Origin of the sequence: Actinoallomurus sp. CA-142502 (assembly GCF_050936355.1) — a bacterium.
Lineage (GTDB): Bacteria > Actinomycetota > Actinomycetes > Streptosporangiales > Streptosporangiaceae > Actinoallomurus > Actinoallomurus iriomotensis.
In genome coordinates this window covers 4561721-4792406 of sequence record NZ_JBNJMY010000001.1, presented here as the reverse complement: position 1 = coordinate 4792406, position 230686 = coordinate 4561721, and the positions used below count along the sequence as shown (strand labels likewise).

At 71.4% G+C, this 230686-nt stretch carries 199 protein-coding genes and 1 pseudogene (1 of these 200 only partly in view); 91 read left to right on the top strand and 109 right to left on the bottom strand.

Annotated features, from left to right (window positions below; genetic code table 11):
* On the top strand, nt 1-918 hold the 3' portion of the coding sequence (locus tag ACQEV1_RS22845; RefSeq protein ID WP_285619444.1) for a GAF domain-containing sensor histidine kinase. The gene continues 324 nt to the left of window position 1, outside the view; the window shows 918 of its 1242 coding nt (coding positions 325-1242); its start codon lies off the left edge, out of view; it ends in the stop codon at nt 916-918.
* Between the two features lie 143 nt (nt 919-1061).
* Here ACQEV1_RS22845 and ACQEV1_RS22840 read toward each other — a convergent pair whose 3' ends face one another.
* The 5 genes from ACQEV1_RS22840 to rpsD all read right to left on the bottom strand — a co-directional run bounded on the left by ACQEV1_RS22840 (nt 1062) and on the right by rpsD (nt 6818).
* A complete protein-coding gene (locus tag ACQEV1_RS22840) occupies nt 1062-1412 on the bottom strand; it encodes a hypothetical protein (RefSeq protein ID WP_433395924.1) in 351 nt (116 codons plus the stop codon).
* Nucleotides 1413-1508: 96 nt separating this feature from the next.
* Nucleotides 1509-1982: an Hsp20/alpha crystallin family protein gene (locus tag ACQEV1_RS22835; protein ID WP_433395922.1), complete on the bottom strand. Its 474-nt coding sequence runs from the start codon at nt 1980-1982 to the stop codon at nt 1509-1511.
* Between the two features lie 139 nt (nt 1983-2121).
* Nucleotides 2122-5037, bottom strand: coding sequence for an AAA family ATPase (locus ACQEV1_RS22830; protein WP_433395920.1), 2916 nt, complete (start codon nt 5035-5037; stop codon nt 2122-2124).
* Nucleotides 5037-5894, bottom strand: coding sequence for a DUF2267 domain-containing protein (locus tag ACQEV1_RS22825; protein ID WP_433395918.1), 858 nt, complete (start codon nt 5892-5894; stop codon nt 5037-5039). Before ACQEV1_RS22825 ends, ACQEV1_RS22830 begins: the two co-directional genes overlap by 1 nt.
* Before the next feature lie 288 nt (nt 5895-6182).
* Nucleotides 6183-6818, bottom strand: coding sequence for a 30S ribosomal protein S4 (gene rpsD / locus ACQEV1_RS22820; RefSeq protein ID WP_433405951.1), 636 nt, complete (start codon nt 6816-6818; stop codon nt 6183-6185).
* 109 nt (nt 6819-6927) lie between these two features.
* On the opposite strand from rpsD, the gene ACQEV1_RS22815 reads away from it, so the two are divergent.
* The 3 genes from ACQEV1_RS22815 (at nt 6928) to ACQEV1_RS22805 (ending at nt 10013) form a co-directional block, all read left to right on the top strand.
* Nucleotides 6928-7773 carry an LLM class F420-dependent oxidoreductase gene (locus ACQEV1_RS22815; protein WP_433395916.1) on the top strand — a complete coding sequence of 282 codons (846 nt, stop codon included), beginning with the start codon at nt 6928-6930 and terminating at the stop codon, nt 7771-7773.
* A gap of 159 nt (nt 7774-7932) precedes the next feature.
* Complete coding sequence (locus ACQEV1_RS22810; RefSeq protein WP_433395914.1) at nt 7933-8607, top strand: adenylate kinase family protein; 675 nt, start codon at nt 7933-7935, stop codon at nt 8605-8607.
* 23 nt (nt 8608-8630) lie between these two features.
* A complete protein-coding gene (locus ACQEV1_RS22805) occupies nt 8631-10013 on the top strand; it encodes an NAD-dependent succinate-semialdehyde dehydrogenase (protein ID WP_433395912.1) in 1383 nt (460 codons plus the stop codon).
* A gap of 112 nt (nt 10014-10125) precedes the next feature.
* On the opposite strand, the gene ACQEV1_RS22800 is transcribed toward ACQEV1_RS22805, so the two are convergent.
* Nucleotides 10126-11226 carry a glutathione-independent formaldehyde dehydrogenase gene (locus ACQEV1_RS22800; RefSeq protein WP_349497954.1) on the bottom strand — a complete coding sequence of 367 codons (1101 nt, stop codon included), beginning with the start codon at nt 11224-11226 and terminating at the stop codon, nt 10126-10128.
* A 585-nt stretch (nt 11227-11811) separates the two neighbouring features.
* Here ACQEV1_RS22800 and ACQEV1_RS22795 point away from each other — a divergent pair.
* The 4 genes from ACQEV1_RS22795 to ACQEV1_RS22780 all read left to right on the top strand — a co-directional run bounded on the left by ACQEV1_RS22795 (nt 11812) and on the right by ACQEV1_RS22780 (nt 16462).
* Nucleotides 11812-13215, top strand: coding sequence for a glutamate decarboxylase (locus tag ACQEV1_RS22795; protein ID WP_433395910.1), 1404 nt, complete (start codon nt 11812-11814; stop codon nt 13213-13215).
* 32 nt (nt 13216-13247) lie between these two features.
* Nucleotides 13248-14114: a class II glutamine amidotransferase gene (locus tag ACQEV1_RS22790; protein ID WP_285619461.1), complete on the top strand. Its 867-nt coding sequence runs from the start codon at nt 13248-13250 to the stop codon at nt 14112-14114.
* 270 nt (nt 14115-14384) lie between these two features.
* Complete coding sequence (locus ACQEV1_RS22785; RefSeq protein ID WP_433395907.1) at nt 14385-15296, top strand: SRPBCC family protein; 912 nt, start codon at nt 14385-14387, stop codon at nt 15294-15296.
* Nucleotides 15293-16462 carry a zinc-dependent alcohol dehydrogenase gene (locus tag ACQEV1_RS22780; RefSeq protein ID WP_285619464.1) on the top strand — a complete coding sequence of 390 codons (1170 nt, stop codon included), beginning with the start codon at nt 15293-15295 and terminating at the stop codon, nt 16460-16462. The genes ACQEV1_RS22785 and ACQEV1_RS22780 overlap by 4 nt, the downstream gene beginning before the upstream one ends.
* A 247-nt stretch (nt 16463-16709) precedes the next feature.
* Here ACQEV1_RS22780 and ACQEV1_RS22775 read toward each other — a convergent pair whose 3' ends face one another.
* Nucleotides 16710-17813: an alkene reductase gene (locus ACQEV1_RS22775; RefSeq protein WP_433395905.1), complete on the bottom strand. Its 1104-nt coding sequence runs from the start codon at nt 17811-17813 to the stop codon at nt 16710-16712.
* Here ACQEV1_RS22775 and ACQEV1_RS22770 point away from each other — a divergent pair.
* A complete protein-coding gene (locus ACQEV1_RS22770) occupies nt 17805-18755 on the top strand; it encodes an Lrp/AsnC family transcriptional regulator (protein WP_433395903.1) in 951 nt (316 codons plus the stop codon). The two genes, ACQEV1_RS22775 and ACQEV1_RS22770, sit on opposite strands and share 9 nt — an antisense overlap.
* Here ACQEV1_RS22770 and sigJ read toward each other — a convergent pair.
* The 4 genes from sigJ to ACQEV1_RS22750 form a co-directional block, all read right to left on the bottom strand.
* Nucleotides 18737-19636, bottom strand: a complete 900-nt coding sequence (gene sigJ / locus ACQEV1_RS22765; RefSeq protein ID WP_433395901.1) for an RNA polymerase sigma factor SigJ — start codon at nt 19634-19636, stop codon at nt 18737-18739. The genes ACQEV1_RS22770 and sigJ overlap by 19 nt on opposite strands.
* Nucleotides 19637-19697: 61 nt before the next feature.
* Entirely contained in the window at nt 19698-20933 is a 1236-nt protein-coding gene (locus ACQEV1_RS22760; protein ID WP_433395899.1) for an alpha/beta hydrolase family protein, read from the bottom strand.
* A gap of 25 nt (nt 20934-20958) precedes the next feature.
* The gene (locus tag ACQEV1_RS22755; RefSeq protein ID WP_433395898.1) at nt 20959-21903 is read right to left on the bottom strand and encodes an NAD-dependent epimerase/dehydratase family protein; all 945 of its coding nucleotides are present in this window, start codon (nt 21901-21903) and stop codon (nt 20959-20961) included.
* 556 nt (nt 21904-22459) lie between these two features.
* Nucleotides 22460-23113, bottom strand: coding sequence for a TetR/AcrR family transcriptional regulator (locus ACQEV1_RS22750; protein WP_433395895.1), 654 nt, complete (start codon nt 23111-23113; stop codon nt 22460-22462).
* A gap of 79 nt (nt 23114-23192) precedes the next feature.
* On the opposite strand from ACQEV1_RS22750, the gene ACQEV1_RS22745 reads away from it, so the two are divergent.
* The 3 genes from ACQEV1_RS22745 to ACQEV1_RS22735 all read left to right on the top strand — a co-directional run bounded on the left by ACQEV1_RS22745 (nt 23193) and on the right by ACQEV1_RS22735 (nt 24966).
* The gene (locus ACQEV1_RS22745; RefSeq protein ID WP_285619478.1) at nt 23193-23495 is read left to right on the top strand and encodes a putative quinol monooxygenase; all 303 of its coding nucleotides are present in this window, start codon (nt 23193-23195) and stop codon (nt 23493-23495) included.
* 105 nt (nt 23496-23600) lie between these two features.
* A complete protein-coding gene (locus ACQEV1_RS22740; RefSeq protein ID WP_433395893.1) occupies nt 23601-24425 on the top strand; it encodes an alpha/beta hydrolase in 825 nt (274 codons plus the stop codon).
* A gap of 172 nt (nt 24426-24597) precedes the next feature.
* Complete coding sequence (locus ACQEV1_RS22735; protein WP_433395891.1) at nt 24598-24966, top strand: putative quinol monooxygenase; 369 nt, start codon at nt 24598-24600, stop codon at nt 24964-24966.
* Nucleotides 24967-25025: 59 nt separating this feature from the next.
* Here ACQEV1_RS22735 and ACQEV1_RS22730 read toward each other — a convergent pair.
* A pseudogene (locus ACQEV1_RS22730) lies at nt 25026-25274 on the bottom strand (IS3 family transposase); the annotation flags it as partial.
* Nucleotides 25275-25372: 98 nt separating this feature from the next.
* On the opposite strand from ACQEV1_RS22730, the gene ACQEV1_RS22725 reads away from it, so the two are divergent.
* The 6 genes from ACQEV1_RS22725 to ACQEV1_RS22700 all read left to right on the top strand — a co-directional run bounded on the left by ACQEV1_RS22725 (nt 25373) and on the right by ACQEV1_RS22700 (nt 29265).
* A complete protein-coding gene (locus ACQEV1_RS22725; RefSeq protein WP_433395889.1) occupies nt 25373-25756 on the top strand; it encodes a LysE family translocator in 384 nt (127 codons plus the stop codon).
* A 199-nt stretch (nt 25757-25955) separates the two neighbouring features.
* Nucleotides 25956-26807 carry an NAD(P)H-binding protein gene (locus ACQEV1_RS22720; protein WP_433395887.1) on the top strand — a complete coding sequence of 284 codons (852 nt, stop codon included), beginning with the start codon at nt 25956-25958 and terminating at the stop codon, nt 26805-26807.
* 71 nt (nt 26808-26878) lie between these two features.
* Complete coding sequence (locus tag ACQEV1_RS22715) at nt 26879-27337, top strand: alpha/beta fold hydrolase (protein ID WP_433395885.1); 459 nt, start codon at nt 26879-26881, stop codon at nt 27335-27337.
* Nucleotides 27338-27347: 10 nt separating this feature from the next.
* A complete protein-coding gene (locus ACQEV1_RS22710; RefSeq protein WP_433395883.1) occupies nt 27348-27680 on the top strand; it encodes a hypothetical protein in 333 nt (110 codons plus the stop codon).
* Nucleotides 27681-27824: 144 nt separating this feature from the next.
* Nucleotides 27825-28334 carry an anthrone oxygenase family protein gene (locus tag ACQEV1_RS22705; RefSeq protein WP_433395881.1) on the top strand — a complete coding sequence of 170 codons (510 nt, stop codon included), beginning with the start codon at nt 27825-27827 and terminating at the stop codon, nt 28332-28334.
* A 133-nt stretch (nt 28335-28467) separates the two neighbouring features.
* A complete protein-coding gene (locus ACQEV1_RS22700; protein WP_433395879.1) occupies nt 28468-29265 on the top strand; it encodes an endonuclease/exonuclease/phosphatase family protein in 798 nt (265 codons plus the stop codon).
* 139 nt (nt 29266-29404) lie between these two features.
* Here the strand turns inward: ACQEV1_RS22700 and ACQEV1_RS22695 are convergent, their stop codons facing one another.
* Nucleotides 29405-30076: a response regulator gene (locus ACQEV1_RS22695; protein ID WP_433395877.1), complete on the bottom strand. Its 672-nt coding sequence runs from the start codon at nt 30074-30076 to the stop codon at nt 29405-29407.
* Nucleotides 30073-31359 (bottom strand): sensor histidine kinase, encoded by a 1287-nt coding sequence (locus ACQEV1_RS22690; RefSeq protein WP_433395875.1) that lies wholly within the window; start codon nt 31357-31359, stop codon nt 30073-30075. The genes ACQEV1_RS22695 and ACQEV1_RS22690 overlap by 4 nt, the downstream gene beginning before the upstream one ends.
* Before the next feature lie 151 nt (nt 31360-31510).
* On the opposite strand from ACQEV1_RS22690, the gene ACQEV1_RS22685 reads away from it, so the two are divergent.
* Both ACQEV1_RS22685 and ACQEV1_RS22680 read left to right on the top strand, forming a co-directional pair.
* A complete protein-coding gene (locus ACQEV1_RS22685; protein ID WP_285619492.1) occupies nt 31511-32221 on the top strand; it encodes an ABC transporter ATP-binding protein in 711 nt (236 codons plus the stop codon).
* Nucleotides 32218-34554 carry an ABC transporter permease gene (locus ACQEV1_RS22680; protein ID WP_433395873.1) on the top strand — a complete coding sequence of 779 codons (2337 nt, stop codon included), beginning with the start codon at nt 32218-32220 and terminating at the stop codon, nt 34552-34554. The genes ACQEV1_RS22685 and ACQEV1_RS22680 overlap by 4 nt, the downstream gene beginning before the upstream one ends.
* Before the next feature lie 205 nt (nt 34555-34759).
* On the opposite strand, the gene ACQEV1_RS22675 is transcribed toward ACQEV1_RS22680, so the two are convergent.
* The 10 genes from ACQEV1_RS22675 to ACQEV1_RS22630 all read right to left on the bottom strand — a co-directional run bounded on the left by ACQEV1_RS22675 (nt 34760) and on the right by ACQEV1_RS22630 (nt 46511).
* On the bottom strand, nt 34760-36181 hold the full coding sequence (locus ACQEV1_RS22675) for a non-reducing end alpha-L-arabinofuranosidase family hydrolase (RefSeq protein ID WP_285619496.1): 1422 nt from the start codon (nt 36179-36181) through the stop codon (nt 34760-34762).
* Between the two features lie 18 nt (nt 36182-36199).
* Nucleotides 36200-37648, bottom strand: a complete 1449-nt coding sequence (locus ACQEV1_RS22670; protein ID WP_433395871.1) for an endo-1,4-beta-xylanase — start codon at nt 37646-37648, stop codon at nt 36200-36202.
* 987 nt (nt 37649-38635) lie between these two features.
* Entirely contained in the window at nt 38636-40126 is a 1491-nt protein-coding gene (locus tag ACQEV1_RS22665) for a cellulase family glycosylhydrolase (protein ID WP_433405949.1), read from the bottom strand.
* Between the two features lie 715 nt (nt 40127-40841).
* Nucleotides 40842-41048 (bottom strand): RICIN domain-containing protein, encoded by a 207-nt coding sequence (locus ACQEV1_RS22660; RefSeq protein WP_433395869.1) that lies wholly within the window; start codon nt 41046-41048, stop codon nt 40842-40844.
* 132 nt (nt 41049-41180) lie between these two features.
* The gene (locus tag ACQEV1_RS22655) at nt 41181-42230 is read right to left on the bottom strand and encodes a threonine aldolase family protein (protein WP_433395867.1); all 1050 of its coding nucleotides are present in this window, start codon (nt 42228-42230) and stop codon (nt 41181-41183) included.
* 8 nt (nt 42231-42238) lie between these two features.
* Nucleotides 42239-42985, bottom strand: coding sequence for an SDR family NAD(P)-dependent oxidoreductase (locus tag ACQEV1_RS22650; protein ID WP_285619503.1), 747 nt, complete (start codon nt 42983-42985; stop codon nt 42239-42241).
* Between the two features lie 14 nt (nt 42986-42999).
* On the bottom strand, nt 43000-43731 hold the full coding sequence (locus ACQEV1_RS22645; protein WP_285619504.1) for an MBL fold metallo-hydrolase: 732 nt from the start codon (nt 43729-43731) through the stop codon (nt 43000-43002).
* Nucleotides 43721-44650, bottom strand: coding sequence for a succinylglutamate desuccinylase/aspartoacylase family protein (locus ACQEV1_RS22640; protein ID WP_433395864.1), 930 nt, complete (start codon nt 44648-44650; stop codon nt 43721-43723). The genes ACQEV1_RS22645 and ACQEV1_RS22640 overlap by 11 nt, the downstream gene beginning before the upstream one ends.
* A gap of 19 nt (nt 44651-44669) precedes the next feature.
* Nucleotides 44670-45755, bottom strand: coding sequence for an alanine racemase (locus tag ACQEV1_RS22635; RefSeq protein WP_433395862.1), 1086 nt, complete (start codon nt 45753-45755; stop codon nt 44670-44672).
* Nucleotides 45756-45767: 12 nt separating this feature from the next.
* Entirely contained in the window at nt 45768-46511 is a 744-nt protein-coding gene (locus tag ACQEV1_RS22630; protein WP_433395860.1) for an IclR family transcriptional regulator, read from the bottom strand.
* A gap of 96 nt (nt 46512-46607) precedes the next feature.
* On the opposite strand from ACQEV1_RS22630, the gene ACQEV1_RS22625 reads away from it, so the two are divergent.
* From ACQEV1_RS22625 to ACQEV1_RS22595, 7 genes are all read left to right on the top strand, one after another.
* Nucleotides 46608-48158, top strand: a complete 1551-nt coding sequence (locus tag ACQEV1_RS22625; protein ID WP_433395859.1) for an N-acyl-D-amino-acid deacylase family protein — start codon at nt 46608-46610, stop codon at nt 48156-48158.
* 31 nt (nt 48159-48189) lie between these two features.
* The gene (locus tag ACQEV1_RS22620; protein ID WP_285619513.1) at nt 48190-49527 is read left to right on the top strand and encodes a substrate-binding domain-containing protein; all 1338 of its coding nucleotides are present in this window, start codon (nt 48190-48192) and stop codon (nt 49525-49527) included.
* Between the two features lie 104 nt (nt 49528-49631).
* Entirely contained in the window at nt 49632-50483 is an 852-nt protein-coding gene (locus tag ACQEV1_RS22615; RefSeq protein WP_285619515.1) for a carbohydrate ABC transporter permease, read from the top strand.
* Nucleotides 50483-51355, top strand: coding sequence for a carbohydrate ABC transporter permease (locus ACQEV1_RS22610; RefSeq protein WP_433395856.1), 873 nt, complete (start codon nt 50483-50485; stop codon nt 51353-51355). The genes ACQEV1_RS22615 and ACQEV1_RS22610 overlap by 1 nt, the downstream gene beginning before the upstream one ends.
* Nucleotides 51356-51358: 3 nt before the next feature.
* A complete protein-coding gene (locus ACQEV1_RS22605) occupies nt 51359-52447 on the top strand; it encodes an ABC transporter ATP-binding protein (protein ID WP_433395855.1) in 1089 nt (362 codons plus the stop codon).
* Nucleotides 52440-53897 (top strand): aldehyde dehydrogenase family protein, encoded by a 1458-nt coding sequence (locus tag ACQEV1_RS22600; RefSeq protein WP_433395853.1) that lies wholly within the window; start codon nt 52440-52442, stop codon nt 53895-53897. Before ACQEV1_RS22605 ends, ACQEV1_RS22600 begins: the two co-directional genes overlap by 8 nt.
* Nucleotides 53898-53931: 34 nt before the next feature.
* Nucleotides 53932-56247 carry a transketolase-like TK C-terminal-containing protein gene (locus ACQEV1_RS22595; protein ID WP_433395852.1) on the top strand — a complete coding sequence of 772 codons (2316 nt, stop codon included), beginning with the start codon at nt 53932-53934 and terminating at the stop codon, nt 56245-56247.
* 22 nt (nt 56248-56269) lie between these two features.
* Here ACQEV1_RS22595 and pqqE read toward each other — a convergent pair whose 3' ends face one another.
* The 6 genes from pqqE to ACQEV1_RS22565 are packed head-to-tail and all read right to left on the bottom strand — an operon-like array spanning nt 56270 to nt 61538.
* On the bottom strand, nt 56270-57358 hold the full coding sequence (gene pqqE, locus ACQEV1_RS22590; protein WP_433395850.1) for a pyrroloquinoline quinone biosynthesis protein PqqE: 1089 nt from the start codon (nt 57356-57358) through the stop codon (nt 56270-56272).
* Nucleotides 57355-57624: a pyrroloquinoline quinone biosynthesis peptide chaperone PqqD gene (gene pqqD / locus ACQEV1_RS22585; RefSeq protein WP_433395848.1), complete on the bottom strand. Its 270-nt coding sequence runs from the start codon at nt 57622-57624 to the stop codon at nt 57355-57357. The genes pqqE and pqqD overlap by 4 nt, the downstream gene beginning before the upstream one ends.
* On the bottom strand, nt 57614-58327 hold the full coding sequence (pqqC, locus tag ACQEV1_RS22580) for a pyrroloquinoline-quinone synthase PqqC (RefSeq protein WP_433395846.1): 714 nt from the start codon (nt 58325-58327) through the stop codon (nt 57614-57616). Before pqqC ends, pqqD begins: the two co-directional genes overlap by 11 nt.
* Nucleotides 58324-59208, bottom strand: a complete 885-nt coding sequence (gene pqqB / locus ACQEV1_RS22575; protein WP_433395844.1) for a pyrroloquinoline quinone biosynthesis protein PqqB — start codon at nt 59206-59208, stop codon at nt 58324-58326. Before pqqB ends, pqqC begins: the two co-directional genes overlap by 4 nt.
* Nucleotides 59209-59218: 10 nt before the next feature.
* Complete coding sequence (pqqA, locus tag ACQEV1_RS22570; protein WP_285565644.1) at nt 59219-59347, bottom strand: pyrroloquinoline quinone precursor peptide PqqA; 129 nt, start codon at nt 59345-59347, stop codon at nt 59219-59221.
* A gap of 52 nt (nt 59348-59399) precedes the next feature.
* On the bottom strand, nt 59400-61538 hold the full coding sequence (locus ACQEV1_RS22565) for a PQQ-binding-like beta-propeller repeat protein (protein ID WP_433395841.1): 2139 nt from the start codon (nt 61536-61538) through the stop codon (nt 59400-59402).
* Between the two features lie 224 nt (nt 61539-61762).
* On the opposite strand from ACQEV1_RS22565, the gene ACQEV1_RS22560 reads away from it, so the two are divergent.
* Complete coding sequence (locus ACQEV1_RS22560) at nt 61763-62749, top strand: ThuA domain-containing protein (RefSeq protein ID WP_433395840.1); 987 nt, start codon at nt 61763-61765, stop codon at nt 62747-62749.
* Between the two features lie 41 nt (nt 62750-62790).
* On the opposite strand, the gene ACQEV1_RS22555 is transcribed toward ACQEV1_RS22560, so the two are convergent.
* Genes ACQEV1_RS22555 through ACQEV1_RS22525 form a run of 7 tightly spaced genes read right to left on the bottom strand, consistent with a single transcriptional unit; the run spans nt 62791 to nt 71686 of the window.
* Nucleotides 62791-63546, bottom strand: a complete 756-nt coding sequence (locus ACQEV1_RS22555; RefSeq protein ID WP_285619533.1) for an ABC transporter ATP-binding protein — start codon at nt 63544-63546, stop codon at nt 62791-62793.
* On the bottom strand, nt 63543-65363 hold the full coding sequence (locus ACQEV1_RS22550; RefSeq protein ID WP_433395837.1) for a branched-chain amino acid ABC transporter ATP-binding protein/permease: 1821 nt from the start codon (nt 65361-65363) through the stop codon (nt 63543-63545). Before ACQEV1_RS22550 ends, ACQEV1_RS22555 begins: the two co-directional genes overlap by 4 nt.
* Complete coding sequence (locus ACQEV1_RS22545) at nt 65360-66229, bottom strand: branched-chain amino acid ABC transporter permease (RefSeq protein ID WP_433395835.1); 870 nt, start codon at nt 66227-66229, stop codon at nt 65360-65362. The genes ACQEV1_RS22550 and ACQEV1_RS22545 overlap by 4 nt, the downstream gene beginning before the upstream one ends.
* Nucleotides 66230-66235: 6 nt before the next feature.
* Complete coding sequence (locus tag ACQEV1_RS22540) at nt 66236-67402, bottom strand: ABC transporter substrate-binding protein (protein ID WP_433395833.1); 1167 nt, start codon at nt 67400-67402, stop codon at nt 66236-66238.
* A gap of 35 nt (nt 67403-67437) precedes the next feature.
* Complete coding sequence (locus tag ACQEV1_RS22535) at nt 67438-69231, bottom strand: thiamine pyrophosphate-binding protein (protein WP_285619538.1); 1794 nt, start codon at nt 69229-69231, stop codon at nt 67438-67440.
* Nucleotides 69228-70214, bottom strand: a complete 987-nt coding sequence (locus ACQEV1_RS22530; RefSeq protein WP_433395831.1) for a zinc-dependent alcohol dehydrogenase — start codon at nt 70212-70214, stop codon at nt 69228-69230. Before ACQEV1_RS22530 ends, ACQEV1_RS22535 begins: the two co-directional genes overlap by 4 nt.
* Complete coding sequence (locus tag ACQEV1_RS22525) at nt 70211-71686, bottom strand: aldehyde dehydrogenase family protein (protein WP_433395829.1); 1476 nt, start codon at nt 71684-71686, stop codon at nt 70211-70213. The genes ACQEV1_RS22530 and ACQEV1_RS22525 overlap by 4 nt, the downstream gene beginning before the upstream one ends.
* A 376-nt stretch (nt 71687-72062) precedes the next feature.
* Here ACQEV1_RS22525 and ACQEV1_RS22520 point away from each other — a divergent pair, with 376 nt between their 5' ends.
* From ACQEV1_RS22520 to ACQEV1_RS22510, 3 genes are read left to right on the top strand one after another with little or no spacing between them, the layout of a single operon-like run.
* Nucleotides 72063-72842 (top strand): IclR family transcriptional regulator, encoded by a 780-nt coding sequence (locus tag ACQEV1_RS22520; RefSeq protein ID WP_285565657.1) that lies wholly within the window; start codon nt 72063-72065, stop codon nt 72840-72842.
* Between the two features lie 31 nt (nt 72843-72873).
* Entirely contained in the window at nt 72874-74058 is a 1185-nt protein-coding gene (locus ACQEV1_RS22515) for a CaiB/BaiF CoA transferase family protein (protein ID WP_285619542.1), read from the top strand.
* Nucleotides 74055-74843 carry a citryl-CoA lyase gene (locus ACQEV1_RS22510; RefSeq protein WP_285619543.1) on the top strand — a complete coding sequence of 263 codons (789 nt, stop codon included), beginning with the start codon at nt 74055-74057 and terminating at the stop codon, nt 74841-74843. Before ACQEV1_RS22515 ends, ACQEV1_RS22510 begins: the two co-directional genes overlap by 4 nt.
* An 11-nt stretch (nt 74844-74854) precedes the next feature.
* On the opposite strand, the gene ACQEV1_RS22505 is transcribed toward ACQEV1_RS22510, so the two are convergent.
* The 3 genes from ACQEV1_RS22505 to ACQEV1_RS22495 all read right to left on the bottom strand — a co-directional run bounded on the left by ACQEV1_RS22505 (nt 74855) and on the right by ACQEV1_RS22495 (nt 77622).
* A complete protein-coding gene (locus tag ACQEV1_RS22505; RefSeq protein WP_285565664.1) occupies nt 74855-75523 on the bottom strand; it encodes a TetR/AcrR family transcriptional regulator in 669 nt (222 codons plus the stop codon).
* Between the two features lie 88 nt (nt 75524-75611).
* On the bottom strand, nt 75612-77435 hold the full coding sequence (locus ACQEV1_RS22500) for a bifunctional sugar phosphate isomerase/epimerase/4-hydroxyphenylpyruvate dioxygenase family protein (protein WP_433395826.1): 1824 nt from the start codon (nt 77433-77435) through the stop codon (nt 75612-75614).
* A gap of 13 nt (nt 77436-77448) precedes the next feature.
* Nucleotides 77449-77622: a hypothetical protein gene (locus tag ACQEV1_RS22495; RefSeq protein ID WP_433395824.1), complete on the bottom strand. Its 174-nt coding sequence runs from the start codon at nt 77620-77622 to the stop codon at nt 77449-77451.
* Nucleotides 77623-78562: 940 nt separating this feature from the next.
* On the opposite strand from ACQEV1_RS22495, the gene ACQEV1_RS22490 reads away from it, so the two are divergent.
* From ACQEV1_RS22490 to ACQEV1_RS22435, 12 genes are all read left to right on the top strand, one after another.
* A complete protein-coding gene (locus tag ACQEV1_RS22490; protein ID WP_433395822.1) occupies nt 78563-80083 on the top strand; it encodes a carboxylesterase/lipase family protein in 1521 nt (506 codons plus the stop codon).
* Between the two features lie 253 nt (nt 80084-80336).
* Nucleotides 80337-83147 carry an ATP-binding protein gene (locus ACQEV1_RS22485; protein ID WP_433395820.1) on the top strand — a complete coding sequence of 937 codons (2811 nt, stop codon included), beginning with the start codon at nt 80337-80339 and terminating at the stop codon, nt 83145-83147.
* A gap of 236 nt (nt 83148-83383) precedes the next feature.
* Nucleotides 83384-87916 (top strand): beta-ketoacyl synthase N-terminal-like domain-containing protein, encoded by a 4533-nt coding sequence (locus tag ACQEV1_RS22480; RefSeq protein WP_433395818.1) that lies wholly within the window; start codon nt 83384-83386, stop codon nt 87914-87916.
* On the top strand, nt 87913-89646 hold the full coding sequence (locus tag ACQEV1_RS22475) for an SDR family NAD(P)-dependent oxidoreductase (RefSeq protein WP_433395816.1): 1734 nt from the start codon (nt 87913-87915) through the stop codon (nt 89644-89646). Before ACQEV1_RS22480 ends, ACQEV1_RS22475 begins: the two co-directional genes overlap by 4 nt.
* Nucleotides 89643-94373: a beta-ketoacyl synthase N-terminal-like domain-containing protein gene (locus ACQEV1_RS22470; protein WP_433395814.1), complete on the top strand. Its 4731-nt coding sequence runs from the start codon at nt 89643-89645 to the stop codon at nt 94371-94373. Before ACQEV1_RS22475 ends, ACQEV1_RS22470 begins: the two co-directional genes overlap by 4 nt.
* On the top strand, nt 94370-95971 hold the full coding sequence (locus ACQEV1_RS22465; protein ID WP_433395812.1) for a PfaD family polyunsaturated fatty acid/polyketide biosynthesis protein: 1602 nt from the start codon (nt 94370-94372) through the stop codon (nt 95969-95971). Before ACQEV1_RS22470 ends, ACQEV1_RS22465 begins: the two co-directional genes overlap by 4 nt.
* Nucleotides 95965-96813 (top strand): thioesterase domain-containing protein, encoded by an 849-nt coding sequence (locus ACQEV1_RS22460; protein ID WP_433395810.1) that lies wholly within the window; start codon nt 95965-95967, stop codon nt 96811-96813. The genes ACQEV1_RS22465 and ACQEV1_RS22460 overlap by 7 nt, the downstream gene beginning before the upstream one ends.
* On the top strand, nt 96810-100238 hold the full coding sequence (locus ACQEV1_RS22455) for an FAD-dependent oxidoreductase (protein ID WP_433395808.1): 3429 nt from the start codon (nt 96810-96812) through the stop codon (nt 100236-100238). Before ACQEV1_RS22460 ends, ACQEV1_RS22455 begins: the two co-directional genes overlap by 4 nt.
* Nucleotide 100239: 1 nt before the next feature.
* Nucleotides 100240-102531: a hypothetical protein gene (locus ACQEV1_RS22450; RefSeq protein ID WP_433395806.1), complete on the top strand. Its 2292-nt coding sequence runs from the start codon at nt 100240-100242 to the stop codon at nt 102529-102531.
* A 5-nt stretch (nt 102532-102536) separates the two neighbouring features.
* A complete protein-coding gene (locus tag ACQEV1_RS22445) occupies nt 102537-103673 on the top strand; it encodes an NDMA-dependent alcohol dehydrogenase (protein ID WP_433395804.1) in 1137 nt (378 codons plus the stop codon).
* A complete protein-coding gene (locus ACQEV1_RS22440; RefSeq protein WP_433395803.1) occupies nt 103670-104116 on the top strand; it encodes an ester cyclase in 447 nt (148 codons plus the stop codon). Before ACQEV1_RS22445 ends, ACQEV1_RS22440 begins: the two co-directional genes overlap by 4 nt.
* A 124-nt stretch (nt 104117-104240) precedes the next feature.
* The gene (locus ACQEV1_RS22435; protein ID WP_433395801.1) at nt 104241-105680 is read left to right on the top strand and encodes a glycoside hydrolase family 15; all 1440 of its coding nucleotides are present in this window, start codon (nt 104241-104243) and stop codon (nt 105678-105680) included.
* A 142-nt stretch (nt 105681-105822) separates the two neighbouring features.
* On the opposite strand, the gene ACQEV1_RS22430 is transcribed toward ACQEV1_RS22435, so the two are convergent.
* The 12 genes from ACQEV1_RS22430 to ACQEV1_RS22375 all read right to left on the bottom strand — a co-directional run bounded on the left by ACQEV1_RS22430 (nt 105823) and on the right by ACQEV1_RS22375 (nt 119909).
* Nucleotides 105823-106467 (bottom strand): TetR/AcrR family transcriptional regulator, encoded by a 645-nt coding sequence (locus ACQEV1_RS22430; protein ID WP_433405947.1) that lies wholly within the window; start codon nt 106465-106467, stop codon nt 105823-105825.
* Nucleotides 106468-106530: 63 nt separating this feature from the next.
* Nucleotides 106531-108855: a hydantoinase B/oxoprolinase family protein gene (locus ACQEV1_RS22425; protein WP_433395799.1), complete on the bottom strand. Its 2325-nt coding sequence runs from the start codon at nt 108853-108855 to the stop codon at nt 106531-106533.
* Nucleotides 108856-108865: 10 nt separating this feature from the next.
* Nucleotides 108866-110968: a hydantoinase/oxoprolinase family protein gene (locus ACQEV1_RS22420; protein ID WP_285619567.1), complete on the bottom strand. Its 2103-nt coding sequence runs from the start codon at nt 110966-110968 to the stop codon at nt 108866-108868.
* A 21-nt stretch (nt 110969-110989) separates the two neighbouring features.
* Entirely contained in the window at nt 110990-112621 is a 1632-nt protein-coding gene (locus tag ACQEV1_RS22415; protein WP_433395796.1) for an FAD-dependent monooxygenase, read from the bottom strand.
* Nucleotides 112618-113394, bottom strand: coding sequence for an alpha/beta fold hydrolase (locus tag ACQEV1_RS22410; RefSeq protein ID WP_433395794.1), 777 nt, complete (start codon nt 113392-113394; stop codon nt 112618-112620). The genes ACQEV1_RS22415 and ACQEV1_RS22410 overlap by 4 nt, the downstream gene beginning before the upstream one ends.
* Entirely contained in the window at nt 113391-114017 is a 627-nt protein-coding gene (locus ACQEV1_RS22405; RefSeq protein WP_433395792.1) for a cysteine hydrolase family protein, read from the bottom strand. The genes ACQEV1_RS22410 and ACQEV1_RS22405 overlap by 4 nt, the downstream gene beginning before the upstream one ends.
* Before the next feature lie 70 nt (nt 114018-114087).
* Nucleotides 114088-114837, bottom strand: a complete 750-nt coding sequence (locus ACQEV1_RS22400; RefSeq protein ID WP_433395790.1) for a 3-hydroxybutyrate dehydrogenase — start codon at nt 114835-114837, stop codon at nt 114088-114090.
* Between the two features lie 11 nt (nt 114838-114848).
* Nucleotides 114849-115688, bottom strand: coding sequence for a VOC family protein (locus ACQEV1_RS22395; protein WP_433395788.1), 840 nt, complete (start codon nt 115686-115688; stop codon nt 114849-114851).
* Nucleotides 115689-115695: 7 nt separating this feature from the next.
* Complete coding sequence (locus tag ACQEV1_RS22390) at nt 115696-116514, bottom strand: alpha/beta fold hydrolase (protein WP_433395786.1); 819 nt, start codon at nt 116512-116514, stop codon at nt 115696-115698.
* A 110-nt stretch (nt 116515-116624) separates the two neighbouring features.
* The gene (locus tag ACQEV1_RS22385) at nt 116625-117368 is read right to left on the bottom strand and encodes an aminoglycoside phosphotransferase family protein (RefSeq protein ID WP_433395784.1); all 744 of its coding nucleotides are present in this window, start codon (nt 117366-117368) and stop codon (nt 116625-116627) included.
* Nucleotides 117369-117469: 101 nt separating this feature from the next.
* The gene (locus tag ACQEV1_RS22380; RefSeq protein WP_433395782.1) at nt 117470-118852 is read right to left on the bottom strand and encodes an endo-1,4-beta-xylanase; all 1383 of its coding nucleotides are present in this window, start codon (nt 118850-118852) and stop codon (nt 117470-117472) included.
* A 31-nt stretch (nt 118853-118883) separates the two neighbouring features.
* The gene (locus ACQEV1_RS22375; protein ID WP_433395780.1) at nt 118884-119909 is read right to left on the bottom strand and encodes a lytic polysaccharide monooxygenase auxiliary activity family 9 protein; all 1026 of its coding nucleotides are present in this window, start codon (nt 119907-119909) and stop codon (nt 118884-118886) included.
* Nucleotides 119910-120269: 360 nt separating this feature from the next.
* Here ACQEV1_RS22375 and ACQEV1_RS22370 point away from each other — a divergent pair, with 360 nt between their 5' ends.
* Nucleotides 120270-120665, top strand: a complete 396-nt coding sequence (locus tag ACQEV1_RS22370; protein ID WP_285619584.1) for an MmcQ/YjbR family DNA-binding protein — start codon at nt 120270-120272, stop codon at nt 120663-120665.
* Between the two features lie 89 nt (nt 120666-120754).
* Here the strand turns inward: ACQEV1_RS22370 and ACQEV1_RS22365 are convergent, their stop codons facing one another.
* A complete protein-coding gene (locus ACQEV1_RS22365) occupies nt 120755-123154 on the bottom strand; it encodes an SdrD B-like domain-containing protein (RefSeq protein ID WP_433395778.1) in 2400 nt (799 codons plus the stop codon).
* Nucleotides 123155-123865: 711 nt separating this feature from the next.
* Between ACQEV1_RS22365 and ACQEV1_RS22360 the strand changes: the two genes are divergently transcribed.
* On the top strand, nt 123866-124678 hold the full coding sequence (locus ACQEV1_RS22360; protein ID WP_433395776.1) for a hypothetical protein: 813 nt from the start codon (nt 123866-123868) through the stop codon (nt 124676-124678).
* 7 nt (nt 124679-124685) lie between these two features.
* On the opposite strand, the gene ACQEV1_RS22355 is transcribed toward ACQEV1_RS22360, so the two are convergent.
* Nucleotides 124686-125909, bottom strand: a complete 1224-nt coding sequence (locus ACQEV1_RS22355; RefSeq protein WP_433395774.1) for a right-handed parallel beta-helix repeat-containing protein — start codon at nt 125907-125909, stop codon at nt 124686-124688.
* 68 nt (nt 125910-125977) lie between these two features.
* Here ACQEV1_RS22355 and ACQEV1_RS22350 point away from each other — a divergent pair, with 68 nt between their 5' ends.
* The gene (locus tag ACQEV1_RS22350) at nt 125978-127264 is read left to right on the top strand and encodes a Dyp-type peroxidase (protein ID WP_433395772.1); all 1287 of its coding nucleotides are present in this window, start codon (nt 125978-125980) and stop codon (nt 127262-127264) included.
* A gap of 27 nt (nt 127265-127291) precedes the next feature.
* Here the strand turns inward: ACQEV1_RS22350 and ACQEV1_RS22345 are convergent, their stop codons facing one another.
* The 5 genes from ACQEV1_RS22345 to ACQEV1_RS22325 all read right to left on the bottom strand — a co-directional run bounded on the left by ACQEV1_RS22345 (nt 127292) and on the right by ACQEV1_RS22325 (nt 132074).
* The gene (locus ACQEV1_RS22345) at nt 127292-128143 is read right to left on the bottom strand and encodes a helix-turn-helix transcriptional regulator (protein WP_433395770.1); all 852 of its coding nucleotides are present in this window, start codon (nt 128141-128143) and stop codon (nt 127292-127294) included.
* 115 nt (nt 128144-128258) lie between these two features.
* A complete protein-coding gene (locus ACQEV1_RS22340; protein ID WP_285619592.1) occupies nt 128259-129206 on the bottom strand; it encodes a sugar kinase in 948 nt (315 codons plus the stop codon).
* Nucleotides 129203-129850 (bottom strand): bifunctional 4-hydroxy-2-oxoglutarate aldolase/2-dehydro-3-deoxy-phosphogluconate aldolase, encoded by a 648-nt coding sequence (locus ACQEV1_RS22335; RefSeq protein WP_433395767.1) that lies wholly within the window; start codon nt 129848-129850, stop codon nt 129203-129205. The genes ACQEV1_RS22340 and ACQEV1_RS22335 overlap by 4 nt, the downstream gene beginning before the upstream one ends.
* A gap of 131 nt (nt 129851-129981) precedes the next feature.
* Nucleotides 129982-130878 (bottom strand): dihydrodipicolinate synthase family protein, encoded by an 897-nt coding sequence (locus tag ACQEV1_RS22330; RefSeq protein ID WP_285619595.1) that lies wholly within the window; start codon nt 130876-130878, stop codon nt 129982-129984.
* 2 nt (nt 130879-130880) lie between these two features.
* Entirely contained in the window at nt 130881-132074 is a 1194-nt protein-coding gene (locus tag ACQEV1_RS22325; protein WP_433395765.1) for a mandelate racemase/muconate lactonizing enzyme family protein, read from the bottom strand.
* Between the two features lie 115 nt (nt 132075-132189).
* On the opposite strand from ACQEV1_RS22325, the gene ACQEV1_RS22320 reads away from it, so the two are divergent.
* The 6 genes from ACQEV1_RS22320 to ACQEV1_RS22295 all read left to right on the top strand — a co-directional run bounded on the left by ACQEV1_RS22320 (nt 132190) and on the right by ACQEV1_RS22295 (nt 137956).
* A complete protein-coding gene (locus tag ACQEV1_RS22320; protein ID WP_285565733.1) occupies nt 132190-133044 on the top strand; it encodes an IclR family transcriptional regulator in 855 nt (284 codons plus the stop codon).
* Between the two features lie 23 nt (nt 133045-133067).
* On the top strand, nt 133068-134060 hold the full coding sequence (locus tag ACQEV1_RS22315; protein WP_285565734.1) for an NAD-dependent epimerase/dehydratase family protein: 993 nt from the start codon (nt 133068-133070) through the stop codon (nt 134058-134060).
* Nucleotides 134061-134098: 38 nt separating this feature from the next.
* Nucleotides 134099-135364: an ABC transporter substrate-binding protein gene (locus ACQEV1_RS22310; protein WP_285619598.1), complete on the top strand. Its 1266-nt coding sequence runs from the start codon at nt 134099-134101 to the stop codon at nt 135362-135364.
* 65 nt (nt 135365-135429) lie between these two features.
* The gene (locus tag ACQEV1_RS22305; RefSeq protein WP_433395762.1) at nt 135430-136305 is read left to right on the top strand and encodes a carbohydrate ABC transporter permease; all 876 of its coding nucleotides are present in this window, start codon (nt 135430-135432) and stop codon (nt 136303-136305) included.
* A complete protein-coding gene (locus ACQEV1_RS22300) occupies nt 136305-137156 on the top strand; it encodes a carbohydrate ABC transporter permease (protein WP_285619600.1) in 852 nt (283 codons plus the stop codon). The genes ACQEV1_RS22305 and ACQEV1_RS22300 overlap by 1 nt, the downstream gene beginning before the upstream one ends.
* Entirely contained in the window at nt 137153-137956 is an 804-nt protein-coding gene (locus ACQEV1_RS22295) for an SDR family NAD(P)-dependent oxidoreductase (protein ID WP_433395759.1), read from the top strand. The genes ACQEV1_RS22300 and ACQEV1_RS22295 overlap by 4 nt, the downstream gene beginning before the upstream one ends.
* A gap of 99 nt (nt 137957-138055) precedes the next feature.
* Here the strand turns inward: ACQEV1_RS22295 and ACQEV1_RS22290 are convergent, their stop codons facing one another.
* Nucleotides 138056-141532, bottom strand: a complete 3477-nt coding sequence (locus tag ACQEV1_RS22290) for a phosphodiester glycosidase family protein (RefSeq protein ID WP_433395757.1) — start codon at nt 141530-141532, stop codon at nt 138056-138058.
* A gap of 221 nt (nt 141533-141753) precedes the next feature.
* Nucleotides 141754-143166 carry a phospholipid carrier-dependent glycosyltransferase gene (locus ACQEV1_RS22285; RefSeq protein WP_433395755.1) on the bottom strand — a complete coding sequence of 471 codons (1413 nt, stop codon included), beginning with the start codon at nt 143164-143166 and terminating at the stop codon, nt 141754-141756.
* Nucleotides 143167-143471: 305 nt separating this feature from the next.
* Here ACQEV1_RS22285 and ACQEV1_RS22280 point away from each other — a divergent pair, with 305 nt between their 5' ends.
* Nucleotides 143472-144083 (top strand): hypothetical protein, encoded by a 612-nt coding sequence (locus ACQEV1_RS22280; RefSeq protein WP_433395753.1) that lies wholly within the window; start codon nt 143472-143474, stop codon nt 144081-144083.
* 47 nt (nt 144084-144130) lie between these two features.
* On the opposite strand, the gene ACQEV1_RS22275 is transcribed toward ACQEV1_RS22280, so the two are convergent.
* A complete protein-coding gene (locus ACQEV1_RS22275; RefSeq protein ID WP_285619607.1) occupies nt 144131-146608 on the bottom strand; it encodes a WD40/YVTN/BNR-like repeat-containing protein in 2478 nt (825 codons plus the stop codon).
* Nucleotides 146609-146968: 360 nt separating this feature from the next.
* On the opposite strand from ACQEV1_RS22275, the gene ACQEV1_RS22270 reads away from it, so the two are divergent.
* On the top strand, nt 146969-148789 hold the full coding sequence (locus tag ACQEV1_RS22270; protein WP_433395750.1) for a HAMP domain-containing protein: 1821 nt from the start codon (nt 146969-146971) through the stop codon (nt 148787-148789).
* A 7-nt stretch (nt 148790-148796) separates the two neighbouring features.
* Here the strand turns inward: ACQEV1_RS22270 and ACQEV1_RS22265 are convergent, their stop codons facing one another.
* From ACQEV1_RS22265 to ACQEV1_RS22220, 10 genes are read right to left on the bottom strand one after another with little or no spacing between them, the layout of a single operon-like run.
* A complete protein-coding gene (locus tag ACQEV1_RS22265; RefSeq protein WP_433395749.1) occupies nt 148797-149744 on the bottom strand; it encodes a sugar kinase in 948 nt (315 codons plus the stop codon).
* Entirely contained in the window at nt 149741-150379 is a 639-nt protein-coding gene (locus ACQEV1_RS22260; protein WP_285619613.1) for a bifunctional 4-hydroxy-2-oxoglutarate aldolase/2-dehydro-3-deoxy-phosphogluconate aldolase, read from the bottom strand. The genes ACQEV1_RS22265 and ACQEV1_RS22260 overlap by 4 nt, the downstream gene beginning before the upstream one ends.
* On the bottom strand, nt 150373-151518 hold the full coding sequence (gene dgoD, locus ACQEV1_RS22255) for a galactonate dehydratase (protein WP_285619615.1): 1146 nt from the start codon (nt 151516-151518) through the stop codon (nt 150373-150375). Before dgoD ends, ACQEV1_RS22260 begins: the two co-directional genes overlap by 7 nt.
* The gene (locus tag ACQEV1_RS22250; protein ID WP_433395746.1) at nt 151508-152290 is read right to left on the bottom strand and encodes a FadR/GntR family transcriptional regulator; all 783 of its coding nucleotides are present in this window, start codon (nt 152288-152290) and stop codon (nt 151508-151510) included. The genes dgoD and ACQEV1_RS22250 overlap by 11 nt, the downstream gene beginning before the upstream one ends.
* Nucleotides 152287-153042: an SDR family NAD(P)-dependent oxidoreductase gene (locus tag ACQEV1_RS22245; protein ID WP_433395744.1), complete on the bottom strand. Its 756-nt coding sequence runs from the start codon at nt 153040-153042 to the stop codon at nt 152287-152289. The genes ACQEV1_RS22250 and ACQEV1_RS22245 overlap by 4 nt, the downstream gene beginning before the upstream one ends.
* Nucleotides 153039-154331 (bottom strand): DUF4380 domain-containing protein, encoded by a 1293-nt coding sequence (locus tag ACQEV1_RS22240; protein ID WP_433395743.1) that lies wholly within the window; start codon nt 154329-154331, stop codon nt 153039-153041. The genes ACQEV1_RS22245 and ACQEV1_RS22240 overlap by 4 nt, the downstream gene beginning before the upstream one ends.
* Nucleotides 154324-155403, bottom strand: a complete 1080-nt coding sequence (locus ACQEV1_RS22235) for a zinc-dependent alcohol dehydrogenase family protein (protein WP_433395741.1) — start codon at nt 155401-155403, stop codon at nt 154324-154326. The genes ACQEV1_RS22240 and ACQEV1_RS22235 overlap by 8 nt, the downstream gene beginning before the upstream one ends.
* A gap of 37 nt (nt 155404-155440) precedes the next feature.
* Nucleotides 155441-156448 carry an ABC transporter permease gene (locus ACQEV1_RS22230; RefSeq protein WP_433395739.1) on the bottom strand — a complete coding sequence of 336 codons (1008 nt, stop codon included), beginning with the start codon at nt 156446-156448 and terminating at the stop codon, nt 155441-155443.
* Nucleotides 156445-158016: a sugar ABC transporter ATP-binding protein gene (locus ACQEV1_RS22225; protein ID WP_433395737.1), complete on the bottom strand. Its 1572-nt coding sequence runs from the start codon at nt 158014-158016 to the stop codon at nt 156445-156447. Before ACQEV1_RS22225 ends, ACQEV1_RS22230 begins: the two co-directional genes overlap by 4 nt.
* A gap of 26 nt (nt 158017-158042) precedes the next feature.
* Entirely contained in the window at nt 158043-158957 is a 915-nt protein-coding gene (locus tag ACQEV1_RS22220; RefSeq protein ID WP_433395735.1) for a substrate-binding domain-containing protein, read from the bottom strand.
* 267 nt (nt 158958-159224) lie between these two features.
* Here ACQEV1_RS22220 and ACQEV1_RS22215 point away from each other — a divergent pair, with 267 nt between their 5' ends.
* Nucleotides 159225-160055, top strand: a complete 831-nt coding sequence (locus ACQEV1_RS22215; RefSeq protein WP_433395733.1) for an SMP-30/gluconolactonase/LRE family protein — start codon at nt 159225-159227, stop codon at nt 160053-160055.
* A gap of 13 nt (nt 160056-160068) precedes the next feature.
* Here ACQEV1_RS22215 and ACQEV1_RS22210 read toward each other — a convergent pair whose 3' ends face one another.
* Both ACQEV1_RS22210 and ACQEV1_RS22205 read right to left on the bottom strand, forming a co-directional pair.
* Complete coding sequence (locus ACQEV1_RS22210; RefSeq protein ID WP_433395731.1) at nt 160069-160617, bottom strand: EF-hand domain-containing protein; 549 nt, start codon at nt 160615-160617, stop codon at nt 160069-160071.
* Between the two features lie 128 nt (nt 160618-160745).
* On the bottom strand, nt 160746-160901 hold the full coding sequence (locus ACQEV1_RS22205; protein ID WP_433395729.1) for a DUF1259 domain-containing protein: 156 nt from the start codon (nt 160899-160901) through the stop codon (nt 160746-160748).
* Between the two features lie 270 nt (nt 160902-161171).
* Between ACQEV1_RS22205 and ACQEV1_RS22200 the strand changes: the two genes are divergently transcribed.
* Nucleotides 161172-161927, top strand: coding sequence for a helix-turn-helix transcriptional regulator (locus ACQEV1_RS22200; protein ID WP_433395727.1), 756 nt, complete (start codon nt 161172-161174; stop codon nt 161925-161927).
* A 76-nt stretch (nt 161928-162003) separates the two neighbouring features.
* Here ACQEV1_RS22200 and ACQEV1_RS22195 read toward each other — a convergent pair whose 3' ends face one another.
* Both ACQEV1_RS22195 and ACQEV1_RS22190 read right to left on the bottom strand, forming a co-directional pair.
* A complete protein-coding gene (locus tag ACQEV1_RS22195; RefSeq protein WP_285619633.1) occupies nt 162004-162588 on the bottom strand; it encodes a TMEM165/GDT1 family protein in 585 nt (194 codons plus the stop codon).
* 189 nt (nt 162589-162777) lie between these two features.
* Nucleotides 162778-163428 carry an AAA family ATPase gene (locus tag ACQEV1_RS22190; protein WP_285619634.1) on the bottom strand — a complete coding sequence of 217 codons (651 nt, stop codon included), beginning with the start codon at nt 163426-163428 and terminating at the stop codon, nt 162778-162780.
* 594 nt (nt 163429-164022) lie between these two features.
* Here ACQEV1_RS22190 and ACQEV1_RS22185 point away from each other — a divergent pair.
* Both ACQEV1_RS22185 and ACQEV1_RS22180 read left to right on the top strand, forming a co-directional pair.
* Nucleotides 164023-164985: a zinc-dependent alcohol dehydrogenase family protein gene (locus ACQEV1_RS22185; RefSeq protein WP_433395724.1), complete on the top strand. Its 963-nt coding sequence runs from the start codon at nt 164023-164025 to the stop codon at nt 164983-164985.
* 67 nt (nt 164986-165052) lie between these two features.
* Nucleotides 165053-165352, top strand: a complete 300-nt coding sequence (locus ACQEV1_RS22180) for a hypothetical protein (protein ID WP_433395722.1) — start codon at nt 165053-165055, stop codon at nt 165350-165352.
* A gap of 19 nt (nt 165353-165371) precedes the next feature.
* Here the strand turns inward: ACQEV1_RS22180 and ACQEV1_RS22175 are convergent, their stop codons facing one another.
* Complete coding sequence (locus ACQEV1_RS22175) at nt 165372-166796, bottom strand: NAD(P)/FAD-dependent oxidoreductase (RefSeq protein WP_433395720.1); 1425 nt, start codon at nt 166794-166796, stop codon at nt 165372-165374.
* Between the two features lie 335 nt (nt 166797-167131).
* Between ACQEV1_RS22175 and ACQEV1_RS22170 the strand changes: the two genes are divergently transcribed.
* Nucleotides 167132-168880 (top strand): S53 family peptidase, encoded by a 1749-nt coding sequence (locus tag ACQEV1_RS22170; RefSeq protein WP_285619642.1) that lies wholly within the window; start codon nt 167132-167134, stop codon nt 168878-168880.
* Nucleotides 168881-168957: 77 nt separating this feature from the next.
* Here the strand turns inward: ACQEV1_RS22170 and ACQEV1_RS22165 are convergent, their stop codons facing one another.
* On the bottom strand, nt 168958-169593 hold the full coding sequence (locus ACQEV1_RS22165; protein WP_285619644.1) for a PaaI family thioesterase: 636 nt from the start codon (nt 169591-169593) through the stop codon (nt 168958-168960).
* 369 nt (nt 169594-169962) lie between these two features.
* Between ACQEV1_RS22165 and ACQEV1_RS22160 the strand changes: the two genes are divergently transcribed.
* Complete coding sequence (locus tag ACQEV1_RS22160; RefSeq protein WP_433395717.1) at nt 169963-170544, top strand: hypothetical protein; 582 nt, start codon at nt 169963-169965, stop codon at nt 170542-170544.
* An 84-nt stretch (nt 170545-170628) separates the two neighbouring features.
* A complete protein-coding gene (locus ACQEV1_RS22155; RefSeq protein WP_285565785.1) occupies nt 170629-171192 on the top strand; it encodes a CGNR zinc finger domain-containing protein in 564 nt (187 codons plus the stop codon).
* On the opposite strand, the gene ACQEV1_RS22150 is transcribed toward ACQEV1_RS22155, so the two are convergent.
* On the bottom strand, nt 171156-171596 hold the full coding sequence (locus ACQEV1_RS22150) for a Rieske (2Fe-2S) protein (protein ID WP_433395715.1): 441 nt from the start codon (nt 171594-171596) through the stop codon (nt 171156-171158). The genes ACQEV1_RS22155 and ACQEV1_RS22150 overlap by 37 nt on opposite strands.
* A 178-nt stretch (nt 171597-171774) precedes the next feature.
* Here ACQEV1_RS22150 and ACQEV1_RS22145 point away from each other — a divergent pair, with 178 nt between their 5' ends.
* On the top strand, nt 171775-172809 hold the full coding sequence (locus ACQEV1_RS22145) for a GDP-mannose 4,6-dehydratase (protein ID WP_285620090.1): 1035 nt from the start codon (nt 171775-171777) through the stop codon (nt 172807-172809).
* A 32-nt stretch (nt 172810-172841) separates the two neighbouring features.
* On the top strand, nt 172842-174359 hold the full coding sequence (locus tag ACQEV1_RS22140) for an MFS transporter (RefSeq protein WP_433395713.1): 1518 nt from the start codon (nt 172842-172844) through the stop codon (nt 174357-174359).
* Nucleotides 174360-174371: 12 nt separating this feature from the next.
* Here ACQEV1_RS22140 and ACQEV1_RS22135 read toward each other — a convergent pair whose 3' ends face one another.
* On the bottom strand, nt 174372-175334 hold the full coding sequence (locus ACQEV1_RS22135; protein WP_285565790.1) for a hypothetical protein: 963 nt from the start codon (nt 175332-175334) through the stop codon (nt 174372-174374).
* 76 nt (nt 175335-175410) lie between these two features.
* Nucleotides 175411-175764: a PadR family transcriptional regulator gene (locus ACQEV1_RS22130; protein WP_433395710.1), complete on the bottom strand. Its 354-nt coding sequence runs from the start codon at nt 175762-175764 to the stop codon at nt 175411-175413.
* Nucleotides 175765-175895: 131 nt separating this feature from the next.
* Here ACQEV1_RS22130 and ACQEV1_RS22125 point away from each other — a divergent pair, with 131 nt between their 5' ends.
* From ACQEV1_RS22125 to ACQEV1_RS22085, 9 genes are all read left to right on the top strand, one after another.
* Nucleotides 175896-176246, top strand: coding sequence for a phage holin family protein (locus ACQEV1_RS22125; RefSeq protein ID WP_285565793.1), 351 nt, complete (start codon nt 175896-175898; stop codon nt 176244-176246).
* 259 nt (nt 176247-176505) lie between these two features.
* Entirely contained in the window at nt 176506-176943 is a 438-nt protein-coding gene (gene gvpJ, locus ACQEV1_RS22120; RefSeq protein WP_285619655.1) for a gas vesicle protein GvpJ, read from the top strand.
* Nucleotides 176940-177704 carry a GvpL/GvpF family gas vesicle protein gene (locus tag ACQEV1_RS22115; RefSeq protein ID WP_285619657.1) on the top strand — a complete coding sequence of 255 codons (765 nt, stop codon included), beginning with the start codon at nt 176940-176942 and terminating at the stop codon, nt 177702-177704. Before gvpJ ends, ACQEV1_RS22115 begins: the two co-directional genes overlap by 4 nt.
* Nucleotides 177705-177953 (top strand): gas vesicle protein GvpG, encoded by a 249-nt coding sequence (locus tag ACQEV1_RS22110; RefSeq protein WP_285565798.1) that lies wholly within the window; start codon nt 177705-177707, stop codon nt 177951-177953.
* 2 nt (nt 177954-177955) lie between these two features.
* Nucleotides 177956-178213: a gas vesicle protein gene (locus ACQEV1_RS22105; protein WP_285565800.1), complete on the top strand. Its 258-nt coding sequence runs from the start codon at nt 177956-177958 to the stop codon at nt 178211-178213.
* Nucleotides 178214-178273: 60 nt separating this feature from the next.
* Nucleotides 178274-178684 carry a gas vesicle protein gene (locus tag ACQEV1_RS22100; RefSeq protein ID WP_433395706.1) on the top strand — a complete coding sequence of 137 codons (411 nt, stop codon included), beginning with the start codon at nt 178274-178276 and terminating at the stop codon, nt 178682-178684.
* A complete protein-coding gene (locus ACQEV1_RS22095; RefSeq protein WP_285619661.1) occupies nt 178677-179459 on the top strand; it encodes a GvpL/GvpF family gas vesicle protein in 783 nt (260 codons plus the stop codon). The genes ACQEV1_RS22100 and ACQEV1_RS22095 overlap by 8 nt, the downstream gene beginning before the upstream one ends.
* A gap of 3 nt (nt 179460-179462) precedes the next feature.
* Nucleotides 179463-179675 carry a gas vesicle protein gene (locus tag ACQEV1_RS22090; RefSeq protein WP_433395704.1) on the top strand — a complete coding sequence of 71 codons (213 nt, stop codon included), beginning with the start codon at nt 179463-179465 and terminating at the stop codon, nt 179673-179675.
* Nucleotides 179672-180094 (top strand): gas vesicle protein K, encoded by a 423-nt coding sequence (locus ACQEV1_RS22085; protein ID WP_285619665.1) that lies wholly within the window; start codon nt 179672-179674, stop codon nt 180092-180094. The genes ACQEV1_RS22090 and ACQEV1_RS22085 overlap by 4 nt, the downstream gene beginning before the upstream one ends.
* A gap of 114 nt (nt 180095-180208) precedes the next feature.
* Here ACQEV1_RS22085 and ACQEV1_RS22080 read toward each other — a convergent pair whose 3' ends face one another.
* Nucleotides 180209-180502, bottom strand: coding sequence for a hypothetical protein (locus ACQEV1_RS22080; RefSeq protein WP_285619667.1), 294 nt, complete (start codon nt 180500-180502; stop codon nt 180209-180211).
* 323 nt (nt 180503-180825) lie between these two features.
* On the opposite strand from ACQEV1_RS22080, the gene ACQEV1_RS22075 reads away from it, so the two are divergent.
* Nucleotides 180826-181782, top strand: a complete 957-nt coding sequence (locus ACQEV1_RS22075) for an SRPBCC family protein (RefSeq protein ID WP_433395701.1) — start codon at nt 180826-180828, stop codon at nt 181780-181782.
* A gap of 440 nt (nt 181783-182222) precedes the next feature.
* Here the strand turns inward: ACQEV1_RS22075 and ACQEV1_RS22070 are convergent, their stop codons facing one another.
* The 3 genes from ACQEV1_RS22070 to ACQEV1_RS22060 form a co-directional block, all read right to left on the bottom strand.
* Nucleotides 182223-183083, bottom strand: coding sequence for a LysR family transcriptional regulator (locus tag ACQEV1_RS22070; RefSeq protein WP_285619671.1), 861 nt, complete (start codon nt 183081-183083; stop codon nt 182223-182225).
* Between the two features lie 109 nt (nt 183084-183192).
* Complete coding sequence (locus tag ACQEV1_RS22065) at nt 183193-184083, bottom strand: Lrp/AsnC family transcriptional regulator (RefSeq protein WP_285565813.1); 891 nt, start codon at nt 184081-184083, stop codon at nt 183193-183195.
* A gap of 198 nt (nt 184084-184281) precedes the next feature.
* Nucleotides 184282-187260 carry an AfsR/SARP family transcriptional regulator gene (locus ACQEV1_RS22060; RefSeq protein WP_433395698.1) on the bottom strand — a complete coding sequence of 993 codons (2979 nt, stop codon included), beginning with the start codon at nt 187258-187260 and terminating at the stop codon, nt 184282-184284.
* Nucleotides 187261-187496: 236 nt separating this feature from the next.
* Between ACQEV1_RS22060 and ACQEV1_RS22055 the strand changes: the two genes are divergently transcribed.
* The 3 genes from ACQEV1_RS22055 (at nt 187497) to ACQEV1_RS22045 (ending at nt 190955) form a co-directional block, all read left to right on the top strand.
* Nucleotides 187497-188324: a polysaccharide deacetylase family protein gene (locus ACQEV1_RS22055; RefSeq protein ID WP_285619674.1), complete on the top strand. Its 828-nt coding sequence runs from the start codon at nt 187497-187499 to the stop codon at nt 188322-188324.
* Between the two features lie 81 nt (nt 188325-188405).
* The gene (locus ACQEV1_RS22050) at nt 188406-189842 is read left to right on the top strand and encodes a GuaB1 family IMP dehydrogenase-related protein (protein ID WP_285567150.1); all 1437 of its coding nucleotides are present in this window, start codon (nt 188406-188408) and stop codon (nt 189840-189842) included.
* 69 nt (nt 189843-189911) lie between these two features.
* On the top strand, nt 189912-190955 hold the full coding sequence (locus ACQEV1_RS22045; protein ID WP_433395696.1) for an enolase C-terminal domain-like protein: 1044 nt from the start codon (nt 189912-189914) through the stop codon (nt 190953-190955).
* Between the two features lie 18 nt (nt 190956-190973).
* On the opposite strand, the gene ACQEV1_RS22040 is transcribed toward ACQEV1_RS22045, so the two are convergent.
* Nucleotides 190974-192296, bottom strand: coding sequence for a nitrate/nitrite transporter (locus tag ACQEV1_RS22040; RefSeq protein WP_433395694.1), 1323 nt, complete (start codon nt 192294-192296; stop codon nt 190974-190976).
* Nucleotides 192297-192517: 221 nt separating this feature from the next.
* Between ACQEV1_RS22040 and nirB the strand changes: the two genes are divergently transcribed.
* The 5 genes from nirB to ACQEV1_RS22015 all read left to right on the top strand — a co-directional run bounded on the left by nirB (nt 192518) and on the right by ACQEV1_RS22015 (nt 198174).
* Nucleotides 192518-194983, top strand: coding sequence for a nitrite reductase large subunit NirB (gene nirB / locus ACQEV1_RS22035; protein WP_285619678.1), 2466 nt, complete (start codon nt 192518-192520; stop codon nt 194981-194983).
* Between the two features lie 64 nt (nt 194984-195047).
* A complete protein-coding gene (nirD, locus tag ACQEV1_RS22030; RefSeq protein WP_285619679.1) occupies nt 195048-195404 on the top strand; it encodes a nitrite reductase small subunit NirD in 357 nt (118 codons plus the stop codon).
* Nucleotides 195401-196561: a uroporphyrinogen-III synthase gene (locus tag ACQEV1_RS22025; RefSeq protein ID WP_433395691.1), complete on the top strand. Its 1161-nt coding sequence runs from the start codon at nt 195401-195403 to the stop codon at nt 196559-196561. Before nirD ends, ACQEV1_RS22025 begins: the two co-directional genes overlap by 4 nt.
* 258 nt (nt 196562-196819) lie before the next feature.
* Nucleotides 196820-197533: a sirohydrochlorin chelatase gene (locus tag ACQEV1_RS22020; protein WP_433395689.1), complete on the top strand. Its 714-nt coding sequence runs from the start codon at nt 196820-196822 to the stop codon at nt 197531-197533.
* Nucleotides 197534-197604: 71 nt separating this feature from the next.
* The gene (locus ACQEV1_RS22015) at nt 197605-198174 is read left to right on the top strand and encodes an AAA family ATPase (protein ID WP_285619683.1); all 570 of its coding nucleotides are present in this window, start codon (nt 197605-197607) and stop codon (nt 198172-198174) included.
* A 15-nt stretch (nt 198175-198189) separates the two neighbouring features.
* Here ACQEV1_RS22015 and ACQEV1_RS22010 read toward each other — a convergent pair whose 3' ends face one another.
* Nucleotides 198190-199113, bottom strand: coding sequence for an esterase/lipase family protein (locus ACQEV1_RS22010; RefSeq protein WP_433395687.1), 924 nt, complete (start codon nt 199111-199113; stop codon nt 198190-198192).
* A gap of 86 nt (nt 199114-199199) precedes the next feature.
* Nucleotides 199200-200999 (bottom strand): hypothetical protein, encoded by a 1800-nt coding sequence (locus ACQEV1_RS22005; RefSeq protein ID WP_433395685.1) that lies wholly within the window; start codon nt 200997-200999, stop codon nt 199200-199202.
* 137 nt (nt 201000-201136) lie between these two features.
* Between ACQEV1_RS22005 and ACQEV1_RS22000 the strand changes: the two genes are divergently transcribed.
* Entirely contained in the window at nt 201137-201871 is a 735-nt protein-coding gene (locus ACQEV1_RS22000; protein ID WP_433395684.1) for a hypothetical protein, read from the top strand.
* A gap of 63 nt (nt 201872-201934) precedes the next feature.
* Here the strand turns inward: ACQEV1_RS22000 and ACQEV1_RS21995 are convergent, their stop codons facing one another.
* From ACQEV1_RS21995 to ACQEV1_RS21980, 4 genes are all read right to left on the bottom strand, one after another.
* Nucleotides 201935-202909 carry a helix-turn-helix transcriptional regulator gene (locus tag ACQEV1_RS21995; RefSeq protein WP_285565840.1) on the bottom strand — a complete coding sequence of 325 codons (975 nt, stop codon included), beginning with the start codon at nt 202907-202909 and terminating at the stop codon, nt 201935-201937.
* 63 nt (nt 202910-202972) lie between these two features.
* Nucleotides 202973-203689 carry a hypothetical protein gene (locus ACQEV1_RS21990; RefSeq protein ID WP_433395682.1) on the bottom strand — a complete coding sequence of 239 codons (717 nt, stop codon included), beginning with the start codon at nt 203687-203689 and terminating at the stop codon, nt 202973-202975.
* Between the two features lie 81 nt (nt 203690-203770).
* Complete coding sequence (locus ACQEV1_RS21985; protein ID WP_433395680.1) at nt 203771-204511, bottom strand: MBL fold metallo-hydrolase; 741 nt, start codon at nt 204509-204511, stop codon at nt 203771-203773.
* A gap of 20 nt (nt 204512-204531) precedes the next feature.
* Nucleotides 204532-205446: an NADP-dependent oxidoreductase gene (locus ACQEV1_RS21980; RefSeq protein ID WP_285619696.1), complete on the bottom strand. Its 915-nt coding sequence runs from the start codon at nt 205444-205446 to the stop codon at nt 204532-204534.
* Nucleotides 205447-205626: 180 nt separating this feature from the next.
* Between ACQEV1_RS21980 and ACQEV1_RS21975 the strand changes: the two genes are divergently transcribed.
* The gene (locus ACQEV1_RS21975; RefSeq protein ID WP_433395678.1) at nt 205627-206805 is read left to right on the top strand and encodes a serine hydrolase domain-containing protein; all 1179 of its coding nucleotides are present in this window, start codon (nt 205627-205629) and stop codon (nt 206803-206805) included.
* Between the two features lie 69 nt (nt 206806-206874).
* Nucleotides 206875-207516 (top strand): HD domain-containing protein, encoded by a 642-nt coding sequence (locus tag ACQEV1_RS21970; protein ID WP_285619698.1) that lies wholly within the window; start codon nt 206875-206877, stop codon nt 207514-207516.
* Between the two features lie 31 nt (nt 207517-207547).
* On the opposite strand, the gene ACQEV1_RS21965 is transcribed toward ACQEV1_RS21970, so the two are convergent.
* Complete coding sequence (locus ACQEV1_RS21965) at nt 207548-208114, bottom strand: TetR/AcrR family transcriptional regulator (protein WP_433395676.1); 567 nt, start codon at nt 208112-208114, stop codon at nt 207548-207550.
* A 104-nt stretch (nt 208115-208218) separates the two neighbouring features.
* Here ACQEV1_RS21965 and ACQEV1_RS21960 point away from each other — a divergent pair, with 104 nt between their 5' ends.
* Nucleotides 208219-208644, top strand: a complete 426-nt coding sequence (locus ACQEV1_RS21960; protein WP_433395674.1) for a nuclear transport factor 2 family protein — start codon at nt 208219-208221, stop codon at nt 208642-208644.
* Entirely contained in the window at nt 208641-209063 is a 423-nt protein-coding gene (locus tag ACQEV1_RS21955) for a nuclear transport factor 2 family protein (protein ID WP_433395672.1), read from the top strand. The genes ACQEV1_RS21960 and ACQEV1_RS21955 overlap by 4 nt, the downstream gene beginning before the upstream one ends.
* 13 nt (nt 209064-209076) lie before the next feature.
* Here the strand turns inward: ACQEV1_RS21955 and alc are convergent, their stop codons facing one another.
* From alc to uraD, 9 genes are read right to left on the bottom strand one after another with little or no spacing between them, the layout of a single operon-like run.
* Nucleotides 209077-210081 carry an allantoicase gene (alc, locus tag ACQEV1_RS21950; RefSeq protein WP_285619703.1) on the bottom strand — a complete coding sequence of 335 codons (1005 nt, stop codon included), beginning with the start codon at nt 210079-210081 and terminating at the stop codon, nt 209077-209079.
* Nucleotides 210078-211376: an allantoinase AllB gene (gene allB, locus ACQEV1_RS21945; RefSeq protein ID WP_285619704.1), complete on the bottom strand. Its 1299-nt coding sequence runs from the start codon at nt 211374-211376 to the stop codon at nt 210078-210080. Before allB ends, alc begins: the two co-directional genes overlap by 4 nt.
* Complete coding sequence (locus ACQEV1_RS21940) at nt 211373-212545, bottom strand: glycerate kinase (RefSeq protein ID WP_433395669.1); 1173 nt, start codon at nt 212543-212545, stop codon at nt 211373-211375. The genes allB and ACQEV1_RS21940 overlap by 4 nt, the downstream gene beginning before the upstream one ends.
* Complete coding sequence (locus ACQEV1_RS21935) at nt 212542-213891, bottom strand: 8-oxoguanine deaminase (protein ID WP_433395667.1); 1350 nt, start codon at nt 213889-213891, stop codon at nt 212542-212544. The genes ACQEV1_RS21940 and ACQEV1_RS21935 overlap by 4 nt, the downstream gene beginning before the upstream one ends.
* Nucleotides 213888-214358 (bottom strand): (2Fe-2S)-binding protein, encoded by a 471-nt coding sequence (locus ACQEV1_RS21930; RefSeq protein ID WP_285565860.1) that lies wholly within the window; start codon nt 214356-214358, stop codon nt 213888-213890. Before ACQEV1_RS21930 ends, ACQEV1_RS21935 begins: the two co-directional genes overlap by 4 nt.
* A complete protein-coding gene (locus ACQEV1_RS21925) occupies nt 214358-215239 on the bottom strand; it encodes an FAD binding domain-containing protein (RefSeq protein WP_433395665.1) in 882 nt (293 codons plus the stop codon). The genes ACQEV1_RS21930 and ACQEV1_RS21925 overlap by 1 nt, the downstream gene beginning before the upstream one ends.
* A 13-nt stretch (nt 215240-215252) precedes the next feature.
* A complete protein-coding gene (gene pucL / locus ACQEV1_RS21920; RefSeq protein WP_433395663.1) occupies nt 215253-216119 on the bottom strand; it encodes a factor-independent urate hydroxylase in 867 nt (288 codons plus the stop codon).
* Between the two features lie 2 nt (nt 216120-216121).
* Nucleotides 216122-216430 carry a hydroxyisourate hydrolase gene (gene uraH, locus ACQEV1_RS21915; protein WP_433395661.1) on the bottom strand — a complete coding sequence of 103 codons (309 nt, stop codon included), beginning with the start codon at nt 216428-216430 and terminating at the stop codon, nt 216122-216124.
* Nucleotides 216431-216449: 19 nt separating this feature from the next.
* Complete coding sequence (gene uraD, locus ACQEV1_RS21910; protein ID WP_433395659.1) at nt 216450-216911, bottom strand: 2-oxo-4-hydroxy-4-carboxy-5-ureidoimidazoline decarboxylase; 462 nt, start codon at nt 216909-216911, stop codon at nt 216450-216452.
* A 318-nt stretch (nt 216912-217229) separates the two neighbouring features.
* Here uraD and ACQEV1_RS21905 point away from each other — a divergent pair, with 318 nt between their 5' ends.
* The gene (locus ACQEV1_RS21905; protein WP_285619714.1) at nt 217230-217988 is read left to right on the top strand and encodes an ABC transporter ATP-binding protein; all 759 of its coding nucleotides are present in this window, start codon (nt 217230-217232) and stop codon (nt 217986-217988) included.
* A complete protein-coding gene (locus tag ACQEV1_RS21900) occupies nt 217985-220483 on the top strand; it encodes an ABC transporter permease (RefSeq protein WP_433395657.1) in 2499 nt (832 codons plus the stop codon). The genes ACQEV1_RS21905 and ACQEV1_RS21900 overlap by 4 nt, the downstream gene beginning before the upstream one ends.
* Before the next feature lie 13 nt (nt 220484-220496).
* On the opposite strand, the gene ACQEV1_RS21895 is transcribed toward ACQEV1_RS21900, so the two are convergent.
* Both ACQEV1_RS21895 and ACQEV1_RS21890 read right to left on the bottom strand, forming a co-directional pair.
* Nucleotides 220497-221015 carry a GNAT family N-acetyltransferase gene (locus tag ACQEV1_RS21895; protein WP_433395655.1) on the bottom strand — a complete coding sequence of 173 codons (519 nt, stop codon included), beginning with the start codon at nt 221013-221015 and terminating at the stop codon, nt 220497-220499.
* 31 nt (nt 221016-221046) lie between these two features.
* The gene (locus ACQEV1_RS21890; protein ID WP_285619719.1) at nt 221047-221640 is read right to left on the bottom strand and encodes a TIGR03086 family metal-binding protein; all 594 of its coding nucleotides are present in this window, start codon (nt 221638-221640) and stop codon (nt 221047-221049) included.
* A gap of 69 nt (nt 221641-221709) precedes the next feature.
* On the opposite strand from ACQEV1_RS21890, the gene ACQEV1_RS21885 reads away from it, so the two are divergent.
* The 3 genes from ACQEV1_RS21885 (at nt 221710) to ACQEV1_RS21875 (ending at nt 225047) form a co-directional block, all read left to right on the top strand.
* Entirely contained in the window at nt 221710-223110 is a 1401-nt protein-coding gene (locus ACQEV1_RS21885; RefSeq protein WP_433395653.1) for a PLP-dependent aminotransferase family protein, read from the top strand.
* A 66-nt stretch (nt 223111-223176) separates the two neighbouring features.
* On the top strand, nt 223177-223920 hold the full coding sequence (locus ACQEV1_RS21880) for a class I SAM-dependent methyltransferase (protein WP_433395651.1): 744 nt from the start codon (nt 223177-223179) through the stop codon (nt 223918-223920).
* Between the two features lie 5 nt (nt 223921-223925).
* Nucleotides 223926-225047, top strand: coding sequence for an MFS transporter (locus tag ACQEV1_RS21875; RefSeq protein ID WP_433395649.1), 1122 nt, complete (start codon nt 223926-223928; stop codon nt 225045-225047).
* On the opposite strand, the gene ACQEV1_RS21870 is transcribed toward ACQEV1_RS21875, so the two are convergent.
* The 5 genes from ACQEV1_RS21870 to ACQEV1_RS21850 all read right to left on the bottom strand — a co-directional run bounded on the left by ACQEV1_RS21870 (nt 225041) and on the right by ACQEV1_RS21850 (nt 230582).
* Nucleotides 225041-227032 (bottom strand): pentapeptide repeat-containing protein, encoded by a 1992-nt coding sequence (locus ACQEV1_RS21870; RefSeq protein ID WP_433395647.1) that lies wholly within the window; start codon nt 227030-227032, stop codon nt 225041-225043. The two genes, ACQEV1_RS21875 and ACQEV1_RS21870, sit on opposite strands and share 7 nt — an antisense overlap.
* Nucleotides 227033-227065: 33 nt before the next feature.
* Entirely contained in the window at nt 227066-228487 is a 1422-nt protein-coding gene (gene sthA, locus ACQEV1_RS21865) for a Si-specific NAD(P)(+) transhydrogenase (protein WP_285619724.1), read from the bottom strand.
* Nucleotides 228488-228491: 4 nt separating this feature from the next.
* On the bottom strand, nt 228492-229265 hold the full coding sequence (locus tag ACQEV1_RS21860; protein ID WP_433395644.1) for an anti-sigma factor family protein: 774 nt from the start codon (nt 229263-229265) through the stop codon (nt 228492-228494).
* The gene (locus ACQEV1_RS21855) at nt 229262-229816 is read right to left on the bottom strand and encodes a sigma-70 family RNA polymerase sigma factor (protein ID WP_432705554.1); all 555 of its coding nucleotides are present in this window, start codon (nt 229814-229816) and stop codon (nt 229262-229264) included. The genes ACQEV1_RS21860 and ACQEV1_RS21855 overlap by 4 nt, the downstream gene beginning before the upstream one ends.
* Before the next feature lie 94 nt (nt 229817-229910).
* Nucleotides 229911-230582 carry a FadR/GntR family transcriptional regulator gene (locus ACQEV1_RS21850; RefSeq protein WP_433395642.1) on the bottom strand — a complete coding sequence of 224 codons (672 nt, stop codon included), beginning with the start codon at nt 230580-230582 and terminating at the stop codon, nt 229911-229913.
* Nucleotides 230583-230686: the final 104 nt, after the last annotated feature.

Genomic DNA, 230686 nt, shown 5'->3' with positions numbered 1-230686 from the left:
ATGCCGCCCCTGGCCGGACACTGGCCGATCCAGAACGGCTCCGTGACCGAGATCGTGGCACGGACCGGCAAGCCGGCGCGCATCGCCGACTACCTCCACGCCGAGACCGAGATGGGCGAATGGGCGCGCGAGCGTGGTATCAGGTCCGTCGTCGCCTGCCCCGTCATGGTCAAGGGACGGGTTTGGGGGATGATCGCCTCTCTCAGCACCGAAGCGCAGCCCGAGGACACGGAGGCACGCATCCTCGAGCTCGGCGTGTTCGCCAGCGCCGCCATCGACAGCGCCGAGACCGGTACCGAGCTGCATGCCTCCCGTGCCCGCGTCATCGCCGCCTCCGACGCGACCCGCCGCCGCATCGAACGCAATCTTCACGACGGGGTGCAGCAGCGGCTTATCTCACTCGGCCTTCAGCTACGCGCGGCGGAGGCGTGCCTCGAACCCGGGCAGGCCGTGCTCCGGAACCAGCTGGCCCGGACCGCTCAGGGTTTGACGGACGTGCTGGAGGACCTGCGCGAGATCTCGCGCGGGCTCCATCCGGCGTCGCTCTCGCGTGGTGGGCTGCGGCCCGCCCTCAAGTCGCTGGTGCGCCGATTCGCGATGCCGGTCGAGCTCAACGTGAGCATCGACGAACGCCTGCCCGAGCCCGTCGAGGTGGCGGTCTACTACATCGTGTCCGAAGCATTGACCAACGCGCTCAGACACGCGCAGGCGAACAGGGTTCGCGTCGACCTGTCCATAGACAGCGGAGCGGTGCGCGTCTCGGTCCACGATGACGGAATCGGCGGCGTCGAGCTCGGCGGCGGATCAGGGCTCATCGGCCTGAGGGACCGGACCGAGGCCCTCGGCGGCACGTTGCAGCTCGAGAGCCCCCTGGGCGAGGGCACGTCGCTGCTGCTCAAGATCCCGCTGCACGACTGAGGCTCGCGGCCGCCCGCCACGCCGGTGCGAGCACCGATCAGACCTCCGCGTCGGCCCGCCGCCTCCCCACGGACGAAACCGTATGGGCGCTGGACGAGTTCGCGGCGGTCGCCCGGTACGCGCAGCGGTAGACCTCGGAGGCGTTACTTCGCCTTGTCGAGCATGCCGTGCAGGTGGGCCGCGGCGACCTCGATGTCGTCGTACTTCCGCTGCGCCGCCCGCACCTCCGCGGCGATCACACCGCACCGGTGGACTCTGTCCAAGTCCCCGTAGGGGAACTTGTATCTGGACTTCTGGTCCTGGGAGTAGTCGTCGTCGATGCCGAGGTACCACCTGCCGTAGGCGTCGAATCCGAACTTCTCGATGAACTCGTTCTCCTGCTGTGTGGACGGCTGGTGTTCGCTCCATTCGCCCATCTCGTCGACGACTGCTCTCCCCTCGTCGATCAGTTTCTTCGCGTACTCGAAGGACCGCTCACTCAGCTTCACTGCCATGGCTTCCCCTCACCAGCTGCTCGGGCCGCCCGGGGCGGGCGTGCCGGGCACCGTCCTAGGTCACCCCGGGCAGCTGCGCAGCGGGGTGTGATGTCGTCAGCGCTCGCCTTCGGACCGTTCGCCTTCGGACCGTTCGCCTTCGGACCGTTTGCGTCCGGACCGGCCATCCGTGATCTCGATGCGGTGACCCTGGCCTCGCTTGGCCTTGGGAATGCGCAGCGTCAGGACTCCCTCGTCCATGGACGCCTCCACGTTGTCCGCGTCGACATCGGAGGGCAGCGAGGCGTGATAGTGAAACCGCCCGGTCCGTAGCCGCAGTGCGTTCGAGCCCTCTTCTTCCTCTCTGACCTCGCCGTTCACACACAGCTCACGGTCACGAATGGCGATGTCGATGTCCGCAGGCGCGATGCCGGGCAGTTCCAGCCGGACGACGTAGCCCTCTTCGTTCTCGTCGATCTCCGCGACCGGCACCCAGGGCCGTTCGGCCTCGGTCTCGACCCCGGGCTGGATGAGCCCTGTCATGCGGTTGACCAGCTCCTGCACGTCCGCGAAAGGATCCCGCCGCAGCATCGTGGCCGGCTCCATCCCGTGTAGTCGGCCAGTTCTGGCACGCCTCATCGGCAAAGTCATGGCATACCCCCAATTTTCTCGTGAGTGGCGCCCATATCGACGTCCGCTGTCCCCGTAGATCCACGGTCACCGCGACCGGCTAAGGGCGTACGGTCGCCGACGGGGCGTCCCCTTGCGGATACCCGGCCGTACTCCTGCCGACACGGGTCCTTCCTCCCTGGTCCGGCCGGTCGCCATCGGGGGGCGTCCGTTGCCGGTTCTCCTCCATGACCCGCCGGGCCAGCTCGAGGCGTGAGCCGATCTGGAGCTTGCGGAAGATGTGACGGAGGTGGAAGGCGGTCGTGTGCACGCTGATGAACAGTTGGTCGGCCACCTGCCGGTTGGTCAGTCCCTGGGCGACCAACCCGGAGATCCGGCGCTCGGTGTCGGTGAGGCTGCCCCAGCCCGAGACGGGACGGTCGCCCTGTGTCCAGTGGCGGCGCCGCACGCCCAGCCGGCGAAGCCGGCGGCGCACCCGGGCTGCGTCCCGGGCCGCGCCGATGCCGTCGTAGCCGGCCAGGGCCTGGTCAAGGCCGGCGATGGCCGACTGGCGTGACCCGGTGCCCCGGCTCGCGGCCAAAGCGCCGAGGTCCTCCGCCGCGGACGCGCGTGCCCACGGGTCGGCGTGGTCCATGGAGGCGCGGTCCAGTGCGCACGCGTCCCCGTCGAGCAGACCGCGAGCGTGTTCGGCGGCCGCCGCGACGGTGGGAAAGCCCGGGTTGTGGCGGGCGAGCCGTTCCGCGGCGCCGACCACGATCTCGGCTCGCGCGCGATCGTCCAGGGCGAGCGCGGTGCGTACCAGCCAGGCCGCCGCGGTGGGGTCGCTGACCAACACCCAGGAGTGCTCCGGCACCTGCTCGCACAGCTCCGCGAGCGCCGTCGCCACGGCACCGGCGCCATCGCGCGCCATCGCGATCTGGCTCGTCACGAGTGCGAAGCGGGCCTCCGCGTGCGGCGAACCGTACTCCGACAGCCCCGGCCGTGCCCGGTCGGCGTACCGCTGTGCGGCGTTCGGGTCCCCGGACCGCAACGCGGCGACGGCGAGCACCCCCAGCGCGGACGACATCAGCACGTGCGGGCCCGGCCCGCTGCTGGCCGCCAGGCCCGCCTCGGCCACGGCGATCGCGTCGTCGAAGCGGCCCGCGGCCAGATGCAGGCGCGCGTGGAGCACGGCGGGCGCCGCCGCCCACACGAGACGTCCGCGCACCTTGGTGTCGTCGCCGGCGCTCGCCATCACCGACCGTGCCTCGTCCAGCCGCCGGACGTCGGTCAGGAGCATCGCCAGGATCATCCGGGGGTGAAGGCACCAAGCGTCGGTGGACGCCGCCCGGCGGACGGCCTCGTGGGCGAGCCGCAGGCCCTCGGCCAGCTCGTCCGCGTCCCACGCGGCCAGCGCGAGCGTGATGAACGCCCCGGTGACGAGGGCGTCGCCGTGGTCGCCGGACGCCTCGACGATCGCCTGCGCGTGCTGGCGCGCGAGCGTGTTGTCACGGTCGGCGACCTGGGCGTTGAGCAGTGCGAGTTCGGCGGCGTCGCGGAGCCGGTCCGGCAGGCCCGGTTCGGCCAGTACGGTCGCGGCGTCCGCCGCGGCCTCGGCCGCCCGGCCCTGCATGTGCAGGATCTCCGACCGGAGGCAGCACAGGCCCGCGTGGGTGGCGGCGGTCAGCGGTTGGGTGAGGGCCGACTCGGTGAGACCGGCCGCCTCGTCCAGCCGGCCCGCCTCGATGAGCGTGCGGACGGCGGTGAGCGTGCGGACGGTCCAGGCCGGTTCGGCGGGATCGGTGAGGATCACCACCCGCAGCGCGATGTCCGCCGCGGTCCGCGGTGAGACCGGCAGGACGTCGTCGACCAGCCGGTCCAGCGCGGCGAGGCCACGGGAATCGGCTGCGCGGACGCCCTGCATCAGATGCGCCGCGGCCGCCGTCGCGGGCCCGCCCCGGCCGAACAGGACGTCGCCGATCTCCCGATGCAGCGCCTTCCGGATGGGAACCGGAACGGCGTCGGTGACCGCCTGCCACAGCAGGCCGTGCCGGAAGGCCAGCTCCTCCCTCGCGACGGTGAGCACACCCGCCGACAGCGCCTCGTCGAGCCGTGGGACGATCGCGGCCGTGGTCGTGCCAAGCACCGCGGCCGCGGTGTCCGGCGAGAACGAGCGGCCCAGAATCGCGGTCACGGTCAGCAGATGACGGGTCCGCGGACTCAGCTGGTCGAGCAGGTGCCGTACCGCCGCCTGGAACCGCCGCGGCAGGCCGACCGCGACGAGACGTGCGCCACCGTCGCAGATCTGGATCCCGTCCTCGCCGCGCAGCCCGGCGATGAGCCCGGTGAGCAGGTACGGGTTACCGCCTGACTGGGCGACGAACGCCGCCAACGGCGGATCGGGCACGGCACCGAGCATGTCGATGACGATCCCGGTCAGCGCGTCGTCGTCGAGGGGCGGCAGCGTGATCCGCCGCGCACCGCCGTATTCGAGGAGGTCGAAGAGGCGGCCGGCGGCCTTCCCCACCTTCACCGTGCTGCGGGCCAGCAGCCACGCGACGGGCCGGCCCGCGAGCTGTGACATCCAGGCCCGCAGCGTCACGAGGGCCGCCGGCGCCACCAGCTGAAGGTCGTCGAGGCTAACCAGCACGGGACCGGCTCCTGCCCGTTCATCGAGGCCGGCGCGGATCCTCTCAACCCGCCACATGCGCCGGTCCGGCTCGGCGGACGGTCCCCCGCCCTCGGCGACCACGTCCTCGCCAAGGGCCGAAAGCAGCGACTCCACGAGCGGTATCCGGCCGAGCTCGAGCGCGCCGGCCGTCACCAACGAGAAGCCGCGCGCACGGGCCGTACGCGTCACCTCGCGGAGGAGACGGCTCTTGCCCATGCCGGGCTCGCCCTCGACGAGCAGGACTCCGGAGCGCCCCTCGTGCGCCGCGGCCAGCAGATCGAGGGCGGCGCTCCATTCGGCCGCACGACCGCGCATCGTCGCCGGCCCGTGAGCCTCCTCGGTGCAGTACGCCGGAAGGGTGGACATCATGGCTCCGGCAGCAGCACGTGGTAGTCCGGCGGCAGCTGGACGGTGACGTCGAAGTACTCTTCGTCCCGTACCGCCTCGCGCAACGTGGCGAAGACCGCGCGGGCGTACTCGCGCGCCTCGAGCGGGTCCACCCCCGCCAGCTCGGCGATGCGGTCCACGAACCGATCGAGCGACATCCGTCGCGCCGCCCCGCCGCTCGTGGCCCGGCCGCGTCTGAGCGGACCGTGCAGCGCGAGGGGAAGCCGCGGGATCAGGTCGTCCACCTCCCCACCGGCGATGCGTTCGGCGAGCGCCTCCAGTACGGCCTCGGTGGCGCGGCGTGCCTCGTCGGCGTCGAGGCCCGCGCGTTCGGCGACCTTGGCCAGGAAGTCTTCGGCCGGCATCACGTCGAAGAACCTGCACTGGGCCTCGGCGACCAGCGGTTCGAAGTCCTGGGGCAGCTCGTCGGCGACGTCGGCGATCTCGTCGCGGCTCACCGCCTGCCCGAGCGCGAAGAACACGGCATGCGCGTGCCGCTCGGCGGTCTCGACGTCAACACCCTCGCGCTCGGCGACGCGGCGCAGGAACTCATCGATGTCGAAGCCTTCGGCTGCGCGTTCGGTGTAGAGCCAGGGCTTCATCTCCGCGGGGAGCTGTTCGAGGAGGTCACGCGCCTGTCCGGGCGACAGGCGCTCGGCCAGCGTCACCAGGGTCGCCCGCGCGGCGCGCTCGGCCAAATCGCCGCCGATGCCACCCTCGCGCTGCGTGACCTGGATGAACTCACAGTAGTCCACGGTCGCTCCTCCCCCGCTCAGGAGCGTCTCGGCGGCGTGCGACGAACGCGACCACACGCCCACGAGCGCGTATTCGGTCAATCGGTCAGGGACAACGCGAAACCTCGATCGCCGAGCGACCCGCATCGGCGAGACCGATCGATACGGCCATGACCTCCACCGTAGCCACCGCCCGCCCCGCGTCCTGCGGTAGGTCTCGCCCGCCCGGGTGTCGTGATGGGAATGAGCGCACCACGCGCGCATCGGGGGGACGTCATGAAGGCAGTCGTGGACCCAGGAGTCCCGAGACGTACGGGTCGACCAGCTGCCGGATCCCCCGATCGAGGCCCAGGGGCGAGGACATCAGCTGGATGAAGGTCCTGGCGGCCGTCAGCGCGCGTAGTACTCGACGACGAGCCGGTCGTCGCAGATGACCGGGATCTCCAGGCGGGCCGGCGGTCGCAGCAGCTGGGCCCGCAGAGCGTCCCGGTCGACCCGCAGGTACGCCGGATGCTCCGCGGCGTACTCACCGGTCGCGGCGATGAGGAACGGCGTCTTGGCCTTGCTACGCTCCGCGACCTCGATCACCTGACCTGGGCGCAGTCGGTAGGCGGGCTTGTCGACCTTGTGCCCGTCGACGCGGATGTGGCCGTGGCTGACGGCCTGGCGTGCCTGGTAGATGGTCGGAGCGAAACCGGCGCGGAGTACCAGGGCGTCCAGCCGGGTCTCCAGATCGCACAGCAGTTCCTCACCGGTTCGGCCGGGCCGCCGTACCGCACGCTTGACGGCACGGCGCAGTTGTCGTTCGCCGATGTTGTACTGGGCGGACAATCGCTGCTTCTCCAGCAGCCGCGCCTTGTAGTCCGTGTCCTTGACCCGCCCGCGGCCGTGCTGACCGGGACGGGTCGGCCGGCGTTCCATCACCCGGGCCGCCTTCGGAGTCAGTGCCACCCCGAGGGCACGACTCAACCTGACCTTCGACCGTCTGAGGTCCACGGTGCACCCCCGCAACGCTCGTACGGGCATCTCCAGGGACAACGAGGGTCCGGCCGGACTGCATTCCACGGCGTCCGGCCGCGTTTGCCTGGGAGTCCGGGCTGGAATGAGTCGCTCTAGAGGACAACCGGGGGGCCAGATGGAATTCGGGGTCGCGACGTTCGTAACCGATGAGGGCATCGCACCGGCCCGGCTCGGGGAGGCGCTGGAGGAACGCGGTTTCGCGTCGCTGTTCGTCGCCGAGCACACCCACATCACCGTCGAACGGCAGTCGCAATGGCCCGAGGAGGGCGAGCTCCCGCGAAAGTACTACCGGACCCTCGATCCGTTCGTGACCCTCACGGCGGCGGCCGTGGTGACCGAGCGCCTCCTGCTCGGCACCGGCATCCTCCTGCTGGTCGAACGGGATCCCATCATCTCGGCCAAGGAGATCGCGAGCCTCGACCAGGTCTCCGGCGGCCGGGCCGTCGTCGGGATCGGGGCCGGCTGGAACCTGGAGGAGATGCGGAACCACGGCACCGACCCGAAGACCCGGATGGCGCTGCTGCGCGAGCGTGTGCAGGCGATGAAGGAGATCTGGACCAAGGACCAGGCCGAGTACCACGGGACGTTCGTGAACTTCGACCCGATCTTCTGCTGGCCCAAGCCCGTACAGCGCCCGCATCCGCCGATCGTCGTGGGCGGCAACGGGCCGAAGGCGCTCGACCGCACACTGGAGTACGGCGACGGCTGGATGCCGACGTACGGGCTGGGGCCCGAGGAGATCGCCCGCAGGATCGCCGAGCTGGAGCGATGCGCCATGGAGACCGGCCGAGGCCGGGTCCCCGTATCCGTCTACGCCGTGCCGGGCGAGCGTGAGGCCGTCGCCCGGCTCGCCGACGCCGGCGTCGACCGGGTGCTCTTCGATCTACCCACGCTGCCGGACGAGGAGACGCGCCGGACGCTGGACGAGCTCGCGGTTGTCGCCCGCTCGTTCACCGCCTGACGTGTCCTGGCCGGCGGCCGGTCTTCAAACCACGAAGGGGTTGGTCTCAGGGGCCTCGCCGCGTTCCCACCCGGAAACGCCGAGTTCGCGGACCGGGGAAACGTCCAGCGGCGCTCGCCCTCCTGGCATGGGATACATGGCGTGTGTGATGGTCTTACGGTGCGTAAGTATCTGCTGGTAGGAGTGCCGGGGAGCGGCAAGAGCACCCACACCGCCCTGCTGACCCGCGACTTCGATCTCGTGCGGATCAGCGCCGGGGACATCCTTCGCTGGCATGTCAGCCACCACACCAAGATCGGCGCACGCGTGCGTGAGGTCATGGCGGCCGGCCGGCTCGTCGATGACTCGCTCGTGGAAGGGATCATGCGTGTGCGCCTGGAGCAGCACGATTGGAACCACGGGTTCGTCCTCGACGGGTTCCCGCGGAACCGGCGGCAGGCGGAGTTCTTCCTCGAGCGGTACGACCTCGACGCCGTCATCTGCCTTGACGTGCCCGACGCGCAGGCTCGGGACCGGGCGCTGTCGCGACGGCTGTGCGGCGACTGTGGCCTCGACTACAACCTGATCGGAGGCCGGCCCCGGCGTGAGGGCGTCTGCGACTCCTGCGGCGGCCGCCTCGAGACGCGCGAGGACGACACCCCGGAAGCGCTCACCGCCAGGATCGAGGACCACCGGGAGAGCATCGCCGCCCTGCTGGACCGGCTCCGGCGCAAGGTTCCGGTCTTCGTCGTCGACGCGAGCCGCGATCCGGACACCGTCCAGGAGGAGATCCGAATGCTCCTTGGGCTCCCCTCGCGCCGTTTCGGCCGTCGGCAAGGCGGGGATCAGCCCTAGATAGGCATATTCAGGGGGGAATCATGCCTTATCAATCGGTCAATCCTTACAGTGGCGAGGTCGTCGCCAGATTCGCGGAGATCACCGACGCGGAGGTCGAGGACGCCCTGTCACGTGCCCGGTCGGCGTACGAGGAGTGGCGTCGGCGGAGCTTCGACGAGCGAGCGGCTGTCACCAGGTCTGCGGCCCGGATTCTGCGGGACCGGCGTGACGAGTTCGCCCGCCTGATGACCCTGGAGATGGGAAAGCTGATCGGCGAGAGCATCGAAGAGGTGCTCCTGAGCGCGGACATATTCGACTACTACGCCGACAACGCCGAGGACTTCCTCAAGCCGATCCCGATCGACACGCGCGAGGGCGAGGCGGTCGTCGTCAGCAGCCCGCTGGGTGTCCTGTTCGGGGTGCAGCCGTGGAACTTCCCGTACTACCAGCTGGCGCGGTTCGCGGTTCCCAACGTGATGGCGGGCAACGTCGTCATGGTCAAACACGCATCGGGCGTCCCCCGGTGCGCGCTGGCCTTCGAAGACCTCTACCGCGAAGCCGGGGCGCCGGACGGCGTTTACACCAACCTCTTCATCAACAAGGAGCAGGTCGGGAAGGTGATCGACGACCCGCGCGTCATGGGCGTGGCCCTGACCGGCAGCGATGAGGCGGGCAGTGTCGTCGCGGCGCGTGCCGGCAAGGCGATCAAGAAGATCACCCTCGAGCTGGGTGGTAGCGACCCGCTGATCGCCATGCCCGACGCCGATCTGGGTCCGACGGTCCACTGGGCCGCGTGGGGCCGCCTCAACAACTGCGGGCAGTGTTGCGTGGCAACCAAGCGGCTCCTCATCCACGAACAGATCGCCGACAAGTTCCTCGAGGAGTTCACCGCGGCCCTGAGTGGTCTGGTCGCCGGGGACCCGATGGACGAGCGGACCACCCTGCCGCCGATGTCGTCCCAGGCGGCCGCCGACAAGCTGAAGGCGCAGGTGACCGAGGCGGTCGCGCACGGTGCCCGGGCGACCGAGGTCGGCCCTCCGGTGCCGGAGACCGGAGCGTTCGTCCAGCCGACGATCCTCACCGACGTGAGCCGCGACAACCCGGTCTACGGCCAGGAGCTCTTCGGCCCGGTGGCGATGTTCTTCGGCGTCCGGGACGAGGATGAGGCGATCGCCATCGCCAACGACACCGGCTTCGGCCTCGGTGGCGCGGTCTTCACCTCCGACATCGAGCACGGCAAGGAGATCGCCCACCGCATCGAGAGCGGCATGGTCTTCATCAACCATCCGACCTGGACCGCGCCCGAGCTGCCGTTCGGCGGCATCAAGCGGTCCGGCTACGGGCGAGAGCTGTCCTGGCTCGGCATCCAGGAGTTCGTCAACAAGAAGCTGATCGACGTCGTTCCGCTCGACGCCGCGCCGTGACGGTTCTGCGCGGCGTGATCCGTCCGGACCGATCGCCTTCCGACACGCGCGACCCGGTGGAGCCGGTTCGGCTGGCTCCACCGGGTCTGGTCATTCAGCGCGGCGCTGCGGGTCAGCCGGAGTTCGGGTGGAGTACCACCTTCGTCCAGCCGGTGTCGCGGTGGTCGAAGTGCTCATAACCCTCCGGCGCCTGATTCAGCGGCAGCTCGTGTGACACGATCCACGACGGCTTGGCCTGCCCCGTCTGGATGAGGTGCATCAGCTTGCGGTTGTAGGCCTTGACGTTGCACTGGCCGTTGCCGATGCTCTGCCCCTTGAACCAGAAGAGGCCGTAGTCGAAGGCGACCTCACCCTCCTTGTACAGCGGGTCGGGGCTCTGCGGGTCCTGCGGCACGTAGACCCCGACAACGCCGATGGAGCCGGTGAAACGTACCGACTTGACCAGGTTGTTCAAGGTCATGTTCGGATGCTCGTGCCCCTCCGGGTCATGGGCCTGGTAACCGACGCACTCGCAGCCGCGATCGGCTCCGACGCCGTCGGTCTGGTCGAGGATCTGGTCGACGGGCGAACCCTTCGAGTCGTCGATCGGGATGGCGCCGATCTCCTCCGCGAGCCGGAGGCGGTCCGGATGCCGGTCGACGACGAAGACCTTGCTTGCGCTCTTGAGCGTCGCTGACAGCGCCGCCATCAGGCCGACCGGCCCGGCACCGTAGATGGCGACCGTCTCTCCCGCCCGCACGCAGGCGAGCTGCGTGGCGTGCCAGCCCGTCGGGAAGATGTCGGACAGCATGACGTAGTCGGTCTGTCGCTCCTCCGCCTCTGGCGGCAGGACGAGGCAGTTGAAGTCCGCGTAGGGAACGCGGAGCAGTTCGGCCTGCCCGCCGTTGTAGGGCCCCATGTCCGCGAAGCCGTACGCGGCGCCCGCCATGTTCGGATCCGGGTTCGCGATGAGACAGAAGGCGGTGAGGCCGTTCTCACAGTTCTCACAGAAGCCACAGCTGATGTTGAAGGGCATGCACACGAGATCCCCGACCTTGACCCGGTCCACCGCCTCGCCGACCTCAACCACCTCCCCCAGGTTCTCGTGGCCGAGCACGCGACCGGTCTCCAGGTCCGTACGGCCTTCGTACATGTGCAGGTCAGAGCCGCAGATGTTGGTGGTGGTTATCTTCACCAGCGCGTCCGTCGGCCGTTCGACCCTCGCGTCCGGCACGTCCTCGACCCTCACCGTCCGCGGCCCTTCGTACACCACGCCTCTCATAGCGAACCTCGATCCCCTCGATTAACGAAAAGCGGCCAGAGGCCGCATGTCGTCGAGCACCCGGCGCGAAAAACAATCCCCGCAGGTACATCCCCCTTTTCGAGCTTCTCACCTATGCAGCCCATGTCAACGCAACGACGGCTTTTTTACCTTTCCCGCCAGAAGAGGCTCTCCATTAACAGAAGACCCAACGAGAACAGTGGCGCCACCCGGCAATAGCCCGCCCAGGCCATTTGTCCTGGCTAACAAATTGATGCGCGTGAATCGCCACCCTGTCCTCGCGAGGCCGTTCTCGACCGACGACGAACCTTTGGGCGGTACCGGCGCTGGTGGGGACAGTGCTGTCGAGCCAAGCATCATCGTCGATGCCATGATCAGCACTGGCACGGGAACCAGCGCCGACCGCGTCCGAGATCTTGCGATCCATCGCCTCTGCTCCCCCAGAGCCATGACCCGGCTTTAGCTACGGCTTGCCCGGCCTGTAGTGGCCGCCTGCGAGACTCTCCTCGATAGCGCCGGGTTCGGGGGGGAGCGCCAATGGCGTCGGAGACGGGCGAGCACGGCCGGCGACGGCCGATCTGGGTGAACCCGCTGCTCGGAGAGGCCGACCCGGTGTCCGGCGTTAAGAGGGTCCTGCCACGACACACGTTGCCGGATGGTCCCACGACGCCGTCGACCGCGTCGCGGCTGATCCGCGACGAGCTGATGCTGGACGTGAACCCCCGGCTGAACCTGGCGACCTTCGTGACCACCTGGATGGAGCCGGAAGCTCGCGCGCTCATGGGCGACGCCGCCGACAGGAACCTCGTCGACAGGGACGAATATCCAGCGACGGCCGACATGGAACAGCGCTGCATCGCGATGCTGGGCCGACTGTGGAACGTCCCCGGCCAAGGGCACCCGATCGGCACCTCCACCGTCGGGTCCAGCGAGGCCTGCATGCTCGGCGGAATCGCGCTGAAGCGCCGCTGGACACGCCGGAACGCCGTTCGCTACGCCGCCGGCGCCCGCCCCAACCTGGTGATGGGCGCCAACGCCCAGGTGTGCTGGAAGAAGTTCTGTAACTACTGGGACGTGGACGCGCGCGTCGTACCGATGGAAGGAGACCGGTTCCACCTGGGCGCGGAACAGGCGGCCGAGGCGTGCGACGAGAACACGATCGGCGTGGTCGCCATCCTGGGATCGACGATGGACGGCAGCTACGAGCCGGTCGCCGACATCTGCCTCGCGCTCGACGCACTGCAGGAGCGTACGGGCTGGTACGTTCCGGTTCACGTGGACGCCGCGTCGGGCGGCATGATCGCGCCGTTCCTTGAGCCGGAGCTGGAATGGGATTTCCGGCAGGCCCGGGTCGCCTCGATCAACACCTCGGGGCACAAGTACGGGCTGGTGTATCCCGGAATAGCCTGGGTGATCTGGCGCGATGGTGACGCACTGCCGGAGGACCTGGTGGAACGAGTGAATTACCTCGGCGGTGACGTGCCCACCTTCACTCTCAATTTCTCCCGACCCGGCGCCCCGGTCATCGCGCAGTACTACAACTTCCTGCGCCTGGGTCACCAGGGCTACCGCGCAGTGCAGGGGGTTCTCCGGGAGGTGGCGATGTACCTGGCCGGGCAGATCGAGGCCCTCGGCTGTTTCCGGCTGCTGACGCGTGGTGACCAGCTGCCGGTATTCGCCTTCACCACCACCGACGACGTCACCCAGTTCAGCGTCTTCGACGTGTCGCGGCGGCTGCGGGAGTTCGGCTGGCTGATGCCGGCCTACACCTTCCCGGCGAACCGCCAGGATCTGGGGGTTCTGCGCGTGGTGTGCCGCAACGGCTTCTCATTCGACCTGGCCGACCGGCTCGTGGAGGATCTACGGAGCCTGCTCCCGTGGCTACAACGTCAGCCGGCGCCTTTCCACGGCCCTGCCGAAGCGACGAGTTTCCATCACTAGGCCCGGTCGTCCGGCCAGGGGGAGGTCGTGGCATGTGCCGTCTGTTCGGAATGAGCAGTGCCCCTGAGCGTACTTGTGCCACCTTCTGGCTGCTGGACGCACCGGACAGCCTCAGTGACCAGAGTCATCGCAATCCTGACGGGGCCGGCCTGGGTTTCTTCGACGCCGACAGGACCCCTCACATTTACAAGGCTCCCATCGCCGCGTACCAGGACCGGTGTTTCGCCGAGCAGGCCAAGCAGGTGAGATCGGCCGTTTTCGTGGCCCACCTTCGCTACGCGACCACCGGCGGAGTGGATTACCGCAATACCCAGCCGTTCGAGCAGGACGGGCGGCTGTTCGCGCACAACGGAGTGATCGAGGATCTGGCCGAACTCGACGCGGAGCTGGGGCCGGACCTGGCCATGGTCGAAGGAGAGACCGATTCTGAACGTTTCTTCGCGCTGATCACCCGAGAGATCAGAACGCACGGCGATGTCGCCGTCGGCATCGAACACGCCGCACGGTGGATAGCCCGGAATCTGCGGCTCTACTCACTCAACCTCATCCTCGCGAGCGCGGACGAACTCTGGGCGCTTCGCTACCCCGACACCCATCATCTGTACGTGCTTCAGCGTCCCAGCGGTGGCCAGCACGGCGCCCGGCACCTGGACCAGAGCGGCACCGCGGGCCGCATGCGCGTGCACTGCGCCGACATGGCCCGCGTTCCCGCCGTAGTGATCGCCAGCGAACCGATGGACGACAGCCCCGGCTGGCGCCTGCTGGAGCCCGGTGAACTCCTCCACGTCGGACCCGGCCCGCGTGTCACCAGCCGGATCGCCCTACCCGAGGAGCCCGCGCATCGGCTGCAGCTCACCGACCTGTCGCCCAGGACCGCCGCCGCCCAACAGGCCGCCTGATTCAGATCCCGGCGGACATCGAGCAAGCGCGGAACGCGGTGCCCTCCACCAACGTGACCGTGCCCGGAGTCGGCGCGGTCGGGCTCTCTTGAGCTCCATTCGGTCATACCGACCCAGCCGATCGGTCCCGGCCAGCGGTCCCCGTGTCCCCCTGGGGCGTACCCACCGTGCCGCCCGCCATCGGCAAAGCCTGACCTAAGTTTCCCGGCGTCCCTTTGACCTGCCCCCGGGTCAGGAGGTCCCGTGGAAGAAGAGACACGGGGGGACGTCATGAACGATCACCGACTGAGGACCCTGGCCCGAGGTCTCGGCTGGGCCAGCCTGGGGCTCGGCGCGGTCCAACTGGGCGCGCCGAACACCGTACGCCGCGTGGGAGGGGTCGACGACTCCACCGTGGCCGGCGTCATGGTGCCGCTCGTCGGCGCCAGGGAGTTGTTGCACACGGCCGCGCTGCTCGGCAGCCGCCTGCCGGAACGCTGGGTGTGGACGCGCGTGGCGGGGGACGCCGTGGACCTCACCGCGTTGGGCTGCGCGGTCTCCCGGCGCCGGGGGGCGCGGCGTCGCCGGGCGATGGCCGCCACCGCTGCGGTCGCCGCCATCACCGCCCTTGACGTGTACATCGCCGCGCGCGGAGACCGGCGCCTGTGGAGCCGGGGCCTGGCGCTGCACGCGTCGATCACGGTCAAGCGGCCTCGCGGAGAGGTGTACGGGTTCTGGCGGGACTTGGAGAACCTGCCGCGGTTCATGATCCACCTGGAGTCGGTCCGCGTGATCGACCAGCGGCGTTCGCACTGGACCGTCCGGGGGCCGGTCGGCCGGGCCATCGAGTGGGACGCCGCCATCGTCGACGACCGGCCGGAGGAGCTCATCACCTGGCGCTCCACCGACGGAGCCCTGCACAACACCGGGACGGTCCGCTTCGTCGACGCGCCGGGCGGCCGGGGCACCGAGGTGCATGTGGAGCTGCGCTGCGAGCCGCCCGGCGGGGTGGTCGGCGCCGCCTTCGCCCGCCTGATCGGCGAGCATCCCGACCAGCAGGTCCGTGATGACCTGCGGAGATTCAAGCAGGTCATGGAGACCGGCGAGGTGGTCCGCTCGGAGGGCAGCCCGGAGGGCGTACACGCGATCCGCCAGCTCCGGCAGCGTCCCGCGCAACCCATGATGTCAGGGAGGCGATCGTGAAAGGCACCTGCTGGATGGGCCGGAACAACGTCGAGGTGCGGGAGGTGCCCGACCCCCGGCCGCTCAACTCACGGGACGCGATCGTTCGGATCACCCGCACCGCGATCTGCGGATCCGACCTGCACCTGTACAACGGGTTCATCCCGACGATGAAGAAGGGCGACGTCCTCGGCCACGAGTTCATGGGCGAGGTGGTCGAGACCGGCTCGGACGTGTCGAATCTCAAGCCGGGTGACCGCGTCGTCGTGCCGTTCCCGATCGCCTGCGGAGCCTGTGACTCGTGCCAGCACGGGCTGTTCTCGGTCTGCGAGAACTCCAACCCCAACGCCGGGATGGCGGAGAAGCTGCTGGGGCACGCCCCGGCGGGCATCTTCGGCTACTCCCACATGCTGGGCGGCTTCCCGGGCGGCCAGGCGGAGTACGCCCGGGTGCCGTTCGCCGACGTCGGGCCGATCAAGATCGAGGACGATCTGCCGGACGAGAAGGTCCTGTTCCTGTCCGACATCTTCCCCACCGGGTGGATGGGAGCCGAGATGTGCGACATCACACCCGGCGACGTGATCGCCGTGTGGGGTGCCGGACCGGTCGGACAGTTCGCGATCGCGTCGGCCTTCCTCATGGGCGCCGAACGCGTCATCGCCATCGACCGCTTCCCGTACCGGCTGCGCAAGGCCGAGAGCACGGGCGCCGAGACCCTCGACTACCGCGACGTCGACGTCCTCGACGCCCTGCGGGACATGACGGGCGGCCGGGGCCCCGACGCGTGCATCGACGCGGTCGGCGTCGAGGCGCACCATCCCGCCCCGATGATGTACGGCTACGACCGGGCCAAGCAGCTGGTGCGGGCGGAGACGGACCGGCCCTTCGCGCTCCGCGAGGCCATCATGGCCTGCCGCAACGGCGGCGTGGTCTCGGTCATCGGCGTGTACGGCGGCCTGGTCGACAAGTTCCCGATGGGCTCGCTGATGAACCGCTCGATCACGCTGCGCGGCGCGCAGTGCCACGTCCAGCGGTACCTGCGGCCGCTGCTCGACCGCATCCGGGCCGGCGACATCGATCCGAGCTTCGTGATCAGCCACCGGATGCGCCTGGCCGACGCCCCGGAGGGCTACGACATCTTCAAGAACAAGCAGGACGACTGCCTGAAGGTCGTCCTCACCCCGTGACGCCGCCGGCCGCGGGATCGCACGGCCGGCTCTATCCGGCGGCGCGAAGAGCCGCTCCCCCGGACGTCGCATCTTCCGGAGGCCATGTCGGGGCAGCCGTTTTCCAGCCGCCCGGATGCGCCGTGAGACGGTCGGCCCAAGTGCGGTCGCCGGAGCGCTGCGGGAATCCGACACCGTCCTGATCAACGACCACTACGGTCTGAAGCCGGCAAGCGGATCGGCGGCGGCGAGGCAGATCAGTGATCTTTCACCCTGACACGCCGCTGCCGTCAAGCGGCTGATCGGGCAGCGCCGGATAGTCGGTGTAACCCCGCTCGTCACCGCCGTAGAACCGCTCTCGAGCCGGAGTGTTGAACGGGCCGCCGGTCGCCAGCCGGCGCGGCAGATCGGGATTGGCTAGAAACAGCGCACCGAAGGACAGCAGATCCGTCGTACCGTCCTCGACCAGAGCAAGCTCCTCAGGCCCGGTCGGCCGCGGCGCCGTGTGCGCGTTGAGGATGAACACCCCGCCGAACTCCGCACGCAGCTTCCGTGTGAGGTCTCGGTCGCCGGTCTCCACCACGTGCAGATACGCCAGGCCCAGCGTCCGCAGCGTTTCTGCGAGCGCGAGGTAGGTGGCATGGGGATCCGATTCGGACATGTCGTTGTAGGGGTTTCCCGGCGAGACCCGCATGGCGGTCCGGCTTGGCCCAATCGCGTCGGCGATCCGCCGTATGAGCTCGGCCGCGAACCGGATCCGCCTCTCGACCGAACCACCCCAACCGTCGGTACGAAGGTTGGTCGTGGGATCGAGGAACTGGTGCACGAGGTAGCCGTTGGCCCCATGGACCTCGATACCGTCGAACCCCGCCGCGACTGCGTTCCGCGCGGCGACGACGAAGTCGTTCAGGGTCTGCTCGATCGCCTCACCGGTCATCGCCTGGGGGGTGATGCAATCCTTGAGACCCTGGGGGGTGAACACCGACACCTTGGGCCTTACGGCGGACGGAGCCACCGGGCGCCGGCCGTCGATCAGCAACGGGTGACCGATGCGGCCGGTGTGCAGCAGCTGGGCGAAGATGCGCCCTCCCGCCGCGTGCACCGCGTCGGTGACCTCACGCCAGGCCGCGGTCTGTTCGTCGCTGTGCAATCCAGGTGTGCTGGGGTAACCCTGGCCGACCACCGACGGTTGCGTTCCTTCACTGATGATCAGACCGGCCGAAGCACGCTGCGCGTAATACTCCGCCATCAGCGAGGTCGGCGACTGCCCTGGGCCGTACGCCCGGCTGCGGGTCATCGGGGCCATGACGACGCGGTTCGGCAGCGTCAGATCCTCGACGGTGACTGGATCGAAAGCAGCCAGTTGATCCATGCGCTCCAGCTGAACGGCCGCATCTCATTCAGCCGGGTGGGAGAGGTGCTGGGCGTTTCAGGCCAGACCATCGCCCGCCGGTACGCACGGCTGAGGGAGTCAGGCACACTGCGCGTCATCGGTCTGACCGACCCCCGCCTCGTCGATGAGGTCGTATGGCTCACACGTGTGCGCTGCACACCGGATGCCGCGACGACGATCGCCGAGGCGCTCGCCCGTCGTCGCGACACCTCTTGGGTCCAGCTCACCTCGGGCGGCACCGACATCCTCTGCGCCGTCCGCGCCAAAGATTCAGGCGACGGGGAATCACTGCTGTTGCGCCGGCTGCCTCGGACTCCCCGGGTCCTCAACGTAACCGCGCACTGTGTGCTCCACGTCTTCCTCGGCGGCGCTCACGGCCTGCTCGAGAAGGCCGAGATCCTGGGCCCGGAGCAGGCACGGCGCCTCCGGGCGGCGTCGCCGAGCGGCCGGCGGCTCGACCTCACGGATGGCGACCACCGCCTGATGGCCGCGCTGCGCGAGGACGGCCGGACTCCGCTCCACTATCTCGCGAAGGTCACACGGTGGTCGCCGAGCACCGCGCGCCGCCGGATGGCCGACCTTCAGGACGCCGGTGTGCTGTATTTCGACGTCGACTTCGACCCCACCCTGCTCGGGCTGCGTTTCCGGGCGCTGCTCTGGCTGTCGGTGCCCCCCTCCCAGCTCCATCGTGTCGGAGAGCTGCTCGCACAACACCCCGAGGTCGCCTACACCGCGGCGACGACGGGCTCGACCAACCTCCTGGCCAGCGTGGTCTGCTCCACCGTCAGCGATCTGTACGACTACATCACCCGGCGCATCGCTGTGCTACCCGCTGTGACCCACCTTGAGTCCGCGCCGGTCGTCCGCACTGTCAAGAACGCCGTCACACTGGGAGATCGGTATTACGGCATCGGCGCGTGACATCCTCGCCCGGGAGCGCCGCCCGCGTATTCGTCGGTCCGGATACGAGTGAGCTTGTCAGGGTTGAGGACGCCGTAGATTGCGTGGATGCGCCCCTCGCGGACGTCGAAGGTGACCAGTTGCCGCTGGCGGCCGATCACCGTCCAGACCGCCGGTTCGCCGTTGGCCCAGGTCAGGTGGGCCTCCTGCAGCGGGTAGCGCGACATCAGTCCGGCCACGAACGCCAGCACGTGGTCGCGCCCGACGATCGGACGCAGCGCGGCGCGGACCCTGCCTCCGCCGTCGTTGTAGGCGACCACATCCTCGGCCAGCATGTCGGTGAGAGCGGTCATGTCGCCGCCCCGTGCCGCGGCCAGGAACCGGGTGAGCAGTTCGGCATGGTCGGACGGGTGCGGGACGAACGGCTTCGCATCTCGCTCCACGTACTTGGCCGCGCGGCGGTACCACTGGCGGCAGGTCGCGACGGGATGGTCGAGGATTTCGGCGATCTCGTGATAGGGCAGTTCGAAAGCCTCCCGAAGCACGAAAACCGCGCGTTCGGGCGGCGAGAGTCGCTCCATGAGATGCAGCGTCGCGTAAGACAGCGTGTCGCGTAGCTCGACGGTCTCCAGCGGTCCGAACTCCTGCTCGTCAACCGGTTCGGGCAGCCACGGTCCGGTGTAGGCCTGACGTGTCACCCGCGCCGAGCGGAGTTGGTCGAGCGCAAGGCGGGTCACGACCGTCACCAGGAACGAGCGTGGCTCGCGAATCCGCGATCGGTCGGTGTTCATCCAGCGCAGGAATGCCTCTTGTACCACGTCCTCGGCGTCCCACATGCTGCCCAGCAACCGGTAGCCCAAGCCGAGGAGGAGCCGGCGGTGCTCTTCGAAGACGGTGTCCACCTTGTGCTCCCTGCCTTTCCTGGCGCGGCGGGCTCGCCTCCGCGCCAGGGAGCTAGAACGTTCACCCGGCCGTGCCGATTCCGCCGGCGAACCTGCCGGCGATCCAGGTGAGGATGTCAGTCATGGCGCCGTCGTCAATGCCGACGGTCTGGCCAGGGTAGGTGTCATGCTGCAGGCCGGGGTACGTGCGGTAGTCGACTTTGGATCCGGTGCGGCGAAGCGCGGTGGCCACCTCGTCGGTCATCGAGACGGGTACGACGGTGTCGGACTGCCCCTGTAGCAGCAGGATGGGGCCGGCCACGGGCTGGGTTCCGGTGCTGTTGGCCTTGAGGAAGCGGGCGAAGCGCGGCTCGGTCAGGTAGCCGGGACGGACCAGACTCGGGCCGGTCAGGTCGCTGAAGACGGCGCTGACCACGCCCAGGCAGCCGGAACGGGTTACCTCCAAGCGGCTGTTCGCCTCGGTGGTGAGCAGTCGCCCGGGATCGATCGCCGGGTCGCCGGCATGCGCGCCGGCGGTGATTAGGGCGATGAAGACGCCCAACCCCGGCACCGTGGCGGTGTGGTCGGCGAGCTGGGCCAGATTCGCGGTCGGGGAGGTCACCACGGCACCGCGATAGCCGTTCACGGGGTACCGCACCAGGCGTTCGGCGACCGCGAGCGCGGCGGCGCCGCCCTGGGAGTGTCCCCATAGCACCCAGTCGCGGGAGAGGCCCGGTACGGTACGGCAGGCCGCCGACAGTGCGTCGAGGACGTCGTTCGCGGCCGCCGTCTTGTCACCGAGGGCGTGCCCGCCGTCGGTGCCCAGCCCGGCGTAATCGGGCGCGACGACGGCATAGCCGTTGGCCAGGAAGCGAGCCATCTGGTCGCCGTGGTACAGGTCCCGCATCAGGGACGGGGCGCAGTCCTCGGCCATTCCGCTGGTGCCGTGGGCGTCGAGGACGACCGGCCGGCCTCTACGCGGTGAGGCACCGGAAGGGACCAGCACGACGGCGGACGCGGCCACGTCCCGTCCATGGGCAGTGCGCGAGTGGTAAAGCAAACGGGTGACCTTAGTCCCCGCGGGCACGGTGTAGTCGGTCGCGGACTGCTGCCGGATCGGGGTTCCGGCCGGTGCCCACCGCAGTGGGCTGGGCGCGTCGTAGAAGGCGGTACGGGGCAGGGCGTCGGCGCGTTGCCGCGCCCACGCCGCCTCGCACGACTCGTCACAGACCACGTCGGCGCGCGCCGGGGCCAGGGCGGCGGTTGCCGTTACGCCGGCGACCAGGGCGGCGAGTAGCGTTTTCAGCGAAGACTTCATCACGGATTGTCCCTAAGTTCGATGTTTACGCGGTTACGCGCGTCTCGGAGGCCAACTCGGCGGCGAACCCTTCGGTCACCGACGCATAGCGGGGGCGCCAGTCCAGGTGCAGCCGGGCCTGGGTGTTGGCGGCGCCGCGCAGCCGGTTCATGAACGCCACGCCCCAGCTTCCGACTGCGAGCCGGGCCAGGGAGGCGGGTGCCTTCTTCGGTGCCGGAGCACCGAGGACGGTGGCCAGCTCCGGCAGCCATTCGCGCAGCGGCGTGGGCCGGTCGTCGACGATATTCAGCACGCCGGCGACGTCCGGCTTGTCGAGCGTGGCGGCCACGGCGGCCGCCACGTCGTCGGCGTGGGTGAAGGAGAACACCGCGTTCCCTCCGCCGACCAGCGGCACCTTCCCGGCACGCACCTGCCGGACGAATGAGCCGTCGGGAGCATAGATGGTGCCGGGTCCGTAGAGATGACCCAACCGCAGCACCAGTCCGCCCGCCTGCCTGGTCAGCTGTTCGAGCTCGATTAGCGCGTCGAGGACGGGCACGAACTGCTTGGGGGTGCCGGCCCGCCACAGCGGGGCGTCCTCTGCGGCCAAGCCCTCGCCCGGCTGGTAGGCGTAGGCCAGGCCCTGGCTGATGATCCGCGCCCCGGCGGCCGCGTCGATCAAGTTCCGGGTGCTCTCGGTACGCAGCCGGTTGGTCGTCGCGAAGTCGCGCGCCAAGTGCTTGGGGCTGATCTCGGCCGGGATCGCCGTGAGCATGTTCACCACCACGTCGGGCGCCGCCTGCCGTACCGCCCGGCGCAGGCCGTCCCTGTCCAGGGCGTCCGCGACCACTGTCCGGGCCCCTGCCGCCTGCAGCGCGGTCGTGTCGGATCCCGGCCGGGCCAGGCCCAGCACCTCATGTCCCACGGCGGTCAGCAGCGGAACCATCCGGTTACCGATCACCCCAGTGGCTCCCGCGAGTAGAACTCGCATGAATCACTCCTTGATCCCTCCCGGCTAACCACGCCGGGCTCCGTCAGATACGAAAGCCAGACGAGCCAGTCCGTCTCCGCGTGACAACCAGGACAGTGATCCACACCACAACTACCTGCAGGGATTGCCGGCCTGCCGACCGGGCGTGAGACGCCGGTCCCGTGAGGGATGTCACGTCCTGGGGCGGCCGTCGTGTCGGCTGGTGCGGTGACCACATACGTTCGCCGGGTTTGATCATGCGGCCTTTGGCCGCGGTCGGCCCCAGCGTTGTTGTCGTTGGCTGCGGATGCGGGCGCGTTCGCGGTCTAGGGTGCGGATGGCGGGGGTGCGCCGTCAGGGCGTGCGGTTCGGATGGACTTGAGCCCGGCCAGGGAGTGGTCACCGCCTTTACGGGCGCGGATCACGCCGGCACGTACGAGGCCGACGCCCACCCGGAGTACGTCCGGTGGGGAACAGCGACGATGGGCCGGCCCGAACGCCCCACCGTGGTGACTGCCGGTTCGTCTGGCGATATCGCCGAAATGCCCTAAAAGACACTACGCCTCGGCGACCACACTCAACCTCGGCTCCCACTTTCCTTCGGTGCCGCATCCGCGCTGGGAACAGTCTGTTGGCTCGCGGTTCGCGGCCAGGCGTGGAGGGCCGCCTCGGCGATGTGCCGCAGGTCGGTCGTGGTGGCGCCGTCGCGAGCTTGGGCGGACATGCCTTGGAGGACGGCCGCGTAGAACGTCGCGAGAGCGTGGGTGTCGGTGCGGGTGGGGAGGTCGCCCGCGCGGATGGCGGCGGCGACCTTGTCTTCCAGCGCGCGTACTCCGGCGGCGCGCAGATCCCGCAGATGGGCGGCGATGTCGGCGGATTGCGGGGAGCAGTTGGTCGCGGCGCTGATCAGCATGCAGCCGCGTGGACGGTCGGGCCTGGTGTAGGCGGTAGCGGCCTCGCGCAACAGGCGTTGGACGGCGTCGCGGGCGCCGAGTTCTTCGGCCAAGGCACGCTCGGTGAACGCGGCGTAGGTGCGCATGTAGCGATCGAGCGCCTCGACGAACAGTGCCCGTTTGTCGCCGAACGCGGCATAGAGGCTGGCCGCACCGATGCCGAGCGCCTTGGTGAGCAGGGAGATGGAGGTGGCGTCGTAGCCGTGTTCCCAGAACACGGTGATGGCGTCTTCGAGTGCTTTGTCGCGGTCGAAGGACCGAGGCCGTCCCGTTCTCATACAGCGCATTCTATAGCGATCGTTCTCAAAGGCTGATAGCTTCTTCTGCAGCGATCGTTACAGAAGTGAGGAGTGCCTGATGGTCACCGTAGGACTGTTCATCCGCGTCGAGGCCAAGCCGGACAAGGTCGAGGAGGTCGAGGAGAGGTTCAAGTCGGTGGTGGAGATCGTGCGCAAGGAGGGCAAGGCCGTCGTCTGGTTCGCACTGCGACTGGGTCCGACGACGTTCGCGATCTACGACGCGTTCGCCAACGACGCGGACCGCCAGGCCCACCTGGACGCCAACCTCCCGGCGCTGCAGGCGGCCGGTGTTGGCCTGTTCACCGAACCGCCCACCGTCGAGCACATCGACGTGGTCGCCAGCTTGGTCCCCGGCGAGTGACCTCCCTCAATCAAAGATGACCACCCGCCGCACGCCGCGCCCCACGACAGCGTGCGGCAGGCATCAGCAAAACACCGCATGACCAACCCATTCAAAGAAGGCGTCATGAAGACAGCGCGCGTCAACGACATCGACATCCGGTACGAGCTGACGGGCGAGGGTGAGCCGCTGCTGCTAATCCACGGCTCCAACATCGCGACCGGGCTCCGACCCCTGGCAACCGCCTTGAGCCGACGCGCACCCTCGCTGAGCCTGGTGCGGTACCACCGGCGCGGGATGGGCGGCAGCACTGGCCGGGATTGGCCGATCAGCACTGAGCAGCAGGCCTCCGATGCCCTCGGCCTGCTGGACGCGCTCGACCTGCCGTCCGCGCACATCCTGGGGTACTCCTACGGAGCGACGGTCGCCATCGAGGCCGCGCTCGCGGCACCCGACCGCACGCGAAGCCTGATCCTCGTGGAACCGATCCTCAGTGAGGCGCCCAGTTCCCAGGCGTTCTTCAGCGGTATGGACCCGGTGATGAGCCTTTACGCCGCCGGCGACATGGCGGGCGCTGCCACCGCGACCTTCGCCGCGCTCGGCGGCGAGAACTGGCCGGAACTCGTCGCGACCGCCGCCCCAGACGCATTCGACATGGCCGTCCGGGACACCGAGATGTTCTACCGGGCGGAGTGGCCTGAGTTGACCGCCTGGACGTTCAGCCCGACGCGCGCCGCCGCAGTGAGCGCTCCCGTGCTCTCGGTCCTCGGGACGCGCAGTGGGCCGTTCTTCAGCGAGGGCCGGCAACTCATCCATCAGCGATTCCAGCGCTGCACGGACGCCGACATTCCCGGCACCAACCACCTTCTGTACCTCCAGGCACCCGAGGTGATCGCCGCTGAAATCACCCATTTCCTCATCCAACACTCGGCGTCGCAGCAAACGTCCTGACCCCTTGCGAGGGACGGGCAGGCGGCCGGACGGCTCTTCCGCGGCGTCGAGACCTTGTTCCAGGCGGTGACAGACGAAGGCCGGCGCCGCAGCGAGATCTCAGCGGACCGCGATTTCCGACGACTGGTGCCGTACCGCATTCCTGACCTACAGGAACAGAACTGTAAGCGGCATGAAGACGACAGAAAGGGCGTCAGAGATGGACATCCAGCATCCCCAGAACACCGAAGCGAAGGTGACCAAGGGACTCATGGTCCGAGTCGAAGCCAAGCCCGGGCGGGAGACAGAGGTTGAGGCACTCCTCAAGGCCGGTCTCACCGCGGTCCTTGAGGAACCCGACACCATTGCCTGGCTGGCGATCCGTCTTGGCCCGACCAGCTTCGCAGTGGTCGACGCATTCCCGGACGAAGCCGGCCGACAGTTCCATCTCGAGGCCGGGAAGATTCGGGTTACCGACGACGCGGCCATGGACTTGTTCGCCGCGCCGCCGTCCTTCACCTACACCGACGTCGTGGCGGCCAAACTTCCCACCTATGGTTGATACCTCCATCGATACGCTTTACCAGCCCCCGGGACGCGCCCTTAGCCGCATCACCGTCTCGCGAGGTAGAGGAACCGCCCGTCACCGACCGGGAGATAGGTCATGTCGCCGGCGTAACGCTGATTTGGCGTCGGGGCGGTGAACTCCCGCTTGATCAGGTCCGGCACCGTCTGGTGTGAGGGGGCGGGCACCGTGGTGCGGACCTTGCGGCGCAGATGCACCCCGACGATTCCGAAGATCCGCATCACCCGCTCGACGCGCTCATGGTTCACCTGCTGGCCCGCATCGCGCAGTTCGGCCGTGATCCGCCCCCGGATCCGACACGTACAACGCCACGGAGTGGAGACATGCCCAGGCCCGCCGGTTCCATAGCCGTTTTCTGGGTGTCGCCCTGCCGCTCATCGTCGTGCCGGGCGCGGACTGGGCGTTCACCATCAGTGCGGGACTGCGCGGCCGGTCCGTGGTCCCCGCTGTGGGCGGGCTCGTACTCGGTTACGCGGGCATGACCGTCATCGTCGCGGTCGGTGTCGGTGCCTTGGTCGCGGAGAACCCCAAGGCGCTTACCGCGCTGACCGTCCTTGGCGGCGGCTGCCTGATGTGGCACGGCGCGCGGACACTCGCCTCACCTTCCGCGCCGGTCACCACGACCACCGCAGCCGAGGGGCGGCTCGGTGGCGCATCGCCTCGCCTAAACCCGGACCCGCGAGGGAACACGGTCCACGGCTGGGTCCTGCACCTATGCACCCAGGCCGAGTCACGGCCCCAGGCCACCACGCCGGCCTGGGCGTAGCGGTCGCAGCCGGCGGTGAGCCGCGAATCCGCCTTTGTTCCGGACCGGCCGACGCATCCCTCCTGGGATCGATGTCGCGACATCGAAGCTTGAATCTGCCTGACCTGAGCCGACCGTAAGCGGCTTACCGGAGGCCATATAGTATGAATCTCATAGTTTATGAGTCGGATACGATCCTCAGGAGGCTGTCTTCATGATCTTGGTAACCGGGGCGTCCGGCACTGTCGGACGCCCGCTGATCGACCTGCTCGCCAGCGAAGGCACCGTGGTGCGTGCCGTTTCCCGCGATCCGCACGCCGCCGGCCTTCCCGCCGACATCGAGGTGGTGAGGGGCGACCCGTCACGCCCCGAGACGATCGTCCCGTTCTTGGAGGGCGTCACCTCGATCTTCCTTCACCCCCGCGCCGTCGGTGAGGCCGCCGGTGAGCTTCTCGCACTCGGCAGGGAGCGAGGCGTGGCTCGCGTCGTGACGCTCGCAGCGATCAACGTCGACGACGACCCGGCCGAGCAACCGTCGCGCTTCCAGGGAGATAGGAACAAGGAAGCTGAGGACGCCGCCGTCGGGAGCGGCCTGCAATGGGTGAGCCTCCGGGCCGCCTCCTTTGCCATCAACACTCTTCGTACGTGGGCGCCTCAGGTCCGTGTCGGCGATGTCGTTCGCGGCCCGTATGCACGCTTCGCCGAACCGCTGATTCACGAACTGGATCTAGCGGAGGTCGCCGCCCGCGCGCTGCTCGGCGCCGACCTGACCGGCAAGAAACTGTCGCTCACCGGCCCGCAGTCCCTCTCCCACGAGGCACTGGTGGCCGTTATCGGCGAGGTGCTCGGCAGGCCCCTGAAGTACGTCGAGATTCCTCCGGTGGCGGTCCGGCAGGGCATGGTCCAGCGTGGGATCCCTGAACCGTTCGTCGATGCCCTGATGGCCAGGTACGCGCGGGGAACCGGGCCGGCCGAGGCCGTCACCGGCGAGGTGGAAAGGATCCTTGGCCGGCCCGCGCGCACTTATGCCGAGTGGGTCGCCGACCACGCCGCGGCCTTCCAGAGTCGATGACGTCCATGGAATCGCAACACATGATGGATACGGACGTCCGCGCCGGCGCTCCGACAGAGGATCCGCCTGCCATGAAGGTGCTGCGCACGCCGGAGTCTCGGTTCGAGGCCTTGCCGGAGTACCCATTCGCGCCCCACTACGTCGAGATTGACGCCGGCGATGGTGCTGGCACTCGGCTGCGGGTGCACTACCTTGACGAACGGCCGGACGATCCGGCGAAGACGTCAGGAGAGACAGTTCTGCTCCTGCACGGCGAACCGTCGTGGAGCTACCTTTACCGGCACGTCATCCCGCCACTTGTCGCCGCCGGGCACCGCTGCGTAGCCCCAGACCTCATCGGCTTCGGCAAATCCGACAAGCCTGCCGATCGTTTCACCTACACCTATCAGCGCCACGTCGAATGGCTGGCTGAGACCGTGTTCGATCGCGTTGATCTCCGCGATATCACCATGGTGTGCCAAGACTGGGGTGGCCTGCTGGGGCTGCGTCTGCTGGCGGAGCACCGACAGGGGCACCGTCACCGAGCTTGACCCCGCGGTGTTGGCGGCGTACAACGCTCCGTTCCCCGACGAGTCGTACTTGCAGGGCGCCCGCCAGTTCCCTTTGCTCGTCCCCATTGCTCCGTTCGACGAGGCGGCACCGGCGAACCGGCGGGCGTGGGCCGTGCTGGAAACGTTGCAGACACCGTTCCTGTGCGCGTTCAGCGACCGAGATTACGGAGTCGGCGACGGCGAACGGATCCTACGGCAGCGTATTCCAGGCGCCGCAGGACGACCGCACACCACCATTACCGACGCGGGCCACTTCGTACAGGAGGACCGAGGTCCCATGCTCGCCACCGTCATCGACGAATTCATCCACTCGACGAAATAGCAAACATTCCGACGAGAGTCTCGCGGCGGCCTGAGCCGCCGGCCGCCGGCCGCCGGCCGCCGCGAGAGCACACACGACACATGCAGCATCCGTTCAGGCGGCAAGACGATCTGTCAACGCCGCCAACAGCAAGGAAGACCAGCCATGAGAAGAACTTCGATCATCAGACTGACACGTTTCTTGAGTCTCACTTTCGCGGGAATATTTGCGGGGTTCCTTGTCGGGGTCCTTGTCCTCGAGTCGTCCCTGCGCCACTATGACCGCTTCGTCTACACCCAGGTTCGGCAGGTCGAGCTTGACCGTCTAGACACTCTCGCCTCCGTAACCCTCATCCCCGCTGTGATCACCACAGCGGTCCTGGTCGCCGCCGCGATCAAGATGAGAGGGCGTTTCTTGTGGCTGACCCTGGCGGCACTCATCCTCCTCCTGAGTGTCTTCGTCACGACAATCATCTTCAACCTGCCGATCAACAGCGACCAGACCGGCTGGAGCGTAAAAGCGCCTCCCGCGGATTGGGCGAGCGTTCGCGACCGCTGGCAGATCGCACATGCCGTACGGACATGCGCGGCCGTTCTCGCACTCGCTTTCCTCAGCACGACGGCGATAAGTAGACCGCCCACCAACTCACGGGCACCCCATGCAACGAATGCCTAAGCCAGTCCGTCCCGTTCCCTCCGGCACCGCTCAACGCGGCACCACCGGGAACCTCCTACGCTGGGCCAAGCGCCACAACACACCCGCCTGGACTTCCCCGCCACCTCAAAACCGAGACTAGGGTTCATATCCCGTGCGAATTATCTCCCTCAACGCCTGGGGCGGCGCGGTGTTCGACGACCTCACCCGCTGGCTCGCCACCTGCGACACCGACATCCTGTGCCTCCAAGAAGTGACCCACACCCCGACGGCCAACGGCTGGACACGCTTCGAGGACGCCGAGCGGTCACTGCCACAGCGGGCAGATCTCCTATCCGACATCCGCTCCCTGCTCCCAAGCCACCAGGCGCTCTTCACCGCCAACGACGCCGGCCCGGTCCACGATCAGACCGGTGGCCTGCACCAGCAGGAGTTCGGTCTGATGGCCCTCACCGCTCCCGGCCTTCCCCTCGTCGGCATACGATCGACCTTCATACACGGCGCCTACGTCGAGTACCAGAGCCACTGGCCGGCCGGTGATCGCCCCCGTGCGGCTCAGGCCCTACGTGTCTTCGACCGCCAAGCACAGCGGTTTGTCACCGTCACCCACCTGCACGGCCTGCGGGATCCGAACGGGAAGACCGACAGCCCAGCGCGGCGAGCACAGGCCGACCGACTCGCAGACCTCATCACCAGCGTCAGCCAAGAAGGCGACCTGATCGTGGTCTGCGGCGACTTCAACCTACTGCCCAACAGCGAGACGTTCCAGATCCTCGCCAAGCTCGGACTGGTCGACCTTGTCCAGGATGCCGACACCAGAACCTCGCGCTACCCCAAGCCACTACGACACGCGAGCTACATGCTGGTATCCGAACCCAGCGCCGTTCAGCGGTTCGACATCATTGCTCGACCTGAGGTGTCCGACCACCGTGCCCTGATGCTCGATCTCTAGGGACTGTAAGACACACGTTCGGCTCTGTCGCTCTTTCGGTGGTGACCGAGGGTGAGCTATTGGCGGAGGATGCGTACGTGCTGGCGATGATCGAACACCACAGCCGCCGGATCCGTATCCTGGGCGCGACCGGTTTGTCTCAGGTCTCCGAGCCTGGCGTCACGAGCCCCACCTCGTAGGCCAGGACGATCGCCTGGGCTCGGTCCCGTAGGTTCAGCTTGCCCAGGATCCGGGTGACGTGCGTCTTCACGGTCGTCTCGCTGAGCCGCAGGGTCTGCGCGATCTCGGCGTTGTTCTGGCCCCGGGCCAGGACCGTCAAGACCTCCAGTTCCCGGGCCGTCAGCGCGGACAGATCGCCGGTGAGGGGAAAGGACCGACGATCCCGCCGGGCATAGCGCTGGATCAGCCGACGGGTGATCACCGGTGCGAGCAGGGCATCGCCGGTCCGCACCAGTCGCACCGCCGTGACCAGCTGTTCCGGCGACACGTCCTTGAGCAGGAACCCGCTCGCGCCCGCGGCCATCGCGGCGTACACGTACTGGTCGAGGTCGAAGGTCGTCAGGATGACGATGCGCGGGGCCGGGCCACCACGACCAAGGATCTGCCGGGTCGCCTCCAGTCCGTCGACCCGCGGCATCCGGATGTCCATCAGCACCACGTCCGGGCTTGTTCGGCGTACGAGTTCGAGCGCTTCCTCGCCGTCGCCGGCCTGACCGACGACCTCGATGCCGTCCGCGACCAGGATCATGGTGAATCCGCTCCGCACCAGGGCCTGGTCGTCGGCGATGACGACCCGGAGGGCGTCGCTCATCCGGCGTCCGTCGGGATCTGGGCCTCCAGGCGGTAGCCGCCACTCGGCAGGTGTTCGGTCTCCAAGGTTCCTCCGTAGATCCCGACGCGCTCTCGAAGCCCGACGAGGCCGTGCCCACCTCCCATGTCGTCCATGCGGGTGCGCTGGGGGTCCCCGGCACCGTTCGCGTCGCCGGCGGTGTTGGTGATGCGGAGCCGGACCGTCCGGGGAAGGTATTCGACCAGCACGGTGACCTGCGAGCCCGGGGCATGCTTCAGGGTGTTGGTGAGCGCCTCCTGCACCACCCGGTAGGCCGCGAGGTCGACACCCGGCGGCAGCGGCGTAACGGGCCCTGTGACCTGCAGCTCCACGGTCGCGCCGGTGTCGCGTACCCGGCCGACCATGTCCGCGATCTGATCGACGCCCGGCCGCGGTGCGAGCATGGTCCTGTCCGCGCCGCTCCCGCTCTCCTGGCCTGCGCCGAGCGGCTCGATGTGGGCTTCGTCGCCGTCCATCGTGAGCAGCCCCATGACGTGCCGCAACTCGGTCATGGCGGCCCGGCCGCCGCTCTCGACGGCGAGCAGGGCCTCTCGGGCCAGTTCCGGCCGGCTGTCCATGACCTTGCGAGCGGCCCCGGCCTGTATCACGAGCACACTCACGTTGTGGGTGACGACGTCGTGGAGATCGCGGGCGATGCGCGACCTCTCCTCCTCGACGGCCCGCCGGGTGGCGAGTCGCTGCTGGAGTTCCAGGGCGCGGATCTGCCGCCTCCAGGTGTGGATGGTGGCCGCCGCCAGCACCACCGGCACGAGGAATCCGACCATGAGAATGCCAGGACGAACCGACGTCAGATCGGGCCGGTAGTCGGCCAGCAGCACCACGGTGCCGAGCAGGACACTGCTGATCGCCGGCATCTGGTACGGACTGTGCATCGCGGCGCTGTAGGCCGCGATCACCGTGGCCACCACCAGGAATGTCGGATCCACCCCTGAGGCGTGACGGCTGAAGTGCACCACGAGCAGGACCAGCCAGAACGTGGTCAGTGGCACCCGCCGTCGGAACACGAGGGGTGCCGCGACCGCGAGGCCGATCACGATCCCCCAGGCCCGCCTCGAACTGGCGAGGGCGGCCGTGGAGTCGGCCAGGTCGCCGTGGACGCCCGCGCGAGCGGCGATCAGGAGGGCGACCAGGAACGCCAGCCCGCCGTCCAGCAGCAGGGCGCGGCGGGGCACCGGCCCGGCGGGGCCGCCCGGGCGCCCTAAGGCGGCGATACTCGCCCTCCATCGGCCAAGGACTTCGTGCACCTTGACAGTGTCGCAGGGGCACCCGCCGACACGCATCGCCCGCGGTGACCACACGGCCGGTCCGAGCGATGTACATCGTGAGGATGACCTCGGACCGGGTTCCACATCGCGGACGACGCGGCGGCCGGTGATCCGCTTCTAGCGTCGAGGTATGGAGAAGACGACCAGCTCGGGGGCTGGCCCCCTTATTTCAATCAGTCATCTGACAAAGCGGTATGAGGCCGGAGATCCCGCGCTGAGCGACCTCACTTTGGAGGTTCGGCGCGGCGAGGCGCTGGCCGTGCTGGGGCCCTCCGGCAGCGGCAAGTCGACCTTGCTCAACATGATCGCGGGACTCGACGAGCCCGACGAGGGCACGGTGACCGTGGACGGCGTCCGTGTCGACCGGCTCGGTGAGGCCGGCTCTGCCAAGTACCGCCGGGCGACGATCGGCATGGTCTTCCAGTTCTTCAACCTGCTGGACGACCTGACCGTCCAGGACAACGTGCTGCTGCCGGCCCAACTGGCCGGCATGCCCCGGGCCGAGGCCCACGAGCGCGCCTTCGAACTGCTGGCCGACCTCGGCATCGAGCAGTACCGGGGCACCTTCCCGGGGCGCCTCTCCGGCGGCGAGCGCCAGCGTGTCGCTCTGGCCCGTGCGCTCATGAACCGCCCGCCCCTGATCCTGGCCGACGAGCCGACCGGTGCGCTGGATCGTGCGTCCGCCGGCAGCGTCGTCCGGCTCATCCGCGAGCTCAACGAACGCGGTCAGACCATCCTGCTGGTCACTCACGACACCGGCCTCGCGGCGAGTTGCGCCACGCGTACGATCGAGCTGGTGGACGGCCGGCTCGCCCGAGACGGCGCGGCGGTCACCAGATGACCGGGGGCCTCGGCACCATCGTGCGCGCGGGCGTCGGGCGCCGGCGCGTCCAGACCGTGGTCATGGGTCTCACGGCCACGCTCGCGGTCACCGCGTCCGTACTGGCCGCCGGTTTGATCGTCGCGTCCGAGGGCCCGTTCGACCACGCGTTCAACCGGAAGCACGGAGCCCACCTGTCGGCGCGCTTCGACTCGTCGCAGATCACCTCGGCCCAAGTGGCCGCCACCGCGCGGGCCCGCCAGGTCACGGCCGCCGCCGGCCCCTACCCGCTGGTGTCGGTCAAGCCGACCCCGGTGGACACCGGCGGGGGTCTGCCGTCGGGCATCCAGCTGACGTACCTGACGGTCGTGGGTCGTCGACCCGGCGGCTCGGTCGACGACCTGACCCTCACCAAGGGGCGCTGGGCCACCAAGCCGGGCGAGATCGTGATGAGCGCCCACAACGAGCCCTTCGTCCTGGGCAACACCATGCGCTTCCCGGGGGTGCCGGGCGACCCGCTGTTCAAGGTCGTCGGCATCGCCCGTTCGGCCGGCGAGACGGCCGATGCCTGGGTCCCGCGGACGACGATTCCCTCGCTCACGGCCTCCGGCGGCCGGCCGGACTACCAGATGCTCTACCGGTTCAAGAAGGCTTCGACCAACGCCCAGCTGGACGCGGACCGGACCGCGGTCGCCGCCCTGGCACCCGGGAAGTCGCTGGTCGGAGTGCAGTCCTGGCTCAAGGTACGGCTGGCCGCGACCCGTGCCTCGGCGACGTTCGCGCCCTTCATCGTTGTGTTCGGCATCCTCGGTCTCGTCATGTCGATCCTGGTCGTCGGGATCGTCGTGGGCGGCGCGGTGGCGGCCGGCACACGTCGCATCGGGATCCTCAAGTCGCTCGGATTCACGCCCGGTCAGGTGGTGCGGGCCTACCTGGGGCAGGCTCTCATCCCCGGTGGTGCGGGAATCCTGCTCGGTCTGGTCCTCGGGAACCTCGCGGCAATCCCGGTGATGGGCGACACGGCAGAGGTGTACGGCGTCGGCCGAGCCGGCATCGCCCCCTGGGTGGACGCCCTCGTCGCGGCGGTGACCCTTGTCGCCATCGCCACCAGCGCCTGGGCTCCGGCTCGCCGAGCGGGGAACCTGCGCACCGTCGAGGCCATCGCCGTGGGTCGCACGCCGAGTGGCGACCGGGGTCGCGTGGCCCGACGGGTGCTCGGGCGGCTTCCTCTCCCCCGCCCGCTGACGCTCGGCCTCGCCACACCGTTCGCGCGTCCCGGTCGCTCGGCGACGATGGCGGTCGCCGTGGCGATCGGCACGATCGGCGCCACGTTCGGAATCGGGCTGGCGCTCTCCCTCAACGGCATTCAGAGCGGCATCAACCTCCGATCTCCGGGTGACGTGGTGGTCAGCGACCTGACCTCGCCCGTGAACACCGACAAGGTCGACGCCGCGATCACCCGGCAGCCGGGCACCGGGCAGTGGTTCAACAGCGCCGAGGCGGATCTCGGGGTGGCCGGTCTGGCCGGCGCGACCACGGTGATCTCCTACCAGGGTGATTCCTCCTGGGCGTCATGGCAGATGATCCGGGGACGCTGGTTCCACGGGGCGGGCGAGGTCGTCGCAGCGTCCGGTTTCCTGCATGCGACCGGCACGCGCATCGGCGACGGCATCACGCTCGTCAACGGATCCCGGTCGTCGACCGTCAAGATCGTGGGAGAAGTCCTGGGCGTCCGCCAGGAGGGCATGCTCATCGTGCTCGACCGGACGTCGATCGCCGCACTGCGGCCGCAGATGGACCCTCTCTCGTACCAGTTCGACGTCCGCCTGAAGGCGGGCGTGAACCGTGACGACTACATCCAGGCGGTGAACCGGGACCTGGAGCCATTCGGCGTCTCGGCGACCCGGAACAGCGACAAGCTCAGCGACACCGTGGTCTCCATGGATGCTCTGGCCGGCGCCCTCACCATTCTTCTGCTCTGCGTCGCCGGTCTCGGGGTGCTCAACACCGCCGTCCTCGACACCCGCGAACGAGTACACGATCTCGGTGTTCTCAAGGCACTCGGCATGTCACCGCGGCAGACGACAGCCATGATCATCACGTCCGTGGGCGGTGTCGGTCTCATCGCCGGCGTGGTCGGCGTTCCCATCGGCGTCGCCCTCCACGGTGTCGTCGTTCCGATCATGGGCCGCGCCGCGGGGACCGACATTCCGGCCGTCGACGCGGCGGTCTACGACCTGCCGCTCGTGATCCCGCTGCTCCTGGGCGGACTGGTGATCGCGACCGCAGGCGCTCTGCTGCCCGCCGGGTGGGCGACTCGCACCCGGACCGCCGTCGCCCTCCGCACCGAGTGACCGCCCGAGTCCATTCGATCCGTCTTGAGGAATCGGGCAGGGTGTGCAGGTGTAGACCCGGTCGCCAGCCGTGAACCGCTGCGAAGGTGCCCCTCCGGCGCGGGAACCTGGTCGACTCGACACCGTCGGTTCCTTTGCGGGAGGGGCACCCGGCTCACCTGCACGCCGGCGGTCACCGGCTCGCGATCACCGTGGAGCACGCAGGCTAGCGCTGCAGCGTCAGCAGACCCGGACGCCACGGCAGTTGGTCGTACGGGCCGCCGGCGCTGGGGGACTTGCCCTGGTAGAGGAACTGCAGGTTACAGGGATCGATGGTCATGGTCTGGTCGGGGTTGCTGCGGACCAGGTCACCATGGCTGATGTCGTTGGTCCAGGTGGCCCCGCTGTTGGCCTTGCCCGCGAACGGGTTGCTCTCGCTGGCGGCCTGCGGAGTCCACGAACCGCTCAGGCTGGAGGCCGTGAACGAGCGGAAGTACCGCCCATTCGCCCCCATCGCCTCAACGATCATCAGGTACTGGTTCTGACCCTGGACCTTGTAGACCTGGACCGCCTCGAACAGGTTGGCCGTCGAGTCGCTCATCACCGTCGTGTACGACGAGCCGAAGCTGCCCGGGAAGTTCCCGATCGGCATGCTCGCCCGGTAGATCTTGCCGTTGTCACCGGCGAAGAACAGGTACATGTTCGAACCGTCACCGATCAGCGTCTGGTCGATCGGGCCGGTGCCGGAACCCGAGATGCTCCCGGTGAACAGCGCCTGCGGCGAGGACCAGCCATTGGGATTGGTGGGGTCGCTCGACGTCCGGTAGATGAAGGGCCACGCACCCCACTGGTACGCCAGCACCCAGATGTTCTTGGGCGCGAAGTAGAACAGCGTGGGCGCCACCGCGGCCTGGCTCATCCCGGTCTGGCCGGCCGAGGCCATGTCGGACCAGTTCGTGAAGGGACTGAAAGCCATCGAACCGTACGACGATCCCGACACGTTCGACGCGTAGACCAGGTGCTTGCCGTTGTAGACGACGTCGGTGAAGTCCTTGAGCGAGACCCACCCGTTCTTCGGCGTCGCCAACGCACCCGTCGACGTCCAGCGGTACGTCGACGGAAGAGAGCACGTCGGGGTCGTGCCCGACAGGCCGGTCCACTGCTGGCCGGCACCGCCGTTGCACGTCCCGATGTCCACCGCGGTGCCGTTGGCCGTGCCGGCGCCCACGGCTTCCAGGCACAGCCCCGACTCCACGCCGACCACCGTGCCGTCGGCGTTCACGCGCCACTGCTGGTTGGTACCACCGTTGCAGGTCCAGATCTCCACCCGCGTGCCGGCGGCGGTCGCGTGGTTCGGCACATCCAGGCACTTGCTGCCGTACACGGTCAGCTGGCCGCCGGTGGTCGAGGTCCACTGCTGGTTCGCGCCGCCCCAGCAGTCATAAAGCTGCAGGTAGGTGCCGTCGGTCTGGCTCTGCCCCAGCACGTCCAGACACCGGTTGGAGCCGACGCCGCGCAGGGCACCGGTGACGTCGGCCCGAGCGGGGGTGGCCATCGGGGCGGCCGCGAGAACGGCCGCGGTCGTGGCCACCGTTGCCAGCGCCGAAGTCAGCGCGCGGCCCTTCTTCCTGATACGTGATCTGTACATGGGGACCCTCCTCACGGGTCAGCTGGAGACGGACCACTTCTGGTTGCTGCCGCCCCAGCAGGAGTACAGCTGGATCTGGGTGCCGTTTCCGGTGCCCTGGCCGGCGGCGTCCAGGCACAGTCCGGACTGGACGCCGACAATGGTTCCGTCGGAGTTGACGCGCCATTTCTGGTTGTCGCCGCCGTGGCAGGAGTAGATCTGTACCTTGACGCCGTTGCCGGTGCCGGCGGCGTCCAGGCACTTGTTTCCGTAGACCTGGAGCTCGCTGGCGGAGGTGTAGGCCCACTGCTGGTTGCTGTTGCCGTTGCAGTCCCACAGCTGCACCTGGGTTCCATCGGTCGTGCTCGCGTTGGGCACGTCCAGGCAGCGGCCGGAGGCGACGCCCTTGATCTGTCCACCGCCAGTGGGCGGCGGGGAGGACGACCCGCCGTTGAGGGCGTTGAGGACGGCGGTGTAGGCGGCCTTCTTGTTGCCGTTCCCGTCGAAGAGGAGTGGAGTGTCGCCGGACCGCCAGGAGTCGCTGTCCCGTACTCCCCAGACGGTGATGCCGACGCAGCGCGAGACGGCCAGACAGTCGTTGGTCAGGTTGGCGTAGGTCGTGGGCGAGGCGCCCTGGACGTCCAGCTCGGTGATGGCCACGTCGACGCCCAGGGCAGCGAAGTTCTGCAGGGTGGTGCGGAAGTTGCCGTTGTAGGGGTCGCCGCTGTTGAAGTGGGACTGGAAGCCGACGCAGTCGATCGGGACGCCGCGGGACTTGAAGTCCCTGACCATGTTGTAGACGCCTTGGGTCTTGGCGGCGTTCCAGTTCTCGATGTTGTAGTCGTTGTAGCAGAGCTTGACGTTCGGGTCGGCCGCCCGCGCGGTGCGGAAGGCGACCTCGATCCAGTCGTTGCCGGTCCGCTGCAGGTTGGAATCGCGCCGGCCGCCGGAGCCGTCGTCGGCGAATGCCTCGTTCACCACGTCCCAGTAGGCGAGCTTGCCCTTGTAATGGGCCATCACACCGTTGATGTGGTTGATCATCGCTTGGCGCAGGGCGCTGCCGCTGAGGCTCTGCATCCAGCCGGGCTGCTGGTTGTGCCAGGCCAGGGTGTGGCCGCGGACCTGCATTCCGTGCTGCACCGCCCAGTTGTAGACCTGGTCACCGGCGCTGAAGTTGAACTGTCCCTGCTGGGGTTCGGTGGCGTCGATCTTCATCTCGTTCTCGGGCGTCACCATGGTGAATTCGCGGCCCGCGATCGTGGTGTACGCCGAGTCGCCGAGCCTGCCGGCGGCGATGGCGGTGCCGAAGTACCGCCCGCTCTGCGCCGCCGCCGCGCCGAGCGTACTCGCCGCGGCATTCGAAGGAACCGCCACCGCCAGCTCAACGGTCGTCGTCCCGACGACGCCGAGGGCGAGGGCGACCAGGGCCCGGCGGAAACGGCGGACCGATCGCCGGGTTCCGGGCGAAAGTGTTTTTCTGGTGCTCACTCCTGAGCCTCCATAACTGAAGCACGGGAAATGCCGGAAACGCGGGGACAGCCCCGCAGAATCGACGCCGCGTTCCTTCGCCGGGAACGCACACCACCAAGGCATCGCCAGTTGGTGGGCCTTGCCACGCCGGGCACGCCCAACCGCCTCGGAGAATCAGTGTGAATAGCGCCCGGAAAACGTGTCAAGGCTTTCGAAAATGTTTCGGCTTCTGATCATGGTCTGCCCCCGTCCCCTACCTCTTCCAGTGGGCAGGTATGCCACCGAAACCTTTCGAGGATCTCCCCCTGAGAGGGACTCGCCAATGAAAACTTTCATGACGGCGCTTCACCGGCCAGGCGCATCAACGCCCATAACACCAGCTGAGGCACAGTCAGCCCTGTCGCGTTTTTCGCGATGCGCAGCGGGCGCTTGACATACCTCCAAGACTCATATTTGCTCCGCCCCACCACCACCTTCGACCGACCCGCGAAAGAAAGGAGCTCGATCGACCGTCCGGATCGTCAGCGATGACATTCCGCCCACCGCGCCCGAGGTCGCGTCCGGCGCTTCGATCAGCGTGAGCGCCGGTGGCGACAACGGCTTCAACGGTGGTCAATTGGTTGCGGTCAGGAGTTCAGCGAGGCGCTCGGCTGGGGTTTGCCAGCCGAGCGTTTTGCGTGGTCCGGAGTTGAGTTCGCCTCATGGTGCAGGCTCATCTCTGAGCCCTGGTCCCAGGCCAGCGAGGGAACCGTGCGGCCTAGGTCCAACGGCGCTTGACCCTCTCGCGAAGGCGGTCGTCGAGGAAGTGCCGCCCTCACGCACCAGGGGCGTGTCCGACAAGCCCCTGTCCGGCGGCGCGGCGGCTCACCGCGTCGTCGGTCGCCGGTCGACACCAGGGCGCCTCTCCACCGAGACCGACCCGTTCTCGGCCAACGGGCCGGTCGGTGGACGCGGTCGCGCGGTCACCGCGGCCGGACGCCTCCTCGGACCGCGATCAGGCACGGGTCATGCGGCGGTGCATACCGGGGTGACGGCGGGGTTGGCGCCCGAGTAGGTCGCCTGCACTCCGAACGTCGTCGACGTGCCGGGGTTGAGAGCGCCGTTGTGGGAGACGCTCGTCGCCGTCACGTTCGCGCCGGACTGGGTGGCGGTGGCGTTCCAGGCGTTCGTGATGGACTGGTTGCCGCCGAAGGACCAGGTCACCTTCCAGTTCTTCGTGGCGGTGGTTCCGGAATCGGTCACGGTCACGGTGGCGGTGAAGCCGGAGCCCCAGTCGTTGTCCACATGGTAGGAGGCGACGCAGGCAGCGCTGCCCGACCCTCCCCCGCCGCCGTTTCCCCCGTCGCCGACCGGATCGAAGGCGGCGGACTTGACGGAGGCGAGGTAGGCGTCCTTCGTGGTGTTGACGGACGTCCAGTCGTCGTTGAGGATCCCGCCGGTGTCACCGGAGTTCGGGTTGAGGCTCCAGAACGTCCACTGGAACGCGTCCGCGCCGTACTGCGCGGTGGGACGCAGATACTTCACCAGCGCGGCGAGCCACTGCTGGTCGATGCCGGACTGCAGCGTGGTGCCGAACTCACCGACCCAGACCGGCGCGACGTTCTGGGTGAACAGATAGCCCCAGAACCGGTTCCAGACGCCGGGCAGGTTGGCCGGGAACGAAGAATCGTGGAACCAGGTCTGGTCGGCCACGCTGGTGGCGTAGTCGTGCGCGGAGTAGACCAGCCGGTTCGCCACCGAAAGGCGCACCGGGTATGTGCCCGCACCCTCGAGATTGCCGCCCCACCAGCCGGAGTCGCCGTTGTAGGTCTGGATGCCCTCGACGAAGATGAGCAGGTCGGGGTTGACCGAGAGCACCGCGTTGCCTCCTCGTTCGGCGGCCAGCCGCCAGTCGATCGAGGTGTCTCCGCAGCCCCAGCAGGCCGGGTCGTGCGGCTCGTTGTGCAGGTCGATGCCCACGACCGCCGGGTTGTTCGCGTACCGGGTCGCGAGCGCCTTCAGGTCAGCGATCCAGGTGGCCTCGCTGACGCTGGAGGTGTACCAGAGGGCGGACTGACCGGAGGAGTCGGGGCGGTGCCGGTCCAGGATGACCCGCAGCCCGACGGACCCCGCGTAGTCGACGATGTGGTCCATCACCTGGAGCGACGTGAGGCCCTGCAGGTCGGCGTTCTTACCGCTGGAGAAGTCGATGCTGTCGGGTACCGTGCCGGATTTGAGGATGTCGTCGGAGTACGGCAGCCGGAGTGTGTTGTAGCCGAGCGACTTCACCTGGTTCAGCAGGTCCTTGTAGTCCCGGCTCCAGAGTCCGTGCACCACGTGGTTCGCCGTCTCGAAACCGAACCAGTTGATGCCCGCGATGCGCACCGGATGGCCGCTCGCGTCGAGGATCTGCCGGCCGCTGGTGTGCCAGTAACCACCACCCGCGGCGCGAGCCTTCGGCGCGAGGGAGACACCGCCGGTGAAGGCGGCGAGCAACGTCAGGAGAAAGGCCACCACCAACAAGGACCTGGTCCTTGGGTGTGTTCGGGGGACGAGCATGACACCACCTCATCTCGCGTTGTGCGATTCAGGCCTCCGGCGCGTACGGCACCGGGGGCGACGGCCGGCGACACGGCGAGGGCGAGTCCTCGCCCCGTCGCGTGCCGCCGGATGGGCGTTCTGCGGCAACTGGGCGAAAACCAGTGCCCGGACAGCGGGCGTTCGCCAGTGCGCCGGACGGGCTGTTGCCGTTGAGGGCGTTGCCGCATTTCGGAGGGCGTGGTGGTTTCCGTCCGGGTCACGGCGAGGACTCCCTTCGGGCACGAGGGCTCGGCCGGCGGGTGTGGGAGCGCTCCCACACCTTCCAAGGCGTACGAATTCATGTCAAGAGGGAGATGTCCGGCTTGTTAATGAGGTGTAACCGACGAGGAGACACGCCTGGAAACGCCCCGTGCCGTGCGTCGGCGCCGGTGACACCGGCGTGAAAACCAGTGAAAACGAATCGGCGACGCACATCGCGCGAGCGGCGGCTAGAACCCACGGAGAACGCGCCATGGAACAGCCGGCGGCAGGTCGCGCGCCTCCCCGGCCGGCCGACGCAGTTGCCGACCGCGGCGGTCACGTTCGCGGCGGAGGGCCGGCAGGCGTGCGTGACGTCGACGTCCGCCCGCCTGCCTGCCGGGGATGGGAAATGACCGGTTCAGGCCGGTCAGGGCTCAGTGGGGGCGAAGTCCTAATTGGTGCCGGCCGCGTTCTCGCACGGCCACTGGTCCAGTTGCTGACCCGCGCCGTGGACGTCCAGGCACAGGCCTCTGTTCTGGTTCTGGAACGCCCACGACCCGTCGGACTGCGCCACCGGTCGCCACATCGAGTTCGCCCCGCCGTTACGCGCCCGCTGAACGATGTCCGGGACGCCCTGTGACGTCGAACCGCCCGCCACCGCCACCCCTGCTGCCGCCGACCAGCCTGTTCGGCCCGCTGGGCGCAAAGCGAAACGTCGGCTCACGACACGCAGCCGAGTTTCCAAGCGCGGCGCCCGCACCAGGCCGACCTCGATCTGCCCGTCGGCGGCTCAGTCTTCGCGTGCCGCCCGGATGGCTCTGATGGTGCGGTCGGCGGCCGTCCCGATGTCGGCGGCGCCGATATTCAGATGCGTAACGGCGCGCAGCACGCCGGGATGGTGGGCGTTGGACCACAGGACCCCCTCCTGGGCGAGCCGCTCTCGGGCGGCGTCGCGGGAGAGCCCGGTGGCGGACAGGTCCATGAAGACGAAGTTGGTCTCCACCGTGCCGGGGTCCACCGGCAGGTCCGCCTCGGCCAACCGGTCGGCGAACTCGCGCGCGTGAGCGTGGTCGGTGGCCAGCCGGTCCACATGATGCGCCAGCGCGTACCGGGCGGCGCCGGCGAGCACACCGGCCTGGCGTAGCGAGCCGCCGAGCATCTGGCGCAGGCGGCGCGCGGGGGCCAGGACGTCTGCCCGGCCGACGAGAGCGGCACCCGCCGGGCAGCCGAGCCCCTTCGAGAAGCAGACGGCGACGGTCTGTGCCCGCCCGGTGATGCGCGCGACCGGTACCCGCTGTGCGACGGCCGCGTTGAACACCCGGGCACCGTCGATGTGTACCGCGAGCCCGAGCTCCGCGCACGTGTCGTACAGCTCGTCGAGGGCTCCCAGCGGCCAGACCCGGGCGCCTGAGACGTTGTGCGTGTCCTCGACCACGGCCATCGCGGTCCTGGGTCGGTGCTCGGAGTCACGTACCTGCGCGATTCTTCGTACGTCGTCGCCGGTGAAGACGCCCGCGTCGCCGTTCAGGCCGGTGACCACCGCACCGGCCAGGAAGGCCGGTCCGCCCGCTTCGTACCGGAACATGTGGCTGTGCTGTTCGCCCAGAATCTCCTGCCCGCGCTGAACCTGGCACAGCAACGCGAGCTGGTTGGCCATCGTGGCGCTGGGCACGAAGACGGCGGCCTCCTGGCCCAGCAGTTCGACGAGTTCCTCCTCGAGCCGGAGCACCGTGGGGTCCTCGCGCTCCTGCTCATCGCCGAGGGGGGCGTTGGTCATCGCCCGCAGCATGCCCTGCGTGGGCAGGGTCATCACGTCCGACCGCAAATCGATCGAGGTCACTGGGTCTCCTATCCGCCGAGGTATCCGCCGTCGACGACGATCTGCGTTCCCGAGATGAAAGAGGCTCCGGGGGAACAGAGGAAGTACACGACGTCGGCGATCTCCTCCGGCCGGCCGCGCCGCCCGAGGGGAGGCAACCCCGACACACCTGACCGGACCTGCTCGGCGTCGACCATCTCCACCAAGCGGTCACTGCCCGGAGTGCTGATGTCGCCCGGATCGACCTGGACCACCCGGATGCCGTACGGTCCCAGCTCCAGCGCGAGCGCACGGGTCAGCCCCACCAGGGCGGACTTGCTGACGGTGTACGCGGACGCGTCGATCTGGCCGCGGTGGGCGGCGATCGAGCCGATGGTGACGATGGTGCCGGACTTCTCGGCCACCATGTGCCGGGCCACCTCACGAGCGCAGACGAACGGGCCGAGCGTGTTGACCGCCAGGATTCTCCGCAGCAGGTCATCGCCGGTCTCCAGCAGGGACGCCTTGGCGGGCAGACCGGTGACCGCCGCGCAGTTCACGAGGATCTCCGGCGGGCCGTGGGCCGCGGCGACCTCGCTCACCGCGCCCGCGATGGCGGCCGGATCGGCGACGTCGACCTGGGTCACCTCGACACCGGGCAGTGCCTCACGGGCCCGCTCGACGGTCTCGGCATCGTGCTCGAAGACCACGACGACGCGGTTCTCGGCGCACAGACGGCGGGCGATGGCGGATCCGATGCCGCCCCCGCCGCCGGTGACTATCACGCTTCGACTCATGGACCATCCCTCGATCAGCTGAACGCGGCCGGGAGCCGGCCAAGCTCGAAGGCCTCGAGCGCCCGCTCGATGTGCCATCGGGCGTCGGACATGATGGGCGTGCCGTGCCCGGGAAGGAGCACGTCAGGACGCAGGTCGCGGAGCAGTTCCAGCGAGGTCCTGAGGGCGCGAACGTCGCTGTCGTCCGTGCCGAGCACCACGACCCGGCCCCGGCTGAACAGCAGGTCGCCGGTGAAGAGGTACGTCGTGCCGCCGCCGGTGAAGACGTAGGCCGTGTGATCGGCGCTGTGCCCGGGGGTCGCCACCGCGCGGAGCGGGCCCGCCGTGGACGACAGGCCGGTCTCACCGACGGTCCGTACCGCCTCGCACGCGCGGAAGCGATAGTCGGCGGGATAGATCCCGGCACGGAGCGCTGCGGTGAGCCCCAGCCGGTCGGCGTCGCCGGAGCGCACGAGCGCGGCCGTCTCGCTCCCCGCCACGACGGCTATCCCCCGCTCGGCCAGCGCCGCGCTGCCGCCCGCGTGGTCCGGGTGGGCGTGGGTGAGCAGGGCGCCGGACAGCGGCCTCCCGGCGAGCGAGTCGCGCACCCGCCCCATGAGCAGGTCGGGTTCGAGGCCGCACCCGGTGTCGACCATCCACGTGTCGTCTCCGGCGCGCAGCAGGTAGACGTTGCAGTCGTAGGCGTTGGTCAGGCCGGAACCGAGCCGTCCGCCGCCGACCAGATCGACGGTCTCGTCAAGCCGCACGGTCGTCCGTCCCGGCGACGATCGCGGCCACGTCGCCCACCTCCACGCGGTAGTCGTGCCGCAGCATCATCACGACCCCGGCCGAGACCGCGCGTACGATCTCCCGCTCGGCGCCCGTCTGGTCGTACACCGCGCCGAGGGGCCGGCCGGGCTCGACGGTGTCGCCGGCGGCGACCCGCGAGACGAAGAAGCCCGACGAGCGGAAGGCGATGCCCGCGTCGGTGTCGCCGTTCCCGTCCGTCACGACCACCTGGCGGTCGCTGGGCGGCACCGGCTCCCCGCCGAGTACGCCGATCTCCGTCAGGAGACGCAGCGTGCTCGTGACGTAGCGGTCGATGTCAGGTTCCAGCAGGGAACCGCTTCCGCCGCACTCGAAGTACAGCCACGGCGTGCCGCGGGCCTCGGCGTGGCTGACGGATCTCCCGGGCCCGATCGACGGGTGCGACCACAGGAAGGGGAACGTCGTCACCCGGGCCAGGTCCAGGAGCGGCCGCCCGCCGATCTCCCCCTGGGCGGGCAGGCCGCACAGGGCCGGCATCCGGTACCGGCGGCCGGCCGAGTGCAGGTCGATCAGCAGGTCACATTCGTCGATGAGCTCCCTGCTGATCGTGTCCGCGATTCTGGAGCTCAGGCTGCCCCGCGCGTCGCCGGGAAATACGCGGGCCAGGTTCTCCGAGTCCGCGCCGAGCCGTGTCCCGGCGACGAGGGCCGGCGGGTTGGCGCGGGCGAGCACCGTCACCGTGCCGCCGACCGGCCGCGCGCCGAGCACGGCGATCAGCCGCTGGGCGGCCAGCACGCCCTCGATCTCGTCACCGTGCACGCCGCCGAGGATCGCGACTCGCGGCCCTCCTCCGGCGCCGATGCGTACGGCCTCCAGCGACAGGTCCGGTCCGGCCGCCAGGTGGTCCACCTGAATCACAAGGAGCTCCGATCTGCTGTCACTGCCGGCGGGCGTGGACGGGCCAGGTCTCCACGAAAGAGGAGTCGTCGTAGACGGCGTACTGGTGGTAGAGGTTCACCGCGGTACAGGCGTGGTTGGGGATGACCGCGATCCGCTCCCCCGGCCGCAGGCCGTGGGGCGCGGAGGCGGTGCCCAGGCCGTGCTCCTCGTACAACTTGGCGAGTACCAGACCGGGGCGGCCGGCGACCGACCCGAACCCCTCGGTCAGGCTCGTCATCCGCTCGGCCGGCAGGCTCTTGCTTCCCGCGTCGACGACGAACCGGTCCGGGGCGGGGACGTCCACCACCGTGGTGACCACCGCCAGCGCGCACTCGTCGACGCCCGGGCCGCCCAGCGCGACCTGCGTGGCGTCGTAGAAGACGTAGTTGCCGTAGCGGTACTCATCGGCCTCGCCCGACTCCAGCCGGGCCAGCGGGGTGACGCCGACGCTTCGCACCGGTGCGCCGACGCCGTGGGCGGCGAGCGCGGCGGCGCTCTCCCGCAGAGCGCGATCCTGCTCGTCGAGTACGGCGGCCAGCGACGCGGCGTCGTGGGCGCCGTAGGCGTGACCCGCGAACGTCATCAGCCCGCGCAGCGGCAGCCGGTCGCCGAACGGGGCGGAGGCGATCGCCGCGGCGGTCGCCTCCCCCGGCGGGGTGCCGAGCCGGGCGGCGCCGGAGTCGACCTCCCAGTAGACGTCGAAGGACGCGCCGGTGCGCTCCAGGGAACGGACGTGTTCGGCCCGGCAGCAGACGACCCCCACGGAGCCGCGCTCGGTCAGCTCACGCAGCGCGCGGGCCCGCCAGTCCGGCACCGGCGGATAGGCCACCAGCACCGACTCGAACCCCGCGTCGAACGCCAGATGCGCCTCGGTGACGGTGGCGACCGTCGCCGTACGCGCCCCGGCGGCCGCCTGCATCCGGGCGATCTCCAGGCACTTGTGCGTCTTGAGGTGCGGCGTCGATCGTCCCCCGTATCCGGCGACGCGATCGGCCATGTCCCGGATGTTCCGTTCGATCCGGGTGTGATCCACCGCGAGGAACGGGGTCGGCCGCCCCTGGTCCGCGCAGGCCGCTGTCCACATGATGACTCCTACTCAGCCCATCGTCGGGAGGGTCGTCCGTACGGTGATCTCGGCGGCCAGGCGGCGTACCGCCTCGCCCATCTCTCGTTCGAGCTCGGCCGACATCCGCTCAGGCGACACGATCAGGCTGATCGCCGCGACCGGCTCGCCCGGATGCCCGAGCGCCGCCGCGACCCCCGCGACCCCGTCGAAGAACTCTTCCCGGTCCACGGAGTAGCCGCGCTCGGCGGCCTGGGCGACCTCCTCGGTGATCCGCACCCGTACGGCGTCGGACAGGGCGTCCCACTCCGGTGACGCGCAACGGGTCTCGCGGTCGGCGGGGGCGAGCGTGGCCAGCACCGCGCGCCCGGCGGCGCCCGCCCACATCGCCGCCGTGCTGCCGAGCCGCGCGCTGGGCGCGAACGGGATGCTGCTGTCGGTGCGCTCGATGTAGACCATCTCGTTGCCGTTGGGCACCGAGAAGGCCGTCGCCGCCTGGTACCGCTGCCCGAGCTGGACCAGAGCCGCGCCGGCCTCGGCACGCATGTTGCGATGGGACAGCCGGATCGCGGCGAGCCGGAGGGGAAGGTCCCCGATCTGCCAGTTGCCCGCGGCGTCGCGTTCGAGCAACCCGATGTCGACCATCCCCATGAGAAGCCGGTGCGCGGAGCTCTTGCTGAGCCCGGCCCGTTCGGCGCACTCGGCGAGCCCGAGCACCGGCTCCTGTTGGGAGAACGCGTTGAGCAGCGCACCGACACGGTCGACTACCTGGACCATTGCCGCCTCCTGAATCTCTTGACCGGAGCGCACGACGTGATTAGGTTGCCACATTATCTCACTTAGCGGAATACCATCCCACAGAGTGGAATGATCTTGGCGATACTCATCCGGCGGGGACGCGTGGTCGACCCGGACTCCGGGACGGACGCGGTGCTCGACCTGCTCATCGACGAGGAGCGGGTGATCTCGGCCGCGCCGCGCATCGCCCCGCCCAACGGCGCCACGGTGATCGACGCCGCCGGACTCGTCGTCCTGCCGGGCTTCGTCGACATGCACACGCACAGCGACTTCACCCTGCAGGACGACCCGGCCGCCGAAGCCCGGCTCCATCAGGGGATCACCACCGACGTGACCGGAAACTGCGGGTTCTCCCCGTTTCCGCTGCCCGCCGGGTGCATCGGCTTCGGCTCGTTCTTCAATTCGCGCATCACCCACGGGTGGCCGGATCTCGACTCCTACGCCGCCCACCTGCGGAGACAACGCCCGACCGTCAACATAGCGCCGCTGGTGGGGCTGGGCGCCGTGCGGGAGCACGTCCTCGGGCCTGCGCCCCGGCCGCCGGACGCCGCCGAGGCCGCGGCGATGCGGCGCCTCGTCGAGCAGGCGCTCGAACAAGGCGCCTTCGGAGTCTCGAGCGGGCTGGTCTACACGCCGGGCAGGTACGCCGACGCGGCCGAGATCCGCGACGTCCTCGCCCCGGTCGCGCGGGCCGGACGCCTGTACGCGACGCACCTGCGGGACGAGCGGGACGGCCTCGTCGACTCCGTCGCGGAGGCCATCTCCACCGCGGAGGCGGCCGGCGTCGCCCTCCAGGTCTCCCACCACAAGGCGCTGGGCCGGGCGAACTGGGGCCGTACCCGGCAGACGCTCTCCATGATCGACGAGGCCAACCGCCGCGGCGTCAGCGATGTCGCCGTCGACTACTATCCGTACACCTCCGGGAGCACGGGGGTGTCGAGTCTGCTGCCGGACGGCTCACTGGACGGCGGCTGGACGACCCTGCGCGAGCGAGCCGACGAGAGCGCCGAGCGTCTGCGCCTGCTCCGGCACCTGGAGAGCTCGGCCCAGTTTCGGCCCGACGAGATCATCATCGGCCGTTCCCGCACCTGGCCGGAGGCCTCCGGCCGGGCCCTCCAAGACCTCGCGGGAACCGACGGCCGTACCGAAGTGGAGGCGTTGCTCAAGCTCATTCTGGACGAGGGCGAGCGCCTCACCATGATCGTGCCGGCCGCGTCCGAGGACGACCTCGCCGGTGTCTCCGCCCACCCCACCGCCATGCACGGCAGTGACGGCTGGCTCATGACCGCGGCGCGGGCACGGTACGAACACCCGCGCAACCTGTTCAGCACGATCCGGGTGCTCGCCCCGGCCCTGCTCGGGCGCACCTCGATCATCCAGGCGGTGCGCCGGCTGGCCACCGCCCCCGCCCGGCGGCTGAGCCTCACGGATCGGGGCACCCTCCGGCCCGGTTCCTATGCCGACGTCGTCATCGCGGACCCGGCGAGAGCCGCCCGGCAGCCGGACAACGAATCCGCCCACTCCTACCCCGACCTCATGCGCTGGGTTTTCGTGAACGGCCAGGCCGTCATCGAGGACGCCAAGCCCACCGGCCGGCGCCCCGGACAGGTCCTGCGCGCCTCATGATCCCTCGGCACGAAACGGAAGAGAGCACCCCATGGCCACCAACGGTTTCCCGCCGATGAACCGGCGCTCGTTCCTCAGAGGCTCCACGATGCTCGGCGTGGCGGCGGGCCTCGGTTCCACCGGCCTGCTGGCCGCCTGTTCGTCGTCGGACGGGTCCAAGCCGACCAACGACCTGCAGATGCACCATGACGCGGCGGTCGGCCCGCTGTTCGCGCCCTACGTCACCTACTTCAACACCAACTACAAGCCGCTTCGACTGAGCACGTCGTACGTGGCGCAGGACTACCTGACGGTCACCAACCAGCAACTCGCCGGCGGCAACGCCTCCTACGACGTGCTCTTCGCCGACGAGGGCTACCTGGAGTCGTGGTCGAAGAACGGCTGGGTGAGCTCGCTGAAGGGGCACTCCGGGCTGGACAAGCTCGTCGCGGACATGAACCCGGGCGTCGCGGACGGTCTCAAGGGCCCCGACGGCGAGTTCTACGCGTTGCCCTACTTCCAGGGCGCCGAGTTGTTCGTGGTCAACACCGACCACCTCAAGAAGATCAACGCCAAGGCACCCACGACCTGGGGCGAGTTCCTCGACCAGGTGCGCGAGCTGAAGCGCAAGGGGGTGAGCGCCACGCCGTACTCCCCGTACTGGATCAAGTACGCCTTCCTGATGTGGCACCAGTTCGCCGCCGAGACGGCTTCCGAAGGGGGCGGCGCCCTGTTCGGCGCGGACGCCAAGCCCAACCTCGTCGGCAACCAGGTCGCCCGCGCCACGCTTGAGCGGTGGCGGACGCTCTACCAGGAAGGGCTCGTCCCCAAGGACCTGTTCACGACCGACTACGGCGGCGTGACGAACATCTTCGGCGGGGGCAAGAGCAGCTTCTCCATGCGCTATCAGGCCCAGGTCGTCGGATGGAGGGACCCGAAGCAGAGCAGGGTGGCCAAGGCCGTCAAGAACACGCTGATGCCAGGACAAACCCGACAAACGCATAGCTTTGGCGCATCGTGGATGGTGTCCGACACATCGAAGAACAGCGAGAACGCCCTCACGCTGATCGACTACCTCGGGGGCGCCGGAAAGGACGGGTCGTACCACGTGCCGAAGAACCTGGTCGCCACCGACCTCGGCCTGTCCAGCGGCTACCGGAGCGTCGACCATGACCCCGCCGTCCTGAAGTCGTGGGCCAAGTGGGCGGACGTCGACGCGCTGACCGAACAACTCGGCAAGACGGTCAGCCTCGGCACCGTCACGACCAGGTCGTGGTACCCGAAGTTCGCCGACATGGCCTGCGCCACCCTGCAGGAGGTCGTACTCGGCAAGAAGTCGTCGGACGACGGTCTGAAGACGATGAACGACTTCGTCACCGCGCAGAAGTAGCCGTAACGGAAGCGGAACCCCTGCACATGATGACACTCAGGAGCCGGCAACCCGGCCGCACCGGTCGCGGGCGAGGCGAGGCGAGGTTCGGCATGGCCATGGCCATGCCGGCCCTCCTTGTCACCGTGGCACTGCTCGCGTATCCGCTCGTGTACTCGTTCTGGGTCAGCCTGCACGAGCAGACGCTGGGCAGCCGCCGGCCGGCGAAGTGGGTCGGCATCGACAACTACACCTCCGTCGTCACGGATCCGACGTTCTTTCCGTCGCTGACCCGGACCGTGCTGTTCGCCGTGGCGGTCGTCGCCGGCACCCTGCTGCTGGGGATGACCTTCGCCCTGGCCCTGAACCAGGAGTTCCCTGGACGGTCGATCGTCCGCGGCGTGCTGATCCTGCCCTGGTCGCTGTCGCAGATCACGCTGGCCCTGACCTTCGGCTGGATCTTCAACTCGACCTTCGGCCCGCTGAACGGCGCCCTCTTCGACGCCGGCCTGATCGACAAGTACGTCGCCTGGTTCGCCTCCGGGCGGGTGGCGCTCATCGTCATGGCCGTGGCGTTTATCTGGAGCCTCGTGCCCTTCGCCACGCTGCTCCTCCTCGGAGCGCTGCAGACGGTGCCCGAGGACCTGCACAAGGCGGCCCGCATCGACGGCGCCGGGCCGGTACGCCGGTTCTTCTTCGTCACTCTGCCCTGGATCCGCGACACCGTGCTCGTGGTGGCCGTCCTCGCGCTGATCAACGCGTTCCTGGCCTTCGCGCTGATCTACATTCTCACCGGCGGCGGTCCCGGCACCGAGACCACGCTGTTGTCCTGGTGGGGATACACGACGGCGTTCCGCGACCTCGACCTCGGCCGGGGCGCGGCGATCTTCTACCTGATGACCCTGGCGATGGTGATCCTCGCATCGTTGACCGCGTTCGCCATCAGCGGGCGCGGCCGGCAAAGGAGGGCCGCGTGATGGCCGCCGGAACCCGTGGACGCCTGCTCACGCGCGTCCTGAGAGCGCTCGTCGTGACGGCTCTGCTGCTGTGGGTGCTGCTGCCGTTCTACTTCCTGCTGCTGGTCGCGCTGACCTCCAAGTCCGATTCGCTGCGGACCCCGCCACGGTGGATCCCGACCATGGACTTCGGCAGCTTCCACAGCATCTTCAGGTCGGCGTTCAGCTCGGCGCCGCCGTCCAACCCCAGCGACCTGATCCTGCCCGGCATCCAGAACAGCGCGGTGGTCGCCGTCTGTGTAGCCGTGCTGAACGTCGTGATCGGCAGCATGGCCGGCTACGCCTTCGCGCGCTTCCGGTTCCCCGGGTCCAAGTTCATCCCGGGCCTGATGCTCGGCAGCCAGCTCGTGCCGGTCTTCGCGCTCGTCGTGCCCTTCTACGTCATCCTGCACTCGCTGCGCCTCACGGACTCCACGGTGGGCATCGTGATCGCGCACCTGAGCTTCACGGTGCCGTTCTCGGTATGGATGATGCGCTCGTTCTTCGCCGGCATCCCCATCGAGGTCGACCGGGCCGCGATGATCGACGGCTGTACGCGGTGGCAGGTGTTCTACCGGGTCGTGCTGCCGCTCGCCCGGCCGGGGATCATCAGCGTCGGCCTGTTCTCCTTCATGGTGTCCTGGAACGACTTCCTCTTCGCGCTGGTCCTGAACTCCAAGACGGACTCGACCCTGATCCAGCCGGCGATCTCCGGGCTCTACAACGTGCGCGAACAGTCCTTCGGCATCATGGCCGCCGGCACCCTGCTGGCCGCCCTGCCGACGATGCTGCTCGCCCTCATATCGCAGCGATTCCTCGTGCGTGGCCTGACTTCAGGCGTCGGAAAGGTGTGACCGGTGTCCGGTATCGAACTCCAGCAGGTCAGCAAGCGGTTCGGCGAGACACTGATCGTCGACGCGATCGACCTGACCATCGAGGACGGCAGCTTCACCGTGCTGCTGGGACCGAGCGGCTGCGGCAAGACGACGACGCTGAACATGATCTCCGGCCTCGAGGAGGTGTCGGCCGGGAAGATCCTGTTCGACGGCCGGGAGATACAGCACCTTCCGCCGCACAAGCGCGACGTCGCCATGGTCTTCCAGTCGTACGCGCTGTACCCCAACCGGACGGTCCGGGAGAACATCGCCTTCGCCCTCAAGCTGCGGAAGATGCCCGCGGATGAGATTCAGCACCGCATCCAGGAGGCCGCGGAGCTGCTGAACATCAAGGAACTCCTCGGCCGCAAGCCCCGGCAGCTGTCCGGCGGCCAGCAGCAGCGCGTCGCCCTCGCCCGCGCGATCGTACGCCGTCCGAACGTCTTCCTCCTCGACGAGCCGCTGAGCAACCTCGACGCCAAGCTGCGCGCCGACATGCGGATCGGCCTGCGCGAACTGCAGAAGGAACTGGGCGGGACGTTCGTCTACGTCACGCACGATCAGAGCGAGGCCATGAGCATGGCGGACCAGGTCGTGGTGATGAACGGCGGCATCGTTCAGCAGGACGCGCCGCCCCTCGACCTCTACCGGCGGCCGGCCAACCGGTTCGTCGCCGGATTCGTCGGCACGCCCACGATGAACCTCGTCACCGGCTCCCTCGGCGACGACGGGCTGTTCGCCGGGGACGGCTGGTCCGTCCCGACCGGCTGGTCCGGGCCGTCCCACGAGAACGTCACGCTCGGCGTACGCCCCGAGGACGTCACGCTGTCGCCCGGTACGGGCGAGACGTCCGGGCGGGTACGGATGGTCGAGCGGCTCGGCATCGAGGCCATCGTCGTGACCGCGTTCCCGTTCGGCGACATCGTCGCCCGGACCGACCCCGACACCGAGTTCGACACCGGCGCGGACGTGACGATGGGGATCCGGGCCGGCAAGGCGCACCTGTTCGACTCCGGCAGCGGTGACGCACTCCCCCGAACGGAAATGGCGAAGGAAGGTCGGCATGTCTGAAACCGTCCTGCTCCGGATCGGCGGCCGCACCCGGCCCGCGGCCGGCGAAGCGACGTACGAGGCGGTCAGCCCGGTGACCGGTCAGGGCTTCACGCGTATCGCGCAGGCGGGTGAGGAGGACGTCGAGGCCGCCGTCTCGGCCGCGGCCGCGGCGTTCGAGGCGCACCTGCAGGAGACCGCGTTCACACGAGCGGCGTGGTGTCACCGCATCGCCGACGTGATCGAGAGCCGCATGGCCGAGCTCGGCCGGCTTCTCTCTCTCGAACACGGAAAGCCTCTCGCCCAGGCCGAAGCCGAGGTCATGCTGTCGGCCCAGGGATTCCGGCTGGCGGCGGAGGAGGCCAAGCGGCTGACCGGCGAGACGATTCCCGTCCAGGACCAGAACAAGCTCGTCCTGACCACCCGCAAGCCGCGCGGGGTGTTCGCCGCGATCACCCCGTTCAACTTTCCGGTGAACATCCCGGTCGAATATCTCGGCCCGCTGCTGGCCTGCGGAAACGCCGTGGTGTGGCGGCCCGCCCCGTCGACCGCCGCCGTCGCGGGGGCCCTGTACGACTGCGTCGAGGCCGCCGACGTGCCACCCGGCCTGATCAACCTTGTCACCGGCACCGACGTCGGACCGGCCCGGACGCTCGTGTCGCATCCGAAGGTCGTCGGCGTGTGCTTCACCGGCAGCTCGAGGACGGGCGCGGAGATCGCCGAGCTCGCGGCCAGCAAGACGCAGCTGATGGAGCTGGGCGGCAACGGGCCCATCGTCGTGCTCCCCGACGCGGACCTGGAACGCACCGCCGCCGCGGTCGCCTCCTCGGCGTTCATGAACTCCGGCCAGTCGTGCTCGGCGGCCGGCCGGGTCATCGTGGCCGGTTCGGTCGCCGCGGAACTCGAAGAACGTCTCGTCGAACAGGCGAGGCGAGAGATCGTCGGATCACCCTTCGATCCGGCGACCACCATGGGCCCGGTCCACTCACGAGGCGTGGCGGACACGATGGCCCGGCACGTCGCGGACGCGGGGTCCCGCGGGGCGCGCGTCGTCTTCGGCGGCGCCGCGCTGCCCGACCGCCCGACCCCCCTCTACTGGCAGCCGACCGTTCTCACCGACGTGCGCGCCGACACCGCGGTCATGCGGGAGGAGACCTTCGGGCCGATCGCCCCCATCCACCGGGTCGATGACGACATCGACGCGATCGTGGGGGTCGCCAACACCGGAGTCCACGGTCTCAGCTCGGCCGTCTTCGGACAGGACCTGGACCGTACGCTCTCCGTGGCCGGCCGCCTGCGGGTCGGCCAAGTGACCATCAACGACACCAGTAACTACTGGGAACTGCACCTTCCGTTCGGTGGGGCGCCGGGCCGGGCCAGCGGACAGGGACGTCTCGGCGGCAGGCACGCGGCCGAGACGGTGACCGAGTTGCAGTCGATCTCCATCAGCCTGACATCCCCCTGGCGCTGACCCGCCCGGCCGCGGGAATCTTGTGGAGGAAAGCATGATCAGTACGGCGACGGGTTCCGCGCGAACGGCTCAGGACGCCGAGGCGATCCGGGAGATCGAGCGGAGAGTCCTCTGGTTGTCCACGGCGATCGTGGACCATGCCAACCGGGTGCGCCCCAACCCGTCGGGGCTGAAGGTCGGCGGGCACCAGGCGTCGTCGGCGTCGACCGTCTCGATCATGACCTCGCTGTGGTTCCGCCATCTACGGGCCGAGGACCGTGTGTCGGTCAAGCCCCACGCCTCCCCGGTGCTGCATGCGATCAACTACCTGCTGGGGAACCTGGACGAGTCCTACCTGACGACGCTGCGCGAGTTCGGCGGCCTGCAGAGCTATCCGAGCCGGTCGAAGGACCCTGATCCGGTGGACTACTCCACCGGGTCGGTCGGGATCGGCGCGACGGCCCCGATCTGGGGCGCGCTCGCCCGCCGCTACCTGGACGGAAAGATCCCCAGTACGCCCGGCGGCCGGCAGTACTCGCTGGTCGGAGACGCCGAACTGGACGAGGGCGCCGTGTGGGAGGCGGTCCTGGACCCCGGCGTGGCCGAGCTCGGCGAGGTCGTGTGGATCGTCGACCTGAACCGCCAGTCGCTCGACCGGGTGGTACCGCACCTGGCCGCCGACCGGTTGCGGGTGATGTTCGCCGCCGCCGGATGGCAGGTGCTCACCGTGAAGTACGGGCGGCTGCTGGAGGACCTGTTCGCCCGTCCCGGCGGGGACGCGCTGCGGACCCGGATCGACGCCATGCCGAATCCCGAGTACCAGCGGCTGTTGCGCTGCGAAGCCGGTGAGCTGCGCAGGCGGCTGCCGGGCGGCGATCCCACCATCGCCCGGCTGATCGTAGACCTGGACGACGCGACACTCGTGGCCGCGGTACGCAATCTCGGCGGACACGATCTCGACAGCCTGAGCGCGGCGATCGAGGCGATCGAGGACACCCGACCGACAGTGATCTTCGCCTACACCGTGAAGGGCCACGGCCTGCCGACGCAGGGGCATCCGCAGAACCACTCCTCGCTGCTGAGCGAGAAGCAGATGCGGGAGCTCGCGGCCAGCCTGGGGACCGACCTGGACGACCCGTGGCGGCGCTTCGCGGCGGGTTCACCCGCAGCGGAGTCGTGCGCGGCGACGGCCGCACGACTGCGGCGCGAGCCGACGCCGCTCCAGCCGCCGCCGGCACTGCCCGTGGATATCGGGCGCACCCCGACCGGAGCCGCGACGAGCCAGGCGGCCCTGGGCCGAGTGCTGCTCGACCTGACCCGCGAGGCACCCGAGGCCGCGAAGCGCATCGTGACGGTGAGCCCGGACGTGACCTCGACCACCAACCTCGGCGGCTGGGTCAACAAGATCGGTGTCTGGTCACCGACGGATCGGCGGGACTGGTTCGCCGACGACGCCGAGACGATCCTGCACTGGCGGGAGTCCCCCGCCGGGCAGCACATCGAACTCGGCATCGCCGAGACGAACCTGGTCGGGCTGCTGGGCGAACTCGGCGCGACCTGGAGCCGCTGGAACCAGCCGCTGCTCCCCATCGGCGTGCTGTACGACCCGTTCGTGGGACGGGCGCTGGAACCCTGGTCGTTCGGCATCTACGCGGGAGGACAGTCGATTCTGATCGGCACTCCCTCCGGCGTGACGCTGGCACCCGAAGGAGGAGCGCACCAGTCCATCACCACCCCGTCGATCGCGCTGGAACAGCCGGGCTGCGTCGCCTACGAACCGGCCTTCGCCATCGACGTCGAATGGACCCTGCTGGCGAGCCTGGCGAGGCTCGGCCGGCCCGACGGCGGTTCGGCCTATCTCCGCCTGTCGACCCGTCCGGTGGACCAGACACTGGCCTCGGTCCCCGCCGACCCCGCAGCGCGTGAACGCCGCCGACGCCAGGTCGTGGCCGGCGCCTACCCGCTGCGCCGTGCCGACGATCCGGCCGTGACGATCGCCGCGATGGGGGCGTTGGTGCCCGAGGCGCTGGCCGCCGCGGAGCGCCTGGAATCGGCCGGAGTCGGTACCGACGTGATCTGCGTGACCAGCCCCGGCCTGCTCTTCGAGGCGCTGCTGTCCCGGCAGGGCAGCGCCGAGGGGCCGAGCTGGATCCTGGACCAGGTGTTCCCATCCGCCCGTGCCACGCCGCTGGTGACCGTCCTGGACGGCCACCCCCACACGCTGGCGTTCCTGACCGGGGTCAACAACGTCCGCGGCATGGCCCTGGGCGTCACGCGGTTCGGCCAGTCAGGCTCGCTGGAGGACGTCTACCGCCACCACGGCATCGACACCGACTCCATTATCCGATCCGCTCTCGACTTGGCCGGATGACCGTCATCGGCGACGGTCCAGGTCATCCGTTCCGGGCGGGGCGGCGGTAGGTGAGGTTCTGCTCCGGGCCGCCGCGGCTCGCGGTCGTCGCGGGATCGCGTACGAGCCGGTGGTCGGGGGACAGGGCGCAGGCGGGGTCGGTGCGGGCGGCGTCTCCGGTGAGGGCGTACGCCTGGCAGCGGCAGCCGCCGAAGTCGATCTCGCGTCGCGGGCATTCGCGGCACGGCGTGGGCATCCAGGCGGTTCCGCGGTAGGCGTTGAAGGCGGCCGATCGAGCCCAGATCCAGGCGAGAGAGTGGTCTCGCACGTTCGGCGGTGACAGGTCCGGGAGCGCGTAGGCCGCCGGGCACGGCAGGGCGGCGCCGTCGGGGCCGACGGTGATGGACCGGGCGCCCCAGCCGCCCATGCAGGGTTTGGCCACGCCCTCGTAGTAGTCCGGCACGACCCAGATGAGTTCCGGCCGTCCGCCCAGGCGTTCCCGCCAGGTGGCGACCGTGTCCTTCGCGGACTCCAGTTGCTCTCGCGTGGGCAGGAGCGCGGTGCGGTTCCGCAGTGCCCAGCCGTAGAACTGGGTGTTGGCGAGCTCGATCCGGTCGGCGCCCCAGCGGACGCCGAGTTCGATGATCTCCGCGATGTGGTCGAGGTTGTGCCGGTGGAGGACGACGTTGAGGCCGAACGGCAGGCCGGCGCGGCGTATCACGCCTGCCGCCCGCTCCTTGGCGGCGAACGACCGTCTTCCCGCGATGCGGTCCGAGCCCTCCGCGCGCGAGTCCTGGACCGAGAGCTGCACCGCGTCCAGGCCGGCCCGGACCAGTTCGTCCAGGCGGCCCGCCTCCAGTCCGAGCCCGCTGGTGACGAGCTGGGTGTAGATGCCCGCCGCGTGCGCGGCGGCGACGATCTCGGCGAGGTCGGCGCGCAGCAGTGGCTCGCCGCCGGAGACGTGCGCCTGGACGACGCCCAGGTCGGCGGCCTCGGCCAGCACGCGGGACCACTCGGCGGTGGTCAGCTCGGTGCGACGGCGGACCAGCTCCAGCGGGTTGGAGCAGTACGGGCAGTGCAGCGGGCAGGCGTGCGTGACCTCCGCGAGCAGGGCCCAGGGAGCCTCGGTCACCGCACCCACCCCTCCCCGCGTACGCGGTCCAGGAACTCCGGCACGTCCTCGGCGACGGGTGCGCCGGGGAACGTCTCGGCGAGGTGGGCGACGATCTCGGCGACGGTGCGATGGCCGTCGCACAGCCGGAGGATGTGACCGGCCTCGACGTTGAGCAGTACGGCGCGCTCCGGCATGAGCAGGAGGTCGGCGTCGCGGACGCGGTCGTGGCGCAGGACGATCGAGCGGGCCAGCGACGGCCGCCAGCCGGGGGGCTCAGCGGGCATCGGCCCGCACCGAGGAGGCGTGCTCGACCGCGTCGAGCAGGGACCACAGGACGTCGCACTTGAAGGTGAACGCGGCCAGGACCTGCTCCTGGTCGGCTCGCGTCCGTGCCCATTCGCCGACCAGGGCCAGCGCCTCCTCGGCGTCCTGGCGTCCCTGCCGGACGCGTACCTGGAAGTAGTGCAGACCGGACGGTTCGATCCAGGGATAGTGGCGTTCCCAGGCGCCGATCCGCGCCTTCATGAGGTCGGGTGCGAAGAGCTCGGTCAGCGAGGAGGCGACCGCCTGCAGCGGCGTACCGCTCCGGCAGTAGTTCACGTAGCCGTCCACCGCCAGCCGTACGGCGGGGAGCACGCCCTCGCCCGACAGCAGGAGCACGCGGTCGAGGCCGACGGCCTCGCCGAGCCGCAGCCAGCGTTCGATGCCGCCCTCCTCGCCGGGACGTCCGTCGTGGTCGTGGATCCGCCGGATCCAGCCCTGCCGCTGCTCGCGGGTGTGCAGCTTGGCCAGGATGAGCGCGTCCTTGACCGGGATGTGCCGCTGGTAGTGGAAGCGGTTGAGGACCCAGCACCGCAGCTCCTGCGGGGACAAATCACCGTCGTGCATGCGCAGGTTGAACGGGTGGCGATGGTGGTAGCGCTCGTCGGCCAGGGTGCGGAGCCGCGCCGTCAGCTCGTCCGGTGTCCAGGGCACGGGTGTGGTCACAGCTCGATCGCCGTCCTTTCCGCCGCGACGCCGAGTCCCATGGCGACGAGGGCCTGGTGCTCGTCGCCATCGCGGTCGGCCAGCGGATTGGTGTTGTTGAGGTGGGTGTAGAGGACTTGCGGGCCGGACAGGGCGGCCACGCGCTCGGCCGTCCCGCCGGGGCCGTTGATCGGCAGATGTCCCATCTCGGTCGCGGTGCGCCGGGAGATGCCCGTGCGCCGGGGTTCGTCGTCGTCCCAGAACGTGCCGTCCAGAACGGCACAGTCGGCGTCGCGCACCGCCGCGTCGAGTTCGGCGGGCCAGGCGGCGAGGCAGGGAGCGTAGAGCAGCGACCGGCCGCCGGAGGTGACGCGAAGCGCGACCACCCAGGAGTCGCCGGGCACGTCGAGGTCCGCGGCGTAGCGCGGGCGCTTCGCGGACACCGGGACGGCCTGGACCTCCAGGCCGCCGTCGAGCCGGACCGGTCCGTCGTCGAGTTCGGTCCAGGTCAGGTCGGTGTAGGGGGCGAGGACGGTGTCCAGCCGCAGCCCCGCCGACAGCGCCCCGCGGACCGTACGGGTCGCCGCGACCCGCAGGCTCGCCGCCTCCCGGAGCCGGGGCAGACCGAGGGTGTGGTCGAGTTCGGCGTCGGTGAGGATCACGCCGGCCACCGGGCTCCGGCGGGTGCCGGCGTACGGGCGCAGGTCCGCGGTGGCCTCGATCTGTTCGGTCACATCCGGGGTGGCGTTCACGACCCACCAGCCCGCGCCGCCCTGGACGGCGAGGGAGGCGTGCCGGCGGCGCCGGGCGGGGTCGTCGCGTGCGGTGGCACACCCGCCGCACGCGCAGTTCCACTGGGGCACGCCCCCGCCCGCCGCGGTGCCGAGTATCCGCACCCGCATCGGTACCGGGTCAGCCCTTCGCGACGAAGTAGGCCGTGACCTCCATCGACGTCTCGATCGCCTGGTAGTCGGGGCGGCTCCAGCAGGTGGTCCGCTCTCCGCCCTGCCGCTGCTTCCCGTTCGCTCCGTGGACGGCCATCTGGTGCTCCTTTCGCTCACTCATCTGGTACCCGGCGTCGACCGCGGCCGTCTCAACGGACGACGATCTTGCCGGTGCTCTGGGGAAAGACGGGATCGTTGTAGAAGTACTCGCCGGGCCGGTCGAAGGTGTGGGTGTGCGACTGCCCCGGGCTGAGCCGGCCGGTGTTGAACACCTGCTCGAAGAACGACGCCGCGCCGTGGCTGTGGGCGTTGTCGGCCGGGTTGACGAAGGTGACGGTCGTGCCCGCGGGCACGGTCAGGTGCTGCGGGGCCATGGCGTTCTGCGCCACGATGTTCTCGGTGGCGCCGGGCGCGCCGGCGGCGGAGTCCCAGATCCTGCCGAGGGTGACCGTGTCGTGCGCGGTCTCGCCCGTGACCGCCGCCGTACGGATCTGGTTGCGCTTGGACGGCGGGGTCGGCGCCGGGGCCGGGCGCACCGTGCCGCCGAGCCGGAACGCCCACAGGTGGTCGCCCTTGGGGATGTCGGGGTACGGCAGCCCGTTGCCGCCGGCGAACACCGCGATGTACTGCTCGCCGTCGATCTCGTAGCCGACCGGGCTGGTGTGCACGCCCGCGCCGCACTGCCAGCTCCACAGCTCCCGGCCGTCGCGGTCGTCCATGGCGCGCAGCACGCCGTCCGGCCCGCCCTGGAACAGGAGCCGGCCCGCGGTGCTGAGGATGCCGTTGCCGTGGGCCAGCGACCAGTCGCCCTCCTTACGCCACACGGGCCGGTTCGTCCGCGGGTCCACCGCGACGAGGCCGCCGGAGAAGTACTCCCCCAGCGGGCGCGCGGTGTTGACCCGGCCACCGTTCGTGTCGGAGTAGGAGGAGTTGATGAGCCCGTACCCGACGTAGACGAACCCGGTGTGCGGGCTGAAGGAGACGTGTGACCAGTCGGCGCCGCCGCCGGCGCCCGGGAACAGGATCGTCGCGTCGTCCCAGAACGGCGTGAAGATCCCTCCGGTCCGGTAGTACGGCACCGGCCGGGTGCTGTCGTCGAACCGCGGCCCCTGGTGCACGAACGGCTCCCCGCCGGGGAACGGCTGGGTCGGCCAGGTCTTCTGCCGCGGGTCCTGGGGCACCGGGCGTTCGGTCATGCCGTGGATCGGCGCGCCCGTCGCCCGGTCGAGGATGTAGTACATCCCGGTCTTGCTGCCGTACACGACGACCTTGCGCCGGCGTCCCTCGATCCGCAGATCGATGAGGACCGGCGACATCACGCCGTCGTAGTCCCAGATGTCGTGGTGCACCGACTGGAAGTGCCAGCGCCGCTTCCCGGTCTTCGCCTCGATCGCGACGAGGCAGTTGGCGAACAGGTTCGTCCCGGCGCGGGTCGAACCGTTCGTACGCGGATACGGGTTGCCGAAGGTCCAGTAGACCAGGCCGAGCTCGGGGTCGAGGCCCGGGTGGATCCAGCAGACCGCGCCGCCGGTCTTCCAGGTGTCGCCCTCCCAGGTGTCGTTGCCGTACTCCCCCGGTCCCGGAGGGCCCCAGAAGGTCCACGCGACCTCGCCGGTGCGGGCGTTCAGGGCGTACGCGCGGCCGCGCGCGCCGGCCGTGCTGCCCTCGGTGCCGACGTAGATCAGCCCGTCCCAGTACACGATGGCCCCGGCCAGGCCGCCGCGGTTGCCTCCGCACTGCCCGTTCTGGGGGTCGCAGCCGGGGTCGCCCTCGCCGGGGATCAGCAGTTCGCGCTGCCAGACGACCGCGCCCGTCTCCTGGTCCAGGGCGTACACGATGTTCGCGCCGGAGGTGGTGAAGACCAGGCCGTCGCCGAGGCCCACGCCTCGCATGTTGGTCGGCTCGGAGCCGACGTTGGTCCTCCACTTCACGGCGCCCGTCCGGCCGTCGATCGCGAAGACGTTCTGCTGGGTCGTCTGGACGTAGAGCACGCCGTCCTGCGCGACGACGGTGCTCTGCTGGGCGCTGCTCGTGCTGCCGCCCTCGAGGTTGACGTGCCACGCGCCGCCGAGCCGGTGGACGTTGTGCCGGTTGACCTGCGCGAGCGTCGAGTGGTTGTGGTTGCCGAGGTTCCCGCCGACCTTGGGGAAGTCCCGGCCGGCCGCCACGAGACCGGCGGGTTGCGCCGGGACGGCGTCCGCCTCGGCATCCGCCCGGTCGCCGAGCGGGTGAAGAGCGGCCGCGCCTCCGGCGACCGCGGCGCCGGTGAGGAATCTCCGTCGTCTCATGCCGTCCTCCCCAACTGGTCCACTCTGCGGACCTGCTCTACCGTGCAGCGGTCGACACCGTAAGCCGCCCTCCCTGCGTCTGACAAGGCCCAGATTCTGCCGAATCAGCGGGACATCGGCATTGCCGACACGGATTCGCCGTGAGATGGTAACCGCACCTCTAGATGGTTCGCCTGTACCACTAGACGGACCTTGGCGTTTCACGCCAGGAAGGACATCGTGGCATGAGGAGACCCTTTTCCCACCTGGCCACCGTGGCGGCGACCGCCGCGGGTACCGCCGCCGTCCTCGTCGCGACGGCCCTGCTCGGCGGCCTTCCGGCCGCGGGCGGCGCGGCCGGCTCCAAGGACCGCGGCGCGCAGGAACTCGGCGACCCGGACTACGGCGTCTGCCGCGGCACCGATCCGCGCTGCTACCACGACTGGGGCGACTTCGACCCGGCCAAGGGCTATCGGATCCTGGTCTACAGCCGTACCGCCGGCCCCCGGCACGCCAACCTCGGGCCGGCCCTCGGCCCCGGCCTCGACCCGCCGCTGGCATCGGCCAACGTCGCGCAGAACGCCCTGGTCGCGATGGGCAAGGCGAACGGCTTCGGCGTCGACTGGACCGAGGACGTCGCGCAGCTCGCCACCCCGCAGCAGCTGTTCCGCTACAACGCCGTCGTCTTCCTCAGCACGACGCGCGACGCGCTGGACGACGCCGCGCAGACGTCCCTGCGCCAGTACATCCGCGGCGGTGGCGGCTTCGTGGGCATCCACAACGCGTTCGGCACCGAGTACAACTGGCCCTGGTACGAAGGCCTGCTCGGCGGCGCGAACTACTACGACCACGGTCCCGCCCAGCCCGGCACCGTCCAGACGCTCGACCACAAGGACGTCTCCACGGCCGCACTGCCGGCCCGGTGGGACTTCAGCGACGAGTGGTACAACCTGGTCCCCTTCCCCTCCCGCGTACGGTTCCTGGCCACGGTCGACGAGAGTTCCCTGCCGAACGGCGTCCGAGGCTCGCAGGGACACCCGGGCCACGGGGACTTCCACCCGGTCGCCTGGTGCCAGTACTACGACGGCGGCCGCGCCTGGCTCACCACGCTCGGACACGACGCGAAGGCCTACACCGACGACGGCGGCGCGTTCGCCGGCGCCCCGTCGTTCCAGCGGCTCGTCCTCGGCGGCATCGAGTCGGCCATGGGAATGAAACCCTTCTGTCGCTGACCCGCGCCGGTGGCGGCCGGCTCGCCGGCCGCCACCGACGTTCAGAGCCCCAGGTAGATCCGGCGGACGCGGACGTCGTCGCGCAGCTCGGCGGAGGTGCCGGTCATGACGACCTCGCCGTTCTCCATGACCAGGCAGTCACTGGTCGCCTCGAAGGTGAGCTTGGCGTTCTGCTCCACCAGCAGCAGGCTCAGGCCCTCCTCCCGCAGCCGGCGCAGCACCGCCAGGATGTCCTCGACGAGCTTGGGCGACAGGCCCATCGACGGCTCGTCGAGAAGCAGCAGCCTCGGCTCGGCCATGAGCGCTCGGCCCACCGCCAGCATCTGCTGCTGGCCTCCCGACAGCGCGCCGGCCAGCCGGCCGCGCATCTCCCCCAGCACCGGGAACAGCTCGTACGCCTCGCCCAGGGCTCGCCGGGTCCGCCCGGATCGCCACGGACGGGTGTACGCCCCGAGCAGCAGGTTCCGCTCGACCGTCAGGCCGGGAAAGACGTGCCGGCCCTCGGGGACGTACCCGATGCCGTGGCGGACGACGTCTCGCGCCCGCACCGCCGTCATGTCGGTGTCGCCGAACCGGATCCGCCCGCTGCGCGGCACCAGGCCCATCAGCGCCTTCAGGGTCGAGGTCTTCCCCGCTCCGTTGGCGCCGATGATGCCGACCGCCTGGCCGGGGGCCACGGTGAAGTCGACCGACCGGACCGCGCGGACGCCGCCGTAGTGCACCGACAGCCCCTCCACGGTGAGCGTGTCGCCCGGCGGGGTCTCCTTCTCGGCCGGTACGGTCCTGGGCTCGTTCACTGGGTCACCTCCGGCAGCGGCAGGTCGGCCATTGCCGAGTCGCCGAGGTAGGCCTCGATCACCTTGGGGTGGCCGACCACCTCGGCCGGGGTGCCTTCGGCGATGACCGAGCCGCCCGCCAGCACGGTCACGCGTTCGCACAGCGACATGACCAGGCCCATGTTGTGCTCGATGAGCACGACGGTGACGCCGCTGTCGCGGATGGAGCGGACGATCTCGGCGAGCTGCCGCACCTCCTCACCGTTGAGGCCGGCGGCCGGCTCGTCCAGCAGCAGGAGCCGCGGCGATCCCGCCATGGCGCGTGCGATCTCGATCCGGCGCTGGATCCCGTACGGCAGGGAGCTCGGCCGCGTCGCGGCGAACTCGGTCAGCCCGAAGCGGGCGAGCAGCTCGTCGGCCCCGTGGTCGAGCCGGCGTTCCCGCCGCCAGATGGCCACCGGCCACAGGACGTACCGCCAGATCGCCCGCGTCGGCGTCCGGTCCAGGGCGACCAGCACGTTGTCCTTGACCGTCAGGTCGTCGAACAGCCGCAGGTTCTGGAAGGTGCGGGCCAGGCCGAGCAGGGACAGCCGGTACGGGCGGGCGCCGGACACGGGCCGCCCGGCCAGGGCGATCTGCCCGGCCGACGCGCGGTAGAACCCGCTGACCACGTTGAACAGCGTCGTCTTGCCCGAGCCGTTGGGCCCGACGATGCCCCGGATCTCGCCGTGACGCACGGTCAGCGACACGCCGTCCAGGGCCTTCAGCCCCCGGAACCGCTTGCCGACCTCGCGGACCTCCAGGATCGGCGGCCCGTCGTCCCTCTCCGTCTCTCCGGCCGGCTCGTACGGCTGGAAGGGTCGCAGCGTCGCGCGTACGGCCGAGCCCCGCCGCCGCTCCAGCACGCCGCGCAGCCGCGCCGGGATTCCGGCCAGGCCGGTGGGCGCGAAGACGACCATGCCGACCACGACGACGCCGAAGCCCAGCTGGGCGTAGGTGGCGTGGTCCACGAGCTGCTCGCGGACCAGCGACAGGCCGGCGGCGCCGATGACACAGCCGACCAGGCTCTGCCGCCCGCCGATGACGACCATCGCCAGCAGCAGGAACATGTTGGCGATGTTGAACGTGTCGGGCGCGACGAAACGGACCAGACCCGCGTACAGCACGCCCGCCACTCCCCCGTACACGCTGGCGAGCAGGAACGCGGTCATCCGCAGCAGCGGGATCTGCGCCCCGACCGCTCCCGCGGCCAGGGGGTCGTCGCGCATCGCCCGCATCCGGCGGCCGAGCGACGTACGGACCACGAACAGGCCGAACGCCAGAGCGACCGCGAACACCACCACTTCCAGGTAGTAGTAGAGGTACTCACTCGACAGGTCGACGCCGAACAGCGGCGGCACCGGGATCGCGGAGATGCCGTCCGCGCCGCCGGCCAGCTCGGCGTTCGTGGTCCAGTTGATGAAGCCGAGGGCCAGGCCGAGCGTGACGATGCCCAGGTAGTGCGACTGCATGCGCAGCGCCGGAATCGCCACGAGCAGGCCGATCAGCCCGGTCGCGAGCACGGCCAGCACCGCGGCCGTCCAGAAGCCCAGGCCGCTTCGCGTGGTGAGGATCGCCGTCGCGTACGCGGCCACGCCGAAGAAGGCGATCTGCGCCAGGTTGATCTGGCCGGCGATGCCCATGGCCAGGCCCATCCCGATCGCCAGCAGCGCGAACACGAGCGCGATGTCGACGACGTGAATGGCATAGCCGCCCAGCCCGTACGGCAGGGCCCAGGCCACCACCACCAGCGCCACCAGGCCCGCCGGGCGGATGAAACGTCGGGGTGAGAGGCTCATGCGCGGCTCACCGTCGTCTCGCCGAACAGGCCGGTCGGGCGGATCATGATGATCGCGGTGAAGACGAGGAACACCACCAGCTCGGAGTACCCCTGGAAGTGCCCGGCGGCGTAGGAGTCCAGGACGCCGATGGCCAGGCCGCCGACGACGGCGCCGGGGATGTTGCCGCAGCCGCCGAGCATGGCCGCGGCGAACCCCTTGATGCCGAGCGTGCCGCCCATCGTCGGGCTCACGTACAGCATCGGGCCGATCAGGCCGCCGGCGAGGGCCGCCAGCCCGGCGCCGATCGCGAACGCGATCGCGTTGCTGCGCCCGACGTGGATGCCGACCGCGGTGGCCGCCTCGTGGTCCATCGCGACCGCCTGCATCGCGGCGCCGCGCTTGGTGCGCTGCAGGAAGGCCACGAGCAGGACGACGGCGACCGCGGCGACGGCCACGACGACCAGGTCGTAGGTCCGGATCCGCAGCCCGAGGACCTGGAGCGGCGCCGCCTTGACCGGCGAGGGGACGGCCCGCCCGGTCGCGCCCCAGATGAGGATGGCGACCGCCTGCAGGACCATGCCGAACCCGATCGTGCCGATCAGCATTAGGGTGACGTCCTTGTTCTCCAGCGGACGCAGCACCCGCTCGATGACGAGCCCGATGAGGCCGGTGACGGCGATCGCCGACACCATGGCGACGGCGAAGGGCAGCCGGGTGGAGGTGTAGAACGTCGACGCGGTGTACGCCCCGATCATCAGGACGTCGGCGTGCGCGAAGTTGACCAGCCCCATGGTCCGGTAGACCAGGGAGAAGCCCATGGCGACCAGCGCGTAGACGGCGCCGAGGCTGAGCCCGCCGATCAGCGTCTGAAGGAAGACCTGCATGGTTCGTCAGCCCTCGGCCTTGACCAGGTTCCCCTTCTTGATGACCCCGATGGAGGTGGCGGAGATGCCCACCCCGGTCTGGTCGAAGGCGAAGTCGCCCATCAGGCCCTGATACCTCACCGCGCGGATCGCGTCGGCGAGCTTCCTGCCGGTCGCGACGCCCGAGTTCTTCAGCGCGGTCAGCAGGATCTGCGCGCCGTCGTAGGCCTTCGCGCCGTGCAACTCGGCCTCCTCGCCGTAGGCCGCCTTGTAGGCGGCGGCGAACTTCTTCGTTGCGTCGCTCGTGTCGTTGCTGAGGTACGGCGAGCTGACGATGGTGCCCTCGACGTTGGCGACGCCCGCGGTGTCGCGGAACACCGGCGTGCCCTGCGGCGCCGCTCCCGCGAAGGGCGCGGTGATCCCCAGGTCCCGGGCCTGCTTGACGATCAGTCCGGACTCCACCTCCTCCGAGCCGATGAAGACCGCCTGGGGCTGCTTCTGGCGGATCTTGGTGAGCTGCGCGCTGAAGTCCTTCTGGTCGGTCGTGACGACCTGGTCGGCCACCGGGGTGATCCCCCGGCCGGACAGGGCCTTGAGGAACGCGTCGTGCTCACCCTTGCCGTAGGCGCCGTTGTTGCTGATCATCGCGATCTTCTTCAGCTTCTTGCCGTCGATGAGGTACTTGGCGAGCGTGTCGTCGTACGTCGTGCTGGTCGGCCCGTTGAGGAACAGGAAGGGGCTCTTCAGCGCCACCATCCCCGGCGACTGACCCGAGGCGATGTTGGGGATCTCGGCCTGGCGGAGCGTGGGGGCCATCGCGATCGTGACGGCGCTCTCGGCCGTGCCGAGCATCGCGATGTACTTCTGGCTGTCGATCTTGCGGGCCAGAGTGGTGCCCACGGTGGGGTCGCCCTGGTCGTCGAAGACGTCGAGCCGGATCTTCCGGCCGTTCACGCCACCGGCCTTGTTCCACTCGTCGACGGCGAGCTTGGCGCCCTTGTACTCCCACTTGCCGAGCGAGCTCAGCTGCCCGCTCTGGGCGTCGATGACTGCGATCTTGATGGGGCCGGATCCGCTGGAGCCGGAGCCCTTGGACTCGCCGGGAGCCGCACAACCTCCGGCGAGGACGGCGGCCATGGCCACCGCGGCGAACGCGCGAGAACCGATCCTGGTCGGGCCGACACGATGGGACATGGAGGTCACCTCTGTGGTGGGGGGCGGTTGGAGGATCAGGACGCGTCGTCGTCGGGGAAGACGCCCTGGTAGATGTCCTTGATGTTCCAGTGCCCGGGAGTGGGCACCGGCTCGTTGACCATGGGCACGTCGAGCACGGCGGGGCGCCGCCGGCTCACCGCCGAGCGCAGCGCCGGCAGGAGCTCGCCGGGCGAGGCCACCGCGTGGCCGTCCGCCCCACAGGCGCGGGCGTACGCGGCGAAGTCCGGGCTGTAGGCCCGGCCGTCCGGATCGCGGAACTCGCATCCGTAGGTGCCGCCGAAGCTCGTCGCCTGCAGGTCCGCGATGGTCCCGTGGGCGCGGTTGTTCATCACCACGAAGATGACCGGGAGCCCCTGCTCGACCGCCATCGGCACTGCCGGCAGCTGGGCGCTCATGCCGCCGTCGCCGACGAGGGCCACCACGACGCGGCCGGGCTCGGCGATCTGCACGCCCACGGCGGCAGCGGGCCCGAAGCCCATCGTGGACGCGCCGCCGGGCGTGACGAAACACCCCTCGGGCGGCAGCGGGTAGCACTGGGCGACGCCGTTCTTGTTCCATCCCACGTCGGTGACCAGCACGGCGTCGGCGGGAAGCGCCTCGCGCAGGTCGTTCAGGATGCGTTCGGGACGCAGCGGGAAGGCGTCGCTGCGGCCGCGCTCGCGGCTGCCCGCGAACAGCTCGCCGCGGGCGGCGCGGATCCGCTCGCGCAGGGCCGGCCGGGCGACCGGCTCGGGCCGGAGTTCCCGCAGCGCGGCGTCGATCGCCCGCACCGCGAGCGTCACGTCGGCGACCGCGCCGATCTCCACGGGGTAGTTGCGGCCGATCTCGGCGGGGTCGACGTCGATCTGGATCAGCCGGGAGGCGGGGAAGTTCCAGTTGTACTCCGGTTCCCAGGAGCTGGCGTCGGTCTCGGCGAACCGGGTGGCCAGCGCCAGCACGACGTCGGCCTCACGAGTGCGGGCGTTGGTGAGCTCCAGTCCCCAGAACCCGGGCATGCCGAGCAGGAGCGGGTGGTCGTCGGGGATCGCGCCCTTGCCCATGAGCGAGTGTGCGATCGGGATGTCCAACCGCTCGGCGATCGACAGCAGGGCGGCCCGGCCCTCGCCTCGCCGCAGGCCGCCGCCGAGGTAGATCAGGGGCCGTTCGGCCTCCGCCAGCAGGCCGGCGATCCGCCGGGCGTCCTCCTCGGGCAGGGCGGGCGCCGGGGCCGTGACCGGCAGCGGACGGGCCGTCGGCCGTACCGGGCGGGAGAACAGGTCCATCGGGACGTTGAGCAACACCGCCCCGGGACGGCCCGACGTCGCGGTCCAGAACGCACGCTCGGCGAACCGGCCCAGGTCCTGCGCGCGGTGGACGTGCCAGGCGCGCTTGACGAAGGGCCGGAAGATCGCGGTCTGGTCGGCGTCGGCGTGGAGGTTGACCTCCTGGTGCGGATGCCGGCCGTGGTAGTACGACGGCACGTCGCCGGAGATCGCCACCAGGGGCACCGAGTCGAGCGCGGCGGTCGCGACCCCGGTGACGGCGTTCATCATCCCCGGCCCGACGTGCGTGAGGAGGACCCCCGGTCGCCCGGAGGCGCGGGCGTAGCCGTCCGCCGCGTGCGCGGCGGCCTGCTCGTGCCGGGCGATGACGAAGCCGATCGAGCTGCGGCTCAGCGCGTCGAGCAACGCGATGTTGGTGTGCCCGCAGGTGCCGAAGACGTACTCCACGCCGTACGACTCCAGCTGGCCGACGAGGGCCTGCGCCGCCGGAACGCTCGGGGGGTCACCGGCGGGGTCGCTCATAGCGGACCGGGTCTCCACAGTCATGAGGCCTCCGTACGGGGCAGGCTGATCCAGGACTTGCCGGGCACATCGGCTGCCTGGGCGAAGGCGGCCGGAGCGTCGGCGAGCTCGAACCGGGCGCGCAGGACGCGCCCCGGCCGCAGGTCGTGGTCGCGCAGCAGCGCGATCGTGTGGGCGAAGTCGCCGGGGTGGTCGTAGATGAGGCGGCCCCGCAGGGTGAGCCGCCGCTGCACCAGCGTGAACGTGGACAGCCGTGCGGGCCGGCTGCTCTGCCCGACGACGATGAGGCGGCCGCCGTCGGCGACGCGGTCCACCGTGGCCTCGAACGCCTCGGGGACGCCGGAGGTCTCGATCGCGACCGGGAACCTCGTGCCCTCGGCGGCGATCCCGGCGCCGACCTCGGACGCGAGCGCCCGGCGGCCTTCGTGCGGTTCGACGACGTACGGCACCCCGCCGGCCTGCCGGACCGCCAGGCACACGAGAAGTCCCTGCGCCCCGGCCCCGACGACGAGGCACGGATCGCCGGCGCGCAGGCCGCCGGCCCGGACCGCGCCGACCGCGACGGTGAGCGGTTCGACGCAGACGACATCGGCGGCGTCCCACGAGTCGGGCACGGGCCAGGTGAACCGCGCGGGGACCGCGACGCGCTCGGCCAGCAGGCCGTGCTCGGAGATGCCGGCCGCGCGACGCGCCCGGCAGCCCGACGTGACGCCGGCGCGGCAGGGTCCGCAGGCCAGACAGGGGTAGTTCGGCTCCACCACCACGCGCTGGCCCGGACGCCGGTCGGTGACCTCCCGGCCGGTGGACAGGATCACGCCGAACGCCTCATGGCCGAGCACCCAGGGCAGAGCGGGCACCGGACGGTGGCCCGCGACCACGGCCAGGTCGGACCCGCACAGCCCGACGCCGTGGACGGCGACGACGACCTCACCGGGCCCGCAGACCGGCTCCGGCCAGTCGTCCATGACGGCGACGGCGCCCGGGGAGACGAGGGTGACGGCCCTCACGCGTGGTCACCCCAGAGGGAGGTGCCGCGCAGCAGCAGGGTCTTGACGGTCGTGTAGTCCTCGATCATCCAGCGGGGCGACTCGCGCCCGAAGCCGGAGTCCTTGACGCCGCCGAACGGCACGTGGTCCAGGCGGAAGTTGGAGGATCCGTTGACCACGAGCCCGCCGACCTCCAGGTCCCGCCAGGCCGTGACGATCCGATCGATGTCGCGGGTGAACAGCCCGGCCTGCAGCCCGAACCGGCTCGCGTTGCAGCGGTCGATCACCTCGGGAAGCGTGTCGTAGGGCTGCACCGCGACCAGCGCCCCGAAGACCTCGCGGGTGATGACGGAGGCGTCCGGTGGCGGCTCCGCCACGATGGTCGGCGCGGCGGTCGCACCCTCCCGTGTTCCGCCGAGCAGGATCCGGCCGCCCCCGGCGGCGGCCTCTGCGCTCCAGCGCACGACGCGTTCCGCGGCCTCGTCGTCGACCATCGAACCGACGTCGGTGCCGTCGTCGAGCGGGTCGCCGACCCTGAGCGCGCCCACCGCCGCGGTGAAGTGCTCGAGGAACTCGGCGATCCGGGTCCGCTGCACGTAGACACGCTGCACGGAGATGCAGCTCTGCCCGGAGTTGGTGTAGCCGGTGCGCGCGCAGACGCGCGCGGCCTTGGCGATGTCCGCGTCCTCGCACACGATCGTGGCCGCGTTTCCGCCCAGCTCCAGCACCAGCCGCTTGGCCCCCGCGGCCCGGGCGACGGCGTCGCCGGTCTCCGCGCTGCCGGTGAAGCTGATGACGCCGACCTCCTCGGCGGCGCACAGCGCGGCTCCCACCTCGCCTCCGCCGTGCAGCAGCTGGACGGCCTCGTACGGCATGCCGGCCTCGAGCAGCAGCGCCACGATCGCCGTCGAGGTCGCGGGCGCCTGGGGCGGCGCCTTGACGATCGTGGTGTTGCCCGCGGCGAACGAGGCGCCGAGCTTGTGGGCCAGGAGGTTGGCCGGGGCGTTGAAGGGGGTGATCGCCAGTGCGACGCCCACCGGCGCGCGGTACGTGAAGGCGGTGGTGCCGACCCCTCTCCCCCAGCCCGCGACCGGCAGGTTCTCCCCGCCGATCCGCCGTGCCTCGGCGGCGCAGACCGCGAAGGTGTCGGCCACCCGATCGATCTCGCCGCGCCCGTCCCTGACGGGCTTGCCCAGCTCGAGCGCGAGGAGCCGGGCGAGAGCGTCGCGGTTTCGCACGGCGCCGGCCGAGGCGTGTTCGAGGATGTCGGCGCGGGCGGCCGGGGACAGCCGGGCGACCCGGCGGGCGGCGTCCCGCGCGTAGTCGCGGACGGCGGCGACGTCGGCCGGGCGCGCCACGGGCGCCCGGCTGACCGGACGGCGCAGGTACGGTCCGGCCCGTACGGTCTGCGGCCCCTCACCGCCCCACTCCCCGGCCACCAGCGCGGCGGCCTGCACGAGATCGTCTCCGACCTTCAGGAGCGTCTGCAGCATTGATCCTCCTGGACCACTGAGCGGACTTATCGAACCACTGCACGGACTGCCGGGCCACGGTAGGCCGCTCCGGCCGGTTCTGGCAACAGTCACCGCCCCGAAAATCGCGGACCGCGCGACCATCGGTCAGGGCCGCGATCGAAGGACGGGACCCAATGTTCGAACCAGTGAGTTAGTTATAGGGGAAGCGCCGAACCGAGGGAAGACCCAATCCCCGCCTCGCCGGGGACCGTCAGGCGGTCTCGCTAGACCGCTTCATGGACGGGGTGTACCGTACGAACCGTCCTCAGTCCGGACGGGTTCTGCGGACGGCCGCCGGCGTGGAAGGCACCATCGGACACGGACCGTCCGCAGTCACGATCGGGGATGAAGAGCAGTGAGCACAGAGAACGGATCATCGGCCGAGGCTCCCGGCGTCCGCAGCGTCCAGCGGGCCCTGGACATCCTGTCGCTGCTGAGCGAGGAGCGGCCCTCGGTGTCGATCCGGGACATCGTCGAGGCGACGGGCCTGGCCAAGACCACAGTGATCCGCCTGGTCCACACACTGGAGCAGAACGGCCTGTTGTGGGCCGCGCCCAGCGGCTACCTCGCCGGGCCAGGACTCTGGCGGTGGGCGCACCTGGCGCGCAGCAGCTGGGAGCTGCCACCCGAGACGCAGAAGCTCATGCGCGACCTCGGCGCGCGCCGGCGGGAGACCGTCAACCTCTACATGCTCCGCGACATCCACCGCGTCTGCATCGCCCAGCAGGAGAGCCCTCAGCCGCTGCGCCACGTGGTGCACGTCGGCGACGAGCTCCCGCTGTGGGCGGGAGCCTCCTCGAAGGTGCTGCTCCGCGACGCTCCGGAAAGCCTCCTGCGGCGTGTGGCGCGCAGTTCCCCGTACGGAGAAGGGCATGTCAAGCGGCTCACCGAGTGGATCGAGGAGGCCGCCCATCGCGGGTGGGCGGCGAGCCACGGCGAGCGGGAGGACGGCCTGTCGGCCGTCGCCGTCCCGGTCGTGGGGCGGTCCGGCACGGTCGTCGCCGCGCTGTCACTCAGCGGCCCCACCGTCCGGTTCTCCGACCAGCAGGTCGAGCAGTTCGCCAAGGACCTGCGCGACGCCGCCCGGCAGATGTCCGAACGCGGTTTCGACCATCCGCTCAGTCCCACGATCTGACCGACGCGCGGCCCGCCGAAGGAGTCCACGAATGCACGAACGCCCGCTCAGCGGAGTCCGGGTACTCGACCTGACCAACGTGCTCGCCGGGCCGTACTGCAGCTACCAGCTCATGCTGCTCGGGGCCGAGGTCGTCAAGGTCGAGCTGCCCGGCCAGGGCGACCTGGCCCGGCGTCTCGGCCCGGACCCGGCGCTCAACGGCGCCGGGCTGGGCGCCTCCTTCCTCGCCCAGAACGCCGGCAAGAAGTCCGTCGAACTGGACCTGAAGGACCCGGCTGACCGGGACGGGTTCACCGAGATGCTCCGCGGCGCGGACGTGCTGCTGGAGAACTTCCGGGCCGGCACCCTCGGCCGCCTGGGCTTCGGCTGGCCGCGGCTGCAGGAGATCAATCCACGCCTCGTCTACTGCGCCATCTCCGGCTTCGGGCAGACGGGCCCGATGAGTCAGGCGCCCGCGTACGACCAGATCATCCAGGGCCTGTCCGGGATGATGAGCGTCACCGGGACACCGGAGACGGCGCCGCTGCGGGTCGGCTTCCCGGTCTGTGACACGGTCGGCGGCCTGGCCGCCGCCCTGCACGTCGCCGCGGCGCTCGCGAGGCGCTCGGTGACCGGCACGGGGACGTTCCTCGACGTGTCCATGCTCGAGGCGGCCATCTCCGCCATGGGGTGGACGGTCTCCAACTACCTGGTGAGCGGCGCCGCACCCGAACCGATGGGCGACCAGAACGCCACGGCCGCCCCGTCGGGCACCTTCACGGCCGCGGACGGACCGCTCAACATCGCGGCCAACCAGCAACGGCAGTTCGAGACGCTCTGCCGGCTGGTCGACCGGCCCGAACTCGCCACCGACCCCCGGTTCGCCGACCGGGAGGCACGCAAACGCCACCGCGGCGCGCTGGGTCGGGAGCTCAACACCGCGCTGCGCCGCCGTACCGCCGAAGAATGGGAACGGATCCTGACGTCCGCCGGTGTGCCGGCCGCCCGGATCGCCACCGTGCCGCAGGCCCTCCGGCTGGAGCAGCTGCGCCATCGCGGGTTCCTGACCGACCTGCCGTTTCCCGACGGGTCCGCCCGCACCGTACGCGTCACCGGCAGTGGAGTGCTGCACGACGGCGAACCCCTGCGTCCTGCCGCGCCGCCGCCCCTCCTCGGCCAGGACAACGACGAACTGCCCGCACTCGCGGCGCGGTGGAAGGGTGCGGAGGCTTCATGAGTGATGTCGACCCGACCGGAGAGGTCGCCGGGTGGTGGGCGACCGCCGTCTCCCACATGGAGCCCGGTGTGATCGAACTGCGGGGACGTCCCGTCCAGGACCTCATCGGGACCACGAGCCTCAGCTCCATGATCTGGCTCATGTTGCGGGGAGAGACACCCGATCCGGCACAGGCGGCGCTGCTCGAGGCGGCCCTGGTCTCCGCCGTCGACCACGGACCGCAGGCTCCCTCGATCGCCATCGCGCGCATGGCGGCGACCTGCGGGGTCGGCCTCAACAACGCCATGGCCACCGGCGTCAACAGCCTCGGCGACTCGCACGGCGGAGCGGGCGAACAGTGCGTCGAGTTGCTCACCGACGTCCTCGCGGCCGAGGCCGGCGGCCTCGACATCGAGGCCGCCGCCGGACGGGTCATCGCGTCACGCCCGCGCTATCTGCCCGGTTACGGGCACCGGTTCCATCCCGTCGACCCCCGCCGCGGCCCCCTGCTGTCCCTGGTGGACGCGGCGGTGGCCGACGGTGTGGTCGCCGGAGACCATCTACGTGCGGGCCGGGCGGTCGAGACCGTCCTGGGCCGCGAGCGCAGCAGACCGGTGCCGATGAACATCGACGGCGCCACCGCCATCGTCTACGCGGAGCTGGGCTTCCCGGCCCCACTCGCACGCGGGCTGTTCGTCCTGAGCCGGAGCATCGGCATCCTCGCGCACGCGTGGGAGGAGATGGAGCAGGGGCGGCGCAACAAGGGCCCGATCCCCCGCTCGATCCTCCCCGCCCACATCGCCTGACGGCGTCGCCGTCACTCCGGTCGTACGCCCGCTCCGGTGAGGTAGGCGACGGTCATCTCGCCGACCATGGTCCGGTGCCGCTCCCGGTGTTCCGGCGCGGTCAGATCCCGTCCGAAGAGCGCGCCGAAGGTGTGCTGGTTGGCGATGCGGAAGAAGCAGAACGAGCTGATCATCATGTGCACGTCGATGGCGTCGGCGGCGGCGACGAAGTCGCCGGCGGCCCGGCCGGCGTCGAGGATGCGCGAGATCAGGTCGGTCACCGGCGTGCCGAGGTTCACCAGCGTCTGGGACCGCCGGAGATGTTCGGCGCGGTGGATGTTCTCGATGCTCACCAGCTTGATGAAGTCCTGGTGCGCGTCGTGGTGGTCGAAGGTCAGCTCGGCCAGGGTGCGGATCGCCTCCACCGGCGCGAGGTGCTCGACGTCGATGGCCGACTCCGCGGCGCGGACCTCGGCGTAGGCCTTCTCCAGAACGGCGATGTACAGGTTCTCCTTGCCGCCGAAGTAGTAGTAGATCATCCGCTTGGTCGTCCGCGTCAGGGCGGCGATCTCGTCCACCCGGGCGCCGGCGTATCCCTGCCGGGCGAACTCCCGGTGGGCGACCTCGAGGATCTCGGCCCTGGTGCGGTCGGCGTCGCGGCGGCGTTCCTCCGAGGCGGCGGTGGCGGGCTGCGAGGACATGTGACTCCACGGGGACGAGATCGGGTCTTCACCGGCGGTACACGATTCTCCTCTCATCGAGCGAACCGCCGTACCGTAGTGTCCGGGCTCAGTCCGAGCCGGTGTGCTGGGCGGCCAGTCGCACGGGCGCGTTGACCGCTCCGTACCCTCGGTAGTCTCCGACGCGCTGCACGATCTCGAAGAAGACGTGCCCGGTGGTCCGCGTGTAGAGGTGGAGAAACTCCCCGTGGTCGTCGCGGTCGTACAGCAGGCCGAGCTCGCGGAGGGTCCGGTGCCGCTCGGCGCCCAGGTCGTGGCGGGCTTCGAGGTCGTCGTAGTAGTTGGCGGGGATGGGCAGCAGCAGGTCCCCGACCGCGCGCAGCCGCCGTGCGGTGGCCACGATGTCCCGGCTGCCCAGTGCGACGTGCTGCCACGGGATCTGCGGCGCACCCGGTCGCGCCCCGACATACGCCACGTTGAGCGCGACGCGTACGGCGCCGTCCGGGCCGGCCACCGCCCGGCTGCGCAGCAGGCCGTACGGGTCGGCGAGCTCCAGGCTCTCGTCCGGTCGCAGCCCCAGCACGCTGCGGTAGAACAGCGACGCCTCGTCGAAGTAGTGCCATGGCTGGGTGAGCGCCACATGGTCGATGTGGGTGATCCCGGCGGACGGCACCGGGTCGCTCGGCACCTCGGTGAAGTCGTCGGTCCAGCTCGGATGGTCCGGCCGCGCCGTACGACAGAAGAACAGTGCGGTGCCGTCCGGCGCCGCGATCGCGTCCAGGGGCGCCTCGCGAGGACCGCGGCGCCTCGGCAGGACCGGTGCGAGCAGCGACTCCGCGCGCTTGACCGAACCCGCCGGGTCGGGCGTCTCCAGACCGATCGCGGACAGGGCCGGGCCGGTCGCGCTGTCCGGGTCGCCGGTGTTCAGCAGGATGCGGGCCTGGTCCTGCTCCCATAGCTCAACCGGTTTGGTGGGGTGTCCGCCGGTACGGGCGAACCCGAGGGCGGTCAGGAGCCCGCTCAGCCGCCCGGTGTCGGGCGTGGCCAGCTCCGCGAACGCGAAGCCGGTCGGCACGACGGGAGCGGGCGGCGGGACGAGGCCGGTCGCCTCCGGCCCGAGGCGCGCGGAGACGGACTCCTCCAATGCGATCAGGGAGCGCATGGCGTCGCGAGCGGTACGGCCGGCGTCGGCCTGCCGGAAGATGTCGTTGAAGACCTCCAGCGACAGGGGTCCCCGGTAGCCGGCCCGCAGGACGTGGCCCACCAGCCCGGCCACGTCGAAGGCGCCCTGCCCGGGGAAACAGCGGTAGTGGCGGCTCCACTGCAGGACGTCCATGGACAGGTACGGCGCGTCGGCGAGCTGGAGGAAGAAGATCTTCTCGGCCGGGATCTCCTCGATGCCGGCCGGGTCCGAGCCCCGCGAAAGGATGTGGAAGCTGTCCAGGCAGACGCCCAGGGCCGGATGGTCGGCCAGTTCCACGATCCGCCAGGCGTGCCGGTAGTCGTCGACGTGCCGCCCCCACGCGAGTGCTTCGTAGGCGACGCGGATGCCGTGCTCGGCGGCCCGGCCGGCGAGAAGACGCAGCTGTTCAGCGGCGAGCCCGTCATCGGCGATCGTGTCGGGCGAGACGCTCGAGCACACCAGGAGCAGGTCGGCTCCGAGGCGTTCCATCACCGCGAACTTGTGTTCGGCGCGGCGCAGGTTACGGCCGAGGATGTCGGACGGCACCGCCTCGAAGTCCCGGAACGGCTGGAACAGGTCGATGCTCAGGCCGAGGTCAGCCGCTCTGGCCCGTATCTCCTCAGGCGCCGACGGGCTGGAGAGCAGGTCGGCCTCGAAGATCTCCACGCCGTCGAACCCGGCATCGGCGGCGGCGGGGAGCTTGCCGGTCAGCGGGCCGCTGAGCGACACAGTGGCGATGGATTTGCGCATGCCTTCCTCCGGGTCAGGAACCGATGAGTTCGGCCAGGTGGACGAGCATCCGCTCGGCGTCGGGCCTGATTCCGGTGAAGAGCCGGAAGGCGCCGTCGGCCTGGAAGACGACCCGTTCCCCGCCGCCGAGCCGCCGCGCCTCACGGAGCAGCGCGGTCTCCAGCGGGCGACAGACCACGTCGGCCACCCACAGATCCGGCCGGAGCAGGGCGGCGGCACCGTCCGGGATGCGCGGCCATGCCGACCGACGTCGCGTTGACGAGACCGTCCGCGTCCGCCAGCAGGTCGGCGGGTGATGAGGTCCCGATGTCGGACTCGATCGGCCCGATCAGGTATGAAGTCATGCCCGTTCCTTCTCGGACAGCCAGGACAGACGCCGGAGCGACCGGTCGCAATGTACGAACTAGTACGTTATAGCACTGCGTGTGGCCGTGGTCAGGTGATGACCGCGATGCGGCCGGCCGGCGCCTGCGACAGGGCCGGATGCCGAGGCCGACGACATCGGACGGCTCCTCAGGGGTGACGTCACATTGGATATCGCCGTCAGGGTCGACGGCGGCGATGAGGACGGCCGGGCCTACTTGTCCAGGAGTCCGGCCGTGCCCGCCGTCGCCTTGAGTACGTATATCGCTCCTGCCGTGAAGCCGGCCGCCGTGCACGCCATGACCATGACGACTTTGGCCGTGAGGGCGCAACGCCGACGCCGCCGCGCCGTAATTCTGGTCACATATCCCGTCTCCATGCCAACTCCTCTCCTGCGTCCGTAAACCGTTGCGGGTGTCGATATGGAGCGTGGTGGCCCTAAGACGACGATCTGACGCTAGTGCCTGCCGGCTTCCCAGACACCAGGGACTGAGAATTTCCACCCGACTCGACCGGAGTAAAGATCCGAACAATAAGTAAATGCACCCAGAAGCAACAATTTGAAGCGCACAGCGGGCACCTGGCGCCTGACCCGTGCCGGGAAGCGGCTCAAGGTCGCGCTCGAGCCCTTCGCCGGTCTGCCACAGGACGGCCGGGACGGACCGCACGCCAAGGCCGGCGGCCACGGTGATCAAGACCGTCAGTATCGTGATCGAGGTGGTCCGATAAGCAACCCCGAGCGCGTTTACAATCACCGCTGAGCGTTGGAACGAAGGAGCCACATATTGGATATCACTGTCTCTACCGTCCATGGCAGGGTACGCGGACTGGAGCGGGACGGTGTCGCGGCCTTTCTGGGAATTCCGTATGCGGCTCCTCCGTACGGCCTTCGCCGCATGCGGCCTCCGCTGCCTCCCGAGTCGTGGTCCGGCGAGCGCGACTGCCGCCGGCACGGGAACTCGATGTTCCAGCCGGGTTATCTTCCCGCTCTGGCCGGACTCCTGGTGGCGGCGGAAGGTCCCGGTGAGGACTGCCTGAACCTGAACATCTGGACCCCGGCTCCCGGGCGCGCCGGCGGTCGCCTTCCCGTGCTGGTCTGGATTCACGGAGGCGCGTTCCGTAACGGGTCCGGCTCGCTTCCCACCTACGACGGCGGGAAACTCGCCGCTGACGGCGTGGTCTGCGTCAGTATCAACTACCGGCTCGGCGCCGAGGGCTTTCTCCTCCTACCCGACGGCACCGCCAACCTCGGCCTGCTCGACCAGATCGCCGCCCTGCGGTGGGTCCACGAGAACATCGCGGGATTCGGCGGCGACCCGGACAACGTCACCGTCTTCGGCCAGTCGGCCGGTGCCATCAGTATCGCCACCCTGATGACCATGCCCCGGGGAAAGGGATTGTTCCGCCGCGCCATCCTGCAAAGCGGTGCCGGACACCACGCCCATTCCGCGCACCTCGGGCGCAAGATCACCGAACGACTCGCCGCCCTCGCCGGTGTCGAGCACACCACCGAGGCCCTGGCCACGACACCGCCCGAGCGCCTCATCGCCGCCAACGCCGCCCTCTCCCAGGAGATCTCCCGAGCCGCCGACCCGGGCGAGTGGGGCGAGTCCGCCGGCGGCGGCACCACCGTGCTGCCGGTCGTCGACGGAACCACTCTGCCGGCCCGTCCCATCGACGCGATCGCCGCGGGAGCCGGCCACGAGGTCGACGTGCTCACCGGCACCAACGCCGAGGAGTTCCGGCTGTTCCTCGTGCCGTTGGGCATCGCCGATCACATCACGGACGACCTCGTGCGTGGCTTTCTCTCCGCCTTCGGTCTGGACGCCGTGAACGCGCTCGCCGTCTACCGCGCGGCACGTCCGGACGCCTCGTCTGGTGATCTGTTCTCCACCGCGATGACCGACATGGCCTATCGCATCCCCGCCATCCGCCTCGCCGAAGCCCGCGCCGCCCACGGCGCGCCGACCTTCGTCTACGAGTTCGCCTGGCCTTCGCCTGCCCGGGACGGACGCCTGGGCGCCTGCCACATGGCCGAGATCGGCTTCGTCTTCGGCAATCCCACTGATCCCCTCCGCGGGCCGGGTGCTCCCCACGATCTGTCCGACCGGATGCGCGCCGCGTGGACCTCCTTCGCCCGCCACGGACGGCCCGACACGGACCGGCTACCCGCCTGGCCCTCCTACCTTCCGCATCGCTCGGTCCTCCGCTTCACCGGCACGGACTCCGCCGTCGTGCGCGACCCGTCAGGCCGCGAACGCAGGCTCTGGGAAGGGGCCCGATAGCGGATCGGGCGCCCCTCGACCGGTGTGCGTTCTCGGTCTGGGACGCCCGCCCGCGCCGTACGACAGGTGACGTGATCGTCACGGAGAGGATCGTTATCACGATCTCCGCTTCGGGATAACCTCCGTGCGAAATCATGAGCCCCCACCTGGAGACGCCTGTGGCCAGCTCCATTCGCCGTCTTCTCTCCCTCCGCCCATCTCCCGACGTGACCCGCTGCCACACGATCCGCCGTCACTCCGCGCTCGGGCGCTGATGGATCAATCGGTTTCACGGGCCCGCTTACACGAGCGATCAGCTGGCCTTCGCGCGATCGACCGGTTGCTCCACGCGCTCAGAAAGGGTGGCGGCGGTGCACTGTTTCTCACGGGTGACACGGGGCTCGGCAAGACGACGCTGCTCAACCTGGCCGCGCACCGCGCCGGGCCGCGGGTGAAGGTCGCCCGGGCACGCGGGCAGGCGATGGAGGTGGAGCTCCGTCTCGGGCTGGCCGCCCAGGCCCTGGAGCCGCTGGGCGGGCTGCGCCTGGGTCCGTCCGCGATCGCGGCGGAGCCTGCCGAGTCCCGGGTGGCGGTATGGCTTCGAGCCCGGGCATGGCTGGAGACGACCGCGTCGACCACCCCCGTTCTGCTGCTCCTGGATGACCTGCACTGGTCCGACCCGGACTCGCTGGAGCTGATCGCATTCCTCAGCCGGCGGATCCGAGAGGTCCCCGTCGGGATCATCGCCGGGCTGCGGCCGTGGCCGCCCGCCGCGCGGGAGCTGGTGGATCAGCTGGTGGCCGACGGCACCGCGGACAGCGTCGAGCTGGCGCCGCTGTCGCGGCCGGGCGCGCAGTTGATGCTCGCGGAGCTGCTCTCGCGGCAGTCCGAACACCGCGTCCGGGTCGATGGGCCGGACGGCGGAGACCTCGCGAGCCGGGCGTGGACCCTGGCCGGGGGGAACCCGTTCCTCATCGAGCAGCTGGCAAAGATCGTCATCTCGGAGGGGGGCCTGCCCGAGCCCGAGGGCATCGATCTCGGCGAGTTCCGCAGGGTGCTACTGCTGTCGACGTTCGCGGCGCTGCCTTCGCAGGCCATCGAGTACGCCCGCGCCGCCTCGGTGCTCGGCAGCGAGTTCCGGCTGGCCCTCGTACCACCCGTGGCGAGCCTGGATCCCGAACAGGCAGCCGACGGTCTCGAAGCGCTCTTCGGGAACGGCCTGCTGACCGAGACCCGACGTGGTTGGGCGGCTTTCGCCCATCCACTGATCGCGCGAGCCGTCTACGAGGACCTGTCCCCGGTGCGTCGAATCCGGCTGCACGCGCGCGCCTTCGAGCGTCTGGCCGGCCTGGGTGAGGTCTCCCTCGCCGCACATCACGCCGTGGCGGCCGACCTGGTGGGCGACCCGGCCGCGATCGCGGCGGTGACCGCGGCGGGCGACGCCTCGATGTGCGCCGGCGCGGTGCGGCGTGCGGTGGAGCACCTGCAGGCCGCCGTCGAACTGTGCGCGGGCGAGGTTCCCGGGATGCTGTGGCTGCGGCTCGGGGAGGCCTGGCTGGCCGCTGGGCAGCCGGCACGGGCCGCCGAATGCTGCCGCTCGGCCGCCTCGACCGCGGACCTGGTCGGTGCGCCCAGGGTGCGCGCGTTGCGGCTGCTCGCAAGGGCGATGGCCTTCGCCAGCGACATCCCGAGCTCCGGACGGGCCGCCGAGGAGGCGCTGGAGTACGCCCGCGCGTCCGCTCCGGAGACGGTGGGCTCGGTCATCGTCGAGCAGGTACACGCGGTGTGGCAGAGCTCCGGCCCGGCACCGGCGTCCGTCCTGATCGACGCTCTGTACGGCGAGAGCGAGCTCCGCGACCCCGGGCTGCGCGCGATGCGGAGCTTCGTCAACTACTACGCCCATGCGGACGCCGGCGCCCTCGATGAGTTGAGCGCGCTCGTGGGCGACGATACGGATCTGAACATCGGTGAGGACCAGAACTCGCCCTTCGACCCCACGCTGCTCTACCTCAGCATCGCCTGCCTCAGTGAGCGGTTCGACGACGAGGAGCGGGTGCGCGGTCGAGCTCGGGAGCGGGCGGCGGCCCGGGGACTCATTCATGCGCAGCTCGCCTTGGACATCTCCAAGGTCGACAGCCTGTTGCGCCAGGGCCGGCTGACCGAGGCGCGAGGCGTGCTCGACGATTGCGGGCGGGTCGCGGACGTGGTGCCGTTGATGCACGAAACGATCGACCTCAGCCGTGCCGCCCTGGCCTGTGAGTTCGGTGACACCGGACGGGCCCGCGCGCTCTTGACCGCCGCCGGCCCACCGCACCTGATGTGGATGAGCCGGGTGTGGGCAGCTCATCTGGAAGCCGTGATCAGGCTGAACGACGAGGACACCGACGCGGCCTCCGCCGGTTATCTCGAGCTGGAACGGCTGATCGACGAGCTGGGCGTGCGGGACCCGTGCGTTGTTCCCTGGGCGTCGTTCGCCATCCGCGCACATCTGCGTTCGGACCGCCTGGAGGACGCCGAGCGCGTCTGCGGCCGGGTCGAGGCGGTGATGCATGATCTGCCCGGCATGTGGCCCCGCCTGACCGCGTCGGCCGGGCGAGCGGGCCTGGCCGCGGCCAGGGGCGACAGGCGGAGCGCGTTGGCGCTGTACACCGAAGCGGTGGCCCTTCCCGTTCCGCTGCCGTTGGAACGTGCCCGCGTGCTGCTGGACTCCGGATCATGGCTGCGGCGCGTCAACCAACCTCTGGCGGCCCGCGAGCATCTCGCCGAGGCGCTCGGGATCGCGGAACGGGCCGGCGCGGTCGGGCTCGCGGCGCGTGCCGCGGCCGAGCTGCGGGTGGCCGGAGGACGTCGCCGTTCCCAGCGGGAGCCGCGCGGGCAGCTCACGGCCCAGGAGACGCGAGTGGCATCGCTGGCCTCGCAGGGTCTGACGAACGCCGAGGTGGCGCACCAACTGTCCCTGTCGGTGAAGACGATCGAAACACACCTGACCCGGATCTACCGCAAGCTGAGCGTGCGCTCCAAGCGAGAGCTGCGGGCCCATCTCCCTCGGCCGGAACCTGCCGACCATTGGTCCGGGCTCGGATAAAGATCAGGGCATCCCCCCGACGCAAGGGTGCCCCGAGCGGGCCTCGCCACCAGCCCGCCCGGTCGGATCGGCGCCGCCGCCGGCCGCGGACAGTGCCTAAAACTACGGGACAGTCCCCGATGCAGACCTCAGGGCACACGACCCACGATGGTCCGGCGGCAAGGGAGAAATCGGCTCTGCCGCGATCCCGAGCATGGCTGCGGGGTCGGGACGGCGGACGGGGGCGGAACGTGGCCGTGGCGGAGGTTCGGAACCGCGAAGGCGAGTTCCGGCTTGGCGACCAGCCCATTGCGATCGTCGGGCTCTCCGGGATCTTCCCCCAGGCGCCTGACCTGCGTACCTACTGGAGCAACATCCTCGGCGCCGTCGACTGCACCAGCGAGGTGCCGGCCGACCGCTGGCGGATCGAGGACTACTACGACCCCGACCCCGGTGCCGAGGACAAGACCTACTGCCGGCGCGGCGGATTCATCCCGGACGTGGAGTTCGACCCCCTGGAGTTCGGCCTGCCCCCCAACAGCCTGGAGGTCACCGACGTCGCACAGCTGCTGTCGCTGATGGTGGCCAAGGAGGCATTGCGGGACGCCGGGTACGCCGAGGCGGATGCCGCGCTGCGGGAGCGAACCGCCGTGGTGCTCGGGATCGGCGGTGGCCAGAAGCTGCTCACCCCGCTCACCTCCCGCCTGCAGTACCCGGTGTGGCAGCGGGTACTGCGCGCCGCCGGCCTGACCGAGCCGGAGACCGCCGTGCTGGTGGAGAAGATCAAGCTCGCGTACGTGCCCTGGGTGGAGGCGTCCTTCCCCGGAATGCTGGGCAACGTGATCGCGGGGAGGGTCGCCAACCGGCTCGACCTGGGCGGGACGAACTGCGTGGTCGACGCCGCCTGCGCGTCCAGCTTCGCCGCCCTCAAGATGGCGGTCAGCGAGCTGGTCGAGCACCGGGCCGACCTGGTGATCAGCGGTGGGGTCGACACCGACAACACCATCCTCATGTACATGTGCTTCAGCAAGACCCCGGCGTTCAGCCGGCGGGAACAGGTCCGCCCGTTCGACGCCGACGCCACCGGCACGATGATCGGCGAGGGCCTCGGCATGTACGTGCTGAAGCGGCTGGCCGACGCCGAACGTGACAGGGACCGGATCTACGCGGTGATCCGGGGCATCGGCAGCTCCAGCGACGGCCGCAGCACGAGCATCTACGCGCCGCTGTCCTCCGGCCAGGCGGTCGCGCTGCGCAGGGCGTACCGGGACGCCGGCTGCGAACCGGACAGCGTCGGGCTGGTCGAGGCGCACGGCACCGGCACCGCCGCCGGCGATTCCTGCGAGCTGACCACGCTGCACGAGGTCTTCGCCTCGGCCCCTCCGCACCGCGTCGGGCTCGGCTCGGTCAAGTCGCAGATCGGGCACGCCAAGTCGGCGGCCGGCGCCGCCGGGCTGATCAAGGTGGCGCTGGCGCTGCACCACAAGGTGCTGCCGCCGACGATCAACGTGGACGTCCCGGCCGAGCGGCTCCGCGATCCGGGCTCGCCGTTCTACCTGAGCACCGTCGCCCGGCCCTGGCTGAGCCCCGGGGCGCCCCGCCGGGGCGGCGTCAGCTCCTTCGGGTTCGGCGGCACCAACTACCACGTCGTGCTGGAGGAGTACGGCGGGGACCACGACGGGCCCTATCGGTGGCAGCGGCTACCGGAGGCGGTCGTGGTGTGGGCCGACACGCCGAGCGCGCTCGCGGACCGGTGCCGCGAGCTGGCGGGCCGACTGGCCGGACCGGAGCCGGGCGCCGCTCTGGCCGAGCTGGTGGCGCTGCCTCCGCCGCCTCCGGCCGCACCTCGGGTGGGCACGGTGGTGACCGACGCCGCCTCGGCGGCGGAACGGCTGACCAGGGCGGCAGAGCTGATCGGCGCCGAGCCGGACGCGCAGGACTGGCACCGCGAGGACCTCGCGATCGGCTACCGGCGGGCGGCACTCGAGCCGACCGGGCGGGTGGCGGCGCTGTTCCCCGGGCAGGGCTCGCAGTACGTGGGCATGGCCGGGGCGACGACGGCCGCGTTCCCCGAGCTGCGCGCCGCGCTGGCGCTGGCCGACGAGGTCGCCCTGGCCGCCGGCGGCTCGCCGATCTCGGAGGTGATCCACCCGCCGCCGGTGCCGGACGCGGACCCCCGGGCCGGGGCTGACCGCCTGCGTCAGACCCAGCACGCGCAGCCGGCCATCGGAGCGGTCAGCCGTGGGCTGTGGACGCTGTTGGTCCGGGCGGGGTTCGGCGCCGACATGCTGGCCGGGCACAGCTTCGGCGAGCTGACCGCGCTGTGGGCGGCCGGGGCGGTGGGCGAGCGGGACATCGCGGCGCTGGCCGACGCCCGTGGTCGTGCGATGGCCGCGCCGACGCCCGGGGCCGGCCCCGGCGGCATGCTGGCCGCGCTCGCGGGTGAGGACGAGGTACGGCGGCTGCTCGCCGCCTCCGGCACGGGCGTGCGGGTCGCGAACATCAACGCGCCGAGGCAGGTGGTGCTGGCCGGGGCCCACGCCGAGCTCGCGACGGTACGGGACGCGCTGGTCAGCGCCGGGATCGGCGTCACCGACCTACCGGTCGCGGCCGCGTTCCACACTCCCCTGGTGGCGCACGCCCGGGAACCGTTCGCGGCGGCGGCCGCCGAAGTCGGCTTCGCCGCGCCCGCGATTCCGGTCTACGCCAACGCGACGGCGGCGCCCTACCCCGCCGAGCCGGAGGCGGTCCGCGACCAGTTGGTCGACCAGATCCTGAACCCGGTGCTGTTCGCGAAGACCGTGGAGAACCTGTACGCCGCCGGGGCGCGGTGCTTCGTGGAAGTGGGTCCGGGCGGCACCTTGGCCGGCCTGGTCCGGCAGACACTGGCCGGCCGGCCCGCCCTGGTGGTGTCGGTCAACCCGGATCAGCGGTCCTGTCCAGTGCGACAGCTGCAGGTCGCGGCCATGCGGCTGCGCGTCGCGGGGCTGGCGCTGCGCCCGTTGGACCGGTACGCGGCCCTTCCGCCGCCGGCAAAGGCTCGCGGCCCGGCGACGGTGCGCATCAACGGCGCCAACCACGTGAGCTCGCGCACCACCGAGAGGTTCGAAGCCGCCCTCGCCGACGGCTTCACGATTCAGCGCCATCGGGACGCAACGGAGGTACGCGCGCCCATGAACCCGACACCAGCCGCCCCGGACTCCGCCGACCCGGTTCCGCCACCGCCCGTGCCACCGCCCGTGCCACCGCCCGTCGCCGTCGCGCAGGCGGCCCCGGCGACCGCCGCGGAGCCCGCTCCGTTCGCGGCGCAACGGGAATCCGAGCGCACCCACGAGCACTACCTGCACCACCAGCGCGAGGCCGCCCGGATGATCACCGATCTCGCGCGGACGGCGGCCAACGGCATCGCGCCGGAAGGCCGGACCACGTTGGCCCGGGCGATGGAGATGCTGCACGAGCAGCAGCTGGCGGTCTCGCGCAACCATGGAACGCACCTCGGTCAGCGGCAGCAGTTCCTCCGCGCGCTTCTCGGCTCAGCCGACGGCACGGTGCCCGGCCCGGTGGTCCACACCGCCCCGCCGGTACTGGAACCGCCGGTGCTGGAACCGCCGGTCGCTCCGGTCGCGGAGCGTGCGGCCACTCCCCCGGCGGCGGAGGAGGAGCCCGCGACCGCGTTGGCCGAGCCCTTGGTCCCGGTTGCGGAGCCGGCGGCCTCGGTGGCCGAGCCGGGATCCGGTCCGGCCGACGGGGAGGCCGGCGCGACGTTGCTGGAGATCGTGGCGGACAAGACCGGCTACCCGGTCGACATGCTCGACCTCGACATGGACATCGAGGCGGATCTCGGCATCGACTCGATCAAGCGGGTGGAGATCCTGGGGGCATTGAGCACCCGGTACCCGGAGCTGCCGCCGTTCCGCCAGGAGGAGGTCGGCGAGCTGCGCAGGCTCGGCCAGATCGTGGAGCGGATGGAGCAGTTGCTCGGCCTCCCCGCCGCGGCCGGGACGCCGGCGTCCACGCCGGCGGGGAACGGTGCCGCCCCGGTCGGGAACGGTGCCGCTGCGATCGAGCGCCTGACCGCCGACGGGGCCCGGCTGCGTACGCTGCCCCGGCCCGACACCCTGCTCGTCCCGCCGCCCGAAGGGCACGTCTGCGTGCTGACCTCCGACGGGTCGCCACTCGCCGACTCACTGGCGCGGGCCCTTCGGGCGTGGGGATGGTCGCACGTGGCCGTCCTGCCGCTGTTCGACGCCACCCAGGGGGCACCGGCGCCGGCCGACGGTCGCGACGAGGCGATCAGCGACGCGCTGGTGGGTGTGGAGCGGGAACACGGGCCCATCGGCGGCTTCGTGCACCTGCATCCCGCGACGCCGCCGGGCCCCCACGAGCTGTTCGGCGAGCATGAGCAGACCCTCCTGCGACAGGTGTTCGTGGCGGCCCGGTCGCTGGATGCCGGCCTGGCGCGCTACCACGGCCCGGGCCGGCCGGTGTTCGCCACCGTCGCTCGTCTCGACGGCGGCTTCGGGCTGGCCGGCGACCGGGACTTCTCCGCCGCCGCCGGCGGGCTGTTCGGGCTCGTCAAGACGCTGGCGCTGGAGTGGCCGGGCGTGTTCTGCCGCGCAGTCGATCTGCATCCCGAGGTCCCCGCCGAGCGCGCGGCCGAGCTGGTGATCGCCGAGCTGCGCGATCCGGACCGCACGGTCGCCGAGGTGGCACTGACCGCCGACCGCCGGGTTCAGCTCGTGGCCGCGGACGAGGGATCGGCCGAGCCGGCCCCGGCGGTGAGGGGATGAGCCCTCCGGGCCCGGACACGCTTTTCGTGGTCAGCGGCGGAGGGCGGGGGATCACCGCGCGCTGTGTCGTCGAGCTCGCGGGCCGGTTCGGCGGCCGGTACCTGCTGCTCGGGCGCACCGACCCGGGAGCGCCCGAGCCGATCTGGTCGGCGGGCGCGTCCGGCCCGGCGGAACTGCGGGAGGCCGCGCTGCGCGCCCGCGGTGAACATGGACGCCCGACGACGCCGACCGAGCTGGAGCGGTCGGTGGCGGAGGTCGTGGCGAGCCGCGAGGTGCGGGCCACCCTGGACGCGGTCACGCACGCCGGCGGCCGTGCGGAGTACCTGCCCGTCGACGTCACCGACGCGGCGGCGCTGCGGCGTGCGCTGACGCCGGCCCTCGCCGACGGCGCCGGCGAGGTGGTGCTCGTGCACGGCGCAGGCGTGCTGGCCGACCGGCCGATCGGGCGCAAGACCGTCGCCGACTACGAACGGGTGGTCGGACCGAAGGTCACCGGCTTGGTCAACCTGCTGGCGTGCCTGCCGGAGGAGCGGCTCCGCCAGGTCGTGCTGTTCTCCTCGGCGGCCGGGTTCTTCGGCAATCCCGGCCAGTCGGACTACGCGCTGGCCAACGAGGTGCTGAACAAGGCCGCGCTGCTGCTGCGCCGGCGCCGGCCGGGGTGCCGGATGCTGGTGCTGAACTGGGGCCCGTGGGATGGCGGCATGGTGACCGGTTCCCTGAAGGCACTGTTCGCGGGGCGCGACGTCCCGTTGATCGATCCGGCCGCCGGTGCCGACCTGCTGGCCCGTGAGCTGGCCCGGCATCCGGGCGGGGACGTGGAGGTCGTGGTCGGCCGGGCGCCGGCGGCACGCCCGTCCCCGATCGGACCGCCGGCCGTGCACCGGGTCCGTCGCCGGCTGGACCCGGCGGCGAACCCGTTCCTGCGTGACCACGTCGTCGACGGCCGCCGGGTGCTCCCGGCCGTCGTGAGCGGCTCGTGGCTGGTCAACTCCGCCGAGGAACTGCTACCCCGGCTCCGGGTCGTCGCAATCCGGGACTTCCGGGTGTTCAACGGGGTGGTGCTGACCGACGACACCCCGGTGGAGCTGACGTTGGAGCTCACGCCCGAGGCGGCCCCGGTGAGCATGGGCGGCGACGACGTGGTGCTCGCCGCCAAGGTGTGGTCGGAGACCGGTTCCGGGTCGCGTCCCCGGTACGGGGCACGCCTCGCCCTCAGCCCGCACCCGCCCAGAGCCCCCCGGGTCGACGCCCCGCCGTCGCCGGTGCCGGGAGCGGCCGAGGGCGAGCGGCTCTACCAGGACGGGACGTTGTTCCACGGACCGCTGTTCCGCGGCATCCGGCGGGTGCTCTCCCACGACGCCTCGCACATCTGGCTCGAGTGCCGGCTGCCCGAGGTGCCGGTCTCCGCGCAGGGCCAGTTCCCGGTCCGGTCGGTGAACCACTTCGTGGCCGACGTGGGGTTCCAGGCCATGCTCGTGTGGGTCCGGTTGCACACCGGGATGGCCTCTCTCCCGCTGAGCTGCGCCGGCAGCGACATCTATCGGCCGCTGCCGTTCGACCGTACCTTCTACGCCCGGGCCGAGGTGCGCCGCCACGACGCCGGTTCGATGGCGGCCGACGTCGTCCTGTGCGACGCCGGCGGGCGGGTCCACCTGCGGCTGGCCGGCGCCGAGGTCACGGTCAGCGCGCGGCTCGCGGAGCGCTTCCGCGCGGTGGGAGCGCCGGCATGAACGATCCGGTGGCGGTGGTCGGCCTCGGCTGCGTCTTCCCGGACGCGCCCGATCCGGCTGCCCTCTGGCGCAACCTCCTGGCCGGGAAACGGTCGATCACGCGGGCGACCGCCGCCGACCTCGGGGCCGATCCGGCCGTGTTCCTGGCCTCCGAGCCGACCCCCGACCGCACCTACTGCCTGAACGGCGGGTACGTCCGCCAGCGCGACTTCAACCTCGACGGCTACCGGCTGCCGGCCGACCGGATCGCCGGTTTCGACCCGTCCGGGCTGTGGACCCTGGACGCGGCGCGGCAGGCGCTGGCCGGCCTCGGGCACCTGGACGAGTCCAGCCGGCGGCGCTGCGGGCTCGTGCTGGGCTGTCTGGCGTTCCCCACGCAGGCGTCGGTGGCGGCGCTCGGTCCGGTCTACGAGCAGGGGCTGGCCGCGGCGCTCGCCGATGTGCTCGACGTGCCGGCGCTACGACCGGCGGAGCGGACCCGGATCGGGCGTCTTGAGGGGTCGATGCTCGGCGCCGACCTCGTCGAGTCGGTCTGCGCGGCCCTCGGACTGGGCGGGCCCCGGCTGGTGCTGGACGCCGCCTGCGCCTCCTCGCTCTACGCGATCAAGCTCGGCTGTGATCTGCTCGCCGCCGGACGCTGCGACCTCGCACTGGCCGGCGGGGTCAGCGGCTCACACCGGCTGCTGATCCATGTCGCGTTCAGCACGTTCCAGGCCTACCCCCGCGATGGGGTGTCGAGCCTCCCGCTGGACGGCTCGTCACAGGGGTTGCTCGCCGGCGAGGGCGCGGGCGTGATCGCACTCAAGCGGCTGCGGGACGCCGAGCGCGACGGCGATGAGATCCACGCGGTGATCCGGGCGATCGGCATGTCCAACGACGGCGCGGGCCGGCACCCGCTGGCGCCGAACCCGGCCACCCAGCGGACGGCCCTGGAGCGGGCGTACGCGGCGGCCCGGATCGATCCCGCCACGGTCGACTACGTCGAGTGCCACGCGACCGGCACCCCGCTCGGTGACCTCACCGAGCTGAACACCATCGAGCGGGTCTTCGGCGCCCGGGTCCCGCTCGTCGGCGCGGTGAAGTCGAACGTCGGCCACCTGCTGACCGCCGCCGGGATGGCCGGCACGCTCAAGGTGATCCTCGCCATGCGGGCCGGCGTGATCCCGGCGACCGCCGGCCTGCGGACCCCGCTGGTCTCCGACGGCGGCGCGGTGGGGCCGGAGCGGATCGTCGGCGCGGCCCGGGAGTGGCCCACCGGCGCCGGACCCCGCCGGGCCTCGGTGAACGCCTTCGGCTTCGGCGGCGCGAACGCGCACCTGGTCGTGGACGCGGCGCCGGACGGCGCGTCCCTGAGCGGGCGGCCGCCCGTGCGCCCCCGGCCGGCGGACGTGGCCGTCGTCGGCCTGGCGGGCCTGCTCGGGGACCGGCGGGAGCTGCCCGCCGGGCGCTGGCGGGGGCTGGACGACGACGAGCTGCTCCGCGCGCACGGATTCGCCGGCGACCCACCGCCTGGCCGCTACCTGGACGCGGTGGTGGTGGACGCGCTGCGGTTCAAGGCCCCACCGGGCGCGGCCGACGTGCCGGTCGCGCAGCAGATGATGGTGCTGGACGTGGCCGACAGGGCGCTGCGGGATTCCGGCGTCGAGCCCGGTACGACGGTCGCCGTGGTGGTGGCGATGGCCGGCGACCCGACCCTGCACCGGTTCGTGGCCCGGCTGGAGGCCGGCCGGCGGCTGCCGCACTTGCTCGCACGGGCCGGCCTGGCCGCGGAGCCGGACGAGCTGGCCACGCTCATCGCGGCCGCGCGCGACGCGCTGCATGAGGAGCTGGGCGTCAACCGGTACCTGAGCTACATCGGCAACATCATGGCCACCCGGGTGGCCGGCCTGTGGGACCTGCGTGGCCCGGCGTTCACCGTCACCGCCGCCGGCTCGGGCGGGCTGCGCGAAGCCCGGGCGGCCGCCGAGGGCATGCTGGCCCGCGGTGAGGTCGACGCGGCGGTGGTGGCGGCCGTGGACCTCGCCGGTGCCCCGGAGGTGGTGCTGGCCACCGGTCCGGCCGGCGAGCCGGTGGACTGCGCCGCCGCGCTGGTCGTGGTGCCGGCCGGAGGCCCCGCCGACCCGCGCGGGCGCCGGTACGAGCTGCCCGACGGGCTGGACGACTGCCGGGCCCTGGCCGCGTATGCGGTGGCTCACCAGCGCGAGGTCGCGGTCATGCCCCGGGTCGCCACCCGGATCGCCACCGGCGGTCCCCGGCTGCGCGAATCGCTGGCCGCCGCCGGGTTGCCGCGGCCCCGGCGGGCACCCGGCGTGTCGGGGGCGCGGCCGGCGCCCGCCGCCCCGCCGCCGCAGGCCGCCACCGGACCCGGTCACGAGGACTTCCTGCGCGCCCGCCAAGCCGGCCGGATCGCGCCGGCGGGTGGCCGGGGCCGGCGTGAGGGCGGTCCTCGGGCGGCCGGCGTGGTCTGGGACCGGCAGGACCTGCTGGAGTTCGCGCGCGGTGACGCGGCGGCGGTGTTCGGTCCGGAGTTCGCCGAGATCGACCAGCACCGGCGCCGGGTCCGGCTGCCGATGCCGCCGTACCTGCTGGTCGATCGGGTGACCCGGCTGGACGCCACCCCGAACGTGCTGGGGCCCTCGGCGTTGACCACGGAGTACGACGTGCCGAGGGCGGCCTGGTACGCCGTCGACGGCCAGGTTCCGTGGTCGGTCACGATCGAGTCCGGTCAGTGCGACCTGCTGCTGATCTCCTACCTCGGAGTCGACTTCGGCAACCGGGGCGAGCGGGTCTATCGGCTGCTGGACTGCACCCTCACCTTCCTCGGCCGGCTGCCCCGCGAGGGCGACACCCTGCGTTACGACATCCACATCGACTCCTTCGCCCGCACCGCCGACACGCTGCTGTTCTTCTTCCACTACGACTGCTTCGCGGGCGAGCGCAAGATCATGGAGATGCGCGGCGGGTGCGCCGGGTTCTTCACCGACGAGGAGCTGGCGCAGGGCAAAGGGGTGCTCGGCGGGCGGTCCCGGGTGGATCTCGGGCGGGCCCGGTTCGAGCCCCCGCTGCGCACCGACCGGGTCACCCTGGACGCCGCCGACCTGGACCGGCTCAGCGACGGCGCGTTGGCGGCGGTGTTCGGACCGGAGTACGACCAGGGCGGGCGCAACCCCGCGCTGCGGCTGGCGCCGTCGAGGATTCGGATGCTGGACCGGATCGTCCGGCTGGACCCGGCCGGTGGCCCGCGCGGGCTGGGTGAGATCGTCGGTGAGAAGGACCTGCGGCCGGACGACTGGTACTTCCCCTGCCATTTCCTCGGCGACCCCGTGCTCGCCGGGTCCCTGATGGCCGAGGGCTGCGTTCAGCTGCTCCAGACCCACCTGCTGGCGCTGGGCCTGCAGACCCTGGTCGAGGACGCCACGTTCGAACCGGTGGTCGGGGTGCCGCAGCGGGTGCGCTGCCGCGGCCAGGTCACGCCGGCCGATCGGCTGCTGACCTACCGGGCGCGCCTGGTCGAGGTGGAGCTGGAACCGAACCCGTACGCGAAGGCCGACGTCGACGTGGTGCTGGACGGCCGGGTGATCGTCGCGTTCGAGGGTCTCGCGGTACGCCTGGCCGGCACCCCGGTCCGAGCGAGCCGGGCGCTGTTCGGGCCGCGGGAGCTGGCCGAGTTCGCGACCGGGTCGATGACGGCCTGCTTCGGACCGGAGTACGACTGCTACGCCGAACGCCGCGTCCCCCGGATCCCGAACGGCGACCTGCACCTGATGAGCCGGGTGGTCTCGATCGACGGCACCCGCCACGACTTCCGGACCGGCACCGAGCTGCTCGCGGAGTACGACGTGCCGGCCCGGCCGTGGTTCGACCCGGACGGTGGCCGCGACTCGCTGCCGTACTCGATGCTGATGGAGATCGCCCTGCAACCGTGCGGATTTCTCTCCGGGTGGCTGGGCTCGACGCTGGCCACCCCGGACGAGGACCTCTACTTCCGCAACCTCGACGGGGACGCCCGCCTGCTCGCCGACCCGGCCCTGGCCGGGCGGACCGTGTGGACCCGGGCCCGGCTGTGCGCCTCGACCGCCCTGGAGGGCGTGATCATCCAGAAGTTCGACTTCGTGCTCGGCTGCGCGGACGTCCCGATCTACCGCGGTAGCACGGCCTTCGGCTACTTCCGCCGAGACGCGCTGGCCAACCAGATCGGCCTGGACGGAGGCCGGCGGAAGCCGGCGTGGTCGACCGGCACTGCGGCCCCGTTCGATCCCGCCGGCTCGCGCCTGCCGATGCCGGACGGGCAGCTCGACCTGCTCGACGAGGTGACCGTGGCACTCGACGGCGGCACCCGGCGGCGCGGCTGCGCCTGGGGCCGGACCAAGGTCGACCCGTCGAGCTGGTTCTTCGACGCGCACTTCTTCCAGGACCCGGTGATGCCCGGCTCGCTCGGGGTCGAGGCCCTTCTGCAGGCCCTCAAGGCCTACACCGCGGCGGCCGGACTGGGTGCGCGGTTCGCCCGGCCGCGGTTCGCCCAGGCGGTCGAACATCGCACCGTCTGGAAGTACCGGGGGCAGATCGTGCGCACCGACCGGGAGATGCTGGTGGAGGTGCACGTCACCGAGGTCCGGGATGAGGACGACCGGGTGGTGGTGATCGGCGACGGCGACCTCTGGAAGGACGGCCTGCGGATCTACCACGTCGCCGGCCTGGCGGTGGCCGTCGTCGAGGCGGGCGCATGACCTCCCCGGGCGCGCTGGTCGCGGGCCGTCCCGGGCCGGCCCGGGACGAGGCCGGCATGCGTCGCCTGCTGGCCCAGCTGGACGAGCCGGTCCAGGTGGTCCGGGACGCGTCGGGGATCGGCGTACTCGGTGGCGCGGGCGAGCGGTCCGGCACGGAGGTGCTGGCCGAGGCGCCGGCGGCGCCGCCGGAGACCCTTGGCGATCCCGGCTTCCGCCGCCGCCACGGGGTGGCGCGGTGCTACGCCGCCGGCGCGATGGCAGGCGGTATCGCCACCGAGGAACTGGTGATCGCGCTCGGCCGCGACCGCGTCCTTGGCTCCTTCGGCGCGGCCGGCCTGCTGCCGGACCGGATCGAGGCGGCCATCGCCCGGATCACCGACGCGCTCCCGTGCGGGCCGTACGCCTTCAACCTGATCCACAGCCCGGCCGAGGAGGCCCTGGAACGCCGGACCGTCGAGCTTTACCTCGCCCACGGCGTCCGTACCGTTGAGGCGGCCGCGTTCCTCACGCTCACCCCGCACGTGGTGCGGTATCGGGTGGCCGGGCTGTCCGAGGAGCCGTCCGGAGCGGTCCGTATCGGCAACCGGGTGATCGCCAAGGTGTCCCGCCGCGAGGTGGCCCGGCACTTCCTCAGCCCGCCCCCGCCGGAGCTGGTGGCGGCGCTGGCCGGTCAGGGGCTGGTCACCGCCCGGCAGGCGGAGCTGGCGGCCCGGGTGCCGATGGCCGACGACGTCACCGTGGAGGCCGACTCCGCGGGGCACACCGACAACCGGCCGCTCGTGGTGCTGCTGCCCTCGATCGTGGAGCTGCGCGACGAGCTGCAGGCCAGGTACCGCTTCGCCGAGCCGGTCGGCGTGGGTGCGGCCGGCGGGATCGGCACCCCGCACGCCACGCTGGCCGCGTTCGTCCTGGGCGCCGGGTACGTGGTCACCGGGTCGGTCAACCAGTCGTGCGTCGAGGCCGCCGCGTCGGCGCACACCAAGCGGCTGCTGGCCGAGGTGGACCTGGCCGACGTGGCGATGGCGCCGGCCGCCGACATGTTCGAGCTCGGCGTACGGCTGCAGGTGGTGAAGCGGGGAACGCTGTTCCCGGTACGGGCGCAGCGGCTGTACGCGCTGTACCGGGCGTACGACGGGCTGGAGCAGATCCCCGCGGACGAACGGGCCAGGCTGGAGCGGCAGGTCTTCCGGCAGAGTCTCGACGAGGTATGGCGCGGCACCCGGGAGTACTTCGCGGCCCGGGACCCGGCCCAGGTGGTCCGAGCCGAGCAGGACCCGAAGCGGCGGATGGCGCTGGTGTTCCGCTGGTACCTGGGCCGCTCGTCGCGCTGGTCGAACGTCGGTGAGCCGGGCCGGGAGGGTGACTACCAGATCTGGTGCGGCCCGGCGATGGGTGCCTTCAACGACTGGGTGCGCGGCAGCCACCTCGCCGACCCGGCCGACCGCCGGGTGGTGGACGTGGCTCGGCACCTGATGACCGGGGCGGCCTATCTGCGCCGGGTGGCGCACCTGGACGCGCTGGGCGTGACGCTGCCGGCCGCGCTGCGGCGCTACCGGCCGGAACCCGGGGCACCGGCGCCCCGGGCGATGCCGTGCTGACCCGGGGCCGGGCGCCCCGGCCCGAACGGCCGGGTGCCGGGCGCGATCCGTACGCTTCCCGCTCCGCCACGGCACACCGGCCGGGGCGTCGCCGGGGCCGGGTCTCGACGCTGGTGGCCCTGCGGCGCACCGGGAGCAGCCCGCCGCTGTTCGTGGTGTGCGCCGGACACGGCGACGTGCTCGCGGTCGCGCAGCTGGCCCGGCTGCTGGACGACGAGCAGCCGTGTTATGCCCTGCAGGCGCCGCTCGACCTGGACCTGCCCCGCGCCGAGCTGTTCGACGCCCTGCTGAACCGCTACCTGGCCGACATCGCGTCGGTCGCTCCGGCCGGACCACTGGTGCTCGCGGGTAACTCCTGCGGCGGCTACCTGGCCCTCGAGCTGGCGCGTCGCATGCGCCACGACGGCCCTCCCCCGCTGGTCGCGCTGCTGGACACACCCTGCCGGATCACCGGCGCCGGCTACGCGGCCGACCGGTTCGGCCGGTGGCTGGCCCGGCGCGCGAGCTTCGCCGGCCGGGACGGTGCGCCCGGCTGGATACGGACCGCGTACGCGATGTGGACCGACCGGGGCCACGAGGTTCACGTGCGGGCCACGGCCGGGTACCGCCCGGCGCCCTACCCCGGCCCGGTGGTGCTGTTCCGGGCCCAGGTGTGGCGGCTGCGCGGACTGACGCCGAGCGGGGTGTACGTGTCCGCGCGCCGGTGGGCCTCGGTGACCAGGGCGGGGTTCGACGTGGTCGACGTGCCCGGGCACCACTGGAGTTTCCTGCGCGAGCCGAGGGTGCGAGTCCTCGCCGACCGACTGGAGGCCGTGCTGGCCGGGACGGAGGTACCACGGTGACCGTGGATGTCACACCGGACTGGAGCGATGTCTCCGATCCCGGGCTGCGGCAGGTGCTGGGCGAGCTGGTGTCGGCCGCCTACCGGGTGGCGCGCACTCGCTCGAGCCGCGCGGCGCACGGTGTCGGGGTCGCCGCCGGCGGCCGGCTGCGGGTGCTCGACGACCCCGCGCTGCCGGCGCACCGGGTGCTCGACCCGGGCGCGGAGTACCGGGTGCTGCTCCGGCATTCCAACGCCCGCGGCTTCGCCGACGACGCGGTGCTGGACGGCCGGGGCGCCGCGCTGCGGCTGCTGGGGCCCGCCGGCGACACGTCGCCGCTGGTGGATCTGGTGCTGGTCACCGGGGAGCGGTTCGTGTCCCCGCACGCCGCCGCGTTCGCCGAGTGGACCCGGGCGACGGCAGCCGGACGGTCCGCCCTGATGGCGGACGACCCGGGCATCGCGCAGGCCCTCACCGAGCTGATCCGGGACCCGGACTCCTACCTGGACGTGTACTACTACTCGCAGGTCGCCTACCGGTTCATCGGCCGTGACGGGATCCCCAGGCTGGTCCGGTACCGGCTGCGGAGCGCCGACGGCGGTCCGGACGGCGGCCGCGTCGACCCGGCGCACCTGCGGCTGCCGCAGGACTACGCGCCCCGCCGGGACGGTGACCCGCGTGCCGGCGACCACCTGCGCGACGAGTTCCGCCGGCGGGTGCGGCGCGGCGACGCCCGGTACCTGCTGGAGCTGCAGCTGCGACCCGACGAGGGCGACCGGGAGGCACTGGATCCGACCCGGCCCTGGCCGCCCGAGCGGTTCGCCTGGGTGGCAGCCGCCGAGGTGGAGCTCGACCACCTGACCGACCCCGCCGCGGCCGAGATGCTGACCTTCAATCCAGGCCACGCCCCGCCGGAGCTGGCCCTGATCCCGGCCACCTCGGCCACCGACCCGGCGTCGGTCAACCATGTCCGGGCGGTCGCCTACCGGGCCTCCGCACACGCCCGGCTGGGCCTGCCCATCGACGCGACGCTGAGTGCGCTGGTCGCCGGGCGGCGGCCGGTGGACGACCTGCCACCCCCGCTCGCCGGGCTGCGAGAGGCCCTGGTCGGTGCCACCCTCGACATGCACCGGCTTCGCTGGCAGGATTCCGCCGACCCGGTGGCGGACATCCTGGCCGTGCTGGCCGGCGGACCGCTCGCCCGGCACGAGCCGGCGCTGGCCCGCGTGGCCACGGGGCTGCGGGCCGCGGCCGACGCCGGCCGCCCGGACGCCGGCGCGGTCCCCGACGGCTTCCGGGCCATGCTGGACCGGCTGACCGCCGGCTTCCACCGCGCCGAAGCGGGGAGCATGGCCGCGCTGGCGGACGTGCTCACCGCCTACCGCCCGGTGTGCATGGAGACGATCTTCTGGAACGGGGTACTGACCTGCCGGTACTACCGCGACCACGGCGAGTACCTGGCCTACGCCGAGCGGGTCACCCGGGTGCTGCCGGCGCTGTCCCGGCTGGCCCTGGCGGTGCCGGTGGGCGACGACCAGGTGCTCGCCGTCGCCCGGTTCGCCAGCGTCGACCCGGGCACCGCGAGCGCCGTGCTGTCGGAGTACACCTGCACGGCGGTGCGGGACGGCGACCGGTGGGCGTTGCGTGCGGTGCTGGAGACCGAGTACCTGGAGCGGCCGGTCACCGCCGAGCAGGACGCCGACACGGTGGTCGAGGACTACTTCGCCCGGCCGGTCGACCAGGCCGAGCGGCACGCCAAGCTGGCTCTCGCCGTGGCCGCCGGGCTGCTGGTCGAGGAGTGGGAGCACGCGCTGGCCCGCTTCGACGACGGCCCACGCCGGGTGTGCGTGATCGGCGCCGGGCCTGCCGGGCTGGTCGCGGCACACGAGTTGCACCGGCGTGGCCACCGGGTGACCGTCCTGGAGCAGGCGGACGCGGTGGCCGGCAAATGCGCCTCGGTCGCGGTGGACGGCCGCTGGTACGACCTCGGCGGGCATCTGTGCATCGGTGAGCACACGTACGTGCGGCGGCTGGCCGCCGAGGTCGGCGCCGGGACCGAGCCGGCCACACCCGCGCACGTCGTCGACGCCGGGACCGGCTCGATCGTACGGAGGCGGGGGCTGCTGCTGGACACCGCCGCCATCCGGACGTACCAGCGGCTGCGGGACGCCGAGTTCCCGGGGATCGGCGGCTCAGGGCTGGTGGACGCCGGTCGGAGCCTGGACCTGCCGGCGGCGCGGTGGGCCACGGACCGGAACTTCGCGGCGTTGACCGCGCTGGTTCCCGGCTACACCGGCTCCGGTTATGGCTTCCTCGGCTCAGCTACGCTGCCCGCCCTGTACCCGCTGCGGTTCGCCGAGTTCGCCGGGGTGTTCTCCTTCCTGGGCGCGGACGCCGAGTCGGCCGCCCGGCACACCCGGTGGACGGTCGCCGGCGGGTTCATGGACCTCTGGCGGCGGGTGGCCGCCCGGCTGCCGGACGTACGCGTCGGTCAGCGGGTGGAGTCGGTGACCCGCGCCGACGGCCGGGTGCGGGTGCGCACCCGGGACGGTGAGGAGGAGTTCGACGACCTGGTGCTGGCGATGCCGCTGGACCGGACCGGAGAGTTCCTCGACCTCGGCGACGAGGAGCGCGAGCTGTTCGCCCGCATCCGGTACCTGGACTACTGGACGGTGGTGGCCGAGGCGACGGGGCTGCCGCGTGAGGGCTTCTACCTGGTGGACCGGCACGTCGACGACCCGGCCACCGTCGGCCACTGCGTGTCGTTCCACCACCGCTACCCGGACACCGACGTGTACACCTTCTACGGCTACGGCCGCCCCGGGCAGACGGCCGGCGAGCTGCAGCGGACGCTCGCGGAGGACGTGCGGCGGATGGGCGGGCGGCTCGAAGCGGTGCACACCTCGCGCCGCTGGGACTATTTCCCGCACGTCGAGGCCTCCGACGCCGCCGCAGGGTTCTTCTCCCGGTTGGAAGGGCTGCAGGGCGCGCGGAACACCTGGTATGCCGGGTCGCTGCTCGCGTTCGAGCTGGTGGAGCCGACGGCGGTACACGCTCGGGAGCTGGTGCGCCGGCACTTCCCGGCTCTCGCCGGAACGCCCGGGGCCGAGCCGGCGTCCGCGCCGCCGCCGGCCGCGCCGACGCACGCCGGTCCGCTCCTCGCCGGGGTGCCGGACCATGCCGAGATCCGAGACTGGATGCGCGCTCAGGTGGCCCGGCGGCTGGGCCTGGCGGTGGCGGAGGTCGACGCGGACGCGCCGCTGGACGCCTACCCGCTGGAGTCGCTCGCGATCGTGCAGCTGATCGCCGAGATGTCCGCCTGGCTGGACTGGGAGATCGCTCCGGCGGTCCTCGTCGAGTACCCGACGATCGACGAGGTGGCTCGGGCCATCGCGGACGACCTGGCCGCCGAGAGCGCTCTCGCCGCCGGCCCCTCGCGGGCCTGACATGGCGACGATGCCGCTGGCCGTGATCGGCCTCGCCGCCCGCTTCGGCGGGTTCGGCGACCTCGACGCCGTGGAGGCCGCGCTGTACGACGGCCGCCGTCGTCCGGCCGAACCCTCCGAGAACACCGCCGCGGCCGCCGAAACGGCCGAACCGGAGCCGGCCACCGCGCTCGCCCGGGCGGCGCTGACCGACTGCCGGGCGCCGGCCGGCGGCCCGATCGCGGTACTGGCCGGCGCGGCCGACCCCGGCGCCGCCGATGGCATCGCCGCCCTGGTCTCCGCCCGTCTGCGGCTCACCGGCCCGACGCGGGGACGGGCGCTGTCGGTGCTGCGCACCGGGTGGCCGGACGACGCCGCCGAACCGCTGCGCTCCGGGACGGCCGCCCAGGTGCTGCTCGTCGCCACCGACAGGCGCGGCGGCGGGGTGGCGTTCGTGCTGGCGCCGGCCACCGCCGGAGCCACCGGCTACGCCGTGCTGGAGGAAGTGGTGACGGCGCCGTTCCCGGCGACCCGGTCCCCGCTCGGATCGAGCCACGTCGAGCTGGACTGCCCGCCGTCGGCGTTGGACCGGGCAGCCGCAGTGCTGGACGCGCTGATCCCGGCCCCGGCCCCGGCCCTCGGCGCGGTCCCGGGGCGCGCGGTGGAGCAGGCGCTGGGCTGGGCCGAGGCGGTGGTGCGCGCCGTCCTCGCGCTGCGCGGCAACTTCATTCCGGGCACCCGGGCGGACGACCCGGTGCGGGCAACGGCCCGCCAGGCCGGCATCGAGCGGCGATTCCCGGTGGCGCCACGACCGTGGCTGCGCGGGGGCCGAGAGCCGCGCCGGTCGGCGGTGCTGGCCGTTGAGCCCGCGCGGCTGCTGGTGTTCACCGACACGGCCGTCCCGCAGCCGCGCCGTACCGCCCTGGTGCCGACCACGCCGGTGACCCTGGTGGCGGTGCGCGCCGCCGACCCGTCCGACCTGGCGGCCCGGCTGGACGCGCTGGACGACGACCCGGGGGCCGCCCTGAGCCGGGCCCGGACCGGGCACGTCGAGGGACCCCCGGCCGGGGCGCTGCACCTGGGGGTGGTCGCCGCGGACGCCGCTCAGCTGCGCGCCGAGGTCGAGGCCTGCCGGCGGGCGCTCGGCGAGGGGCGGCTGGAGCTGTCCACCCCGAGGGGCAGTGCGCTGACCGGCCGCCCGCTCGGCGGCGCGGGATCGGTGGCGTTCATGTACCCGGGTGCGTTCTCCGCTTATCCGGGTGCCGCGCGGAACGCCTTCCGGCTGTTCGAGCCGACCCTGCACGGCATGGCGGCCATGACCTCCGACCCCGCCGGGATATTCGCGGTGGACCGGCTGTACCCGTGCTTCTCGGGGCGTCCGACGGCCCGGGAGATCGTGGCCACCGAGCGGGCGCTGGCCGCCGAACCCTCCGCTCTCATGGCGGCGAGCATGTCCTACGCGGTGTTGTTCACGCGCGCGCTGCGCGAGGTGTTCGGAGTGCGGCCGGCGGTGGCGTTCGGCTACAGCCTCGGCGAGTCCAGCATGCTGCGCGCCCTCGGTGTCTGGGCCGCCCCGGACGCCGACGCGCGGATGGCCGAGCTCCGCGATTCCCCGCTGTTCCGCACCCGGCTCAGCGGGCCACTGGATGCGGTGCGGGAGTACTGGGCCCGGCTGCCGGAACCACCCGCGCGGCCTGGGTGGGAGGTGCTGGTGCTGCTCGCCGCTCCGGACGAGGTTCGGGCCGCGATCACCGCACCGGACCGTACCTGGATCTCCATCATCAACGGGCCGCGCGAGGTGGTGGTGTGCGGCGACCCCGGCGGTTGCGCGAAGCTGGTCGCGCGGCTGGGCTGCGAGCACGTCCGGCTGCCCTACCAGCAGGTGCTGCACGCCCCGCCGGCGGAATCCGAGCTCGCCGCGTTCGTCACCCTCAACCGCAACGTCACCACGGCGGTGGACCGGCCGGTGTTCCTGTCCGCCGCGGTCGCCGGGCCCCTGGAGCTCGAGGCCGAGTCGGTGGCGCACCGGCTGGCCGAGATGTCGGTCCGCCATCTGGACTTCCGGGCCCTGGTGGAGCGCGCCCACGCGGCGGGGGCGCGGGTGTTCGTCGAGGTCGGCCCGGCGGGGATGCTCACCCGGCTGGTCGAGGCGACCCTCGCCGGCCAGGACCACGTGGCGATCCCGCTCGACCGCAGAGGGGTGGACGCGCAGTCCTCGCTGGTGCGGGCGCTGAGCCGGCTGCACGCCCACCACGTACCGCTCGACCTCTCCGGCTGGGGGTCGGGCCACGCGACCGACACGAGGGGCGGGTGAGGACGGTGCGCACCGAGGCGGCCGTGATCCGGGGAACCGGGCGGGAGTGGGAGATCGCCGAGCTGGACCTCGACCCGCCGGCCCCGCGCGAGGTCCGGGTGCGGATGCTCGTGGCCGGGCTCTGCCACTCCGACGAGCATCTGCGGCACCTGCCGGCCGGCACACTGCCGGTCCGCTACCCGATGGTCGGCGGTCACGAGGGCGCCGGCGTGGTGGAGGAGGTCGGTGCGGGCGTGACCCGGGTCCGTCCGGGCGACCACGTGGTCTGCTCCTCGGTGCCGGCGTGCGGCACCTGCCGACGCTGCGGGCAGGGCCGGCAGAACCTGTGCGAGCTGGGGGGCAACGGCCTCGACGGCGCGCTCTACACGCCGGCCGGCGGGTACCGGTTCCACGCCGGCGGGCAGGATTTCGGCGGGATGAGCTACCTGGGCACCTTCGCCCAGTACGCGGTGGTGGCCGAGGCCTCGCTGGTGCCGGTCGGCCCGGACATCCCGTTCGAGGCGGCGGCGCTCATCGGATGCAGCGTACTCACCGGGTGGGGCACGGTGGTCCGGGCCGCCGAGGTACGACCGGACGAGACAGTGGTGATCTATGGCATCGGCGGCAGCGGCGTGCACGCGGTCCAGGGCGCGCGCTGGGCGGGGGCCCGGCACATCGTGGCCGTCGACCCGGTCGCCTCGCGGCGGGACACCGCCGAGGAACTCGGCGCCACTCATACCGCCGCCGATGCCGAGCAGGCGCATCGCATCGTCGCCCAGCTCACCGCGGGGCGCCTGGCCGACCACTGCGTGGTGCTGGTCGGCACGGTCACCCCCGAGGTGGTGTCCCGGGCCGTCGACGTGATCGGCCGTGGCGGCACGGTGACCCTGGCCGGGATCGGCGACCCGACCGAGAACACCGTGCAGCTCAACGGCACCCTGCTCGCGCTGCGCCACAAGCGACTGCAGGGCGCGCTGTTCGGCGGCGTCAACACCCTCACGGACGTCCCGCTGATCGTGGACCTCTACCGGCGCGGAGAGATTCAGCTGGACAGCCTGGTCAGCGGCCGCTACCGGCTCGCCGACATCAGCGAGGGCTATCGCCGGTTGCACGGCGGGCACGGAGTCCGCCACCTGATCGTCCATGAGCACGATCCGGCATGACCGAGGAGGAACGGATGGAGTTCGGCGAGTTCGTGCTGGCCGGGGTGAAGGACTGGAACGCCGGGAACAGGGAGTCGTTCCTGACCCGGTACGGCCCCGGCTCCGGGTTCACCGGCCCGGGCGGGTCGACGCTGAGCGGCGTGAAGGGTGCCGCGCTGTTCTACGACACCTACCACTCGGCGTTCCCGGACTGTGAGCTGCGGCCGGAGAACATGTTCACCGACGGCGAGCAGGGCTGCGTCGAGGGCACGTTCACCGGCACCCACCTGGGTGAGCTGAAGCTGGCCGACGGCCGGGTCGTCGCCCCCACCGGCAACCGCGTCGTCGTGCACTACGCCGAGCGCTGGGTGGTCCGTGACGACGTCGTCTCCTACATCCGGCTCTACTACGACCAGGTGGAGCTGCTCACCCAGCTCGGCGTGGAGACGGTCGGACCGCGGTGAGCGGCGACCGTCGGTGATCGCGGACACCGTCCTTGACGCGTGATCAGCCGGACTGCTTACCTCTTGTTCGATCTTCGCCGGGCGGGGGCCGGTGGTTCGCGATCTACTCGCAGGAGCGCAGGGCATGTCGAGTGAGCACCCCCGTCGTCCGATTCCGGCCCCCGATCCCCTCGGACGCCGCCGCCCACGCACGGTCCGGCGTCTTCCCGCGGCGCTGGCCGCGGTGTCGCTGCTGGCGGTCATCGAATCCGCCGCGACCGGCCTGCCCACGGCGTTCGCCGACCAGTCGCCCGCGTACACGGCCGGACTCATCGGTACGCGGCAGACCACGGCCGCCGTGTCGCCTGCCGAGGCGAACGGCGCGTCCTATGTGCCGGGCGGCAATGTGCTGCGGCTGCCGGACGGCCGGTGGCGTTACCTGCCCGAAGGCGGTCAGCCGGTGACGGTCCCGGCCGGTGACAAGGACGCGGAGGCCCAGATCGCGGAGTCCCGCGCCTGGCTGGCGGCCGGGACGATCCCCGGACGTACGGCGGAGGAGAAGTCGGCCGCCGAGCGGGCACTCCTGTCGATGCGCCTGCTGACCCGGCCCAACGGCGCGGTCGCGGCCGCGTGGTACGGCGCGTGGGAGTACTCCTGGCCTCGTGATTCGAGCTTCGTCGCGGCGGCGCTGGCTCGTACGGGCCACCTCACGGAGGCGTATGAGATCCTCGGCTACAACGCGCGAACCCAACGGTCGGACGGCACCTGGGACGCCCGGACCAAGCTCGACGGCTCGGGCCCCCCGGACGGCCGGCAGTGGCAGCTCGACGCCAACGGCTGGGTCCCCTGGGCGGTGTGGCAGTGGTACCAGGCGGCGCCCGCACAGGAGCGCGGCCGGCTGCTCGAGGCGCTCTATCCCACGGTTCACAAGGCCGCCGCGTACGCCGCGGACTCGTTGGACGCCCACGGACTGCCGCCGGCCGGCCCGGACTACTGGGAGGTCGCCACCACCACGCCGAACATCGGAACGGCCGCCCCGCTGCTGGCCGGACTGCACGCCTCGGCCGACCTGGCCCGCCACAGCGGCCACCCGCAGGACGCGCGTACGTGGGACCGGGCGGCCCGGCGCCTGACGGCGGGCATCAAGAAGTACTTCGCGCCGCTCGGCTATCCCCGTACCGTCGACGGGACGCACGGCCGGGACTCGGCGGTCACGTTCATGGCCCCGCCCTTCAACCACGCCCCGGCTCACCTCTCGACCGCGATCGACAGCACGTACGAGGCACTGCTCCAGCCCAACGGAGGCGTGGTCCCGGGCGACGACCCCGACCATCAGTGGCCTACGGCGTGGGGCCCGGAGACCGCGTTCTTCGCCCTCGCCTGGTCATCGACGGGAGAGCGAAAGAAGGCCGGGCAGGTCGTCGACTGGCTGCTCGACCACCGCGACACGCTGGGTGAGCTCCCGGAGAAGATCGACATGACCGGTACGCCGGCGTCCGTCGTACCCCTCGTCTGGACCGGCGCGATCACCGTGCTGGCCCTTTCCGAACTGGACGGCGACCGGGTACCCGCGCCTCCGGCGTGATTTCGCTCGCCATCGTGGAAGCTACCGGGAGGCGTTCTCCGACTCGCGGATGGCGGAACGGCTTGGCCTCCCCGCGCCGCATAAGAAGCCGACATGCGGCTGATCGGCCGCTGATCGGACGTGCCCTGTCTGCGGCTTCGAGTCAGTGAATCGGAGGTACTGATCCGTGGTCTCGCTGTTCTGCGAGACCACGGATCAGGGACACGAAGGCGGCGACGTGCGAGCTGTAGCTCACGCCGTCGAAGCTGTTGGTCACCGACAGCCCGTCGGTCATGGCCCGCCCGAGTACGGCCAGCTGGTCCACGAAGGCCTCGTCGTCCTCGCCGCCGTTCGGCGCGAAGATCGGGGTGAGGGCTTCCACCCAGGAGGCGTGCGCGTAGTCGCGGATCCGGCGCACGGTGTTCCGCACCGGCTCCGTGTCCTTGTGCGGGCCGACGCTGATGGCCAGCAGGATGCGGAGGTATTCGGGCCGCCGGTCGAGAGAGGCGCACGCCGCCGTGACCCACGTCTCGAAGCGCTCCAGCGGCTCGCGGTCGTCGAACGACGACGGGTTCGGGAACAAGGCGTGCAGTTCGTCGAAGGTGCGGTCGAGCAGCGCCGCCAGGACGCCGAGCTTGTTGCCGAAGTGGTAGTAGATCGAACTGGGCGGCAGCCCGGACCGCGCGCTCAGGTCCGAGATGGCCATGCCGTCGTACCCTCTGCTCGTGATGAGGGCCCGAGCCGTATCCAGGATGATGTCACGGCTGCTCGAGCCGACAGCAGGCGCCGCAGAGCTGGATTCCCTCACCACCAGTCAATGATAGGGCGAACGGCATGGCCACCCGGTCGTCGATGAGCGACCGTCAGACGGTCACGTCCAGCTTCGGTAGTCGTCGTCGGGGAGCGGGTGATGCACCGGAACCACCCTGGAGTAGACGGCGGTCAGGCAGCCGGGGCAGAAGAGCTGACGGAAGACGATCTCCGCGTCGACGTACACCGACGGGTCGCGCCAGATGTGGGGGCCGGCGTCGGCCGGGGCCGCGTCGCGGCGGGCCAGCGCCGCGACGAACGCTCCCCCGGCCAGCGGCCCGATCCCCGTGCCGCAGTGGGTGCACACGACGGTCCCGCCGTCCGGCGACTCCAGGACGGCGAGGTTGTCGTCGAGCCGGCGGGCGCCGCTCAGATCCGGCGCGCCGATCGGGGCGGGCCGCGTGCCCGGCAGACCGGAGCCGGTCGCGCGCTGCTGCCGGAGCCTCCCGCGCGTCTCGTCGGTCGCGGCCGGGTCCACCTCGCCGTCCTCCCGGAGGACGACGCCGTAGACGTCCCGCGCGGCCTCGGCCGAGACGCGGGCGTGCAGCACGTCGTCCCGTACGTTCCCGGCCGGGCGAAGCAGCGGGTCGCCGTAGCCGCCGCCCGCCTGCCAGTGCAGGTAGAGCGCGTCGTCGGGGCCGAGGTGGGACTCCCCCTCGCAGGGCAGCACCTCGATGGCGCCGCCGAGCTCGTCCAGGCCGGCCGGGATGGCCGTCGCCCCGGCGAGACGGGGCGCGTCGATGCCGCGCACCACCAGATCGAGCTGGGAGTTGCCCGGATGGCCTCCGGCCAGGCCGACGTTCTGGTTCGCGGCCTTGCCGGTGCCGGACACGACCAGCGACATCGTCCCGGTCTGGTCCGGGTGCTGCACGTAGCAGACCGAACCGCTCATCCCGCCGCGCTGCCGCCCCGGTCCGCCGGAGTCGGTCTGCTCGCGGCGCCACAGGGCGACGAGGGGATACAGGTACTCGGTCATCTCGACGTCGGGCGCCCGCGCGGACGGGATGATGAGCCGCCCGCCGGTGTCCACGCCGTCGTAGTGCACCTGGGCGCCGTAGCCGCCGGCCATGACGTCGAAGACGGGCGACACGAATCCTTTGCGGGCGCCGCTCCGGACGTCGACGCCGGACACCACGCACAGGTCGGTGGTGCCGTTGCAGATCGACTGCACGTCGCCGCGGCGCGCCGGTTCGGCGTCCAGCATCTTGGCGAGCACCTCGGCGACGAGGTTGCCCGCTCCCCACGCCGGCCCGAACGGTCCCTTGCCGACCGCGGCCGGGAACGAGGCGTTGGTGATGGTGTCCTCGTCGGTGATGATCTCGAAGCACCGCATGAGCCCGCCCGCCGCCCACGGGATGTCCCCCGCCAGCAGCGGCAGCACGGTGAAGACGATCCCGGCGCGCAGCCCCGGGTAGGGGCAGTTGATGATGCCGGTCTGCCCGGCCGTCCCGCGGAAGTCGAAGACGAGCCTGTCGCGTTCCTTCGTCATCGCCACCTTGATGGGATGGAGGCCGCGGTCGCCGGTGTGCGCCTGCTCCTGATACCCCACCGCGGTCCAGGTGCCGTCGGGCAGGGTCTCGAGCTTGGCCCGCAGGCGGCGCTCGGCGTCGTTCATCATCCGGCGCATGACGGCCTTGACGGTGTCGGCGCCGTACTTGCCGATGAGCCGCAGGATCTGCTCCCCCGCGTTCTTGTTCGCGGCGATCTTGGCCCGCAGATCGAGCCCCACCAGGTGCGGCAGGCGCGACCGGCGCACCCAGGCGTCGGCGATGTCGCGTTGCAGCACGCCGTCACGTACGACCTTGACCGGTGGTGTGGGCACCGCCTCCCCGAACACGTCGTGCGCCGACGGGCTGAAGGAGCCGGGACGCGGACCCCCAAGGTCGACCTGGTGGGCGATGGCCGTGGTCCAGCCGAACAGCTTGCCGTCGTGGAAGATCGGAGCCAGGACGGCGGCGTCGTTCTGGTGGAGCCCGCCGCCGATCCACGGGTCGTTGCACAGGAACATGTCGCCTTCGGCGATGCCCGGGTTGTCGCTGCGGTGCTGGAGCGTCCAGGTGACGGCGAGGTCCATGGACCCGATCAGCCCGATGTTGTAGGTGCCGACCTGGACCTGCTCGCCGAGCTCATCGCAGATGGAGAAGTTGAAGTCGTTGGACTCGGTGACGACGTGCGAGCCCGACATCCTGCGAAGCGTCTCGCCCATCTCCTGGGTGATCGCCCACAGCCGGTGCCGGACGACCTCGTACGTCAGGGCGTTGACCTGATGCGTCTGCTCGTCGTCGAGCTGGTGGAGCGGCAGCCGGGGCGAGATCCGGCTGAGCAGCTCCGCCCGGGGCAACGGCCGGCTGGTGAACTCATCCGACCCGGGAATGGTGGATTTCATCGAATGGTCCTCACTGGTAGCTCAGTACGAGGTTGCCGAGACGGTCGACGCGGCCCGTGACTCCGGCGGGGACCACCACCACGGTGGTCGGCACCTCGACGACGGCCGGTCCCACCAGTTCGTGTCCCGCGCGCAGTCGTGCGTAGTCGTAGACGGGGGTGGAGACGAAGCCGGTCTGCGAGTCCAGGCAGACGGGGCGTTCTTCGAGCAGCGCCTCGGACGCGTCGGTTCCGTCGGCCTGCTCGATCTCGGGGAGCACGACGGGAAAGCCCAGCGTGGCCTTGGCCCGTACGCGATAGGTGATCGCCTGCACGCCGGCCTCGCGATAGCCGGCCCCGGATCCGTTGATGCGCTCGTACTGTTCCTCGAAGCGTTCGAGGATCTCCTCGCCGGTGCGCTCCGTGAACCGCGTGTCGGGGATGGCGACCGCGAGCTCGTTGACCTGCATCGAGTAGCGCAGGTCGATCTCGCGATGCAGCGTGACGTCGTGGAACTTCACCTTCTGGCGGTCGAGCGCGCGCTGCAGATCGGCTTCGAGCCGGGTGTAGTGCGACTCGAGCGCCCGGTGGTCGATCGGGAAGGCGGACGGATCGGACAGCTCGGTGCTCACGGCGACGTCCGAGGCCGCGAGGCCGTAGGCGGAGAAGGCGGAGGCGACGGGGCCGAGAGGCACGACCACCTCGCTCACCCCCAGGTCACGGCAGTAGCCGGCGCAGTGGGCGGGACCGGCGCCGCCGAAGGCGTAGGCGACGAAGTCACGAGGGTCGTAGCCGGCCTGCACCACGGCCCGCCGCAGGAGGTCTCCCGCCTGCGCGTTCTGCACCTCGTGGATGGCGATGGCCGCTTCTTCGACCGTGAGCCCGAGCGGCGCGGCCACGTGCTCGCCGATGGCCTGCCGCGCGAGGTCCATCCGCAACGGCTTCCTGCCGCCGAGCAGACCGCGCTCGCTCAGGATCCCGAGGACCAGGTTGGCGTCGGTGTTGGTGGGCCGGGTGCCGCCGTTTCCGTAGCAGGCCGGGCCGGGAACGGCCTCGGCGCTCTGCGGGCCCAGGCGCAGGTTCCCGCCCGTGTCCACCGACGCGAGCGCCCCGCCGCCGGAGCCGATGGTGTGCACCCGTATGGTCGCCGCGTTGATCGGGAACTGGTTCACGATGGAGCCCGGCGCCATGACCGGTTCTCCGTCGACGATCAGTCCGGCGAGGAACGTGGTGCCGCCGACGTCGGTGGTGATGACGTTGCGGTGCCCGAGCTGCTCGGCCAGGCGCATTCCGCCGATGACGCCGCCCGAGAGCACGGAGCCGACGGTGGTGATGGCCTGCTCCGGCGCGCGCTCGGCCGTGATGGTCCCGCCCTCGCTCTGCATGACCAGGAGCGGCCCCTTGAGCCCCCCGTCCTCCAGGCGCTGCCGCAGGGGGGTCAGGTAGCTGCGCAGCCGCGGGCCCACCTGGGCGTTCATGATGGTGGTGGAGGTGCGCGCGAACTCCCGGATCCGCGGGCTGACCTCCGAAGAGAGCGTCACGTACAGCTGCGGGGCGATCTCGTGGATCAGCTCCCGGACCCGCCGTTCATGGGCGTCGTTCTTGAACGACCACAGCAGGCAGACCGCGATCGCCTCGACTCCCTGGTCGACGAGGGACCGCGCGACCTCGCGTACCTCGTCCTCATCGAGGGGTACCAGGACCCGGCCGGCGTAGTCGATCCGCTCGGTGACCTCGAGGGCGCGGTATTTCGGGATCAGGGCGGCCGGTTTGCGCCGGCGGAGGGTGTCCTGGATCTCGTGCGCCGACCTGCCGAGGGTGCGGCCCTCGGCGTTCATGATGTAGATCGAGTCCCGGTGACCCTTGGTGGCGATGAGCCCCACGTCGGCGACTGTCCCCTGGACGAGGGCGTTGATCGACGCCGTGGTGCCGTGGGCGATGTAGTCGGTCTGCGTGAGCAGCTCCTCGACGCCGATCCCGAGTTCGCCCGCGAGTTCCTCGATCGCGTTGAGGACGCCGACCTCGCGGTGGGACGGGGTCGTCGGGGTCTTGGCCGACACGATCCGGCCGGCGCCGTCGGAGGCGACGGCGTCGGTGAACGTGCCGCCGACGTCGATGCCCAGTGCGTATGGCATGTGCTTTCTCCTCACGATGTGTCACCGCCGCTGGGAAACGAAGCGCCCCGTGGCCGTCCGCAGCAGTTCGCCGGGGCGGGCGTCCGCCCCACCGATCCAGGCGACGTGCTGGTCAGGGCGCACGAGCAGGAGCGGCCCGGGGTAACGGTCGGGCGGTAGCCCGGGCAGGTCGACCACCGTCAGCGGGATGCCCAGCTCACTCGCGGCGCCGGCCCAGGCGGTCACCTCGACGCCGGGGTCGGTCCGCAGGAGCGTGAAACCGGTTCCCAGCACGTCGAGTACCGACCGGGTGTCGTCGAGCCAGACATGGGGCAGCCGGAAACCCGCCTGGGCCCGTTGTTCGTAGCCGCCCATGTCGATGGCGGCCTGTTCCGTGCCGCCGATCACGAGCGGGGAACCGGCGTAGTGGTACCCGAAACTGAAACCGTCGGGTGAGTATCGATGCGGTTCCGTGGCCGCCAGCCGTCGCGCGAGCTCGGCACGGGCGCGCGCGCCCTCCGCGCCGGGCAGGTGGATGTCGGGTGAGACGTCCGCGAGTGAGACGCGAGCGGCCGCGCCCACCGCGCGGGCGAACTGTTCGCCGACCGGCTTGCGCTCCAGCTCGTAGGCGGTGAGCAGGTCCGCGGGCGCCCACCCGTGGTGGACCGCGGCCAGCATCCAGGCCAGCGTCGCCGCGTCCTGGATGCCGGCGTTCATGCCGAATCCGCCGACGGGGATCCAGATGTGCGCGGCGTCCCCGGCCAGGAACACCCTCCCCTCGTGGTACCGCTCGGCCACGAGCCGGCGGCCGGTCCAGCGCACGACGCCGAGTACCTCGTGCTCGACGGGGCCGCCGACCGCCTCCCGGAGAAGCCGTTCGGGGTCCTCGTGCTCCGTGTCGTGATCGGGATCGAAGGCCACGTGGTTGAGCCACAGGTCGCGCCCGTCGATCGCGATGATGGACGCGGGCCGGCGTCCATAGGTCCAGTAGGTCCAGGCCCGGTCCCGGGCCGCGAGACGGCCCAGCTCCGGTGATCGGACGAACGTCGACACGAACTTCTGGACGGCGTCGACACCCTGGTAGCGGATCCCGAGGTGCCGCCGGACGGTGCTGTGGGCGCCGTCACAGCCGACGACGTGGTCGCAGTGCAGGACCCGGGTCCCGGCGGCGGACTCCACCACCGCCTCGACCTGGTCCTCGTCCTGCCGCAGTCCGGTCAGCCGTGCGCCGCGTTCGAGGGTCAGCCCGGGGAGGCTGTTCGCGTGCCGTTCCAGGACGGGTTCGAGGAACAGTTGCGAGATCCTGTGCTGCGGTTCCGGCGTGGGCCAGCCGTCCCTGCCCGCGCCCGCCAGCACCTCGCCGGCGGAAGGCAGGTCGATGCGGAAGATCTCCTCGCCGCGCAGGCTCGTGCGGTACTGGATCGAGGTCGGGTGATCCGCCGGCAGGCCGGAGCGCCGGATGTCGCCGGAGAGCCCGAGCCGTCTGAAGATCTCCATCGACCGGGCGGACGTGGTGTTGCACCGTGGGTTGACGGCGCGCTGCTCCGTCGCCTCCACGACATGGCACTCGACGCCTCGCCGGGCGAGATCGATGGCAAGGGTCAGGCCGGTGGGCCCGGCCCCCACGATGAGGACACCGACGCGTTCGCCGTCACCGCTCGCTGTTCGTCTCATGTGTTCACGAAGTCTTCCACCAGGTCACAGAACTCTTTCGGCCGGTCGACGTGGATCCAGTGCCCGGCGCCCGCCACGACCTCGAAGCGCCCGTACGGCAGCGCCTCGACGAGCCGCGCGGAGACCTCGACCGGCGCGACGTGGTCGTGTTCCCCGTGCAGGGCCAGGACCGGGCAGGTGATGCTCCCGAGGTCGACAGGTGGCGGCTGGCCGGCGACATCGGCGAACATCGCGCGGAAGTCCGCCTCCGCGCCGGGGCGCAGCGCCTGACGTACCCGCAGGTCCGCGAGTTCGTCGAGCAGCTCGCGGTGCGCGCTCTCGTCCGCGACCAGCCGAGCGAGCGTGGCGCGCATGGACTCCCTCGTGGGCCGGTCGTAGAACGGGACGGCGGCCGGCAGCGGTCCGGTGCCCGCGCCGCCCATGAGAACGGCACGCCCGACCCGCTCGGGCGCCTCGGCCATGAGGGCCAGGGCCGCCGCGCCGCCTGCGGCCGAGTTGCCGACGAGATGGACACGGGTCATGCCGGACCGGTCGAGCGACTCCAGCACCTGCCGGGCACGGGCTCGTGCCCAGGCGCGCGGGCCGCGTGGCCGCTCGGCGCCCACGACATCCGTGATCCGCGCGCCGAAGCCGAGCAGGTCGGGGGCCAGGCACGTGAACCGGGACGTGAGCCTGGGCCACACCGTGGCCCAGTTGCTCGCGGCGTCGACCCCCGGCCCGCCGCCGTGGAGCAGCACGAGGCCGGTGGCGCCCGCTGTCGCCTGCTCCGTCACGGCAGCCGCGACAGGTACTCGTCGGTGCCGACGACCTCCGACGACGTCAGGGTCATCACCCGCAGCGCCGCCTCGTGCATGTCAGCGGCGGACATGGCGCCGAATCCCAGGTCAGGGTAGTCGCACGAGGCGCACGCGTCCGCGATCACCACGGACCGGAACCCGCGCTCCAGCGCGCCGCGCGCCGTCCCCAGCACACAGCACTCAGTCGTCATCCCGGCGAGGACCACCGTCTCGACGTCGAGCCCGCGCAGCAACAGCTCCAGATCGGTGGCGTAGAAGGCGTTGTAGCGATGCTTCTTGATCACCGGCTCACCCGGTCGCGGCGCCAGGTCACGATGGATCTCCCCTCCCCGCTCGCCGTCGACCAGCGCCTCTCCGGCCGCGACGGGTGGATAGAGGTCGCGATGGATTCCCATGTCGGCGCCGCCACGGCGGTGGACGTGAGCGGCGTAGAGCACGGGCATCCCGCGTTCGCGTACCGCGTGGAGCACCTTCTGGATGTTCGGGACGACGCGGCGGCCTTCGGGAAATTCCAGAGGCGCGCCTTCCTCCATGAAATCGTTCTGCATGTCGATGACGAGAACCGCCGTGCGGTCCACGTCGATCACGGGTGCGGTCACCACGACCTCCTCCGCTCAGGGGGCTTAAGGAATGGATGTGCCGGGGCTTTCACCAGCCTCGGTGCGACGGTCAGGAGGCGGACCATCCGCCGTCGAGCACCAGCCGGGTGCCGGTGACGGAGACGGCCTCCGGTGAGCACAGGTACGCGACCGCGCCGGCGACTTCTTCGGGCTCGATGAGCCGTTTCACCGCCGACCGCGCCAGCAGGACCTCCGAGACCACCTCGTCCACGCCGAGGCCGTGGACCTCTGCTTGATCCGCGAGCTGTTCTTCGACCAAGGGGGTACGGACGTAGCCGGGGCACACGCAGTTGCTCGTGACACCCCGGGCCGCGCCCTCGAGCGCGATGACTTTCGAAAGCCCTTCGAGGCCGTGTTTCGCGCTGACGTAGGCGGATTTGTACGCACTGGCCCGGATGCCGTGCGCGCTGGACATGTGGATGATCCGGCCCCAGCCCCGTTCGTACATGCCCGGGACGACCGCGCGGCTGAGCAGGAACGGGGCCTCGAGCATCAGCCTCAGCACGAAGGCGAACCGCTCCGGGCTGAACTGCTCGATCGGTGAGACGTGTTGCACCCCGGCGTTGTTGACGAGGATGTCCGCGTCGAGGCGCAGATCGGCCAGATCGGCGGTCCGGCTCAGATCCAGGACCAGCGCCTCGCCGCCGACCCGCTCGGCCGTGCGTGCCGCACCGTCCGCGTCGACGTCACACACGACGACGTGGGCGCCCAGACCGGCGAGCCGGCCCGCCACCGCAGCACCGATGCCGCTCGCGGCGCCGGTCACCACGGCGCGCCTGTCCGACAGGTCGGGAACCATCGGCGTGTCCATCACGAGGCCGGCGAGGCGAAGGGGTTGGCATCGGCGTGGTGATGCCCCCAGATGTCGGAAACCCCGAAGTCATGCGGAACCCAGTCGTCACCGACCTCGATGCCGCCGCAGCCGATCTCGAGGTGGAACCCGCTGGGGTTCTTGACGTAGAAGGAGACGGCCTTGTCGTTCATGTGCCGGCCCAGGCTGATCGAGATCGGAACGCCGTTGGTCCGAGCGCGGTCGTAGGCGCGCCCGACGTCGTCGAGGCAGCCGTGTTCGAGCTCGAGATGATGGATCGAGGGCGATTCCGCGTGCGCCAGCGCGATGCTGTGGTGGGTGGAGTTGCAGCGGTAGAAGTAGAGGCCCGGCGCGCGGTAGTCCGTCAGCCTGAACTCGAGCACCGACTCGTAGAGTTCGCGAAGCTCGGCGAGCTTCGGGCCGGCGAGCACGAGGTGACCGAGACCGATGACGCCGCGGCCCGGGCCGGTGCGGACCTTGGCCTCGCCGAGTACGAGCTCCACGCGGTACCCGACCGGATCGGTGAACCACCGGAATCGCGTGGCGCCGCGCAGCCCCGCCTCGTCCGCGGACCCTTCCGTGACCGCGTAGCCGGCGTCCGTCAACCGGCCGGTGAGCCTGTCGAGTTCGTGTGGTGAGTCGACGATCCACCCCACGTGCTTCGGCCTGTCCTCGGCGGCGGGATGCAGCGCGAGCCGGTACTTGAACTCGTCCAGCTCGGCGAGGGTCACGTCCTTCTCGGCCGTGACGCCGACTTCCAGAGTGCGGCCGAGCAGGTCGGCCCAGGCGTCGACGTCGGTGACGTCGAGGCCGACGTACCCCAGCTTGCGAATGCCCATGACCGTCTTACTCCTTCGGCGTGACACCCGCGGCGGCGCGCGTCAGGAACTCGCGAACGATCTGGTTGAACTCGGGCGCGCGCTCGTACTGCACCCAGTGGCGGCAGTTCGGCAGCACCCGCAGTTCGGCATCGGGGATGCCGTTGAGGATCTTGGTCGCCCAGCTCAGCGGCACCGTCTGGTCCTCGCGTCCCCACAGCAGCAGCGTGGGTGCGCCGATGAGCCCCAGGTCCGGCGTCAGGTCGCCGAAGTTCGGGGGGACCGGCAGCTCGGGGTGCGCCCGCAGGCTCGACTCGTATCGCTCGTCGATGAGGGCGTCGGTGGCCAGGGTCTCGTCGTACACCATGAGGTGCACGAACTCGCTCATCGCCTCCCGTGAAGGTCTCTCCGCCGCCATGTAACCGAAGAGGCGCTCGAGCCCGACGGGCCACGGCGGCCCGTCCGCGGGGAGCACGCCACCGGGCGCCATGAGGACGAGCCGGTCGACCCGTTCGGGGTGGCTCATGGCGATCCGCATCGCGACGGCGCCGCCGTAGGAGTTGCCGACCAGATGAGCCCGGTCGATCCCGAGCGCCGTCATGGCCCGGCCGACGCGCTCGGCCGCGTGGAAGATCAGCGGCTCATCCATCGCGGGCCGCGGGGAACGCCCCCACCCGGGAAGGTCCACCACGATGTTGCGGAAGTCATCGAAGGCCGGGAGATTCGCGCCGAAATTGCTCATCCCCGTGGCGCCCGGCCCGGAGCCGTGCAGCCACACGACGGGAGCGCCCGTACCGGACTCGGTGTAGGCCAGTTCGAGATCCCCGACATCAAGCGTGCTTGTCACAGGAGCACCATCCTCTGTGTATGTAGCGTTCACTATACAAGATCATCTGTGCTTGCGACAGGGGTGAACGAGCGACAGGAGTCGCCTGATCAGGTGATCTCCCCGGTGCGTCACTTCAGGGCGTCTTCGAACACCTTGCGGTGCTCAGCGACGTGCCCGTGCTCGCGCCGGGACCAGGTGATGCGATCCGAGATCTGCTCGTCAGTTACTTCGACGACCGGGAAGCCGGCCTGCACCTCCGCCCAGAAACGGGCATTGCGGACTTGCCGTTCCAGCATCGCGTCGACCAGAACAGCACGCTCAGGACCAGCCAGACCATAGGCGTCGGCCAGCACGCGCACCTGGGTGGCCTGGACGTCCGCGGAAGGAGCCCCCGCCTTCCAGGACACGCACCACAGCCAGGACATGTACCCGACGTCTTCCAGCGGACTGCCCGGCGCAGCCATGTCGAAATCGATGAAGGCGACCGGCCTCTCGTCCTGAAAGACGGCGTTGTTCGGCCCCAGGTCGTGATGGCACACGACCTGATGCCGACCGGCAAGATCGCTGCCCCGGGTGGCATCGTGCATGGCTCGCGCCAGGGCGCCGGCCGCGGCGACCTGCGCGTCGGTCCATGGCTGGAACTTGGCCGGAACCCAGCCCGGCACGTAACTGAAGATGTCCCGGCCTGCCTGATCCCGACCGAGATATCGCGGGGCCCCGGTGAACCCTCGGCTCTCCAACAGATCAAGCAAGGAGGCGACGAACGGCGAGGCACCCGAGGCCGGCCTCCGGACCGTGTCACCGATGCGGACGACGCCGCGGGCGATGCGGCCTCCTCGCAGAGGGACGACGCCGTCAACGATCTCAGACATCCGCTGCCTCCTTTCATCGCCGCCGTCTTGGCAGGTCGCCCACGCGAGATGCGATCACCCAGGCGCCCTGGGGCGTCCTGGGTGATCGCGTGTTGCGGTGGTCAGTCGCAGGGCGTGCCGTTGAGCGTGAACGCGGTCGGCGCGGTGTTGGAACCGCTGTAGGTGAAGTTGGCGCCGATCGAGGTCGAGGCACCGGTGGCGAGGGTGCCGTTCCACCCGGCGTTGGTGACCGAGACGTCCTTGCCGGACTGCGACCAGGTGCCGCTCCAGCCCTGCGACAGCCGCTGGTCGCCGGCGTAGGAGTATTTCAGGGTCCAGCCGCTGATGGCCGGGCCCTGGTTGGTGAGGGTGATGTTCGCGGTGAAGCCGGATCCCCAGTCGTTCGTCGAGTAGGCGACCTCGCAGTTCGCGGTGCCGCCGCCCCCGCCGTCACCGGAGCCGCCCAGGGCGGTGGCGATGGCATCGTAGACGGAGGGCTTCTTGTTGAGGTTCTCGTCCCACGGCAGCGCCGAACCCTGGCCGCTGAACGTCCCCGGCACCCACGAGTACTTGTCGGTGTAGTCCCAGATGGTGATCCCGACGCACCGGGCGACGGCCATGCACGCCTTGGTGACGTTCGCGTAGTAGGTGGCCTGCGTGGCGACCTTGGCGGAATCCGCGGGCAGTTCCATCCGCACGTCGAGTTCGGTGATGGCGACGTCCACTCCGAGATCGGCGAAGCGCTGCAGGTTGGCCTGCATGCCCGACGGGAACCCGTACTGCACCGCGAGGTGCGCCTGGAAGCCGACGCCGTCGATGGGCACGCCCTGCGCTTTCAGCGATTTGACCAGGTCGTACATCGCGTCGCTCTTCGCGCCGCTGCCTTCGGTGTTGTAGTCGTTGATGTACAGCTTGGCGTTCGGGTCGGCCGCGCGGGCGGCGCGCAGGGCGGTGGCGACGTAACCGGAGCCGAGCGTGTTGTACCAGAGGTCGGACCGGTACGTCCCATCCTCGTTGAACGGCTCGTTGACGACGTCCCAGGAGTAGACCTCGCCCTTGTAGTGTCCCGCGACGTTGGCGATGTGGTTCTGCAGGATCGAGGTGAGCTGGGGGGCGCTCCAGTTGCCGGAGGTGAGCCAGTTCGGGAGCTGGTTGTGCCAGACCAGCGTGTGGGCGCGCACCATCATGTCGTGTGCGTCGGCGAAGTCGACGACGGCGTCGCCCTGGGCGTAGCTGAACTGGTTCTGCTGGGGCTCGGTCGCGTCCCACTTCATCGAGTTGCCGGGAGTGGTCGAGCCGAACTCCCCCCCGCCGAGGATCGCGGTGTACGCGCTGTCGGAGAGTTCGGGGTTGTCGGTGGCCGATCCGAAGTACTTGCCCTGGGCCCGGGCGAGCTGGTTCAGCGTCGACGCGGCGACGGCCGCCGGTGTCGTGAGCGCCGCGAGGACGGTGACCAGTACGGCCAGTAAGGCCAGGACGGCCACCGGTCCTCGCCGGGATGGCATCGCGTTTCTCCTCCTCATGACGGGGCCGGGCCTACGGGCTGGCACAGGTGAGGGTGGGGGCCGTGGTCGGGCCGTTGGCGACCAGCCCGAACGTGGTCGATCCGCCCACAGGGACCGACCGGTTCCAGTCGGCGTTCCGTACGCTCGCCAGGTCGCCGTTGACGGTGAGGGTGCCGTTCCAGACGCTGTTCACCGTCTGACCGCTCGGCGGCAGCCAGCTCACCGTCCACCCGTTCAGCGCCGTGTCGCCCGGGTTGCTCACGGTCACCTCGGCCTGGAACCCGCCGGACCAGGAGTTCGTGACCGCGAAAGTGGCGTCGCAGGGCCTGGTGCCCGGGTCGCCTCCCTGGCCGACGCCGGTGACCTGGCCGTTACCGCCGTCGAAGACGACGTCGGAACATCCGTAGAAGGTCTCGTTGCTGTCGGACCGCTGCCAGACGGAGTAGATGATGTGCCGTCCGGTCTTGTTCGCCGGCAGAGCGCCGGACCAGTAGTAGTAGCCGTCGACGCTGCCGGTCGGGCCGGTGCTCGGCGGGTGGTCGGCGACGAGGAACGGGGAGGACTCCATCTCGTCCCAGGTCAGCGGCTTGGTCGGGTCCCAGCCGTCTTTCGTGACGTACAGGTAGAAGCTGCCGGGATGCGCGGCCCACTTGTTGTAGCGGAAGTCGAAGTTCGCCCCGCTCGTCAGGTGGGTGACCGGCCAGTCCGCGCTCGGCAGGTCGAAGCCGGTGTAGTTCGGGTTGCCGCCGGCGCACAACTGCCCGTCCGGGATGAACCCGCGGGTGCGGCCGGCGCCGTCCGAGCGGAGCACCGCGAACCAGTTGTAGAGCGAGTTCGTGCCGCTCTGCGCGACCGCGGCCGCGCACGCCGGGTTCTTCGGGACGATCTCGCCCGTCTCGGTGAGCCCGTCCTCCCAGCACAGGAACGTACGGCTGCCCGGCTTCATGAAAGCGCCGTGCGCCAGGGCCGGCCGGGCGGTCAGCAGATTCGTGCCCACCAGTGCCGCGACGAGCATCGACAGCACGCAGGCGAGTAACTTTCTCCGTTGTCTCCTCAAGATTCTTCCCTTCGACCGTCGGCAGAGGGTGGCGAATGCGCTCTCAGCACGAGAATCGTGCTTTCCCGCGACATATCAAGCGACCTCGGCGGCCGATCCATGGGAAGGCCTCTCACCTGCACGTTCATCGGCCGCCGGACGCGGCATTAATGAAAACCGATGAAAGGTGAAGGACTGTGCTGTTTTCGGCTCTAGTTCGTCATCTCGGCGTGGAACACATTCGCCAGCTGCACGCGCGACTGGATGCCGAGTTTCGCGAAGACGGCACACAGGTGGCTGCTGAAGGTACCCCTCGTCCGCAGTTCGGCGGCCGGCGCTAGCCTCTGCACATGCGGATCGTGCGCTCTGGGAGGGATCTCGGTGGCTGACGCCGACGATGTGCGCCGGTTGGCGCTGTCTCTGCCTCACGTGGTGGAGATCGACAGTGACGGCTTCGATTTCCGGGTGGCCGACAAAGGGTTCGTCTGGTCCTATCCCGAGCGCACGCCGGGGAAGCCGCGCCTCATCCGAACCGATATCGCGGTGCTCTTCGTCGGCGACGAGGCCGAGAAGCAGGCTCTCCTCCTCGGCGAGCCCGACCTCTTCTTCACCACGCCCGGCTACGACGGCTTGCCCCTGGTGATGCTGCGCCTGGCAGAGGTGGGGTTCGAACGCCTGAAAGAACTCATCACCGACGCGTGGCGCATGCGTGCGCCGGACGCGCTCGTCGGCGACCTCGATGAGGCCGGCGTGTCGTCCAACACTGATCCGGGGTGAACGCTTGACCGGCCGCCGAACGTGACCTGAAGGCGTCGTCTGCCCGCCCGTGCCCGCAGGGGATCGTGGGCGGGCAGACGACCCGTCTTTCAGCCTTGTTCCAGTCGCCTGGCGCGACGCTTCCGGCCCAGGTACGCGAGTGCCACGCCCGCAACGAGCAGCAAGGCACCGATAGAGATCATCTGTAGGAAGTGGGACATACCGGTGAAGGGCAGCGGACCCGGGCTTGCGCCATGCCGGGGCGGCGGCTTGGTGGGCGGCGGAGAGGTGGGAGGCGGAGAAGTCGGCGGCGCCTTGGAGACGTACACGCCGGCGTCGATCGTGTGGTCGACCTCTCCTGGTTTGCCCGGCGCCGTGACAGGTGCGTGTCCGTTGCACGGCTGCCCGGTCGTCGGCGGGATCACGTTGGAGTCATGTGCCCGGTCGTTACCGGCCAGCGGGAGCGTGAACCGCAGCATGGCGGCCGGCGGCCGACCCGGCACATTGCCGGTGTTCGCGGTGCACACGTCGAACTGCACCGTGTACTTCGCACCCGGCGTGAGCTGCTGGGCGGCGCCGACCCCACCGAAGTAGTACTCGCCGGCGGCATCGGTCTTGGTCGTGGCGACCTGCCTGCCACTGGCGCTCACCAGGTTGATCGTCGCGTTCGGCAGCGGCACTTCCGCCGGATCCTGGATCCCGTTGTGGTCGCCGTCGAACCACACCAGGTTGCCGATCTGGATCGGAGCGTTCGCCGCCGCGTACGCGATATCGCCGAGCCCGCCGGCCTTACCGAACCCGTTCTGGCTCGCACCGACGAACTGGTACGCGTTGGCGGAGTGGTTGTTACCGGGCCCCTGACCGGTCTCGACGTTGTAGTAACCGGTCCCGTCAGTGCCGTAGTTGTCGGTCGGGTCCATCTCTGTGCTGATGACCCATTGCTGCTGCGGAATGTAGGCAACCGACCCTTGCGAGGCTTCGTTGTGCACCCCGACGGGATCGTTCGGTGCGCCGTTGTTCCGAACGTAGTCGCCCGGGAAGTATTCGACGACGCCGCTGTTCTCGCCGCCGTCGGTGGCGTATTTAGCGTGGTTGGGGCAATTTCCGGTGCCTTCCCACGAGTATCCACCGGTGGGTTTGGCGCAGGCCATGTTGATGTCACCACCGGACATGCCGCTTTCCGGGGTGTTGTTGAGCGGCCGGGGGTCCTGTCCACCCGCACCGACATCCATGAGCCGGTCGCGGAAACCGAGGATCATCGACCCGTCCCGCGTGAAGGCGAGGCTGGCGAGCTCGGGCTGCGGATCGACGATGACATTGCTGATCCTGTGCTTGTCCCAGGTCAACAGGTTGGTGTTCCACGGGTTCCACTGGTTGGCCTGGGCGATTCCCTCGGCACCGCGATAGACGGAACCGCGCTCGCCGGTGAGCGGGTGGGTCATCACCGTGGCGAACCGCTTGCCGTCGTAGGCGTAGACGACGGCTTTCAGGTCTCCGCGGTTCTGCGTGCTCTCGGCGTTACACACGCCGCCGACGTAGAGCGTGTTGTTGTGCGTGGTGAGTCCGAACGGCCGCCAGTCGGTGCGCGCCGCGCAGCCCGGGTTCGGGATGGGCACCGTCGCTCGGGGTGCGGATGCGGCGGCCCTGGTCGCGTTGAAGCTGACCAGGGTCCGGGTCCGCAGGTTCACCGCGTACAGCGTCGAGCCGTCCTCCGACAGAGCCAGGCCGCCGATGCTCTCCTTACCTGGCGCATTGGTGAACCCAGGGTCCTTGTTCAGGTTGGCGGTGTCGTGCGGCGTCACCGCGGCGCCCGGCACCTTCGCGAACAGGGTCGGTGCGCCCCCGCCGTTGGCCGGTACGGTGTAGATCGCGTTACCGCCGTTCGGCCCGTACGGGCTGTGCCGCCGGGCGAACGCGCCCTGGAACAGCCGGTGCCGGTACCTGTCGTAGGCCAGCGCGTACGTCGTGCCCACCTGGGATTGCGTGTCGAGCACGCTCGGGCACGCCGCGTGGTCAGGACACGTACCCCGAACGTTCGTCCCGAACGCCACCAATGACCGGGTGTCTTTCCCGCCGGGACCATTCTGGATCGGCACGAAATACCGCGAGTCCGGCAGCGCATAGTCGGCCGCGTCCCAGACCCCGGTGATCACCGAGGCGTTCTTACCACCCGACACGTCCACGAAGGTCGTGAAGCTGTCGAAGTGGTTCGCCGCCGTCGAGGCCGGCGCCGCCCGCAGATAATTGCTGTACGGCGCCGGGACGGTGACATCCACGCGGTAGTGGCCGCCGGTCAGCGCGGTCGACCGGGAGACCGCCACCTTTCCGGTGGCATCCGTGATGCCGGTGACATGATGGCCGGCCGGGTCGGTCAACTGGACCTTCATGCCCCGCTGCGGCGCGTCCATGGTCGCGTTGATCACGCCCGTGCCGAAGAAATCCCGCAGCACCTGAACTGTCAGTGTGCCGTCGCCAGTCGAAGCGGCGGCCGTCCCCGGCGTCGCGGCCATGGTGCTACCCGCCAGCAAGAGAACGCTAATGCCCACTCGCGCCAGCGGACCCGTACGCTTCCCGGCCGTCCGGCGCATTCTTGTATCGACTCGGCCCATAGGCCATCACTCCCTTGTCATGTGAACCAGACACCCGCTTCGAGCTGCACATTCGCTTCGCGGCCCCGGGTGACATGCCGACCACGAAAAGAGGCCCACCGCTGTTTCCGTGGGCCCTGCTTCGCGATTTTCCCGAAGGTTGAGTCAGAGTCCGCCGCGCGTGAGGGCGTCATGCCGATCGGCGTATCCAGGCTGTGGGCGCACGGGTCAGTAAACGCACGCGCGTTCGTGGCCGGGGACGGGACTTCGCCCAGGCTTATCGTGGGGAGAACACGGTGGAACACGGTGCCGATCGGGGCGATGGAAGCGGCTGCGGTGCACAGAATCTCCGCTCCGATTGCGCGGTTTGCTGCGCAACTCAATCACCGTGTTATCGCCCCCAGCACCGATCGCCATACGCCAGCGGCGCGTACACCGTACTCGACGCCGTCGAACCCTGCCTTCACCCGGCGGGAACCTGGACAGGACACGACATTCGCCCCGAAACCATCACAGTTAACGACTCGCAGAAATGGAACAGAGTCAGAATGGTCGTCCCAAGAACCCCACCGAGCACAATACTGTACCGCGTGTGCGCCAAGAGTAAGATCGGGGAAATCAGAGGATGAATGCGTGGAACGTGTAGCGTTGCGCCGCGTGCGGAGCATAAGAACCCAGCAGGATCATTCGCGGCGTGCGGCCGGCCGGCGCCGATGGCTGCGGCCACGCTGGGCGGCAGCCGTCATCGCCGGTGCGGCCGTTACGGTGGCCGCCCTCCTGGTCGCCGGTAACGACTCCACCCCTACCGGTCCGCGCGCATTGACCTCGGATCAGGCCAACCGTATGGCGATCATGCGGTTCCGCAACTACCAGGCGGGCGGTCGCGCCGTGACCATCAACGTGCCGGGCACCGCCGGCGGGCTGATCATCACCGGATCCATCGACTACCGCGACAAACTCGGTTACGGCGCGGTGCACGGCACCGGACGCGATACGTCCAGCGACGGGCTGATCGAATGGACGGCCACCACCGTGTTCGTCCACCCGATGGCGGACGCCCCGGCGGAGGCCCCGGCATCGCCGCCGGGGTCGGGTTGGTACGGCCGTGCGCTGCGGGCGTCCGGCAGTTCGCTGGACAGTTCGCTGGCCATCGCACTGAGTCTCGGTAGCGACAGGCCGGACAATGCCGAACTACTGCCGCAGAACGGTGCCGCCTGGGTCGGAAAGGACCGGTTGAACGGGCACCAGGTGGACGTCATGACCGGGCCGAGCGCCCGTGCCACGTCCGGCACGGCGGGTTCCGTGCGCTACTGGATCGGCTCGGACGGCACCATGTACCAGGTTCACGTCGGTGTGGCTTCCGAATCGCAGCCGGTGCTCATCGATTTCGACACCCAGAAGTACGTTCCGGTCCGGCCGGTGCCCGGCATCACCCCGACGCGGTAGCCGCCACTCAGGACGTCTGCACCCGCGCGCCCGCGGCGAGCAGTGACGCCGGCGGCAGCGGGATGCCTTTCGTGTCCGGCAGGGCTGGAACGGCCGGAACGGCGGTGGCGCCCGTGGTGGTGGCGTTCGGGAACTGTGGCTGAGTGGCGGGCGCCGCCACATTGGTGAACGGAATACCGCGAGGCGCCTTCGGCGTCGCCCACGTTCCGGACGGCGAGGACGACCGGGCGGGAAGCGGGCAGGACGCGGTCTTCGCGAGATGGGCGGGCACCGTGGTTCGTAGATCGTTGCCGCGCAGGCAGTTGCTCCGTCCCCGCGTGGCGGTGGGGAACGTCCAGCCGACGTCAACGCCATTGGCGGCGAAGGTGTTGTCCAGGATCTGGTTGCCGTCCGGCGGTATGTCAGCGGTCGCGGTGATCACCAGCCCGGCGTTGCCGTTGTCGGCGATTCGGTTGCGGACGAACCGGTTGTCGGTGCCGCCATCGATGCCGATGCCGATGCCCCACCCGCCGTCGGCCTGTTCGGGGGTCGCCGTCTGCTGGTTGGCCGCGATCAGGTTGCCCGCGATGACGGCACCCTGCTGCGGGAGCAGCTTCTCCTGGTGGTCGGAGTCGGTGGTGAGTCCGACCCGGTTACCGACAAGGCGGTTGCCGACCACGTACATGTCGCCACTGGCATTGGTGCCTTCGTAACCGACCGCGTTGAGTTCGGCGATGTTGTCCCGCACCACGACGCGACACGGCCTGCACTGTCCGACGTAGATCCCCGAGTCGGCCCCGCCCGACGCGTACGAGTGCTCGATGACACCGTCCTGCGCGGAGAACGAGTAGATGCCGTACAGCCCGTTGCGGGTCGCGGTCACGTAGGAGACCAGGAATGATTTCAGGAAGGCGACGGGCTCATCGCCGGTGTCGTAGCCGCCCGACCGCCCCGGCAACCCGGCGACCGCCTCCGCCGAACCGGTGACCAGGACCCCGTTCTGCGTGTTGTTCTCCACGGTCAGGTTCTCCACGGCTACTCCGGGAGCGGCGACGACGATGCCGTTCGGCTGCTGCAACCGCCCGTCGATGACGACCTTGTCCCGAGACTCGCCCCGAAGAGTGATGCGAGCCGTGGAGATCTTCACCGACTCGTGGTAAACGCCCGGCGCGACCAACACGAGATCGCCGGGCCGAGCCAGAGACACCGCAGCCGAGATCGTCGGGGCGTCGGCCGGCACTTTGATCGTCACATGCACACCGGACGGTCGTCGGCCGGGGCTCGATCCGTCATCGCCGGAGCCGCAGCCGGCCAGTACGAGTGCCAGTGCGCCCAGCACGGCGGCCGACACTCGAAAACCGAGACGAGGCATGGCCGCATCCTGGCACGGGCGTCCGCCGGATTCGGCGGCGTCAGGACGGATATGGCATTGTTCACACTGTGCGCCTACCCGACTCCCGCCCGTCACGCCGCACGTTCCTCAGTGCCACCGGCACCGTGGCGGCCGGCACCGTGGCGGCCGCTGGCCTCACCGCCGGGTGCGAATCGCGTTCCGCCCAGTCAGACCCGTCCGATGCCCCCGCGCCGACCCCATCGGTGTCACCAACGGGCCGGTACCAGGCGGGCGTCACGCTCCCGCAACCGGCCCAACCGAACCTGCTGGCCGTGGTGGCCGACGTCGGTGACGCCGTGGCCGTCGGCCCGTTGCTGGTCGAACTCGGCCAGACCATCCGCACACTCACCTCGGGGACCGATGCACGACTGCTGGGCCTGCCGCCGGGCGATCTCACCGTGACGATCGGGGTGGGCCCCCGGCTGGTGCGCACGGTCGATCCTTCCCTGCCCGGCGCGGTGGACCTCCCGCGATTCTCCCGCGAGAAGATCGCCCCACAGGCACGCGGCGGTGATCTGCTGATACAGATCTGCGCCGGCGACGCCTTGGTGATACCGATCGTCGCCGCCGCGCTCCTGGACCAGGCCGGTGACCGGATACACGAACGCTGGCGGCAGTCCGGACGCCGCGGTTCGAACATTCCAGTAGGTCAGGGCCTTACCGCGCCACGCAATCTGCTCGGTTTCATCGACGGCATCGTGGGCCCCCACACGCCGGTCGAACAACAACGCCATTTGTGGTTGGCCGGGCCGGCTCCAGTCGCCGGCGGCACCCTTGCCGTACTACGACGCATGGAACTCGACCTGCCGCGGTTCGCCAAGCTGTCCGTCGCCGACCAGGAGGCCGTCTTCGGCCGACACCGAGCCACTGGCGTGCCCCTGTCGGGTGACACCATCGTCTCGGACCCTGACCTCGGCGCCAAAACGCCGGACGGACGCTACCTCGTCCCGGCGGACGCCCACGTCCGCAGAGCGAACCCCAACGTGGTCGGCGTCGGCCTCATGCTCCGTCGCTCCTACAGTACCGACGAACCCTCCCCCGGCCTGCTCTTCATGAGCTTCCAGAACGACATACGAACATTCACCAGCACCCTCACTCATATGGATGATTCCGACGCACTGATGAAATTCACGACCACGACTGCCAGTGGGACCTTCCTCATACTTCCCGGCTTCGACCGACAACACCCGCTCGGCGCCCAGCTCTTCCGCTGAACAGGCCGAGAACGGCCGCGCGGCCGCTCATCCATTTCCGCTGCGAAGCGCCTGCGTGCCGATCACGGACAACAGCTGCAGCTTGTCGTGGCTCTCGCTGCCCGGAACCGCGGTGTAGACGAACAGGAGGTGCCCCTGCTCCGGGTCGAGCAGCGTCTGGCAGTTCAGTTCCAGCGCGCCGAGCTCGGGGTGGACGAAGCGCTTGGACGCGTCGGGACGGATGCCGATCTCGTGGTTCTTCCACAGGCTCCGAAACTCCTCACTCTGGGCGAGGAGAAGGTCGGCGAGATGCGCCGCCCGCGAACCGGGTCCGCGCAGTGTGACGATCCCGCGCAGACCCGAGACGAACATCCGTGAGAGGAACGGGTGGTCTTCGGGCGCGTACAGCTCCCGGGTCGCCGGGTCGGTGAACCAGCGGTAGCCGCGGCTGCGCGCCGGGCCGGTGTATCCGGTCGTGTCACCTGTGAGCGCGACGCCGAGCGGGCTCTGCCGCAGCGTCTCACCCAGCTCGGTGACGATCTCCGCGGGAGTGTCAGCGAGACGATCGAGCACGCGCAGCAGGCCGGGGCTGATGTGCTCACTGGTCGCGCCCCGGGCGGGGGGATTGTGCCCGGCGAGCCGGAACAGGTGATCACGCTCGTCGAGCGAGAGGTGCAACCCCTGCGCGATCGAGGCGATCATCTGCTCGGAGGGCTGGGGCCCGCGTTCCCGCTCCAGTCGCGCGTAATAGTCCGTCGACATGTGGCACAGCGAGGCCACCTCCTCCCGACGTAGCCCGCTGGTCCTGCGGCGTCGCCCACGCGGGAGACCGACGTCCTCCGGTTGCAGCGACTCCCGGCGGCGCCACAGGAACTCGGCCAGTCCAGCCCGGTCGATCACGACCTGCCTCCCTCTCTCCCCGATGCTCCATCGTTCCTACCGCAGGTACGCGCACGCCAGCCACGGAGCGTCGATCCCCCCTTCGGGCCCATCGCCCACGGGACGAGCGAACCCGTCAGCGCAGGGTGGTGCCGGGCAAGGAGTCCAGGAGGCTGAGTTCGTCGCGAGTGGGCAGGCCCTCCCAGTCGCCGGAGGAGGCGACGGCGAAGGCGCCGGTGGTGACGGCTCGGCCCAGGCGGGCGGCCGGATCCAGCCCGTCGAGCAGGCCGGACAGGTATCCGGCGACGAAGGCGTCCCCTGCCCCGACCGGGTCGGCCACCGGCACCTGGCGGGCCGGCGAATGCGCGGTCGCCGCCGTGGTGTGGACGGTGGCACCGTCCGCGCCGCGCTTGATCACTATCTCGGCGACCCCGGCCTCCAGCAGCGCCGCCACCCGATCGGCCTCGGTTGTGGCCGGGGCCGGGGCGACCAGTTCCAGCTCGTCCTCCGAGGCGACCACGACCGAGAGCCGGGGCGCCAGCGGGCGGAGCGTCCGGGCCGCCCGGGACCGGTCCCAGAGGGCGGAGCGGTAGTTGACGTCGAGAGACACGGCGGCTCCGGCCGAGGCGGCGGTGGTCACCGCCGCTTCGACGGCCTCGGCGGGCTCGGGTCCGAGCGCCGGGGTGATGCCGGTGACGTGCAGGATCCGTGGCGGCGGGTCCAGCGCGGGCAGCACGTCGGCGGGCGTCAGGAAGGACGCGGCCGAGCCGGCCCGGTGATAGATCACCCGGGTGAGTTCGCCCACCCGCCGCTCGAACAGGATCAGCCCGGTGGGTCCGCGCTGGTCGACCCGGCAGTACGTCACGTCGACCGCCTCGGCCCGCAGGGTGCGTACCACGAGCTCGCCGGTCTCGTCGGCGCCGACCAGGCCGGTCCACCGCACCCGGTGCCCCAGGCGAGCCAGGCCGATCGCGACGTTGGACTCGGCTCCCGCGACCGAAAGCCGCATCGCCCCGCCGAGTCTGATCGGATCCAGGGCGCGCAGTGCGGCCATGGTCTCCCCGAATGTGGCCACGTCGATCACAGGATGTCCTTGAAGGCGCGGATGCGGGCCCGGAGTTCCTCGGTGCTTCCCCCATTCGCGGCGTCGCCCACCAGTGGCGAGCCCACCCCGACGGCGATCGCGCCCGCCTGCAGGTAACCGGCCGCCGCCGCGGCGTCCACGCCTCCCACCGGCATGAACGGCACGTGGGGGAACGGATCGCGCAGCGCGCGCAGGTACGGGACGCCGCCGAGTGAGGCGGGGAACAGCTTGACGGCGGCCGCCCCCGCCTCCAGCGCGGCCACGACCTCGGTGGGCGTGAGCGCGCCCGCGAGGACGGGCAGGCCGAGCCGGCGTCCGGCGGTCACCCCCTCCCCGAGCGCGGGGGTGACCAGATAGGACGCCCCCGCCTCGGCGGACCGTTCCGCGTCCTCGGCGGTGACCACGGTGCCGGCACCGAGCCGGACGCCATCCCCCAGGGCCGCCCGCGCCCGGCGGATCACTCCCAGCGCGTCCGCGGACACCAGGGACACTTCCACCAGCTCCACGCCCTCCTCGACGAGCGTGATCACCGTGCGCAGGGCGGCATCGGCGTCGCCGCCCCGCACGATGGCCAGCATCCGCCGGGCGGCCAACGCCTCCCGCAGCTTTTCGGCTGCCTCGTCCCGTTCTGCCTGTCCAGCCATCGCCCTTCCCGTTCCGCGGCCGCCTCCGGCCGCCTGCTCAGCTCGGTGAAGCGGACGCCCGCCGTCCGGTGGCGCCCCGGCTCGACGCGGAGGCCGGGCCTCGGAAGGCCCACGCCAAGGCCCGTGGTCGCTCACGGGAAACTCGGCAGCCGCAGGTCGTCGAGGATGAGTCGCAGGTCGCGTTCGCTCGCGGCGTCCAGCGGAGCCGCCGGGGCGCGTACGGCGGGGTCGGAGATCACCCCGCGGTGGACGAGCACGTGCTTGTGCACCGCCCAGGCGATCGGACCCTGCATGCCGAACCTGATCAACGGCAGCAGGCGCGCGAACCGCTCCCGCGCGTCCGCGTCGCGGCCCTCCGCCCACGCCGACAGGACCGCGGCGAACACGTCGGCGAACTCGCAGGCCGGCATGGTCCCCACCGCGCCCCGTCCGTACTCCTCCAGCGCGAACAGCGCGTTCTGCCCGCCGAGGACGGCGAAGTCGTCGACGGCGTCGACGAGCGCCGCGACCTTCGGCGCGGTCGGCTGCGCCTCGATCTTGGCGGAGGTCACGCCGTCGAGCTTGCTCAGCTCGACCAGGGTCGGCACCGGCATCGAGACGCCGGTCACGGCCGGCGCGTCCTGCACCATCACCGGCAGGCCGCTCGTGCTCGCCACCGTGCCGTAGAAGTCGACCAGTTGTGCGGGCGACGCCTTCACCATGAACGGCGGCAGCACCATCAGCGCGGTGGCGCCGGCGTCGCGGGACAGCTGTGCCTGCTCCACGGCGGTGACCGTGCTCGTCGCGCCGATCCCCGCCACGATCGGCATGCCCGACGGCACCCGCGCCGTGAACACCTCCAGCATCCGCGCCCGCTCGTCCGCCGTCAGCGCGAACCCCTCACTGGCCATCCCGAACGTCGCCACGCCGTCGACTCCGCACCACAGCGAGAAGTCGACCAGCCGCGCGAGCGACTCGGTGTCGAGCGAGCCGTCGGAGTGGAACGGCGTCGCGAGGATCGGTATCAGCCCGGCTACGGCATGCGTCATGGTCAGCCTTCCTTCACGCTGGTCGTCGACACGGCCTCACGGCGCACGAACTCGGCGTCGACGTCGACGCCGAGCCCCGGCCCGGTCGGTAGCGGCACGGCGTCGGGCGGCAGGTCGAGCGGCTCTCGAAGGATGCGGGTGGCCGCGCGCAGGGTCGAGGGCTGGTACTCGAACAGCAGCAGGTTCTCGACCGCGGCGGCCACGTGCAGGCCGGCGGCGAGGGACACGGCCAGGCCGACCGAGTGGTGTGGCGCCACCGGCAGGTGCCGGGCGGCCGCGAGTTCCGCGATCGCCATCGCCTCGGTGATGCCGGTGCGCCCGACGTCGGGCTGGGCCACGGACAGCGCCCGCGCGCCGAGCCACTGGTCGAACTCGTACCGGTTGCGCAGCGTCTCCCCCACCGCGACCGGCGTGGCGAGCAGGCCCTGCAACTCGGCGTGTCCGGCGACGTCCTCCGGCGGGAGCGGTGCCTCCAGGAACAACGCGCCGCGCTCGTCCAGCGCACGGCCGAGGCGGATGGCGTCGCGCCGATCGTAGGCCCAGTGCGCGTCGACCGCGACGCGCACGCCGGGGGCCGCGGCGGCGACCGTGTCGTACGTCGCGAGGTCCGCCTCGACGCCGTGGCCGAGGTGCAGCTTGATCGCGGTCACTCCACGCCCGGCCCAGTCGGCGGCGAGCCTCGCCCGTTCGGCGTCGGTCGGTACCGGCAGCCCTGATACGTAGCAGGGCAGCCGGTCCCGGTACGCCCCGCCGAGCAGGACCGCGACCGGCAGACCGTGCGACCGGCCGGCGAGGTCCCACAGCGCGATGTCCACCGCCGCGAGTGCGTCGGCCTGGTGCCCGACGAGGTGACCGCGCTCGCGCATGAGCTCGCGCAACGCGAACGACACGGGCCGCACCTGGCGCGGGTCGGCGCCGAGCAGCTGTGGCGCGAGCAGGGTGTCGATCGCCGTCTGGACGATCTCGGGGCCCACCGGTGCGAGCGCCTCACCCCAGCCGGAGACGCCGGACTCGGTGACCAGCTCGACGAGCACGGTCTCGTACCGTGCCGAGTACAGGCTGCGCCACGGCTCACGGATCACATAGCCGTCGTCCGGGGCGAGGGCGCCTCCGTCGCGACGGCGTCCGAGATACACCCCCTCCTCGTCGTCGGGCGCGAGCTTGAGCGTGTAGGTCCGTACCTCGGAGATCCTCATCAGACCCCAATCATGCAGATAACGCTTGACAGCGACCATATTACGCATACTCTGTCTGCATATTGCACGGCCCTTGCACATTATGGGACCCATCAACCACTGTCAGGAGTATGAATTGGCGACGACGGAGGGTTCGGGATCGCGGGACAGCGGCACCAACCAGAGCGTCGAGCGCTCGGCCGCGGTGCTCCGCGCGTTCCTGGACGGCGGTGTCGGCGGCCGGGCCGAGCTGCGCGTCGCGGATGTGGCCCGCACGGTGGGCCTCGGGGTGTCGACCACGTCCCGGCTGCTCGCCACGCTCGAGTCGGTCGCGTACGTCGAACGCGATCCGGTCAGCCAGCTCTACCGGCTGGGACCGGCGCTGATCACACTGGGCGGCGCCGCGGTCAACCAGCACCCCGTCCACCGGGAGGCGCGGCCGGTCGTGCAGATGCTCGCCTCGAAGTACGGGTTCGGCGCGAACGTCGCCATCCGCCGCGGCGACAAGGTGTTCTACCTGCTCAACGCCGAAGGCCCCATCGCGGGCAAGTCGTACACGCTGATGGGGCAGAGCAACCCGCTGCACGCCACCGGCCTCGGCAAGTGCCTGCTGCTCGGCCTTTCGGCGGCAGAGCGCCGCGACCTGCTCGGCGAGTCCGGCCTGCACGGCTTCACCCGCAACACCATCACCACGCATGAGGCGCTGGACGACGAGCTCGCCCTGGTCGGGCAGCGCTCGTACGCGATGGAGCTGGAGGAACTGGCCGCCGGTCGCGCATGCATCGCCGCCCCCATCCGCGGCCGCGACTCCCAGGTCACCGCCGCCATCTCGTTGTCGGGCCCGCTCTCCCTGCTCGACCTGTCCACCAGGGAGACCGAGCTGGCCCAGATCGTGATCGAGAGCGCGGACCGCATCAGCATCGGCCTCGGCTATCTCGGCCCGCACGCCGGGCCGTCGGCCGGTACGGCGTCCTCATCGAGCCGACAGTGACGAACACCGCGAAGGAAGGTCTCATGAACACACCCCGGGTGCTGGTCACCGGAGCCGCCGGACGCATCGGACAGCACGTCGTCGCGGCGCTGGCCGCCGCGGGTCACGCGGTGACCGGCCTGGACGCGCGAGCGCCGCTGTCGCCCGTCGCCGGGGTGCGGTACGTCACCGGGCGGCTGGAGGATCTCACCCCGGCGGACGCCGTGTTCGACGACGTCGACGCGGTGATCCACCTGGGGGCGCTGATGTCGTGGAACGACACCGAGGCGGCCGCGATGGTGGACTCGAACGTGACGGGTACGTTCCGGCTGCTCGAGTCCGTGGCCCGGCGGCCGCTGCGCCGGTTCGTGTTCGCCAGCACCGGCGAGGTGTACCCGGAGCTGACGCCGGTGTATCTCCCGATCGACGAGCATCACCCGCGCCGCCCGACCAGCTACTACGGCATGACCAAGGCGCTCGGCGAGGAGCTGGTGCGCTTCTACGAGCGCAAGCACGGCCTGCCCGCGGTCACCCTCCGCTTCTCGCACGTGCAGGATCCCGAAGAGCTGCTCGACCCGGAGAGCTTCTTCTCCGGCCCGCGCTTCTTCCTCAGCCGGCGGATCGCGCGGGAGCGCGCGGCGGGCAACGAGCGGTCCGCCGCCGCCCTCGCCGCGCACGCCGACGGCGACAAGGACGCCCTCATCGCGGCCACCAGGGAGGACGGCATGCCCGTGCGCATGGGTATCCTGGCCGCCTCCGACATGGCCACGGCCGTTCTGCTCGCGCTGGAGTCGCCACGCGCCGTCGGACAGACGCTGGGCGTCGGCCCCGACGAGCCGGTCGACCTGGCCGAGCTGGCCCGTGAGATGGGGCGGCGGACGGGGCTGCGGGTCGCCGAGATCACCGTTCCCGACACCGCCGCCAACTACTGGACGCTCAACGCGCGTGCGCGGGAGCTGCTCGGCTTCCGCCCGGCCCTCCGCTACGACGACATGGTGGACCGCGCCGTCACCGCGTGGGCTGCCCGCTCGGCCTGATCCCGTCACCCCCCTCTCTCCATCCGCCGGAGGTAGCCATGAATTTGGATCGACGACAGTTCCTGCACAGGGCCGGACTCGGCACCCTCGCGGTCGCGGGCGCCGGCGCGCTCGGCGCGTGCGGCGGCGGTGATACCTCCTCCGACGGCACCATGACGCTGGACTTCCCCACCTGGCAGGGCGACGAGGCCGGCGTCAAGACCTGGTGGCGACAGGCCATCGCGTCGTTCCAGCAGACGCACCCCAAGGTGACGATCAAACTGCAGCAGGTGCCGTTCGCCACCTACACCGACACGCTGACCTCGCGGTTCTCGGCCGGCAAGGCGCCCGACATCGTGCACCTGCCGACGACCACGTTCGGCTCGTTCGCCGCGCAGGGCTGGCTGGCGAACCTCGATGACCGGCTCAAGGGCACCGACATACTGGGCAACTGGACCAAGGTCCAGAAGACCATGATGTGGGACGGCCACAACGTCGGCCTCCTCGTCCTCGGGTACGCCCCGGTCCTCTACTACAACGAGAAGCTGCTGAAGGACGCGGGCGTGGCGGTGCCGACCACGTTCCCCGAGCTGATCGCCGCGGCGGCGAAGCTCACCAGCGGCGGGGTGTACGGCTACGGCGCCACCACGACCTCGCATCCCGGCACGTACAGCGAGGCCACCTGGATGGTCTACGGCGCGGGCGGCGGCTGGAGCGCCGGGGAGAAACTGCGCTTCACCGACCCCGCCGTGGTCAAGGCGATGGACGACTACCGCACGCTGGCGAGGTACTCCCCCAAGGGTGTGCCGTCCGAGCAGAAGCGCACGCTGTTCTTCGACGGCAAGATCGCGATGATGATCGAGGGACCGTTCGTGTACGCCGGCCTCGACAAGGCGGCCGCGTCCGTGAAGTCGCACGTCAAGCTCGCGAAGGCGCCGTTCGTCCAGCAGCCCGGCTACCCGTCCAACAGCATCCACGTCTCCACCCAGGCCAGCAAGAAGAAGGCCGACATGGCGTGGGAGTTCATCAAGTCGCTCACCACGCCCCAGACGCAGGCGTCGTACGCGCAGCTCTACGGCGTGCCGTCGCCGCGCAGGGGAGCCGTCACCCAGGCGATGATCGACAAGCGGCCTGAGCTGGGCCTGTTCCAGTCGGTGACCGACAGCGCGGTCGACGCCACACCGGACAACAAGGACATCGTGACCAACTTCAGCGAAGTCCAGAAGCTCATCATGGACGCCTGCGTCCGCCTGCAGACGTCGTCGACCCCGACCGCGACGGTCATGGCCGATCTGCAGAACAAGGTCAACGGAGCGATCAAGTAATGACGGACCTGACAGCCGCCGGCCGCGGCGTCCGGCGCCGAGGCCCTCGGACGCGGTGGGGGCGCGTGCGGGAGCGCGGGTACCCCTACGCGCTGCTGAGCCCGCCCGCACTGCTCGTCCTCGGCCTCATCGCCTACCCGGTCGTGCTCGTCGTCGAGATGAGCCTGCGCGACGGCCGGGCGATGAACATCTCGGCGATCGGCCAGGAACCGTGGTCGATCAGCAACTACGTCGACGTCCTCACCGACGGCGACACCTACCACAGCCTCTGGATCACGGCGCTCTACACGGTCATCTCGACGTTCCTGAGCCTGCTGATCGGGCTCGGCACCGCGCTGCTCCTGAGCCGCGACATGCCCGCCCGCCGGCTCCTGCGGACACTGATCCTGGTGCCCTGGGCGGTGCCGGGGGTGGTGGCCAGCGTGGTCTTCCTCTTCATGCTCGACGGGTCGTACGGCGTCGTGAACTGGATCCTGCGATCGGTGGGGCTGACCGAGCACGGCCCCCAGTGGTACTTCGACCCGTCCACCGCGCTCGCGGCCGTCATCGCGCCGACCGTGTGGAAGGGCTTCCCGTTCTTCACTCTGATCCTGCTCGCCGCGCTGCAGGCGATCCCGGACGAGCTGTACGAGGCCGCCCGCGTGGACGGCGCCTCGGCGGCGGCGCGGTTCCGCTACATCACCTGGCCGGCGATCCGCGGGACGACCGTCCTGGGCATCATCCTCACCGGCCTGTGGACGTTCCACACGTTCGACCTCATCTATCCGCTCACCGGCGGCGGGCCGGACGGCGCCACCGAGACCTGGGCGATCCGCATCTACACCGAAGCGTTCTCCTTCTTCCACCCGGGCTCGGCCAGCGCCCTCGGCATCCTGTCGGTCGTGCTGGCCCTCGTGGTGGTCGCCTCGGTGTTCCCGATCATGAGAAAGCAGTTCTTCTGATGGCATCGACGCGAGCGGCGGCCGGCTCCGGCCGGCGCCGGGGTATCACCTTCGTCGTCACGGCCGTGGTCGCGGCGATCGTGATCTTCCCCGTGTACTGGATGATCGTCGGCGCGCTCCTGCCGACGTCGATCACGCTCTCGACCGATCCGCCGCTGATCCCGACGCACGGGCTGACCCTGCACGCCTTCGTCCAGGACCTGACCGCGCGCCCGGTGGCGCACTGGATGCTGAACTCGCTCATCGTCACCGCCGCGGTCAGCGTGATCAGCATGGTGATCTCGCTGCTCGCCGGCTACAGCCTGTCCCGCTTCAGCGGCGTGGGGCCGACGAGCGTGGGGTACACCCTCCTGCTCGCCCGCATGCTGCCCGGCACGATGCTGTCCATCCCGCTGTTCGTGGTGTTCGGCAAGCTCGGCCTCATCGACAGCCTCGGCTCGCTCATCCTCGCCGACATCACGATCACAGTGCCGTTCACCACGTGGATGCTGAAGAGCTTCATCGACAGCGTGCCGCGCGAACTGGAGCAGGCCGCGATGATCGACGGGACCACGCGGCTCGGCGCGCTGGTGCGGGTCGTGATGCCGCTGACCTTGCCCGGCCTCGGCGCCACCGCCGTGTACGCCGCGATCCTCTCGTGGAGCGACCTGCTGTTCGCCCGCACGCTGATCACCAACCCCGACGGCTGGACGATGCCCGTCGGCGTCACCTCGTTCATCGGCGCCCACGACATCGACTGGAGCGGCATGCTCGCCGCCGGCACGCTGTCGATGATCCCGATGATCGTCCTGTTCGTCCTCTTGGAGCCGATGCTCGTTCGCGGCCTCACCTCGGGGGCGACGAAGGGATGACCCGACCCACCGCCGTCGTCACCGGGGCGGCCCGTGGCATCGGCGCGGCCGTCGTCGAGGCACTCGTCCGCGACGGCTTCGACGTCGTCGCCGTCGACCGCGACCAGGACGGCCTGCGCGGGTTCACGGGTACGGCGAACGTCCGGGCTGTCACCGCCGACGCCACCGACGCCACGGCCATGGCGGGCGTGCTCGGCGCCGGACCGATCGCCGCACTGGTCAACAACGCCGCGGCGTACCGGCGGGGGGCCCTGCACGAGTCGTCGGCGGAGGACTGGCAGGCCACGCTCGCCGGAGTGCTGAAGCCGGTCGAGGCCGCGACCCGGGCGGTGCTGCCGGCGATGCTGCGGGCCCGGTCCGGTTCGATCGTCAACGTTGCGTCGGTGAACGGGCTCGTCGGCAATCCGGGGCACGCGGCGTACACGGCCGCCAAGGGCGCGGTGCACGCCCTGACCCGGCAGCTCGCCGTCGAGTACGGCCCGCACGGGATCCGTGTCAACAGTGTGTCGCCCGGTCTGGTCCTCCCCGAAGGCGAGGACGGGCCCGACGACGCCGTCGACCGCGCGCTGCTGGTCGAGCCGTACCCGCTGGGCCGGGTGGGCCGGCCGGACGACGTCGCGGAGGCCGTGGCGTTCCTGGCCGGATCCCGCAGCGCGTTCGTCACCGGCGTCGATCTGCCGGTCGACGGCGGCCTGGTCGTCACCTCGCCCGCCGCCGTCGTCTCGACCGGCCTGCGCGCGGCCTGGCATCGGCCGCCCCTGCACTACCGCGACGACCCGCGACGGCAGGAGGACACCTGACCGCGTCGCCCGCCGGCCGGCACCGGGGTGGACGCAGGCCGCGTCCACCCCGGTGCGGTCACGGTGTCGGCCGACCCGCCGGGCCGGCGGCACCGATCCTCACCGTGGCCCGTCGCCCGTGGACGGCACGACCTTGATGGTCTTCGAGGTCGTGATCGGTGCGAGCGAGCCGTCGTCGGTGTAGGGGCGCATCGAGTCGTTCGTCACCGATACGGTCACCGAGCCGCTTCGCAGCGCGGTGAGCGTCCGGGTCCGCGGGTCGAGGATCGCGACCCTGCCCTTGTGGCGAGCCTCGTCGATGGCCGCCTTCCCGCTGCCGATCGCCAGGTTGGACGAGCCACTCCAGCCGACCGACATCGGGTACCGCAGCGGCACCACACGCGTGCCGGTCGAGACACCCTCCGGCTGAACGATGCTGCCCGAGATCTGCGCGGTCTCGCTCACCTCGACCGAGTCCGGGGCGTCGAGCGTGATGCCCTGCGCGAAGGCGCGGACGTCGGCCTCGATCCACCGCTGGTCCGCGCTCTTCCTCGAGTCGACGGACCAGTCGACCCAGCCGGTGAAACCGCCCCGATCCGGCGTGCCGTACGGGTCCTTGCCCGACGACGGCAGCACCGTGTACGGGACGCCCTCGACGCGGTGGACGTTGGCGACCTGGGCGTGGGATCCGACCATCGCGGCGCCCTTGCCGGTGGAGTCGCGGAAGCCCGTGAGCATCTTCTCGATGAGCCCGACCTCGTCGCGGTCGCCGAGCTGGCTGGCCTTCGTCTCGCTCGGGTCGTCCACCGGATGGTGGGCGAAGACCATGACGTTGTGCACCGACGGGTCCTTCTTCGCGTCGGCGAGCGCCTTCCGCATCATCGGGAGCTGGTCCCACGCGGTCCCGTGCAGCGACCCGAGGGAGCTGGCGAGGAGGATGAACCGCGTGCCCTTGTGGTCGAACGTCCGGTACGGCCGGCCGAACTCCTTGATGAAGTTCGTCAGATCGGACTGGACGTTGCCCAGGCCGTAGGACTCGTGGTTGCCCGGCACGTAGTAGCACGGGATCGAGCCGGTCTTCGGATCCGGCGTGCTGTTCGCCGACGGCTCCTTGCCCACCGGGATGAGGTCGCACCCGGCGTTGGTGAGCACCTGGCGGGCGAGCGCGAGGTCCTGCGGCAGGCCACGGTCGGTGATGTCACCGTTGAGGACGATCAGGTCCGGGTGAGTCTTGCGGATCCGTTCGATGGCGGCCGTCGCGACCTGGGACAGCGCCGGGTTGTCGGCCGTGAACTGCACGTCCGACAGCGTCGCGAACTGCCACGTGTCGTGGCCCTGGAGCAGCGAGCCGTCGTCGGAGACGAGCGGGTCGGGCCGCAGGTCGGGCTGGGCGGGCAGGTCGATCGACGTCGGAACGTCGGCCTCGACGCGGTCCAGGACGAACGTGCCCGCCTTCTGCTGGGCGACGCTCGTGTTGATGCCCTGGAAGCCCGAGATCGCGATCGGGAACGCCGCGTTGGCCGGCAGCGTGAACGTCGCGTACTGCCAGTCGTCGCTCGCGGTCAGGGCGGTGCCGTAGACGCCGTTGCCCTTGCCGTTCGCGTCCGTGTAGGCCAGGTAGGTCAGCCCGCTCGGCACGTTGATGCTCGACTTGATCCGTACCCGCAGGCGCAGCGGCTGGCCGGACACCTGGATGCGCTGGGCCGCCGATGCCGCCGTGATGCCCACGTTGCGCATCGCGTCGAAGTCGATCCGCAGGCCGTCGGGATCCACCGAGAACTTCGTGGCCGCGGTGCTGTTGTTGCGCCAGCGCGCGAGCACGTCGTCGTCGAAGTCGTAGACGGTCTTGGTCTGAACGCCGACCGTGATCGGGAGCCGGACCGACTTGCCGCCCACCGAGACCGTGAGGATCGTGGCCGCGTCGGTGAGCGGGGTGATCTTCAGCTTGCCGTCCACGGGCTGGATGGCGACGACGCCGTGGTCGTAGTCGAGCGCGAGGTCCTGCGGGTCGATCGGGGCCGTGTAGCCCTGGTCGTCGCGGCCGGTCACGGAGACGGTGGTCGCGTCGGCGGGCGTCGCGTCGGCGATCGACAGGCGCTCGGACGACGGCTCGACGCTGTCGACCGGGCCGAGGACGGTCACCTTCTGTCGCGCCTTCTCGTGCCCCACCTGCGCGTTGACCGTGATCGTGCCGTGCGGCCCGGCCTTGGCCGGGGCCTTGAGCGTGCCGCCCGTGACGGACGCTCCGGGCGCGGACCACCGCACGGACTTCGGGTTGACCGTCACCGGCGTCTGGTGGTCGTCGATGCCCTCCGCGACGAGCGTACGGTGCAGCCCGGGGAAGGTCTTGACGCCACCGTCGGCGGACGCCGCACCCGGCGCGGGGTTGACGAGGAGCTGGTGCAGCTTGCCGTCGCCCTTGGAGACGAACACCCCCACGCCGTTCGGGTCGTCGCGTTCGTGTCCGTCGGACGGGACGTTGCGGACGGTCGCGTCGTCCGCGCCGAGCGCGCGGGCGACCATCGTGGTCGAGCCGCCGCCGTCGAGGTTGACCGCGGTCTGCACGCCCATCGTGACGAGCTCACGCGCCTCCTCGTCGATCCCGATGCCGCCCTTGCCGGTGCCGCCCGGGCCGTCCCAGGTGGCGAGCACGAGCGTGTGGCCGCCGTCCTTGAAGCCGAGCGCGGTACGCGGGGCGATCGAGGTGTCGAGACCGTCGACGACCTTGCCGCCGGAGACGATGGTGCCACCGTCGCCGAGCGCGAATTTCATCTTCTTGGCGAGGTTGTCGGCGAGCGCGTAACTGAGCGTCGCCGGGTCGCCGGGCCTCAGCGCGCGGATCGCGGTCGCCGCGGCACCGCGCCCGACGAGTACGAAGCCGTCGCCCGGGATCGTCCCCGAGCCCGCGGGACCGTTCGGCGTGACGGACACGACCTTGCCGTTCTCCACCAGGACCTCGGCGATCTGGTCGTTGGCCACGCTCGTCAGGCCACGGTTGCGGCTGTAGGTGCCCCACGCGGACGTGAACGCGATCATGCCGTCCGCGGGGACCCCGCCGCCGTTCGCGGCGTTGATCGACAGGACCTTGTGGTCCGCGCCCGCGAAGTTCGCGGCCGTGTTGACCGTGAGGTCCACGAGCTGGGCGATGCCGTCGGCGCTGACGCCGACGTGCTGGCGGCCGCCGATGTCGGCGGTCTTGACGAGCCGCCCGTCCTGGATCTCGCCACCGAGCGCCGCGTTGGAGTTGCCGATGTCGAAGAACTCGCCGTTGACGCCCCCGACGGCGCCGGCCTTGTTGGCGGCCGTGCTGAGCGGCCCGCCGGATGCGACCGGTCCGGAGGTCAGCAGGTCGGTGCTGACGGCGCTGTTGGACAGGTCCACCGTCATGAACTGCCCGTCGTACCAGCCTGACTGGGCGAGCGCCTTCAGGTGCCGCAGGCTGATGCCCGGACCGATCATCTCGGTCGTGTCGATCAGTGGGATCCCACCGGTGACCGGCGCGGGCGGACTGCCCTGCGCGTGCGCGGCGACCGGGGAGGCCACCGCGATGGTCGCCGCGGCGAACGCCACCAGCAACGACCGATGGCTCAAGACCATCTTTCTCACATGTACCTCGAATCAGACAAGGAACGGGGGGCAACGCCACCCCGCTACGCCCAAATCGATCTTTGGGCGCGCCTGATCTTCAGAAACCACCCGAAAGCAGACATAGCTCCACTCCGGCCGCCTCATGAACTCCCGAGGAATTGACCGTGCCGAGCCTTGGCGACGCCAGCGGAGGCCCGCATCTGAGGCCGCCGGGGTCCGGCCGACCTTTTCTACCGGGGTTCGGCGGGTACCCGGGCTCGTTGTCCGGCGGACGACTCGCCTTCTCCCGCTTCGCTCGGCCGGGTCCTGCGGGTGGCGAGTGCCGCGGCGACGCAGGCGATGGGGGTGGCCGGGAGGATGTACCGGTAGTCGAAGTCGGCGGTCAGCAACGGAACCATCAGCAGGCCGGCGGCCACCGACCAGGCCAGGGCCGCGTCCAGACGCTCCCGCCGGCGCAGGGCCGTGAGGCCCAGCAGGAGGATGAAGGCCAGGACGGGACCCCGGACGAAGATCCAGCCCTGGTAGGTCCGCAGCCAGCCCGCGTACGGACCGTGGATCGACCCGGTCGGCCCCGGGCCGGCATAGGCGACGACGGCCGCGGACTCCTTGCCCTGCATGAGCGGATAACCCGGCTGTGTTCTGGTGTCGACAGGGAACTCGTACAGCCGCGACACGCTGTGTTTGGGGTAGTCATGGCGGGTCCAGCCGAAGGTGAGCTTCAGCCCGTCGCCGACGGTGGCGGCGTAGTCCCACGGCTGGGCCTCGATCGCCGCCAGCGCGAACCGGCGGCCACGCACGTTCGCCGCGTCGTCCAGGCTCGCGACCGGCGAGCCCTTCTCCCAGATCTGCGACGACGAGGCCTCCCGCTCCCCCACCGGCCGGCGGGGGCACATCATCGCCAGATCAGGCGGCGGCTTGATCTTCGAACAGTCGGCGAACGCGGCCGTACGGCCCCACAGGAAGACACCGTCCACGTTCGTGATCGCGAAATGCCCCGTCGCGGACTGGAACCACAACGCGTACGCGGCGACCGGAAGCGCCGCGGCCCCGGCGACGGCGACGACCGTACGCCAGCCCGCACGCCGCACCAGCAGGAAGACGACGAGCAGCGCGACGAGCGGCAGGCCGACGGTACGGGTCAAGCCCGCCAGCGCCAGAAGGAGACCGGAGGCGATCCCGGCCCGCCAGGTCGGCCTCCGCCGCCAGAGCGCCACGGTCACCGCGCTGAGGCTGAGGAACATGAACAACACGTCCGACATCACCAGCTGCTCGAGCTGCACCTGGTACGCGTCGAACAGCACCGGTGCCGCGGCCAGGCACGCCACCCAACGCGCACGTCCGTAGCGGCGACGCACCAGCGCGTACACCATGACCCCCATGGCCAGCCCCATCAGGTGCTGCACGGCCACGACAAGGACGAAACTGCGGAACGGACGCAGGAACCACAGAAAGAACCCGTAGCCGTCCGGCCGCAACGGATGTGGGAACGGATGCAACCCGATCCGCGTGTAGTCGAAACTGTCGTTGAACCACAACGGCGGGAAGGCCACCAACGCGACGACCCGCAACAACGCCGCGGCGGCCAGCACACAGGCGAACCCCCGATGCGAACCCCACCAGTCCGCCGGCACACGACCGACCACGACGCGACGCTCAACGGACGAAGGCTCCGCCGGACCGGACACCGGCCACTCCCCAGCACGCTCGATTATGAGAAATTCTCATCCAGAACGACGTGTAGCCTGCCAGACCCGCCAAGCCGCGAAGATGACGAGACCATGTCCATCAGACCGCCGGCAGGCGAACCAAGGGCGTCAACAGATGAACACCGCCAACCCCTGGAGTGCGAGCCGTGGTTCCACCAAGTAATCGACGAGGGCCGGAGCACGGAGCGGAACCGCGGAAATCTCCGCGGCCGGCCGGATTCGAGCAGCGGACGCAGGCCAAAGTGGACCGGATTCTGGTGCGTCCCGAGTTCCGGGAAAGTGTCGAGCAGCTGATGCGAGGCCAGTGGCGCGAACCCGTGATCGCGCTACGCATGGACGAGAACTGCGACCCCGGATTCGACGTGCCCGGCAGGCGGCTGGACGGCACCGTCAAGGGGAAGCGGCTCGTCCGCCGTTTCTTCTGGAACATCGCACGCGGCATGGCCGGCCTCGTCATCAACGTTTTCATGCTCTTCACCGCCGGCGGCGTGGGAAACCCGTTCCGGCGGGAGATCCGGGTGACCGGCCCGGCGGACGCGATGGCACTCGACCTCCTGGACAAGCTCCGGCGCGCGAAGGGGCCCTGGCTGGTCTGTTCGCCGTCGAGCCTCGCGGTGGTGGACACCGGATCCACCTACATGGATCCGGCCGACGCCGAGCCGCCCCGAATCCTCTGGCAGGCGCGAAAGCCACAGTGCCCGGAGATCAACCTCCGCACCCGCGCCATCACCTGGCCCGACGGCTCCAAGTTCAAGTTCCCGCTGTACCGCTCCGAAGGGCAGCACCTTCAGAAGTACTACGGGCCCTCGTACACCATCGACTGGCACGGCCGTTCCGACAGCGGACCTGAATGAGCCACACGGGCGGGGACGGATGTCAGGTCCGTCCCCGCCCGCCGTGGTCAGTTGTTCGGAACCGGGATCTTCCACACGCTGCGGCCGAACGTCGCCGCGTAGATCGTGCGGTGGTCTCCGGTGATCTTGATGTCGAACACCGGGGTGTCGGGCAGGCCGTTGCCGAGGCGCTTCCAGTTCTTCTTGTCGTTCTTGTCGTAGAAGATGCCGTAGTCGGTCGCCGCGTACAGCTGGTGGCTCACCTGGTCGTAGGTGAGCATCTCGACCGGCGCGTTCGGCAGTTTGCCGCTGATGTTGTGCCAGCTGTCGCCGCCGTTCGTGGTCTCCCACACGTTCGCCGCGGTGTCGCCTTCCCGGTAGCCGGAGTAGGCGACGTACACATGGCCGGCGTCGGCGGGGTCGACGACGATCGCGTTGACCCACCGGACCGGGAGTCCCTTGCCCGTGAACTCGGTCCAGTGCGCGCCGAGGTCGGTCGTCCTCCACAGCCGGCCGGTGTCGGTGCCCACGTAGATCGTGTTTCCGTCCGCCTTGGCCGGCGCGATCGAGGTGATCGTGGCGTACTGGTTCGCGTAGAACGGTCCCTGGTCGTCCTCGTCCGGCGGCACCGGGCCGGTCAGGTAGTCACCGGGCGGGCTGATCTGGGTGAACGTCGCGCCGCGGTCGGTCGAGCGGTCCAGCACGTTGCCGCCGAAGTACAGCACCGACGGGTTGCTCGGGTCGAGCACGATCGGGGCGTCCGTCGTGATGCGCGCGGAATGCCGCTGCCCGAACCGGAAACCGCGTGAGGTGCCGTCGCTGTCCTCGTGCCGCGTGCACACGCCGACCTGCGAGCACTCGTAGTAGATGTCGTGGTCGCTCGGGTCGATCAGGACGTTGTGCCCGTCGCCGCCGCCGTAGGCGTTCCACTGCGACAGGTCCGACGCGCCGGCGGTGTTGGTCCAGGTACGGACGCTGCCGTTGTCCTGGAGGCCCGAGACGAGCCGGTTCGGGTCGTCCGCCGCCACCGCGAGGTGGTACGACTGGTTCCACGGCGCGTACGTCGCATGGACCCAGGAGCCGCTCGCGCCGTTCCTGTCCGAACGGTAGATCCCGCCGTCGTTGCCGAGGTAGATCCGGTCGGCCACCTTCGGGTCCCACTGCATCGCGTGCTGGTCCGAATGCACGCCGCCCGAGTCGGACCACGTGGCGCCGCCGTCCTTGGACTCACGCAGGCTGACGTCGGCGCTGAAGAGGTGGTTCTCGTCCTTCGGATCCACCCACATGCGCCCGAACCACCACTGGTAGCCACCCGAGGAGCCGGGCCGGCCGCCGGGCGTGAAGGTGTCGCCGCCGTCATTGGAAACGTAGAAACCCTTGTCCGGACCGTACGGGCTGCCGCTGACCACGTACACGCGCTTGGGATCGTTCGGGGCGATCGCGACACCGATCCGGCCGAGACTCGCGTCGCTCTTCAGGCCGGTGCCGGTGGTGTCGGCCGGGTGCGTGCCGACGACGTTCTCCAGCCGCTTCCAGTGGTCGCCGCCGTCGTCGGAGCGGAACAGGCCGGAGCCGACCCCGCCGTACACCCGCGCGCCGTTGTTGCGCTTGTGGTCCCACAACACGGCGTAGACGCGGTCGCCGTTCGTCGGGTCGAGCGCCAGGTCGATGCCGCCCGTGGTGTTGTTCGGCGTCTTGAGCACCAGGTTCCAGCTCTTGCCGTCGGGACCGAGCCGGTAGACGCCCCGCTGACCGGCCGTGCCGGACAGGTTGCCGGCGGCCGCGACGAAGACACGCTTCGGGTTCGCCGGATCGACGACGATCTTCCCGATCGCGCCGCTGTCGGTGAGACCCCACTGCTTCCAGTGCGCACCGCCGTCGGTCGACTTGTAGACGCCGTCGCCGAAGAACGTCAGGCCGCCGCCGGACGGGTTCGCCTCACCGGTGCCGGCCCACAGTGCGCCGTCGGAGCCGAGCGCGATGGCCCCCATCGTCTGCGTCTGGTCCACCGGCCAGGCCGGGGTGAAGGTCTTACCGGCGTCGATGCTCCTCCAGATGCCGCCGCCCGACACCGCCACGTAGAACGTGTTGGGGTGGTTCGGGTCCACGACGAGGTCGGTGACCCGGCCGCCGACGTTGGTGGGTCCGACCTGCCCCCAGTTCCCGCCGCCGGGCTTCAGCGCCCTGGCCTGCGTCCGGGCGCGCTTGATCTGGTCCGGCTCGACGTCGTGGCCGGAGGTGAACTTCTGCGTGAGGTACTCGGCCGGAGCCGTCGGACCGCCGTCTTCCTCCTCTTCCTCCCCGCCCTCTTCTTCTCCTTCGTCTTTTCCGCCGTCGGCATCGCCGTGTACGCGTTCGGCGGCGGCTTCGCTCCGATCGCCGCCGCTCGCGTTGTTCGCTGCGGTGAGCCCGTGGACGAAGAGAGCAACGATCGCGAGGGAGAGCACGCTCGCGAGGATGAGTCTCGGAGTGGTCCAGCGTTGCCGCAGTTCAGGGGGCGAGTCCGGTGCGCCGTGTCCGGTCTCGCCTGGATGATCGTCCGTCATTGCGCCTCCTGGCCGTCGGCGTGGTTCCCGGCCAGACGGTAAAGATCAGACAGGCGCGCGTCATCAGGCACAGGGTGTCCGATATTGGACAAAACGCTGCCACGGCCGCTGTCGTCGCCACGGCCGCCATCGGCAGGCCACCCCGGCACCGGGATTCGTGATCTGCGACCGGGAACCGGTTTTTCACGCGTCACCCGTCGCCACGTGAGTAACTGCGGTCCGCACGTGGCGAGCCGCCCCGTAGAGTAAAAAACATTGGGGCCGATGCGTTTTGTGGTTTTCGGTTATCAGGGGGGCGCGGTGATACCACTGCTACGGCCGGGCAGCGTCACCGGCCGTCGTATGTTGACTGTGAGCTGCGTGTTCTTGCTGGTCATCGTCGGCGTACTCGGAGTGCTATATACGACGATCGCCAATTTGAATGACTCGACAAGCCGGGTGAGACATTCGAAGGCGCTGCTTATCTCGGCTGACCGCCTCGAACGACTGGCCGCCGACTTGGAAAGGGACAAGCGCGGCTTCATCATGACCGGCGACAAGCGCTTCTCGCAGCCGTGGAACACCGCTCGCGCCGCCTTCGCCGCCGAGTCCGCCGAGCTGCGGCGGCACGCCGAGGCGGCCGGTCCGGCCCAGCGCACGCGCGCCGCCGAGATCGTTCGAGTGAGCTCCTCCTACCTGGCCGCTCAACGAAACCCCTCGGCGACGAGCGTCGATCCCCGGGGCGACGAAGGAGAGCGGGGTCTGGGTGACCTTCGGACGCGGTTCGATGGTTTCGCGGCCGCGCAGCGCGAAGCCATCGAGGTGGAGTCCGCGAACGCGAACGCCGCGGCGACCCGCACTGTGATCATCTCTCTGATCGGCGCGGCGATGTGCCTCCTCTCGGTCCCTCTCTTCGCCGGTCATCTGAGCCGGACGGTCGTACGGCCCGTCCGCCGCGTCTCCGCGATGGCCGCTGATCTTGCCCGGGGCGAGCTCACGGTGCGGGTACCCGAGACCTCGCCCGGTGAGATCGGTGTCCTCGAACGCTCCTTCAACACGATCGCCGGCGTCCTCGAGGAGAGCTGCGCCACCGTCCAGAGAAACGCCGAGGAGCAGCGGGCGCTGAAGCGCATCGCCACCCTCGTCACGCGAAGTGCCCCGCCGGAGGCGATATTCAACGCGGCGGCGGCTGAGATGGGCCGCGTCCTGGGCCTGATGTACGGCGTGACAGAACGCTTCGAACCCGACAGCACTTTCACCGTCCTCGGCGCGTGGGGCGTGGCGGAGCCGGTGGTCCCCATCGGCTCACGGTGGCCCCTGGAGGGGGAGACCGTGGCGTCACAGATCATGCGGACCGGCCGGCCTGCGCGGATCACCTACGGTGACGCCACCAGCGACATCGCCCGGTGGTGCCACGAACACGGCTTCAAGTCCGGAGTCGGCTGCCCGATCGTGGTGGACCGACGACTTTGGGGCATGGTGTTCGTCCTCAGCAAGTCCGACGATCCGATGCCCGAAGGCACTGAGAAGCGCATGGTGGAGTTCACCGAGCTCATCGGCACCGCGATCGCCAGTGCCGAAAGCCGCGAACAGCTGCGGGCGTCCCGCGCACGCATGGTGACCGCCTCCGACGCGACGCGCCGCCGTATCGAACGCAATCTGCACGACAGCACGCAGCAGCACCTCATCTCACTCGGCCTGGAACTGTGCGCCATCCAAGAACTGGTGCCGGCCGGCCAGGCCAGACAACGGCTGGCGGCGTCCTCCCGCCGGTTGACCGAGATCGTCGAGGACCTGCGGGAGATCTCCCGCGGCCTGCACCCGGCGATCCTGTCACGCAGCGGACTCGAGACGGCGCTCAAGGCGCTCCGGCACCGCTCCAGCCTCCCGATCGAGCTGGACCTGAACCTCCCCGGCCGCCTGCCCGAGCCCGCCGAGGTGGCCGCCTACTACACGGTGTCCGAGGCGGTGACCAACGCGACCAAACACGCGAACGCGTCCGCCGTCCACGTCGCCATGCAGGTAAGGGACGGGACCGTACACCTGTGCGTCCGCGACGACGGCGTCGGCGGGGCCGACTTCGGCGAAGGCTCGGGTCTCATCGGTATCCGAGATCGCGTTGAGGCCCTGGGCGGGCGCATCGACCTCACCAGCCCCGCCGGGAAGGGAACCTCTCTGCACGCGGAGATCCCCATCGACTGACCGCTTCTCAGCGCTGCGTGGTTCCGGCCTCCAGGTCGAGCAGTGACAGCTCGGCGCGGGTCGGCAGGCCCTCCCAGTCACCGGTGGAGGCCACGGCGAACGCTCCGCAGGCGGCCGCCCGCTCGAGCCGGTCGGGCACGGAAAGGTTCTCGAGCGTCGCGGACAGCAGCCCCGCGACGAACGCGTCACCGGCGCCGATCGTGTCGGCCACCCGCACCCTGTGGGCCGGGCGGTCGACCCGGCCGTCGGCGCCGTACAGTGACGCGCCGCGCGCTCCTCGCTTGATGACGACCTCGGCGACGCCGGCGGCGAGCAGCGCGGCGACCCGGTCCTCCTCGTTACGAGCGTCCGCCGGCGCCGCCAGATGCAGCTCGTCCTCGGAGGCGACCAGCAGACGCGCGTGGGGTGCCAACCGGCGCAGGCACTCCCCCGCCGCGCTCTCCGTCCACAGCCGGCGCCGGAAGTTCACATCGAGACTGATCGGTATGCCGGTGCGGCGCGCCTGCGCGACCGCGGCGTCGACGGCTCCCCGTGCTCGGTCGCCGAGCGCCGGGGTGATCCCGGTCAGGTGCACCCAGGACGGCGGTGGGCGGAAGCCGGCCGTGACGTCCTCGGCGGACACGGTGGAGCCGGCGGATCCGGAACGGTGATAGATGACGCCGCTGAGGTCGCTGATTCGACGTTCGACGACCATGACCCCCGTCTGGCGGTCCGCGTCGACTCGAACCGCCTCCAGCGTGACGCCCTCGGCGCGCAGCGTCCGGAGTACCAGCGCGCCGAGCTCGTCGGCGCCGACGACGCCCACCCAGCTGACGCGGTGGCCGAGCCGGGCGAGGCCGATGGCCACGTTGCTCTCCGCGCCCGCGACCGACAGCGACATCGCTCCGCCGAGCCGCAGTGGCGCGACCGCCCGCATCGAGGCCATGGTCTCGCCGACGGTGAGAACGTCGGTCACGGCCGGCGCGCCTCGTCGACGGCGGCGCGGAAGGCCGACGCCCGAGCGGCGAGCGCGGTCAGATCTCCGCCGCGTGGTGCGTCGCCGAGCAGAGGCGACGCGGCGCCCACGGCGATCGCTCCGCAGGCCAGGTACTCCCGAGCGGCGTCCAGATCGACGCCACCGACCGGTACGACGTCGGTGTGCGGCAGCGGGTCGCGCAGCGCGCGCAGGTACGACGGGCCGAACGCCGACGCGGGGAACAACTTGACGATGTGGCCGGCCTGGTCCGCCGCGATCACCTCGGTCGGGGTGAGGCATCCCGCGAGGACCGGCATGCCGAGCCGAGCGGCCTCGTCGACGCCGGGGCCGGAGCCGGGCGTGACGACGAACGTGGCGCCGGCGTCCTGGACGCGGCGGGCGTCGGCCGCGGTGAGCACGGTGCCGGCGCCGAGGGTGATCCCGAGGTCGGCGGCCGCCAGCCGCGTGATGATCTTCGCAGCGTCGGTGCTGGTGAGGGATACCTCGACCAGTCGGATGCCGGCATCGGCGAGCACCTCGACCGAGGCGACACACGCATCGGGGTCGGTGCCGCGGACGATCGCCAGCAGCCCATCGCTCCGGAGCAGGGATCTGAGGTCGTCAGTGGCTACCATGCGGTGAATGCTCCATTCTCGTCGCGCCAGATCGGGTTGCGCCAGGCGTGGCCGGTCTTGTCGGCACGCCGGACGCCGGCCTCGTCGATCTCGACGCCGAGGCCGGGACCGGTGGGCAGCGACGCGTAACCGCCGGTGAAGTCGAACGGGCGGCGGTCGGTGACGTAGTCGAGCAGGTCGGCGCCCTGGTTGTAGTGGATGCCGGCGCTCTGCTCCTGGATCAGGAAGTTCGGCGTCGTGAACGCCACCTGCAGGCTCGCGGCCAACGCGATCGGCCCGAGCGGACAGTGGGGGGCGAGCAGCACGTCGAACGTCTCGGCCAGTGCCGCGATCCGGCGGACCTCGGTGATGCCGCCGGCATGCGACAGGTCCGGCTGCGCCACCGCGATACCCGCCTGCAGCGACCCCAGGAACTCCGACCGCGAGTAGAGCCGTTCCCCGCAGGCGATGGGCACGCTGCTGCACGCGACGACCTCGGCGAGCCGCCCTCCGTGCTCGGGTAGCACGGGCTCCTCGGCGAACAGCGGATGCAGGGGCGCGAGCGCGACGAGCAGGCGCTTGGCGTCGGCGACGCTCACGCGGCCGTGGAAGTCCAGGGCCATGTCGCGCTCCGGCCCGAGTACCTCGCGGACCGTCTCCGCGCGCTCGATCACCGCCCGGGTGTCGGCCGGCGAGGCCGCGGACGGGAACGGGCCGGAGGCGTTCATCTTGACCGCGGTGAAACCGTGCTCGATCTGTTCCTGGACCGCGTCGCGAAGCTCCGCGGGCTCGTCGCCGCCGACCCAGGAGTACATCCGGACCCGGTCGCGGACCTGGCCGCCGAGCAGGGCGTGCACCGGCAGGCCGAGCGACTTTCCGGCGATGTCCCACAGGGCCTGGTCCAGCCCGGCCACCGCGCTGGAGATCTCCGGGCCGCCGCGGTAGAAGCCGCCCTTGGTCATCACCTGCCAGTGGTCCTGGATGCGCATGGGATCGCGGCCGACCAGGTACTCCGCGAACAGTTCCACCGCCGTGCGGACGACCTCCGCGCGCCCTTCGACGACGGGCTCGCCCCAGCCGACGACGCCGTCGTCGGTCTCGACGCGGCAGAACAGCCATCGCGGCGGGACGAGGAAGGTCTCGATCCGTTCAATCCTCACGCGGTTCCTCCCCGTGCTGTCGCGACGCCGCAGCCCGCTGCGAGTCGGCCTGCGCCTTGTTCAGCAGGTCTCGTACCGCCCGCTCGGCCGCGGCGGGACTACCGTCGCGGACCGCGCTCAGCACCGCCGCGTGGCTGGGGATCGCGTCGTCGATGTGGCCGGCCGCGTGCACGATCTGGTCACGTCGTGCGAGGCCGACCTCCAGCACGATCTCCATCTGTTCCAGCAGTTCGTTATGCGTCGCCACCAGCAGCGCGCGGTGGAACGCCAGGTCCGCGGAGACCGCCGGCTCGGGGCCGTCGGCCGCCACCATCGCGTTCAGCGCGCGTTCCAGCCGTTCGAGGTCGGCGTCGGTGCGGCGTTCGGCGGCGAGCCGCGCCGCCGCCGGCTCGATGATCTCCCGTACCTCGTCGAGCTGCGCCAGGAACCGGTGGTCGACGCCGTCGGCGAACCGCCACCGGATGACGTCCGCGTCCAGCAGGTGCCAGTTGGCGCGCGGCTGGACGAACGTGCCCCGCTTCTGCCTCGCGTCCACCAGGCCCTTCGCGCCCAGCACCTTCAACGCCTCTCGCACCGCCGTCAGGCTGATGTCGAGCTCCTCCTCCAGCGCGTTGACGTTGATGGTGGCGCCTTCGGGCAGCTCGCCGCTCACGATGCGATGGCCGATGATCTCGACGACCTCGCCGTGCAGTCCGCGACGGCGCCTCGAGGCGCGGGTCGGTGATCCGCCGTCCGGCTCGGATGCCGGCTCGACTCGGGCGCTCTCACTCATGCGGAGTCCTTCACGACACTCCACCCGCCGTCGACGGTCAGGGTGGCACCGGTAACGAAAGACGCTCGGGGGGACGCCAGGAACCCGATCGCCTCGGCGATCTCCTCCGGCTGCCCGAACCGGCGCAGCACGGTGGCCTCGATGCTCGCCTGGCGGTCCGGTTCGGAGACCCGGTCCCACGCTCGGGTCAGGATCGGACCGGGCACGACGCAGTTGACCCGCACATCGGGTCCGTACTCGACCGCGAGCTGCCGGGTGAGCGCGGTGAGCCCGCCCTTGGCCGCCGCGTAGGCGGGATGCCCGGGCAGGCCGACGACGGCGTGCACCGACGAGATCACGACGACGTTGCCGTGCCTCTCCCGCAGGTACGGCAGGCAGGCCCGGACTCCGAGGAACGTTCCGGTCAGGTTCACGGCGAGCTGCCGGTCCCACGACGCCAGGCTCAGCCGGTCGGCGGGCGCCACTTCGACGGTGCCCGCGTTGCTGACCAGGACGTCGAGACCACCGAAGCTGCCGACCGCGAGGTCGACGACCCGCTGCCAGTCGTTCTCCGAGGCGGCGTCGGCGGAGATGTACGAGGCGGTGCCGCCGTCGGCGGCGATCGCGGCGACGACCTGTTCACCGCGCGGATCGACGTCGCACACCAGCACGGCCGCGCCCTGCGCGGCGACGTGCCGGGCGGCCGCCGCTCCGATACCGGCGGCCGCGCCGGTGACGACGACGACGCGTCGGTCGAAATCCGAGGCTGTCACGATGAGGTACTCCCAGAGTCTCGCAGCGTCGGGCTGATCATCGCATTGTCGAGCGCCGAGGCGGGTCCCATCGGACGCGCCACCCGGAGCTCGACGGCGTGCGCTCCGGGCTGAGCCGTCAGGCGGACGTCGAACGACAGCTCACCACCGGCCCGGGCGGCCGCGACGGGACGCTCGGCGAGCGGCCGGCCGTCGGCGCCGAGGACCCGGCAGAGCACGTCGCCGTCGGCGAATGTGGCGTAGCCGCCGGTGAGCCGCAGGCCGGTGGCGGTGTTCTCCGCGGTCAGGTCGCGCAACACGACGCCCGCCGGGCGGACGCGGCGCGGCGTACCGGCACTGCGGCAGACCGACAGCCGTACGGTCAGCTCGGTGTGCTCGCCGGGTGCGAGGTCCGCGAGCCGGCCCACCACCTCGCTCTCCAGGATTCGGGCGGTGGGTCGCAGGCCGCCGAGCGACTCGATGCCCCGCTCCTGCGGGCACTCCAGCCACACCTCGGCGCGCGCCCCGTCGTCGGGGTACAGCCCGGCCGGGTCGACGGCGAAGTGCTGGGTGACGGTGTACCCGCCACTGACCGTGGCGAGCCAGCCCGACGCCCCGGGCAGCGCCAGCTTGCCGACCACGTCCTGGCCTTCGACGCGGGCGACGCCGGCGTCGACCGTCCACGCCGGCAGACCGGTGCCGGCGAGCAGCCCGCGGACCGGTGCCGCGCTGTCGTCCACCCCGGCGAACCAGCCGTCGCCGGCCACCGGCCCGGGCAGTTGGAGCACGTTCCACGGCGCCCATCGCACCGGGCGACCACCGGTGTTGACCAGCCGGTGGGTGACCGTGACCGTGCTGGTGCCGGTCTCGACGTCGACCTCCCGTACGACGGTCAGGCCGCTGCGCGGATCGGCGTCGCTGGTCATGGTGAGCCGGGCGCGCCCGCCGTACTCGGCGACCGTCCAGCCGTAGGGGCCGGAATCCAGCACGGGGTCGGGCGGGCCGGCCCACTGCCCGGGGCCGTCCCAGCCCTGCGGCGCCGGCCAGGTCTTGTCGCCGCCGTAGTTGCGCCAGGTGGCCATCGTGCCGTCGGGCTCCGGGCCGTGGTCGGGCCGGCGGTGCAGGCGTTCGTCGAGCAGCGCGTCGTTGCGGTAGAGCACCTCGCGGCCGGCGAGGCGGAGCGCGAGAACGCGTCCGCCCAGCGCGGGCACCGCGCCCAGCTCGATCGCTCCCGCGCGCAGCCAGACGACCTCGTCGGGTCCGGACGTGTCGGCGCTGACCTCGACGGACCCTGATGGGACGTCAGTCATGAGGTTGGTACCCCGGGATCAGCACGACCTTGCCGCGGCTCTCCCCCGCCGCGAGCCGGTACGCGTCGTCCGCCTGGTCGAGGTCGAACCGGTCGCTGACGACGGTCTCCGGACGCAGGCCCCAGCGCACCAGGTCGGCGGTGATCTGCTCCATCCCCTGCACCGAGGTGACCCACGACGCGTACAGCGTGAGCTGCTTGTGCAGCAGGGCGTCGGACACCTCGGTCTCCAGCGTCCCGCCCTCACCGACCAGCGACACCCGGCCCCACTCGGCCGCCGACTCGATCGCGGTGCCGCGACCGGCCCGGCTGCCCGAGCAGTCGATGACGGCCTGGGCGCCGACTCCAGAGGTCACCTGGGCGACCGACTCGGCGGCGTCGTTCGGGTGGGCGGTCGCGTCGAACAGCTTCAGGCCGTCGGCCCAGCCGCGCCGGACGGCGCTGGGCTCGATGCCGATGACACGCCGCGCGCCCATGCCCCGGGCGATCATTCCCGCGGCCAGGCCGACCGGGCCGAGCCCCACCACGACCACGTCGTCGGCACCCGCTACGCCCAGCCGGTGCAGCCCCTCGTACGCGGTGCCGAAGCCGCAGGCGATCAGCGCGCCGTCGACGAACGACAGCTCGTCGGGAAGCGCGATCGCGGTGCGTTCGTCCACCAGGATGTAGTCGGCGTGGCCGCCGTCGCGCTGCCAGCCGTAGGCCGCGCGGGTCGACCCGGTGCAGCTGATCATCCAGCCGCCCCGGCAGTTGTGGCATACCCCGCACCCGACGATGTGGTACGCCAGGATCCGGTCGCCGGCGCCGAAGCGCCGCGTCCGCGGGCCGGCGGCGACGACGGTCCCGGCGGGCTCGTGCCCGGCCACCACGCCGCGGTACGCGGCGCCCTCCTCACCGCGATGGCCCTTGTAGCCGCGATAGATATAGCCGATGTCGCTGCCGCAGATGCCGGACGCGCCGACACGTACCAGCAGTTCGCCCGGGCCCGGCTCGGGGACCTCGACGTCGCGGACGACCGCGGTGGAGTCGCCGGGTAGGTAAACGCCGCGCATGCGCTGCGGGATGTCGGACATGGTCACACTTTCAAGTCGAGGTTGATGGTGGCTGTCGTCAGGAGGTCAATCGGTTGCGACGGCCGAGCAGGACGTTGACCAGCACGGCGAGCACGATGATGACGCCGCGAACCACGTCCTGGAGGAACTGGTTGACGCCCAGCAGGACCAGGCCGTTGCCGATCAGCGTGATGAAGATGACGCCCAGAGCGGTGGCCAGGATCGATCCCGAACCGCCGGCCAGCGCCGTGCCGCCGATGACGACCGCCGCGATGACGTCGAACTCGAGGCCCATCGCCGCCCCGCCGTTGCCCGAGCCGAGGCGGGCGGCGAGCAGCACACCGGTGATGGCGGCGAGAAGGCCGTTCACGGCGAACAGCGAGATCCGGATCCGCTTGACGGCGATGCCGGCCAGTTCGGCGGCGCGGGGGTTGCCTCCCAGCGCGTAGACCGCTCGGCCGTACGGCGTCTTCAGGGCGATGACGAGGAAGACGACCAGGAGCAGGATCATCACCACGGCGGGGGTCGGTACGCCGGCCACGGATCCGGCCAGGAAGTCGAAGAACCCCGAGTCCGGCAGCGGGACCGGCAACGCGTTGCTGATGAACTGGGCGAGACCGCGCAGCGCGCTGTACACGCCCAGCGTGGCGATGAAGGCCGGGACGTTGTACTGCGCCCGTAGGAAGCCGGCGAACGCGCCGATGGCGCTGCCGATCACCAGCGTCAGGACGACCGCCAGCGGCACTCCGAGTCCCCAGGCCGTCGCGCCCTTGGCCACCATCACCGACCCGAACGCCACCGCCGGGCCGATCGAGATGTCGATGTCACCGGCGATGATGACCAGGGTCATGCCCCAGGCGGCGATGCCGATCTGTGCGGCGTCGCGCAGGATGCCCAGTTGGTTGCCGCTGGTGAGGAAGCCGCCCGCCTTCGTGCCCAGCACGATGTACAACACGATGATGGCGGCGAGGAGGCCGAGCTCGTTGACGCCTCGGCTCAGTCTCATCCGGCGTGCCTGTCGCTGCGCGTCGACGGTCGCCGTTTGGGTCTGCACGGTCGAACTCACTCTGACTCCCCGGTGGTGGACGCGGCCGCGCTCCCGGTGCCGTCGGCCAGGGTGGCGGCGAAGATTGCCGATTCGGTGATGTCGGCGCCGGTCAGCTCCGTGGCGATCGCACCGTCGCGCAGTACGACGACGCGGCTGCAGACCAGCGGCAGTTCCTCGAGCTCGTTCGAGACGAACACGATGCTGACGCCGTCGTCGGCCAGTTTGCGCACCAGGTCGTAGATCTGGGCTTTGGCCTGCACGTCGACGCCGCGGGTCGGCTCGTCCAGCAGCAGCACGCGACTGCCGCGGTGCAGCCACCGGGCGATCACGGCCTTCTGCTGGTTGCCGCCCGACAGCGCGCCGATCGGCACGCCGACGTCCGGGGTGCGGACCGACAGCGCGGACACCAGCTTCGCGGCCGCCGCGCGCTGACGCCCGGTGGACAGCAGCGGTCCCCGGCGCACCGAGCCGCGATCGGCGAGGACGATGTTCTCGTCGACGCCGAGCAGCGGGACGATGCCGTCGGTCTTGCGCTCCTCCGGTGTGAGCCCGACGCCGCGACGGATCATGTCCCGGATCGACCAGCGGCGAAGCTCCTCACCGAAGACCGTGAGGGTGCCGGACGCGGGCGGCAGGAGCCCGGCGATCGACCGGAGCAGCTCGCTACGGCCCGATCCCAGCACGCCGGCGATGCCGAGGATCTCCCCCTCATGCACGTCGAAGCTGACGTCGCGCACCTTGGGCGGCACCGAGAGTTCGCGTACCGACAGGACGACCGGCCGGTCCGTCGCCGGCGCGGACGTGTGGCGTGCCGTCGCCTCGGTGGCGCTCGCGGCGTCGCCGAGCATCAATGAGACGATCTCGTCGCTGCTGGCGCCCTTGGTGTTGACGGTCTCGACGAGGCGGCCGTCGCGCATGACCGAGGCGGAGTGCGCGATCTGCCTGATCTCGTTCAGCCGGTGGCTGACGTAGATGATGGCCACGCCCGTCGCGGCGATCCGGGTCACCGCCTGAAGCACCACGTCGACCGCCGCGGCGGCCAGCGAACTCGTCGGCTCATCGAGGATCAGCAGCTTCGGCGATCCGCGAAGAGCCCGCGCGATCTCCACCATCTGCTGCTCGGCCACGGGCAGCGCTCCCACGGGCATGCCCGGGTCGACCTTCACGCCGAGTTCCACCAGCGCGGCGTCCGCGGCGTCCTTCATGTGCGCGGTCCGCACGAGACCGCCCCGCCCGGTCGGCAGCGCGCCGAGGTGGTAGTTCTCGGCCACGCTGAGCTTCGGGATGAGGCTGAGCTCCTGGTACACGGTGGCGACGCCGAGCTGGCTCGCCTCGCGGCTGCCGCCGCCGGTGAGCGCCGTGCCCGCGATCTCGACCGTTCCCTCGTCGGCCTTCTCGACCCCGGACAGCAGCCGGATCAGCGTCGACTTGCCCGCGCCGTTCTTGCCGAGCAGTGCGCGCACCTCGCCGGGGTGCACCTCGAAGTCGACGTGATCGAGCGCGAGGACGCCGGGGTAGCGGCGGACCGCTCCCCGGGTCCGGGCCACCGGGTCGGAGCCGCGCTCCGACCCGGCGCCCCGGGCCACAGGTTGATCGTTGATCGACGCCATGGTTACGGCAGACCGTCTGCGTGCGCCGTCAGCCACTGCTGGACGGCCGTCTTGTCGTCCGCGGTGTACCCGGTGATCGGGTCATCCACGGTCTTGCCCAGCGAGTGGTCGCCCTGGAGGACGCGCTGGACCTGCTCCCAGGCCAGCTTGCCGGTGACCTTGCCGGAGATGTCGGTGATGCTCTTGATCACCGTGCCGTCCGCGAGCGCGTTGGCGATGTCGGTGGTCATGTCGCTGCCGAACACGACGACCTTTCCGGCCTTCTTCCCCGACTGGATCGCCTTGTAGGCGCCGAAGGTGGCCCCGCCGGACTCACCGTAGAACGCGTTGAGGTCAGGGTGGGCCTGCAGCTGGTTGGTCGCCACGCTGACGGACTTGTCCTCGGTCGTACCGGCCTGGTTCGACACGATCTGGTAGCCGGGCACCTTGGCCTTCAACGCCTCTTCGAAGCCCTGCCGGCGCAGCGTGCACACCTGGACGAACTCGCAGTTGACGACGGCGATCTTGGGGTGGGTGATCCCGGCCTTCAGGAAGTAGTCGGCCGCCGCGTTCCCCGTGTTCTTGCCGAAGGCGACCGGGTCGCCCTGGACGTAGGCCGACACGTACTTGCCGAGGTCGGCCTGGTCGATGCAGGTGTTGTAACAGATGACCGGGATGCCGGCCTTGGCCGCGGACCGGATGGCCGGCACCGAGCCGGTCTGGGAACTGGCCGAGATGATCAGGGCGTCCACTCTGGAACTGACCAGCGTGGAGACGAACGAAGCCTCCTTGGACGCGTCGTCGCCGGGGTTGCTCTCGACGAGTTTGAGCTTGGCGCCGGATGCCGAGGCGGCGGACCGGAACCCGGCCTTGACGCCGCCGTAGAAGCCCTGCGAGTCAAGGAAGACCGCGCCGATGCGCAGTGACTTGCCCTTCACCGATCCGCTGGAACCGGAAGAGCCTCCGCTCGCCGTGCCACTGCTGCACGCCGAGAGACCCACGAGGAGTACGAATGCGGCGGCGGCCGCGGCAAGCGCGGCCAAGCGCCGGGGACGTCTGTCCAACCCAAACCTCCAACACACGAGGAAGCCCATCGGCTTGCTGACCTGCCTCGATCGAGGCGGTGACCAGTGTTAACCTGCGCGATACAGCAAGTCAACATAAATTATGAAAATATATGGGAGGTGCCGGTGGAGGCTCGGACGTTGACCGCACCCGTCGCTCAGCACGGCGAGGGGCCGGTCTGGTGGCCCGACGGCCGCCTGCGGTGGGTGGACATGCTGGCCGGCGACGTACTGAGCCTGGAGGCGGACGGACGGGTCGAGCGACACCACGTCGGCGACGTGGTCGCGGCGCTGCGGCCGCGGATCGGCGGCGGCGCGGTCACCGGGGTCGAGCGCGGCTTCGCCCTGTGCGACCCGGACGGGTCAGTACGGACGCTCGAGCCGGTGTGGGGCGATCCGGGGGTGCGCATGAACGAAGGCGCGTGCGCCCCGGACGGCAGCTTCTGGTGCGGGTCGATGGCCTACGACGCCGGCCCCGGACGTGGTGCGCTGTACCGGCTGGCCCCCGACCTGTCGGTGACCCGCGAGCTGACCGATGTGACGATCTCGAACGGTCTGGACTGGCACCCCGACGGCACGACCGCCTACTACGTGGACACGCCGACGGGACGCATCGACCTGTTCGACTGGTCCCCCGACGATGGGCTGACCCGCCGGCGGACCTTCGCGGAGATCGCCCCGGCCGACGGCACCCCGGACGGGCTGACCGTCGACGGCGAGGGCGGCGTCTGGGTCGCGCTGTGGGGTGGCTCGGCCGTACGCCGCTACGCCCCCGACGGCCGGCTCGACGAGGTCGTCACCGTCGCGGCGCGGCAGGTCACCGCCTGCGCCCTGGGCGGCCCGGGCGGCGACGAACTGTTCGTCACGACATCGCGCGAGGGACTGGCACCCGATGACGACCCGCTGGCCGGCTGCGTCTTCCACGCGACCGTCGGGGTCCGAGGGCAGGCCGTGCGGCGGTTCGCCGGGTGACGCGCGGCGCCGGTCAGCGGCTCGCGGGCGGCGCGTGTGAGACCGACTTCTCGTCGACGAACCTGTCCGAGGCCGCGCGTACGAACTCGCCGTGGCTCAGGTGGCCGTCACCGTCGGTGTCGAGCAGCTCGAACAGCGCGGCGGCGTCGGCCTCGCCGGCGTTGTACCAGCTGCCCATGAGGCGGACGAACTCCTCCTCCCCCAGGCGGCCGTCGCCGTCGGCGTCGGCGAGCCGCATCACGTCGGCGAGCAGGGCGCGGAACACGTCATCGAAGACGCCCGGGTCGCCCATCACTCCACTGCCGAAGGCGGCGACGTACTCGTCCTGGCTGATCCGTCCGTCGTGGTCGGCGTCGGCGTGCCGGAGGAGCACCCGCCAGAACTTACGGCAGGAGCTCACGAGCGCACCGCGTTCGGGCGCGCCCGGGTTTCGCCCGAAGGCCTCCGCGAGCCGCGCCACGGCCGCTTCCAGGTCGGACCACTCGATGAACCCGTTGCGGTCGCGATCCCAGTGCTGGAACCGCAGCGCCAGCGCGTGCGCCTGGGACTCGGTGAGCGGCATGACGAGCCTCCCTGAAATGGACGTGCCTGGTCATGGTTGTAACCCGCGCCGCGCTCGACCTGCTACGGAAAGTGGCCATGTGGCCACTTTCGGCAATCCGCGCCGAGGTGCGGGATCCGCCCGTCTGCTCAGCCGGTGGCCGGGTTGGTGGCGTCCACGGCCGGGCGTAGCGTCTTGGCCAGGGTGACGCCGTCGCCGGTGGCCCAGAAGTGCATGGAGAACAGGCGGGGCCGTTCGTCGAGGCTGTGGTTGTGCCGCCAGGCGAAGTCGACCGCGTACGCCACGGTGGTCGTGGGGAAAGCGGGAGGCGATGTCGAAGACCAGGCTCGCCACCCAGGCGCCGATGGGCACCGTGGCCAGGATCGGATGGAACGGATGCCCGTACGGGCCGGCGCGGCGCTGACCGGCTGCATCGCCCGTGAGAACTGTGGTTCGCCGGTCACACCGACTCACCTCCGTTTCGCCAATGAGTATTGGACTTATCTCCGCCGGAGGTCGATACCCTGCGCGTGCTGAGTGCGTGCGGCTTTTTACCCACGGCGGCAGGAGATCACGTGGATGACGTGGCATCCGATCCGAACCCGCCCGTCCCGGTGGATACCGCCCTGAGGTCGGTCAACGTGCTGGGCGAGGAGACCCGGCGGCGCATGTACGCCTTCGTCCGCCGTGCCGGCCGGCCGGTGACCCGCGACGAGGCGGCCGCCGTTGTCGGGAGCTCCCGGAAACTGGCCGCGTTCCATCTGGACAAGCTGGTCGACGCCGGCCTGCTCCGCGCCCACTACGAACGCCCGGGCGGCCTGCGCAAGGTCGGGCGCCAGCCCAAGCGCTACGAACCGTCGGACGCCACGATCCAGGTCTCCATCCCCGAGCGCCGCCACGAACTCCTCGCCGACCTGCTCATGGACGCCGTCCTCACCGAGACCCGCGCCGAGGACGCTCAGCAGGCAGCCGTACGCGTGGCCGGGGAACGCGGTCACGACCTCGGCGCGACCGAACGCCGGACGACCCGCCCGGGACGCCTGGGCGCCGAGCGTGGACTGACGGTCTGCGAACGCATGCTGGAGCACCACGGCTTCGAGCCCGTCCGCGAGACCACCACGCGGCTGCGGCTGCGCAACTGCCCCTTCCACCCGCTCGCCGCCAAGGCACCTGGCCTGGCCTGCGCCATGAACCACGCCTTCATCACCGGCTACCTCGACGGCCTGCAGGTCACCGGCCTGCAGGCGGTCCTGTCACCCCAGCCCGGCGAATGCTGCGTCCGGCTCTCGCCCGCCGATGCCCGCGGGCGGGCCGGCAGAGACCGCACCTGACCGGACGGCGCCGCCAGGCGCGGCTCCTGGCATCAGCGGGCCGGCGCGCCTGGCGGCGGTGCGAGCGGGCGGGCGGTCAGCCGCGTACCGCGCTGACGATGCTGAAGACGGCCATGATCGCCATGACGGCGGCGGCGATGCGGCTGATCCAGGTGATCGGAATCAGCCGCAGCAGGTTACGGCCTCCCGCGATGGCCAGTCCGGCGACCGCCCACAGGCCCAGCACGCTGCCGATTCCCACGGCGAGTGGGTCGTGGTACTTGGCCGCGAGGTTCGCCGTCACGATCTGCGTGAGGTCGCCGAACTCGGCGACGAGGATGACCATGAAGCTCATGAACGCGACCCGCGGCAGGTTCGCGCTCCGCCCACCCGGCAGACCGTGATCCTCATCGTCCTCATGCCGCCCGCGTAGCAGCAGCACCGCGCCCAGCAGGAACAACGCCGCGACGACGCCCTCCAGGATCCGGTGGGGCAGCAGGCTGAGCAGGCTGCCCGCCGCGACCGCCAGAGCCGCGTGCACCGCGAACGCCAGTGCGACGCCGACGAACACGTACAGCGGGCGATACCGCGAACCGAGCACCAGGCTGGCCAAGGCGGTCTTGTCCGGAAGTTCGGCGGGGAAGATGATTCCGAACACGGTCGCCATGACGGCGATGTTCAAATCGGCTCCTTGGGGACAGGCCGAGCCGGAACGCAGGGGACGCTTCGGCACGGCAGCGGTCGGCTGCGGCCGAAGGTCTCGCTCAGCACAGTGCCGTCACGCCCTGTGCCCCGGTCGCCGGGTCCGCGGAAACGGACCAGTATGTCGACGCACCGGTGAGGGAGCTACTCCCCTTCGCCGGCAGGAACGTTAGCAGACCCCTGGTTCGGTCCTCCCACTCGGCGGCCCGAACCCGATGCGACGCAATCCGTCGGCCGCCGGGCGGTCGATGATGACGACGGAGGCCGCGCCGTGGGGCGGACGATCGTTGATATCGACGATCATTCGTCGCCAGCGACGGCAGTGGGCGGTGAAGCGGCGTGCGGAGACCAGACGTCGCCGGGTGCGCTGGCCCGCGAGCGCCGAGGTCGGCGTGACGTCGAGGAGCAGCAGGTGGAGGGGGCGGCGGTGACGTGCGGCCCAAAGACGGATGAGCGCCAACGTCATGCGTCTCGTTCCGCACTCGTGGACGACCACCGGGCCGGGCACGGCACTGATCGCGGAGCGAATGCGCCGGTAGTGATTGAGGTGTACGAGCGGCCGCCACAACGGATACGGAAATCGTCCGAGCCGACGCCGCCACCGGTCACGGTCGTCGTGCGAGTCGATGATCGCCACGCTGTCCTGCGCGGCACGGCCCGTCGCGGACCGGCCGGGAAAGACGCGGCGTAGCAGCGTGCTCTTTCCCGCGCCGGGAACACCGGCCACGAGAATGACCGCGTCGGACGGGTAGGCGACCTGCTCAATCGTCTTTCCGCGCAGGTCGAGAACGGTCGCGGAGGTCGGGGTTCGCTGGGTCATCACAGGCTCCGTCGATCAGTTGATCGCGAGAGCGATGTCCGGTTTCCACCGATCAGTAGCGCCGCGCCGGTCGCACCGTAGGTGACCGTGGCCGGCACCAGGAGGCCGCCCACCGCGGCGCCGACGCCGATGTCCTCTTGCCCGGAGGCGGCCCCGGTGGTCGCCGTGACCACCGGCTCAGGCGGTGCCGTTCCGAACGCGCCCCACGGCCATCGGCCTCGAATTCTCCGGATCGGCAGAATGAAGTGCCACACCGCCACAGCCCTCAACCTTCCGCGAGTCGCGGAGGTCGAAGCTGTCAGCGAGGAGCGCCGGCGACCCCGACCCCCAACGAACACGCCTCAGCGTCATCGTTCGGGATCGAAGGTCTCGCCCACCCGCCGGCCCGGCCACCGGGAACCTCACGGTTCCAGGATGTCGACGACCGGTTCACAGGGCTACTCCCCTTCGAGTTCGCCAGCATACAAGGCGGGGTGTGAGGCAAACGAGCGCTCACCGCTCTCACTTCGGCTAATCGGACGGCGGCGTCCGTTAACGTCCCGGCGTACGGCGTGCGAGAACAGTCCCGATCGGCGCCGAAGCATGGAGGCGATCTTGAAAGCAGTCACGATCCAGGCGTTCGGCGGCCCCGAAGGTCTGGCGGTCATCGACCTCCCGGTCCCGGCTCCCGCCGACGGCGAGGTGCTGATCGCCGTGGAGGCGATCGGCGTCGGCGGGGTCGACGCCGTGGTCCGCAGCGGCGCTCTCGCCGCGTACGGCTTCCGGGAAGGCCATGTCCCCGGCAGCGAGGTGGCGGGCACCGTCACCGCGGTCGGCGGCGGCGTCGACGCCTCATGGATCGGCCGACGCGTGTGGGCGTTCACCGGCGTGGGCGGCGGCTACGTCGAACACGCCATCGCTCCGGTCGAGGAGATCCTCGACCTCCCCGCGAACCTGCCGGCCGCCGACGCCGTGACGCTCGGCGGCTCGGGAGTGGTGGCCCACTTCGGGCTCTCCCACGCCCGTTTCACCCCTGGCGAGTCGGTGCTGGTGCGCGGCGCGGCCGGCAGCATCGGGATCATGACGGTGCAGCTCGCCGCCCGTGCCGGCGCCGGCGCGGTGGCCGTCACGACGTCGTCGGCCGAGCGCGGCGATCGGCTGCGCCGGCTCGGCGCGACCCACGTGCTGGACCGCTCCGGCGAGGGAGGCGAGGACGCTCCCGCGGGCTACGACGTCATCATCGACGTCGTCGCCGGCGCGGACATGTCTTCCTTCTTCGCCCGGCTGAACCCGAACGGTCGCATGGTGGCCGTCGGCGCGGTCGGCGGCCCGCCGCAGGCGGACTTCGGCATGACGATGATGGCGGCGTTCCAGAAGTCGATGTCGTTCGCCACATTCAGCTCCGCGACGGTGTCCCCGGCCGATCGACGCGCCGTACGGACGGAGCAGTTCGCCGCCGCGGGTCGCGGCGAGCTGGAGACGGTGGTGCACGAGCTGCTGCCGTTGGAGCAGGCCGTGCAGGCCCATCGGAAGATGGACGCCGGCGAGGTGTTCGGCCGGATCGTGCTGACACCGTGACCCCCGCGGTTCACACGGCCGAGAGGGGCGCGCTTCCACGGGCCGGCTCGTGGTATCACCTGTCGATGTGACGCTGGCGAGAAAGGGAACGCGAATCATCGTCGTCGACGGTGAGCGGTTCCGCTGGGTCGTCGCTCCGGATGACGAGCCGGGCCTGGCGATCGTCGTCGAGCGGGCCGACGGACCCGGCCGGCGGATGGTCACGTGGGTCGAGCACGGCACGGTCGTCGCACCCGGACTGGTCGCGTGGGTCATCCGCGAAGCGATCCGACAGGGCTGGACTCCTCGGGAGCGCGGCCGGCAGGTCACCTTCCGGGTCCAGGAGGCCGACCACGCCGCGCTCATCCGGTGGCCACCCGGCCCGTAGGACCCGGGAGCCGGCGGCGTCAGCGGCCGGAGATCAGGCCGGCCAGCCGGGCGTACGCCGACGTGCGGTCCCCGCCGCGGTCGCGGTTCTCCCGGCGGTCGGCGGTGCGGTACAGCGCGTAGATCAGTTGTACGCCCATCCACCGCAGCGGTTCCGGTTCCCACGGGCGGACCCGGCGGCCGACCCACGGCAGCGTGGTCAGTTCCGTGTCCTCGCGCAGGATCAGGTCGCGCAGCGTACGGCCGGCCAGGTTGGTCGTCGCCACGCCCGTGCCCACGTAACCGCCCGCCCAGCCCACGCCCGTCTCGTGGTCGACGTGCGCCGTCGAGCACCAGTCGCGCGGTACGCCCAGCACGCCGCACCAGGCGTGCTCGATCGTCGTGTCGGCCGCCGCCGGAAACAGCGCGGCGAGCATCCGCGCGAGCGCGGTGACCGTCTTCGGCTGGGTCGCGCCCCGCCGGTCCCAGCCCGAGCCGAACCGGTACGGTACGCCGCGCCCGCCGAGGGCGATCCGGCCGTCCGCGGTGCGCTGCGCGTAGATGTACGCGTGAGCGTGGTCGCCGAGCAGCTCACAGCCCGTCCAGCCGATGCGCTCCCAGGTGTCCTCGGGAAGCGGCGCGGTGACGATCATCGAGCTGTTCATCGGCAGCCACTGCCGCCGCTGGCCCGCCAGGCCGGCGGTGAAACCCTCCGTCGCCCGGATCACGTACTCCGCGCGCACGTCTCCCCTGGCGGTCACCGCCACGGCCGGGCGTCCCTCCGAACGCGGGCGGATCTCGGTGACCGTCGTGCCCTCGAAGATGTCCACGCCGAGGCCGGCGACGACGCGCGCCAGGCCCTGGACGAGCCGGGCCGGTTGCACCCGCGCGCAGTGCGGGCTGTACGTCGCGTCGAGCGCGCCGGCGACGCGCAGCCGTTCCTCCCGCTCATCGGGTGAGAGCAGGCGCAGGTCGGCCTCGGTGAAACCCTGGTCGCGCGCCGCGGCGAGCTCGGCGTGCAGCCGGCGCCGCTGGGCCGGGTTGGTCGCGACGTTCAGCACGCCGGACTTGACGATGTCGGCCTCGATGCCCTCGGCGGAGGCGACCCGGATGACCTCGTCGACCGCTCCGAACATGGCCCGCTGCTGCGCCACGACCGCCGCCTCGCCGCGGTCGCGGGCGTACCGCGTGGCGGAGCCGGCCAGCTCGGCGGTCAGCCAGCCCCCGTTGCGCCCGGAGGCGCCGAACCCGGCGAACTCCCGCTCCAGCACCGCGATTCGCAGCGAAGGCCGCGCGCGCTTCAGGTAGTAGGCGGTCCACAGACCGGTGAACCCGCCGCCGACCACGCACACGTCGTACTCACGCGCGCCAGGCAGCGGGGCGCGGGCGGACGGCAGGCCGGCCTGGCGGTACCAGAAGGAGACCTCGCCGTTCACGAAACCGGAGCCCACTCGCGGATCAGCCACGAAGCACCCTCCAAGCACCAAACCGCAACGAACGATACAGCTCAGGCCGAAAAGTCGCACGAGGTCGGCGGCACCGTACGGGCACAGCGTGCGTCTGACGACATAGCTGTATACGACCGAAAAAAGTCCGTTTCTAGGTTCTTCGAAGTGTTGCTAGTACGTTTTGCGTTCTGTCAAGGTATCGGTGCACACGTACCAGGTGTAGCGGGGCGGCTACCGGGCTCCGTACCGGCCGCCCACCGGTCGCGAGGCCCACGGGCCGGCACCGCGGGGAAACCGGCGTCGACAGGCCAGGACGTGCGCGACGAACCACAATCAGGGAACAGGGGAGATCCGTGCGTAATCGCCGGACCGCAATGCTCCGCGTCCTGCTCGCGCTCACGGTGTTGAGCGGGTGCGGGGGCTCGGGGCACTCGAGCAAGCCGTCATCGACGCCGGTCGACGGCCCGTCCGTCCAGTACACCCCGCTGAACCTCGGCCTGCCCAAGGAGGCGCTGAACGCGCCCGTCACCGGGAAGGTCCCCAGCGACAGGACGCTGCACATCGGCGTCACGCTCAAGATCAGCGACGCGACGTGGAAGCAGCTCGGCCACGGCAAGAGCACCACCGACGGCGCCAAGGGCCTCGCCGGCAAGCTGGGCGTCAGCGACGAAGAGCTGAAGAAGCTCAACCAGTACTTCGCCAGCGCGCACATCCAGGCCAAGCCCAGCAAGACGCGTACGAGCCTGACGTTCGACGCCAAGGCGGGCGTGGCGGGCCAGCTCCTGAAGACCTCGTTCGTGACGCACAAGCTCAAGGGCCGGAGCTTCTTCACGCCCGACCCGGCGCACCCGCCGATGGTCCCCACGCAGGTCGCGGGCTACATCCTGTCCGTCACGGGCCTGGACAGCTACAGCGAGGCGCCGCACTCCCGTGCCATGGCGTCGACGCCGCTGGCCACGCCCACGAGGGCCGGGCAGTGCCCGCAGTTCCCGCAGCGGATCGCGTCGAACCAGAAGGTCGCCGCCGCGTACGGCTATGACAAGCTCTGGCAGCAGGGCTGGCACGGCGAGAACATGACCATCAACCTCGTGGAGATGGACGGGTACGACCCGACCGACATCCAGAAGTACGTCGCCTGCACCGGGGCCCACATCTCCCTGCAGAACGTCAACCTCGGCGCCTCCGCCCCCACGCCCGGCGGCGAGGCGACGCTGGACATCGAGATGATCGCCGGCCTGGCCCCGAACGCCCGCATCGTCGACTACCAGGAGGACCCCGCGCTGCTGAGCACCGGCTCCGGGACCGACTCCTGGACGGCCTTCAACAACGCCCTGCAGCGCATCATCGACGACAACTCCGACAACCCCCGGCCGGGCAGCGCCGTCAGCATCAGCCTGGGCGGGTCGGAGGGTTACATGTCGCAGGCCACCATGCAGGCGGTGGACCAGAACCTGCGCATCCTGACCCAGGCCGAGCACATGACCGTCTACGTCGCCACCGGTGACTGCGGCGCGTACGGCGACCGGGTGTACGGGCCGCTCGACGTGTCCTTCCCGTCGACGTCCTCCTGGGCGGTCGCGGTCGGCGGCACCCACATGCAGTTCGCCCCGACGGGCGCCCGCACGCTGGAGGAGGTCTGGTCGGACCGGTCGGACCTGTCCAAGTGCGAGAACCAGTGGGGCAGCGGCGGCGGCGTCAGCAAGGTCTTCCCCAAGCCGTGGTACCAGACCGCGCCGGGCGTGCAGAACCAGTACAGCACCGGCTACCGGCAGGTGCCGGACGTGTCGGCGGCCGCGATCGACCTGCCGGTGGTCTACCGCGGCCAGTGGGTCGGGTTCGGCGGCACGAGCGCGGCCACCCCGATCTGGGCGGCCGGGATGACGCTGGTGAACCAGGGCCTGCTGACCCGCAAGCGCGTCTTCTGGTACGGGCCGGACACCTTCTACCACGTGGTCGGGCAGGGCGGCGCCAACACCCCGTACTTCGACGTGGCGACGGGCAACAACCTCTACTACCCCGCGACCGCCGGCTACGACCTGTCGACCGGCCTGGGCACCCCCAACGCCCCGAACCTGTTCAACATCCTGCTGAACTCGAACTGAGCCGGCGGGCAGGAGTCCGCTCCCGGTGCGGGGCCGTCACCGTACGGCCGCGCACCGGTCCCCGCGGCAGGTGACGCTCACAGGTCCGGGTCGGTGTCCTTGGCGCTGGCCACCGGCCGCAGCGGTTTGCGCAACGGCACGATCATCATGCTGAAGTCGGCCGAGGCGATGACCCGCTCCTCCACGTCGGTCACCCGGCACTCGACGACGATGAGCTGACGCCCCGCCTTGAGAAGGTCGGCCCGCGCGAACACCGTGTCGCCGTGCGGCCGCCCCAGGTAACGCACGTGCAGGTCGGCGGTGACCAGGCTCTGCCGCCCCGGTTCGAACCCGCTCCCCCGCGCCGCCGCCGTGCCCGCCGCCACGTCGATCAGCGTGGCGATCGCGCCGCCGTGCAGGTTGCCCGTGCTGTTGAACGCCTCCGGGCGTACCGGCATGGACAGGACGGCGTAGTCGTCCCCCATCTCCACGATCTCCAGGCCGAGCAGGTCGTGCAGCGGTGTGTCCCGGCGGAGCGCGGAACGCACGAACTCCCGGTCGGACTCGGGCAGGTCGACGATCCGGACTGTGCCGGAGGGCATCTCCGGCTGCCTGACCCGTTTGATCTCCGGCCGACCGGCCGCCGGGTCGCCGACGGCCGGCGCGTCGGTCATCTGCCGGTCCGGCGTCTGCCGCTCCGGCGTCTCCTGGTCCGCCATGTGCTGGTCCGTCATAGGACTCCTTCGACTCGCGCCGACGTCTTCACGCCCACGACGTGCGTACCCCGCTCACCGGGCACCGCCCCAGGATCCCAGCTTCCTGGACACCGCGCCCGTTCTGGACGCGGCCACGCCCCGGTATCGGCCGGTGCGCGGAACACGTCTCTCACGTGCGAAAACGCCGGTGACGCCACTCGATCGCCAGTCGATCGTCCGAAATGACGGCGTCCACGCCGACACGCCGCGCAATGTAATTAATTTGCAACCTCCACTTCGGCGAAACAGCCAGAACCCACCCCGATTTCGTTGCAGAGTGCCTGGATCTGATACTTCTACGGGGCAGCATCAGACATACGGATAGATACAGGGCGAAGGGGATCCGCCATGAAACATGCGCGTGACGAGGTGACCACGGCCGTCGAGGCCGCCACCCGTGTCCTCTCGATCAGCGGGCGTTCCGAACCTCCCGAATTCGAGAATCCCGACGTGAGCTGGGGAGAACTGGCGAGCGAAGGCGTCTGGGCGCCGACGCGCGACGGACAGCGCGTCCACATCGGCGTCGCGGGGGCGGCCGCCGAGGACCGTCTGGCCAGCGTGATCAGGCCCAGCATGCGCGTCTTCCCGGGGCTGGAGGCCGAGACCGACGTCATCGGCCAGACCACGACGGCCGGCGTCCGGTTCATCACCGTGTTGCACGGACCCGGCGCACCGGAGGAGTTCCGGTTTCCGCTCCGGCTCGGCGAGGGCCTCTCGCTGGACCCCACGCCCTCGGGCGGGTACGACGTGGTCCACGACCGCTACGGAGCGACGGTCGGCCGGTTCTACTCCCCCTGGGGCTATGACTCGCTGTACCGCGCGATCCCCGCGGAGTACCACCTGGAGGGCACGACGATCGTGATGACGGTGCGGCACCGGGACGCCGACGCCCTCTACCCGGTGCTCGCGGACCCCCACTACGCACGCTGACGAGCGGAACGCGCCGCGTACCGTGACGGTAGTGGCAGGATTAACGGCGACGCCGGCGTCGGGCCGACGCGAACGGGAGTCCCAGTGCTTTTCAGTCATGACACCGAGCACGCGCTCGGCAACGTGGTCGAGCTGGTCAACACCGGACCGGCGGCGACCGGTGACGAGCACCTGTCCGACCTCGTGGCGCTCCAGTCACTGGTCGAGCGCTGCGAGGTCAGCGACGTCCGCGACCTCGACGGCGACGACCTGGAGGCGGTCCTGCGCCTGCGCGACCGGTTCCACGACGTCTTCCGCACGCCGGACGACACCGGGCTGACCGTACGCCGGATCAACGCGATCATCGCCGAGGCGCGGACGATGCCGCACCTGACCGACCACGACGACTACGACTGGCACGTGCACTTCTCCGCCCCCGGCTCGCAGCTGGCCGAGCGCCTCGCCGCGGAGTGCGGCATCGCGCTCGCCTTCGTGGTGGCCGCCGGCGAGCTCGACCGGCTGCGCGTCTGCGAGGCCCCGGACTGCGACCGCGTGCTGGTCGACCTGTCCCGCAACCGCTGCCGCCGCTACTGCGACAGCCGTACGTGCGGCAACCGCATGCACGTGGCGGCCTACCGGGCGCGCCAGCGCGAGGCGGCCGCGGGCTGACCCGCCGGCTTCGGTAAGCGGCGAGCGCCCCACGAGCGGCGCGGGATCTTCCGCGGGCGCCGCGAGACGTAGACGAGACCGTCGCTCACCAGCACGTCGTGGACGGGCACTCCGTGGCGGGGCGGCCCGCCGCGCACCGCGCCGCCGTCCAGGGCGAACCGGCCGCCGTGCAGCGGGCACTCCAGGCAGTCGTCGACGATCGCGCCCTTCACCAGGAGCGCGCCGGCGTGCGGGCAGCGCAGACCGAGGGCGTAGAGGGCGCCGCGGGAGCGGCACAGCACGACGGGCAGCCCGTCGACGCGGCGGATCTCGCCGTCGGCCAGATCGCCGTCCGCGCACACCAGGACCAGCCCCGCGTCGTCGCGGCGGCGGCGGCGTCTCAGCATCCCCGCGACGCGCAGCATGATGCCGTGATCCTCTCGCACATCAACGGCGCGATCCAGCATGGTGGGGCCCGAGCGTGAGCGAGATCTCGAACGCGATTCGGTCCCGGGGGCCCCTCTTCGGTCGCCGCGCCCCCGGCCGGACGGATAATCTCTTTTCTCACGTAACGGGCATAGTCCCGTGAGCTGGGAGGTTCCGCTGACCACGCGAGCGCTCATCACCGGGATCACCGGGCAGGACGGCTCCTACCTCGCCGAGCATCTGCTGGAGCAGGGGTACGAGGTCTGGGGCCTGGTCCGGGGGCAGGCCAACCCGCACGTCTCGAGGCTGCGCAAGCACATCGGCGACGTGCGGCTGGTCCACGGCGACCTGCTGGACCAGGGCAGCCTCATATCCGCCGTGGAGAAGGTGCGGCCCGACGAGGTCTACAACCTCGGCGCGATCTCCTTCGTGCCCATGTCGTGGCAGCAGGCGGAGATCACCGCCGAGGTCACCGGGATGGGCGTGCTGCGCATGCTCGAGGCGATCCGCGTCGTCAGCGGCATCAGCGGATCGCGCACCCCCGGCGGCGGCCAGATCCGCTTCTACCAGGCGTCCTCCTCGGAGATGTTCGGCCAGGTGCGCGAGACGCCGCAGAACGAGCGCACGCCCTTCCACCCGCGCAGCCCGTACGGCGTCGCCAAGACCTACGGGCACTTCATCACGCAGAACTACCGCGAGTCGTACGGCATGTTCGCGGTCAGCGGCATCCTGTTCAACCACGAGTCGCCGCGGCGGGGCGCGGAGTTCGTGACCCGCAAGATCTCGCTCGGCGTGGCCCGGATCAAGCTCGGCCTGACCGACAAGCTCACGCTGGGGAACCTGGAGGCCCGGCGCGACTGGGGCTACGCCGGCGACTACGTCCGGGCGATGCGGCTCATGCTCGCCGCCGCGACGCCGGAGGACTACGTGATCGGCACCGGCCGCACCCAGTCCGTACGGGAGCTGGTCGAGCTGGCGTTCGCGACGGCCGGGCTCGACTGGCGCCACCATGTGATCACCGACTCCGCGCTGACCCGGCCCGCCGAGGTCGACCTCCTGTGCGGCGACCCGAAGAAGGCCCGTGACCAGCTCGGCTGGGAACCGGGCGTCACGTTCGAAGAGCTCGTCACGATGATGGTCGAGTCGGACCTGGCCCTGCTGTCCCGCTCCGACCGGCCGGCGGACGAGCCGCTCAGCTTCGACCACTGGTGAGCGGGGCCTCCAACGCGTGCGACGATGACCAGGTGCCCTCCGATCAGGTCGACACCGCCACCGGCCGGCTCACGCTCTCCACGGCGCCCGGCCGCTGGGTCCTCACCGCGACGGTGCTGGGCTCCAGCCTGGCGATGCTCGACGCCACCATCGTCAACGTCGCACTGCCCCGCATCGGGCGGGATTTCGGCGCCTCGCTGGCCGGCCTGCAGTGGACCGTCAACGCCTACACACTCACGCTCGCCGGGCTGATCCTGCTCGGCGGCTCGCTCGGCGACCGGTTCGGGCGCCGGCGGGTGTTCCAGATCGGCGTGATCTGGTTCGCCCTCGCGTCCGCGCTGTGCGGCGGCGCGTCGGACATCGGCGTGCTGGTCACGGCACGCGCCCTGCAGGGCATCGGCGGCGCCCTGCTGACACCCGGCGCGCTGGCCATCATCCAGTCGTCCTTCGATCCCGCGGACCGGTCACGGGCGATCGGCGCCTGGTCGGGCCTCGGCGGCGTCGCGGGCGCGATCGGCCCGTTCCTCGGTGGCTGGCTCATCGCCGCGGCGGGCTGGCGCTGGGCGTTCCTGCTCAACCTCCCGCTCGCCGCCCTCGTCGTGGCCGTCGCGGCGCGGCACGTGCCGGAGAGCCGTGACGAGTCCGAGCACCACGGCTTCGACGTGCTCGGCGCCGTCCTCGCGGCCGCCGCGCTCGCCGGTGTGACCTACGCCCTCACCGAGGCGCCCTCGGGCCCGGCCGCCGCCGTGGTGGTCGCGGCGGTGCTGGGAGTCGCGGCCGGCGTGGCCTTCGTGCTGGTCGAACGGCGACGCTCGGCCGGGCACGGCCCGAGCCCCATGCTGCCGCTCGGCGTCTTCGGCTCCCGCCAGTTCACCGCTGTCAACATCGTGACGTTCATCGTGTACGGCGGCATGGGCGTGCAGTTCTTCCTCCTCGTGGTCGACCTGCAGGTCGTGGCGGGCTACTCCCCCATCGTCGCGGGCACCGCGCTGCTCCCGGTGACGATCCTGATGCTCCTGCTGTCCGCCCGCGCGGGCGCGCTGGCCCAGCGGTTCGGGCCGCGGTACCTGATGACCGGCGGGCTGATCGTCGCGGCGGCGGGGATGACGCTGACGCTGCGCATCGGCCCGCATGCCTCGTACGTCGCCGACGTCCTGCCGGCCGCGGTGGTCTTCGGCCTCGGCCTCTCGGGTGTGGTCGCGCCGCTGACCGCCACGGTGCTCGCGACGGCCGACCCGCGGCACGCGGGCGTGGCCAGCGGGGTGAACAACGCCGTGGCCCGCGCGGCCGGTCTGCTGGCGGTGGCCGGCATCCCGCCCGCGGTCGGGCTCAGGGGCACCGCGTACAACGACCCGGCGGTGTTCGGTCACGGCTTTCACACGGCGATGGCGATCGCGGCCGTACTGCTCCTCGTCGGGGCGGTGCTGACGTTCCTCATCGTCCACGACGACGTGCTCAGCCCCGACCAGGCCACGGCCAGTCCGGAGTGCGAGTACAGCTGCCCGGTCGGCGCCCCGCCCCTCGAACCCGGCACGGCCGCGAACGCCTGACGGCCGTCGCGTTCACCCGGCCGACTGCCTCCGGCGGGCCGTCACCGGCCGGATCACCAGCAGCTCCAGTGCGGCGAGCGCGACGAGGGACACCAGACCGGTCACCGCCGGAACCGCGACCATGGTGATGAGGCATCGAGCGAGCGGGTCCTCCACGTAGCCCGGGTAGTAGGGCACGGTCATGATCGGGAGCAACGGGACGGCCAGGGCGACCAGTGCCCGCCGCCCGGCGGCGCCGCGCGCCAGCCAGACGGTGGCAAGCAGCGCCGCGCCCGCCAGGCCCGCGAGTCCGGCTTCCAACGTGACGCCCAGTGCCTCCCACACCATCGCCGTCTCGAAGAAGACCGCCACGGCCAGGAGGACGACAAGGCCGATGAGGCGCGGACGGCCGAGCACCTCCCGCCCACGGGCGGCACCGGGCCCGGCGAGGAGCGCGCCGGCCGTGATGAGGCCGAGCAGGAGAGGCGCGGCCGCTCCTGCTCCGGTGTAGTCGTCGTTCGCCGCGAGCACGGCGACGTTCAGGACGACGGCGCCGAGCACGGCGGCCGAGGTCGCCCGCGGGGCACCGCGCAGCGCGACGACGGCGGCGATCCCCCACGCAAGGTGGGACGGCGCCGAGTGGTACATGATCCACCAGCTCGAGCCGTGCGCGGCGGCGAAGGCCGCGTCCGGGAGCGACAGGATCGCCTGCGCGGCGTACCTGGCGGTGCCGGCGAGCAGGAGGAGCGGGGCGATGACGCCGAGCAGCGCGGTCGCGTCACGCCAGCCGCCGCGCGCGAGTGCGCCCGGCGCCCGACGGATCCGGATCCCGAGTCCGCCCCGCACCAGGTCGAGTACGTCGCGTACGGCCGGACGCGTCTGGTCCGGACCGGCCGCCGCGAGGAGCACGCCCAGCATCTCCTCCTCGTGCGCCCGGCGGTGCTCCGCCGGATACCAGCGGAGCCACCTGCGATAACGGTCTTCGAGAGCACTCATATGGGCAGACCTTCCTCGGGCTTGTCGGGCAAGAGGGAACCATCGAGCAGGGCGGTCGTCGTGCACTGGCGGCGCGTCACACGGCGGGGAAGGTCGCCTGCGCCCCGCGCAGCCGGGCCGGCCCCAGCCGCGCGGCAGCGGCCTCGGCCCGCCTCCGCAGCCGTTCGACCTCCGTCGCGAGCGCGGCGGCGCCGTCGTCGGTCAGGCGGTAGTAACGGCGCAACCGGCCGTCGACGACCTCCTCGCGGTCGGCGGCGACAAGGCCGTCGGCCTGCAGCCGGTCCAGCGCGGCGTACAGCGTGCCGGCGCGCAGCCGCACCCGGCCGTCGGAGATCTGTTCCGCGTCGCACATGATCCCGTAGCCGTGCTGAGACCGAGCGGCCAGAGCCGTAAGGATCAAGAACGTGGGCTCCTGCATCTGCCTGCTCATGTTGATCTTTATATACCGATGATCGGTCTATTGGCAATGGCGTCGCTCTCGAGCCCGACCTGACCTCGGACGCCGTGGGACAACCGGAACAGAGGCTGCGTGCATCGGCTTCTCGTGGGTACCCCGGAGCCATGACCGATTTGCAGCCACTTACGCAGTATGTTATTGATTCCGCCCATCAAGAGGTGGCGGACAAGGCACGGAAGAGCGTGCCCGCGCTGAGGATGGGCGCGGTCGCCGGCACCCTCGGCGTACTCGCCGCCGCGGCGTCCTACCGCCTGAGCGTCCTCCTGCTGGAGAAGGTGATGCCGTCGGAGGCCGCCGCACTGACGGCGACGGTCGCGTACGGCGGCGGCGCCGGTTGCGCCGCCATGATCACCCTCCGCCGGCTGCGGGAGACTCCAGCGCCTCTGCCGGTCGAGACCGCGCGGCGGTTCGCCGACGCGATCGCCGACCGGCAGTCCCCGGAAGTCGAACAGTGACCGGTCGCCCCGTACCGGGCCTGAGGTCGTAGGGGTGTTCTCCGGACGCGCCGTTCGGAGAACACCCCTGACCGAAAAGGCACGCAGGCGCTCATCAACGCTCAGAAACCAGCCGGGAGCATCCCGTGACCAGCCACAACCATCAGATTGCGGCATTTGGCCGGTGCCTCCCACATAAAGCCATCCATCCCGTTTAGCGAGATTTATCGGGGTACGTGAGGTGCACACCTGAACCAGACACACCAAGGGAGTGGATGCCATGACTGGGCCCATCGCCCAGCAGACCTCCGGCGGTTCGCCCAGCAGAGCAGGGGGCGGCTCCAGCAGTTTGGCCGATGTGGTGGACCTGATCCTGGAAAAGGGTCTGGTCATCGACCTTTACGCCCGAGTCTCGCTGGTCGGAATCGAGATCCTCACGGTCGACGTGCGGATCGTCGTCGCGAGTGTGGACACCTACCTGCGGTTCGCCGCGGCCTGCAACCGGCTCGACATCGCCCATGACGGAACGTCGCAGGGCCTGCCGCAGTTCGTCGGCGGCATGCAGGAGTCGGGCGCCAAGAAGAAGACCCGTGGCGCTCTGGAAGGAGCGCGGGAACGGCTCGAAGAGACCTTCGCCCCCTCGGACGACGAGGACGACGAGAAGAAGCAGCCCGCGCGGCGTCGCTCATCGAAGAAGAACGAGGAGGATGACGAGTGACCACCCCGCAGACATCCGGGGCGACCCAGTACGTCTACGGCATCATCCGTGCCGACGCCTCGATACCCGACGACCTCACCGGCGTGGACGACCAGCCCGTGTCGGTGGTCGCGCACGGTCCGTGCGCGGCCCTCGTCAGCGACCTGGCGCAGCAGCGTCCCCTGGGCGAGCGCGCCGACCTGCTCGCGCACCAGCGCGTGCTGGACGTGTTCGTCTCGGCCGGCGTGGACATCCTGCCCTTCCGGTTCGGAGCCGCCCTGGGCAGCCGGGAGGCCGTGGAGAAGGAACTGCTGACCGAGAACGGTGAGCGCCTGTCACAGGTCCTGGACGGGCTGAAGGGCCGGCAGGAGCTCCGCGTCAAGGCCACCTACGTCCAGGAGGCGATCCTGCGCGAGGTCATGACCGAAGAGCCGGAGGTGGCCGAGCTCAACGAACGCGTGCGCAACGTGCCCGAGGACGCCTCGGACGCCGTCTACTACGACCGCGTCCGGCTCGGCGAACTCGTCGCGCAGAGCGTCAAGCGCCGCCGCGACGAGGAGGGCGCCCGGCTGCTGGACGGCCTGGCCCCCGCCGCCTCGGCGGTCGCCGCCCACCCGCCCGTACGCGAGGAGGACGTGCTCGACGCGTCGTTCCTGGTGGAGCGGGGCAAGCTGGCGGACTTCCAGCGGGCCGTGGACGCGCTCGCCGGTGACACCGAGGGCCGGTTGACCCTGCGCCTCGTCGGACCGCTACCGCCCTACAGCTTCGTCCCGGAGGAATGAATGGGACTGTTCACAGGGCTGGTGACGTTCCCCCTGGCACCCGCGCGGGGGGTGATGTGGCTCGCCGGGGTGCTCAAGGAGCAGGCCGAGGCACAGCTGTACGACCCCGGCCGGATCGCCGCGGAGATGCAGCAGGTCGCCGATGACGTCGCCAGCGGAGCGATCACCGAAGAGGAGGCGGCCGAGCGGGAGGAGGATCTGATCCACCGCCTGCACGAAGGCCACAGACTCGGTTATCAGAGAGGCTAGCGATGCTCAGCGCGTCCGACGCCGCCGAAGTGGCGGCGCACCACGTCACCGAGATGACCGGCCGGTCCACCGAGGGAGTCGTCGGGATCAAGCGCTCCGACGACGGGTGGAGCGTGACCGTCGAGGTCGTCGAGACCCAGAGAATCCCCGACTCCGCCGACATCCTCGCCACCTATGAGGTCGAGGTCGACGCGGACGGCGAGCTGGTGTCCTATCGGCGCGTCGGACGCTACCTGCGCGGGCAAGTCGAGCGGAAGTGAAAGAGGCTGAGCACATTGTCGGAGATGTCATGGACGGGATCGCGTTCGGCCGCTCGTCCGATGGCGGGCGAGCAGCCGAGCGCCAATCTCGCCGACCTTCTCGAGCGCATCCTCGACAAGGGAATCGTGATCGTCGGGGACATCCGGGTGAACCTCCTCGACATCGAGCTGCTGACCATCAAGCTGCGGCTGCTCGTCGCCTCGGTCGACCGCGCCAAGGAGATGGGCATCGACTGGTGGGAGCACGATCCCTCGCTGTCCTCCCGCGCCTCGCGCGGTGAGGTGAGCGACGGCCAGGACTCCTCCCGCGAGGCGCTGGAGGAGGAGAACCGGCGGCTGCGGGAACGCCTGGCCGCGATCGAGGAGCACCCCCACGACGGCGACACGCCCGCGGACGGCGCCGCCGGAGACGGAAAGCGCACGACGTCCGCGCGATCGGCGAGCACGAGGAAGCGTAAGAACAGTGACTGACTCTTCCGAAAACGCCGTCTACCTGTACGGCGTCACCCGGGGGCTGGATCTCGCGGCGCTGGGCGGCTCGCCCGGCGTGGCGGGCGCCGCGGTGCGCGACGTCGTCGCCGGCGACCTCACCGCCCTGGTCAGCACCGTACGGCTGGACGAGTACGGCGAGGACGCCCTGCGCGCCAACCTGGAGGACCTGGGGTGGATCGAGGCGACCGCACGCGCGCACCACGCCGTGGTCGACCGTGCCGCCCGCCTGGCCCCGACGGCGCCCGTGCGGATCGCCACCGTCTACCACGACGACGAGCGCGTGGCGCAGGTCCTCCACGAGGGACGCGAACGGTTCGGCGCGGCGCTGGACCGGATCACGGGCCGCTCGGAGTGGGGGGTCAAGGCGTACGCCCACCCGGAGGACGAACGGCCCGAGGAGGAGGCGATGACGCCGGCCGCGGGTACCGGGGTCGGCACCGCGTACCTGCGGCGACGCCAGGAGCAGCGGCGCCGCCAGAACGAGGCGGGGCGCCGGCTCACCGAGCGCGCCCAGGCCATCGACGCCGAACTCCGGGTCCACGCGGTGGCGGTGCGGAGGCATCCCCCGCAGGATCCGAAGCTGTCCGGGCACCCCGGCACGCCGATCCTCAACATGGCGTACCTGCTGGACGACGCGCGGGTGCCGGAGTTCCAGGCGCTGGTGCGCGAGATCGGCGAGCGGTCGCCCGGCATCGAGATCGAGGCGACGGGGCCCTGGCCGCCGTACTCCTTCATCGAGACGGACGGGGGGTGAGCGATGACGGTCCCTCTCGACGTCGGCCCGACCGGCAACGGAACCGAGCGCGTCGCGCTCGTCGACCTGCTCGACCGGCTGCTGGCCGGCGGGGCCGTCCTGACCGGCGACCTGGTGATCTCCATCGCCGAGGTCGACCTCGTCCACGTCTCGCTACGCGCACTGATCATGGCCGTACGCGACGGCGACGGCATGTCGGAGGGAGATGAGCCGTGAGCCGTTCCGACGACCGCGCCCCGGTGACCGGGAACGTCACGGCGACGGACCTGACGACCGGCGACCCCGTCACCGACGCCATCCTCCACGGCCGCACGCCGCCAGAGGAGACGCCGGCCCGCACCGGCTCCGGCACGTCCCGCACGATGCAGCGGCTGCACACCGACCCCGACACCGTAGAGCGTGACCTGGTCAAACTCGTCCTCACGCTGGTTGAGCTGATCCGGCAGCTCATGGAACGCCAGGCGATACGCCGTGTCGAGGGCGGCGGGCTGTCCGAGGACCAGGTCGAGCAGCTCGGCCTCGCGCTGATGCGCCTGGACGAGGCGATGGGCCGGCTGAAGGACCACTTCGGCCTGGACGACCACGACCTCAACCTCGACCTCGGCCCCCTCGGACCGCTGCTGCCGGAGCACTGAACGCCCGCCGGCTCGCCCGTCGACCATGGCGGCGGGCCTCTTCACGTCCTGGGGATACGAACGAAGACCGGGCGGGATCCGGCGCGAGGGCCGGATCCCGCCCGGGACCGTGTGTCATCTTCTTCTGCGGGAGCGCCGGAAGAGCCAGCCACCGAGGATCAGCGCGACGACGGGCAGGGCGCGTATCCCGACGAATCCCACGATCGCGCGTAGAACCTTCATGAGCCGGGCGAACGCCAGAGTGTGCAGGACCTTGCGCAGACCCGGCAGCTTGAGCGCGCCCATCACCGAGCCCTGCAGCGCCTTCTTCGGGGAGGGCACCTGTCGCACCTTGCCCATCGAACCCTTGACGCGCTCCGGCGAAGCCGTTTCCGTCACCTTGCCGACCGGCGTCGATTTCTCAGCCATATGCCATCTCCTTATTCAGGGGTTCCGCCTCTTCAGCCGTCATACCCGAGAGGCGAGAACCATTCATGAGAAGCGCCTCGCATCCATCATGACCAACGTTTGGTGGCCGAGAAAACACCCGGAGTGACATTCTGCTGCGACCTTCTTAACCGGTGATTGTTCTCCGCATGAGCGGGTACCCCACGACCGGCGGCCCCCGGCGCCGAAGCCGGGGTCCTACGAGGAAGGACACTGAGATGGCGACGCGATCGGCCTCCAAGAAAGACACGAAGAAACCCACTGAACACACCAATCTCACTCGTCTGAAGGAGCTGAAGGGCACCGTGGAGACTGCGACGAAAACCGTGAAGGCGGCCACCAACGCGGTCAACCGTGGAAAGGCAGCCCCGAAAGCCGCGATAAGCGCGGCCAAATCACTGGGATCCGGCGGCTCGACCGCGAAGCACGCCGTTTCCGGCGGCCTCGACACGCTGAAGAAGGCCGGCGAGAAGGTACTCGGCAAGAAGAGCGGTCAGACGAGCGAGAACCCCTCCAAGATCACCAACATCCTCGAGGAGATCGACGTCGGGGCACCGCGCCGGCTCGTCTACGACCAGTGGACCCGATTCCAGGACTTCCCGGGGTTCACGAAGAAGGTCGAGGGCACCGAGCAGGTCTCGGACGAGAAGCTCCGGTGGAAGGCGAAGATCTTCTGGTCGTCCCGCTCATGGGAGTCCACCATCATCGAGCAGATCCCCGACGAACGGGTCGTCTGGCGCTCGACGGGCGCCAAGGGACACGTGGACGGCGCGGTGACCTTCCACGAGCTGACCCCGGACCTCACCCGCGTCCTGCTCGTCCTGGAGTACCACCCGAAGGGCCTGTTCGAGAGGACCGGCAACCTGTGGAGAGCGCAGGGCCGGCGGGTCCGGCTGGAACTCAAGCACTTCCAGCGGCACGTGATGGCCCACGCGGTGCTGGCCAAGGAGGACGACACCGAGGGCTGGCGCGGCGAGATCCGCGACAGCGAGGTCGTCAAGAGCCACGAGACCGCCGTGGCCGAGGAGAAGAAGCAGCAGAACAACGACAAGTCCGGCGGCGCCGGCGACACCGGCAAGTCGAGCGGCTCCACCCGCTCCCGGAAGTCGTCGAACACCGGCCGCTCGTCGAACACGAAGCGCTCCTCCAGCAGTTCGCCCTCCAGCAGCTCGTCCTCCGGCGGCTCATCGAGCAAGGGCTCGTCCTCCGGCACGAAGCGCTCCTCCGGCACCCGAAAGACCTCGGACAAACAGGAGAACTAACCCACCGCCGGGTCGCAGACCCCTCCCGCCCAGGGGCGCCATCCCACTTCCATTGTCCAGCGCCGCGGTCTGAGCAGGGAAGGGCGGCGGGGGGCTGTGGAAAAACCGGCGCGGGGACAGCCCGGTAAGCGGCCCGGCGCCGGTGGTACGCGACGGCCTTCGCGGAAAGACATGGGGCTTCCTGGCCGAACACCATCAGGCAGGCGCGCGGGAGTCCGGACGCGCCCCGGACAGGTCGTCGACGTTGATAACCGGCAGGACAGCGCCAGACCGACACTCCGCTCCGAGCGAGCCCATGCCGGCGCGTCGGCCTTCCGTGTCTGCGACCTGCCGATTATCGGCGTCGATGATCGGCCGGGGGCGCGCCCGATTGCTAGGCGACCCGCCGCCGCGGGATCGCCGGAGACGCCCACCCGAGCTCGGACGCCGAAGGGGTCGGCTCAGCCGCGGCTCTTGGCGAAGGCGAGGAAGTCGCGGGCGACCGGAGGCAGGGGGCGGCGCATGTGGACCAGGCCGATCGTCGTGGTGATCGGGGGCATGAAGGAGCGGACCGCGAGGCCGTCGACGGCCTCCACCTGGTTTCGGTACCACATTAACGACCCGACCCCGGCGCGTACCCACGTGAGCCACGCCCCCCGCTCGTTCGACTCCACCGCCGGGATCGGGGTGACGCCGATGCGGGCCAGCACGCCGTCCAGCTCGGTTCGCCGGGCGCTGCCCCGGGCCGGCATGACCAGGCGCAGGCCGTCCAGTGCCGACTGCGGGACCGGCTCGCGCAGGTTCAGCCCGGGCGGGGAGATCAGGACGATCTCCCGCTGTTCGAGCGGATGCGCCGCCAGGTCGCCGGGCACCGGCAGGTCGGTCAGGGCGAGGTCGGCGCGCCCTTCGCGTACGGCGGCGCCCACCGACTCACGGCCGTCACACCGGACCACTCGGATGCGAGCGGCGGGCTGTTCGCGGGCGAACCCCGGCAGCAGCCGTGCGGTGAGCTCGGGCTCCAGGGAGGACGTCGAGGCGACCCGCAGTTCGCCGGGCCGCCCGCCGGCGGGCGCGGCGGAGAACGCCTCGATGGCGTCGACCGCCCTCAGGGCATCGCGCGCGTACCGGACGATCTGCTCCCCGGAGTCGGTGAGCGCGACACCGCGACCGGCTCGGGCGAACAGCTCGACGCCCAGCTCGCGTTCGAGCTCCCTGATCGCCCGCGACAACGCCGGCTGTGCGACGAACAGGGCCTGAGCCGCCGCGGTCATCGTGCCGTGGTCGGCGGTCGCCACGACATAGCGCAGCTGCCGCAGATTCATGGCACGACGGTAGGGCAAGGCGCCGTGCCCAGTCCTGGACATAGCCGGAATGGGCCCGGACATTCACGGGGCGCGGTGACACGCCCCGGAATCGGCGGAAAAGGTGTGATCAGTCGAGGTCGGCGCCGTACGTCTGTTTCACCACGTCGAGGTGGTGCCACGACTCCCCGACCCAGACGCCCGGCACCGCGCGAACCGCTTCGAGCGTGCTCAGCAGCACGTCGCGGGAGGTGGCGTCGATCCCACACACGAGGTCGTACCGGCCGAAGCCGGTGACCACATAGTTGATCCCGGAGAGCCGGGCGATGCGGCCGGCCGCCGTGTCGACATCCGACGAGACGCGGACGCCCACTCCGGCGAGTTCGCCGGAGCCGAGGGCGCGCGAGTCGACGATCCCGCTCACGTGGATCACTCCGGTGCGCATGAGCCGTACGGCACGCGCGCGGGTCGCCGCCTGGGACAGGCCGACCACTTCGGCCAGCCGGGTGTACGGGGTGCGGCCGTCGCGCGTCAGCTCGCGCAGCAGCCGCCAGTCGATCTCGTCGAGCGACACGTCGGGCAGTTCGGTGACGACGGAGTGCGCGTCCTTCACCACGGAGATGACGCGGAAGACCTCGACTCCGCGCACGCCGGGCAGCGAGCGCACACCGTCGACCTCCTGGGCGAGCTTGGCGTCGTCACGGACGCGCACCTCGGCGACGACGGCGTGCGCCCCCGTGGCCAGGGCGGCGAACCAGGCCGCCGACTTTCTGGCCACGGCGTCGACCACATGACGCGCCGGACCGTCGACGTCGATGAAGATATGCCCGATGGCGCCGGTTCCGATCACGGATGCGTGCACGATGCCGACCACGCGCACGATCCCTGAATCCAGAAGATGCTGCACGCGCGTGCGCACGGCCGTACGCGACAGGCCCACACGGTCGGCCAGCGCCTGGAAGGTCGCCCTTCCATCCCGCTGCAGCTCGCGTACGAGCACAGCGTCGACCGCATCCAGCACGGGGGTCCTCCTCAGAGCCTGTATGTTCCTGCATTGGCTTGCATGATCATTTCATTACTGACGTCTTCGTCGCGAAAACGGAGCGTTGTTCGTGTTCGTCCGCCAAAGGACCACCGATCTGTCGGTGAGGCGCGGCGTCGGTGCCGAAAGCGGCGCGTTTCGTCGGCCGCCGGCGTGGCAACGTCCGGGCATCATCGGCTAAAGCTCGCGTCCCAATTCGACGAGGATTCCGCGAGCCTCGTCCCGCGCGGCCGCGGCCGCCTCCTCGTTCCCCTTCGCCACGTGCGTCTCGGCCAGGCAGCGCAGGGTCTCGGCCACGTCGAGCGACTCCTGGAGGTCGCGGAAGATCCGCAGAGACTCCCCCAGCTGTGCGGCCGCGGCGTCCGGGTCGCCGTCGGCGAGGAGCATCTCTCCGGTGAGCCGCAGCACGTGTCCCTCACACGTGCGCCAGCCGACATCGCGAAAGGTCGTCATGACCCGGTCCAGGACCGGCCTCGCGTCGTCGTGGCGCTTCTGCCGGACGAGACACTCCCCCATCCGCATCTGCACCACCGCCTCACTCAGCCGGTCACCGATCGCGCGGAACGTCGGCAGCGCCTCCTCCAGCAGCCGCAGCGCCTCGCCGTACCGGCCGAGTTCGAGCTCGACGCCCGCGATGCGGCGCAGCGCGTGCGCCTCGCCCATGCCGTTGCCCGCGCTCCGGTAGAGCCGCAACATCTCCTCGAACCGCGCCCGCGCCGGCTCGGCCCGGCCCTGGTCGAGGTCGCACAGGCCGAGTCCCTCCACGGCGTACGCCTCGGCGCGCCGGTCGCCCAGCTCGCCGAACAGCCGCAGCGCGTCGGCCCACAGCGGCCGGGAACCCTCCGGGTCGCCGTTGATCCGGACCGTCCCGGCCACACCGCACAGCGCGCCGGCCCGGCCGTAGCGCTCGCCGATCCGCTCGCAGAGCGTCGCCGCGCGCTCGAAGTGGCCTCGCGCCTCGCCGAACTCGCTCTGGACGTACAGCATCGCGCCGAGGTTGATCTCCGAGGCCGCCTCGCCGCGCAGGTCACCGGACTCTCGCGCGGCGGCCAGCGCGTGGTCGCAGCAGCGGCGCCACTCGACCAGGTCGCCGCAGAACTCGAAGAACGGGAGGCTGGCGCTGGCGAGCTCCCAGCACGGGCCGGGCATCCCGGCCGCGTGCGCCTGCTCCACCATCGCGGTGATCGCGGACCGTTCGCTCTCGAACCACGCGAGCGGGTCGCGCAGCAGGACGTCGGTGCTCTCCGGGTCGAGCGGCATGCGCGGCGCGTCGCCGGACAGCGGCGCGTAGTAGCAGTTGGGCAGCCGGCGTTCGGCCTCGTCGACCAGCGCCAGCCACGCCCCGGCCACACGGGCCAGCGCGGCCCCGCGCTCGGACGGGGTCTCCTCGGCGACGGCGCGCTCGCGCGCGTACACCCGCAGCAGGTCGTGGAAGCGGTAGCGCGGCTGGTCGGTCGCGTCGCGGCCGGCCACCTCCAGCAGGCGGGCGTCCACCAGCTCCTCGACCAGGTCCTCGCCCTCCTGCATCGGCACGTCGACCAGCGCGGCGGCCGTCCAGGCCGCGAAGTCGGCCACCTCCAGCACACCGAGCAGCCGGAACGCCCGCTGGGCCGCCGCGGACAGGCCCCGGTGGCCCAGCGCGAGGCTGCCGCGCACCTCCAGGTCGGCGTGGACCAGCTCGTCGAGCCGCCGGTGCTCGTCGGCGAGCCGCCGCGCGAGGCGGTCGAGGGTCCAGTGCGGCTTGGCGGCCAGCCGCGCCGCCGCGATCCGCAGGGCCAGCGGCAGCCGGTCGCACAGCGCGGTCACGCGGTCGGCGGCCTCCGGCTCCGCGGCGACGCGCTCGGGGCCGGCCACTCGGGTGAGCAGTTCGGCCGCCTGTACCGGGTCGAAGGCGTCCAGTTCGATGCGCGTGGCGCCGGCCAGCCCGGTCAGGCGCCGCCGCGAGGTGACCAGGACCGCACACAGCGGGCTGCCCGGCAGCAGCGGGCGCACCTGTCGTTCGTCAGCGGCGTTGTCCAGGACGATGAGGGCACGCCGCCCGTCGAGGCGGGCCCGGTACAGGTCCGCGCGCTCGTCCGGGTCGGCGGGGATGGCCGCGCCGTCGACGCCGAGCGCCCGCAGCAGGCGGCCGAGGACGTCGCCGGGGTCGGCCGGCGTGGCCTCGCTGCCGTGCAGCCCGACGTAGAGGCGCCCGTCGGGGAACTCCTGGCGCAGCCGGTGCGCGACGTGCACGGCGAGCGTGGTCTTGCCGACGCCGCCGCGCCCGCTGATCGCGATGATCGGCACGGCGGCGTACGGCTCGGGGCGCCAGGTCAGCGCGGCGGCGATCTCGGCGACCTGCTTCGCGCGGCCGGTGAAGTCGGCGATGTCGGGCGGCAGCGGCGAAGGCCCGGCGGACGGCGCCGGCTCGCCCACCGGCCCGGCCGGGCCGGTGTCGTCGGCGAGGATCGCCTGCTGGATGCGGCGCAGGTCGGGTCCCGGCTCCAGGCCGAGCTCGGCGACCAGTGTCTCGCGTGCCTCCTGGTAGGCGTCGAGCGCCTCCGAACGGCGTCCCGCGCGGTGGAGGGCGCGCATCAGCTGGCCGCGGAAACGCTCGCGCAACGGGTGGGCCGCGACGAGGGAGACGACCTCCGGGATGAGATCACCGGCCCGGCCGACGGCCAGGTCGGCGTCGATGCGCTCCTCGATCGCGGTCAGCCGCCGCTCCTCCAGGCGCGCCGCCTCGGCCGCGAGACTCGGCAGGCCACCGAGGGCGGGCCCGCGCCACAGCGCGAGGGCGGCCCGCAGCTCCTCCGCGGCGCGCGCCGGGTCCATGCCCCGCGCGGCGCCGATGCGGCGCTCGAACTCCAGGAGGTCGACCTGGTCCGTGCGCAGGACGTAACCCGGCGGAACGGTCACGATGACGTCGCGGACCGGCTCGCCGTCGGGGTCGGCGAGCCGCCACGCCCGCCGGAGCGCGGAGACGCACGCCTGGATCTGCGCCGTCGCGGTCGTGGGCGCGCGCTCCCCCCAGACGGCCTCGATCAGGCGGTCCACGCTGCGCACGCGTCCAGGGTCCAGCGCGAGCGCGGCCAGCACGGCACGCGCGCGGGGACCGAGCGGAGCGGAGACGGCGCCGTCCCACAGCTCCACCGGACCCAAGAGCCTGACCTGCATGCATGCCTCTCAGCGAGGGGTTCCGACCGACACGCACGGCACCGGAGGATGCGCCGTGCCAGGGCGCCGGCAAGCTCCATAGCTCAGCTCAGAACGTAAGTGTCGCATGAATAAATCACTCATGGTCAACATGGATGGCAGGAAAGATTCCATATCGCCGTTTCGGCGGCCCGCCACGACACCGACTCGGCACCCGGGAAAGGGACTTTCGGCGGTGCGCGGGGCACACTGTCCGGATGCGATTGCGACACCTGATCGCGGTGCTCCTGCTCTCCGCCTCGGCCTGCTCGGCGGGGCACGAGCACACGGTCGCCCGCCCGCCGCGCGGCCGGGCCCCGGCCCCGCGGCGCACCGGCCCGGCGGTAGCGGCCACGCCCGCGCCGCCGAGCCCCCGGCACATGGTCTTCCACGGGGCGCGCGACTCCGGCATGGTGGCGCTCACGTTCGACGCCGACATGACGCCCGGCATGTGGCGATCGCTCGACGCGGGACGGATCAAGTCCTCCTATGACCGCCGCATCATCGGCACGCTCGACGCCACGCACACCCCGGCGACCATATTCGCCACCGGCATGTGGATCCGGCGTTATCCGGCGGTGACGAAAACGCTCGCGGCCGACCCGCTGCTGGAGTTCGCCAACCATTCCTACGAGCACAGCGCCTTCACGGCCCCGTGTTACGGCCTGCCGGTCCTGCCCGCCCACGACCGTACGGAGGACGTGCGGCACGCCGCGCGGATCCTGCGCGACCACGTTCCGGCGCCCACGCCCTACTTCCGCTTCCCCGGCGGATGTCACGACCAGGGGGCGGTACGGGCGGTGCTCGCCGCCGGGGTGACACCGGTGCAGTGGGACGTCATCAGCGGCGACGCGTTCGGCCACGACCCCCACGCGATCACGCGTACGGTCCTGAAGGAGGCGAAGGGCGGCTCGATCGTGGTCATGCACCTCAACGGTGCGCCCACCGCACCGGAGACCCACGCGGCGCTGCCCGGGATCATCACCGGCCTGCGGGCGCGCGGGCTGCGCCTGGTCAAGGTGTCGGAGCTGCTCAAGGCCCATTGAACCGGGCACCGGCGGGTATCCATCACAATGGAGGGTGGCCTTTCCGGCCATTCGCCCAGATGACGGACGGTGTTGACGAACGTGCGCCTGCTGAACGGTGAGCAACCGGTTCACGACCTGACCTACAACGACGTGTTCATGGTGCCGCGCCGGTCCGACGTCGGCTCCCGGCTCGCGGTCGACCTGTCGACCAGTGACGGCAGCGGCACGACGATCCCCATCGTCGTCGCCAACATGACCGCCGTCTCGGGCCGCCGGATGGCCGAGACGATCGCCCGCCGCGGCGGCCTCGCGGTGATCCCCCAGGACATCCCGGTGGACGTCGTCGCCGACGTCATCGGCTGGGTCAAGACACGTCACCTCATCGTCGACACCGCGATCCGGCTCGGTCCCGGCGGCACGGTCGGCGAGGCGCTCGGCCTGCTGTCCAAGCGCGCGCACGGCGCCGTCATCGTCGTCGAGGACCATCGTCCCGTCGGCGTGGTCACCGAGGCCGACTGCCTGAGCGTCGACCGGTTCACCCAGCTCAGCGAGGTGATGTCCCGCGATCTGCTCACGCTCCCGGACACCGTCGACCCGCAGAAGGCCTTCGAGACGCTGCACGGGCGCGGACACCGGCTCGCGCCCGTGGTCGACGGCGAGGGCCGGCTGACCGGCGTCCTGACGCGTACGGGCGCGCTGCGCGCCACGCTGTACGAGCCGGCGGTGGACGCGGGCGGGCGGCTGCGTGTGGCCGCCGCGATCGGCGTGAACGGCGAGGTGGAGGAGAAGGCCGAGGCGCTGCTGGCGGCCGGCGCGGACGTGCTGGTCATCGACACCGCGCACGGGCACCAGGAGAAGATGCTCGGCGCACTGCGGCGCGTACGCGCGCTCCGCCCGCAGGTGCCCGTCGTCGCCGGCAACGTCGTGACCGCCGACGGCGTGCGCGACCTCGTCGAGGCGGGCGCCGACGTCGTCAAGGTCGGGGTCGGGCCGGGCGCGATGTGCACGACCCGCATGATGACCGGCGTGGGCAGGCCGCAGTTCTCCGCGGTCCTCGAGTGCGCGGCGGAGGCCCGCCGGCTGGGCCGCCACATCTGGGCGGACGGCGGCGTACGCCACCCGCGCGACGTGGCCCTGGCCCTCGCGGCCGGCGCGGCGAACGTCATGATCGGCTCGTGGTTCGCCGGGACCCTGGAGTCTCCGGGCGATCTGCAGCGCGCCACCGACGGGCGGCTGTACAAGGAGAGCTTCGGGATGGCCTCGGCGCGTGCGGTGCGCCTGCGCACGGCCGACGACTCGCCGTTCGAACGCGCCCGCAAGGCGCTGTTCGAGGAGGGGATCTCCACCTCGCGGATGTACGTCGATCCGCAGTCGCCCGGCGTCGAGGACCTGCTCGACACGATCATCGCGGGGCTGCGGAGCGCCTGCACGTACGCGGGCGCGCGGACGCTGGAGGAGTTCCACGAGCGGGCGCTGGTCGGGGTGCAGAGCTCCTCGGGCTACGCGGAGGGCGAGCCGCTGCACGTCAGCTGGTGACGGGCCACCGCCCGGAGCATGTCCGGGATGGGTGGATCATAGAAGGGACGTCGAGGCGAGGACGGTGACATGCCCCGTATCCAGGGGTTCGAGGCTTACCGCATGGCGATGCCGCGCGGCCGGCGCCCGGAGAGCATTCTCGTCCGGGTGACGGACGACGACGGCCTCGCGGGCTGGGGCGAGGTGGCCGCCTCCGACGTCTGCTGGGCCGACATCGAGGAGCGCGTCGGCCCCGCCCTGCTCGGCCTCGACTGGGAGCTGCCCGAGGAGGTCGGCGGCGTCGGCGGGCTCGGCGGGAGCGCGGCGGCCTCGGCGACCGACATCGCCTGCTGGGACCTGTGGTGCCGCCGCCAGGGCAGCCCGCTGTCCTATTCCCTCGGCGGCACCCGCACCTCGGTGATGGCGGGCGCCCGGCTCGGCGCCGAGCCCACGCTCGACGTGCTGCTCACCCGCGTCAACCGCCTCGTCGGCGCCGGCTACACGCGGGTCACCCTCGCGGTGCACCCCGGCTGGGACGTCGAGCCCGTCCGCACCGTACGCCGGGCGTTCCCCGCGCTCGCCCTCCAGGCCGACGCCGGAGAGGCGTACACCGAGGCGAAGGCCCACCTCGACGCGCTGGACGCCCTGGACGCGTACGGCCTCGTGGCGATCGAGCGGCCGTTCGCCGGCGACGACCTGCCCGCGTACGCACGGCTGCAGCGGCGGATCGCCACGGCGGTGTGCCTCGATCCGGCCGACCTGGACACCGTCGACAGCGCCCTCGCCATGGGCGCCGGCCGCATGCTGGGCCTGCGCATCGCCCGGCTGGGCGGCCTGACCGCGGCCCGCGGCGCCCACGACCGCGCCCTCGCGGCCGGCTGGGAGGCGTGGTGCGGCGGCGCGGACGGGTTCGGCGTCGGCCAGGCGGCGGCGGTCGCGGTGGCCAGCCTGCCGGGGTGCGACCTGCCGAGCGACGTGACCGAGACCCCGACCGCCACGGCGGTGGTGTCCCCGCCGGTGAGCGTGAACGGCGGCGTCGTCGCCGTCCCCCTCACCCAGCCGGGCCTCGGCCACGACATCGACGAGGCGATGGTCGCCCGCCTCGCGCGCCAGAGCCTGCGCATCCCGGCGTGATCCCGCCCGGGCCGCGCCTCAGACTCCGGCGAGCCGGGCGGAGCGCCGCAGGTACACGATCCAGGTCACGACGGCGCAGAGCACGTAGAAACCGATGAAGGCGACGTAGGCGCCGGTGCCGGACCCGTACGCGAGGAACGACTGCCGGAAGGCCAGGTTCACCAGGACGCCGCCGAACGCGCCGATGGCGCCGGCGAGGCCGATCAGCGCGCTGGACAGGCGCCGGGCCTCCGTCTCCTCCGCGCACTTCGCGCGGAAGATCGCCGGGATCATCTTGTACGTCGAGCCGTTGCCGACGCCGCTGAGCACGAACAGCAGCACGAACCCCACGATGAACAACGGCAGCGACCGTTGCGCCGAGGCGAGCAGGACGACGGCGGCGCCCAGCGCCATGGCGGTGAAGTTCCAGAACGTCACCCGCGCGCCGCCGAGCCGGTCCGCCAGCCGGCCGCCCACCGGGCGGACGAGGGAACCGAGCAGCGGGCCGAGGAACGTCAGGTACGCGGCCTTGACCGGGGTGGTGAAGTCGGCGGCGAACTGCACCTGGAGCACCTGGCCGAAGGCGAACCCGAAGCCGATGAACGACCCGAACGTGCCGATGTAGAGCAGCGAGACGATCCAGGTGTGCGCGTCCCGCGAGACGTCGCGCATGGCCCGCCCGTCGTTGCGCAGCCCGGGCAGGTTGTCCATCCACAGCGCCGCGCCGAGGGCGGCCAGGACGATGAGCGGAATGTAGATGCCCGCCACCAGTCGCGGGTGGCCGGCGCCCGCCGTGGCCAGGACGGCCAGACCCACGAGCTGTACCACGGCCACCCCGAGGTTGCCGCCGCCGGCGTTGACGCCGAGCGCCCAGCCCTTGAGCCGCTGGGGAAAGAAGGCGTTGATGTTCGCCATCGAGGAGGCGAAGTTGCCGCCGCCGACGCCCGCGACGGCGGCGATGATCAGCAGGGTGCCGTACGACACACCGGGCCGGATGACGACGGCGGCGGCCACGGCGGGCACCAGCAGCAGACTGGCGCTGATCACCGTCCAGTTGCGGCCGCCGAACCGGGCCACCGCGAAGGTGTACGGCAGGCGCAGCGCCGCGCCGATCGCCGTGGGGACCGTGGTGAGGACGAACTTGCCCGCCGGGTCGATGTGGTACGCCGGGCCGAGGAACAGCACGAGGACCGACCACAGGCTCCAGACCGAGAAGCCGATGTGCTCGCTGAAGATGGACAGGACGAGGTTGCGCCGGGCGACTCTCGCCCCGGTCGCCGTCCAGAACGTCGCGTCCTCGGGACGCCAGTCCGTGATCCGGCCTGGCGCGGTCGCCGGCGCACGTCGCTCGACGGTGGTCATGGGAGCCTCCTGCGGGTCCGTAGGGCCGTCCCGGACGGTAGGAACCCGACGTTTCCCGTGGATGTGGCGCAGGAGTCGGCGGTGCTACGTTCCGTGCACGCCGCGCGGCGCGGTGCCGTGAGGTCGCGCACCGGCCCGCCAGACCCCGGGTGAAGCGCTTGTGACCTCACGGTAATACAGCGGACTCGATGGTGAAACGCTCCGAACTCAGGATCGGCACCATGCCGCCGACTCCTACGAAGACCGGTCACCTTGTCGTCATCGGCCATGGTCCGGCCGCGCACCGCCTGATCGAGGCGGTCCGCGAGCGGGACACCGAGGATTACTGGCAGATCACCGTCGTGGGCGAGGAACCGCGTCCGGCCTACGACCGGGTCGCGCTGACCTCCTACCTTACCGACGGCGCCGACCTGGGGTACCCCGCCCACGACGACGCCGTGCGCGTCCGTACGGGAGAGCGGGTCACCGCGATCGACCGTGCCGGCCGCACGGTCACGACGGACGCCGGAGAGACGCTGGGGTACGACACCCTGGTGCTCGCCACGGGATCGGTGCCGTTCGTCCCGCCCGTGCCCGGGGCCGGCACCGCCTTCGTGTACCGCACCATCGACGACCTGGACGCCCTGCGGGCGCGGGCCGCGGGCCGCGCGAGCGGCGTCGTCGTCGGCGGCGGGCTCCTGGGCCTGGAGGCGGCCCGCGCTTTGCAGGGACTCGGCCTGGAGACGCACATCGTGGAGATGGCGCCCTGGCTGATGGCCCGCCAGCTCGACGAGGGCGGCGGGGCGATGCTGCGGCGCCACATCGAGGCGCTCGGCCTGCGCGTGCACACGGGCGTCATGCTGGACCGCGTCGAGGCGGACGCCGTCCGTCTCGCCGGCGACACGGTCCTGCCGGCCGACGTCGTCGTCTTCTCCGCCGGCATCCGCCCCCGCGACGAGCTGGCCCGCGCAGCCGGGCTGGAGGTCGGCGAGCGCGGCGGCGTCGTGGTGGACGACGCCTGCCGCACCGGCGACCCGCGGATCTACGCGATCGGCGAGTGCGCGCTCGTCGGCGGGCAGGTGTACGGGCTGGTCGGCCCTTGCCTGTCGATGGCCGAGGTGGTGGCGGACGCGCTGTTCGGCGGGGCGGCCCGGTTCGCGGGCGCCGACACCTCGACGCAGCTCAAGCTCATGGGCGTCGACGTCGCGAGCTTCGGCGACCCCTCGGCCGACGCGCTGAACGTCAGCTACACCGACCCGGTCGCCGGGACGTACAAGCGGCTCGTCGTCAGCGACGACGCGGGGACGCTGCTCGGCGGCGTGCTCGTCGGGGACGCGTCGGCCTATCCCACGCTGCGCGCCTGCGTCGGCGCGAGCCTGCCCGCGGCGCCCGACCGGCTCCTGTTCGGCGGCACCGAGGCCGTGGCCGGCGCGATGACCGAAGAGACGATGGTGTGCAGCTGCAACGGCGTCAGCGCCGGCACCATCCGGTCCGCGATCGCCGACGGAGGCCTCACCGACCTGCCCACGGTGAAGGCGTGCACCCGCGCGGGCACCGGCTGCGGCAGCTGCGTCCCGCTGGTGAAACGGATCCTCGACGAGGAGCTCACCTCCGCGGGCATCCCGGTGAGCCGGGCGCTGTGCGAGCACTTCGACCACACCCGCGCGGAGCTGTTCGACATCGTCCGGGTGCGGGGCATCACGACGTTCAGCGGGCTCATCGCCGAATGCGGCCGGGGCCGCGGGTGCGACATCTGCAAGCCGGTGGTCGCCTCCATCCTGGCCAGCCTCGGCACCGGGCACATCCTCGACGGCGAACGGGCCGGCCTGCAGGACACCAACGACCAGTTCCTGGCGAACATGCAGAAGAACGGCACCTACTCGGTGGTGCCACGCGTGCCCGGCGGGGAGATCACGCCGGAGAAGCTGATCGTCATCGGCGAGGTGGCGCGCGACTTCGGCCTCTACACCAAGATCACCGGGGGCCAGCGGATCGACATGTTCGGGGCCCGCGTCGAACAGCTCCCCCAGATCTGGAAGCGGCTGACCGAGGCCGGATTCGAGTCCGGGCACGCGTACGGCAAGGCGCTGCGCACGGTCAAGTCCTGTGTGGGCTCCACCTGGTGCCGCTACGGCGTGCAGGACTCGGTCGGGCTGGCGATCCGGTTGGAGCTGCGCTACCGGGGCCTGCGCGCCCCGCACAAGATCAAGTCGGCGGTGTCCGGATGCGCGCGGGAGTGCGCGGAGGCGCAGAGCAAGGACTTCGGCGTCATCGCCACCGAGAAGGGCTGGAACCTCTACGTCGCCGGGAACGGCGGGATGCGACCGCGGCACGCCGACCTGTTCGCCACCGATCTGGACACCGACACCCTGATCCGCTACATCGACCGGTTCCTGATGTTCTACATCCGCACCGCGGACCGGCTCCAGCGCACCGCGTCGTGGCTGGAGAGCCTCGACGGCGGCATCGAGTACCTGCGGGACGTCATCGTCGCGGACCGGCTCGGCATCTGCGACTCGCTCGACGCCGCGATGGCCCGGCACGTGGAGGACTACACCGACGAATGGCGGGCGACGCTGGAGGACCCCGAGCGGCTGCGCCGCTTCGTGTCCTTCGTCAACGCGCCCGGCACACCCGACCCGAGCATCGTCTTCGAGCCCGAACGCGACCAGATCAAACCCGTCATCCCGGAGGTGGTGTCCCGATGACCTCGCGAAGCGAGGGAGTCACAGGCGTGCCCCGGTGGTCACACTTTCCGACGCAGGAGGACTCATGACTCAGGTACTCGACCTCGCGCCTGTGTCCGTGCGCTGGCAGGACGTCTGCGACTACGACGACCTGCCGCCGGAGGACGGCGTGTGCGCGCTCGTCGGCGGAGAGCAGGTGGCGCTCTTCCGCACCCACGACGGACGGGTGCACGCGCTGTCGAACCTCGACCCGTTCAGCGGCGCGTACGTGCTCGCGCGCGGCATCGTGGGCTCCCGCGGCGGCGTGCCGACCGTCGCCTCCCCGATGTACAAGCAGGTCTTCGACCTGACGACGGGCCGCTGCCTGGACGACCCGGCGGTCCGGGTGCCGGTGTACCGCGTGCGCGTCAGCGGCACGCGGGTGGAGGTGGCCCGGACGTGAACGCCGAGCCCCTGGCCGGCTTCACGGTGGGCGTGACGGCGGCGCGCCGGCACGAGGAGCTCTCGGCGCTGCTGGAGCGGCGAGGCGCCCGGGTGGTCTACGCCCCCGCGATCCGGCTGGTGTCGCTGTCCGACGACGCCCTGCTCCTGTCCGCGACGCGGCAGATGCTGGCGAGCCCGGTCGACGACGTCGTCGTCACCACCGGCATCGGATTCCGTACGTGGCTGGAGACGGCCGACGGCTGGGGGCTGCGCGACGACCTGATCAAGAGACTGAACGACGCCCGGATCCTCGCCCGCGGCCCCAAGGCGCGCGGCGCGGTCCGCGCGGCCGGGATGGCCGAGGCGTGGTCGCCGGAGTCGGAGAGCTGTGAGGAGGTCCTGCGCCACCTGCTGCGGGAGGACCTCACCGGCCGCCGGATCGCGGTGCAGCTCTACGGCGAGCCCTGCCCGGACCTCACCGACGGGCTGCGGCGTGCCGGCGCCACGGTGCTGGAGGTCCCGGTGTACCAGTGGGCGCCGGCGGAGGATCCCGAACCGCTCCGGCGCCTCGTCGAGCAGGCGGTGGCGGGCACGCTGGACGCGATCACCTTCACGAGCGCGCCCGCGGTCGCAGCGACGCTGGCCGTTGCCGACGAGCGCGGCAGCGGCGAACCGCTGCTCGACGCGCTGCGCACACGGGTGGTCGCCGCCTGCGTCGGCGCGGTGACCGCCGCGCCGCTGGAGCGCCGGCGCGTGCCCACCGTACGGCCCGACCGCGCGCGGATCGGCGCGCTCGTCCGTGCCCTCGCCGCCGACCTGCCGGTACGGCGCTCGGACCGGATCGTGGTGCGCGGCCACACGCTCGAACTGCGCGGGCACGCCGTGCTCGTCGACGGGCGGCTGCGGCCGGTGACGCGGGCGCCGATGGCGGTGCTGCGGGCGCTGGCGGAGCGGCCCGGGCACGTCGTCTCCCGCACGGACCTGTGCGGTGTGCTGCCGAGCGGCACCGGGCCGGGCGGGCCGTGGCAGGCGCGCCTCCAGCCCGACGAGCACGCGGTCGAGATGGCGGTGGCGCGGCTGCGGCGCGTCCTCGGACGGCCGGGCCTGATCGAGACGGTGGTCAAGCGCGGCTACCGGCTCGCCTGCGAACCCGCCGCGGAGAGCGCCGGCCCGTGAGCGAGCGAACCGGCAAGCACGCGCCCCGGTCACCCCACCGACGAAGGAGGGCCCCGCGAGCGAGCGAAGCGAGTGAACCGGCAAACACGCGCCCCGGTCACCCCACCGACGAAGGAGGGCCCCGCGAGCGAGCGAAGCGAGTGAACCAGCAAGCACGCGCCCCGGTCACCCCACCGACGAAGGAGGGCCCCGTGAGCGAGCGAAGCGAGTGAACCAACGAACACGCGCCCCGGTCACCCCACCGACGAAAGAGGATTCGTGAGCGCGGCTCCGGTACTCCTGGCCGTGGGCCACGGCACACGCGACCCGGCGGGAGTCGCCACGATCCGCGCCCTGCTGGACCGGGTGCGCGCGCGGCGGCCGTGGCTGCACGTGGCGGAGTGCTTCGCCGAGATCTGCGCGCCCTCCCTCGAGGACGCCGTGGCGGGCCTGACCGGGCCCGCGGTGGCCGTGCCGCTGATGCTGGGCCGCGGCTACCACTCCCTGGTGGACGTCCCCGGACGCGCCGGCCCAGGCGCCGTGGTCACCCGGCCGCTCGGCCCCCACGCGCTGCTGGCCCGCGCGCTCGTCGACCGGCTGCGGGCGACGCCGCCGGCGGACGCCGTGGTGCTCGGCGCCGCCGGCACGTCCGATCCGTCCGGGATGGCCGACGTGCGCGCCGCGGCGCGGATGCTCGGCCGGTATCTGGGGCGTCCGGTGGCGCACGGGTTCGCCGCGTCGGCGGAGCCGTCGCTCCCGGAGGTCGTCGGCACCCTGCGAAGGCGCGGCGCCCGGCGGGTCGTCGTCGCCTCGTACCTGCTCGCGCCCGGGTTCTTCCACCGGCGAATCCTCGACTGCGGCGCGAACGCGGTCAGCCCGCCGATCGGCGTCCACGACGCGCTCGCGGCCCTGATTCTCCGCCGTTACGACGAGGCGGCGGCCGCATACGGCCGGGCCGGAGAAGCGCCACAGAAGGCGATTTCCCGCGCATAATGCTTCCGCACGCCGAAGGTTTCGGAGCGTCGGGCACCTGACCTGGCACTCAGCGGGAGATGATGCGACGCATGGAACCCCTTCCGAGTGCGGTGTGGATCGTGGCCGGGCCACCGGGCAGCGGGAAGTCGACAGTGGCCGACCTGCTCCTGAGCCGGCTGCGGCCCGTGCCCGCGCTGATCGACAAGGACACGCTCTACGGCTCCTTCGTCTCGGCGATGCTGCGCGCGAACGGCCGCCCGGAGGGCGAGCGCGAGGGTCCCTGGTACGACGAGCACATCAAGGTCCATGAGTACGCCGGGATGACCGCCACCGCCCGCGAGATCCGCTCGCACGGATGCCCGGTGCTGCTCAGCGGCCCGTTCACCGGGCAGATCCACGACCCTCGGCGGTGGCGCGCGTGGACCGAGGAGCTGGGCGGCTCGCCGGTGCACCTGGTCTGGATACGCGCGGACCGCGAGACGCTGCGCGAGCGGCTCAAGAGCCGTGGCCTGGAGCGCGACCAGCGCAAGCTGGAGCGCTTCGAGGAGTTCGCCGCCGCGATCCGCGCCGGTGAGCCGCCGCCGGTCCCCCACATCGCGCTGGACAACCGCGCGACGGCCCGGCCGCTCGCCGACCAGCTCGACGAACTGCTCTGGTGAATCCGCGACCTGAGGTCAGAACTCCGGGCCGTAGCCGGTGCAGTCGGCCTGGAAGTGCGGGGTGGCGGGGCCGAGGGCGTTGAGCACGTTCTGGATGGCGGGGCCGTCGAGGGAGAGCCCGACGTGGCCGACGGCATCGCCGGGGCACTGGTCCTGCAGCAGGATGTCGGTGACGTCGGCGCCATTGAGGAAGGAGTTGGTGTACGGCGTGACCGTGCCGTCACGGGAGCTGGCGATCACCACGTAGCGCGGGCCGGGCACGGTGTCGCCCTCGGCGAACAGCGCCGTCTGGAAGGGCGAGCCCTCCTCCTGTTCGGACTCGGCGGGCGCGCCGATCAGCGTGTAGGCGCCGTTGACCAGTCCCAGCACGTGGAACGTACGGCCGAGGTCGACGAGCCCGCCGAGCGTCGTGCCGTGGTTCGTGGGCGCCAGGCCGATCATGGTGTGCACCTTGGCCGCGCCGCCCAGCCGTTTGATGTAGTAGTTGGGCATCATCCCGCCCTGTGAGTGGCCGACCACGTCCACCCTGGCGGCGCCGGTGGCGGCCAGCACCCGGTCGACGAAGGCGCTCATGGTCGCGGCCGACCGCGAGATCTCCCCCAGGCCGTACAGGTGGCCGAACAGCGAGGAGTAGGTCTCGCCGTAGTTGAAGGCGTACACGCAGAATCCGGCGTCGGCCAGGGTCGGGGCGAGCGCGACCCAGGCCGAGCCGAGGTTGGACGTGGTGCCGTGGACCAGCACGACCGGGTACGGATGCGCGCGGGAGGGCCGGCACGACCAGTCGTTGGCGCCCGCGACGGCATCCGGGCTGACGAAGAAGTTCGCCACGGCCGTCTTCAGGTCACCGACCGGATAACGCCTCGCCGCCTGCGCCGGTGCCGCGGTGAGCGCCAGCGCCGCGAGCCCGGCGACGAGCCCACGCGAGATGGTCCTGATCATGCGGCATGCTCCCTTCGCGCCGGTCACACGCTACGGACCCCAACGTCGAAAAGACAAGAGCGTTCTTTTGATCGGGCGGCGACGCGTCAACTTCGGAACAGCTCCCGCAGGTTGACCACGAGAAGCACGGCGGCGACCACGACCATCGGGCCGAGCAGCACGTACCGGCCCCCGTACACGACCGCGAAGCTCAGTCCCACCACGACGGCCACCGCCCCGGCCAGCATCAGCAGACCCGTCGCGAGGGCGAGCATCCGGCGGCGGGCCCAGGCCTCCATCGTCAGGAAGAGGAAGACCACCCCGGCGAGAAGGATCGACACGGGCTCGTGCGGCACGACGAAGACGCCGACGACGGCGAGGATGAACAGGGGTGTGCTCAGCGCGGCCCAGACGTTGAGGAAGCGGGTGCGCGAGCCACGCGTCGGCGTGTACGGCACGTTCGGCTCGCGCAGGTGCTCCTGTGGTCTCCCGACGGCCGGCGGCCGTGCGAGTGTCGCGTCGTGCGCGGCGCGCTCCTCCGCCAGGTCCGTACGCGTGCGGACCAGCGCGCGGAGGGCGTTCTCGGCCTTGACCACCTCCGCCGACCGCTGCCGCGCGAGGCCACGGGCGTTCTCGTGACGGCCGAGGGAGACCGCGGCCGCGCGCAGCCGCCGGAGTTCCTCGCGGTCGTGCTCGATCGTGGCGTCGGCGTCCGCGATCTCCTTGTCCAGGATCGCGATCCGGTCGCGCAGCGCCCGGACGTCGTCCTCGGGCTCGGGCGGCACCTTCTGCAGCCCGGCCCAGCCGAGCGGGTCCGCCCAGAGAGTGCGCACCCGGCCGTCGCGGTCATAGCGCGGGCCCGCCGGGGCGCGCTCGCCGCCGACCCAGTCACGCGTGTCGCGGCCCCACAGCCCGTGGAAGCCGCTCACCCACGGCGTCTCGTCGGAGATGACGACCGGATGCCAGCCGCGGGCACGGGAGGGGCCGACCTCCTCCCCGTCGCCCAGGGCGTAGTCGATGAAGGGGATGCCGACGCCGGAGTGCCGGCGCCCCTCCCGCGTCCACGGGAAGGCGAAGGCCGTGACCCGCCGCGTGCCGCGGAGGATCGGGCGCAGCCGCGCGGGGTTGACGGTGACCAGGTACCGGCCGCGGACGAACGCGCCCGAGTGCGAGCCCGCGCCGACGTAGATCACCGGATGCTCGCCGGCCAGCCGCAGGTCGGGGTCGTCCCAGCGGCGGCGCAGATCGTCGCCCGACTCGTCGTGCGCGGACACCGCCACCCACGCCGGCCGCGGCCCGGCGGGGGACTCGGCGAGGTAGATCGTGACGGCCTCCCAGTCCGCCTCGTGGTCGTTGACCCCGCTGAAGGTCGTACGCCAGTCGTTCATCGCGTACAGGAAGTAGTACTGGAGGGCCACGTAGCCGCCCTCGCGCACGACCCGGCCGTAATAGGTGCAGCGGGCCGGGTTCATGCGGCGCTCGTACAGGTCCGCGGCGGCCGCGGCGACGCCGCCGGGCACCGAGCCGCGCAGGAACAGCGACGCGCGGAGCAGCACGTCGAAGACCCGGCCGAACAGGCCGACCGCGGCGAGCCGCCCGGACTTGGCGATGGGCGGCTTGGCGCGCGTGTACCGGCGGACCTCCTTGCGGTGGAACGGCTCCTGGACGAGCAGGAGCGACAGCTGCGACTCCGGATACCGCTCGGCCGTCGCGACCAGCACCTCGGCGGTCAGCTCACCCGCCGGGACGAGCTGTTCCTCCCCCCGCCAGAGGCCGCAGCAGGCCAGGTAGTCCTCCACGGCGACCGGGAAGAAGCGCTCACCGTCGGTGTAGGACAGGACCGGTTCGTACCTGCGCAGCAGCTCGAGGTCGGACTCGTACGGAACGGTTTCTTCCGGCTCAGCCACCGAATCCCCTAGTAACGACCATTCGGCTGTTATACCGGACGGCCATTACCGGTGATGTCTCTGTATCGGGGTGCATGAACGGTTTTTCACCGGGTACCCCGTAGGCGCTTCAGCCGTCCAGGGAGTTGATCGCCAAAATGTCCGCAACGCTACGAGTCCCCCGCACCCGCGGCGCCCTCAGCGGGTTGCTGCTGGTGTTGCTCGGCCTGTGGGGGGCGCTCATGCCTCTCATCGGGCCGTACTTCCACTTCGCCTTCGCCCCCGACAAGGCCTGGCACCTCACGTCCGGCCGGGTGTGGCTGCAGGTCGTGCCCGGTGCCGCCGTCTTCCTCGGCGGCCTGATCGCGCTGGCCAGCGCCAACCGCGCCTTCGCGGCATTCGGCGCCTGGCTCGCCGCGGTCGGCGGCGCGTGGTTCGCCGTCGGCGTTCCGCTCAGCGGCCTGTGGGCCGACCAGGGCCGTACGACCCTCGGCCCGGCGCTCGGCGGCACGACGCGCCAGGTCGCCGAGCAGGTCACGCTGCTGTACGGCCTCGGTGTGGTCTCCGTCTTCCTCGCCGCCGTCGCCCTCGGCCGCCTCGCGGTGGTCGGCGTACGGGACGCCGCGCTGGCCGAGCAGGCCGACCGGCCGTCGCCGGTGACCGAGGAGCGGCCGGTGGGCGAGGCCTCCCCCGGCCCGCGTCCGCCGCTGGGGCATCGTCCGTCGCGACCGGAGGACGCCACCGTCCCGCCGCCGCGCGGACCGCTGCCCGAGCGGGTCCCGGGCACGGCGCCTCAGCCGACCGCGCCGCAGACCATGGGCCCGACCGACGTGAAGGTGGCCGGCCGGACCGACGCGGCTCGCGGAGCCGAACGGCCGGGCCCCGGCGCCTGACCCCCGTTTCCACGGCCCCCGTCCGCTTCCCCCAGGCGGACGGGGGCCGTGGGACGTCCGGGCTCAGCCGCCGTACAGGTCCAGCAGGGTCCGCGCGGAGGCGATCACGCACTCGCGCAGCTCGGCGGGTTCCAGCACCTCCACCTCGCCGCCGAACCGCAGCAGCTCCGCGTGGGCGTGCCGGACGGACTCGATGGGGATCACGGTGCGCACCCAGCCCGCCTCGTCGGGCTCGCCGGCGTTCTCCCGCGCCGCCTGGATCACCGCCGGGGTGAGCAGGTGCAGGAGACGGCGCATCCCCTCGGGCGAGAAGCGGACGACGGCCTCGCCGGAGAACATCTCACGCTGGAAGCGGTCGAGATAGGCACGCCAGAACGCGGCGAGGTCGAAGTCGGCGGGGCGTTCGAAGACCTCGTCGAGCGTCTCCAGCTCCCGCACCCGGTCGACGCGGTACGTACGGTCGCCTCCGTCGGACCGGGCGATGAGGTACCAGTTGCCCGCCTTGAGGACCAGCCCGAGCGGCTCGATCGTACGGGTGATCGGCGTCGGGGCCTTCCAGCGCCGGTAGAGCATCCGGACGCGGTGCTGGTTCCACACGGCGTCCGCGACGGCGGCCAGGTACGGCGTCGGCTCCCCGCCGTGGAACCAGCCGGGCACGTCCAGGTGGAAACGCTCGCGTACGCGGCCGGCGCGTTCGGCCAGGCCCTTGGGCAGCGCCGCCATGAGCTTCAGCTCGGCGGCGGCGAGGACGGTGCCCAGGCCCAGCTCGGCGGCGGGCCCCGGCATGCCGGCGAAGAACAGCGACTCGGCCTCCGCCGCGGTCAGCCCGGTGAGGCGGGTGCGGTAGCCGTCGAGCAGCTGGTAACCGCCGGCCGGCCCCCGGTCGGCGTAGACCGGCACGCCCGCGGCGGACAGCGACTCGACGTCCCGGTAGATCGTCCGCAGCGAGACCTCCAGCTCGTCGGCGAGCTGCTGCGCGGTCATCCGCCCACGCGCCTGCAGAAGCAGGAGAAGGGACACCAGCCGGCTCGCGCGCATGCGCCCCAGTCTGCCCGCATCGGCCCGGGGGCGCGGACCCGGCCGGGTCCCCCGGCCTGACGGTCAGTGAGCCGACTCCGACCACGGTCCGAGCGGATTCGGGCCGAACGTCATCCCGAGCATGAGCGGGTGAATGCCCCACTCGAGGAACGCCGAGAGGGCCAGGGCCCCACCGAGGGTCAACGCCTTGTGGCTCGCCGGCGCCGTGACCTGCTGACGCTCCGCCCCCGGCGCGACCGCGTGGTCGCTCCAGAACTGTGCGCCGGCCGGAACCGGTGTCGCGCGCACGGCGGACAGCCATGCGCCGCCGGGGTCCCGCAGCAGCTCGATCACCACGACCGGCGTGAATGGCCCCGCCCAGCTCCCCAGGTGGATCGCCAGCCACTCGCCGCGGGTGGCGGCGGCGAAGGCCACGTCCCCGAGCCATTCCGCCGCGGTGACGTCGCCCCGCATGGACTCGGCTTTCGCCTCATCCGTCCCGACCGGTGAGAGTTGGACGAGCTGGGACACGGGCGTGTCCCCCGGGCCCGGCTCACGGTCACGCAGCACCAGCAGACCGGTCTCCCGGTCGAGGAGGCCGACTTCGCGGTAACGGCCGGTCTCGTCGTCCACCCGTAGCATCGCGCCCGTCCCCAGCATGCTGGGCGGAGCGCCGGACAGCCGCCAGAAGCTGACGTCATCCTCGTCCCACAGCGCGATGTGGCCGCCCACCGGCGGTCCGACGAGGACACTGGTGAGCGGCATGCCGGTTAACGGGGAACCGAGTTGATCATGATCCATGCGGTCAACCTACCGAGTCCGGGCTCGGTACTCCGTGAAATGACCTCTACCCGGCGGATTCGGTGGACCCGCCTCCCGCGGTCACGGGGTGGCGAGGCCGCGGGCGTGCTCGGCGGCCGCGGCGGCGGGGCCGTCGTGGGCCGGGCCGTGGCCGGGCAGCAGGACGTCCGCCTCCAGCCGTCCCAGCGCCCGCAGGCTCGCCAGCGCCTCCTCACGGTCGTGGTGGAAGTAGTCCGGCAGCAGCTGCGGGCCTTGTGCGCGTGAGGTGGGGTGGCCGGTCACGAGCGCGTCGCCGGTGATCAGGACGCCGGCCTCCGGCAGGTGGTAGGCGCAGTGGCCCGCCGTGTGGCCGGGCGTGTGCACCGGCACCGGGCGGCCGGGCACGTCCAGCGGGGCCGGGAACGCCTCCGGCGCCGCGACGCGTACGTCCGTCAGGCCGCCCGAGCGGACCGCGCGCACCGCCCACGGCAGCACGCCCGGACGCCAGGCGTTCCGCGCGATCTGACCGGCGGAGACCTGGTGGAGGAACTCCCGGCGGGCGTGCGGGACCTCCTCCTCGTGCATCAGCACGGGCACGCCGTACGTCGCGCGGAGGTGCTCCGCGGAGCCGAGGTGGTCGGAGTGGGCGTGGGTGATGAGGATGGCCGCGAGGTCCTCGGGGCGACGCCCCACCGCCGCCAGGGAGGCGATGACCCGCTCGCGGTCGCCGGGATAGCCGGTGTCCACGAGCGTGACCGCGTCACCCTCGGTGAGGATGACCCAGTTGGTGTCGCTTCCGCGGGCGAGATGCACGCCTTCGCGGATCTCGGTGACGTCGTCCATGGGCCATGATTATCGCGGGCTCAGATCACGATGACGGTCTTGCCCCGCGCCCGCCCGGCGCGGCTGCGCGCCAGGGCATCGGGTGCCTGGGAGAGTGTCACCGTGTCGCCGATGACCACCCTGACGTGCCCGGCGTCGATCTCGCGGGCGAGGCGTTCGAGGAGATCGGCGCTTGACGCGTTGCTGAAGTTGGCCGCCTCGACCCCCGGCAGACCCTCGTCCGGCACGGCGAAGACCGGGCTGAGGATCGTGCCGCCGGGACGGATCGCCGGCAGCAGCGCGCGCAGCCGCTCGGTGTCGCTCGCCAGGTCGATGATGGCGTCCACCGGTGCTTCGACCTGGTCGGCGATCGGGCCCGCGGTGTGGTCGACCACCTCGGTGGCGCCCAGGGCGTGCATCAGGTCGGCCTTGTCCGGCCCCGCGGTGGCGACGACGGCGATGCCGCGGGCGGCCGCCAGCTGCGTCGCGAAGGTGCCGACGCCTCCGGTGGCGCCGACCACCAGCAGCCGTCCGGCGCCGGCTTCGGCCACGCGGTCGACGAGGTTGAGGGCGGTCATGCCCGCGGTGGGCACGGCGGCGGCCTCGCTCAGCGCGACCGTACGCGGGGCCGCGGCGATCGCGTCCTGTCGCGCGACGGCCAGCTCGGCGTACGATCCGCGCCCCTCCTTCGCGTTGCTGAACTGGCCGAAGACCGCGTCGCCCGGCTGGAAGCCGGTGACGTCGGCGCCGACCCGCTCGACGGTGCCGGCGCCGTCGGTGCCGATGGTGAGCGGGAACCGCACGCTCGGGATGGCGCCGTCGACGACCTTCCAGTCGAACGGGTTCAGCCCGGCGGCGGTCAGCCGCACCAGCACCTCGCCGGGGCCGGGCTCGGGCACCGGCTGGTCGGTCACCTCGGGTTCGGCTCCGAAGCCGGTCACGGTGACAGCGCGCATGCATCCCCCCGAATCGTCAACGCGGACGGTCCCTACCCCTGGCCGTCGAGGCCCATCCCCCGGGGCCGGACCATGATCCCACTTTCCGCGTCTGCGGGTAGCCTGCCGGACGTGGCGGTGGAGGATTCTTGGCCCGATCGGACGGTGCGGGGAACAGGTGGCGGGGGAACCATGGTGAATATGCGTGTCGGTCGATCCGCTGTCGCGGTGTGCGCGGTCCTCACCGCGGGCGTGGCCTGCAGTGGTTCCGGCGGCGGGGGCGGCACGGCCACCCCGCCCGCCGCCCGGCGGGCGCACCCCCCGGACCCGCTGGCGACCTCCCCCGCGCCCCCGGGTGACAAGACGGGGGCGGCGATGACGTCCTACCTGCAGGGTCTGGTGGCCGACAAGAAGTTCACCGGCGCGGCGATCGTGGTCCGCCACGGGCAGGTGCTGACGCGTTTCGCCGCCGGGAAGGCCGACGCGGCCAAGAACGTCCCGAACCGCCCGGACACGATCTTCCGTCTCGCCTCGGTGAGCAAGCAGTTCACCGCGATGCTGGTGCTCAAGCAGCGCGATCAGGGACGCCTGCGGCTGAGCGACAAGATCTGCCCGTACCTCGTGCCCACATACGTCAAGTCGTGTCCGAAGGCCTGGGGCGCCATCACGATCAAGGAGATCCTCGACCACACGTCCGGGATCCCGGATATCTCTGAGATGCCGGACTTCTTCCCCAAGTTGTCGAAGCCCACGAACACCCAGGAGATCATCCAGCGGTTCGTGAACAAGCCGCTCGACTTCAAGCCCGGCACGAACTGGAAGTACAGCAACTCCGGCTACATCCTCGCGGGCGCGATCGTCGAGAAGGTCGCCAAGAAGCCGTTCGGCACCGTCCTGCACGACGACATCGCCGGTCCGCTCGGGCTCGGCCGCACCGGCTACACCAACGGTTACCCGCCCTCCCCGTACGCCAAGGGCTACCTCAAGCCCGGCACGCCGGCGCCGCCGATCAACGGCTCCCAGGCGAACGCCGCGGGCGGGGTGTACTCCACCGTGGACGACCTCAGCCGCTGGGACCGGGCGTTCGGCACCGCCAAGGTCGCGCCCGCCTCGACGGTCAAGGAGGCGCTGAGCCCGCAGGCGCCCTGCCCGTCCGGAGGCTGCCTCGACTCCCCCTCCAGCGCGTACGGCTTCGGCTGGCTCATCGACAAGCTGAAGGGCCACCGCTACGTCTACCACCCGGGCCTGCTGCAGGGGTATCACACGAGCAACGGCTACCTGCCCGACGACGACATCGCGGTCGTCGTGCTCAGCAACGTCCAGACCACCGACGTCAACGGGATCAACCGCCACCTCGCCACGATGGCCCTGAGCGGCTGACCGCGCCCCGTGGACGGGCGCGCCGGCCGTCCGGGGGCGGCGACGCCTCGTGCACGGGGAAGGAGACCGATGTCCGCGACCGTCCTCGCCGGGGTCGAGGTGCCCGGCTCGCCGCTGGCCCGCGACCTGACCGCGCTGCTACGGGACTCCGCGACCGACCTGATCTACCACCACTCCCGCCGGGTGTTCTTCTGGGGTTCGCTGCGCGGACGCCGGCGCGGCCTGACGTACGACCCGGAGCTGCTCTACGCCGGAGCGGTCTGCCACGACCTCGGGCTGACCGGCCGGTTCGCCGAGTCCCGGCAGCGCTTCGAGCTCGACGGCGCCGACGAGGCACGCCGCGTCCTGCTCGACCACGGTGTGCCGCCGGAGCGCGCCGACCTGGTGTGGCAGGGCATCGCGCTGCACACCACGCCGGAGATCCCCTGGCGCATGGCACCCGAGGTCGCCCTCGTCACGGCCGGCGTCGAACTGGACGTGCTCGGCCTCGGCTACGACGAGATCACCGAGGACGAGCGGGCCGAGGTGACGGCGGCGCACCCGCGACCCGACTTCAAACGAGAGATCCTCAAGGCCTTCACCGAGGGAATGGCGCACCGCCCGGACAGCACGTTCGGCACCGTGAACGCCGACGTCCTGGCCCACTGCCTGCCGGGCTTCACCCGCGGCGACTTCGTCGAGACCATCCTGAACTCCAAGTGGCCCGCGTGACCCGCTGAGGCCGGCTCGTCGCCCGGCGGACTCAGGTCCGGTGGCTCCCGCGAAGGCCGTCGAAGACGACGTTCAGGGCACGGTCGCGGACCTCACCCTGGGCGCGCTCGGCGGCCCGTGAGACGCCGACCAGCAGCGCCATCACCTCCGGCAGCCCCACGTCGCCGCGGACCGCCCCGGCGTCCTGGGCGCGGGACAGCAGCGCGGCGAGGGCCTGTTTCAGGCCCTGGCCGGTCTCGGGCACATCCACGCCCGCCTCCGTCAACGCGGCCGAGAGGGCGTTCTTGGTCGCGGCGTGGCCGACCACGCGGGTGAAGAAGGTGAAGAAGGCCGCGCCCGGGTCGTCGGCGGAGGCCAGCGCCTCGGCCTCTTCCGCCAGTTTGCGCAGGCCGGACACGTACACCGCCTCGAGCAGCGCCTCCTTGGTCGGGAAGTGCCGGAAGACCGTTCCAATCCCCACGCCCGCGGCGCGCGCGACCTCCTCGGTGGACGCGGTCGTACCCCGTGCGTCGAACACCGCCTCGGCCGCCTCGAGGACCTTGAGCCGGTTGCGCATCGCGTCGGCGCGCAGCGGCCGGCCGGCCCGCGACTGGGTCACCGCGACTCTTTCATTGACAAGTGGAGTCTCCGCTCCGTATGTTCCTGATTAATCGGAGCCATCACTCCGATTCTACGTTCTCTTCGTGCTTCAAGGAGTTTCCCATGTCCGAAACCACTCCACGTGCGGTGTTCGAACGCCTCAGCCGCGGCATTTCCGAGGGGCGCTGGCACGACCTCGCCGACCTGTACGCCGAGGACGCCGTGGTCGAGCAGCCCTTCGTGTCCGCCGCGCCCGGCCGGATCGAGGGCCGCGAGACCATCCGCGCGCACTTCGCCGGTGCCGCCGCCATGGGGCTGAGCCTCGTCGCGCGGAACACGGTGATCCACGAGACGGCCGACCCCGAGGTGGTCGTGGCGGAGTTCGACTACGAGATCACCGGCCGCGAGGGCACCACGACCGCCGCGAACATCCAGGTGCTCCGCGTCCGCGACGGCCTGATCACCGCCACCCGCGACTACCACGACCACCTGGCGATCGCCCGCATGACCGGCGGGCTGCCCGCCCTGCTCGCGGCGGCCGGCGCGTGACACCCCGGGAGGTCTTCGAGCGCGTCATCGACGGGGTGACGCACGGCCGGTGGGACGAACTGCCCGCGCTGTACGCCGAGGACGCCTTCGTGATCCATCCCTTCGCCCCCGCGGGCGAGCCGCTGACCGGACGCGAGGCGCTCCGACGGCACTTCGCGGCGGGCGCCGGCCTGGGCGTCACGATGACCGCGCGCGACGTCGTCGTGCACGAGACGGGCGACCCGGAGGTGGTCATCGGCGAGTTCGCGTACGAGGGAACGGTCACCGCGACCGGCCGGCGGTTCACCGTGCCGAACGTCTTCGTGCTCCGCGTACGCGACGGGCTGATCGTCGAGTCCCGCGACTACGCCGACCACGTGGCCTTCGCCGCCGCCACCGGACGGCTCGGCGCGCTGGTCGCCGAGGACCGGTGGCCGTGAGACCGGCCCTCGGTCAGCGCCGGGCCCGCCAGCGGCTGAGCAGTTCGCGTTCGCCGTCGGCGGTCAGCGAGCCGTGCAGCCGTACACGGGCCAGGCCGCCGTCGGGGTAGATGTCGACGCGGGCGTGCGTCATCGGACGGCCGGCGTCGAGGCGGAAACGGTGCGCGGTGTCGGGTTGCAGCCGGGTGCGCGGCAGCACGTCGAACCAGGCCGCGTCGTCCTCCAGCGAGGCCGTGCGCGCGTCCGCGCCGCGGATCCGCGCCTCCCCCGGCGCGTTGAACCGCAGGTTGGCGGTGTCCAGTTCGGCCAGTTCGACGACGCCCGGCCCGGCCAGGCGCAGGATCACCCAGTCGTTGCCCCCGTCGCGGCGGCGCGCCGTCTCCCAGCCCTCGGCCTGATGCCGCGCGAGGCCGGGCATGATGAGGTTCGCCGGCGAGGAGTAGAACATGTCGGAGCAGCCGACGACGGTGGCGCCGTTGGCGAGCGCGGCGAGGTCGACGGTCAGCCCGGTGAGCAGCCACGGGTCCGGCACGACCTCGCCGTGCACGCGCAGCCGGGCCACGCCGCCGTCGGGGAAGATGTTCAGGCGCACGTGGGTGAAACGCCGCTCGTCCACGACCGCGAACTCCCGCGCCGCGTCGCCGGTCAGCGGGCTTTTCGGCACGATCTCGGTCCAGCCCGTCAGCTCGCCGGCGGACGGGTACCCCTCGGCCGCGCACGCCTCCACCATCGCCTGCGGCGGGTAGTTGCCCTTGAACCAGGCGGTGTCGACGACCACGCCGCGGATCACGCCCGGCAGTCCGAGCCGGACGACCGCCCAGTCGTGACCCGGCGAGCGGCGCCGCCGGGTCTCCCAGCCGTCGTACTCCTGGCCCTTGACGCCGAACGTCTGCTCGCGGAAGCCCGCCGGGCCGGGGTTGAGGAGGTTCTCCTTGGCGGCGAACGACTCGTCGCTCGCCGCCATCACCGTGCCGCCGAGCGTGCGCAGAGCCAGGTCGGGCAGAGCGGTGAAGGTCATGCTCTCCTCCTGAGCAGCCGGCCGTGGCCGGCCGGCTCGCCGCGCAGCCACACTCGTTCCACCACGCCGGTCAGGCTCATCCCGGCGTACGGCGTGACGGGGTGCCGCTGGCGCAGCGCGCCGGGGTCGACGACGAACCCCCGATCGGGGGCGAAGGCGACGAGGTCGGCGTCGTACCCCTCCTCGACGCGTCCCTTGCCGGTGAGCCCGGTCAGCTCCGCCGGGCCGGAGGCCATCCAGCGCGCGACGTCGCAGAGGTCGTGGCCGCGGGCGCGCGCCGCGGTCCAGATCACCGGCAGGCCGAGCTGCAGCGAGGAGATCCCGCCCCAGGCCGTGTCGAAGCCGCCCTTCTTCAGCTCCGGCGCACACGGCGAGTGGTCGGAGACGACGCAGCCGATCGACCCGTCCGCCAGGCCGCGCCACAGCCCCTCGCGGTTCTCCGCGTCGCGGATCGGCGGGCAGCACTTGAACGCGGTGCCGCCGTCGGGCACCTGCTCCGCGGTGAGCGTGAGGTAGTGCGGGCAGGTCTCGGCGCTGATCCGCGCGCCGCGAACCCGCCACTCGGCGAGCAGCGGCAGCGACTCCGCGTCGGACAGGTGCACGATGTGCGCGCGGCAGCCCGTCTCGGCGGCGAGCCGGGCGACCCGCGCGATCGCCGCCGCCTCCGCGCCCGGCGGCCGGGACGCCAGGAACTCCGCGTACCCGGGCCCGTCCGGCTCCGACAGGTGCCCCGGATCCTCGGCGTGCGCGATCAGCAGCCCGCCGAAGCCCGCGATCTCCGTCATGGCCTCCCGCAGCCCCACCTCGTCCAGCTCGGGGAACTCCTCCACGCCCGACGGCGACAGGAAGCACTTGAAGCCGTACACGCCCGCGTCGTGCAGGGCGCGCAGTTCCGCCCGGTTGCCGGGAACCGCCCCGCCCCAGAATCCGACGTCGACCGCGCAGCGTCCCTCGGCCGCGGCGCGTTTGACCGCGAGGGCGTCGGCGGTGACGGTCGGCGGCAGCGAGTTCAGCGGCATGTCGACGATCGTGGTCACCCCGCCGGCCGCCGCGGCCCGGGTGGCGGTGGCGAACCCCTCCCACTCCGTACGGCCCGGCTCGTTGACGTGCACGTGGCTGTCGACCAGGCCGGGCAGCAGCGCACGGTCGGCCAGCTCGACGTCCTCGCGTGCGGTGAGCGGCGCGTCGTACGCGGCGACCGCGGCGATCCGGCCGTCGCGCACCGCGACCGCCGCCGGCCGTTCCCCGTCCGGCAGCACCGTACGGCGGGAGCGCACGACCAGGTCGTACGTCATGGGATCACTGCGGGGTCGTCCCGTGTGTCGTCCAGCCAGGCCTGGCCGACCTGTTCGGAGAGGCGTTCGAGCAGGGGACCCGCCTCCCGCATGCACCGGGCGGGGTCGGGCTCGAGGTCGGTGAGGGCGTACGCGCCGAGGAAACCCGCGGCCCGCAGTTCGTCCTCCGACAGCGTGCTGCGTCCGGCCACGGCCAGCACCGGCACGCCGGCGCCGCCGGCCGCCCGCGCGACGCCCGCGGGGGCCTTGCCGCGCAGCGTCTGGCGGTCCAGCGCGCCCTCGCCGGTGATGACGAGACGCGCGCCGGCGAGGTGGGAGGAGAAGCCCAGGAGGTCGAGGAGGTAGGTGATGCCGGGCTCGACGGTCGCGGAGCAGAAGGCCATCGCGCCGAACCCGGCGCCGCCCGCCGCGCCGGCGCCCGGCCGCTCCGCCGCGCTCACGCCGAGGTCGCGGCGGACCACGGCGTCGAGCCGGGTCAGGGCCTCCTCCAGCAGGTCGACGTCATGGGGCCCGGCCCCCTTCTGCGGCCCGAACACGTGCGCGGCGCCGTCCGGTCCGAGGAGCGGGCTGTCCACGTCGCTCGCGACCACGACGGTGACCCCCCGCATCCGCTCGCGCAGGGCGGCGGCGTCGACGCGGTCGAGGTCGCGCAGCGCGGCGCCGCCCGGCGGCAGTTCCCGCCCGTCCGCGTCGAGCAGGCGGGCGCCGAGCGCGGCGGCCATGCCCGCGCCGCCGTCCGTGCAGGCGCTGCCGCCCAGGCCGAGCACGACGCGCCGTGCGCCGCGGCGCACGGCGTCGTCGATCAGCTCGCCGGTGCCCCGGCTGGACGCGGTCAGCGGCGCGAGCCGGCCGCCGGGCAGCCTCCGCAGCCCGGCGGCCTCGGCCAGCTCCACCACCGCGACGTCGCCGCGGACGGCGTAGGAGGCCGGGACCGGCTCACCGGTCGGACCGCTCACCTCCGCGCGCACGCGCGTGAAACCGGCCGCGACCGCCGCGTCCACCGTGCCGTCCCCGCCGTCGGCCACGGGCAGCTCCAGCAGGCGCACCTCGGGGCGGGCGCGCCGCAGCCCGGCGCCGATGCGCCGGGCCACCTCCGGGGCGTCGAGCGACCCCTTGAACTTGTCCGGTGCGATCACCACGTGACCGTCGCCGGGACGAGGAGTGGTCAAGTACGGTCTCCGATCAGCCGGCGGCGGGCCCGTACGCCCGCCTGTGCGGGGTCCGCCGTGGTGGTGCGCAGTTCGCCGCGCTCGACCACCGTACGGCCGCCGACGAGCAGCAGGTCGAGCGGCGGGGTCGGGCCGAAGACGAGGGCGCAGACCGGGTCCTCGACGGCCGCGCGGTAGCCGTCGACGCGCCACACGGCGAGGTCGGCGAGCTTGCCGGGTTCGAGGGAGCCGATCTCGTCCTGGCGGCCGAGGCACGCCGCGCCGCCGAGGGTGCCCAGCTCCAGCGCCTGCCGGGCGGTGAGCGCCGCGGGTCCGCGCACCACGCGCTGGAACAGCAGGGCCTGGTGCATCTCCCCGGCCAGGGAGGTCAGCTCGCTGGAGGCGGTGCCGTCCACGCCGAGGCCGACCGGCGCGCCCGCCGCCAGCAGCTCGCTCACCCGGGCGACGCCCGAGCCGAGCCGTCCGTTGGAGGTCGGGCAGTGCGCGGTGCCGGTGCCGGTGGCCGCGAACCGCCGGATGTCGGCGTCGTGCAGGTGCACGCAGTGCGCGAACCAGACGTCGGGACCCAGCCAGCCGAGTTTCTCCATGTACTCGCCGGGCGTGCACCCGAACTGCTCGCGGCAGTGCTCCTCCTCGTCGAGCGTCTCGGCGAGGTGGGTGTGCAGGCGTACACCCTTGCGGCGGGCGAGGGCGGCGGCCTCGCTCATCAGCTCCTCGCTCACCGAGAACGGCGAGCAGGGGGCGACGGCCACCCGCAGCATGGAGGAGAACGACGGGTCGTGGTGGGCGTCGATGGCCGCCTCGGTGGCCACGAGGATCTCCTCGCGGTCCTCGACGATCTCATCCGGCGGCAGGCCGCCCGCAGAGCGTCCCCGGTCCATCGAACCCCGGGTCGGGTGGAACCGGACGTGCAGCTCCCGCGCTGCGCGTACCTCGGCGTCGAACAGGTCGCCCCGGCCCCGGGGGAACACATAGTGGTGGTCGGTGGTGGTCGTGCAGCCGCCGAGCGCCAGCCAGCCGAGCCCGGCGGTGGCCGCGTCGTACACGACCGCCGCGTCGATCCCGGCCCACATGTCGTACAGGCCGGTGAGCCAGTCGAACAGCGTGGCGTCCTGGAACAGCCCCTGTGTGGCCCACTGGTAGAGGTGGTGATGCGTGTTGACCAGGCCGGGCGTCACCAGGCAGCCGCTCGCGTCGATCCGGCGCCCGGCGCCGGTCACGGGCGCCGGGCCGGCGCCGACGGCGGTGATCCGGTCGCCCTCGACGACCACGTGGCCGCCGGCGATCTCCGGACCGCGCACCGGCGCGACGTGGGCGTTCTCGATGACGATCGGGCCGTCCGTCATGTCCCCGCCTTCCGCGCCGCAGCGAGCCGTACGGCGTCGAGAATCTTCTCATAACCGGTGCAACGGCACAGGTTGCCGGCGAGCGCCTCGCGGATCTCCGCGTCCGACGGGTCCGGCCGGTGTTCGAGCAGGTCGTGCGCCTGGACCAGCAGGCCCGGCGTGCAGAACCCGCACTGGACCGCGCCCGCGTCCACGAACGCCTGCTGGATCGGTGCGAGCCGGTCCCCCTCGGCGAGGCCCTCGACCGTACGGACGCGGCGGCCCTCCGCCTGGCCGGCCGCGACGAGGCACGCGCACACCGGCGTGCCGTCGAGGTAGACCGTGCACGAGCCGCATTCGCCCTGTTCACAGGCGTTCTTCGAGCCGGGCAGTCCCATCCGCTCACGCAGGACGTACAGCAGGCTCTCGCCCTCCCACACGCCGTCGACGGTCTCCCGCGAGCCGTTGACGGTGAAGCTCACCCGCATCAGGCGGCCCCCCTTCCCGGATTCTCGGCGTCGCCCGGCCCGCGATGGTCGCGCCACGCCCAGGTCAGCGTGCGGCGCGCCATCACCGCGAGGGCGTGCCGGCGGTACGCGGCGGTGCCGCGCACGTCGTCGATCGGCGTGGCCGCGGCCCCGACGAGAGCGCCGAACTCCCGCGCCACGGCCTCGTCCAGCGGCGCGTCCCAGTCGAGTTCGCGGGCCAGGAAGTCCTCGGCGGCGGCCGCCCGGATCGGTGTTGGTGCGGCGGAGCCGATGCCGGTGCCGACCCGGCGCTCCCCCGGGTGCAGCGCGACGGCGAACGAGCAGACCGCGATCACCATGGCGTTCCGCGTGCCGATCTTGGAGAAGTACTGCGGGCCGGTGGCGGGAGCCAGCCAGAACGCGCGGATCAGCTCGTCGGGCTCCAGCGCGCTCCGCTTGACGCCCTGGTAGAAGTCGGTCGCCGCGATCATGCGGATGCCGCGCCGGGACTCGACCTCGACCACGGCGTCGGCGGCGAGCAGCGGCGGATGGCCGTCGCCGGCCGGGGACGCCGCGCCCAGGTTGCCGCCGACGGTGCCGCGGTTGCGGATCTGGGGCGACCCGACCGTACGGGCCGCCTGGGCCAGGCCGGGCAGCCGGTCGCCGAGCTCGCCGATGATCCGCGCGTACGTCACGCCGGCGCCGATCCGCAACCGGTCGCCGGTCTGCTCCCAGCGGTCCAGCCCGGCGACCCGGCCCAGGTCGAGCAGGTGCTCCGGGCGGCGGACGTCGAAGTTCAGCTCGACCATGACGTCGGTGCCGCCCTGGATCGGGACGGCCTCCGGGTGCTCGGCCTTCGCGGCGAGCGCCTCGTCCCAGGTTGTGGGCTGCAGGAATTCCATGGCGGGCTCCGGGTCAGGTCCAGGCGGCGCCGGCGTCGGGCGCGCCGTCACGGACGACGGCGCCCTCGATCAGCCCGTACGGCCGGTCCGCCGCGTAGAAGACCTCGTTGTCGTTGTCCAGGCCGAACGGTTCGAGGTCGACGGTGAAGTGGTGCCGGTTCGGCAGCGACAGGCGCACCTCGCAGACCTCCGGCAGCCCGTCGAGGAGCCGGTCGCCCATGGCGTACAGGGTCTGTTGCAGGGACAGGCTGTAGGTGCCGGCGAAGGCCTCCAGCAGGTGCCGCCGTGCCTCGGGGTAGGTACCCTCCCAGTCTGCCTCGGCCGACGTGTGCCGCCACTGGGCGGTCACCTCGGTGGCCAGGATCCGGTCCCGGGTCTCCGGCAACGTCGTGTACTCGTCCTTGACGTACCCCCAGAACTCCGAGTCCGTCGAGTTGAGCACGACGAGGTCCCTGATGCCGGAGACGACGTGAGTGGCCGTGGCGTCGTGGTGGATGAGCGCGGTGCGTGTCTCGCCGCCCCGGCGTACGAAGGAGTGCGGTCCCGCGCCGATCCGGTCCCAGAGGTGCTCCTCGACCGACACGCGCGCGTGGTCGACGCTCGGCTGCGAGCCGACGAAGTGCCGGGCGAGGAGCAGCCCGAACGCCTCGGGCGAGTCGACGCCGTGCTTGCGGGCGAACGCGAAGACGGTGTTCTTCTGCGTGTCCGTGGTGAGGACCGCGGAGTTGTCGCCGGTCAGGTGGACCGCCTCCATGGCCCCGGACAGCGCGACGCTCACCGTGAGGTCCCGGATGTGGTGGACGTCGCCGTCCCGGGTCACGCGTACGACGTGGGTCTCGGCCTTGCCGTAGCGGTTGGGGCCGAGCCGGCTCCGTGACATGGTCAGCTCCCCCGGTAGGTGGAGTAGGCGTACGGGCTGAGCAGCAGCGGCACGTGGTAGTGCTCGCCGGGGTCGGTGACCGTGAAGGCCACGGCCACCTCGGGGTAGAAGTCCGATTGGCCTGTGGTGTCGAAGACGAGCCGGTGGACGCCCTCACCGGGCGCCGGCAGGTCACGCACCCGGCCGTCCTCATCGGTACGGGCGTCCGCGACGTGCCGCCACCCGGCACCGTCGCGGCGTTCCAGCCGCACCGGCACGCCGGCCGCCGGGCGGCCCCTCGCGGCGTCGAGAACGTGCGTGGAGAGGCTCATGGACCCTCCTTCCGTTCGCTCATGACACCAGTCTCCTCAGCCTCAGCTCGGTGATCTCGGCCAGCTCCGCGCGTACGACCTCGCGCTCCTTCGCCGGGTCGTGGCCGAGGCGTTCGCGCAGCTCGGCGAGCATCTCGTCCGCGCCGCGCCCACTGGCGCGGATGAGAAAAACGTGACCGAACCGCTCTTCGTACTCGGCGTTGGCCGCGGCGAACGCGGCCCGGTCGCCGTCGCCGACGCCCGACTGTTCCGCGCGCGAAAGGGCCGAGGCGGCGCGCTCGCCGATCCTCGGGTGGGCGTGGAGTGCCTCCTCGACGTCCGGCCAGTCCAGGTCGCGCACCGCACGGCCCGCCGCGGCGAGCAGCCGCTCCGCCGAGCCGTACGGCCGTCCGTCCGCCATGGCCGCCGCCCAGCGCCGTGACGCGCAGCACGTCAGGAGCTCCGCCTCGGCGTCCGCGCGGGACAGGCCGTCGAACCGCACCGCGTCCTCCTCACAATGTTCGGGTGCCTGTCAGTACACACATCCGGGTGAGCGGCGGTCCAGCGAAGAAACGCCGAACCGGACCCCGTGATCACGGCAACTTTTCCCGTGTCGCCGCGAGCATGCCCCGTCCACGGCGCGCGGAACCGGACCGTTCCGCCGGTTCCCCGGGCCGCTCGCCGCGAGTACGCCCCGTGGCGTAGCCCGGCGCGGGCGCCCCTACCCTGCCGGACGCAGCCGTGGTGCCGCTGTCCGTGCGACGACACCGGCGGTGCCGCGCCGGGACCCTCGGGGAAACTCCCGAGGAGAAGAGACGAGATGACGGGCGAACGGAGCGCCGCGGCGCGAGCGGTGGGCGCCACCAAGGTGTACGGGTCGGGCGCGGCCGAGGTACGGGCGATCGACGACGTGACGATCGCGTTCGACGCCGGGCGGTTCACCGCGATCATGGGGCCGTCCGGCGCCGGGAAGTCGACGCTGATGCACTGCGTCGCCGGGCTGGACACGTTGTCCTCCGGGCAGGTGTTCGTCGGCGACGTCGAGCTGGGGTCCCTGTCGGACCGGCAGCTGACCGTGCTGCGGCGCGAGCGGATCGGGTTCGTCTTCCAGTCGTTCAACCTGCTGCCCGCCCTCGACGCGGAGGAGAACATCACCCTGCCGCTGACGCTCGCCGGCACGCGGCCCGACCGCGCCTGGATCGACGCCGTGGTCACCACGGTCGGGCTCGGCGACCGGCTCTCGCACCGCCCCGCCGAGCTGTCCGGGGGCCAGCGGCAGCGGGTGGCGGTCGCCCGGGCGCTCGCCTCGCGGCCGCAGATCATCTTCGCCGACGAACCGACCGGCAACCTGGACTCGCGCACCGGCGCGGAGATCCTGACCTTCCTGCGCGAGGCCGTGGACGAGCTCGGCCAGACGATCGTCATGGTCACGCACGACCCGGTCGCGGCCGCGTACGCCGACGCCGCGGTCTTCCTCGCCGACGGCCGGGTCCGCGACCGCGTCGAGGGCCCGACCGCCCGTACGGTGCTCGACCGCATGAGCGCCTTCGAGGCCGAGACCATGGGGAGGTCGCGGTGACGCGCATCGCGCTCAAGGGTCTGTGGGCCCGCCGGCGCCGTCTCGTGGGCTCGTTCGCCGCCGTCTTCCTCGGGGTGGCGTTCCTCGCCGGGGCACTCGTGCTCGGCGACACGATGAACGCGAGCATCGGGCGGTTCTTCGGCCAGGCGTACGCCGGGACGGACGCCTCCGTGCGCGGCGCGACGAACGTCAGCGACGCGCCGACCGGCGAACGGGGCACGATCGACGCGGGCGTCGTGGACCGGGTACGCCGGGTGCCGGGCGTGGCCACCGCAGAGCCGGTGATCAGCGGCTCCGGTCAGCTGCTCGGCCGCGACGGCCGGGCGATCGCCGTGCTCGGGCCGAGGACGGCCGGCAACTGGCTCACCGACCCGCGGCTCAACCCGTACCACGTGGTCCAGGGCCGTGCGCCGCGCGCCGACGACGAGGTCGTGGTCAACCGCGCGACCGCGATTAAGGGACGGCTGCGCGTGGGCGACCTCACGGCGGTGCTCACGCCGCAGCGGGTGCCGGTGCGCGTCGTGGGCATCGCGAGGTTCGGCGACGAGGACGGCTTCGGCGGGACGTCGTTCACGGCGTTCACGCTGGCGGGCGCGCGGCGGTACGTCGCGCGGACGCCGGACCGCGTCAGCGGCGTGTCGGTCCGGGCCGCGAGCGGGGTTTCGCAGGGCGAGCTGGTGCGCCGGCTGCGGGGCGTGCTGCCCGCGGGGACCGAGGCGGTCACCGGCCGGGCGCTCAGCCGGGAGGGCATGAACGCGGTGACGAAGGGCTTTCTCACCATGTTCCGCGCGTTCCTGCTGGCGTTCGCCGGGATCGCACTGCTGGTGGGCACGCTCGGCATCCACAACACCTTCGCGATCACCGTGGCGCAGCGGAGCCGGGAGTCCGCGCTGCTGCGGGCGGTCGGGGCGTCCCGGCGGCAGGTGCTGGCCTCGGTGATCGCCGAGGCGCTCGTGCTCGGGCTGACCGCGTCCGTGGCCGGTGTGTTCGGCGGGCTCGGCTTCGCGGCGTTGCTGGAGGAGGTGTTCACCGCGATGGGCGCCGCCCTGCCGGTCGGCGGGCTGGTCGTCACGACGGTGACGGTGGCCGTCGCCGTCGCGGCCGGGGTCGTGGTCACGCTCCTGTCGTGCCTGCTCCCGGCGGTCCGCGCCTCCCGTACGCCGCCGGTCGCCGCGCTGCGCGAGACCGAGGCGGAGCGGCCCGGCGTGTCCCGTGGCCGCGCCGTCTGCGGCGGGACGCTGACCGCCGCCGGTGTGGCGCTGCTCGCCGGCTCGGTGGCCGCCGGCGACTCGATGGCGGCGGCCGGCGCCGGCGCGGTCGCCTGCGTCGCGGGCATGGTCGTGCTCGGCCCGGTCGCCGCACGGCCCGCGGGGGCGCTGCTCGGCGTGCCGCTGCGGGGCGTGACCGGCGCGCTGGCGCGGCGGAGCACGGCGCGTGAGCCGCGCCGCGTGGCGGGCGCCGCGACCGCGCTCATGGTCGGCATCGGCGTGGTGACGCTGCTCACCGTGCTCGCCGCGTCCGCGCGCACGTCGGTGCGGGACACGGTCGCGCGGTCGTTCGGCGGCGACCTGGTGATCACGACGGGTTCGAGCATCGGCGGCGGGTTCGACCCGCGGCTCGCCGGAGACGTGGCCCGGCTGCCGCAGGTCCGGGCGGCCGCCGGCCTGGGCACCGGCGGTGTGCGGATCGACGGCCGGGCGGTGCGCGTCGCCTACGCCGACCCGGCCGCGCTGGCCCGCATGCTCGACCTGGGCTCGGCCGCGAGCCTGGCGCCGGGACGGCTGGCGGTCTCCCGCACGGTCGCCCGCGCGCACGGCTGGGGCACCGGGACCCCGCTGACGGTCCTGTTCGCCGACGGCGCCCGCCGCACGCTCACGGTCGGCGGCACGTACGAGCCGGGCGGTCCGGCGGGCGACTACCTGATGCCCCGCGCGGACTGGCTCGCGCACGACCCGCAACCGCAGGACACGACCGTGCTGATCGCCCTGCGGCCGGGCGTCGGCACGACGGAGGGCGAACGCGCGGTCACCGCGGCCGCCCGGCCGTACGCGGCCCCCGACGTGCGGACGCGGGCGGACTACGTCGAGGCCCAGGCGTCCGGGGTGAACTCCCTGCTGACCCTGGTGTACGTCATGCTGGCACTCGCCATCGTCATCGCGCTGCTCGGCATCGCCAACACGCTGTCGCTGTCGGTCCACGAGCGGGCCCGCGAGCTGGGACTGCTCCGCGCGGTCGGCGCGACCCGCGGCCAGATCCGATCGATGATCCGCGGAGAGTCGCTCATCGTCGCGGTGTTCGGCACGGCCGGCGGCCTCGGGATCGGGCTGCTGCCCGGCTGGGCGCTGGCCCGCGCGGCGACCGGCGGCACGTTCGCCGTGCCCGCCGGCCGGCTCGTGGTGATCGCCGTCATCGGCGCGCTCGCCGGTGTGCTGGCCGCGCTCCGCCCGGCACGCCGGGCCGGCCGGATGGACATCCTGCGCGCGGTCGCCGAGTGAACGGAGTGTGCGCTCAGACCCGGTCGAACGGCTCGGGGTAGGCGAACGTGCCGTGGATCCCGGTGTCGTGGGCCGACAGGGCGCGCACCTGGAAGTGGGCGTCCCACTCGGGGACGGGCGGGGTGATCCGGTACTCCGCCGACGGGCGGAAGCCGAACCGCGCGTAGTAGGCGGGGCTGCCGAGCAGGGCGACCAGCGGCTCGCCGAGGGCGTCCGCCGCGCCCAGGACGGCGTGGACGAGCGCCAGCCCGACGCCGCGCCGCTGGTCCTCCGGCCGGACGCTCAGCGGGCCGAGCGCGAGGACGGGCACCGCGTCCACCCGCCCGCGGGTGCAGACGACGTGGCCGAGCACCTCCCCGCCGCGGCCCTCGGCGACGAAGGCCAGGGCGGGGAGCCACGCGTCGCAGGCGCGCAGCTCGCCCAGCAGGCGGGCCTCGGTCACCTCGCCCGCCGTCCCGGGCCGGGCGAACGCCGCGGAGGTCACCGCGTGGACCGCCGCGACGTCGGCCGGCGTCTCTCGTCGGATCAGCATCCGGCCACGGTGCCGACCCTTCGCGCGGAGGTCAACGGATTTCCCAGCCGGGCGAGCGGCCGAGCAGGGCGAGCAGCCGGTCGCGGTCCGGCGCGCCGTCGGGCACCGGGACGACCGGCTCGAAGGCGAGGCCGGGGCCGCGCGACTCCGGATCGCGCGGTACCCGGGCGGCGATGGGGAGGGCCGCCGTGACGAGCTCGCCGTCGGGTTCCCACACGGCGCCGACCGTGGCGGCGACGTCCCAGGCGTGCACCAGGGTGTCCAGGAAGTGGAAGCCGATCGCGACCGCACCGGGAATCGTCAGACCGTCGCGGACCTCGGGCAGGTCGAACGGCCGGTCGAGCACGCCCTCCTCGCCGAACGCCTCGGTGACGAGCTTCGCCGACGCCGCGAAGGCGCCGTACGGGTCCGCGCCCAGCCGCCCGTCGCGCCACACGGACAGGGCCGCTCCCCTGCCGCGCGCGGCGGCGGCGAAGCCCTCGTTCTGACTGACGATGTGCCGGAGCAGTCCGTGCAGGGTCCAGTCGGCGCAGGGAGTCGGCAGGGTCGGCCGCGCCTCTCCGGCGCCCTCGATGACGTGCCCGGCGTACGCGAGGGCGCGCCGGTTCAGTTCGCGGATGTCCATGGACGGGAGCGTAGGAAGGCGCAAAGGCTCAGCGCCAGGTCCAAAACCGCGCAATATCGTTGAGCCATTATGGACTTCCACATCGGCCTCGACGGGCGCGGCGACCTCTCCGGGCAGATCTACCGGCGGCTGCGGGAGGCCATCCTCGACGGCCGGCTGCGTCCGGGCGACGCGCTGCCGGCGACCCGCGAGCTGGCCCGGCGGCTCGACGTCGCCCGCAACACGGTCGGCGTCGCCTACGACCGGCTCGCCGCGGAGGGGTTCGTCGCCGGCCGGGTCGGCGCGGGCACGTTCGTCCAGGAGACCGGTTCCGCGCCGCGCGGCGCGCCCGCCGCGTCGCCGCTGCGCCCGCGTGCCCGGTGGGAGTCGGTCGCGCCGTGGCCGGGCTGGCTGGGCGCGCGGCCCGCGTTCGACTTCCGTGTCGGCCTGCCGGACCCCCGCCTGTTCCCGTACGAGACGTGGCGGCGGATGATGGCGCGCGAGCTGCGGGAACCGGCCTCGGCGTCCGCGGACCCGGCCGGGCTCCCGGCGCTGCGCGCGGCGATCGCCCGGCACGTCGGGGTGTCCCGCGGCGTGCGCGCGTCGGCCGACGACGTCATCGTGACCGGCGGCATCCAGCAGGCGCTCGACCTGGTCGGGCGGGTCCTGCTCGAACCCGGCGACCTCGTGGCGGTGGAGCGGCCCGGATACCCGCCGGCGCGCATGCTGTTCCGGTCGCTCGGCCTGCGCGTGGCCGGCGTACCGGTGGACGCGGAGGGGCTGCGGGTGGACGCCCTGCCCGACGACGCGCGCGCCGTCTACGTCACGCCGTCCCACCAGTTCCCGCTCGGCATGCCGATGTCGCTGGCCCGCCGTACGGCGCTGCTCGCGTGGGCCGGGCGCCACGGCGCCGCGGTGATCGAGGACGACTACGACAGCGAGTTCCGCTTCGGCGGCCGCCCGATCGAGCCCCTGCAGAACCTCGACCGGGGCGGGCTGGTGCTCTACACCGGCTCGTTCTCCAAGGTGCTGGTGCCGCGGACGCGCATCGGCTTCCTCGTGGCGCCGGCGTCGCTGCGGGCGGCGCTGGTCGCGGCCAAGTTCGTCACCGACTGGCACTCCCCGCTGCCGGCGCAGGCCGCCCTGGCCCGCTTCATCGACGAGGGGGCGCTCGCCCGGCACGTCCGCCGGATGCGGCACGAGTACGAGGGCCGCCACGCGCTGCTGATGAGCACGCTGCGGCGCGAGTTCGCCGGCCGGCTCGATCCGGTCCCCTCGACGGCGGGCCTGCACATCAGCGCCTTCACGACCGCCGACCCCGAGGCCGCGGCGGAGCGCGCACGGGCGGCCGGCGCCCAGGTGCACACGCTCGCCGAGGTGGCCATGGACCCGGCCGCCCGGCCGGGCCTCGTCCTGGGTTACGGCGCCATCCCGGCGGCCCGGATCGAGGCGGGCCTGGCCCGGCTGAGCGACGCCATGAATCCCATATAACGAGACGAATTCTCTCATCCAGCGAGACTCGGAGTACGGTCATCACCGAAAGGTAAGGTGAAAACGATGCTCCGAGAATGGGACGCCGCCGCGTACGACTCGCTTCCGCTGCCGCATCTTCGGTGGGGACGGCGCACGCTCGAACGGCTGTCGTTCGCCGGTGACGAGACGGTCCTTGAGGCGGGCTGCGGCACCGGCCGCGACACCGAGGCGCTGCTCGACCGGCTTCCCCGCGGCCGCGTCGTCGCCGTCGACGGATCGGCCCGGATGCTCGAACGGCTGCGCGAGCGGCTCGCGGACCGGCTCGACCGGGTCGAGGCGATCCAGGCCGACCTTCTCGCGCCGTTGCCCGTCGCCGAACCGGCCGACGCGGCGTTCAGCGTGGCGACCTTCCACTGGATCCACGACCACGACACGCTGTTCGCGAACATCGCCCGCGCGCTCCGGCCGGGCGCCCGGTTCGCCGTCGACTGCGGCGGCGAGGGCAACGTCGCCCGCGTACGGGCCGCCATCGAGGACGTGCTCGGCGAGCGCACCGACATGTGGAACTTCGCCGGTACCGACGAGACGCGCGAACGCCTCGAACGCGCCGGTTTCACCGACGTCGAGGTCGCCCTGGTGGAGGATCCGGCGCGGCTGGAGCCGGGCGAGCAGTTCCACGGCTACCTGGCGATCGTCGTGCTCGGCGCGCACCTGGACCGGATCCCGCCGGCCGAGCACCGCGCATTCGTGGAGGCGGTGGCGGCGCGGCTGGACGAGCCGGTCGTGGACTACGTGCGGCTGACCTTCACCGCGACGCGAGCCGGCTGACCGGGGTGCGGCGGCGGTTCAAGATCGCGGCGCTGTACGCCGGCGGCCTGCTGGGGCCGCTGGGCGGCGGCGTGGTGGCGCCGATGCTGCCGCAGATCGGCGGGTCCGTGCACGCCTCCAGCTCCGCCGTCGCCACCTCATTGACCGCCTACTTCGTGCCGTTCGCGGTGCTCCAGCTGGCGTCCGGCACGCTCGGCGAGCGCTGGGGCGTCCGCCGCACCGTCCAGGTCGCCTACCTGGTGTACGCGCTCGCCTCGGCGGGCTGCGCGCTGGCGCCCACGCTGCCGGCCTTCCTCGCCGGGCGGGCGCTCATGGGAGGCGCCAACGCCTTCACCTCGCCGCTCCTGCTCGCCGGGCTCGGCGCGGCGGTGCCGCCCGGACGACTCAGCCGGTCCGTCGGGATCTACTCCAGCTTCCAGGCCGCCGGGCAGTCGTTCGCGCCGCTCCTCGGCGGGGTCGCCGCGGTGTGGTCGTGGCGGCTGGGGTTCGTCGTCGTGGCCGCGACGGCCGTGCTGCTGGCGTTCGCGCCGCCGCCGGGTGACGCGCGTCCGGGCGCCGAGGCCCCCGAGTGGCGTCCGCTGCTCAGCGGCCGCATGGGCCTGCTGTCCGCGGGCGCCTTCCTGTCCTACATCTGCGCGTCGGCGCTGCCGTTCCTCGTGGCCCTGTACGCCGGTGACGCGCTGAGCCTGCGGCCGGACCTGACCGGGCTCGCGCTGGTCGGCTTCGGCGTCGCGGGCCTGCTGCTGGGCTCGGTCTGGGGCAGCGTGACCGACCGCTTCGGCCCACGCGTGTGCGGCGTCCTCGCCACCGTCGCCACCGCGGCGTTCGTCGCGGCCATCGGCCGCACCGGATCGGTGCCGGCCCTGATCGTGTGCTGGACGGCGGCGGGCGCGGGTGCGTCGATGCTCACCGTGGCCCTGCAGAACCTGACGATGCGCGCCGTCCCCGGCAACCGCGGCGGCGCGCTGTCGGCGGTGTCGGCGTTCCGCTTCGCGGGCGCCGCCCTGGCGCCCGTGGCGTGGCTGCCGCTCTACCACGCGGCGCCGTCCCGCGCCTTCGGCGCGGCCGGCGCGTCGCTCCTGCTCGCCGTGCCCGCGCTGCGCGCAACCGGACGCGCCGATCACTGACGGGACAGCACCCGGCCGGCGCCGGCCACGATCGTGGTCGCCAGGACCCAGCCGGCCGCGATCAGCAGGGCGGCCAGCCACTGCTGACCGCCGCGCGGGTTGAAGGCGCTCTCCTGGCCGAGGCTGATGACGGGCAGCAGCAGGTCCAGCGTGTACAGCGGCGGGTTGAAGTCCGGCGCCTCGTCCCGGTGCAGCGGAGCCGGATGGTGCGCGCCGAACACCGCCGTCCCGACGACCAGCAGCGCGACCAGCCACAGCGCGGCGCGCAGCGGCCGGTAGCCGTAGCCGACCGTCCACTCCTGTACGAACCCCCAGGCGCGGGCGAGCGGCGGGAGCGTACGCCGCCGGCGCCGCTGCCGCGCGAGCTGGACCGTCCGCGCCTCCGCGTCGCGGCCCACGGCGCGGTAGGCCGCGGCGAGCTGCTCGTACGGCTGCGGGTGGTATCCCTCGGTGTCCTCCAGCCAGCCGAGCCGCGCTCCGACGGAGCCGGGCGTCTCGATCGTCTCGTACGTGAAGCCGTCGAGCCGGGTGTGCGCGGGCCAGCGCGCGGGGTCGTCGCGGAGCACCTCGATCCGGGTGTGCCGCAGGTCGATCGTGCCGTCGACGGGGTCGCGGGTGGTCAGCCGCAGCACCGCCGCGCGGACCTGCCGGCAGCCCAGCGCGATCTCTCCCGGCGCGCTGATCCGCGCGTCGTCGAAGCACATCTCGCCGCCGATCCTCGCGCCGGCGAACGACATCCGGCCCTCCGCGTGGAACCCGCCGCAGCAGTCCAGCACGCTGCCGACGGACAGGCCGTACGCGGTGAGCGACCGCCCGCCGGGGTTGGACAGGCGCGCGCCGGTGAACTCCGCACTCGCCCCGACCGTGGAGTCGATCAGCCGGATCTGGCCCTCGGCGCGGAATCCCCGGTCGCAGAAGAGCCCGCCGGTCACCGTCGCCCGGCAGGCGCTGAGCGCCTGCTCTCCGGGGTTGACGAGCCGCGCGCCGTGGAAATCGGCCGATCCGTGGATCTGCGCCGCGTCGAAGGAGACCCGCCCTCGTGCGTGGAAACCGCTCGACGCCCGCAGGCTGCTCCCGATGGTGATCAGGTGGGCGTTCAACGCCATGCCGCCGGAGTCGTCCAGCCGCGCGCCGCGCATCATGAGGGTGCCGCCGATCGCCGCCGACCGCAGCGAGACCTGGCCCTCGGCGCGGAATCCGCCGTCGAGGGTGGCGGCGCCGTCCACGCGCAGCCGGTCCGCGTTCAGCGCCTTGCCGCCGGGGTTGGCCAGGCGCGCCCCGGACAGGACGAGCTGCCGGGCGACGCGGGCGTCGGGGAGGCGCACCTCGCCCTCGGCCACGAGCTCATGGCCGAACAGGCCGTCGTCCAGGACGATGCCGTCCGCGTTGACCGCCACGGCTCCGGGGTTGGCCAGGCGGGCGCGGTCGAGCGTGAGCGCGCCGCCGACGCGGGCGCCGCGCAGCATGACCTCACCCGTGACCCGCAGGTCCGTGGCGTCGAGCGTACGGGCCACGGTCAGGGCGTCCGCCCGCAGCGCGCCCGTGAGCCGCGCCGACCGCAGTGACAGCGCGCCGTCGATGAGGGTGCCGACGAGTTGCAGCGGGCCGTCGAACCGGCACTCCTCCAGCCAGAGCAGCCCGTCGACCTGCGCGTCCGAGGCGCGCAGGCCGGGCAGGCGCGAGCGGGCCAGGTTGACCTGCCGTAACCGCGCGCCGTACAGGTCCACCGGCTCGGCGAACACGCATCCGCGCAGCAGCGCCGCGTGCCGCACCTCGGCGAAGGACAGGTCGAGCGTGCCGGTGATCCGCGCGCCGGTCAGGCGCACGGCGGGCACCCGCCACGCCTCGGCCGGCTGGGCGGCCAGCAGCAGCGCGGCGACGACCTCCGCGCGCACCTCACCGGTGCCGCCCAGATCGACCGTCTGCGCACGCGGGAAGGCGTCCCAGAGGGCTCGCTCCGCCTCCGACAGGTCTTCCACGTCCACGCGCGTGCCTCCCGGCCGACGTCGGTGCGGGTCCTACTCGGACAGCGCGGCGACCTGGCGCATCTTGTTGATGGTGTCCAGCGCGGCGACCTTGTAGGACTCCGCCAGGGTCGGGTAGTTGAAGACGGCGTCGACCAGGTAGTCGATGGTCCCTCCGCAGCCCATCACGGTCTGGCCGATGTGCACGAGCTCGGTCGCGCCCGTGCCGAAGACGTGCACGCCCAGCAGGCGGCGGTCCTCCGGGGACACCAGGAGTTTCAACATGCCGTACGAGTCACCGATGATCTGCCCTCGCGCCAGCTCGCGGTAGCGGGAGACGCCGACCTCGAACGGGATGCGCTCGGCGGTCAGCTGGTCCTCCGTGCGGCCGACGAAGCTGATCTCGGGGATCGTGTAGATGCCGATCGGCTGCAGCTGGTGCATCTCGCGGGCCGGCTCGCCGCACGCGTGGTGGCCGGCCAGGCGGCCCTGTTCCATGGACGTCGCCGCGAGGGCCGGGAAGCCGATCACGTCGCCGACCGCGTAGATGTGCGGCACGGCGGTGCGGAAGTACTCGTCGACCTCGATGCGCCCGCGGGCGTCCGCGGTCAGGCCGGCCCGGTCCAGGTCGAGTTCGTCGGTGGCGCCCTGGCGGCCCGCGGAGTACATGACCGTGTCCGCCGGGATCTTCTTGCCGCTCTCCAGGATGGTCATCGCGCCGTTCCGCGTCCCGCCGAAGGACCGGCGCTCCACCGCGGCGACGGTCTCGCCGAACCGGAACGTCACCGCGAGGTCGCGCAGGTGGTATTTGAGCGCCTCGACGATCTCCAGGTCGCAGAACTCGAGCATGCGTTCCCGGCGTTCGACCACGGTGACCTTGGTGCCGAGGGCGGCGAACATCGAGGCGTACTCGATGCCGATCACACCGGCGCCGACGACGACCATGGTCTGCGGCAGGTGATCGAGGCGGATGATGCCGTCCGAGTCGATGATCGTGCTGTCGTCGAACTCGACCGTGTCGGGGCGCGCCGGACGCGTGCCGGTGGCGATGATGATCTTGTCGGCGGTGAACTTGTTCTCGCGCCCCGTCAGCGGATCGCTCACCTCGACGGTGTGCGGGTCGGTGAAGTGCGCGGTGCCGTCCAGGAGGGCGACGTGGTTACGGGAGAGCTGGCTCCGGATCACGTCGATCTCGCGGCCCACCACGTGCTGGGTGCGCGCCGCGAGGTCGGCGACGGTGATCTCCTCCTTGACCCGGTAGCTCTGGCCGTACAGCTCGCGCTGGTTGAGGCCGGTCAGGTAGAGCACCGCCTCGCGGAGCGTCTTGGAGGGGATGGTGCCGGTGTTGATGCAGACGCCGCCGATCATGTTCCGGCGTTCGACGACCGCCACCCGGCGGCCGAGCTTCGCCGCGGCGATCGCCGCTTTCTGCCCTCCGGGCCCGGATCCCAGGACAAGTACGTCGAAGTCGTACACACCCCTAGTCTGGCGTGGGCGCGCCCGGTGATCCAGTCCACCCCGGCCCCTTCTGTACCGGGATGACGAGGAGGATTCCGTCGTTCTGGTCGCGCACCTCGAACCGCCGCAGGTCCGAGCGCCGCAGCGCCGTGCCGCCGTGCACCTGGAGGTGATCCGGCGCGCCGGGTGTGCCGTATCCGGCCCGGGGGACGGCCCACTCGGTCATGACGTGCCGCGCCCCCGTGGTGGAGACCGCGATCAGCTCGCAGGTCCGCGGGCCGGTGACGTGGGTGAGGTCCAGGGCGATGTGGGTGCCCCAGCCCTTGTCCTCCATCGCGACGACGCCCGCGACGCCGGTCCTCGGATCGGTGGCGCGCCGGATCTCACCCCAGGCCAGCAGGTCCGCCGGCACGTCGCCGTGGTCGTGCCCGGAGCCGGTGACCGACGCGCCCACGGCGGCCCCGCCGGCGAGGAGCGCGGCGCCGGCCACCAGACCGACGATCGTCGTACCGCGGCGGCGGCGACGCTCGTCGATCCCGCGGCGGCGGAGCAGCCGGGACAGCTCGCCCGGCCCGCCCGCGCGACCGGCCGACGGTGGGTCCCTGTCGTCATCCTCCGGCGGCGCGACGCCGGAGAGGAGCTCCCGCATGCCCGCGAACTCCCCGAGTTCGCGCGCGCACCGGTCACAGCCGGTCAGGTGGGCCTCGAAGGCCCGCCGGTCGTCCTCTTCCAGCAGGCCCAGGGCGTACGCCCCGACGTCGGTGTGCGCGGCCGTGGCGTCGACGCGCTCGCTCATGTCGTCACCCCCTTCTCCTCCAGGACGACGCGCAGCGCCCGTACGGCGTAGTAGACGCGTGACTTGACCGTGCCCACGGGAATGCCGAGGGTCTCGGCGGCCTGGTTGACCGTACGGTCGCGCAGGATCGTCTCGTTCAGGATCTCCCGGTGCGCCGGGGACAGCTCCTTCAGCGCCTCGGTCACGAGGATGGTGCGCAGGAGGTCCTCCAGGCCGTCTTCCAGGTCCGGCAGCGCCTCCAGCTCGGCCTCGCCGGTCTCGGGCGGCCGGGCGTTCCTGCGGCGCCGGTCGTCGATCACGATCCGGCGGGCGACCGTCGCCAGCCAGGGCAGCAGGCTTCCTCCGTCCGGGTCGAGCCGGTCGATGCTGCGCCAGGCCCGGATCATCGTCTCCTGGACGACGTCCTCGGCCCACTGGCGGTCACCGCCGGTCGCCCGCATGACGAGGGTGAACAGCGGCCGGTGGTACTCACGGTAGAGCGCCGCGATGGCGCGTTCGTCGTCGTCGGCCCGCGCGCGCTGCGTCTTGCCGCGGAATCCGGGAAATGCCATGGCGGGGGTTCTCCGGGCAGGGAGGCTGAAGATCGACTCTAGAACGCCTCCCGGCGCCGCGCCAGCGACCGCCGGACGCCCCGTCTCCGCGCGCTCAGAGGGCCTTGCGCAGCCACTGCTCCACGCCGGCGATGTGCACGGTCGCCAGGGCGCGTGCGACGTCCGCCTGCCGGGCGGCGAGCGCGTCGAGGATCGCGTGGTGTTCGTCCAGCGTGCGCCTGAGCGCGCCCTCCTGGGTGAGCCCGCGCCACACCCGCGCCCGGATGGTCGGCCCGCACAGCGTGTCGACCAGGGAGTAGAGCACCGAGTTGCCGGCCGCCTCGGCGATGCGGCGGTGGAACTCCAGGTCGTTCTCGACGAGGTCCTCCACGGAGGACTCGCCGGTGACGCGGCCGAGGTGGTCGCGCAGCGAGTCCACCGCCTCCAGGCTGATCTGCTGCGCGGCGAGGGCCGTCGCGGCGGGTTCGAGGATGCGGCGGACCTCGAAGAACTCCAGGACCGTGGCGTCGTGGTGCAGGTCGACGATGAAGCTCAACCCGTCGAGAAGGGCCTTGGGCTCCAGGCTCGTGACGTACGTGCCGTCGCCCTGGCGCACGTCGAGGATGCGCACGAGCGACAGCGCGCGCACGGCCTCGCGCAGTGAGTTGCGGGACAACCCCAGCTGGGCGGCGAGGTCGGCCTCTTTCGGCAGCCGGTCGCCGGGCCGGAGCTCACCCGAAACGATCATCCCCTTGATCTTTTCGATCGCCTCATCAGTGATCGGCATGTTCCCCTACCCCAGGCTCCCCAGAACGACGGTCCAAGCGTCCCACGTGGCATTCGCCGACCACTCCGTAACCGCGCTTTGCTCCCGGAATGTGCAGATCGCTT

Bases quoted from the DNA above. Each gene is read 5' to 3' on its own strand.
- ACQEV1_RS22840 (WP_433395924.1), bottom strand. From the start codon at position 1,412: ATGGCAGTGAAGCTGAGTGAGCGGTCCTTCGAGTACGCGAAGAAACTG.
- ACQEV1_RS22835 (WP_433395922.1), bottom strand. From the start codon at position 1,982: ATGCTGCGGCGGGATCCTTTCGCGGACGTGCAGGAGCTGGTCAACCGC.
- ACQEV1_RS22830 (WP_433395920.1), bottom strand. From the start codon at position 5,037: ATGTCCACCCTTCCGGCGTACTGCACCGAGGAGGCTCACGGGCCGGCG.
- rpsD (WP_433405951.1), bottom strand. From the start codon at position 6,818: ATGCCCGTACGAGCGTTGCGGGGGTGCACCGTGGACCTCAGACGGTCG.
- ACQEV1_RS22815 (WP_433395916.1), top strand. From the start codon at position 6,928: ATGGAATTCGGGGTCGCGACGTTCGTAACCGATGAGGGCATCGCACCG.
- ACQEV1_RS22805 (WP_433395912.1), top strand. From the start codon at position 8,631: ATGCCTTATCAATCGGTCAATCCTTACAGTGGCGAGGTCGTCGCCAGA.
- ACQEV1_RS22795 (WP_433395910.1), top strand. From the start codon at position 11,812: ATGGCGTCGGAGACGGGCGAGCACGGCCGGCGACGGCCGATCTGGGTG.
- ACQEV1_RS22790 (WP_285619461.1), top strand. From the start codon at position 13,248: ATGTGCCGTCTGTTCGGAATGAGCAGTGCCCCTGAGCGTACTTGTGCC.
- ACQEV1_RS22785 (WP_433395907.1), top strand. From the start codon at position 14,385: ATGAACGATCACCGACTGAGGACCCTGGCCCGAGGTCTCGGCTGGGCC.
- ACQEV1_RS22775 (WP_433395905.1), bottom strand. From the start codon at position 17,813: ATGGATCAACTGGCTGCTTTCGATCCAGTCACCGTCGAGGATCTGACG.
- ACQEV1_RS22760 (WP_433395899.1), bottom strand. From the start codon at position 20,933: ATGAAGTCTTCGCTGAAAACGCTACTCGCCGCCCTGGTCGCCGGCGTA.
- ACQEV1_RS22755 (WP_433395898.1), bottom strand. From the start codon at position 21,903: ATGCGAGTTCTACTCGCGGGAGCCACTGGGGTGATCGGTAACCGGATG.
- ACQEV1_RS22750 (WP_433395895.1), bottom strand. From the start codon at position 23,113: ATGAGAACGGGACGGCCTCGGTCCTTCGACCGCGACAAAGCACTCGAA.
- ACQEV1_RS22745 (WP_285619478.1), top strand. From the start codon at position 23,193: ATGGTCACCGTAGGACTGTTCATCCGCGTCGAGGCCAAGCCGGACAAG.
- ACQEV1_RS22740 (WP_433395893.1), top strand. From the start codon at position 23,601: ATGAAGACAGCGCGCGTCAACGACATCGACATCCGGTACGAGCTGACG.
- ACQEV1_RS22735 (WP_433395891.1), top strand. From the start codon at position 24,598: ATGAAGACGACAGAAAGGGCGTCAGAGATGGACATCCAGCATCCCCAG.
- ACQEV1_RS22715 (WP_433395885.1), top strand. From the start codon at position 26,879: ATGAAGGTGCTGCGCACGCCGGAGTCTCGGTTCGAGGCCTTGCCGGAG.
- ACQEV1_RS22705 (WP_433395881.1), top strand. From the start codon at position 27,825: ATGAGAAGAACTTCGATCATCAGACTGACACGTTTCTTGAGTCTCACT.
- ACQEV1_RS22695 (WP_433395877.1), bottom strand. From the start codon at position 30,076: ATGAGCGACGCCCTCCGGGTCGTCATCGCCGACGACCAGGCCCTGGTG.
- ACQEV1_RS22685 (WP_285619492.1), top strand. From the start codon at position 31,511: ATGGAGAAGACGACCAGCTCGGGGGCTGGCCCCCTTATTTCAATCAGT.
- ACQEV1_RS22680 (WP_433395873.1), top strand. From the start codon at position 32,218: ATGACCGGGGGCCTCGGCACCATCGTGCGCGCGGGCGTCGGGCGCCGG.
- ACQEV1_RS22675 (WP_285619496.1), bottom strand. From the start codon at position 36,181: ATGTACAGATCACGTATCAGGAAGAAGGGCCGCGCGCTGACTTCGGCG.
- ACQEV1_RS22650 (WP_285619503.1), bottom strand. From the start codon at position 42,985: ATGAGTCGAAGCGTGATAGTCACCGGCGGCGGGGGCGGCATCGGATCC.
- ACQEV1_RS22635 (WP_433395862.1), bottom strand. From the start codon at position 45,755: ATGTGGACAGCGGCCTGCGCGGACCAGGGGCGGCCGACCCCGTTCCTC.
- ACQEV1_RS22630 (WP_433395860.1), bottom strand. From the start codon at position 46,511: ATGGTCCAGGTAGTCGACCGTGTCGGTGCGCTGCTCAACGCGTTCTCC.
- ACQEV1_RS22620 (WP_285619513.1), top strand. From the start codon at position 48,190: ATGGCCACCAACGGTTTCCCGCCGATGAACCGGCGCTCGTTCCTCAGA.
- ACQEV1_RS22615 (WP_285619515.1), top strand. From the start codon at position 49,632: ATGCCGGCCCTCCTTGTCACCGTGGCACTGCTCGCGTATCCGCTCGTG.
- ACQEV1_RS22610 (WP_433395856.1), top strand. From the start codon at position 50,483: ATGGCCGCCGGAACCCGTGGACGCCTGCTCACGCGCGTCCTGAGAGCG.
- ACQEV1_RS22600 (WP_433395853.1), top strand. From the start codon at position 52,440: ATGTCTGAAACCGTCCTGCTCCGGATCGGCGGCCGCACCCGGCCCGCG.
- ACQEV1_RS22595 (WP_433395852.1), top strand. From the start codon at position 53,932: ATGATCAGTACGGCGACGGGTTCCGCGCGAACGGCTCAGGACGCCGAG.
- pqqD (WP_433395848.1), bottom strand. From the start codon at position 57,624: ATGCCCGCTGAGCCCCCCGGCTGGCGGCCGTCGCTGGCCCGCTCGATC.
- pqqB (WP_433395844.1), bottom strand. From the start codon at position 59,208: ATGCGGGTGCGGATACTCGGCACCGCGGCGGGCGGGGGCGTGCCCCAG.
- pqqA (WP_285565644.1), bottom strand. From the start codon at position 59,347: ATGGCCGTCCACGGAGCGAACGGGAAGCAGCGGCAGGGCGGAGAGCGG.
- ACQEV1_RS22565 (WP_433395841.1), bottom strand. From the start codon at position 61,538: ATGAGACGACGGAGATTCCTCACCGGCGCCGCGGTCGCCGGAGGCGCG.
- ACQEV1_RS22560 (WP_433395840.1), top strand. From the start codon at position 61,763: ATGAGGAGACCCTTTTCCCACCTGGCCACCGTGGCGGCGACCGCCGCG.
- ACQEV1_RS22550 (WP_433395837.1), bottom strand. From the start codon at position 65,363: ATGAGCCTCTCACCCCGACGTTTCATCCGCCCGGCGGGCCTGGTGGCG.
- ACQEV1_RS22545 (WP_433395835.1), bottom strand. From the start codon at position 66,229: ATGCAGGTCTTCCTTCAGACGCTGATCGGCGGGCTCAGCCTCGGCGCC.
- ACQEV1_RS22540 (WP_433395833.1), bottom strand. From the start codon at position 67,402: ATGTCCCATCGTGTCGGCCCGACCAGGATCGGTTCTCGCGCGTTCGCC.
- ACQEV1_RS22535 (WP_285619538.1), bottom strand. From the start codon at position 69,231: ATGACTGTGGAGACCCGGTCCGCTATGAGCGACCCCGCCGGTGACCCC.
- ACQEV1_RS22525 (WP_433395829.1), bottom strand. From the start codon at position 71,686: ATGCTGCAGACGCTCCTGAAGGTCGGAGACGATCTCGTGCAGGCCGCC.
- ACQEV1_RS22515 (WP_285619542.1), top strand. From the start codon at position 72,874: ATGCACGAACGCCCGCTCAGCGGAGTCCGGGTACTCGACCTGACCAAC.
- ACQEV1_RS22510 (WP_285619543.1), top strand. From the start codon at position 74,055: ATGAGTGATGTCGACCCGACCGGAGAGGTCGCCGGGTGGTGGGCGACC.
- ACQEV1_RS22505 (WP_285565664.1), bottom strand. From the start codon at position 75,523: ATGTCCTCGCAGCCCGCCACCGCCGCCTCGGAGGAACGCCGCCGCGAC.
- ACQEV1_RS22500 (WP_433395826.1), bottom strand. From the start codon at position 77,435: ATGCGCAAATCCATCGCCACTGTGTCGCTCAGCGGCCCGCTGACCGGC.
- ACQEV1_RS22485 (WP_433395820.1), top strand. From the start codon at position 80,337: ATGGATCAATCGGTTTCACGGGCCCGCTTACACGAGCGATCAGCTGGC.
- ACQEV1_RS22475 (WP_433395816.1), top strand. From the start codon at position 87,913: ATGAGCCCTCCGGGCCCGGACACGCTTTTCGTGGTCAGCGGCGGAGGG.
- ACQEV1_RS22470 (WP_433395814.1), top strand. From the start codon at position 89,643: ATGAACGATCCGGTGGCGGTGGTCGGCCTCGGCTGCGTCTTCCCGGAC.
- ACQEV1_RS22465 (WP_433395812.1), top strand. From the start codon at position 94,370: ATGACCTCCCCGGGCGCGCTGGTCGCGGGCCGTCCCGGGCCGGCCCGG.
- ACQEV1_RS22450 (WP_433395806.1), top strand. From the start codon at position 100,240: ATGGCGACGATGCCGCTGGCCGTGATCGGCCTCGCCGCCCGCTTCGGC.
- ACQEV1_RS22440 (WP_433395803.1), top strand. From the start codon at position 103,670: ATGACCGAGGAGGAACGGATGGAGTTCGGCGAGTTCGTGCTGGCCGGG.
- ACQEV1_RS22435 (WP_433395801.1), top strand. From the start codon at position 104,241: ATGTCGAGTGAGCACCCCCGTCGTCCGATTCCGGCCCCCGATCCCCTC.
- ACQEV1_RS22425 (WP_433395799.1), bottom strand. From the start codon at position 108,855: ATGAAATCCACCATTCCCGGGTCGGATGAGTTCACCAGCCGGCCGTTG.
- ACQEV1_RS22420 (WP_285619567.1), bottom strand. From the start codon at position 110,968: ATGCCATACGCACTGGGCATCGACGTCGGCGGCACGTTCACCGACGCC.
- ACQEV1_RS22415 (WP_433395796.1), bottom strand. From the start codon at position 112,621: ATGAGACGAACAGCGAGCGGTGACGGCGAACGCGTCGGTGTCCTCATC.
- ACQEV1_RS22400 (WP_433395790.1), bottom strand. From the start codon at position 114,837: ATGGTTCCCGACCTGTCGGACAGGCGCGCCGTGGTGACCGGCGCCGCG.
- ACQEV1_RS22395 (WP_433395788.1), bottom strand. From the start codon at position 115,688: ATGGGCATTCGCAAGCTGGGGTACGTCGGCCTCGACGTCACCGACGTC.
- ACQEV1_RS22385 (WP_433395784.1), bottom strand. From the start codon at position 117,368: ATGTCTGAGATCGTTGACGGCGTCGTCCCTCTGCGAGGAGGCCGCATC.
- ACQEV1_RS22380 (WP_433395782.1), bottom strand. From the start codon at position 118,852: ATGCCATCCCGGCGAGGACCGGTGGCCGTCCTGGCCTTACTGGCCGTA.
- ACQEV1_RS22365 (WP_433395778.1), bottom strand. From the start codon at position 123,154: ATGGCCGCGACGCCGGGGACGGCCGCCGCTTCGACTGGCGACGGCACA.
- ACQEV1_RS22335 (WP_433395767.1), bottom strand. From the start codon at position 129,850: ATGGCTGGACAGGCAGAACGGGACGAGGCAGCCGAAAAGCTGCGGGAG.
- ACQEV1_RS22330 (WP_285619595.1), bottom strand. From the start codon at position 130,878: ATGACGCATGCCGTAGCCGGGCTGATACCGATCCTCGCGACGCCGTTC.
- ACQEV1_RS22325 (WP_433395765.1), bottom strand. From the start codon at position 132,074: ATGAGGATCTCCGAGGTACGGACCTACACGCTCAAGCTCGCGCCCGAC.
- ACQEV1_RS22315 (WP_285565734.1), top strand. From the start codon at position 133,068: ATGAACACACCCCGGGTGCTGGTCACCGGAGCCGCCGGACGCATCGGA.
- ACQEV1_RS22310 (WP_285619598.1), top strand. From the start codon at position 134,099: ATGAATTTGGATCGACGACAGTTCCTGCACAGGGCCGGACTCGGCACC.
- ACQEV1_RS22300 (WP_285619600.1), top strand. From the start codon at position 136,305: ATGGCATCGACGCGAGCGGCGGCCGGCTCCGGCCGGCGCCGGGGTATC.
- ACQEV1_RS22295 (WP_433395759.1), top strand. From the start codon at position 137,153: ATGACCCGACCCACCGCCGTCGTCACCGGGGCGGCCCGTGGCATCGGC.
- ACQEV1_RS22290 (WP_433395757.1), bottom strand. From the start codon at position 141,532: ATGGTCTTGAGCCATCGGTCGTTGCTGGTGGCGTTCGCCGCGGCGACC.
- ACQEV1_RS22275 (WP_285619607.1), bottom strand. From the start codon at position 146,608: ATGACGGACGATCATCCAGGCGAGACCGGACACGGCGCACCGGACTCG.
- ACQEV1_RS22260 (WP_285619613.1), bottom strand. From the start codon at position 150,379: ATGGTAGCCACTGACGACCTCAGATCCCTGCTCCGGAGCGATGGGCTG.
- ACQEV1_RS22250 (WP_433395746.1), bottom strand. From the start codon at position 152,290: ATGAGTGAGAGCGCCCGAGTCGAGCCGGCATCCGAGCCGGACGGCGGA.
- ACQEV1_RS22240 (WP_433395743.1), bottom strand. From the start codon at position 154,331: ATGACTGACGTCCCATCAGGGTCCGTCGAGGTCAGCGCCGACACGTCC.
- ACQEV1_RS22235 (WP_433395741.1), bottom strand. From the start codon at position 155,403: ATGTCCGACATCCCGCAGCGCATGCGCGGCGTTTACCTACCCGGCGAC.
- ACQEV1_RS22210 (WP_433395731.1), bottom strand. From the start codon at position 160,617: ATGCCGCTCACCGAGTCCCAGGCGCACGCGCTGGCGCTGCGGTTCCAG.
- ACQEV1_RS22190 (WP_285619634.1), bottom strand. From the start codon at position 163,428: ATGACCCAGCGAACCCCGACCTCCGCGACCGTTCTCGACCTGCGCGGA.
- ACQEV1_RS22165 (WP_285619644.1), bottom strand. From the start codon at position 169,593: ATGACGGACCAGCACATGGCGGACCAGGAGACGCCGGAGCGGCAGACG.
- ACQEV1_RS22160 (WP_433395717.1), top strand. From the start codon at position 169,963: ATGAAACATGCGCGTGACGAGGTGACCACGGCCGTCGAGGCCGCCACC.
- ACQEV1_RS22150 (WP_433395715.1), bottom strand. From the start codon at position 171,596: ATGCTGCGCGTCGCGGGGATGCTGAGACGCCGCCGCCGCCGCGACGAC.
- ACQEV1_RS22135 (WP_285565790.1), bottom strand. From the start codon at position 175,334: ATGAGTGCTCTCGAAGACCGTTATCGCAGGTGGCTCCGCTGGTATCCG.
- ACQEV1_RS22130 (WP_433395710.1), bottom strand. From the start codon at position 175,764: ATGAGCAGGCAGATGCAGGAGCCCACGTTCTTGATCCTTACGGCTCTG.
- ACQEV1_RS22125 (WP_285565793.1), top strand. From the start codon at position 175,896: ATGACCGATTTGCAGCCACTTACGCAGTATGTTATTGATTCCGCCCAT.
- gvpJ (WP_285619655.1), top strand. From the start codon at position 176,506: ATGACTGGGCCCATCGCCCAGCAGACCTCCGGCGGTTCGCCCAGCAGA.
- ACQEV1_RS22110 (WP_285565798.1), top strand. From the start codon at position 177,705: ATGGGACTGTTCACAGGGCTGGTGACGTTCCCCCTGGCACCCGCGCGG.
- ACQEV1_RS22105 (WP_285565800.1), top strand. From the start codon at position 177,956: ATGCTCAGCGCGTCCGACGCCGCCGAAGTGGCGGCGCACCACGTCACC.
- ACQEV1_RS22100 (WP_433395706.1), top strand. From the start codon at position 178,274: ATGGCGGGCGAGCAGCCGAGCGCCAATCTCGCCGACCTTCTCGAGCGC.
- ACQEV1_RS22090 (WP_433395704.1), top strand. From the start codon at position 179,463: ATGACGGTCCCTCTCGACGTCGGCCCGACCGGCAACGGAACCGAGCGC.
- ACQEV1_RS22080 (WP_285619667.1), bottom strand. From the start codon at position 180,502: ATGGCTGAGAAATCGACGCCGGTCGGCAAGGTGACGGAAACGGCTTCG.
- ACQEV1_RS22070 (WP_285619671.1), bottom strand. From the start codon at position 183,083: ATGAATCTGCGGCAGCTGCGCTATGTCGTGGCGACCGCCGACCACGGC.
- ACQEV1_RS22060 (WP_433395698.1), bottom strand. From the start codon at position 187,260: ATGCAGGTCAGGCTCTTGGGTCCGGTGGAGCTGTGGGACGGCGCCGTC.
- ACQEV1_RS22055 (WP_285619674.1), top strand. From the start codon at position 187,497: ATGCGATTGCGACACCTGATCGCGGTGCTCCTGCTCTCCGCCTCGGCC.
- ACQEV1_RS22045 (WP_433395696.1), top strand. From the start codon at position 189,912: ATGCCCCGTATCCAGGGGTTCGAGGCTTACCGCATGGCGATGCCGCGC.
- ACQEV1_RS22040 (WP_433395694.1), bottom strand. From the start codon at position 192,296: ATGACCACCGTCGAGCGACGTGCGCCGGCGACCGCGCCAGGCCGGATC.
- nirB (WP_285619678.1), top strand. From the start codon at position 192,518: ATGCCGCCGACTCCTACGAAGACCGGTCACCTTGTCGTCATCGGCCAT.
- nirD (WP_285619679.1), top strand. From the start codon at position 195,048: ATGACTCAGGTACTCGACCTCGCGCCTGTGTCCGTGCGCTGGCAGGAC.
- ACQEV1_RS22015 (WP_285619683.1), top strand. From the start codon at position 197,605: ATGGAACCCCTTCCGAGTGCGGTGTGGATCGTGGCCGGGCCACCGGGC.
- ACQEV1_RS22010 (WP_433395687.1), bottom strand. From the start codon at position 199,113: ATGATCAGGACCATCTCGCGTGGGCTCGTCGCCGGGCTCGCGGCGCTG.
- ACQEV1_RS22000 (WP_433395684.1), top strand. From the start codon at position 201,137: ATGTCCGCAACGCTACGAGTCCCCCGCACCCGCGGCGCCCTCAGCGGG.
- ACQEV1_RS21995 (WP_285565840.1), bottom strand. From the start codon at position 202,909: ATGCGCGCGAGCCGGCTGGTGTCCCTTCTCCTGCTTCTGCAGGCGCGT.
- ACQEV1_RS21990 (WP_433395682.1), bottom strand. From the start codon at position 203,689: ATGGATCATGATCAACTCGGTTCCCCGTTAACCGGCATGCCGCTCACC.
- ACQEV1_RS21985 (WP_433395680.1), bottom strand. From the start codon at position 204,511: ATGGACGACGTCACCGAGATCCGCGAAGGCGTGCATCTCGCCCGCGGA.
- ACQEV1_RS21980 (WP_285619696.1), bottom strand. From the start codon at position 205,446: ATGCGCGCTGTCACCGTGACCGGCTTCGGAGCCGAACCCGAGGTGACC.
- ACQEV1_RS21975 (WP_433395678.1), top strand. From the start codon at position 205,627: ATGCGTGTCGGTCGATCCGCTGTCGCGGTGTGCGCGGTCCTCACCGCG.
- ACQEV1_RS21970 (WP_285619698.1), top strand. From the start codon at position 206,875: ATGTCCGCGACCGTCCTCGCCGGGGTCGAGGTGCCCGGCTCGCCGCTG.
- ACQEV1_RS21960 (WP_433395674.1), top strand. From the start codon at position 208,219: ATGTCCGAAACCACTCCACGTGCGGTGTTCGAACGCCTCAGCCGCGGC.
- alc (WP_285619703.1), bottom strand. From the start codon at position 210,081: ATGACCTTCACCGCTCTGCCCGACCTGGCTCTGCGCACGCTCGGCGGC.
- allB (WP_285619704.1), bottom strand. From the start codon at position 211,376: ATGACGTACGACCTGGTCGTGCGCTCCCGCCGTACGGTGCTGCCGGAC.
- ACQEV1_RS21935 (WP_433395667.1), bottom strand. From the start codon at position 213,891: ATGACGGACGGCCCGATCGTCATCGAGAACGCCCACGTCGCGCCGGTG.
- ACQEV1_RS21930 (WP_285565860.1), bottom strand. From the start codon at position 214,358: ATGCGGGTGAGCTTCACCGTCAACGGCTCGCGGGAGACCGTCGACGGC.
- ACQEV1_RS21925 (WP_433395665.1), bottom strand. From the start codon at position 215,239: ATGGAATTCCTGCAGCCCACAACCTGGGACGAGGCGCTCGCCGCGAAG.
- pucL (WP_433395663.1), bottom strand. From the start codon at position 216,119: ATGTCACGGAGCCGGCTCGGCCCCAACCGCTACGGCAAGGCCGAGACC.
- uraH (WP_433395661.1), bottom strand. From the start codon at position 216,430: ATGAGCCTCTCCACGCACGTTCTCGACGCCGCGAGGGGCCGCCCGGCG.
- ACQEV1_RS21905 (WP_285619714.1), top strand. From the start codon at position 217,230: ATGACGGGCGAACGGAGCGCCGCGGCGCGAGCGGTGGGCGCCACCAAG.
- ACQEV1_RS21895 (WP_433395655.1), bottom strand. From the start codon at position 221,015: ATGCTGATCCGACGAGAGACGCCGGCCGACGTCGCGGCGGTCCACGCG.
- ACQEV1_RS21890 (WP_285619719.1), bottom strand. From the start codon at position 221,640: ATGGACATCCGCGAACTGAACCGGCGCGCCCTCGCGTACGCCGGGCAC.
- ACQEV1_RS21885 (WP_433395653.1), top strand. From the start codon at position 221,710: ATGGACTTCCACATCGGCCTCGACGGGCGCGGCGACCTCTCCGGGCAG.
- ACQEV1_RS21880 (WP_433395651.1), top strand. From the start codon at position 223,177: ATGCTCCGAGAATGGGACGCCGCCGCGTACGACTCGCTTCCGCTGCCG.
- ACQEV1_RS21860 (WP_433395644.1), bottom strand. From the start codon at position 229,265: ATGAGCGAGCGCGTCGACGCCACGGCCGCGCACACCGACGTCGGGGCG.
- ACQEV1_RS21855 (WP_432705554.1), bottom strand. From the start codon at position 229,816: ATGGCATTTCCCGGATTCCGCGGCAAGACGCAGCGCGCGCGGGCCGAC.
- ACQEV1_RS21850 (WP_433395642.1), bottom strand. From the start codon at position 230,582: ATGCCGATCACTGATGAGGCGATCGAAAAGATCAAGGGGATGATCGTT.